The organism is Mesorhizobium vachelliae (assembly GCF_033977325.1).
GTDB classification, from domain to species: Bacteria; Pseudomonadota; Alphaproteobacteria; order Rhizobiales; family Rhizobiaceae; genus Mesorhizobium; species Mesorhizobium vachelliae.
Map to the genome: position 1 here is coordinate 388,996 of NZ_JAVIIR010000002.1, position 225,397 is coordinate 614,392.

Annotated in this window: 214 protein-coding genes and 2 riboswitches (2 of these 216 running past the window's edge); of the genes, 102 read left to right on the forward strand and 112 right to left on the reverse strand. The window is 64.4% G+C overall.

Features of this window, described 5'->3' with window-relative positions:
• Nucleotides 1-531, forward strand: the 3' portion of a protein-coding gene (mutY, locus tag RFM41_RS05430; RefSeq protein ID WP_320246461.1) for an A/G-specific adenine glycosylase. Its footprint begins 627 nt before the window's first position; 531 of the gene's 1,158 nt are visible here — the last part of the coding sequence; its start codon lies beyond the left edge, outside the window; the stop codon is at nt 529-531.
• On the forward strand, nt 528-1,139 hold the full coding sequence (locus RFM41_RS05435) for an HAD family hydrolase (protein WP_320246460.1): 612 nt from the start codon (nt 528-530) through the stop codon (nt 1,137-1,139). Before mutY ends, RFM41_RS05435 begins: the two co-directional genes overlap by 4 nt.
• 36 nt (nt 1,140-1,175) lie before the next feature.
• Here the strand turns inward: RFM41_RS05435 and RFM41_RS05440 are convergent, their stop codons facing one another.
• Nucleotides 1,176-2,309 (reverse strand): site-specific DNA-methyltransferase, encoded by a 1,134-nt coding sequence (locus RFM41_RS05440; protein ID WP_320246459.1) that lies wholly within the window; start codon nt 2,307-2,309, stop codon nt 1,176-1,178.
• Between the two features lie 172 nt (nt 2,310-2,481).
• On the opposite strand from RFM41_RS05440, the gene RFM41_RS05445 reads away from it, so the two are divergent.
• The gene (locus RFM41_RS05445) at nt 2,482-3,171 is read left to right on the forward strand and encodes an HAD family hydrolase (protein WP_320246458.1); all 690 of its coding nucleotides are present in this window, start codon (nt 2,482-2,484) and stop codon (nt 3,169-3,171) included.
• A 16-nt stretch (nt 3,172-3,187) separates the two neighbouring features.
• On the opposite strand, the gene RFM41_RS05450 is transcribed toward RFM41_RS05445, so the two are convergent.
• Nucleotides 3,188-3,649: a cupin domain-containing protein gene (locus RFM41_RS05450; RefSeq protein WP_320246457.1), complete on the reverse strand. Its 462-nt coding sequence runs from the start codon at nt 3,647-3,649 to the stop codon at nt 3,188-3,190.
• Between the two features lie 109 nt (nt 3,650-3,758).
• Between RFM41_RS05450 and RFM41_RS05455 the strand changes: the two genes are divergently transcribed.
• Nucleotides 3,759-5,321, forward strand: coding sequence for a winged helix-turn-helix domain-containing tetratricopeptide repeat protein (locus tag RFM41_RS05455; protein ID WP_320246456.1), 1,563 nt, complete (start codon nt 3,759-3,761; stop codon nt 5,319-5,321).
• Between the two features lie 60 nt (nt 5,322-5,381).
• Here the strand turns inward: RFM41_RS05455 and RFM41_RS05460 are convergent, their stop codons facing one another.
• Nucleotides 5,382-6,131 (reverse strand): hypothetical protein, encoded by a 750-nt coding sequence (locus RFM41_RS05460; RefSeq protein WP_320246455.1) that lies wholly within the window; start codon nt 6,129-6,131, stop codon nt 5,382-5,384.
• Between the two features lie 128 nt (nt 6,132-6,259).
• On the opposite strand from RFM41_RS05460, the gene thrC reads away from it, so the two are divergent.
• The 4 genes from thrC to RFM41_RS05480 all read left to right on the forward strand — a co-directional run bounded on the left by thrC (nt 6,260) and on the right by RFM41_RS05480 (nt 12,570).
• Entirely contained in the window at nt 6,260-7,657 is a 1,398-nt protein-coding gene (gene thrC / locus RFM41_RS05465; RefSeq protein ID WP_320246454.1) for a threonine synthase, read from the forward strand.
• Between the two features lie 14 nt (nt 7,658-7,671).
• Entirely contained in the window at nt 7,672-8,964 is a 1,293-nt protein-coding gene (locus RFM41_RS05470; RefSeq protein ID WP_320246453.1) for a M16 family metallopeptidase, read from the forward strand.
• 118 nt (nt 8,965-9,082) lie between these two features.
• A complete protein-coding gene (locus tag RFM41_RS05475) occupies nt 9,083-9,679 on the forward strand; it encodes a GNAT family N-acetyltransferase (protein ID WP_140806743.1) in 597 nt (198 codons plus the stop codon).
• A 44-nt stretch (nt 9,680-9,723) separates the two neighbouring features.
• Nucleotides 9,724-12,570 (forward strand): EAL domain-containing protein, encoded by a 2,847-nt coding sequence (locus RFM41_RS05480; protein ID WP_430691507.1) that lies wholly within the window; start codon nt 9,724-9,726, stop codon nt 12,568-12,570.
• Between the two features lie 228 nt (nt 12,571-12,798).
• Here RFM41_RS05480 and RFM41_RS05485 read toward each other — a convergent pair whose 3' ends face one another.
• Nucleotides 12,799-13,407 (reverse strand): YqgE/AlgH family protein, encoded by a 609-nt coding sequence (locus RFM41_RS05485; RefSeq protein ID WP_112095931.1) that lies wholly within the window; start codon nt 13,405-13,407, stop codon nt 12,799-12,801.
• Nucleotides 13,408-13,533: 126 nt separating this feature from the next.
• On the opposite strand from RFM41_RS05485, the gene RFM41_RS05490 reads away from it, so the two are divergent.
• The 3 genes from RFM41_RS05490 (at nt 13,534) to RFM41_RS05500 (ending at nt 15,496) form a co-directional block, all read left to right on the forward strand.
• Nucleotides 13,534-14,340 carry a protein-disulfide reductase DsbD domain-containing protein gene (locus RFM41_RS05490; RefSeq protein WP_320246451.1) on the forward strand — a complete coding sequence of 269 codons (807 nt, stop codon included), beginning with the start codon at nt 13,534-13,536 and terminating at the stop codon, nt 14,338-14,340.
• A 197-nt stretch (nt 14,341-14,537) separates the two neighbouring features.
• Nucleotides 14,538-15,020: a peroxiredoxin gene (locus RFM41_RS05495; RefSeq protein WP_320246450.1), complete on the forward strand. Its 483-nt coding sequence runs from the start codon at nt 14,538-14,540 to the stop codon at nt 15,018-15,020.
• A complete protein-coding gene (locus RFM41_RS05500; protein WP_320246449.1) occupies nt 15,020-15,496 on the forward strand; it encodes a DUF2938 domain-containing protein in 477 nt (158 codons plus the stop codon). Before RFM41_RS05495 ends, RFM41_RS05500 begins: the two co-directional genes overlap by 1 nt.
• 3 nt (nt 15,497-15,499) lie before the next feature.
• Here the strand turns inward: RFM41_RS05500 and RFM41_RS05505 are convergent, their stop codons facing one another.
• The 13 genes from RFM41_RS05505 to coxB form a co-directional block, all read right to left on the reverse strand.
• Nucleotides 15,500-16,042 (reverse strand): histidine phosphatase family protein, encoded by a 543-nt coding sequence (locus RFM41_RS05505; protein ID WP_320246448.1) that lies wholly within the window; start codon nt 16,040-16,042, stop codon nt 15,500-15,502.
• A 93-nt stretch (nt 16,043-16,135) separates the two neighbouring features.
• A complete protein-coding gene (rnhA, locus tag RFM41_RS05510) occupies nt 16,136-16,681 on the reverse strand; it encodes a ribonuclease HI (protein ID WP_320246447.1) in 546 nt (181 codons plus the stop codon).
• Nucleotides 16,678-17,640, reverse strand: a complete 963-nt coding sequence (locus RFM41_RS05515; RefSeq protein WP_320246446.1) for a homoserine kinase — start codon at nt 17,638-17,640, stop codon at nt 16,678-16,680. Before RFM41_RS05515 ends, rnhA begins: the two co-directional genes overlap by 4 nt.
• Before the next feature lie 6 nt (nt 17,641-17,646).
• Nucleotides 17,647-18,651, reverse strand: coding sequence for a 4-hydroxy-3-methylbut-2-enyl diphosphate reductase (ispH, locus tag RFM41_RS05520; protein WP_320246445.1), 1,005 nt, complete (start codon nt 18,649-18,651; stop codon nt 17,647-17,649).
• 78 nt (nt 18,652-18,729) lie between these two features.
• The gene (locus RFM41_RS05525; protein WP_320246444.1) at nt 18,730-19,485 is read right to left on the reverse strand and encodes an SURF1 family protein; all 756 of its coding nucleotides are present in this window, start codon (nt 19,483-19,485) and stop codon (nt 18,730-18,732) included.
• On the reverse strand, nt 19,482-19,868 hold the full coding sequence (locus RFM41_RS05530) for a DUF983 domain-containing protein (RefSeq protein ID WP_320246443.1): 387 nt from the start codon (nt 19,866-19,868) through the stop codon (nt 19,482-19,484). The genes RFM41_RS05525 and RFM41_RS05530 overlap by 4 nt, the downstream gene beginning before the upstream one ends.
• Nucleotides 19,865-20,371: a L,D-transpeptidase family protein gene (locus tag RFM41_RS05535; protein WP_320246442.1), complete on the reverse strand. Its 507-nt coding sequence runs from the start codon at nt 20,369-20,371 to the stop codon at nt 19,865-19,867. Before RFM41_RS05535 ends, RFM41_RS05530 begins: the two co-directional genes overlap by 4 nt.
• Nucleotides 20,372-20,498: 127 nt before the next feature.
• Nucleotides 20,499-21,380 carry a cytochrome c oxidase subunit 3 gene (locus RFM41_RS05540; protein ID WP_320246441.1) on the reverse strand — a complete coding sequence of 294 codons (882 nt, stop codon included), beginning with the start codon at nt 21,378-21,380 and terminating at the stop codon, nt 20,499-20,501.
• Between the two features lies 1 nt (nt 21,381).
• Nucleotides 21,382-22,014, reverse strand: coding sequence for a cytochrome c oxidase assembly protein (locus RFM41_RS05545; RefSeq protein ID WP_320246440.1), 633 nt, complete (start codon nt 22,012-22,014; stop codon nt 21,382-21,384).
• On the reverse strand, nt 22,014-22,205 hold the full coding sequence (locus RFM41_RS05550) for a cytochrome c oxidase system small membrane protein (protein WP_320246439.1): 192 nt from the start codon (nt 22,203-22,205) through the stop codon (nt 22,014-22,016). The genes RFM41_RS05545 and RFM41_RS05550 overlap by 1 nt, the downstream gene beginning before the upstream one ends.
• Entirely contained in the window at nt 22,202-23,146 is a 945-nt protein-coding gene (locus tag RFM41_RS05555) for a heme o synthase (protein ID WP_320246438.1), read from the reverse strand. The genes RFM41_RS05550 and RFM41_RS05555 overlap by 4 nt, the downstream gene beginning before the upstream one ends.
• A 76-nt stretch (nt 23,147-23,222) precedes the next feature.
• Nucleotides 23,223-24,872, reverse strand: a complete 1,650-nt coding sequence (gene ctaD, locus RFM41_RS05560; protein WP_320246437.1) for a cytochrome c oxidase subunit I — start codon at nt 24,870-24,872, stop codon at nt 23,223-23,225.
• Nucleotides 24,873-24,910: 38 nt separating this feature from the next.
• Complete coding sequence (gene coxB, locus RFM41_RS05565; protein WP_320246436.1) at nt 24,911-25,795, reverse strand: cytochrome c oxidase subunit II; 885 nt, start codon at nt 25,793-25,795, stop codon at nt 24,911-24,913.
• Nucleotides 25,796-26,123: 328 nt separating this feature from the next.
• Between coxB and RFM41_RS05570 the strand changes: the two genes are divergently transcribed.
• The 3 genes from RFM41_RS05570 (at nt 26,124) to tldD (ending at nt 28,778) form a co-directional block, all read left to right on the forward strand.
• The gene (locus RFM41_RS05570; protein ID WP_320246435.1) at nt 26,124-26,663 is read left to right on the forward strand and encodes an invasion associated locus B family protein; all 540 of its coding nucleotides are present in this window, start codon (nt 26,124-26,126) and stop codon (nt 26,661-26,663) included.
• A gap of 72 nt (nt 26,664-26,735) precedes the next feature.
• Complete coding sequence (locus tag RFM41_RS05575; protein ID WP_320246434.1) at nt 26,736-27,203, forward strand: YbjN domain-containing protein; 468 nt, start codon at nt 26,736-26,738, stop codon at nt 27,201-27,203.
• Nucleotides 27,204-27,365: 162 nt separating this feature from the next.
• Complete coding sequence (gene tldD / locus RFM41_RS05580; RefSeq protein ID WP_320246433.1) at nt 27,366-28,778, forward strand: metalloprotease TldD; 1,413 nt, start codon at nt 27,366-27,368, stop codon at nt 28,776-28,778.
• Between the two features lie 242 nt (nt 28,779-29,020).
• Here the strand turns inward: tldD and RFM41_RS05585 are convergent, their stop codons facing one another.
• Nucleotides 29,021-29,749 carry a transglutaminase-like cysteine peptidase gene (locus RFM41_RS05585; protein ID WP_320246432.1) on the reverse strand — a complete coding sequence of 243 codons (729 nt, stop codon included), beginning with the start codon at nt 29,747-29,749 and terminating at the stop codon, nt 29,021-29,023.
• A gap of 302 nt (nt 29,750-30,051) precedes the next feature.
• Between RFM41_RS05585 and RFM41_RS05590 the strand changes: the two genes are divergently transcribed.
• The 3 genes from RFM41_RS05590 (at nt 30,052) to RFM41_RS05600 (ending at nt 32,634) form a co-directional block, all read left to right on the forward strand.
• Nucleotides 30,052-30,273 carry a DUF3311 domain-containing protein gene (locus RFM41_RS05590; protein ID WP_320246431.1) on the forward strand — a complete coding sequence of 74 codons (222 nt, stop codon included), beginning with the start codon at nt 30,052-30,054 and terminating at the stop codon, nt 30,271-30,273.
• A gap of 4 nt (nt 30,274-30,277) precedes the next feature.
• Nucleotides 30,278-31,816 carry a monocarboxylate uptake permease MctP gene (mctP, locus tag RFM41_RS05595; protein WP_320246430.1) on the forward strand — a complete coding sequence of 513 codons (1,539 nt, stop codon included), beginning with the start codon at nt 30,278-30,280 and terminating at the stop codon, nt 31,814-31,816.
• Nucleotides 31,817-31,962: 146 nt separating this feature from the next.
• Nucleotides 31,963-32,634, forward strand: a complete 672-nt coding sequence (locus tag RFM41_RS05600; protein WP_320246429.1) for a transglutaminase-like cysteine peptidase — start codon at nt 31,963-31,965, stop codon at nt 32,632-32,634.
• 226 nt (nt 32,635-32,860) lie between these two features.
• On the opposite strand, the gene RFM41_RS05605 is transcribed toward RFM41_RS05600, so the two are convergent.
• The 3 genes from RFM41_RS05605 to RFM41_RS05615 form a co-directional block, all read right to left on the reverse strand.
• Nucleotides 32,861-35,272, reverse strand: a complete 2,412-nt coding sequence (locus tag RFM41_RS05605; RefSeq protein ID WP_320246428.1) for a caspase family protein — start codon at nt 35,270-35,272, stop codon at nt 32,861-32,863.
• Between the two features lie 155 nt (nt 35,273-35,427).
• Complete coding sequence (locus tag RFM41_RS05610) at nt 35,428-36,669, reverse strand: class I SAM-dependent RNA methyltransferase (protein WP_320246427.1); 1,242 nt, start codon at nt 36,667-36,669, stop codon at nt 35,428-35,430.
• A complete protein-coding gene (locus RFM41_RS05615; RefSeq protein WP_320246426.1) occupies nt 36,666-37,433 on the reverse strand; it encodes a TlyA family RNA methyltransferase in 768 nt (255 codons plus the stop codon). Before RFM41_RS05615 ends, RFM41_RS05610 begins: the two co-directional genes overlap by 4 nt.
• Nucleotides 37,434-37,539: 106 nt before the next feature.
• Here RFM41_RS05615 and RFM41_RS05620 point away from each other — a divergent pair, with 106 nt between their 5' ends.
• Nucleotides 37,540-37,941 carry a GFA family protein gene (locus tag RFM41_RS05620; RefSeq protein WP_320246425.1) on the forward strand — a complete coding sequence of 134 codons (402 nt, stop codon included), beginning with the start codon at nt 37,540-37,542 and terminating at the stop codon, nt 37,939-37,941.
• Here RFM41_RS05620 and RFM41_RS05625 read toward each other — a convergent pair.
• The 6 genes from RFM41_RS05625 to RFM41_RS05650 all read right to left on the reverse strand — a co-directional run bounded on the left by RFM41_RS05625 (nt 37,938) and on the right by RFM41_RS05650 (nt 42,833).
• Entirely contained in the window at nt 37,938-38,225 is a 288-nt protein-coding gene (locus RFM41_RS05625; protein WP_320246424.1) for a hypothetical protein, read from the reverse strand. The genes RFM41_RS05620 and RFM41_RS05625 overlap by 4 nt on opposite strands.
• Before the next feature lie 150 nt (nt 38,226-38,375).
• Nucleotides 38,376-40,283 (reverse strand): 1-deoxy-D-xylulose-5-phosphate synthase, encoded by a 1,908-nt coding sequence (gene dxs / locus RFM41_RS05630; RefSeq protein WP_320246423.1) that lies wholly within the window; start codon nt 40,281-40,283, stop codon nt 38,376-38,378.
• A gap of 128 nt (nt 40,284-40,411) precedes the next feature.
• Nucleotides 40,412-41,332, reverse strand: a complete 921-nt coding sequence (locus RFM41_RS05635) for a pirin family protein (RefSeq protein WP_320246422.1) — start codon at nt 41,330-41,332, stop codon at nt 40,412-40,414.
• A gap of 9 nt (nt 41,333-41,341) precedes the next feature.
• The gene (locus RFM41_RS05640; RefSeq protein ID WP_320246421.1) at nt 41,342-41,608 is read right to left on the reverse strand and encodes a DUF2277 domain-containing protein; all 267 of its coding nucleotides are present in this window, start codon (nt 41,606-41,608) and stop codon (nt 41,342-41,344) included.
• 43 nt (nt 41,609-41,651) lie between these two features.
• The gene (locus tag RFM41_RS05645) at nt 41,652-41,903 is read right to left on the reverse strand and encodes an exodeoxyribonuclease VII small subunit (RefSeq protein WP_040991103.1); all 252 of its coding nucleotides are present in this window, start codon (nt 41,901-41,903) and stop codon (nt 41,652-41,654) included.
• Nucleotides 41,904-41,906: 3 nt separating this feature from the next.
• Nucleotides 41,907-42,833, reverse strand: coding sequence for a histone deacetylase family protein (locus RFM41_RS05650; RefSeq protein WP_320246420.1), 927 nt, complete (start codon nt 42,831-42,833; stop codon nt 41,907-41,909).
• Between the two features lie 115 nt (nt 42,834-42,948).
• Nucleotides 42,949-43,124, forward strand: a riboswitch (cobalamin riboswitch).
• Nucleotides 43,125-43,167: 43 nt separating this feature from the next.
• Here RFM41_RS05650 and bluB point away from each other — a divergent pair.
• On the forward strand, nt 43,168-43,899 hold the full coding sequence (gene bluB, locus RFM41_RS05655; protein WP_320246419.1) for a 5,6-dimethylbenzimidazole synthase: 732 nt from the start codon (nt 43,168-43,170) through the stop codon (nt 43,897-43,899).
• 11 nt (nt 43,900-43,910) lie between these two features.
• On the opposite strand, the gene RFM41_RS05660 is transcribed toward bluB, so the two are convergent.
• Both RFM41_RS05660 and RFM41_RS05665 read right to left on the reverse strand, forming a co-directional pair.
• Nucleotides 43,911-44,894 carry a hypothetical protein gene (locus tag RFM41_RS05660; RefSeq protein WP_320246418.1) on the reverse strand — a complete coding sequence of 328 codons (984 nt, stop codon included), beginning with the start codon at nt 44,892-44,894 and terminating at the stop codon, nt 43,911-43,913.
• Between the two features lie 128 nt (nt 44,895-45,022).
• Nucleotides 45,023-45,616 carry a TetR/AcrR family transcriptional regulator gene (locus RFM41_RS05665; protein ID WP_320246417.1) on the reverse strand — a complete coding sequence of 198 codons (594 nt, stop codon included), beginning with the start codon at nt 45,614-45,616 and terminating at the stop codon, nt 45,023-45,025.
• Between the two features lie 120 nt (nt 45,617-45,736).
• Here RFM41_RS05665 and RFM41_RS05670 point away from each other — a divergent pair, with 120 nt between their 5' ends.
• The gene (locus tag RFM41_RS05670) at nt 45,737-46,957 is read left to right on the forward strand and encodes an MFS transporter (protein WP_320246416.1); all 1,221 of its coding nucleotides are present in this window, start codon (nt 45,737-45,739) and stop codon (nt 46,955-46,957) included.
• Between the two features lie 104 nt (nt 46,958-47,061).
• Here the strand turns inward: RFM41_RS05670 and ribB are convergent, their stop codons facing one another.
• Both ribB and aroC read right to left on the reverse strand, forming a co-directional pair.
• Entirely contained in the window at nt 47,062-48,162 is a 1,101-nt protein-coding gene (gene ribB / locus RFM41_RS05675) for a 3,4-dihydroxy-2-butanone-4-phosphate synthase (RefSeq protein WP_320246415.1), read from the reverse strand.
• Between the two features lie 109 nt (nt 48,163-48,271).
• The gene (gene aroC, locus RFM41_RS05680; protein ID WP_320246414.1) at nt 48,272-49,381 is read right to left on the reverse strand and encodes a chorismate synthase; all 1,110 of its coding nucleotides are present in this window, start codon (nt 49,379-49,381) and stop codon (nt 48,272-48,274) included.
• 205 nt (nt 49,382-49,586) lie between these two features.
• On the opposite strand from aroC, the gene RFM41_RS05685 reads away from it, so the two are divergent.
• Nucleotides 49,587-49,850, forward strand: coding sequence for a DUF1344 domain-containing protein (locus tag RFM41_RS05685; RefSeq protein WP_320246413.1), 264 nt, complete (start codon nt 49,587-49,589; stop codon nt 49,848-49,850).
• A 297-nt stretch (nt 49,851-50,147) separates the two neighbouring features.
• Here the strand turns inward: RFM41_RS05685 and RFM41_RS05690 are convergent, their stop codons facing one another.
• The 4 genes from RFM41_RS05690 to RFM41_RS05705 all read right to left on the reverse strand — a co-directional run bounded on the left by RFM41_RS05690 (nt 50,148) and on the right by RFM41_RS05705 (nt 53,242).
• Nucleotides 50,148-50,735: a histidine phosphatase family protein gene (locus RFM41_RS05690; RefSeq protein ID WP_320246412.1), complete on the reverse strand. Its 588-nt coding sequence runs from the start codon at nt 50,733-50,735 to the stop codon at nt 50,148-50,150.
• Nucleotides 50,736-50,787: 52 nt separating this feature from the next.
• Entirely contained in the window at nt 50,788-51,606 is an 819-nt protein-coding gene (gene fabI / locus RFM41_RS05695) for an enoyl-ACP reductase FabI (protein ID WP_320246411.1), read from the reverse strand.
• Between the two features lie 108 nt (nt 51,607-51,714).
• Nucleotides 51,715-52,656: a DnaJ C-terminal domain-containing protein gene (locus tag RFM41_RS05700; protein WP_320246410.1), complete on the reverse strand. Its 942-nt coding sequence runs from the start codon at nt 52,654-52,656 to the stop codon at nt 51,715-51,717.
• Between the two features lie 127 nt (nt 52,657-52,783).
• Complete coding sequence (locus RFM41_RS05705; RefSeq protein ID WP_320246409.1) at nt 52,784-53,242, reverse strand: RT0821/Lpp0805 family surface protein; 459 nt, start codon at nt 53,240-53,242, stop codon at nt 52,784-52,786.
• A 28-nt stretch (nt 53,243-53,270) separates the two neighbouring features.
• Between RFM41_RS05705 and pdxH the strand changes: the two genes are divergently transcribed.
• Nucleotides 53,271-53,900 (forward strand): pyridoxamine 5'-phosphate oxidase, encoded by a 630-nt coding sequence (pdxH, locus tag RFM41_RS05710; protein ID WP_320246947.1) that lies wholly within the window; start codon nt 53,271-53,273, stop codon nt 53,898-53,900.
• Nucleotides 53,901-53,915: 15 nt separating this feature from the next.
• On the opposite strand, the gene RFM41_RS05715 is transcribed toward pdxH, so the two are convergent.
• The 6 genes from RFM41_RS05715 to RFM41_RS05740 form a co-directional block, all read right to left on the reverse strand.
• Nucleotides 53,916-54,485: a hypothetical protein gene (locus RFM41_RS05715; protein WP_320246408.1), complete on the reverse strand. Its 570-nt coding sequence runs from the start codon at nt 54,483-54,485 to the stop codon at nt 53,916-53,918.
• 9 nt (nt 54,486-54,494) lie between these two features.
• Nucleotides 54,495-55,076 carry a hypothetical protein gene (locus tag RFM41_RS05720; protein ID WP_320246407.1) on the reverse strand — a complete coding sequence of 194 codons (582 nt, stop codon included), beginning with the start codon at nt 55,074-55,076 and terminating at the stop codon, nt 54,495-54,497.
• 3 nt (nt 55,077-55,079) lie between these two features.
• Nucleotides 55,080-55,682, reverse strand: coding sequence for a hypothetical protein (locus tag RFM41_RS05725; RefSeq protein ID WP_320246406.1), 603 nt, complete (start codon nt 55,680-55,682; stop codon nt 55,080-55,082).
• The gene (locus tag RFM41_RS05730; protein WP_320246405.1) at nt 55,675-57,000 is read right to left on the reverse strand and encodes a hypothetical protein; all 1,326 of its coding nucleotides are present in this window, start codon (nt 56,998-57,000) and stop codon (nt 55,675-55,677) included. Before RFM41_RS05730 ends, RFM41_RS05725 begins: the two co-directional genes overlap by 8 nt.
• A gap of 287 nt (nt 57,001-57,287) precedes the next feature.
• On the reverse strand, nt 57,288-58,043 hold the full coding sequence (locus RFM41_RS05735; RefSeq protein ID WP_320246404.1) for a crotonase/enoyl-CoA hydratase family protein: 756 nt from the start codon (nt 58,041-58,043) through the stop codon (nt 57,288-57,290).
• Between the two features lie 26 nt (nt 58,044-58,069).
• Entirely contained in the window at nt 58,070-59,839 is a 1,770-nt protein-coding gene (locus RFM41_RS05740; RefSeq protein ID WP_320246403.1) for an acyl-CoA dehydrogenase family protein, read from the reverse strand.
• Between the two features lie 290 nt (nt 59,840-60,129).
• Between RFM41_RS05740 and RFM41_RS05745 the strand changes: the two genes are divergently transcribed.
• Nucleotides 60,130-60,366 carry a hypothetical protein gene (locus RFM41_RS05745; protein WP_320246402.1) on the forward strand — a complete coding sequence of 79 codons (237 nt, stop codon included), beginning with the start codon at nt 60,130-60,132 and terminating at the stop codon, nt 60,364-60,366.
• A 13-nt stretch (nt 60,367-60,379) separates the two neighbouring features.
• Here the strand turns inward: RFM41_RS05745 and RFM41_RS05750 are convergent, their stop codons facing one another.
• The 10 genes from RFM41_RS05750 to RFM41_RS05795 all read right to left on the reverse strand — a co-directional run bounded on the left by RFM41_RS05750 (nt 60,380) and on the right by RFM41_RS05795 (nt 71,878).
• The gene (locus RFM41_RS05750; RefSeq protein ID WP_320246401.1) at nt 60,380-60,949 is read right to left on the reverse strand and encodes a Rossmann-fold NAD(P)-binding domain-containing protein; all 570 of its coding nucleotides are present in this window, start codon (nt 60,947-60,949) and stop codon (nt 60,380-60,382) included.
• A 61-nt stretch (nt 60,950-61,010) separates the two neighbouring features.
• Nucleotides 61,011-62,618 carry an FGGY-family carbohydrate kinase gene (locus RFM41_RS05755; RefSeq protein WP_430691501.1) on the reverse strand — a complete coding sequence of 536 codons (1,608 nt, stop codon included), beginning with the start codon at nt 62,616-62,618 and terminating at the stop codon, nt 61,011-61,013.
• A 148-nt stretch (nt 62,619-62,766) separates the two neighbouring features.
• On the reverse strand, nt 62,767-63,495 hold the full coding sequence (locus RFM41_RS05760) for an SDR family oxidoreductase (RefSeq protein WP_320246399.1): 729 nt from the start codon (nt 63,493-63,495) through the stop codon (nt 62,767-62,769).
• Between the two features lie 24 nt (nt 63,496-63,519).
• Nucleotides 63,520-64,770: a sugar ABC transporter permease gene (locus tag RFM41_RS05765; protein ID WP_320246398.1), complete on the reverse strand. Its 1,251-nt coding sequence runs from the start codon at nt 64,768-64,770 to the stop codon at nt 63,520-63,522.
• Nucleotides 64,767-65,603 carry an ATP-binding cassette domain-containing protein gene (locus RFM41_RS05770; protein ID WP_320246397.1) on the reverse strand — a complete coding sequence of 279 codons (837 nt, stop codon included), beginning with the start codon at nt 65,601-65,603 and terminating at the stop codon, nt 64,767-64,769. The genes RFM41_RS05765 and RFM41_RS05770 overlap by 4 nt, the downstream gene beginning before the upstream one ends.
• Before the next feature lie 66 nt (nt 65,604-65,669).
• Nucleotides 65,670-66,752 (reverse strand): ABC transporter substrate-binding protein, encoded by a 1,083-nt coding sequence (locus RFM41_RS05775; RefSeq protein ID WP_320246396.1) that lies wholly within the window; start codon nt 66,750-66,752, stop codon nt 65,670-65,672.
• A gap of 302 nt (nt 66,753-67,054) precedes the next feature.
• Entirely contained in the window at nt 67,055-67,939 is an 885-nt protein-coding gene (locus RFM41_RS05780) for an AraC family transcriptional regulator (protein ID WP_320246395.1), read from the reverse strand.
• Nucleotides 67,940-68,189: 250 nt separating this feature from the next.
• Nucleotides 68,190-69,140: an ABC transporter permease gene (locus RFM41_RS05785; RefSeq protein WP_320246394.1), complete on the reverse strand. Its 951-nt coding sequence runs from the start codon at nt 69,138-69,140 to the stop codon at nt 68,190-68,192.
• A gap of 16 nt (nt 69,141-69,156) precedes the next feature.
• A complete protein-coding gene (locus tag RFM41_RS05790; RefSeq protein WP_320246393.1) occupies nt 69,157-70,716 on the reverse strand; it encodes a sugar ABC transporter ATP-binding protein in 1,560 nt (519 codons plus the stop codon).
• Nucleotides 70,717-70,783: 67 nt separating this feature from the next.
• Nucleotides 70,784-71,878 carry a sugar ABC transporter substrate-binding protein gene (locus RFM41_RS05795; RefSeq protein WP_320246392.1) on the reverse strand — a complete coding sequence of 365 codons (1,095 nt, stop codon included), beginning with the start codon at nt 71,876-71,878 and terminating at the stop codon, nt 70,784-70,786.
• A gap of 336 nt (nt 71,879-72,214) precedes the next feature.
• On the opposite strand from RFM41_RS05795, the gene RFM41_RS05800 reads away from it, so the two are divergent.
• The gene (locus RFM41_RS05800; RefSeq protein WP_320246391.1) at nt 72,215-73,396 is read left to right on the forward strand and encodes an SGNH/GDSL hydrolase family protein; all 1,182 of its coding nucleotides are present in this window, start codon (nt 72,215-72,217) and stop codon (nt 73,394-73,396) included.
• Between the two features lie 66 nt (nt 73,397-73,462).
• Nucleotides 73,463-74,626: a glycoside hydrolase family 25 protein gene (locus RFM41_RS05805; RefSeq protein ID WP_320246390.1), complete on the forward strand. Its 1,164-nt coding sequence runs from the start codon at nt 73,463-73,465 to the stop codon at nt 74,624-74,626.
• Between the two features lie 24 nt (nt 74,627-74,650).
• On the opposite strand, the gene RFM41_RS05810 is transcribed toward RFM41_RS05805, so the two are convergent.
• Entirely contained in the window at nt 74,651-75,493 is an 843-nt protein-coding gene (locus RFM41_RS05810) for an AraC family transcriptional regulator (RefSeq protein ID WP_320246945.1), read from the reverse strand.
• Nucleotides 75,494-75,739: 246 nt separating this feature from the next.
• On the opposite strand from RFM41_RS05810, the gene RFM41_RS05815 reads away from it, so the two are divergent.
• From RFM41_RS05815 to RFM41_RS05840, 6 genes are all read left to right on the forward strand, one after another.
• On the forward strand, nt 75,740-77,206 hold the full coding sequence (locus RFM41_RS05815; protein WP_320246389.1) for an alpha-glucosidase/alpha-galactosidase: 1,467 nt from the start codon (nt 75,740-75,742) through the stop codon (nt 77,204-77,206).
• Between the two features lie 106 nt (nt 77,207-77,312).
• On the forward strand, nt 77,313-79,394 hold the full coding sequence (locus tag RFM41_RS05820; RefSeq protein WP_320246388.1) for an ABC transporter substrate-binding protein: 2,082 nt from the start codon (nt 77,313-77,315) through the stop codon (nt 79,392-79,394).
• A 111-nt stretch (nt 79,395-79,505) separates the two neighbouring features.
• A complete protein-coding gene (locus RFM41_RS05825; RefSeq protein WP_320246387.1) occupies nt 79,506-80,513 on the forward strand; it encodes an ABC transporter permease in 1,008 nt (335 codons plus the stop codon).
• Complete coding sequence (locus RFM41_RS05830) at nt 80,514-81,653, forward strand: ABC transporter permease (protein ID WP_320246386.1); 1,140 nt, start codon at nt 80,514-80,516, stop codon at nt 81,651-81,653. It begins immediately after the preceding gene.
• A 10-nt stretch (nt 81,654-81,663) separates the two neighbouring features.
• Entirely contained in the window at nt 81,664-83,334 is a 1,671-nt protein-coding gene (locus tag RFM41_RS05835; protein ID WP_320246385.1) for an ABC transporter ATP-binding protein, read from the forward strand.
• A 20-nt stretch (nt 83,335-83,354) separates the two neighbouring features.
• Entirely contained in the window at nt 83,355-84,722 is a 1,368-nt protein-coding gene (locus RFM41_RS05840) for an alpha-glucosidase/alpha-galactosidase (RefSeq protein WP_320246384.1), read from the forward strand.
• On the opposite strand, the gene purD is transcribed toward RFM41_RS05840, so the two are convergent.
• Both purD and RFM41_RS05850 read right to left on the reverse strand, forming a co-directional pair.
• Nucleotides 84,719-85,999 carry a phosphoribosylamine--glycine ligase gene (purD, locus tag RFM41_RS05845; RefSeq protein ID WP_320246383.1) on the reverse strand — a complete coding sequence of 427 codons (1,281 nt, stop codon included), beginning with the start codon at nt 85,997-85,999 and terminating at the stop codon, nt 84,719-84,721. The genes RFM41_RS05840 and purD overlap by 4 nt on opposite strands.
• A gap of 176 nt (nt 86,000-86,175) precedes the next feature.
• Nucleotides 86,176-86,970 (reverse strand): phytanoyl-CoA dioxygenase family protein, encoded by a 795-nt coding sequence (locus tag RFM41_RS05850; RefSeq protein WP_320246382.1) that lies wholly within the window; start codon nt 86,968-86,970, stop codon nt 86,176-86,178.
• A gap of 207 nt (nt 86,971-87,177) precedes the next feature.
• Between RFM41_RS05850 and RFM41_RS05855 the strand changes: the two genes are divergently transcribed.
• Nucleotides 87,178-88,089, forward strand: a complete 912-nt coding sequence (locus RFM41_RS05855; RefSeq protein ID WP_320246381.1) for a LysR family transcriptional regulator — start codon at nt 87,178-87,180, stop codon at nt 88,087-88,089.
• 51 nt (nt 88,090-88,140) lie between these two features.
• Nucleotides 88,141-89,124 carry a 4-hydroxybenzoate octaprenyltransferase gene (gene ubiA / locus RFM41_RS05860; protein ID WP_320246943.1) on the forward strand — a complete coding sequence of 328 codons (984 nt, stop codon included), beginning with the start codon at nt 88,141-88,143 and terminating at the stop codon, nt 89,122-89,124.
• Between the two features lie 164 nt (nt 89,125-89,288).
• Here ubiA and RFM41_RS05865 read toward each other — a convergent pair whose 3' ends face one another.
• From RFM41_RS05865 to RFM41_RS05875, 3 genes are all read right to left on the reverse strand, one after another.
• Nucleotides 89,289-89,855 carry a DUF6101 family protein gene (locus RFM41_RS05865; RefSeq protein ID WP_073986947.1) on the reverse strand — a complete coding sequence of 189 codons (567 nt, stop codon included), beginning with the start codon at nt 89,853-89,855 and terminating at the stop codon, nt 89,289-89,291.
• 185 nt (nt 89,856-90,040) lie between these two features.
• Complete coding sequence (locus tag RFM41_RS05870; protein WP_320246380.1) at nt 90,041-91,474, reverse strand: FAD-binding oxidoreductase; 1,434 nt, start codon at nt 91,472-91,474, stop codon at nt 90,041-90,043.
• Nucleotides 91,475-91,495: 21 nt separating this feature from the next.
• Entirely contained in the window at nt 91,496-92,458 is a 963-nt protein-coding gene (locus tag RFM41_RS05875; protein WP_320246379.1) for an L-threonylcarbamoyladenylate synthase, read from the reverse strand.
• 174 nt (nt 92,459-92,632) lie between these two features.
• On the opposite strand from RFM41_RS05875, the gene RFM41_RS05880 reads away from it, so the two are divergent.
• Together RFM41_RS05880 and RFM41_RS05885 are read left to right on the forward strand one after the other, a co-directional pair.
• Nucleotides 92,633-93,142 carry a hypothetical protein gene (locus RFM41_RS05880; RefSeq protein WP_320246378.1) on the forward strand — a complete coding sequence of 170 codons (510 nt, stop codon included), beginning with the start codon at nt 92,633-92,635 and terminating at the stop codon, nt 93,140-93,142.
• A 92-nt stretch (nt 93,143-93,234) separates the two neighbouring features.
• A complete protein-coding gene (locus RFM41_RS05885) occupies nt 93,235-93,624 on the forward strand; it encodes a hypothetical protein (protein WP_320246377.1) in 390 nt (129 codons plus the stop codon).
• A 93-nt stretch (nt 93,625-93,717) separates the two neighbouring features.
• Here the strand turns inward: RFM41_RS05885 and RFM41_RS05890 are convergent, their stop codons facing one another.
• Entirely contained in the window at nt 93,718-94,092 is a 375-nt protein-coding gene (locus tag RFM41_RS05890; RefSeq protein ID WP_320246376.1) for an ATPase (modular protein), read from the reverse strand.
• Between the two features lie 163 nt (nt 94,093-94,255).
• Entirely contained in the window at nt 94,256-96,763 is a 2,508-nt protein-coding gene (gene glyS, locus RFM41_RS05895) for a glycine--tRNA ligase subunit beta (RefSeq protein ID WP_320246375.1), read from the reverse strand.
• A gap of 255 nt (nt 96,764-97,018) precedes the next feature.
• Between glyS and RFM41_RS05900 the strand changes: the two genes are divergently transcribed.
• Nucleotides 97,019-97,201 carry a hypothetical protein gene (locus tag RFM41_RS05900; protein ID WP_320246374.1) on the forward strand — a complete coding sequence of 61 codons (183 nt, stop codon included), beginning with the start codon at nt 97,019-97,021 and terminating at the stop codon, nt 97,199-97,201.
• A 98-nt stretch (nt 97,202-97,299) separates the two neighbouring features.
• Here RFM41_RS05900 and RFM41_RS05905 read toward each other — a convergent pair whose 3' ends face one another.
• Complete coding sequence (locus RFM41_RS05905) at nt 97,300-98,223, reverse strand: glycine--tRNA ligase subunit alpha (RefSeq protein WP_224630599.1); 924 nt, start codon at nt 98,221-98,223, stop codon at nt 97,300-97,302.
• A gap of 191 nt (nt 98,224-98,414) precedes the next feature.
• On the opposite strand from RFM41_RS05905, the gene RFM41_RS05910 reads away from it, so the two are divergent.
• Complete coding sequence (locus tag RFM41_RS05910; RefSeq protein WP_320246373.1) at nt 98,415-98,876, forward strand: GNAT family N-acetyltransferase; 462 nt, start codon at nt 98,415-98,417, stop codon at nt 98,874-98,876.
• 51 nt (nt 98,877-98,927) lie between these two features.
• On the opposite strand, the gene RFM41_RS05915 is transcribed toward RFM41_RS05910, so the two are convergent.
• From RFM41_RS05915 to RFM41_RS05935, 5 genes are all read right to left on the reverse strand, one after another.
• Nucleotides 98,928-100,703, reverse strand: coding sequence for a tetratricopeptide repeat protein (locus RFM41_RS05915; protein ID WP_320246372.1), 1,776 nt, complete (start codon nt 100,701-100,703; stop codon nt 98,928-98,930).
• Between the two features lie 205 nt (nt 100,704-100,908).
• Nucleotides 100,909-101,325, reverse strand: coding sequence for a DUF1284 domain-containing protein (locus RFM41_RS05920; RefSeq protein WP_320246371.1), 417 nt, complete (start codon nt 101,323-101,325; stop codon nt 100,909-100,911).
• Nucleotides 101,322-101,930: a biotin transporter BioY gene (locus tag RFM41_RS05925; RefSeq protein WP_320246370.1), complete on the reverse strand. Its 609-nt coding sequence runs from the start codon at nt 101,928-101,930 to the stop codon at nt 101,322-101,324. Before RFM41_RS05925 ends, RFM41_RS05920 begins: the two co-directional genes overlap by 4 nt.
• A 196-nt stretch (nt 101,931-102,126) precedes the next feature.
• Nucleotides 102,127-102,792, reverse strand: a complete 666-nt coding sequence (locus RFM41_RS05930) for a GntR family transcriptional regulator (protein WP_320246369.1) — start codon at nt 102,790-102,792, stop codon at nt 102,127-102,129.
• A gap of 210 nt (nt 102,793-103,002) precedes the next feature.
• On the reverse strand, nt 103,003-104,016 hold the full coding sequence (locus tag RFM41_RS05935) for a polyprenyl synthetase family protein (RefSeq protein WP_320246368.1): 1,014 nt from the start codon (nt 104,014-104,016) through the stop codon (nt 103,003-103,005).
• Between the two features lie 178 nt (nt 104,017-104,194).
• On the opposite strand from RFM41_RS05935, the gene RFM41_RS05940 reads away from it, so the two are divergent.
• The 7 genes from RFM41_RS05940 (at nt 104,195) to RFM41_RS05970 (ending at nt 108,487) form a co-directional block, all read left to right on the forward strand.
• Complete coding sequence (locus RFM41_RS05940) at nt 104,195-104,419, forward strand: putative signal transducing protein (protein ID WP_040991013.1); 225 nt, start codon at nt 104,195-104,197, stop codon at nt 104,417-104,419.
• Nucleotides 104,419-105,210, forward strand: coding sequence for a tRNA1(Val) (adenine(37)-N6)-methyltransferase (locus RFM41_RS05945; protein ID WP_320246367.1), 792 nt, complete (start codon nt 104,419-104,421; stop codon nt 105,208-105,210). Before RFM41_RS05940 ends, RFM41_RS05945 begins: the two co-directional genes overlap by 1 nt.
• Nucleotides 105,211-105,349: 139 nt before the next feature.
• Complete coding sequence (locus RFM41_RS05950; protein ID WP_320246366.1) at nt 105,350-106,207, forward strand: S49 family peptidase; 858 nt, start codon at nt 105,350-105,352, stop codon at nt 106,205-106,207.
• An 82-nt stretch (nt 106,208-106,289) separates the two neighbouring features.
• Nucleotides 106,290-106,475 carry a membrane protein gene (locus tag RFM41_RS05955; protein ID WP_027164591.1) on the forward strand — a complete coding sequence of 62 codons (186 nt, stop codon included), beginning with the start codon at nt 106,290-106,292 and terminating at the stop codon, nt 106,473-106,475.
• A 25-nt stretch (nt 106,476-106,500) separates the two neighbouring features.
• Entirely contained in the window at nt 106,501-107,394 is an 894-nt protein-coding gene (locus RFM41_RS05960; protein WP_320246938.1) for a 4-(cytidine 5'-diphospho)-2-C-methyl-D-erythritol kinase, read from the forward strand.
• Entirely contained in the window at nt 107,381-107,938 is a 558-nt protein-coding gene (gene moaB / locus RFM41_RS05965) for a molybdenum cofactor biosynthesis protein B (RefSeq protein WP_320246365.1), read from the forward strand. The genes RFM41_RS05960 and moaB overlap by 14 nt, the downstream gene beginning before the upstream one ends.
• A gap of 123 nt (nt 107,939-108,061) precedes the next feature.
• On the forward strand, nt 108,062-108,487 hold the full coding sequence (locus RFM41_RS05970; RefSeq protein ID WP_320246364.1) for a GFA family protein: 426 nt from the start codon (nt 108,062-108,064) through the stop codon (nt 108,485-108,487).
• Nucleotides 108,488-108,603: 116 nt separating this feature from the next.
• Here the strand turns inward: RFM41_RS05970 and RFM41_RS05975 are convergent, their stop codons facing one another.
• A complete protein-coding gene (locus RFM41_RS05975) occupies nt 108,604-109,578 on the reverse strand; it encodes a hypothetical protein (RefSeq protein ID WP_320246363.1) in 975 nt (324 codons plus the stop codon).
• A 198-nt stretch (nt 109,579-109,776) separates the two neighbouring features.
• Nucleotides 109,777-110,280, reverse strand: a complete 504-nt coding sequence (locus tag RFM41_RS05980) for a glycosyltransferase (protein ID WP_320246362.1) — start codon at nt 110,278-110,280, stop codon at nt 109,777-109,779.
• A 148-nt stretch (nt 110,281-110,428) separates the two neighbouring features.
• On the opposite strand from RFM41_RS05980, the gene RFM41_RS05985 reads away from it, so the two are divergent.
• Nucleotides 110,429-111,583: a PA0069 family radical SAM protein gene (locus RFM41_RS05985; protein ID WP_320246361.1), complete on the forward strand. Its 1,155-nt coding sequence runs from the start codon at nt 110,429-110,431 to the stop codon at nt 111,581-111,583.
• 192 nt (nt 111,584-111,775) lie between these two features.
• Nucleotides 111,776-112,474: a ribonuclease HII gene (gene rnhB, locus RFM41_RS05990; protein ID WP_320246360.1), complete on the forward strand. Its 699-nt coding sequence runs from the start codon at nt 111,776-111,778 to the stop codon at nt 112,472-112,474.
• A gap of 123 nt (nt 112,475-112,597) precedes the next feature.
• Here rnhB and RFM41_RS05995 read toward each other — a convergent pair whose 3' ends face one another.
• The 7 genes from RFM41_RS05995 to RFM41_RS06025 form a co-directional block, all read right to left on the reverse strand.
• Nucleotides 112,598-113,089 carry a F0F1 ATP synthase subunit B gene (locus RFM41_RS05995; protein ID WP_320246359.1) on the reverse strand — a complete coding sequence of 164 codons (492 nt, stop codon included), beginning with the start codon at nt 113,087-113,089 and terminating at the stop codon, nt 112,598-112,600.
• 11 nt (nt 113,090-113,100) lie between these two features.
• Nucleotides 113,101-113,682 carry a F0F1 ATP synthase subunit B gene (locus RFM41_RS06000; RefSeq protein ID WP_320246358.1) on the reverse strand — a complete coding sequence of 194 codons (582 nt, stop codon included), beginning with the start codon at nt 113,680-113,682 and terminating at the stop codon, nt 113,101-113,103.
• Between the two features lie 61 nt (nt 113,683-113,743).
• Entirely contained in the window at nt 113,744-113,968 is a 225-nt protein-coding gene (locus tag RFM41_RS06005) for a F0F1 ATP synthase subunit C (RefSeq protein ID WP_027164582.1), read from the reverse strand.
• Nucleotides 113,969-114,042: 74 nt separating this feature from the next.
• Complete coding sequence (locus tag RFM41_RS06010) at nt 114,043-114,804, reverse strand: F0F1 ATP synthase subunit A (RefSeq protein ID WP_320246357.1); 762 nt, start codon at nt 114,802-114,804, stop codon at nt 114,043-114,045.
• A 65-nt stretch (nt 114,805-114,869) separates the two neighbouring features.
• Nucleotides 114,870-115,262 carry an AtpZ/AtpI family protein gene (locus RFM41_RS06015; RefSeq protein ID WP_320246356.1) on the reverse strand — a complete coding sequence of 131 codons (393 nt, stop codon included), beginning with the start codon at nt 115,260-115,262 and terminating at the stop codon, nt 114,870-114,872.
• Nucleotides 115,263-115,528: 266 nt separating this feature from the next.
• Nucleotides 115,529-116,710 carry a cell wall hydrolase gene (locus tag RFM41_RS06020; protein WP_320246355.1) on the reverse strand — a complete coding sequence of 394 codons (1,182 nt, stop codon included), beginning with the start codon at nt 116,708-116,710 and terminating at the stop codon, nt 115,529-115,531.
• A gap of 171 nt (nt 116,711-116,881) precedes the next feature.
• Complete coding sequence (locus RFM41_RS06025; RefSeq protein WP_320246354.1) at nt 116,882-118,159, reverse strand: MFS transporter; 1,278 nt, start codon at nt 118,157-118,159, stop codon at nt 116,882-116,884.
• Between the two features lie 115 nt (nt 118,160-118,274).
• Between RFM41_RS06025 and RFM41_RS06030 the strand changes: the two genes are divergently transcribed.
• Entirely contained in the window at nt 118,275-119,195 is a 921-nt protein-coding gene (locus tag RFM41_RS06030; RefSeq protein WP_320246353.1) for a LysR substrate-binding domain-containing protein, read from the forward strand.
• Between the two features lie 3 nt (nt 119,196-119,198).
• Here RFM41_RS06030 and der read toward each other — a convergent pair whose 3' ends face one another.
• Both der and RFM41_RS06040 read right to left on the reverse strand, forming a co-directional pair.
• Nucleotides 119,199-120,626 (reverse strand): ribosome biogenesis GTPase Der, encoded by a 1,428-nt coding sequence (der, locus tag RFM41_RS06035; protein WP_320246352.1) that lies wholly within the window; start codon nt 120,624-120,626, stop codon nt 119,199-119,201.
• 6 nt (nt 120,627-120,632) lie between these two features.
• A complete protein-coding gene (locus RFM41_RS06040; RefSeq protein ID WP_320246351.1) occupies nt 120,633-121,298 on the reverse strand; it encodes a tetratricopeptide repeat protein in 666 nt (221 codons plus the stop codon).
• A gap of 204 nt (nt 121,299-121,502) precedes the next feature.
• On the opposite strand from RFM41_RS06040, the gene RFM41_RS06045 reads away from it, so the two are divergent.
• A complete protein-coding gene (locus RFM41_RS06045) occupies nt 121,503-122,513 on the forward strand; it encodes a polysaccharide deacetylase family protein (RefSeq protein WP_320246350.1) in 1,011 nt (336 codons plus the stop codon).
• 117 nt (nt 122,514-122,630) lie between these two features.
• Here RFM41_RS06045 and sbmA read toward each other — a convergent pair whose 3' ends face one another.
• From sbmA to RFM41_RS06060, 3 genes are all read right to left on the reverse strand, one after another.
• Nucleotides 122,631-123,908, reverse strand: coding sequence for a peptide antibiotic transporter SbmA (gene sbmA, locus RFM41_RS06050; protein ID WP_320246349.1), 1,278 nt, complete (start codon nt 123,906-123,908; stop codon nt 122,631-122,633).
• A 122-nt stretch (nt 123,909-124,030) separates the two neighbouring features.
• Nucleotides 124,031-125,188 carry a YbfB/YjiJ family MFS transporter gene (locus RFM41_RS06055; protein ID WP_320246348.1) on the reverse strand — a complete coding sequence of 386 codons (1,158 nt, stop codon included), beginning with the start codon at nt 125,186-125,188 and terminating at the stop codon, nt 124,031-124,033.
• Between the two features lie 82 nt (nt 125,189-125,270).
• Entirely contained in the window at nt 125,271-125,471 is a 201-nt protein-coding gene (locus RFM41_RS06060; protein ID WP_320246347.1) for a hypothetical protein, read from the reverse strand.
• A 97-nt stretch (nt 125,472-125,568) separates the two neighbouring features.
• Here RFM41_RS06060 and RFM41_RS06065 point away from each other — a divergent pair, with 97 nt between their 5' ends.
• The 3 genes from RFM41_RS06065 (at nt 125,569) to RFM41_RS06075 (ending at nt 128,301) form a co-directional block, all read left to right on the forward strand.
• On the forward strand, nt 125,569-126,483 hold the full coding sequence (locus tag RFM41_RS06065; protein WP_320246346.1) for a LysR substrate-binding domain-containing protein: 915 nt from the start codon (nt 125,569-125,571) through the stop codon (nt 126,481-126,483).
• Nucleotides 126,484-126,607: 124 nt separating this feature from the next.
• Nucleotides 126,608-127,864 (forward strand): aminopeptidase, encoded by a 1,257-nt coding sequence (locus tag RFM41_RS06070; RefSeq protein ID WP_320246345.1) that lies wholly within the window; start codon nt 126,608-126,610, stop codon nt 127,862-127,864.
• Nucleotides 127,865-127,944: 80 nt separating this feature from the next.
• Nucleotides 127,945-128,301 (forward strand): DUF488 domain-containing protein, encoded by a 357-nt coding sequence (locus RFM41_RS06075; protein WP_320246344.1) that lies wholly within the window; start codon nt 127,945-127,947, stop codon nt 128,299-128,301.
• A gap of 222 nt (nt 128,302-128,523) precedes the next feature.
• Here the strand turns inward: RFM41_RS06075 and RFM41_RS06080 are convergent, their stop codons facing one another.
• Entirely contained in the window at nt 128,524-128,877 is a 354-nt protein-coding gene (locus RFM41_RS06080) for an ArsC family reductase (RefSeq protein ID WP_320246343.1), read from the reverse strand.
• Between the two features lie 277 nt (nt 128,878-129,154).
• Between RFM41_RS06080 and RFM41_RS06085 the strand changes: the two genes are divergently transcribed.
• Nucleotides 129,155-129,508 carry an ArsR/SmtB family transcription factor gene (locus RFM41_RS06085; protein WP_140748164.1) on the forward strand — a complete coding sequence of 118 codons (354 nt, stop codon included), beginning with the start codon at nt 129,155-129,157 and terminating at the stop codon, nt 129,506-129,508.
• Nucleotides 129,505-129,984: an SRPBCC family protein gene (locus RFM41_RS06090; RefSeq protein WP_320246342.1), complete on the forward strand. Its 480-nt coding sequence runs from the start codon at nt 129,505-129,507 to the stop codon at nt 129,982-129,984. Before RFM41_RS06085 ends, RFM41_RS06090 begins: the two co-directional genes overlap by 4 nt.
• A gap of 84 nt (nt 129,985-130,068) precedes the next feature.
• Here RFM41_RS06090 and RFM41_RS06095 read toward each other — a convergent pair whose 3' ends face one another.
• From RFM41_RS06095 to RFM41_RS06135, 9 genes are all read right to left on the reverse strand, one after another.
• Nucleotides 130,069-130,422, reverse strand: coding sequence for a SnoaL-like domain-containing protein (locus RFM41_RS06095; RefSeq protein ID WP_320246341.1), 354 nt, complete (start codon nt 130,420-130,422; stop codon nt 130,069-130,071).
• Nucleotides 130,423-130,568: 146 nt separating this feature from the next.
• On the reverse strand, nt 130,569-131,138 hold the full coding sequence (locus tag RFM41_RS06100) for a 2'-5' RNA ligase family protein (RefSeq protein ID WP_320246340.1): 570 nt from the start codon (nt 131,136-131,138) through the stop codon (nt 130,569-130,571).
• Nucleotides 131,139-131,239: 101 nt separating this feature from the next.
• Nucleotides 131,240-132,217, reverse strand: coding sequence for a 2-dehydropantoate 2-reductase (locus RFM41_RS06105; protein ID WP_320246339.1), 978 nt, complete (start codon nt 132,215-132,217; stop codon nt 131,240-131,242).
• Complete coding sequence (locus RFM41_RS06110) at nt 132,217-133,746, reverse strand: acyl--CoA ligase (protein ID WP_320246338.1); 1,530 nt, start codon at nt 133,744-133,746, stop codon at nt 132,217-132,219. Before RFM41_RS06110 ends, RFM41_RS06105 begins: the two co-directional genes overlap by 1 nt.
• Before the next feature lie 50 nt (nt 133,747-133,796).
• Entirely contained in the window at nt 133,797-135,383 is a 1,587-nt protein-coding gene (ggt, locus tag RFM41_RS06115; RefSeq protein WP_320246337.1) for a gamma-glutamyltransferase, read from the reverse strand.
• A gap of 22 nt (nt 135,384-135,405) precedes the next feature.
• Nucleotides 135,406-136,206: an ABC transporter permease gene (locus RFM41_RS06120; RefSeq protein WP_320246336.1), complete on the reverse strand. Its 801-nt coding sequence runs from the start codon at nt 136,204-136,206 to the stop codon at nt 135,406-135,408.
• Nucleotides 136,203-137,126, reverse strand: coding sequence for an ABC transporter permease (locus RFM41_RS06125; RefSeq protein WP_320246335.1), 924 nt, complete (start codon nt 137,124-137,126; stop codon nt 136,203-136,205). The genes RFM41_RS06120 and RFM41_RS06125 overlap by 4 nt, the downstream gene beginning before the upstream one ends.
• On the reverse strand, nt 137,123-138,202 hold the full coding sequence (locus RFM41_RS06130) for an ABC transporter ATP-binding protein (RefSeq protein ID WP_320246334.1): 1,080 nt from the start codon (nt 138,200-138,202) through the stop codon (nt 137,123-137,125). Before RFM41_RS06130 ends, RFM41_RS06125 begins: the two co-directional genes overlap by 4 nt.
• 80 nt (nt 138,203-138,282) lie before the next feature.
• Nucleotides 138,283-139,323 (reverse strand): ABC transporter substrate-binding protein, encoded by a 1,041-nt coding sequence (locus RFM41_RS06135; protein ID WP_320246333.1) that lies wholly within the window; start codon nt 139,321-139,323, stop codon nt 138,283-138,285.
• A gap of 231 nt (nt 139,324-139,554) precedes the next feature.
• Here RFM41_RS06135 and RFM41_RS06140 point away from each other — a divergent pair, with 231 nt between their 5' ends.
• Nucleotides 139,555-140,256 carry a GntR family transcriptional regulator gene (locus RFM41_RS06140; RefSeq protein ID WP_320246332.1) on the forward strand — a complete coding sequence of 234 codons (702 nt, stop codon included), beginning with the start codon at nt 139,555-139,557 and terminating at the stop codon, nt 140,254-140,256.
• A gap of 13 nt (nt 140,257-140,269) precedes the next feature.
• Here the strand turns inward: RFM41_RS06140 and RFM41_RS06145 are convergent, their stop codons facing one another.
• The 6 genes from RFM41_RS06145 to RFM41_RS06170 all read right to left on the reverse strand — a co-directional run bounded on the left by RFM41_RS06145 (nt 140,270) and on the right by RFM41_RS06170 (nt 146,343).
• Complete coding sequence (locus RFM41_RS06145) at nt 140,270-141,355, reverse strand: ABC transporter ATP-binding protein (protein ID WP_320246331.1); 1,086 nt, start codon at nt 141,353-141,355, stop codon at nt 140,270-140,272.
• On the reverse strand, nt 141,345-141,953 hold the full coding sequence (locus tag RFM41_RS06150; RefSeq protein WP_320246330.1) for a cupin domain-containing protein: 609 nt from the start codon (nt 141,951-141,953) through the stop codon (nt 141,345-141,347). The genes RFM41_RS06145 and RFM41_RS06150 overlap by 11 nt, the downstream gene beginning before the upstream one ends.
• 208 nt (nt 141,954-142,161) lie before the next feature.
• Complete coding sequence (locus RFM41_RS06155; protein WP_320246329.1) at nt 142,162-143,232, reverse strand: ABC transporter substrate-binding protein; 1,071 nt, start codon at nt 143,230-143,232, stop codon at nt 142,162-142,164.
• Nucleotides 143,233-143,259: 27 nt separating this feature from the next.
• Nucleotides 143,260-144,078, reverse strand: a complete 819-nt coding sequence (locus tag RFM41_RS06160; RefSeq protein WP_320246328.1) for an ABC transporter permease — start codon at nt 144,076-144,078, stop codon at nt 143,260-143,262.
• Nucleotides 144,075-144,965, reverse strand: a complete 891-nt coding sequence (locus tag RFM41_RS06165) for an ABC transporter permease (protein WP_320246327.1) — start codon at nt 144,963-144,965, stop codon at nt 144,075-144,077. Before RFM41_RS06165 ends, RFM41_RS06160 begins: the two co-directional genes overlap by 4 nt.
• 94 nt (nt 144,966-145,059) lie before the next feature.
• On the reverse strand, nt 145,060-146,343 hold the full coding sequence (locus tag RFM41_RS06170) for an NAD(P)/FAD-dependent oxidoreductase (RefSeq protein ID WP_320246326.1): 1,284 nt from the start codon (nt 146,341-146,343) through the stop codon (nt 145,060-145,062).
• Between the two features lie 196 nt (nt 146,344-146,539).
• Here RFM41_RS06170 and RFM41_RS06175 point away from each other — a divergent pair, with 196 nt between their 5' ends.
• From RFM41_RS06175 to RFM41_RS06195, 5 genes are all read left to right on the forward strand, one after another.
• The gene (locus RFM41_RS06175; protein WP_320246325.1) at nt 146,540-147,697 is read left to right on the forward strand and encodes a fumarylacetoacetate hydrolase family protein; all 1,158 of its coding nucleotides are present in this window, start codon (nt 146,540-146,542) and stop codon (nt 147,695-147,697) included.
• A 273-nt stretch (nt 147,698-147,970) separates the two neighbouring features.
• The gene (locus RFM41_RS06180; RefSeq protein WP_320246324.1) at nt 147,971-148,903 is read left to right on the forward strand and encodes a substrate-binding domain-containing protein; all 933 of its coding nucleotides are present in this window, start codon (nt 147,971-147,973) and stop codon (nt 148,901-148,903) included.
• Nucleotides 148,904-149,026: 123 nt separating this feature from the next.
• Nucleotides 149,027-150,013, forward strand: a complete 987-nt coding sequence (locus RFM41_RS06185) for an ABC transporter permease (protein ID WP_320246323.1) — start codon at nt 149,027-149,029, stop codon at nt 150,011-150,013.
• Between the two features lie 4 nt (nt 150,014-150,017).
• Nucleotides 150,018-150,812: an ATP-binding cassette domain-containing protein gene (locus RFM41_RS06190; RefSeq protein ID WP_320246322.1), complete on the forward strand. Its 795-nt coding sequence runs from the start codon at nt 150,018-150,020 to the stop codon at nt 150,810-150,812.
• Nucleotides 150,813-150,900: 88 nt separating this feature from the next.
• Nucleotides 150,901-151,923, forward strand: coding sequence for a LacI family DNA-binding transcriptional regulator (locus RFM41_RS06195; RefSeq protein WP_320246321.1), 1,023 nt, complete (start codon nt 150,901-150,903; stop codon nt 151,921-151,923).
• A 406-nt stretch (nt 151,924-152,329) separates the two neighbouring features.
• Here the strand turns inward: RFM41_RS06195 and RFM41_RS06200 are convergent, their stop codons facing one another.
• Nucleotides 152,330-152,911 (reverse strand): TetR/AcrR family transcriptional regulator, encoded by a 582-nt coding sequence (locus RFM41_RS06200; RefSeq protein WP_320246320.1) that lies wholly within the window; start codon nt 152,909-152,911, stop codon nt 152,330-152,332.
• A 189-nt stretch (nt 152,912-153,100) separates the two neighbouring features.
• On the opposite strand from RFM41_RS06200, the gene RFM41_RS06205 reads away from it, so the two are divergent.
• The 3 genes from RFM41_RS06205 to RFM41_RS06215 are packed head-to-tail and all read left to right on the forward strand — an operon-like array spanning nt 153,101 to nt 157,763.
• The gene (locus tag RFM41_RS06205; RefSeq protein WP_430691500.1) at nt 153,101-153,400 is read left to right on the forward strand and encodes a hypothetical protein; all 300 of its coding nucleotides are present in this window, start codon (nt 153,101-153,103) and stop codon (nt 153,398-153,400) included.
• Complete coding sequence (locus RFM41_RS06210; protein ID WP_320246319.1) at nt 153,394-156,594, forward strand: efflux RND transporter permease subunit; 3,201 nt, start codon at nt 153,394-153,396, stop codon at nt 156,592-156,594. Before RFM41_RS06205 ends, RFM41_RS06210 begins: the two co-directional genes overlap by 7 nt.
• A gap of 14 nt (nt 156,595-156,608) precedes the next feature.
• Nucleotides 156,609-157,763: an efflux RND transporter periplasmic adaptor subunit gene (locus RFM41_RS06215; protein ID WP_320246318.1), complete on the forward strand. Its 1,155-nt coding sequence runs from the start codon at nt 156,609-156,611 to the stop codon at nt 157,761-157,763.
• Between the two features lie 76 nt (nt 157,764-157,839).
• Here RFM41_RS06215 and RFM41_RS06220 read toward each other — a convergent pair whose 3' ends face one another.
• Nucleotides 157,840-158,766: a LysR substrate-binding domain-containing protein gene (locus RFM41_RS06220; protein ID WP_320246317.1), complete on the reverse strand. Its 927-nt coding sequence runs from the start codon at nt 158,764-158,766 to the stop codon at nt 157,840-157,842.
• A 100-nt stretch (nt 158,767-158,866) separates the two neighbouring features.
• Between RFM41_RS06220 and RFM41_RS06225 the strand changes: the two genes are divergently transcribed.
• The 9 genes from RFM41_RS06225 (at nt 158,867) to RFM41_RS06265 (ending at nt 171,007) form a co-directional block, all read left to right on the forward strand.
• Entirely contained in the window at nt 158,867-159,658 is a 792-nt protein-coding gene (locus RFM41_RS06225) for a HalD/BesD family halogenase (RefSeq protein WP_320246316.1), read from the forward strand.
• A 97-nt stretch (nt 159,659-159,755) separates the two neighbouring features.
• The gene (locus RFM41_RS06230; RefSeq protein ID WP_320246315.1) at nt 159,756-160,445 is read left to right on the forward strand and encodes a GntR family transcriptional regulator; all 690 of its coding nucleotides are present in this window, start codon (nt 159,756-159,758) and stop codon (nt 160,443-160,445) included.
• A gap of 23 nt (nt 160,446-160,468) precedes the next feature.
• Nucleotides 160,469-161,572 carry a mandelate racemase/muconate lactonizing enzyme family protein gene (locus tag RFM41_RS06235; RefSeq protein WP_320246314.1) on the forward strand — a complete coding sequence of 368 codons (1,104 nt, stop codon included), beginning with the start codon at nt 160,469-160,471 and terminating at the stop codon, nt 161,570-161,572.
• Between the two features lies 1 nt (nt 161,573).
• Nucleotides 161,574-162,758 (forward strand): mandelate racemase/muconate lactonizing enzyme family protein, encoded by a 1,185-nt coding sequence (locus tag RFM41_RS06240; RefSeq protein WP_320246313.1) that lies wholly within the window; start codon nt 161,574-161,576, stop codon nt 162,756-162,758.
• Nucleotides 162,759-162,997: 239 nt separating this feature from the next.
• A complete protein-coding gene (locus tag RFM41_RS06245) occupies nt 162,998-164,656 on the forward strand; it encodes an ABC transporter substrate-binding protein (protein ID WP_320246312.1) in 1,659 nt (552 codons plus the stop codon).
• Between the two features lie 120 nt (nt 164,657-164,776).
• The gene (locus tag RFM41_RS06250) at nt 164,777-167,131 is read left to right on the forward strand and encodes a molybdopterin guanine dinucleotide-containing S/N-oxide reductase (protein ID WP_320246311.1); all 2,355 of its coding nucleotides are present in this window, start codon (nt 164,777-164,779) and stop codon (nt 167,129-167,131) included.
• A 12-nt stretch (nt 167,132-167,143) separates the two neighbouring features.
• On the forward strand, nt 167,144-168,097 hold the full coding sequence (locus tag RFM41_RS06255) for an ABC transporter permease (RefSeq protein ID WP_320246934.1): 954 nt from the start codon (nt 167,144-167,146) through the stop codon (nt 168,095-168,097).
• The gene (locus tag RFM41_RS06260; RefSeq protein ID WP_320246310.1) at nt 168,094-168,981 is read left to right on the forward strand and encodes an ABC transporter permease; all 888 of its coding nucleotides are present in this window, start codon (nt 168,094-168,096) and stop codon (nt 168,979-168,981) included. Before RFM41_RS06255 ends, RFM41_RS06260 begins: the two co-directional genes overlap by 4 nt.
• A complete protein-coding gene (locus tag RFM41_RS06265) occupies nt 168,974-171,007 on the forward strand; it encodes an ABC transporter ATP-binding protein (RefSeq protein ID WP_320246309.1) in 2,034 nt (677 codons plus the stop codon). The genes RFM41_RS06260 and RFM41_RS06265 overlap by 8 nt, the downstream gene beginning before the upstream one ends.
• A gap of 37 nt (nt 171,008-171,044) precedes the next feature.
• On the opposite strand, the gene RFM41_RS06270 is transcribed toward RFM41_RS06265, so the two are convergent.
• On the reverse strand, nt 171,045-172,019 hold the full coding sequence (locus tag RFM41_RS06270; protein ID WP_320246308.1) for a LysR family transcriptional regulator: 975 nt from the start codon (nt 172,017-172,019) through the stop codon (nt 171,045-171,047).
• Nucleotides 172,020-172,149: 130 nt separating this feature from the next.
• Here RFM41_RS06270 and RFM41_RS06275 point away from each other — a divergent pair, with 130 nt between their 5' ends.
• On the forward strand, nt 172,150-173,808 hold the full coding sequence (locus tag RFM41_RS06275; protein ID WP_320246307.1) for an ABC transporter substrate-binding protein: 1,659 nt from the start codon (nt 172,150-172,152) through the stop codon (nt 173,806-173,808).
• Entirely contained in the window at nt 173,805-174,701 is an 897-nt protein-coding gene (locus RFM41_RS06280) for a DUF427 domain-containing protein (protein ID WP_320246306.1), read from the forward strand. Before RFM41_RS06275 ends, RFM41_RS06280 begins: the two co-directional genes overlap by 4 nt.
• Before the next feature lie 84 nt (nt 174,702-174,785).
• On the opposite strand, the gene RFM41_RS06285 is transcribed toward RFM41_RS06280, so the two are convergent.
• On the reverse strand, nt 174,786-176,144 hold the full coding sequence (locus tag RFM41_RS06285) for a trimethylamine monooxygenase (RefSeq protein WP_320246305.1): 1,359 nt from the start codon (nt 176,142-176,144) through the stop codon (nt 174,786-174,788).
• Between the two features lie 260 nt (nt 176,145-176,404).
• Between RFM41_RS06285 and RFM41_RS06290 the strand changes: the two genes are divergently transcribed.
• On the forward strand, nt 176,405-177,127 hold the full coding sequence (locus tag RFM41_RS06290; RefSeq protein ID WP_320246304.1) for a helix-turn-helix domain-containing protein: 723 nt from the start codon (nt 176,405-176,407) through the stop codon (nt 177,125-177,127).
• Between the two features lie 198 nt (nt 177,128-177,325).
• Here the strand turns inward: RFM41_RS06290 and RFM41_RS06295 are convergent, their stop codons facing one another.
• The 4 genes from RFM41_RS06295 to RFM41_RS06310 form a co-directional block, all read right to left on the reverse strand.
• A complete protein-coding gene (locus tag RFM41_RS06295) occupies nt 177,326-178,366 on the reverse strand; it encodes a heme-dependent oxidative N-demethylase family protein (RefSeq protein ID WP_320246303.1) in 1,041 nt (346 codons plus the stop codon).
• A 9-nt stretch (nt 178,367-178,375) separates the two neighbouring features.
• Entirely contained in the window at nt 178,376-179,341 is a 966-nt protein-coding gene (locus tag RFM41_RS06300; RefSeq protein ID WP_320246302.1) for a PDR/VanB family oxidoreductase, read from the reverse strand.
• Nucleotides 179,338-179,934, reverse strand: a complete 597-nt coding sequence (locus tag RFM41_RS06305) for a dimethylamine monooxygenase subunit DmmA family protein (RefSeq protein WP_320246301.1) — start codon at nt 179,932-179,934, stop codon at nt 179,338-179,340. Before RFM41_RS06305 ends, RFM41_RS06300 begins: the two co-directional genes overlap by 4 nt.
• Nucleotides 179,935-180,035: 101 nt before the next feature.
• The gene (locus tag RFM41_RS06310) at nt 180,036-181,169 is read right to left on the reverse strand and encodes an aminomethyl transferase family protein (protein ID WP_320246300.1); all 1,134 of its coding nucleotides are present in this window, start codon (nt 181,167-181,169) and stop codon (nt 180,036-180,038) included.
• Between the two features lie 295 nt (nt 181,170-181,464).
• On the opposite strand from RFM41_RS06310, the gene RFM41_RS06315 reads away from it, so the two are divergent.
• The 16 genes from RFM41_RS06315 to RFM41_RS06390 all read left to right on the forward strand — a co-directional run bounded on the left by RFM41_RS06315 (nt 181,465) and on the right by RFM41_RS06390 (nt 199,026).
• Entirely contained in the window at nt 181,465-181,752 is a 288-nt protein-coding gene (locus RFM41_RS06315) for a hypothetical protein (protein WP_320246299.1), read from the forward strand.
• Nucleotides 181,753-181,762: 10 nt separating this feature from the next.
• Nucleotides 181,763-182,140 (forward strand): hypothetical protein, encoded by a 378-nt coding sequence (locus tag RFM41_RS06320; RefSeq protein WP_320246298.1) that lies wholly within the window; start codon nt 181,763-181,765, stop codon nt 182,138-182,140.
• A 70-nt stretch (nt 182,141-182,210) separates the two neighbouring features.
• Nucleotides 182,211-182,372: a hypothetical protein gene (locus RFM41_RS06325; protein WP_320246297.1), complete on the forward strand. Its 162-nt coding sequence runs from the start codon at nt 182,211-182,213 to the stop codon at nt 182,370-182,372.
• Nucleotides 182,373-182,384: 12 nt separating this feature from the next.
• Nucleotides 182,385-183,791: an APC family permease gene (locus RFM41_RS06330; protein ID WP_320246296.1), complete on the forward strand. Its 1,407-nt coding sequence runs from the start codon at nt 182,385-182,387 to the stop codon at nt 183,789-183,791.
• Between the two features lie 46 nt (nt 183,792-183,837).
• Nucleotides 183,838-184,527: a hypothetical protein gene (locus tag RFM41_RS06335; RefSeq protein WP_320246295.1), complete on the forward strand. Its 690-nt coding sequence runs from the start codon at nt 183,838-183,840 to the stop codon at nt 184,525-184,527.
• The gene (locus RFM41_RS06340) at nt 184,524-184,853 is read left to right on the forward strand and encodes a hypothetical protein (protein ID WP_320246294.1); all 330 of its coding nucleotides are present in this window, start codon (nt 184,524-184,526) and stop codon (nt 184,851-184,853) included. The genes RFM41_RS06335 and RFM41_RS06340 overlap by 4 nt, the downstream gene beginning before the upstream one ends.
• Before the next feature lie 86 nt (nt 184,854-184,939).
• Entirely contained in the window at nt 184,940-185,836 is an 897-nt protein-coding gene (locus RFM41_RS06345) for a class II glutamine amidotransferase (protein WP_320246293.1), read from the forward strand.
• 19 nt (nt 185,837-185,855) lie between these two features.
• Complete coding sequence (locus tag RFM41_RS06350) at nt 185,856-186,587, forward strand: GltB/FmdC/FwdC-like GXGXG domain-containing protein (RefSeq protein ID WP_488259987.1); 732 nt, start codon at nt 185,856-185,858, stop codon at nt 186,585-186,587.
• An 8-nt stretch (nt 186,588-186,595) separates the two neighbouring features.
• Nucleotides 186,596-187,924 (forward strand): FMN-binding glutamate synthase family protein, encoded by a 1,329-nt coding sequence (locus tag RFM41_RS06355; RefSeq protein WP_320246291.1) that lies wholly within the window; start codon nt 186,596-186,598, stop codon nt 187,922-187,924.
• A 36-nt stretch (nt 187,925-187,960) separates the two neighbouring features.
• Complete coding sequence (glnT, locus tag RFM41_RS06360) at nt 187,961-189,268, forward strand: type III glutamate--ammonia ligase (protein WP_320246290.1); 1,308 nt, start codon at nt 187,961-187,963, stop codon at nt 189,266-189,268.
• Nucleotides 189,269-189,306: 38 nt separating this feature from the next.
• Nucleotides 189,307-190,560 (forward strand): sarcosine oxidase subunit beta family protein, encoded by a 1,254-nt coding sequence (locus tag RFM41_RS06365; RefSeq protein ID WP_320246289.1) that lies wholly within the window; start codon nt 189,307-189,309, stop codon nt 190,558-190,560.
• Between the two features lie 10 nt (nt 190,561-190,570).
• On the forward strand, nt 190,571-190,852 hold the full coding sequence (locus tag RFM41_RS06370) for a sarcosine oxidase subunit delta (protein WP_320246288.1): 282 nt from the start codon (nt 190,571-190,573) through the stop codon (nt 190,850-190,852).
• Complete coding sequence (locus RFM41_RS06375; RefSeq protein ID WP_320246287.1) at nt 190,852-193,833, forward strand: sarcosine oxidase subunit alpha; 2,982 nt, start codon at nt 190,852-190,854, stop codon at nt 193,831-193,833. Before RFM41_RS06370 ends, RFM41_RS06375 begins: the two co-directional genes overlap by 1 nt.
• Nucleotides 193,826-194,449 carry a sarcosine oxidase subunit gamma gene (locus tag RFM41_RS06380; RefSeq protein WP_320246286.1) on the forward strand — a complete coding sequence of 208 codons (624 nt, stop codon included), beginning with the start codon at nt 193,826-193,828 and terminating at the stop codon, nt 194,447-194,449. Before RFM41_RS06375 ends, RFM41_RS06380 begins: the two co-directional genes overlap by 8 nt.
• Before the next feature lie 257 nt (nt 194,450-194,706).
• The gene (locus RFM41_RS06385) at nt 194,707-197,076 is read left to right on the forward strand and encodes a trimethylamine N-oxide demethylase (RefSeq protein WP_320246285.1); all 2,370 of its coding nucleotides are present in this window, start codon (nt 194,707-194,709) and stop codon (nt 197,074-197,076) included.
• Nucleotides 197,077-197,316: 240 nt separating this feature from the next.
• A complete protein-coding gene (locus tag RFM41_RS06390; RefSeq protein WP_320246284.1) occupies nt 197,317-199,026 on the forward strand; it encodes a trimethylamine N-oxide permease in 1,710 nt (569 codons plus the stop codon).
• 73 nt (nt 199,027-199,099) lie between these two features.
• On the opposite strand, the gene RFM41_RS06395 is transcribed toward RFM41_RS06390, so the two are convergent.
• The 5 genes from RFM41_RS06395 to RFM41_RS06415 all read right to left on the reverse strand — a co-directional run bounded on the left by RFM41_RS06395 (nt 199,100) and on the right by RFM41_RS06415 (nt 207,937).
• A complete protein-coding gene (locus RFM41_RS06395) occupies nt 199,100-200,449 on the reverse strand; it encodes an LLM class flavin-dependent oxidoreductase (protein ID WP_320246283.1) in 1,350 nt (449 codons plus the stop codon).
• 195 nt (nt 200,450-200,644) lie between these two features.
• The gene (locus tag RFM41_RS06400) at nt 200,645-203,797 is read right to left on the reverse strand and encodes an efflux RND transporter permease subunit (protein ID WP_320246282.1); all 3,153 of its coding nucleotides are present in this window, start codon (nt 203,795-203,797) and stop codon (nt 200,645-200,647) included.
• Nucleotides 203,798-204,107: 310 nt separating this feature from the next.
• Nucleotides 204,108-205,241, reverse strand: coding sequence for an efflux RND transporter periplasmic adaptor subunit (locus tag RFM41_RS06405; protein WP_430691506.1), 1,134 nt, complete (start codon nt 205,239-205,241; stop codon nt 204,108-204,110).
• An 84-nt stretch (nt 205,242-205,325) separates the two neighbouring features.
• Nucleotides 205,326-205,931: a TetR/AcrR family transcriptional regulator gene (locus RFM41_RS06410; protein WP_320246281.1), complete on the reverse strand. Its 606-nt coding sequence runs from the start codon at nt 205,929-205,931 to the stop codon at nt 205,326-205,328.
• 365 nt (nt 205,932-206,296) lie between these two features.
• The gene (locus tag RFM41_RS06415; RefSeq protein WP_320246280.1) at nt 206,297-207,937 is read right to left on the reverse strand and encodes an acyl-CoA synthetase; all 1,641 of its coding nucleotides are present in this window, start codon (nt 207,935-207,937) and stop codon (nt 206,297-206,299) included.
• Nucleotides 207,938-208,141: 204 nt separating this feature from the next.
• On the opposite strand from RFM41_RS06415, the gene RFM41_RS06420 reads away from it, so the two are divergent.
• The 4 genes from RFM41_RS06420 (at nt 208,142) to RFM41_RS06435 (ending at nt 213,267) form a co-directional block, all read left to right on the forward strand.
• Nucleotides 208,142-209,107, forward strand: coding sequence for a sugar-binding transcriptional regulator (locus RFM41_RS06420; protein WP_320246279.1), 966 nt, complete (start codon nt 208,142-208,144; stop codon nt 209,105-209,107).
• 78 nt (nt 209,108-209,185) lie between these two features.
• Nucleotides 209,186-211,240: a bifunctional aldolase/short-chain dehydrogenase gene (locus RFM41_RS06425; protein WP_320246278.1), complete on the forward strand. Its 2,055-nt coding sequence runs from the start codon at nt 209,186-209,188 to the stop codon at nt 211,238-211,240.
• 324 nt (nt 211,241-211,564) lie between these two features.
• On the forward strand, nt 211,565-212,185 hold the full coding sequence (locus RFM41_RS06430) for a C39 family peptidase (RefSeq protein ID WP_320246277.1): 621 nt from the start codon (nt 211,565-211,567) through the stop codon (nt 212,183-212,185).
• 17 nt (nt 212,186-212,202) lie between these two features.
• Nucleotides 212,203-213,267, forward strand: a complete 1,065-nt coding sequence (locus RFM41_RS06435) for a D-alanine--D-alanine ligase family protein (RefSeq protein ID WP_430691499.1) — start codon at nt 212,203-212,205, stop codon at nt 213,265-213,267.
• A 51-nt stretch (nt 213,268-213,318) separates the two neighbouring features.
• On the opposite strand, the gene RFM41_RS06440 is transcribed toward RFM41_RS06435, so the two are convergent.
• Nucleotides 213,319-214,824, reverse strand: coding sequence for a winged helix-turn-helix domain-containing tetratricopeptide repeat protein (locus tag RFM41_RS06440; protein WP_320246275.1), 1,506 nt, complete (start codon nt 214,822-214,824; stop codon nt 213,319-213,321).
• A 235-nt stretch (nt 214,825-215,059) separates the two neighbouring features.
• Here RFM41_RS06440 and RFM41_RS06445 point away from each other — a divergent pair, with 235 nt between their 5' ends.
• Entirely contained in the window at nt 215,060-215,299 is a 240-nt protein-coding gene (locus RFM41_RS06445; protein ID WP_320246274.1) for a DUF1127 domain-containing protein, read from the forward strand.
• A 74-nt stretch (nt 215,300-215,373) separates the two neighbouring features.
• On the opposite strand, the gene RFM41_RS06450 is transcribed toward RFM41_RS06445, so the two are convergent.
• The 3 genes from RFM41_RS06450 to RFM41_RS06460 form a co-directional block, all read right to left on the reverse strand.
• Complete coding sequence (locus RFM41_RS06450) at nt 215,374-216,426, reverse strand: substrate-binding domain-containing protein (protein ID WP_042638932.1); 1,053 nt, start codon at nt 216,424-216,426, stop codon at nt 215,374-215,376.
• Between the two features lie 39 nt (nt 216,427-216,465).
• Nucleotides 216,466-217,461 (reverse strand): ABC transporter permease, encoded by a 996-nt coding sequence (locus RFM41_RS06455; RefSeq protein WP_320246932.1) that lies wholly within the window; start codon nt 217,459-217,461, stop codon nt 216,466-216,468.
• Nucleotides 217,462-217,538: 77 nt separating this feature from the next.
• Nucleotides 217,539-219,050: a sugar ABC transporter ATP-binding protein gene (locus tag RFM41_RS06460; RefSeq protein ID WP_320246273.1), complete on the reverse strand. Its 1,512-nt coding sequence runs from the start codon at nt 219,048-219,050 to the stop codon at nt 217,539-217,541.
• A gap of 137 nt (nt 219,051-219,187) precedes the next feature.
• Here RFM41_RS06460 and mtnK point away from each other — a divergent pair, with 137 nt between their 5' ends.
• The 7 genes from mtnK to RFM41_RS06495 form a co-directional block, all read left to right on the forward strand.
• Nucleotides 219,188-220,456 (forward strand): S-methyl-5-thioribose kinase, encoded by a 1,269-nt coding sequence (gene mtnK, locus RFM41_RS06465; RefSeq protein WP_320246272.1) that lies wholly within the window; start codon nt 219,188-219,190, stop codon nt 220,454-220,456.
• Nucleotides 220,453-221,547: an S-methyl-5-thioribose-1-phosphate isomerase gene (mtnA, locus tag RFM41_RS06470; RefSeq protein WP_320246271.1), complete on the forward strand. Its 1,095-nt coding sequence runs from the start codon at nt 220,453-220,455 to the stop codon at nt 221,545-221,547. Before mtnK ends, mtnA begins: the two co-directional genes overlap by 4 nt.
• Before the next feature lie 93 nt (nt 221,548-221,640).
• Nucleotides 221,641-221,785: riboswitch (FMN riboswitch) on the forward strand.
• Nucleotides 221,786-221,864: 79 nt separating this feature from the next.
• Entirely contained in the window at nt 221,865-222,332 is a 468-nt protein-coding gene (locus RFM41_RS06475; protein WP_320246270.1) for a 6,7-dimethyl-8-ribityllumazine synthase, read from the forward strand.
• A 158-nt stretch (nt 222,333-222,490) separates the two neighbouring features.
• Nucleotides 222,491-223,555, forward strand: coding sequence for a class II fructose-bisphosphate aldolase (gene fba, locus RFM41_RS06480; protein WP_041005077.1), 1,065 nt, complete (start codon nt 222,491-222,493; stop codon nt 223,553-223,555).
• 133 nt (nt 223,556-223,688) lie between these two features.
• A complete protein-coding gene (locus tag RFM41_RS06485) occupies nt 223,689-223,847 on the forward strand; it encodes a peptide ABC transporter permease (RefSeq protein ID WP_320246269.1) in 159 nt (52 codons plus the stop codon).
• A gap of 115 nt (nt 223,848-223,962) precedes the next feature.
• Nucleotides 223,963-224,688: an MgtC/SapB family protein gene (locus RFM41_RS06490; protein WP_320246268.1), complete on the forward strand. Its 726-nt coding sequence runs from the start codon at nt 223,963-223,965 to the stop codon at nt 224,686-224,688.
• Nucleotides 224,689-225,202: 514 nt separating this feature from the next.
• On the forward strand, nt 225,203-225,397 hold the 5' portion of the coding sequence (locus RFM41_RS06495) for an acyl-[ACP]--phospholipid O-acyltransferase (protein ID WP_320246267.1). Its footprint extends 3,210 nt past the window's final position; 195 of the gene's 3,405 nt are visible here — the first part of the coding sequence; its start codon is at nt 225,203-225,205; the stop codon falls past the right edge of the window.

The following is a 225,397-nucleotide window of genomic DNA, read 5'->3' on the forward strand; positions in this document are numbered from 1 at the left end:
GATTTCGCCCAGGCGATGATGGACCTCGGCGCGACGATCTGCACGCCGAAGCGGCCGCGCTGCATGCTCTGCCCGGTGCGCGAGGATTGCAGCGCCATTCTCACCGGCGATCCGGAACGTTTCCCGGTCCGCCTGCCGAAGGACGACAAGCCGTTGCGCAAGGGCGCCGCCTTCGTCGCTGAGCGCGAGGATGGCGCCATCCTTTTGCGCAAGCGGCCGGAGAAGGGCTTGCTCGGTGGCATGACCGAGGTGCCGACGACGGGCTGGACGGCGCGGGTCGACGGCGCCACGACGGCCGAGGCCGCGCCCTTTCCCGCCGATTGGCGGCGCGCCGGGCAGATCGGGCATGTCTTCACCCATTTCGCGCTCGAGGTCGAAGTCTTCCATGCTCAAATCAAGGGCGACGCGCCGGACGGGCATTTTTGGTCGCTGGCCCATGAAATTTCCGGGGAAGCGCTGCCCACCGTCATGAAAAAGGTAATCGAAGCGGCGATACCGGGCGCGACCAAGAAACCGAAAGGCATGCAATGACCGAAATCCGCCACATCGTCTTCGACATCGGCAAGGTGCTGGTCCATTACGATCCGGACATCCCGTTCAGCCGCCTGATCCCGGACGCCGAGGAGCGGAAATGGTTCTTCGACAATGTCTGCACCAGCGCCTGGAACCTCGAGCAGGACCGCGGCCGAACCTGGGAAGAAGCCGAGTCATTGCTGATCGCCGAGCATCCCGATCACGCCGAGAACATCCGCAATTTCCGCCGCCACTGGCACGACATGGTGCCGCATGCCTATGGAGACAGCGTCGCGCTGCTCGAAGGCCTGATCGATGACGGCCGCGACGTGACGCTGCTCACCAACTGGGCGTCGGATACGTTCCGCGAGGCCCGCGCCCGTTTTCCATTCCTGGAAAAGCCGCGCGGCATCACCGTGTCCGGCGATATCGGCCTGATCAAGCCGGACCGCGCCATCTACGACCATCACGTCGCTTCGTTCGGGCTCGATCCTGAGGCATCGCTCTTCATTGACGACAGCCAGAAGAATGTCGACGGCGCCAAGGCCGCCGGCTGGCAGGCGGTGCTGTTCACCGATGCCGGGGCGCTTAAGGCTGACCTTGAACGGCTCGGGATTACCGTCTGATCTGAATCGCTTGCGGCGATCCGTTGAAGTGTCGATTCAGCCCCCTGCCCGCTCCATGCCGAGGCGGGCGATGCGGCGCAACTCGTCGATCGGGGTCAAGCCGCCGCTGCGCTCATAGTGCCAGAAGGTCCAGCCGTTGCAGGCGTCCAGCCCCTGCACCTCGGCGCCGATCTTGTGGATCGAGCCGGCGCTGTCGCCGATCGCCAGCGTGCCGTCGGCTCGGACCTTGGCCGCCCAGCGCTTCTTGGCGTCGTAAAGCGTGGCGCCCGGCGCCACAAGGCCGTTGTCGATCAGGCTGATGAAGGCGACGCGCGGTTCGGCGCGCTTGCCGGAAAGCACGGTGAGATCGGCGTTTTCCAGCGGGCGCACCGCGGCGATGCGCTCATTAGCGGCGTCGATATAGGCCTGCTCGCGCTCGATCCCGACGAAGTGGCGACCGAGGCGCTTGGCGACGGCGCCGGTGGTGCCGGAGCCAAAGAAGGGATCGAGCACGACGTCACCCGGCTTGGTCGAAGCCATCATGATGCGGGCCAGCAGCGCCTCCGGCTTCTGCGTCGGATGCAGCTTGTTGCCGTTCTCGTCCTTCAACCGCTCGCCGCCGGTGCAGATCGGGAACAGCCAGTCGGAGCGCATCTGCAGATCGTCATTCGACGCCTTCAGCGCCTCGTAATTGAAGGTGTAGCCCTTGGCCTTCTGGTCGCGCGAGGCCCAGATCATCGTCTCATGCGCATTCTGGAAGCGGCGGCCGCGGAAATTCGGCATCGGGTTGGTCTTGCGCCAGACGATGTCGTTGAGGATCCAGAAGCCGAGATCCTGCATGCGGGCGCCGACGCGGAAGATGTTGTGATAGGAGCCGATGACCCAGATCGTGCCGCTGGGCTTCAAGACGCGACGCGCCGCGAGCAGCCAGGCGCGGGTGAAGGCGTCATAGGCCTCGAAACTCTCGAACTGGTCCCAGTCGTCGTCGACGGCGTCGACCTTGGACTGGTCGGGCCGGTGCAGGTCGCCGTCGAGTTGGAGATTGTAGGGTGGGTCGGCAAAGATGATGTCGACCGACTTTTCCGGCAGCCTGTCGAGGGCGGCTACGCAATCGCCCTTCAGGATCGTGTCCAGCCATTCGGACTGCTGGGGAGCGTGGGAAAGCTCGTCGAGAAGACGCACGGCAGACATCGAAACACCCAAAAGAACGCGTTACGGTTTACTGGCTGTTATGGTTACCGATCAGCGTAAACATTCGGTGAAGGCCTGCCGCCTGGCCGCCGAAGTTTGCGAAGGCCGGCCCGTTGGTGTATGCCGCGCCGCTTGAGCCATTCAGGCCCTCCCCCAACGTTTCCGGATTGCCATGCCCCAGCCAGATCTTGTCATTTTCGATTGCGATGGCGTGCTCGTCGATTCCGAAATCATCGCCGCGCGTGTCGAGGCCGAGCTGCTGACCTCGGCCGGCTTCGAGATTTCGGCCGAGGAGTTGGCGGAAACCTATGCCGGGCTGACCTTCAAGGACATCATGCTGCGGGTCGAGGAGAAGTCCGAGATCCCGTTCCAGGCCTCGCTGATCGACCGCGCCGAGGAGCTGGTCGACCGCAAGCTGCGCGCGGATGTGCGCATCATCGACGGTGCCCGCGAGGCGGTCGCCGCCGTCACCGCGCCGCGCGCCGTCTGCTCCAACTCGCGCACCGAGCGGGTCGAATTCATGCTGGAGAAGGTGCGGCTGCTGCCGTTCTTCGCCGGCCGCATCTTTTCGGGCCTGGATATCCCCAGCAAGAAGACCAAGCCGGCGCCGGACGTGTTCCTCTACGCCGCCGAAAAGCTCGGTGCCAATCCGAAGAACACGTTCGTCATCGAGGATTCCGTGCATGGCATCACCGGCGCAAGGGCGGCCGGCATGCGCGTCATCGGCTTCACCGGCGCCGGGCACAGCTATCCGGGCCACGCCGATGCGCTGACCGAGGCCGGCGCCGAGACGGTCATCCGGCGCTGGGCGGAACTCAGCAGCACGATTGCGGCGCTGTCGGAGTGGTCGGAAGACGCCTAGAAGGCCGAGGACGCGTCTATGCGCGCGTCGTCAGCGTCGACAACTGGTCGGTGTCGTAGCGGTTTCGCAGATCGGCAAGCGCTTTCGGATCCGGCGCACCCTGCGCCGCGAGCTCGGCAAGCTTTTCGAAATAATGCTCATGGCCGGGCGGAGAGACGGTCATCAGGACGCGCGCCGGCTTCTCGCTGACATTGGTGATGTTGTGCGGCACTCCCGGCGGGATGAACAGGAAAGTTCCGGGCGTTGCCCGGATCGTCCTGTCGCCGACATGCCATTCACACTCGCCCTCGAGCAGGTAGAAGGTCTCCTCCTGCACCCGGTGAACATGCCGCCCGGTGGCGAACTCCGGCGGGATGATCCAGTCGAACATGCTCGTATGCCTGGTGTTTTCGTCGGTGACCAGGAAAGCCATGGGGTGACCACGCAGCATGATGCCCTTCCTCTCGTCGGGCATGCGGATGACGGCATCAGCGCTCATATGATCCTCCTCTGACAGGGCGCTTGTTTCTGGCAAGCATTCGCGCAACATCGGCCGGTCACGCCGGAAAGTCGTGAATTCGTTGCCAAAAATTTGCTAAAAGACTCCAATGACAGTCAGGGGCGAGGTCTACCGCTTTGGCTCTTTTCACCTCGATCCGGAGGTGGGCATTCTCTTTTACGGCGCCGAGCCGACCATGCTCGGGCAGCGCGCCGTCGCGCTGCTGCGGCTGCTGATCCAGAATGCGGGCCAACCCGTGTCGAAGGACGCGCTGGTTGACGCCGGTTGGGGCGGATCGGCGGTTGCCGACAACAATCTGACGGTTCAGATCGCAGCCTTGCGCCGCACACTGGCCGACGCGGCGGATGTCGCGAACTGGATCGAAACATTGCCGCGGCGTGGCTACCGCTATGTCGGACCGGCCGTCGCCACCAATGTTGCCGATGCCTCGGCCGCCAACCGCGCCGCGTCGGCGCCGAGCTTGCCGGAGAAGCCCTCCGTCGCGGTCCTGCCGTTCTCGAATTTGAGCGGCGATCCGCAGCAAGAGTATTTTGCCGATGGGATGGTGGACGACATCATCACGGGCCTGGCACGCATCAAATGGCTGTTCGTCATCGCGCGAAACTCGACCTTCAGCTACAAGGGTCGCGCCGTCGACGTGAAGCAGGTCGGCCGCGAGCTTGGCGTTCGCTATGTGCTCGAAGGCAGCGTGCGCAAGGCCGGCGGTAGCGTGCGGGTCACCACGCAGATGATCGATGCCTCGACCGGCGCGCATGTCTGGGCCGAGCGCTACGATCGCAGCTCCGAAGACATTTTCGCGCTTCAAGACGAGATCGCGCTGGCAGCGGTGGGCGCGATTGCGCCGAGCGTGCGGAAAGCCGAAATCGAACGTGTCAGGCGCAAGCGCCCTGACAGTCTCGACGCCTATGACCTCGTGCTGCAGGCCCAGCCTGACGTGGACTCCGGCATGCCGGAACAAGTGACCAGGGCGCTGGGGCTTCTGGAGCGCGCGATCGCGCTCGAACCGGCCTATGCGCTGGCGCATGGCAATGCCGCGATGTGCCATCATTGCCTGTTCCTTCGCGCGGGCCTGCAGGAGATCAACCGCGCGTCTTCGATCCGCCACGCTCGGGCTGCCCTTGTCCATGGACAGGATGATGCGCTCGCCCTGACATGGGCGGCCTTTTCCATCGGGATGGATGCGCATGATCGGGCCGCTGCGTTCGCGGCATTGGAAGCCGCCCTCGCCATCAGCCCGTCATCGGCGCTGACCTACATCCTTGGCAGCGTCATGCTCGGATGGAGCGGCGAAGCGGAACGCGCCATAGAATGGAGCGAGCAAGGTATCCGGCTGAGCCCGTTCGATTCCTGGGCCTGGGCCGCATTCGACGCCCAGGCGATGAGCCATTTGCTGCGCGGCCGTTACGATGAAGCTTGCCGGGCGGCCTACAAGTCGGTCCAAACCAATCCGGCGCATAGCATCACTTATGTGCAGTTGTCCGCCGCGCTGGCCAAGCTTGGCCGGTTAGACGAAGCAAAGGCGGCGGCCGCTCGCGTGATCGAGCTGCAGCCGGCCTTTCGCTACAGCCGCCAGTTTGCAGGCGTGAATTGCGCGCCCGCGCTCGCGGAGGTTCTTGGCAGCGCGCTACGGGCAGCCGGATTGCCTGAATAGACGACGAACCGCGTGTGTTTCGTTGGCAAGCGATACGCCGTCGTTGTTTCCTGGCCTTGCTCAGTTCGTAGCGGCGGCGTGCTTTCTCTTCTTCTTGCCTTTCGGCTTGTCCGCCGAGGCGGCCGGCGTGTTCTCGTCATAGCCGGCATAGGCCTGGTAGTCGCGCGCGGTCGGCTCCGGCACCACGACATTGTTGTCGACGAAGACGAACTGGGTGGCGGCCGAGGGGTCGGTCACCTGCACCTGGTACGGATGCAATTGCGAGTAAAGCACCTCGTCGCCGTGCTGGACCGCGATGCGGATCGGCATGGTGACGGTGCCGGGCGCGAACATCGGCCCCGGCACGACCTTGCCGGCGACGGCTATCTTCATCGACATCTGACCGTTGGCATGGGTGCAATCGCGCGTCACGTCGGTGATGGAGGCCTGATAGATGATCTTGGACGGATCGTGGGCGGGGTCGATCGGCTGGCCGTTGGGGCCGGTCTGCGCGGCCGCGGCGGCTGCCTCGGCCTCGGCTTGCGTCGCGGGATCAAGCTTCTTTTTCTTGGGCTTCGCCGTTGCGCCCTTGGCATAGGTGTTGAAATAGGCGGTGCCGTCGCGCAGCGTCACTTTCGGGCAATAGGCGCGCAACTGGCTGGCAAGGATCTTGGGATCCTGCGGCGGCGGCGGCGCAGTCGGATCGCTCTTCTTGCCGAAACCGAGGTCCAGGATACCATTGTCGCCCGATTGGCAGCCGGCGGCGGCGAGCATAAAGCCGGTGAGCGCCAGACCCGCGACAAGACGACGGTTGACCGAATAAAACGCCATGAAACTGCACTTCCCTCTCACAAAGCCGGTGACGTATAGCAACCGCGCGGCAAAAATGCGACTGAGCCGGCTCGGAAAATTAACCAATTGCCGTGGATGACGCGACCGGCAGCAATGGGCCTTTGACGATGCAATATGTGAGTACCCGCGGGGAAGCGCCCGCGCTTGGATTTTCAGACGCGGTGCTGGCCGGCCTGGCGCGCGACGGCGGGCTTTACGTGCCGCGCGAATGGCCGCAGTTCTCCGCCGCCGACATCCGCGCCATGCGCGGGCTTGCCTATCCGGACCTTGCCATCCGCGTGCTGACGCCCTTCCTCGGCGGCGAGATCGCGGCGCCCGTCTTCGAGCGGCTGGTGCGCGAGGCCTATGCGACGTTCCGGCATGAGGCCGTCTGCCCGCTGGTGCAGACCGGCAAAAACACCTTCATCCTGGAGCTGTTCCACGGCCCGACTCTGGCCTTCAAGGACGTGGCGATGCAGTTGCTGGCGCGGCTGATGGACCATGTGCTTGCCGAACGGGGCAAACGCGCCACCATCGTCGGCGCGACCTCGGGCGACACCGGCGGCGCTGCGATCGACGCCTTCGCCGGCCGCGACCGCACCGATATCTTCATCCTTTTCCCCAACGGCAAGGTCTCGCCGGTGCAGCAGCGCCAGATGACGACATCTTCGGCCGCCAACGTCCATGCGCTGTCGGTCGAGGGCAATTTCGACGACTGCCAGGGCCTGGTGAAGGACATGTTCAACGACCATGCCTTTCGCGACCGTGTGTCGCTGTCGGGCGTCAATTCGATCAACTGGGCCCGCATCATGGCCCAGATCGTCTATTATTTCTCCTCGGCCCTGTCGCTCGGCGCGCCCGACCGGCCGGTCTCCTTCACCGTGCCGACCGGCAATTTCGGCGATATCTTCGCCGGTTACGCCGCCAAGCGCATGGGCCTGCCGATCGAGCGACTGATCATCGCCACCAATGACAACGACATCCTGGCGCGAACGCTTGCCACCGGCGAATACCGCACCAAGGGCGTGTTCGCCACGACCTCGCCGTCGATGGACATCCAGGTGTCGTCGAATTTCGAGCGGCTGCTCTTCGAGGCCGCGGGCCGCGATGCCGAGACGGTCAGGCGCTACATGAACGGGCTGAAGCAGTCGGGCGCCTTCACCATCGAGGAAGGCGGGCTCAAGCGCATCCGCGCCGAATTCGACGCCGGCCGCGCCACTGTCGAAGAGGTCGCCGCCACCATCCGCGCGACGCTCGAGGCGAGCAATTACCTGCTCGATCCGCATACGGCCGCCGCCGTGCATGTCGCCGCCTCCCATGCCTCCGGTCCGGTGCCCATGGTGGTGCTCGGCACCGCGCATCCGGCGAAATTCCCGGCGGCTGTCGAGGCAGCGAGCGGCGTCACCCCTGCCCTGCCCGCATGGCTAGGTGGCTTGATGACAGCCGACGAAAAATACACGATACTTCCATCCGACTTGAAAATGGTGGAAGATTACGTGAACCGCCACTCGCGGGCGGCGCGTTAGGGAGTATTTGCCATATGGGTGTTGAGGTAAGCCGTCTGTCGAACGGCCTGACAGTCGCCACCGAAACCCTTCCAAGCATCGAATCGGTTGCCCTAGGGGCCTGGGTCAAGTCAGGCGCCCGCAACGAGCGCGACGAAGAGCATGGCATGGCCCATCTGCTCGAGCACATGGCGTTCAAGGGCACCAAGCGCCGCAGCGCCTTCGAGATCGCCTCGGAAATCGAGAATGTCGGCGGCGAGATCAACGCCGCCACCAGCGTCGAGACGACCTCCTACTACGCCAGGGTGCTTTCCGACGACGTGCCGCTGGCGGTCGACATCCTGGCCGACATCCTGCAGGAGTCCGAATTCGATCCAGACGAGCTGGAGCGCGAGCAGCATGTGATCCTGCAGGAGATCGGCGCCGCGCACGACACGCCCGACGACATCGTCTTCGATCGCTTTACCGAAACCGCCTTCCGCCACCAGACCATCGGCCGCTCGATCCTGGGCACGCCGGAGACGGTCAAATCCTTCACTTCCAAGCAGTTGCACGACTTCATCGAGCGGCAATATGACGCCGAAAGGATGGTCATCGTGGCGGCCGGCGACATCAAGCACGACAATTTCGTGCGCGAGGTCGAAAAGCAGCTCGGCGGGTTCCGCGCCAAGGCGGCGGGCAACATCCCGCAATATGCGCAATATGTCGGTGGCGACTTCCGCGAGGACCGCGACCTGATGGATGCGCAGATCGTGCTCGGTTTCGAGGGCCGCGCCTATCATGTGCGCGATTTCTACGCCTCGCAGGTGCTGTCGATGATCCTGGGCGGCGGCATGTCGTCGAGGCTGTTCCAGGAGGTGCGCGAGAAGCGCGGCCTCTGCTACTCGGTCTATGCCTTCCACTGGGGTTTTTCCGACACCGGCATTTTCGGCGTGCATGCCGCGACCGGCCAGAGCGACATCGCCAAGCTGGTGCCGGTCATCATCGACGAACTGCAGAAGGCCGGCGAGAGCATCCAGCAGGAAGAGCTCGACCGGGCGCGCGCGCAATATCGCGCCGGCCTGATCATGTCGGCCGAAAGCCCGGCCAGCCGCGCCTCGCAGATCGCCAGGCAGCTGCTTCTGTTCGGACGGCCAATCGCCAAGGAGGAACTGATGGAGCGGCTTTCGGCGCTGACCGTCGACCGGCTGACCGACCTCTCCTCGCGGCTGTTCTCGACCAAGCCGACGCTCACCGCGGTCGGCCCCGTGGGCACGCTAGCGCCCTACGAGGCGATCCTCGAATCGCTTGCGGGTCCGCAGACGACGGCCCGCCGGCTCGCCGTCTGACCCTAGGCAGGTTCCGCAAAAGTGTCCCACGGTTTTGCGATCAAAACCTGCGAAAAGCTAGGGAATCCAGGCAGATATTCGTGGGGCATCCCACGAATATCCAATTAGGACAAGCGCCGTGTTCGCGCTCCCTTTCTTTCGCCGTGACCTGCCGGCACTGAGAGGCGAAAAGGTCACGCTGCGCGTGCCGCTCACCAACGACTACCGCGAATGGGCGGCGGTGCGCGGCGAAAGCCGCGCCTTCCTCGAACCCTGGGAGCCGCGCTGGCAGCCGGACGAGCTCGACCGCACTGCCTGGCGCCTGCGCATCAGTCGTTACCGCGAGGACTATGCGCAAGGCACTGCCATAGCCTTCTTCATCTTCGAAAAATCGAGCGGCAAGCTCGCCGGCGGCATCACGCTCGGCAACATCCGCCACGGCGTCGCGCAGAGCGGCCATATCGGCTACTGGATCGGCGAACGCTTCGGCGGCCGCGGCCTGATGACCGAGGCGGTCAAGCTGGTGTCGCGCTTCGCCTTCGATACGCTCAGGTTGCACCGGATCGAAGCTGCCTGTATTCCCGAAAACGCCCGGTCGATCCGCGTGCTTGAAAAAGCCGGATTCCGGCGCGAAGGACTTCTGCGATCCTATCTCAGGATCAACGGCATCTGGCAGGATCACTACCTCTACGCCCGGATCGCGGACGATCCGCCGGGCGATGGAACGAAGGGCTAAATGTGACGAATTCTCCGCGATTAGCGTCGCTGTTCGCCCTCATCATGACGGTCGTCGTCACGCTTTTTTCAGCCATGCCGGCCTTCGCCGTCGAGCCGATCAAGATCGCGCGCGACGACAAGGCGCTGGACCTCTCCGGCGCGGTGGAGATCTACCGGAACCAGGGCGAGAATTTCCAGGTCTCGACGGCGCCCGGCCCCGACGGCATCGTGCGGCGCATCGAGGTGGAAGCCAATGACGCGCGCTCGAGCGGCGACTGGGCGGTGTTCGCGCTCGCCAACACCACCGACCAGCAGCTCGACCGGCTGATCGTCGCCCCGCATTTCCGCCTGGTGAATTCCGGCATCTTCTGGCCCGACCTCGGCTCGACGCGCATCGCCGCGATCACGCCCAGCGAAGGCTTCGCGCTCGACCGCCAGACAAGCCCGGACGCCGACGTGTTCCGGGTGACGCTGAACCCCGGAACTGTGGTGACCTTCATCGCCGAGCTCGCCTCGCCGAAGCTGCCGCAGGTCTATCTCTGGGCGCCGGATTCCTACAAGGATTCGGTCAATTCCTACACGCTGTTCCGCGGCATCGTCATCGGCATCTCGGGCCTTCTGGCGCTGTTCCTGACGATCCTCTTCGTGGTCAAGGGAACCTCGATGTTCCCCGCGACGGCAGCGCTCGCCTGGGCGGTTCTGGCCTATATCTGCGTCGACTTCGGCTTCCTCAACAAGATCATCGCGATATCGCCTGGCAACGAGCAGATATGGCGGGCCGGCACGGAGGTGGCGCTTGCCGGAACCTTCGTGGTGTTCCTGTTCGCCTATCTCAATCTCAACCGGTGGCATGGCCATTTCAGCTACGGCGCGCTGGTCTGGATCCTCGGCCTGCTCTTGATCGCGGGCGTGGCCATCGTCGATCCGGCGGTCGCCGCGGGCATTGCCCGCATCTCCTTCGCCGCCACCGCGCTCACCGGCCTCGGCCTCATCATCTTCCTCGGGATTCGCGGCTATGACCGCGCGATCATGCTGGTGCCGAGCTGGGTCATGGTGCTGCTCTGGCTATGCGGGTCGTGGATGGCGATCACCGGCATGCTGGACAACGACATTGCCCAGCCGGCGCTGGGCGGCGGGCTGATCCTGATCATCCTCTTGATTGGCTTCACCGTCATGCAGCATGCCTTTGCCGGCGGCGCGCTGCACCAGGGCCTGTTCTCCGACCTCGAGCGGCAGGCGCTGGCCGTCGCGGGCTCGGGCGACATCGTCTGGGACTGGGACGTGCTGCGCGACCGCGTCGTGACCAAGCCGGACATCAGCCTGCAGCTCGGCCTTGCGCCCAACAGCCTTGGCGGTGCTGCCCGCAACTGGCTGCCGGTGCTGCATGCCGACGACCGCGACACCTTCCGCACCACGCTCGACGTGGTGCTGGAGCACCGCCGCGGCAAGGTGGCGCAGAATTTCCGCCTGCGCGGCGCCGACGGCCACTACCACTGGTTCTCGCTGCGCGCCCGCCCGGTGATCGGCTCCGACGGCGAGGTGATCCGCTGCGTCGGCACCATGGTCGACGTCACCGAGCAGAAGAAATCCGAGGAAAGGCTGCTGCACGACGCCGTGCACGACAATCTGACCGGGCTGCCGAACCGCGAATTGTTCATGAACCGGCTGGAGGCGATCATCTCGATCGCCCGCACCGAGGACAAGGTCCGGCCGACGGTCTTCATCATCGACATCGATCGGTTCAAGCAGGTCAATGACGGTCTCGGCATTTCCGCCGGCGATACCATTCTTCTCACCGTCGCGCGCCGGCTGCACCGGCTGCTGAAGCCGAAGGATTCGCTATCGCGCTTTGCCGGCGACCAGTTCGCGCTGATGCTGCTTTCGGAACAGGACCCTGCCCGCATCGCGGCAATGGCCGACGCCATCAAGCACGCGATCAACAATCCGATCACCTTCGCCAAGCGCGAGATCGTGCTGACCGCCTCGATCGGCCTGATCACCTGGACGACGGCGCAGACCTCGGCCGAGGACATGGTCAAGGACGCCGAGCTTGCCATGCACCAGGCCAAGCGCTTCGGCGGCGACAGGATCGAGCCGTTCCGCCCGGCTTTCCGCACCGTCGGCACCGACCGGCTGCAGTTCGAATCCGACCTTCGCCGCGCCATCGAGCGGCGCGAGTTCACGCTTGCGTATCAACCGATCGTGCGGCTGGAGGACGGCAGCGTCGCCGGCTTTGAGGCGCTGCTGAGATGGGACCATCCACGCCGCGGCATGATCCCGCCGGGGGACTTCATCCCGGTGGCCGAGAATTGCGGACTGATCGTGCAGCTCGGCTTGTTCGCCATGCAGCAGGCGGCCGAGGACCTGGCTGCCTGGCAGAAGCAGATCGGCGACGCGCCGCTGTCGATCTCCGTCAATTTGTCGAGCCGCCAGCTCATCCGCCGCGACCTTGTCAGCGACGTCCGCTCGGTGATCGCGCGCGCCAATCTGAAGCCGCGCTGCTTCCGGCTGGAGCTCACCGAATCCCTGGTGATGGACAATCCCGAGCAGACCGCGCATGTGCTGACCAAGCTGAAGCAGCTCGGCATCGGGCTGTCGCTCGACGATTTCGGCACCGGCTATTCCTCGCTCTCCTACCTGACGCGCTTCCCCTTCGACACGATCAAGATCGACAAGAGTTTCGTCGACGACACGACGCCGAAACGCGCCGTGCTGCTCAAATCCATGGTCAACATGGCGCATGAGCTCGGACTTTCGGTCGTGGCGGAAGGCATCTCGGACGAAAGCGACGCGCTGGAGCTGCGCCAGATGGGCTGCGAATATGTCCAGAGCTTCATGTTCGGCGCGCCGATGCCCGGCGACCAGGTGCTGAAGACGCTGAGGGAGCAGTATCCGCTGACCCAGGCTTAGAGGCCGTTTGGAAACTCTACTCCTGCGGCCATCTGGCGGCGCTTTCTGCGCTTCCGGCCTTCGCCGGCCGAAGCATCCATGAAATGAGAGTGGTGTGATTGCTATGGCTATGGCCGGCGTAGGCCGGTGCTCACGTGCGTTAAGCACGCTCCGCTCCGGTTCTCGAAATCACTACCATATGACTCGCATGAGCGAGTTTCGAAACGGCCTCTGCGTCTGCTCGATAGGCTACGCGTGCCCCGCGGCGGCGCTGAGATGAGCCAGGTCGATGCCGATCGAGGCGAGGATACGGTCGTATTTGCGCTCGATATCGGTATCGAACAAAAGCTCGGGCGTCGCTGGACAGGTGAGCCAGCCGTTCTCGGCAATCTCGGTTTCGAGCTGGCCGGCGCCCCAGCCGGAATAGCCGAGCGCCATCAACGCATGGCGCGGGCCGCGGCCGGTCGAGATGGCGCGCAGGATATCGACGGTTGCGGTCAGGCAGATGTCGTCGGAGACGTTGAGCGAGGATTCGACGCGATAGTCGCCGGAATGCAGCACGAAGCCGCGGCTGCGGTCGACCGGCCCGCCATTGCGCACCACGAAATCGCGCGTATGCGCCGGTAGGCGGATCGCTTCCTGCTCGTTCATGATGCCGAGTTGCACGAGCAGGTCCGGAAACAGCATCTGCTGCGTCTGGTTGATGATGAGCCCCATCGCGCCTTCGTCGCTATGAGCGCAGATGTAGATGACGGAGCGCGCGAAACGGTCATCCTTCATGCCAGGCATGGCAATCAGGAACTGGTCGTCGAGGAAGCCGCGGCCGGCGGCCGCCTTCTTGTGGCGCAGCAAGTCCATGGCTTGAGCGTAACGCGTTTCGGCAGCGCCGAAAAGATGGTGACGGTCCCCGATGTCACGCAAATATGATACCGGGAGAGCGACGAAGTCATTGCGCGGCCAAGAACGGACGGTCAAATCACCGCCATGCGATACATGAAAATACTGGTTCTCGGCGTCGTTTTCGGGTGGGCTGCGAGCCTCCCGGCCGAGGCTTCCTCCTCGGTCTGGTACAACAGTGAAGGCGGCAAGGTTCGACTGGTGACCACCGGCAAGCCCGACGAGGCCGGCAAGATCCATGGCGTGCTCGACATCGCGTTGAAGCCAGGCTGGAAGACCTATTGGCGCGATCCGGGCGACGCCGGCGTGCCGCCGCAGCTCGACATATCCGGCAGCACCAACATCGCCGACGCGCAATTGTCGTTCCCGCCACCGCAGCGGCATGACGACGGCTACGGCAAATGGGCGGGGTACGACCGCCCGGTGTCGCTGCCGGTGACCTTCACACTGTCTTCGCCCGGCCAGCCGGCGACGATCGACGCCCATGTCTTCCTCGGCATCTGCGAGACGATCTGCATTCCGGTGCAGACCCGGCTCAGCGTCGACCCTGGCTCCGATCCGGATAACGCGACCGACGCCGCACTAGTGAAAATCGCGCTCGCTACGCTACCCTCCCCGGCCCGGTCCGATTTCGGGATCAGCGTGCTGCCCGGCGACCACGAAACCCTTGTCGTCCAGGCGCAGTCGCCCGGCGATCCGGAATCCGTCGATTTCTTCATCGCCGGCGAGCGCGACTACATGTTCGGCGCGCCGGTGCGTAGCCAGAAGGACGGCAAGCTCGTCTTCACCGTGCCGATCCTCGACCGGCCGTCGGCGACGCCGACCGATGGCGGGCTGTATTACACTCTGACCAGCGCAGACGGCTCGGTCGACGGGTTGCTGCCTTTTCCTTGATCCAGCGATCGGTTCTGAGCCGCAATTCCGGACGGAAAACCGCCTCACACTTTTCCTGGAATTGCTCTTTGAGCCGCAATTCCGGACGGAAAACCGCTACGCACTTTTCCTGGACTTGTTGTGAGAGGTTGCTGGCCGCCGCGCAGTCCGATATCGAAGGCGTCGGTCCTTCCCATCTCCCGCAAACGAGGCTCCCCATGACCATTTCGGTTGGCGAAAAACTGCCCGACGTGACCTTCAAGACGATGACCGCTGATGGCGCGAAGGATATAAAGGGCAAAGAGATCTTCGCTGGAAAGAAGGTGGTGTTGTTCGGCGTCCCCGGCGCCTTCACGCCGACCTGCAGCAACAACCATCTGCCGGGCTATCTGGAAAACCATGACGCCATCCTGGCCCGCGGCGTCGACACGATCGCCGTCGTCTCGGTCAACGACGTGCATGTCATGGGCGCCTGGGCGCGCTTCTCGGGCGGCGAAGGCAAGATCCTCTATCTCGCCGATGGCAGCGGTGATTTCGCCAAGGCCGTGGGGCTCGACAACGATCTTTCCGCGGCCGGCATGGGCCTGCGCTCCAAGCGCTTTTCGATGATCGTCGACGACGGCAAGGTCACCGCGCTCAATGTCGAGACCAAGCCTGGCGTCAACGAGAGCGGCGCGGCCAAGATCCTCGAGCAGCTCTGATGCTCGACATCGTCTGGCGCGCGGTGGCGATCGGCATCGGCGCCACGGTGTTCATGGATATCTGGGCGATCATCCTCAACAAGGTGATCGGCCAGCCCTTGCCCAATTGGGGCTTGGTCGGACGCTGGGTCCGGCATCTGCCGGAGCGGGTCTTTCACGACGATATCGGCAAGGCCACGCCCTATGCGCATGAAAAGGCGCTGGGCTGGGCCTTCCACTATCTGGTCGGCATCCTCTACGGCGTGATCCTGGTGGCGCTCGCTGGCGCGGGCTGGCTGGCGGCGCCGACCTTCCTGCCGGCCTTCATCCTCGGCATCGTCACCGTTGGGGCAGGCTGGTTCCTGCTGGCGCCTGGCATGGGCGCAGGCTGGGCGGCATCCAAGCTCCCCAACCCGACGAAGGTACGCGCGCTCAACCTCGTGGCGCACACGGTGTTCGCGCTTGGCATGTTCTCGACGGCGCTGCTGATCCGCTGACGATCAAATGCCGTGATGTTGCGCCCGATCATCGATCGGCCGCCAGCCGTGAAGGACGCGGCGCGCCTCAATGTCATAGGCGAAGTGGTTGCCGCCGCCCGCCGGCTGATCCGCGACACGACTGATTTCCCGCCCATTGAGATGGAGGAGCAACAGCGTGCCGACGCCGCCATGGCCAATGAAAGCGACGTTCCTGGCGTCATTGGCGGCGAGCGCGGCTTCGACCTCGCCCACAATGCGGCTCTGCGCATCAATGGCCCGTTCCCATCCGCGGATGCTGTCGTACGGCCTGGTGAAGAACTGGTCGGCAACCGCCTCGAATTCCGGCGGCGGCAGGAAGCCGGTTGCCGAGCGGTCGTTCTCATGCATCCGCTCCCTTATCTCGACCGTCAGATAAAGGTGGTCCGCCAGGATTTCCGCGGTTTCGATCGCCTTGCGTTCAGCGGACGAGACTACACGCCGGATCGAGCCGATCCAGGGCTGGCCGAGCATGGCAACGGCCCTCGCCCGTCCGATGTCGGACAGGCCCCATTCAGGCACGGGCACGTTGGCGTCGATGCGGACCTGCGGATGAGTGATGTAATAGCGATCGGCACGGCATGCATTCTCCGGTCAGAGCGCGGGCCCGGTTACCGAAAATCAATAGCTCTGGGTCGAGCGTCGTGCCCTCGGGATTGCCGGCCGCTTCGTGTGCGCAGCCGGCTTCGGCGCTGTTGCAGGCTTCGGCGCCGCGGACACGGCCGATCCTTTCTTGAACGGCGCCATACCTTGCCGAGCCAGTTCGTCGGCGCGCTCGTTCTCCGGGTGGCCGGCATGGCCCTTCACCCAGTGCCAGGTGACCTTGTGGCGCCGGTTGGCCTCATCGAGCGCCTGCCAGAGCTCGCCATTCTTGACCGGCTTCCTGTCGCCGGTCTTCCAGCCGTTCTTCTTCCAGCCATGAATCCATTTGGAGATGCCGTCCATGACGTATTTGCTGTCGGTATAGAGGTCGACACTGCAAGGCTCCTTCAACGCATTGAGCGCGGTGATGGCGGCCAGCAGCTCCATGCGGTTGTTGGTGGTCTCGGCCTCGCCGCCGGACAGCTCCTTGGTGACGCCGTTGTAACGCAACACCGCGCCCCAGCCGCCCGGCCCCGGATTGCCAGAGCAGGCGCCGTCGGTGAATATCTCGATCTCTTTGTTCATGTCAGTCCGTATTCGGATGGCGACTTGATGGCGCGGTGGAAGCGCATGCGGCGGATATATTCTGCCGGATCGCGCTTCATCACCAGCCCGCCATCGGGAATGGTCAGCCAGTCATAGAGGCGGGTCAGCATGAAGCGCAGCGCCGAGCCGCGCGCCAACATCGGCAGCGCCGCTCTCTCATCGCCAGAGAGCGGCCGCACCGACTGGTAGCCGGAAAGCAGCGCCGCACCCTTGGTCAGATTGAAGGAAAAATCCTTCTCGAAGCACCAGGCGTTGAGGCAAGTGGCGACATCATAGGCGTAGAGGTCGTCACAGGCGAAATAGAAGTCGATCAGCCCGGACAGCTTCTCGCCGAGGAAGAAGACATTGTCCGGGAACAGGTCGGCGTGGATGATGCCTTGCGGCAGGGTGGTCGGCCAGTTGCGCTCGAAATCGGCGAAGTCGGCATCGACCTCGGCCGCCAGGCCCGGCTCGACCTCGTCGGCGCGGTCGCGCGAGGCGTCCCATAGCTTGCGCCAGCCCTCGATGGCGAGCGCGTTCGGCCGTCTCATCTGAAAATCCTGGCCGGCGATATGGAGGCTGGCCAGCGCCTTGCCGACCTCACCGCAATGCGCGGCGGTCGGGCGCCTGAGCGACAACCCTTCGAGGAAGGTGATGATGACGGCAGGCCGGCCGGCCAGCGTGCCGATGACGGTGCCGTCATGCGCGGTCACCGGCAGCGGGCAGGAAATGCCTTTCCTCGCGAGATGGCCCATCAGGCCGAGAAAGAACGGCAGGTCTGCCTTGTCGACGCGCTTCTCGTAGAGCGTCAGGATGTAGGAGCCGGTCGAGGCATGGACCAGGAAGTTGGAATTCTCAGTGCCTTCGGCGATGCCCTTGTAAGAGAGCAGCTCACCCACCGGATAGGCTTTGAGGAACGCGGTCAGCTCGCCTTCGTTGACGTCGGTGTAGACGGCCATGCGGTTTCACGCCGCTCCATTGACGAAGGCCATGTCGGCCGCCGTCAGTTCGACATCGCGCAAAACCCGCATCACCGGAAAATCCTCCGTTTCCGTGGCCGTGATGGCCAGATCGATGGTGACGTCGAAACGCTGCCGGAACGCATCGATGATCTCATCGACGATGATCTCCGGCGCCGAGGCGCCGGCCGACAGGCCGAGCGTCCTGATTCCGGCGATCTCATCCCACGGAATTTCGGCGGCGCGCTGCACGAGAAGCGACATCGTGGCGCCCGCGCGCTCCGCCACTTCGACAAGGCGACGCGAGTTCGACGAGTTGGGAGCGCCGACGATGAGGAAAAGATCGGCGCCCGCCGCGGTCTCCTTCACCGCTTCCTGGCGGTTGGTGGTGGCATAGCAGATCGATTCGGCCGCGGCCGCGTGCAGTTCGGGAAACCGCTCCTGGAGCGCCCGGATGATGCCGGCGGTGTCCTCGACCGACAAGGTCGTCTGGGTGACGAAGCCCAGCGCCGAGGCGTCGACCGGCACGAAGCGCGCCGCATCAGCCTCGGTCTCGATCAGCGTCACGGCGCCTTCCGGCAACTGGCCCATCGTGCCGATCACTTCCGGGTGCCCGGCGTGACCGATCAGGAGCACATGGCGGCCGAGCCGCTGGTGGCGCATCGCCTGCTTGTGCACCTTGGAGACGAGCGGGCATGTGGCGTCGAGATAGAAGAGGTTGCGCGCCTCGGCATCCGCCGGCACCGATTTCGGCACGCCGTGCGCGGAAAAGACCACCGGCGACTGGCGGTGCTCCGGCGGAATCTCGGACAGTTCCTCGATGAAGACGGCGCCGAGGCTCTGCAGCCCTTCGACGACGTAACGGTTGTGCACGATCTCGTGGCGGACATAGACCGGCGCGCCGTATTTCTTCAGCGCCAGCACGACGATCTGGATGGCGCGGTCGACGCCGGCGCAGAAGCCGCGCGGCTGGCAGAGCCTGATCGTCAGTGGTGGCTTTTTATCTGTCATGAATGCAAGGCCGGTTCAGTCGAAAATCCTCTGGCGAAATGAGGTGCGCACCCCTGCCCTGTCAAGAGCGGCCCGGCCTCAGCCTTCTTTCGTCGGGCGGCGCAGCCTCAGGATCAGCATGGCGGCAAGGGCGGCCGCCAACCCGTACCAGGTGACGGCATATTGCAGGTGGTTGTTCGGCAGGTCGATGATGGTGACGCCACCGACCGGCAGGCCGCCGGGGTTCGGCGTCTTGTCGGCATCGATGAAGAACGGCACCAGCACAAAGCCAGCAGGCAGGCCGGCGGTAGCCGCCATGACGTCGCGGTCCTTCCAGTAGAAGATGTTCTTGGCGACATCATTGTCGGGAAGCATCATCGACGGTTTTCCCGGCAGCGGATTGCGGGCAAGCCCGGTCACCGTCACCTTGCCTGCGACCTCGCCCTTTTGGCGCTTGGCCGGATCCTTGAGGTCGTAAGGGACGAAGCCGCGGTTGACGAGCACGAAGCGGCCGTCCTCGAGTTGCAGGGGCGTGTAGACGTTGAAGCCGCTGTCGCCTTCCCAGGTCGAAAAGAAGTGCCGCTCAGCCTGGTGCAGGAAAGTGCCGGTCACCGTCACCGGGGTGTAGTCGACATCGTGGGAAGCGGCGAACTCCCTCTCGACGTCTGCCAGCGGCAAGGGCGCGGAATGCGTGCGCTTGTCGATGGTAGCGAGCAGGCCTTCCTTCCAGTGCAGGCGCTGGACCTGCCAGGTGCCAAGTCCGATCAGGACGGCGAACAGGACAAGGCCGAGACCGATGAGCAACGCCGAGCGCGGCCGCGAACGGCCGGCCACCGAGCCTGTCGTTCCGTTCATTCGTGGGATTCCAGCCTGCCCTCGGAGGCCTTCTTCGAATATTGCAAGGTGATCAGCACGCCCTTGATGAGGCGCAGCGCCGTCAGGCAGAGCACCAGCGCCAGCGGTATCCACAGGATAAAGTGCAGCCAGAGCGGCGGGTTGAACGTCACCTCCATCCACAGCGCGAGGCCGACGACGATGAAGCCAATGATCAGGATGACGAACACCGCCGGTCCGTCGCCGGCATCGGCGAAGGAATAGTCGAGCCCGCAATTGTAGCAGCGCTTGCCGACGGTAAGGAAACTGGAGAACAGCTTGCCCTCGCCGCAGCGCGGGCAGCGGCCATGCAGGCCAGCCGAGATCGGATCGATGGGTGGCCAGATCGCCTTATCTTCGTTCATTGCCTGATCTCGATCGGTGTGCCGTCGGCCACCATTGTCCAGATTTCATCCATATCCGCGTTCGTAACCGCAATACAGCCGTCGGTCCAGTCGACCATTTGAAGCAGCCGGCCAAGCCAGCCGAAACCGTTCGGCTGGCCATGGATCATGATGAAGCCACCTGGATCGACGCCGCGCGCCTTTGCCGCCGCGGTATCGTCGACGTTGGGATAGGAAATGTGGATAGACCTGTGGGCGACGCTGTTGGGATTGCGCCAGTCGAGCACGTAGCGGCCTTCCGGCGTTCGCTCATCGCCTTCCTGGCGCTTGTGGCCGACGGGACGGCCGCCCAGCGCAATGCTGTAGCTGCGCAGGACTTTATCGCCGCTGATCAGCTGCAATTGCCGCCGCGATTTCTCGACCCGCACCAGATCGATCTTTTGCGCAGGAAATATACTTGGTTCGCGCACCGGAGATGTAGCGATCAGATACGCGCAGATGGCCAGGGAAATTCGCGCCCACATGACCTACCGATGGCCGGGCATTGCGCCGAAAAGAAGAAGGCGGCCGCGTCGCCGCGACCGCCTCTCGCATGTTTGCTCCAAGCCAATTCCGACAAACCGCTACGCGCTTTTGCCGGCATTGCCTTAATCAGTGGCCTTCGATCAGCGCGCCGTTCGAGGCCCAGACATAGATGGCGCTGAACAGGAACAGCCAGACCACGTCGACGAAGTGCCAATACCAGGCGGCCGCCTCGAAGCCGAAATGCTGCTTCGGCGTGAAGTCGCCGCGCATCGCGCGCACCAGGCAGACCAGCAGGAAGATGGTGCCGATGATGACGTGGAAGCCGTGGAAGCCAGTCGCCATGAAGAAGGTGGCGCCGTAGATCGAATCCTTGAACGCGAAGGGCGCGTGCATGTACTCGTAGGCCTGCACCATGGTGAACAGCATGCCGAGGCCGACGGTCAGCACCAGGCCGTTGATCAGGCCCTTGCGGTCGCCATGCAGCAGCGCGTGGTGCGCCCAGGTCACCGTCGTGCCCGACAGAAGCAGGATGATGGTGTTGTAGAGCGGCAGGTGGAAGGGATCGAGGACCTCCAAGCCCTTCGGCGGCCAGACGCCGCCGGTGAAGGCGGTGCGGGCGTATTGCGCGGCTTCGCCCGGGAACAGGCTGGCGTCGAAGAAGGCCCAGAACCAGGCGACGAAGAACATCACCTCGGAGGCGATGAACATGATCATGCCGTAGCGCAGGTGCAGCGACACGACGCGCGTGTGATGCCCCTCATGCGCTTCCTTGATGGTGTCCGACCACCAGGCGAACATCGTGTAGAGCACGATGATCATGCCGATGAAGAACAGCCACGGATTGGCGATGTTGTGGCCGAAGACCGGGAAGGTGTCGGCCCTGAGATACCGCATCAGGCAGACGCCGCCGACGGCGGTGACGAGCGCGCCGATCGAACCCAGGAAGGGCCAGGGGCTTGGGTTGACGAGATGGTAGTCGTGTTGTGGTTTTGCGTGCGCGTCTGCCATATCAACCCCCGAGGCTTGCTTCGGAATTGGAAATTTTGTTGGTGTTGCCGCCAGCGGCCGGCGCGGACGACGCAACCGGCTGCTTCTTTTCGACCGGGAACATCGTGTAGGACAAGGTGATGGTCTTCAGGTCCTTGAGTTCCGGCACGTTGACGATGTCTGGATCGACATAGAACACGACCGGCATGTCCAGTGTCTCGCCGGGCTTCAGCGTCGTGTCGGTGAAGCAGAAGCACTCCACCTTGTTGAAATAGGCGCCAGCCATTTCAGGCTGCACGTTGAACGAGGCGCGGCCGGTGATGGGGCGGTCGAACTTGTTGGTGGCGCTGTAATGCGCCTGGGTCGTCGCGCCGATCTTGATCGTCACCGAACGGGCGACGGGCTCGAACTGCCACGGAATGCCGTTGGTGTTGGCGTCGAAGCGGATGGTGATGTCTCGGTCGAGCACGCGGCCGGCATATTGCTTCTCGGCGCGCTGCGTGGTGCCGCCATAGCCGGTGACCTGGCAGAACATCTTGTAGAGCGGCACCGCCGCATAGGCCATGCCGACCATGCCGGTGAAGAAGGCGAGGCAGACGGCGGCGACGATGCCGTTGTTCACCTTGCGAGGCTTGCTGCTGGTCTGGCCGCCCATCAGCCGCCCCCCAACAGGCCGGAGCCGGTGATGCTGGCGCCGGTGTGACCGAAGCGCACGATGGTGGCGGCATAGAAGATGATGACCAGCGCCGCCAGCGCGAAGCCGATGGCGATGGAGCGATTGCGGCGCGCCTTCTGCTGGCGTTCGGTCAGCGTGACCAGCTCGAGTTTCTTGTCGGCCACGGTCATGCTCCCCCCATCATGAGGACGCGCCCGACCACGCAGTCGACGAGATAGGCGGCGAAAATCGCGAAGAGATAGAGCAGCGAATAGCCGAACAGGGCCTTGGCCGGCTTCATCGCGCGGTCGTCGTCGGCCATGGCAAGCACTTTCCAGGCATACCAGACGAAGCCCACGCCGAGGACCGCCGAGACGACGCCATAGCCGGCCGTGGTGTAGCCGAGCGCCCAGGGCAGCACGCCGACCGGCGCCAGGATCAGCGCATAGGCGAAGATCTGCCGGCGGGTCGAGGCCTGTCCGGCGACATTCGGCATCATCGGGATGCCGGCGCGCGCGTAGTCGTCGGACTTGAAGAGCGCCAGCGCCCAGAAGTGCGGCGGCGTCCACAGGAAGATGATGAGGAACAGGATCACGCTTTCGAGGCTGACCGAGCCGGTCACGGCGGCCCAGCCGATCACCGGCGGGATGGCGCCGGCGGCGCCGCCGATGACGATGTTCTGCGGTGTCCAGCGCTTCAGCCACATCGTGTAGATGACGGCGTAGAAGAAGATGGTGAAGGCCAGCAGCGATGCCGACAGCCAGTTGATCAGCACGCCGAGCGTCATTACCGACAGCGCCGACAGCACCAGGCCGAAGCTCAACGCCTCGCCTGGCGTGACGCGGCCGGCCGGCACCGGGCGGCCGGCGGTCCTGGTCATCACGGCATCGATATCGGCGTCGTACCACATGTTGAGCGCGCCCGAGGCGCCGGCGCCGATGGCGATCGCCAGGATGGCGATCATCGCCAGCAGCGGATTGATGGCGACGGGCGCCGCGACTAGGCCGACAAAGGCCGTGAAGACGACCAACGACATGACGCGCGGCTTCAACAGGGCGAAGAAATCGCCCGCGGTCGCTTCCGACATGCGAAAGCCCGCTTCCTCCATCAATCTGTCTTCGGCAAGGGCCATGCGTACTTAAAGTCCGTTATTCCGTTGGCCAAGACCGCCGGACAAGCCGGCGGCCTCGTATGTGTCGGGACGCTGCTTACTTGATCTTCGGCAGCTGTTCCCACTGGTGGAACGGCGGCGGCGAAGGCAGCTGCCATTCGAGCGTGGTGGCACCCTCGCCCCACGGATTGGCGCCAGCGACGCGCTTCTTCTGGAAGGCCTCGAACACGCCGTAGAGGAAGATCGCAACGCCGACGGCCGCGATGTAGGAGCCGTAGGACGACACCATGTTCCAGCCGGCGAAGGCGTCCGGATAGTCGATGGTGCGGCGCGGCATGCCGGCGAGGCCGAGGAAGTGCTGCGGGAAGAAGATCAGGTTGACGCCGACGAAGGTGACCCAGAAGTGGGTGTTGGCGATAACCGGCGAGTACATGTAGCCGGTCATCTTCGGGAACCAGTAGTACCAGCCGGCGAAGATCGCGAACACGGCGCCCAGCGACAGCACGTAGTGGAAGTGCGCGATCACGAAATAGGTGTCGTGCAGCGAGCGGTCGAGGCCGGCATTGGCGAGCTGAACGCCGGTGACGCCACCGATGGTGAACAGGAAGATGAAGCCCAGCGCCCACAGCATCGGCGGCTTGAAGGAGATCGAGCCGCCCCACATGGTGGCGATCCAGGAGAAGATCTTCACGCCGGTCGGCACCGCGATGACCATGGTGGCGAACACGAAGTAACGCTGCGTGTCGAGCGACAGGCCGGTGGTGTACATGTGGTGCGCCCAGACGATGAAGCCGACGGCGCCGATCGCGACCATGGCGTAGGCCATGCCGAGATAACCGAAGATGGGCTTCTTCGAGAAGGTCGAGACGATGTGGCTGATGATGCCGAAGCCCGGCAGGATCAGGATGTACACTTCGGGGTGGCCGAAGAACCAGAACAGATGCTGGAACAGGATCGGGTCACCGCCCTGGTCCGGCACGAAGAAGGCGGTGCCGAAATTGCGGTCGGTGAGCAGCATGGTAATTGCGCCCGCCAGAACCGGCAGCGAGAGCAGGAGCAGGAAGGCGGTGATCAGCACGGCCCAGGCAAACAGCGGCATCTTGTGCAGCGTCATGCCGGGAGCGCGCATGTTGAAGATGGTGGTGATGAAGTTGATGGCGCCGAGAATCGACGAGGCACCGGCAATGTGGATCGACAGGATCGCCAGGTCGAGCGCGGGGCCCGGCTGGCCGGACGTCGAGAGCGGCGGATAGATCGTCCAGCCGCCTCCGGGACCGAAAGCGCCCGGCGCGCTCGGCACGAACATCGAGGAGAGCAGCAGGATGAATGCCGGCGGCAGCAGCCAGAAGGAGATGTTGTTCATGCGCGGGAAGGCCATGTCCGGGGCGCCGATCATGATCGGCACCATCCAGTTGGCGAAGCCGCCGATGAGCGCAGGCATGACCATGAAGAAGATCATGATAAGGCCGTGCGCGGCGCCGAAGGCATTGTACATGCTCTTGCCGCCGTCGATGGCGGCGTCGCCCTGCATGCCGTAGACCATCTGCGCCAGGCCGCTGAAGATCTGGATGCCCGGCTCCTGCAGCTCCATGCGGATGGCGACCGAGAGCGCGCCGCCGACGATGCCGGCAATGATCGCGAAGATCAGGTAGAGCGTGCCGATGTCCTTGTGGTTGGTCGAGTAGACCCAGCGGACCCAGCCATGCGGCCTGTGGTCGTCGTGATCGTGAGCTGCAGCCTCTGCCATGTTCCGCTCCGTTCCCTAAATCTTGCTAACCCGCGGCATCAGTTGCCGGCGGCCGCTACCTTGTTGGTACCATCGATCTCGGCCATCAGCGCCTTGTTGGCGGCAGGCACGTCGGTCTTGGCCGTCTCCAGCCAGGTCTTGAACTGCGCATCGGACACGACGCGCACCGCGATCGGCATGAAGGCGTGGTCCTTGCCGCAGAGCTGCGAGCACTGGCCGTAATAGAGGCCTTCCTTCTCCGCCTTGAACCAGGTCTCGTTGGTGCGGCCGGGCACGGCGTCCATCTTGATGCCGAAGGACGGCACGGCGAAGGAGTGGATAACGTCGGTCGCGGTGATCAGCACGCGGGTCATGGTGTTGACCGGCACGACCAGCTCGTTGTCGACCGCGAGCAGGCGCGGATAAAGGCCGCGATCTTCCTTGCCGGCCTTGGCGCGGTCTGCATCCTGAAGAACCGCCGAGTTGAAGGAGAAGGTCTTGTCGACCTGGTATTCGTAATCCCAGTTCCACTGGTTGCCGGTCGCCTTGACGGTGAGCTTGGCTTCTTCCGGCGGGGTGTATTGCGCGGTGAGCAGCTGGAAGGAGGGAATGGCGATGAGCAGAAGCACGATCACCGGCCCGACGGTCCAGATCACCTCGATCAGCGTGTTGTGGCTGGTCCTGGACGGCACCGGGTTGGCGCTGGCGCGGAACTTGACGATGCAGACCAGCAGAAGCACCAGCACGAGGACGGTGATCGGGACGATGAACCACATGGTGTAGTTCCCGAACCGCTCGATCTGCCGCATCATGTCGGTCGCCGGAGCCTGGAAGGTCACCTCCCACGGCCGCGGCTGGTCGGCACGGGCCGCCGCACTGGAGAAGAGCACGGCCGAAGCTGCCGCACCTGCCAAGAATTCAGCGCTTGCCAGGAATTTCCTCATCGCCCTCTCGTCTCCCACTTCCCGCGATCTGGTCGCACCAATAACGGACACTGCCGGGATTGGGAATCCCGGTCTGTCCCTAGGGTGGTTCAAACCATACTCTATTTCCCTCCGCAAGAAAGGAGCGGAGGAAACCGTGCGGCATTTTTGCGCGCAGGTCGAAGGCCGTCTTCAGGCCCCGCCGCGCTATATGTGCAACGGTCGCAATTCGGGCCAATTTGCTTTGGAAAAGCACGTAATTGCCGGTATCGGGGCGGGCCGGCGACGGTCTCGTCCTTTACTTGGCCCCGGCGCGGCTTAAAGTGCCGTGATTCGCAATGGAGCCGTCATGACTTCCTGGCTTTCGAGAACCTTGGCGAAGGTCGTTCTTGCCCTCGCCTTGCTCGGCGTCGGCATAGCCGTTGGCGCCGCCGCCTCGCCGAACAATGCCTCGCCCCCGAGCGGCACGGTAAAGTCGACGCATGGCGCGTGGTCGATCATCTGCGACACGCCGGCGGGCGCGACCTCCGAACAATGCGTGATGATGCAGAACGTCGTCGCCGAGGACCGCCCTGAAATGGGGCTTTCGGTCGTGGTGCTGCGCACCGCCGACAACAAGGCCGAGATTCTGCGCGTGTTGGCGCCGCTCGGCGTGCTGCTGCCCAACGGCCTCGGCCTCAATGTCGACGGCAAGGATATCGGCCGCGCCTATTTCGTGCGCTGCTTCCAGGACGGCTGCTACGCAGAGGTCATCCTCGAAAAGCCGCTGCTCGACACCTTGAAGAGCGGCACCTCCGCCACCTTCATCGTCTTCCAGACGCCCGAGGAAGGCATCGGCATTCCCGTCGACCTCAAGGGCTTTGCGGAAGGTTTCGCCGCCCTACCTTGATCTTCTTGCCCATGCGCCGCTCCTGACGCTGAGGTCCGGTGGCGAATGCGCGTTTGGCGGCCAGGAGGCTCGATGCGCGCGAATCTATCCGCTCTCATAACCGGTCTGGCGCTGGTCGCTTCGGTTTCGGCCGCACGGGCCGAGGATGCTGAAATCCTGCAGACGCCCGACCCGGCAGCGGTCCTCGACATCGCCAAGGGCTTCGGCTCGGCCAGGATCGACAAGGACAACAATGGCGACCCGATGATTTCCGGGCGGATCGAGGGCGTCAAATACGTGATCTATTTCTATGGCTGCGAAGACCACGAGAACTGCAAGTCGCTGCAGTTCTCGACCGGTTACACCGACCCGCTGACCGCCGACCAAGCCAACGCCTGGAACGCAAAATACCGCTGGGTGAAGGCTTATTCGGGCGACGGCTCGAATTTCAAGATGGATGTCAGCTTCGCCGGCGGCATCACCAAAGCCAATCTCGAGGAGCAGTTCTCCAACTGGAACGCGATGGCCGCCAACATCAAGGACTTCCTGAGCGGCAAGTGACGTCGACGCAATCGTCGGCTTGGTCCTGTTGGCGATTGTGCAACGGCGGCTTAGCGCCTACATCCCCCAGATCAAGAGGTAGAGCATGATGTCGCCCGAAAACCGCTTCACACTTTTCGGCATCATGCTCTAGAACGATTTGTTTCCACGAATGGATTTGCCATGAACAGCCTGATCGGCCAATTCGACATTTCCGACGATCGCGTCAAGGAGATCGTCACCGACACCATCAAGGGCGCCGACGACGGCGAACTGTTCCTCGAATACAGCGAGAGCGAAGCACTGATGTTCGACAATGGACGGCTGAAGACGGCCAATTTCAACACCGACCAGGGTTTTGGCCTGCGCGCCGTGGCCGGCGAGGCCAGCGGCTACGCGCATTCGAGCGATCTCTCCGAGGCCTCGCTCAAGCGCGCGGCCGATGCCGTCTCGGCGGTCAAGGGCGGCTATTCCGGCACGTTGGCCGGAGCGCCAGCCCGCACCAACCGCCATCTCTATGGCGATGAGAACCCCATCCCCTCGCCGTCCTTCGAAGCCAAGGCCAAGCTGCTGCAGGAGATCGACGGCTGGCTGCGGGCCAAGGATCCGCGCGTGCGCCAGGTGACGGCCTCGCTCGCCGCCTCCTGGCAGCATGTCGAGATCGTGCGCGGCGACGGCCAGATCGTGCGCGACATCCGTCCGCTGGTCCGCATCAACGTCTCGGTCGTGGTCGGCAGCGGCGACCGGCAGGAGAGCGGCTCCTACGGCATGGGCGGACGCAAGAGCTTCGGCGAGTTCGTCAGCGAGGAAAGCTGGAAGCATGCGGCAAACGAGGCGCTGCGGCAGGCGCTGGTCAATCTGGAAGCGGTTCCGGCGCCGGCCGGCACCTTCGACATCGTGCTGTCCAGCGGCTGGCCGGGCGTGATGCTGCACGAGGCGGTCGGCCATGGGCTCGAAGGCGACTTCAACCGCAAGAAGACATCGGCCTTCGCCGGCCTGATGGGCCAGCAGGTGGCTGCCAAGGGCGTCACCGTGGTCGACGACGGCACCATCCCCGAGCGGCGCGGCTCGCTCACGGTCGACGACGAAGGAACGCCGTCGGCGCGCAACGTGCTGATCGAGGACGGCATACTGGTCGGCTATATGCAGGACCGTCAGAACGCCCGGCTGATGGGCATGAAGGCGACCGGCAACGGCCGCCGCGAGGGCTATGCGCACCAGCCGATGCCGCGCATGACCAACACCTACATGACCTCGGGCGACATGCAGCCTGAAGAGATCATCGCCTCGGTCAAGAACGGCATCTACGCCGTCTCCTTCGGCGGCGGCCAGGTCGACATCACCTCCGGCAAGTTCGTGTTCGGCTGCACCGAGGCCTACATGATCGAGAACGGCAAGGTGACGCAGCCGATCAAGGGCGCGATGCTGATCGGCAACGGACCGGACGCCATGCACCGCGTCAGCATGATCGGCAACGACATGAAGCTCGACAGCGGCATCGGCATGTGCGGCAAGGCCGGACAGGGCGTGCCTGTCGGCGTCGGCCAGCCGCATCTCAGAATGAACCAGATGACGGTGGGCGGCACCAGGGTTTGAGGCCAAGGGGCCGTTCCCGGCAAACATCCGCGACTGAGCGTGCTGTTTCTGTCGTCGGCGTCCCAATCTCCAAATCGAAGATCGCCATCCTGACAGGAGCCTGCATTTCGGCGGAATCGGGCGCCGCCACGTTCCGCGATCGGAATGGTATCTAGGCGAGATTCAAAATCGAGGAGCCGCTACGCCAATTGACCGTGCGCACAGGATCAGGACGCCCTGTTTTCACGGAATCCTGCCCTGGATCAGTTGTTCGCGTGCAGTTGCTTGGCCGATTTCAAAGCGGCATCGCCGCGCAAGTTGATCGACACCCAGACGTTCGGGTTCTGCTGCGATTGGCGCTTCAGGAAATAGTAGCCCGTGGCGTCCCAGGAGCGGATGTTGTCGACGAGGTTGTCGAGGATGAAGTCGCCCCTGTCGGTCTTCACCGTCAGGATGGCATGGCCCTCGCCATGCAGATCGTAGACAACGGTCATCAGCAGCGCTTGCCGTGGAAGTCCGGCGTCGAGAAGCAGCTTGCGCTTGAACAGCGCATAGATCTTGCAATCACCCTTGCCGTCCACCGGGTAGTCCCAGTGGTCCATCGTCGTACCCCAATGGTCGAGATTGCTTTCCGGCACGATATAGCCGTTTACCTCCCGGTTAACCTGGTTGAGGATGCTCCATGTCCTGGGCGTGAGCTTGAGGTTGACCGCAGGCAAGGCGGCAACCTGGCATTCCTCAGGCCGCCGGCCACAGAAATCCATCCAGCCATAGGGAATGCTGGTGCTCGCGCCAACAGTTGCAGCCGTCGCTGAGCCTACGGGAGAGCTCGCGGGCTGAGCCGCCTTGAAGGCAATGGCATAGCTCTTGAAGGACGCGGGGTAGGTGAAGGATGCTGCGGCCGCTTGTGGTCCGACGGATCCGGCGTTTGCCAGAGATACCAGCCCCAGAAATGTTGATAACACCGGCGCAACCAACCGACGCAACATCATAGTCCCGCCCAACTCCAAACCCTTGTTCTGGAAAGGAGCTAACGCCCACTCGGCGGGCTGCGTCAATTAAAAGTTTAACAAAAGGTTAACGTGCGCGACCTTCATCCTGGGGTTGCGGAACCTGGCTCGAAGTGGCCCGCAGACGCCGCCGACGTGAGCCGTTGAAGCTGCCCGCAGTGCTTATCCAGTAACATTATTGGCACTGCAGTCCGGGAACGAAGCCCTTGCGCCGGAAGTTAAAATCGGCGCAGCGTACTGCCAGGGGGAGTTAACCTTTTGCATGCAAGGGAGGAAACTTCGATATGAGCCCCGTTTCCACCCCGCGCAAGCTTGGGCCCCTGCAGGTGATCCTGCTCGCGATCCCCTGCATCGCGGTGCTCATCGTGCCGTTTTTCAACCGGCTGGAACCAAGCCTGTTCGGCGTCCCGTTCTTCTACTGGTGGCAGATCCTGTGGGTTCCGCTGTCCAGCATCTTCATCGCCGTCGTCTACAGGACGACGGTCCCACCCGGGAGCGGAGACTGACACCATGGACGTTGTCGCGACAACGGTCTTCGTTGCGATATTCGCTTTCATAACCCTGCTCGGCTTCGTCTCCGCACACTGGCGCAAGGGCGATATGAGCCAGTTGCACGAATGGGGTCTCGGCGGGCGCCGTTTCGGCACCTGGGTCACCTGGTTCCTGATCGGCGGAGACCTCTACACGGCATATACATTCGTCGCCGTACCCGCCCTGGTCTTCGGCGCCGGCGCCCTCGGCTTCTTCGCCGTGCCTTACACGGTCCTGGTCTATCCGCTGGTGTTTGCCATCCTGCCGAGGTTGTGGATGGTGGCGCGGCAGCACAATTATGTCTCCGCCTCGGATTTCGTCGCCGGTCGCTACAACAACCGGGCTCTTGCCCTGGCCATCGCCTTGACCGGCATCGTCGCCACGATGCCTTACATCGCGCTGCAGCTGGTCGGCATCCAGGTCGTCGTCGGCGGCCTCGGCTTTCCCACCGGCGGCCTCGCCGGCGACCTGCCGCTGATCATTGCCTTCGTCATCCTGGCGGCCTTCACCTACACAAGCGGGCTGCGCGCGCCGGCTTCCATCGCGATCGTGAAGGACCTCCTGGTCTATGTTACTGTCATCGCGCTGATCGTCGTCGTGCCGATCAAGATGGGCGGATTCGGATCGATCTTCGCCGCGATCCCGCCGGAGAAGCTGCTGCTGCCACCGGTCAAGGATGGTAACACCGGGCAGATCTCCATCTATACCTCACTGGCCTTCGGTTCCGCGCTGGCCCTGATGCTCTATCCGCACGCGACCACCGCGGTGCTGTCGGCCAAGGGGCCGAACACGTTGCGCCGCAACTGGGTTTTCCTGCCGGCCTATTCGCTGATGCTCGGCCTTATCGCCATGCTTGGCTATTTCGCCTATGCGGCCCACATCGACCAATTGCCTGAGCTTGCTCCCTACTTCGCGCGGTACAAGGCGCAGTTCGCCATGCCCGGCCTGCTGCTCCACTTCTTCCCGAGCTGGTTCGTCGGCCTCGGTTTCGCGGCCGTGGCCATCGGCGCCCTCGTACCGGCGGCGATCATGTCCATCGCGGCGGCCAATCTCTTCACCCGCAACATCTACAAGGCCTATGTCAACCCGGACTGCTCGACCGAGCAGGAGACCAATGTCGCCAAGCTGTTCTCGCTTATCGTCAAGTTCGGGGCGCTGATGTTCATCCTGTTCCTGCCGCTGACCTACGCGATCCAGCTGCAGTTGCTTGGCGGCATCCTCATCCTGCAAACCCTTCCGGCCATCGTGTGCGGCATCTATACGCGCTGGTTCGACGCCAAGGCCTTGCTGCTGGGGCTGTCAATCGGCCTGACGTGGGGCATATGGGCGGCCTCCCTCACGGGTTTCCAGACGTCCGGCTATCCGCTCCATGTCGGCGGCCTGACGATACCCGCCTATATCGGCCTCTACGCGCTCATCCTGAATTTTGCGGTGTCGATCGTGGCCAACCTGGCCATCCGAGTGCTCGGCATGGCCAACCGGGAGGATGCGACCGCGGCCGGCGACTATGTCGGCTGAGCCGGCGCCTAATTTTTCGGTTGGAATGCCCATCGCCACCTTGATGAGAACACAATCATGTTAGGACGTTATTAATTATTTAATAGCGGGGACGGCCATTTGCGCGCTACGCAATGCCAGTTCCTCTCGATGCGGTGGTGTTGGCAATGCAGCGTTCCCCTGGCGTCCTGACTTCCTCTCTATTCCTTGGCTTCGTTTCGTTGCTCAGCGCGACTTCGCTGCAGGTCAGCCCTGCGGCAGCGCAGTCGACATGGTACAAGCGGGTGTCAGCGCAGCCCGCTGCAAGCTCCGCAACCGTCGGCGGCAGCACCAGCGTTCCCTATGGCTGGCTCGACTTCTGCCATCGCCGGCCGAAAGAGTGCAAGGTACCCGCTTTGCCTGCCGCGAGCGTCAAGCTGACCGCGCAGAACATGAGCATCCTCAAGCGGATAAACCAGAAGGCGAACCGCTCCATCAAGCCCGTCAGCAACTACGACCACTGGGGCACGATGATGGACCACTGGGACTATCCGGTGGACGGCAAGGGCGATTGCAAGATCTATGCGCTCTACAAGCGCAAGCTCCTCCAGGAAGCGGGATTTCCCCGGCAGGCGCTGTTGATGACGGTGGTGCGCGACCTGCACAATGAGGGCCACACCATCCTGACGGTGAAGACCGACAAGGGCGACCTTGTCCTCGACAATCTGGTCGACGAGATCCGTCCCTGGAACGCCACCGGCTACTATTTCCTGAAGCGCCAGTCGCAGCAGAACCCGAACGTCTGGGTATCGATCGACAAGCGCGGCGGCACGGCGAAGCGGCTGTTCCCAAATTCGTAGATTGAAATTCCTGCGAAACCCGCGCGACCGGCCGCAGGCGGGTTCACGCGTTACAGGCCAACCAACCCTGATTGCCGATGGGCCTGGAAAACGCAGGCCCATCATCGGAAGCTAACCGGTCGGCAGCCTAAAGCGCCTCGCGATCTTTCAGATTCGCTCCATGCGCTTTAGGTTTTGATTTTACGCATGTCTCCCGAAACCGGTTCCCACTTTCGGGAGACACGCTTTATTGCTTACAGGGCGGCTCGCCCGGACGCCCGCAGGACGGTTTCTTATTCGCTTGCGGTTGTTCCGGCCTTGGCTGCTGCACCGGACGCCGCTCCTGCATCTGAGGCTTAGGCTGCTGCGGAATGCGGCGCTCCTGAACTTGAGGCTTAGGCTGCTGCAGAACGCGGCGCTCCTGAACCTGGGGCTTGGGCTGCTGCAGAACGCGACGCTCCTGAACCTGGGGCTTGGGCTGCGCATGAAACTCCGGCTTCTGCGGCTTGGAGAGGACCTGCACGTTCGGTTTATTGACCTTGTTCTGCTGGCCACCGTCGTTCTGCAGCCTTCGCAGCTTCTTGTCCCCATTGGGCGAGCCTTGGCCATTCGGCACGACAATAGGCTGGCCAGCCGACAGATCCTTGCGCGTCAGCCTTTTCGGCTTGCCGTTGTTCTGTCCAGAGAGTGCGTTCGGATTGTTGTGCAGCTTCTGCTGGGCGTTCAGGTCTTGCTGGGCAGGGGCGCCATTGACAGTTGGCAATTTGTGCAACTTGCCGTTCTTGCCCTGGTCGGCAGCGGCCCCGGCATTTCCGGTCGATTGCTGGTTGCCACCCAGGACGCCCTGGTTGTTGGGCAGCTTCTTCGTCTTGTCGATGGGCAGGTTCTGGCCGTTGAGCACCGGCGGCTTGCCATTGACGAGCGGCAGCGTCTTGCCGTTCGTTCCAGGCAGGGCATGTTCGGTTGAGAGCTTGCCCTGCGCCTTCGACAGTGGCGCCGCGCCGCCGGGTTGCTGGCCTTGCGCCGCACCTTGGCCGAGCTTGCCTTGAGCGGCAGGATTCTGTTTGAGGAGCGCTGCTCGCTTCTGCAACAGCGGCGGCAGCGCCACCTTGGTCGCGAGCGCGGCAGCACCTAGTCCAACCGCGGCGCCGGTCATCTTCTGACCTGTGGTGAGGCCACCGCCATTGCCCTGTGCTGCCTGGTTGCTCTCGTTGATCGTCGTGTTGTTGATGTTGTTGATGACGGTCGTGTTGTGAATGTTGTTGAAGATTATGTTGTCACGCGGCGGCACGATGTCACGCGGCGGATTGATGAAATCGGGGATGGCGACGAAGACCGGCGTGGGCAGGACGAAGACGTCGACCGGCGGCGGCGGCGCCTCCAACACGACAAAGTCCGGCGGCGGCGGCGGCAGGAAGATCACCGCGACAGGCGGCGGAGGCTCGAAGTCGAAATCGGGGTCGTCGAAATAGAGCACCGGCCTGTCGACATAGATGATTTCCTCCTCTGGGGGCGGCGGCAAATCATAGTCATAGACGGTGAACTCCTCCGGCGGCTCCAAGGCAGCATCGAAATGCTCGAGCCGCCGGCGGGCGTCCCAAGCATGCGGGCCATGCGGATAGCGCTGGAGATAAGACCAGTAGGCTTCCGGCGTGTCCCGCAGCCAAGTCTCGCGCCAGGTGATCGCCTCGCGCCGCGCCGCGATGATGGCGCGCACGCGCTTGGCCATGGGATCATGCGGGTAGGCGACGAGGAAATCCTGGTAGCCGCGCATGGTATCGCGGTCGAGAGCCGCGACATAGGCGTCGTGCGCATCGAAGTCGCGTATTTCCTTGGTGCGGTTGGACCGGGATTCGGCCTCCGAAACCTTGGGCGCGGGCGCGTCCGGAGCACGTTCGAAGAAGACGAAAGGCTGCTCGATCTTCGAGGCATTCCACGGCACTTCCGCGCCTTGCGTCACCTCGTTGACACGCAACCGCGTGCGGTCGAACACGTCGTCAAGCGACAAGCCGCCTTCGCGTATCATCTCGGCGAGCGCCTGAGCATAGGCGCCATAGGGGCCCTTGCCTTCCGGCGCAACCGTCCCAGGAGCAGCATTGAACGCGATCAGCATGTTCGGGTCGGGATCGACCAGCGCCAGACCGCCGGCCAGCGGCTGGCTCATTTTTGGGAAGGCGTTCGGCCGCGCCGCATCGAGGACGACGATGTTGACCTTCGCCGGCAGGCCGGCCAGCGACTTGGTGACATCGGAGAGCCGCATGGCCTGAAGCGGCACGTCGGCGGGATTGGCGATCTGGGCGTCGACCGGCAAGAAATAGTTCTCACCTTCGAACTGCACCCCGCGGCCGGCCAGGTACACGAAAACGACCGCATCGGGACCTGCGGCGGAGACCTTTCCGAGGAAATCACGCAGCGCGCCGCGCAGTGATTCCTGATCCACATCGCGGGCGCCAACCACATCGAAACCAGCCGCCTGCAGGGTCTGCGCGATCAGTCCGCCGTCATTGGCGGCTGTCGCGAGCTCGCCGGATTGATAGGCACCGTTGCCGATGACGAAGGCCAGCCGCTTTTCACCTTGCGCCAGCGCTCCGGCCGCGGAACCGACCGCGAATATGACGAGAACGACGACGAGGCCGAGGAATTTCTGAAGCGTGCGCATTGCAATCCGCCATCCATTCAAAATCATAACGCTCCGGAGGTCGGAACGTTTCCCGAACATTTAAAATTTAAGTCTCGCAAAAAGGCGGCTTTAGGGCGCAATTTCGTCGAAAGAACAGAGGCTTCACAAATTTCTTGCGAACCGCCGGTCGCGGGCTATCGTCGGCGCTTAGGCTTTTCCAACAGCGCCACGGCCTCGACATGGGGCGACCATAAGAACTGGTCGATCGGCGTCACGCTCTTCAGCGTGTAGCCGCCGTCGACGAGGATGCGCAGATCCCGCGCGAGCGTCACCGGATTGCAGGAGACGGCGGCGACGAGCGGCACGTCGGAACGGGCGATCTGCTTGGACTGGTCCTCGGCGCCGGCGCGCGGCGGGTCGAAGACCAACCCGTCGAAGGCGTTCAACTCCTTGAAGGTCAGCGGCCGGCGGAACAGGTCGCGACGTTCGATGGTCACCCGCTTCAGCCCGTTGGCGAAGCGGAAGGCACGGTCGAGCGCGGCAAGCGCCGGGCCATCGCCTTCGACGGCGTGAACCTCGGACCTCATTGCCAGCCTGAGCGCGAAGCTGCCGCAGCCGGCAAACAGGTCCGCGACCTTCCTGGCGCGCGACAGATGCTGGCCGACAAGGCCAGCCATCGCCTGCTCGGCGGCTTCCGTCGCCTGCAGGAAGGCGCCGGGCGGCACGGCGACCGCGACCGATCCGAACTGCACCACCGGCTTCTTCGGCTCGACGACGATCTCGCCGTCGACGGAAAGCCGCGCCAGGCCCTCGGCCATAGCGAAGTTCGACGCGATACGGCGCTGGTGGTCGCCTAGCTTGCCGGCATCGTGGACGGCGATGTCGAGGCCCGAAGCGGTGACGGTCACCGTCATGTGAAACGCCTTCGGCGTGGCGCAGACCAGGCCGGCCAGGGCGCGCAATTTGTCGAGCGCCGCGACGATCGCCGGCAGCGAGATCGGGCATTCCTCGATCGGGATGATCTCGGAAGACAGCGCGCGCACGAAGCCTAGCAGCATGCCGGCCTCGGTGCGCCTTGCGCTGAACGTGACGCGGCGGCGGGTGTGCGGCGCGCAAGGCACCAGCGCGGCGATCTCGCAAGCGATGCCCTTGGCCTTCAGCGCCTGCACTACCCGCTCGCGCTTCCATTGCTGGTAGGCTGCGGCCTCGTAATGCTGCAGCGCGCAGCCGCCGCATTCGGTGAAATGGCGGCAGGCCGGATCGATCCTGAGCGGCGAGGCTTCCAATACCGACATCAGCGTGGCGCGGTCCTTCAGCCGCGCCGCCGTGACCGTCTCGCCCGGCAGCGTGAACGGGACGAAGACTTCCCCGCCCTCGGCATTGGCGATGCCATCGCCCTGCGAGCCGAGCCTCGCGATGGTGAAGCGTGTGCTCATCGCGCGTCCTTCACGGCAGCGAGCAGGAACTCGCGGTTGCCGTCGCCACCTTCGATCGGCGACGGGTGCAATCCCAGCACGCGCCAGCCGGGAATGCCGGCGAGCCAGTCGCGCAAATTCCCGGCAATGCGCTCGGCATCGGCTGGGTCCTTGAGCAAACCGCCCTTGCCGATCGCCTCGCGGCCCGCCTCGAATTGCGGCTTGACCAGGAGGATTGCCCTGGCGCCCTCCCCCGCCAAGTCCAGCGCCGGCGGCAGCGCAAGCTTCAGCGAGATGAAGCTGACGTCGCAGACCAGGAAAGCGGGAACGTAGCCGCCGAGATCGGCGGCTGCCAGGTCACGGGCGTTCAGCCCTTCGATCACCGTCACGCGCGAGTCGCCGGCAATGTCGGGATGGATCTGGCCGTGGCCGACATCGATCGCCGTGACATGCGCCGCGCCGCGCTCGAGCAGCACCTGGGTGAAACCGCCGGTCGAGGCGCCGACATCGAGCGCTTCGCTACCGGAAGGATCAAGGCCGAAATGGTCGAGGCCGGCAATCAGCTTCAATGCCGCGCGCGACACATAAGCCTGCGCCGGATCGTCGATGGCGACCAGGCAGTCCGGTGCGACAGGCTGGCCGGGCTTGCGAGCAATGATGCCGTCGACCGTCACCGTGCCACGCTCGATCGCGTCGCGGGCGCGCGAGCGGCTGGCGAACAGACCGCGCCCGACGAGCAATTCGTCGAGCCGCTGGCGCTGGCTGGCTGGCAAAGGGGAACTCATAGCCTTCATTGGCGAAAGCCGGGCGCGAACGCAATGGTTGAATACGGTGCAAGAGGCTGCAGAATGCCGGCAGGATCAGGCGGTTCGTCAGTCGGTGGAGGTGGCAATGCTGAAGGGGACCTGTCATTGCGGCGCGGCCCACTGGACGCTGGAAGGCGATCCCGGTGGAATCACCGCATGCAATTGCACGCTCTGCCGCCGCTACGGCACGCTTTGGGCTTATGACTATGTCGACGAACGCATTCACGTGGCCGGGCCGCTGAAGTCCTACACGCGCGCCGAGGTGGCGGAACCCGCGCTGGAGATCCTGTTCTGCCCGACCTGCGCCTGCGTGGTCGCCTGGCGCGGCCTGCGTTCGGGCAAGAGCGGCCGCACGCGCATTGCCGTCAATGTCAGGCTGGCGCCGCCGCAGGACATCGCCGACCTGCCGATCGACCATTTCGACGGTCTCGACAGTTTCGACGACCTGCCGCGCGACGGCCGCTGCGTGCGCGATATGTGGTTCTAGAATACGGTCCGCGAAACCTGGCGCTCGACTGCCGGCGTCAGGCCATCATTGTCGGAGGCCTCCTTGCGCGGCGGCTCAACAGGCGCCGGTGCAGGCGGCGGAGTATCCGGCAGCACGACGAGTTGAGGCTTCTGCTTGTAGGAGAAGCCGCCGCGGATGCTACCCATCTTGCCAGCAACGATGTCCATCGCCGCCTTTTCGATATTGCGGTCGTAGCGCGTTTCGGCTGCCACCGGCGCAATCATGGCCGCCAGAAAGGCCATGCCGCACAGAAACGACTTCATTGTTGTTACCCCTGCCTAGGACCAAGGTCTTAGCAGGGCGCCGTTGAAAATCGGCCAAGAGACAGGGTAAGCGAACCGCCAAACGGAAGCGTTAACAGATAGTTAGCGTAAAAAGCCGGCAAACCGATTCAGCGTCTTGACGTTCTGATTTCAGGCGCGCTGCGCCTGAACGCCATGGCCAAGCGTCGCGAAGACCGTGCGCACGATGCCTGCCGAATCCAGCCCTGCATCGGCATACATCTTCTCGGGCTTGGCGTGGTCGGTGAACACGTCCGGCAAGACCAGCGGGCGCACCTTGAGGCCGCTTTCCAACAGGCCTTCATGGGCGAGGAAATGCAGCACCTGGCTGGCGAAGCCGCCGATGGCGCCCTCCTCCACGGTCACCAGCACTTCGTGCGAGCGGGCGAGCCGGCGGATGAGATCCTCGTCCAGCGGCTTGGCGAAGCGAGCGTCGGCGACGGTGGTGGAAAGGCCCGCCGCGCCGAGCTCTTCCGCCGCCAGGAGGCAATCCTGCAGCCGCGTGCCGAAGGAAAGCAGCGCGACCTTGGTCCCTTCCTTGAGGACGCGGCCCCTGCCGATTTCGAGCACCGAGCCGCGCTCCGGCATGTCGACACCGACGCCGTTGCCGCGCGGATAGCGAAAGGCGATCGGGCCGTCATCATAGGACGCGGCGGTGCGCACCATGTGACGAAGCTCCGCCTCGTCGGCCGCGGCCATGACGACGAAGCCCGGCAGCGTGGTCAGAAAAGTCGTGTCGAAAGCGCCGCAATGGGTGGCGCCGTCGGCGCCGACGAAACCTGCACGATCTATGGGAAAACGCACCGGCAGCTTCTGGATCGCAACGTCGTGGACGACCTGGTCGTAGGCGCGCTGCAGGAAGGTGGAATAGATGGCGGCGAAAGGCTTGTAGCCTTCGGTGGCAAGGCCGGCGGCAAAAGTCACCGCGTGCTGCTCGGCAATGCCGACATCGAAGGTTCGCTTGGGGAACACCTCGCCGAACAGGTCAAGGCCGGTGCCGCTCGGCATGGCGGCAGTGATGGCGACGATGCGGTCGTCCTCGCGCGCTTCCTGGATCAGGCTCTCGGCGAAGACCTTGGTGTAGGCCGGCGCATTGGCGGGCGCCTTGGCCTGCGCGCCGGTGATGACGTCGAATTTGTTGACGCCGTGATATTTGTCGGCCGCCGCCTCCGCCGGCGCGTAGCCCTTGCCCTTCTGGGTCACGACATGGATCAGCACCGGGCCCTTGCCATTGTCGCGCACGTTCCTCAGCACCGGGATCAGATGCTCGAGATTGTGCCCGTCGATCGGGCCGATGTGATAGAAGCCGAGCTCCTCGAACAAGGTGCCGCCGGTAACGTAGCCGCGCGCATGCTCGACCGCGCGGGTGATGGCGCGGTCGGCGCGCTTACCGAGATAGGAGGTCAGCTTCTTGCCGAAATCGCGCAAGCCCAGATAGGCCTTGCCGGAGGCGAGCCGGGCCAGATAGGCGCTCATGGCGCCGGTCGGCGGCGCGATCGACATGTCGTTGTCGTTGAGGATGACGATCAGCCGGGCGTCGAGCGCGCCGGCATTGTTCAGCGCCTCGAAGGCCATGCCGGCCGACATCGAGCCGTCGCCGATGACGGAAATGACATTGTTGCGGCCGCCCGACAGGTCGCGCCCCATGGCCATGCCGAGACCGGCCGAAATCGAGGTCGAGGAATGGGCTGCGCCAAACGGGTCGTATTCGCTCTCGGCGCGCCTTGTGAAACCGGAGAGGCCGCCTTCCTGGCGCAGCGTGCGGATGCGGTCGCGGCGGCCGGTCAGGATCTTGTGCGGATAGGCCTGGTGGCCGACGTCCCAGATCAGCCGGTCGTCCGGGGTGTTGAAGACATAATGCAGGGCGACGGTCAGCTCGACGACGCCAAGGCCGGCGCCAAGATGGCCGCCAGTCTGCGACACGGCATCGATCAGTTCGGCGCGGAGTTCCGCGGCAAGCTGCGGCAGCGCGCTCTCATCAAGCGTTCGCAGGTCCGCCGGGATACGGACCTTGTCGAGCAGCGGCGTGTCTGGCTTCACTCGGGCGCGTCCTGCCTCAATTGATCGAACACGGCGCTACCAACAAATTGCGCCATAATCATGCGCGGGAATAGGCCGCCGCCGGGCGAATGTAAATGCGCGTCGGTGACGCGCGGGTGGAGCGGTCCCTAGCTCTCGGGCAGCGGAATAAACTCCTGCTCATCGCCAGGAACGATATCGAAGCGGCCTGTCTTCCATTCCTGCTTGGCCTGCTCGATGCGTTCCTTCGAGGACGAGACGAAATTCCACCAGATGTAGCGCTTGGAGCCGAGCGAGGCGCCGCCGAACAGCATGAAATGCGCACCGCGCTCTGAGGAAACGACGATCTCCTCGCCCGGCTTGAACACCAGCAGCCGCTCGGCCGGAAAGGCGTCGCCGGCGATCGAGACTTCGCCTTCCAGTGTATAGATGGCGCGCTCCTCGGCATCGGCCGGGATTTTCACGGCAGCACCCGCCGCCAGCCTGAGATCCGCGTAAAGCGTGTCCGAAAGGGTCGCCACGGGCGAGCGCAGCCCCGAGAACTCGCCGATGACGACGCGGCCGCTGACGCCCTCTGCATCGATCTCAGGCAGACGAGCCACCGATGTGTTTGCAAACACCGGCGCAATTTCCTCCTTGCCGTCGGGCATCGCCAGCCAGGTCTGCAGGCCGGAGACCGACATCGGCGCGCCGCGAAGCTCTTCCGGCGTGCGCTCGGAATGAACGATGCCGCGTCCCGCGGTCATCAAATTCACGTCGCCCGGCGCGATCACCATTTCGGTGCCGAGCGAGTCGCGGTGCCTGATCTTGCCGTCGAACAGATAGGTGACGGTGGAAAGCCCGATATGCGGATGTGGGCGCACGTCGAGCGCATGGCCGGCGCGCAGGATGGCAGGCCCCATGCGATCGAAGAAGATGAACGGCCCGACCAGACGGCGCTTTGCCGTCGGCAGCGCGCGGCGCACCTCGAAACCACCGATATCCTTGGCGTTCGGAACCACCATCAGCTCGATCTGATCGCAGGCGAAGGCATCGCCGGGTTCAGGATCGTTTCCCGGAAAAAAGCTCATGGGTGTCCCTCAGGCGAAACGCAGCGCCGACCTGGCCTTCGCCTTGGCCGCCTCCACCTCGCGATTGCGCGGCTCCTGGCTGGTCTCGAGCGAGTCGATCAACTCGCGCGCGATCGCGGCGATCGCCTCGACCGCATGGTGGAAGGCATGCTCGTTGCGCTTCGAAGGTTTCGTCGAGCCGCTCAGCTTTCGCACGAACTGAAGCGCTGCGTCATGCACTTCGTCATTGGTTGCCGGCGGTTCGAAATTGGCCAGGGTCTTGATGTTGCGGCACATGGCTTGAACTCCTTACCTGCTTGCTCTGCCCACCCTATTCCAATTATTCCGCGTCCAGCGGCTCCGTTCCCACCGGCTTGCCGTCGCGTGACAGCCTGATCTTCTCGACCTTGTCCTCGGCAGCCTTCAAGAGCCGGTCGCAATGCGCCTTCAACGCCTCGCCGCGCTCGTAGATCCTTATCGACTGGTCGAGCGGGACGTCGCCGCGCTCCAGATCATCGACGATCTTCTCCAGCGCGTCGAGCGCCTGCTCGAAGCTCATCGCCTTGACGTCTTCATTGCCTTCCACTGCCATACCCTATCCCTTCATCAGCCGCCCGACATGGGCGGCGACTGAAAATGCCAGTCCCTGCAGATCGTAGCCGCCTTCCAGCAAGCTGACGAGCCTGTTGCCGCTGTGGCGCCCGGCACGCTCCATCAATTGCCCTGTCGCCCAGTCGAAATCGTCCTCGGTCAGGTTGATCTCGGCCAGCGGATCGCGGTGATGCGCGTCGAAGCCGGCGGAAATGATGATCAGGTCCGGCGAGAACGCGTCGATCGACGGCAGCACGCGCGACAGGAAAGCGTCGCGGAACAGGTCGCTGCCGGTCTGCGGCGCGAGCGGCGCGTTGACGATGTTGCCGGCGCCGGTTTCGCTCTTCGCGCCGGTGCCGGGATAAAGCGGCATCTGGTGCGTCGAGCAATAGAGCACCGAAGGATCGTCCCAGAAAATGTCCTGCGTGCCGTTGCCGTGATGGACGTCCCAGTCGACGATAGCGACACGCTCGGCCTGGTGCTTCTTCTGCGCATAGCGGGCGGCGATCGCCGCCGTGTTGAAGAGGCAAAAACCCATCGCCGTGGTCTTTTCGGCATGATGGCCGGGCGGACGGGCGGCGACGAAGACATTGGCGGCTCGGCCCTCGAACACATCGTCGACCGCGGCATTGGCCGCGCCGATCGCCGTCACCGCGGCCTGCCAGCTTTTCGGGCTGGCGCTGGTATCGGCGTCGATCGAGGCGATGCCGCTTTCAGGGATCGCCGCGCGCACGCGCTCGACGAAATTCTCGGGGTGCGCATAGAGGATGGTTTTCTCGTCGCCTTCCGGCGCCTTGACGCGATCGAGCGCCGCAAAGGCCTCGTCGTCGAGCACGCGCTCGATGGCGCGCAAGCGGTCGGGCCGCTCGGGATGGCCGGGCGGCGTAAGATGTTCCAGGAAGATCGGGTGCGTGTAGAGACGGGTGGCCATGGCGCCTAATCTAGGCACCGGCGGCGCGGATGACCATGTTCGAAAGCCGAATGGCTGGGGAAAATTGCGTCAGCCCGTGTCGCTGGCGCCATTGGCGCGGCCCAGGCTTCGCGGTAAGGTCTCCTCGCTGCTTGGTGCCCGCGACGCGGGAGAATCGGGAACACGGTTGAACTCCGTGGCGTGCCCAACGCTGTGAGGGGGACCGCGCCGGCAAAGCCACTGTCGATGACGGGAAGGCGCCGGTGCGGGAGGATCCCGAGCCAGAAGACCGGCCTGGCAGACATGGTCTTCCGCTTGGTCAGGCGGGAGACTGCTTGTCGCAAGGGGAAAAGCGATGACGGCAGCAGCGATCGCCATGAGCGGCGACGACTTTGATCAATTGGCGCGCGACGCGGTCTACCGGGCGATGTTCACCAGGCGTGACGTGCGCAGCCATTTTGTCCCCGACGATCTCGACGACAGTGTGCTCGCGCGATTGCTCAACGCCGCGCATCACGCGCCGTCGGTCGGCTACATGCAGCCGTGGAATTTCATTGTCATCCGCGATGCCCAGCGGCGCAGACAAGTGCGCGACCTGTTCCTCGCCGCGCGTGAGCAGGAACTGCCTGCGATCGAGGCGGAGCGGCAGGCGCTCTACCGCAAGCTGAAGCTCGAAGGCATCTGCGAAAGCGCGCTCAATCTGTGCATCACCTGCGACCGGCAGCGCTCGAAGGACTCGCCGCTCGGCCGTTGGCATAACCCGGAGATGGACCTCTACAGCACCGTCTGCGCGGTGCAGAATTTCTGGCTGGCGGCACGCGCCGAAGGCGTCGGCGTCGGCTGGGTGAGCATCATCGAGACAGAGGCGCTGAAGCGGCTTCTGGCGATCCCGGACCATGTCACGCCGATAGCCTATCTCTGCGTCGGCCGCGTCTCGGCCTTCGCGCCGAGGCCGGACCTCGAGGCGAATGGCTGGGGCAAACGCCTGCCCCTGCCCGAGCTGGTGATGAGCGAGACGTTTCGCGGTGCCGGCGAGGCACCGCTCAAATCGGCGATAGCAAGGCTTGGCAGCGCGCCGAAGCGCTGACCAGCAGCAGATCAAGCGGCTCGCGGGGTATCCCAGCGTGAGCCGCTGCCGAAGGAGACCAGCGCTTTGTCGCGCAGTTCCCTGAACTTCGACGAGGTCTCGGCCAGCCGGCGGTCCCATTCGGGATTGGGCGTCTGGCCTTCGATGGCTTCGAAATAGACCTGCATCAGCGAGGCGATGGCGAAGGGCTCGATGAAGGCCGCCTTGAAGGCCCAGGCAAAGACGATGGCCAGCACGAAGGCCCAGCCGGCAAGCTGGCCCGGCATCACCCACAGGATGGCGGCCGCCGGGGCCAGCATCAACAGGAAGATGACGAAGGACACGCCCCACATGATCACCGCCAGCCAGACGGCGTTCTTGACCATGTGCCTGCCATTTTGCGCGTAAAGCACGACGCCTTGCCGCGCCGTCTCGAAGGGCGAGCTCGAATTGATGCGGATGTTGTAGCCGAGGATGATCTCGTCGACATAGGTCAGCGAGATGCGGATGACGGTGTTGATGAAGCTGACCAGGCCGCTCAAGCCCGGAATGGGCAGGAAGGCAGCGATGCCGCCGATCAGGCCGGTGATGGCGCGAATGGCGCCCTTGACCAGCTGGTCGACGACGAAAAGGATGTTGGCTTCGGCAAAACGCTGGGTGACCACTTCCTTGGCATAGGCAATCTGGTTCTGGCCGTCGGGAACGTCATGGCCGTCGATCAGATGCACCATGACGGCGATATGGCCCGCCTTCAGCACATAGAGGATGTATTCGCGGATCCAGTAGACGGCGATCGACACGACGCCGAAGCCGACCACGCCGCCCCAGAGCGCGAAGGACATCGGACCATCGGGATCGGTCGAGATGTGGCCGACACCATAGCCGACGCTGGCGCCGGTGCCGGTCGCCATGATGTAGGCGACCGTTATGCCGAAATAGACGATCATGCGAAAGACGATGAACGGCCATGTCCGCATCATGATGGACACCGACCTGGCGATGCTGAAGTCCCACATGCCCCGACTCTCCCACCCGCGGAGTTGGCGCGAGAAGATGCGCTCGTGCCGGGGAAAGTCAATTGCGGCGCGGTCGGCCACGGTCAAAACCGGTGCACAAGCCCGGCGATGGTTACTCTATCGTGCGGTCAGGCCTTTTTGCGCAGGCCTTCGAGCAGCTGCTTGAACGCCGCGATTGCCTTCTTCGAGGTGGCTTCGGGGTCATTGGAATTGGCGATGCGCTGTGCGGCCTGGCTGCTGGCGCCGTTGATCAGCCGTGCGGTCGTCTCGGGATCAAGGTCCGGAACGACCACGCCATCGTCCTGCAGCCTCGTCAGATGGTCGGTCATCGACGCCGTGCAGGCACTGGCATTTGGCCACTGCGCCGGGTCGCCAAGCACGGCCGGGCCGTCGCGGAACATGATGCGCTGGATTTCCGGCTCCAGCGCCATCTCGATATAGGTGGTGCATTCGTCGACGAAATGCTGCCAGCGGGTCGGCGCTTTCGAGGCGACCTCGTTCACCCGCAACGCCATCTCGCCGTCGATCTCGGCGATCACCGCCTGCAGCAGCCCCTTCTTGTCGCCGAAGTGATGGTAGAGCGCGCCGCGCGTCAGGCCGGCCGAAGCGGTGAAGTCGTCCATCGAGGCTCCGGCATAGCCGATCGTGCCGAAGGCGTGGCGGGCGGCCGCGATCAGCTTGGCGCGGGTCTCGGCGATCATCTCCTTGCGCGGTCTGTGCATGGCTCTGGCCCTATTCACATACGTCTCGTATGCCAATTGACATACGCGGCGTATGAACTATCTCACATTCATACGCAGCGTATGTAGTTTTAGTGTGCCCCCTTGTCGAGGAGCAGGATCATGCGAAACCCTTATGCGGACATCTTTCAAGCTCCCGGCACGAAAGGCTTCGCCGCCGCAGCCTTCATCGCGCGGTTGCCGATCGCCATGGCGCCGATCGGCATCGTCGCTATGCTGTCGCAGACACATGGCGAATACTGGCTGGCCGGCGCGGTCTCGGCGACCTACGCACTTGTGAATGCTGTTTTGTCACCGCAGATCTCGCGATGGGTGGATCAGCGCGGCCAAACCGCGATTGCCCTGCCGACCACGCTCGTCTCGGTGCTTGCCTTCGCGACATTGATCGTTGCGGCCAACCAGCACTGGCCGGCCTGGACCTTGTTCGGATCGGCGCTGCTTGCCGCCGCCATGCCCAGTATCCCGGCGCTGGTCAGGGCACGCTGGAGCGAGATCTTTCGCGACCGGCCGGAGCTCAACACGGCCTTCGCCTTCGAATCCGCCGCGGACGAGCTGGTCTATGTCGCCGGCGCCTCGCTGTCGGTGGGCTTGAGCGCGGCGCTGTTTCCCGAAGCCGGCATGGTGGTCAGCACGTTGCTGCTCGCGCTCGGTTCGGCGGCGTTCCTGCTGCAGCGCTCGTCCGAGCCGCCTGTCCGGCCAGCCGAGCATGGGGCGAACGGCTCGGCGATCCGCTTGCGGCCAGTCCAGATCATCACTTTTGCCCTCATCTTCGTCGGCGCGACCTTCGCGACGACCGAAGTGACGACGGTTGCCATTACAAAGCAGCTCGGCCAGTCCGAAGCGGCGAGCCTCGTCATCGGCGTCTATGCGCTGGGGTCCTTCGTGCTCGGCATCATCGTCGGCGCGCTCAGCCTGAAGGCGCCGCTGCAGCGGCAACTGGCGGTCGCGGTTACCGTGATCGCGCTCACCACGCTGCCGCTGCTCTTCGCCGATACGGTGCCGACACTGGCACTGGCGGTGTTCGTCAGCGGCGTCGCGATCTCGCCGACCTTCATCACCGCCTTCGGCCTGATCGAGCGCCACGTGCCGCCGGCGATGCTGACCGAAGGCGTAACCTGGGTGACGACCGGCATCGGCATCGGCATGGCGCTGGGCTCCTTCGCCGCCGGCTGGATGGTCGACAGCTTCGGTCCGCAAAACGGGTTCTGGGTTTCGATCGCGGCAGGTGTAATCGCGCTGGTCACCGTGCTTGCCGGGCAATGCCGGCTGGCGACGGACGATTGCGATGCGGACAGGGGTGAGGCGGTAATGCCCGCTGAGTGACGGTGAAGTTGGCCGTAGCCTCAATCACTTCGTCATCCACGGGCGGAGCGACGCGAAGCGGCGCGCAGACCCGAGGATGACGATGTCGCGGAGGCGTCAATCAGCTAGAGAATCTCGGTCTTGGCGATGTGGATGCCAAACCCTTCGAGACCGACATAGTGGCGCTCGCGCGAGGCGATCAGGTTGATCGAGGAGATGCCGAGATCCTTGAGGATCTGGGCGCCGAGCCCGATCTCGCGCCACTCGCTCTCGCGGCGGCGGGCTTCCTCGTGGTCCTCGCGGTCGCCGCTCTGCGGCCGCTTGCGCTCCTGATGGGCGACGCCGACCGAGCCCTCACGCAGATAGACGATGACGCCGCGCCGGCGCTCGCCCATCGCCTTCATGATGCCGTCGAGCCGGTGGCTGGTGCCGAAGACGTCGGTGACCACATCTTCCGAATGCAGCCGAACCGGCACATCCTCGCCGTCGCGGATATCGCCGAAGACGACCGCGACATGATGCATGGAATCCCAGGGCAGCGTGTAGGTGAAGACCTGCGCCTTGCCGCCGGGCGTGTCGATGTCGGAACAGGCGACGCGCTCGACCAGCGTTTCCTTGCGCTGGCGGTAGGCGATGAGGTCGGCGACCGAGATCTGCTTCAGGCCGTGTTCCTCGGCGAAGGCCTGTACTTCCAGCCCGCGCTTGACCGTGCCGTCGTCATTGACCAGCTCGGAGATGACGCCGACAGGCGGCAGGCCGGCAAGCTTGCAGAGATCGACTGCGGCTTCGGTATGGCCCGAGCGCATCAAGACGCCGCCTTCGCGCGCGATCAGCGGGAAGATGTGGCCGGGCCGCACGAAATCCGACGCGCCGACATTGCCATTGGCAAGGTTGCGCACGGTGAGCGTGCGGTCGTCGGCGGAAATGCCGGTCGTTGTGCCATGCTTGAAATCGACGCTGACGGTGAAGGCCGTGGTGTGGGCGGAATCATTGTCCGCCACCATCGGCGCGAGGTTCAGCCGCCTGGCGTCGTCGCGCAGCATCGGCGTGCAGACGATGCCCGAGGTATTGCGGACGATAAAGGCCATCTTCTCCGGCGTGCAGTGCACGGCCGCGACGATCAGGTCGCCCTCGTTCTCGCGCCCGTCATCGTCCATGACGACGACGATCTCGCCGCGCTCGAAGGCGCGGATCGCTTCGACGATCTTCTTTTGGTCGTAAGGCATGGGGCGCTCGCAGGCTTCGCTAAGGGAGTAGGGGAATAGGGCAGTAAGGGAGTAGGGAAAAGGAAAAAGTTTGGCGACCGGGCGAGCGTTAACATACTCCCCTACTACCTTACTCCCCTACTCCCCTCCCTGTCTGTCCTCTATGCCGCAGATAATGATCGGCGATCGCGCAGGCAACCATGGCCTCGCCGATCGGCACGGCGCGGATGCCCACACAAGGATCATGGCGGCCCTTGGTCATCACCTCGACATCCTTGCCGTCCTTGTCGATCGACTGGCGCGGGGTCAGGATCGACGAGGTCGGCTTGACGGCGAAGCGGGCGACGATCGGCTGTCCGGTCGAGATGCCGCCCAGGATGCCGCCGGCATTGTTGGACAGGAACACCGGCTTGCCGTCATTGCCCATGCGCATCTCGTCGGCGTTCTGTTCACCGGTGATGCGGGCCGCCTCGAAGCCATTGCCGATCTCGACGCCCTTGACGGCGTTGATCGACATCAGGCCGGACGCGATGTCCTGGTCGAGCTTGGCGTAGATCGGCGCGCCGAGCCCCGCCGGCACGCCGTCGGCGACGATCTCGATCACCGCGCCGACCGAGGAGCCGGCCTTGCGGATGCCGTCGAGATAGGCGGTGAAGACCGGGACTGAGGCAGGATCGGGCGTGAAGAACGGGTTTTCGGCGTCGCCGACGAAATTCCAGTTCCAGTTGGCGCGGTCGATGGACTTTTCGCCCATCGAGACCAGCGCGCCGCGCACGACCATGCCCGGCACCACTTTGCGGGCCAGGGCGCCGGCCGCAACTCGGGCTGCCGTCTCGCGAGCCGACGAACGGCCGCCGCCGCGATGATCGCGCAGGCCGTATTTGACGTCATAGGTGTAGTCGGCATGGCCCGGCCGGTATTGGCGGGCGATCTCGCCATAATCCTTGGAACGCTGGTCGACATTCTCGATCAGCATCGACACCGGCGTGCCGGTGGTGATCATCGTCTCGCCGTCCTCGTCGAGGATGAAGCCGGACAGGATCTTGACCTCGTCCGGCTCGCGGCGCTGGGTGACGAAGCGCGACTGTCCAGGACGGCGGCGATCGAGCTCGGCCTGGATATCCTCGCGCTTGAAGCGGATGCCGGGCGGGCAGCCGTCGACGACGCAGCCGAGCGCCGCGCCATGGCTTTCACCCCAAGTGGTGACGCGGAAGAGGTGGCCGAAGGTGTTGTGAGACATGAGAATACGCCCTGCCCCGGTGAGGGAACCCGGTTAAGGCTGCCTTCTATTGGCGTTTTCCACAGTGGTCAAACTGTGATCGGGTGCATCAAACTGTGATGTGGTGGATTTAGTTTTGACACATTCGGTTGGTTTCTGCTCTCTTCCCATCCGCCGTTGAGGATCCGCCGCTGACCAGCCGGCGCAATGACCAAAGAGGACGACGATGCGTACCCTGATTGGCGCAGCTTGCGCCATGCTGCTGATTTCCACCGCCGCCGCGTTCGCCGGCCAGACCGAAGGCCTGATCAAGAAGGTCGACAAGGACACGCTGACGCTGACGCTTGACGACGGAAAGGCCTACAAGCTCAACGCCGAAACCGATCTCGACTCGCTGAAGCCAGGCATGGACATCGTCATCGCCTATGACGTTACCAATGGCGAGAATGTCGTGACGGATATGCAGCTGCCCGACACCGACCAGAACTAAATTCAGGTGAGGCCGGCCTGCGAACGGCGGCTTCCTGCGCTTCTACAGCGCCGCGCGTCCGGACGGACGCGCAAAGGACGCTGTAGCGCTTTGATTTGCGCATGATCCCTTTCCGAAAATCGTTTCTCGATTTTCGGGGTCATGCGCGTGCTCACGTACTTCAAGTACGCTCCGGCCTTCGCCGGCCGAAGCCCGCATAAGTGTCTCCGCCCTATGAAGGCTACGGCCGGCGTAGGCCGGTTCTCGGAACCCACCGTTCTCGACTCGGCCTGACCTGAATTCGCCACGCCGCGCTCTTCAAAGCCATTCCAAGCTCTGGCCCTCCAGCCGCAGGAGCCGATCCTGCGGGATCTCCAGGCCGGCGGCTTCCTGCTTGGAGAGGCCGGCGACGAGGCGGAAGAAGCACCGCATGACGCCGCCATGGGTGACGCAGACGGTCGGCTGGCGAAGCGCCTCGAACCACGGCTTTATCCGCTCCAGCAGCATCTCATAGCTTTCGGCGCCCTCGCCGGGCGGCTGGAAATCCCATTTGGAAGCGCGTCGGCCGTCGGTTGAGCCGGGGCAGCGCTCCTCCAGTTCGGCGAAGGTGAAGCCCTGCCAGTCGCCGAAACTGATCTCGACCAGGCGCGCATCGGTGCGGTAGGCGGCGGGATCGAGCCCCATCGCGGCGCGCATCAGCTCCATCGTCTCGCGTGTGCGCCGCATCGGGCTGGCGACAAAATCGAAACCCTCGCCCTTGCCGATTAGCCCGGCCAACTGTCGGCCATTTTGCGTGGCCTGCTCGCGCCCAAAATCGTTGAGATCGGTGTCGGCCTGGCCCTGCAGGCGGTGCTCGGCATTCCACTCGGTCTGGCCGTGGCGCGCGATGTAGACGAGCGGATACATCAGGTCTTCCGTAGGTCGGGCCAGGGCCTGGACGGATGATAAGCGGAGGCGATCAGTCCTTGACGGTCGAGATGTCCGGCGCGTCGACGGCCTTCATCCCGACGACGTGGTAGCCGGAATCGACATGATGGACCTCGCCGGTCACGCCGCGCGACAGGTCCGACAGGAAGTAGACGCCGGAATCACCGACCTCCTCCTGGGTGACCGTCTGCTTCAGCGGCGAATTGTACTCGTTCCACTTCAGGATATAGCGGAAATCGCCGATGCCGGAGGCGGCCAGCGTCTTGATCGGACCGGCCGAGATCGCGTTGACGCGAATTTTCTTGGCGCCGAGGTCGACGGCGAGATAGCGCACGCTGGCTTCCAGCGCCGCCTTGGCGACGCCCATGACGTTGTAATGCGGCATCACCTTCTCGGCGCCGTAGTAGGTCAGCGTCAAAAGCGAACCGCCATCCGTCATCAGCGGCTCGGCGCGCTTGGCGATGGTGGTGAAGGAAAACACCGAGATGTCCATGGTGCGCAGGAAATTGTCGCGCGTCGTCTCGACATAGCGGCCGGTGAGCTCGTCCTTGTCGGAGAAGGCGATGGCATGGACGAGGAAGTCGAGCTTGCCCCAGTGCTTGGCGATGTCGGCAAAGACCGCGTCTAGGCTTTCCGGGTCGGTCACGTCGCAATGGCCCGCGACATGCGCGCTGAGTTCGGCCGCGAGCGGCTCGACGCGCTTCTTGAAGGCCTCGCCCTGATAGGTCAGCGCGATCTCGGCGCCGTGATCGACGCAAGCCTTGGCGATGCCGAAAGCGATCGACCGATTGTTGGCGACGCCCAGGATAAGGCCCCGCTTACCGGCCATCAGGCCCTGTCCACCTGCCATGTGCAAGCTCTCCGCAAGAATATCTGCTTTGTGAAGAGCCCTATCGCACAGGCACAAAGCCCCTTCAAGCGCCCAAAAGACACTGCAACAGGAACAAAATTCCCCCAGTCAACCTTTTCGGCGGCGCATCAGCGCCTCAAGCTCGGTATCGCCGCCTTCGGGCAGCATCAGCCGCACATGGGCATAGAGGTCGCCATGGCCGCCGGCCTTTTCCGGCAGGCCCCTGCCCTTCAGGCGCAGCACCTTGTCCGAGTTCGACCATGCCGGCACGTTGACCGCGAGCTTGCCGGTCGGCGTCTCGACCGCCACCTTGGCGCCGAGCACCGCATCGGCCAGGTCGACGGGCAGGTCGACATGCAGGTCGCGCCCCTCGATGCGATAGCGCGTATGGCGGCGGATGTGGATCTTGACCAGCGCGTCGCCCGGCTGGCCCGGACCCTGCTCGCCCTGGCCCTTCAGCCGGATCGTCTGGCCGTCCTCGACATAGGCCGGCAGCTTGACCGCCACCTTGCGGCCGTCGGGGAACATCGCCGTCACCTTGTCGGCGGTGGCTGCCTCCTCGACGCTGATGTCCATGGTGACGTTGAGATCGGCCGCCTGGACCGGCTGGCGGCGGTCGCCTGCTCCGGCTCCCCTTGGGCCTGCGCCGCGGGCGCCGGAAAAGGCTTCGCCGAAGATCTGGCTGAAGATGTCGCTGTTGCCGTCGAACGGATCGCCGCCCGGGCGCCCGGTGCGGAATTCGAAATGCGCGCCGCCCGGGCCTTGCTGGCGGCGGAACCCGGCGAACGGATCGCCGCCAGCCGCGCCTTCAAAGCCCTGGAATTTCGGCTTGCCCTCGGCGTCGATCTCGCCGCGATCGTAGGCGGCGCGCGTCTTCTCATCGCCGACGATCTCGTAAGCCTGGTTGGCGGCGGCAAAACGGTCCTTCGCCTTGGGATCATTCGGGTTCTGGTCCGGATGATGCTTCTTGGCGAGCTTGCGGTAAGCCGATTTTATGTCCTTGGCCGATGCGTTCTTGGCAACGCCCAGCACCTCATAGGGGTCGCGCATGCTTCCTGCCTGCAAGAGAGAATGGATTGTGGTCGCTCCCTATATGCGCTCGCATAGGAAGAAATTCCAGTGGCGCAAGGGCAATTAGCGCGTGAAACTCAGAGCTCCTAATTCAGGGTGCCCGGAATCAAAGCGCCTTGAATTCCTGCATGCGCCAGCCGCCGGCGCCGGCAAGGCACAGTTCGCCCTTGTAGAGCGCAACGCCGTCGAAGCTCTCGCGCGTCGCGCTGAAGCGGCGGCAGGTCAGGCCGCCATCCTTCAGCTCAACCAGCTCGGTGATCGCCCCGCGCGAGCCGGTGCCGGCATTGGCCCATGGCACAGCCTGGCCGCCAAGTTCCTTGATGTCGGCGGAAGAAACGGCGTTGCCGATGGTGGTCTGATCGGAATCCTGGTCGGCCGGCGCTGCAGGCGAGGACGGCGTGCTGGAGGTGACGATCGAGCGGTCGACATCGACCTTTTCCAGGCTGAAGCCGCCCGCGCCGCAGGCGGCAAGAGGCAGCGCCGCCGTCACGACCGCAGCCTTGACGCTGGCCGAAGCGATAACACCCCATTGCCTGCTGTCAAAAGCTTGCGCGATACGCAACAATCGGCGAACTCCTCCCGCAACGGTAAAAATTCGGAAAACTATGAACGAAACCGGGTTAACAAGCAGTGACTTCACCGAGGCCGCGGAGCCGTTCCGGCTCTTTGCCGCATGGCTGGAGGACGCCACCAAAAGCGAGCCCAACGATCCCAACGGCGTGGCGCTGGCGACCGTCGACGCCGACGGCATGCCGGATGTGCGGATGGTGCTGCTCAAGGGGTTCGACGAAAAGGGATTTGTCTTCTACACGAATTTCGAGAGCGCCAAGGGCCGCGAAATTCTTGGCAGCATGAAGGCTGCGATGTGCTTCCACTGGAAATCGCTGCGCCGCCAGGTGCGCATACGCGGGCCGGTGGAGATCGTCAGCGACGCCGAGGCCGACGCCTATTATGCCACGCGCCCGCGCGGCAGCCGCATCGGCGCCTGGGCCTCGAAACAGTCGCGGCCGCTGGAGAGCCGCTTCGCGTTGGAGAAGGCGGTGGCCGAATATACGGCGCGCTATGCCATCGGCGAGATCCCGCGGCCGAAGCACTGGTCCGGCTTCCGCATCCTGCCGCAGACGATCGAGTTCTGGCACGACAGGCCGTTCCGCCTGCATGACCGCGTGGTATTCTCGCGAAATGCCGAGGGCGGCTGGGACAAGACGCGACTTTATCCCTGACCTCGAGGCCGGAGATCAGTCCTTCTCGAGCTGAAACAGCAGGAAGTACGGTCGCTCGCTGGCGACGCTGACCGCCGGGCGTATGGATTTGGTCGCTTCCTTCGGCACCAGGAACGTCTCGCGCAGGTTGAGCGTGTCGCCGCTCTTGGCGCCGGAGAAGATCGCCGCGACGCAGTTCCCGACATTGTCCGTGGTTTTCAGCGAGACGATCGAGGTCGGCGACCAGCGCCGGCCGTCCTTGTCGATCAGCGCGACCTTGCAGCCGAGCCAGAGATTTTGCAGGTCCGGATTGCCGATCTTCACCTGGAAGTCGGCGAGCACCGGCACAGAGTCCGGCGGCAGGTTCGCCATGCCGAAAGCGCCGCGCAAATCGGTCAGCTTCCAGTCGCTGCCGCCGAAATGCGTGCTCCCGCCCCACACGACGCGGCGCGGGAGCAGGTCGTTATTCCCAAGCAGGGCCTTGACGCTGTCGTAGGACCTCACGGCCAAGGCGAGCGGGATCAGGAGCGCGAGCGACCACAGGCCGCGGCGCCGCCACTTCCGCTCGCGTGCCCTATTCTCCTGATCCAGAGCCTCTGCCGTCATGCGCTCTCCTCAGAGTGGCTCAGCCATATCCAGCGTGTCGACCGTGCCGGGGGGCAGGCCGTCCGCCGCGACCGCCACCGGCCCAAGCGAGATTTCGGCCTGCGAATCCAGCGCAGCCACCAGCTTTTCGGAAATCAGCAAGGTCGCGTCGCTCACCTCGTCCGGCCGCACTTCGAAGATCAGCCGCGCCTTTCTCGGCAGGCCGGGATCGATCGCGACCGGCAAAAGCCCGTTCATGAAAGACAACCGTTCCGTCTGGTCGTAGGTAAGACCCGTCGGCCCGCGCCAGGACGCGACGGTGACCACGGTCGACTCTGACCGCGCCGCGAACCCGACGGTGACCACCGCCCAGACACCGCCGGTGGTCAGGATCTTTTGTTGGCCGAACTGGTCGACCTTCAGCTTGCGGGCGAACTCGACCTTCTCGGCGTGAACCTCGAAGGCGCGCCCGACGACGGTATCGCCCAGCCTGCCGCGCGTGGGGATCGGGGCGATCAGGTCGCCATAATGCGGCTTCGATATCTGCAGGCCGTAGCAGAACGCCACGGCGACAAGCAGCAGGATGATGTTGGCCGACTTACGCATGCTCATGGATCATGGGGTATCTGTCCGGATATCCGCGCTGTCGGGCCCCGCGCCGACGGGAATGGTCAACGTGCCGACTGGCGTTGGGTTGAACCAGCCCGGCAGGCCGTAGAGATTGTCGCGCGGCTTGTAGGTCTTGCGGATGACCGTCAGGCCGAAGCTGGCAGGTGCTGCCGCTCCATCCGGCAATTGCCAGATATAAGCCATGCGTTCCGGCATGCCGGGATGCAGCTCGGGCGACATGGTCGAATCGCGCGTCAGCACGACGAGGGGTTTGGTGGCCGGATCGACCGCCGTCGGGCTCGCCCGCAGAACGTCGAAATAATGCTTGGTGGATTTCGCCGTGCGATTGGTAATTTCAAGCTCGAGCACCAGCGCCTTGCCGCCCGGCTTGAGCAACGTCCCATAGGCGTATTTTTCCGCGGTGACATAGGCCTTCAAGGGCTGCAGCAGCCACTCGCCGGTGTCGATCGGATTGGCCGGCGCCAGAACCGGCAGCGGTTCATGCCTCGCACCGAAAGCGCCAAGCACGCCGGCAACGGCGATTGCGGCCGCCGTGCCGATACCGGCGACGGTCCATGCCCTCAGCCGTGAGCGGGCGCTTTCAAACATTCTGCGCCTCGACTTGCGTGGCGTCGGCCGGTCCGGCCGGCCCGGCGCTGCCGCTGGCCTGGCGCTTGGGCAGCGCAAAGGCGGTCTCGAGGATCGCGGCGAGGAAGCAAATCCGCAGCGGCTCGACCAGGATGCCGGTCGAGGAATCCTGGAACGGGCTGCCGAACAGCAGCGATACCCCTTCGGAGAGCACTTGCCAGGTGTCGAGCTCGTGCGGGCCGATGAGCCGCGTCATGCCGAGCCACGCCCACGCCGCCAGCCAGTCGATCAGGCGGTAGCCGACGATGAGCGTCACGATCAGCACCACGCCGGAGCTCAGCGTGATGCGCACGCCATTGGCTAAAGGCAGGTAGCGCGAGCGATAGCCGGAGATGAAATGCTCGGCGAAGTCGCGCAGGAATTTCGGGATGGCGCGATAGCGCTCGCCAAGGCGCTCGACGCGCCGGTGCATGCGCACCAATTCCTTGTCGTCGCGCACGTCATAGCCATAGATCAGCGCCGCCAGCACCAGCCAGATCACCGGCAGGAGCATGTAGAAGAACAGGTTCACCAGCCTGGTCGTGGTGTCGATGGAGGTCACTTCGACCGGCACCATCGGATCGGCGAAAGCGCTGGCGATCGGATGCGCGACGCCGTCAGCCGCCGCCTGCAGGGCGGAAAAGATGTTGCGGCTCATGATCCAGGCGACGGCCTCGTCCTTCCAGCGCGAGATCACGTAGAGACCGATGAAGATCCAGTTGGTCTCGCAGATGACCACGACGATCTGCCAGAAGGACCGCGACGTGCCGTGCTTGTGCATCGCGGTAGCGAAGCGCCTGATCAGCCACGAGATCACGACCGATAGGATCAGCCAGCGCGAATCCAGCACATCGAGCACGTTGCCGACGCCTTCGCCGAAGGGCGCCATGTCGAGCGCGACGCGCGAATATTGCCGCACCGTGTTGCCAAGAAAACCCCAGGCGGCGTAATAGGCGAAGAAGGGCAGCAGCGCGACGGTGACCATGCGCGCCAGCCGCGCGCTGCCGCCGCGCGGCCCGGTTTCGCTCTCGCCCTGGGCCGCCTGCTGCGCGGTCTGGACGGCGGGCAGAGCCGGAAGCAGCGTCTGGAACATGGCGACGGTGACGATGAGCTGCGTCAGCGCGACCAGCGTCAGCAGAGCGAGACCGGCCATGTGGTTGAGCAGGGCCGCGCGCGCGGCGACCTGCATGAACAGGTCGCCGAACACGATGCCCAGAAGCACGATCGCGACCAGTTGCGGCCAGAAGCGCCACCAGAGATTCATGGTGAGCGCCAGCGGTCTTACGGCGACGGCAAGCATTGCGGAAATTCAATCCGTCAATGCGGGCCTCGTCATTTCGGAAGGTTGCTTGTCAGCGGCAATTTTGCGGGCCATGTCCACTCCAGGCGACTACAGTGCTTCGCACTCCAGTCCTTGCTTGACGCAATTCCGGACGGAAAACCGCTATGCGCTTTTCCCGGAATTGCCCTAGGCCCCTGCCCCGTCGGATTTACGAGATAGGGCGAAGGGTCCCGGGTGTACAGACCGAAAATCGCGTTTGACGCGAGTTTCGCTCTCAGCTGACACAACCTGACAGTGTCGCGAGGTCAGCTCGCCTTCTTGCGCGTCATGAAAGCGGTGAGCGCGGCGCGCGCCTCTTCGGAGCCCAACCGCTCGCGGAAATGCTCGCTTTCGACCTTGATGCGGGCGATCAATTCCTCGCGCGGCTCGCGCATCAGGTCGCGCGCGATCTTCAGCGCCTGCGGCGGCTTGGCGGCGATGCCGTTGGCGGCGGTCAGCACCGCGCTTTCGAGGGAGTCTTCCGCGACGACCTCGTAGATCATGCCGGCGGCCTTGGCGCGCTCGGCCGAAAAGCCCTCGCCCAGGCCGAGCAGCGCGAAGGCGCCCTGACGGCCTAGGAGCCGCGGCGCGATCAGGCTGTAGCCGGCTTCCGGCACCAGGCCCAGATCGACGAAGGGCGTGCGGAACAGCGTGCGCGGCGTGGCGAAAGTCAGGTCGCAATGCAGATTGAGCGTCGTGCCGATGCCGACCGCAATGCCGTCGACGCCCGATACCATCGGCTTTTCGGCCCTGGCCAGCGCCATCAGGAAATCCCAGACCTCGTTGCCGCCCTCGCCGCCGGTGGCGATGACCAGGAAATCGGCGAGGTCGTTGCCGGCGGAAAAAGCGCCCGGAACGCCGAGGAATACGTGCACGCGGACCGCAGGGTCGGCATCGCCTTCGGCAAGGGCGGCCGACATTTTCGCGTACATGGCGCGTGTCAGCGCGTTCTTCTTGTCGGGGCGGTTGATGCGGATGATCTGCACGGCGCCCTGGCGCTCGACGAGGATATGGTCTGTCACGGTTGGTCCTTTGAACGTCGGGATGCTTAAGCGGAAATCAGCGCCTTGCCTGCGGCGGCAAGGCTCTCAGCGCCGTCGATGACGCGGTCTTTCAGGGCGCGCGTCTCGCCGAGCAGGTTTTCGGCGAAGAAGCGGCAGAGCGTGATGCGGCCGCGGTCCGCCAGCCCGCCCTGCGCCAGATAGGCGCCGCCGGCGGCAAGCGAGATCAGGCGCAGATAGGGTGTGGCGCCGGCCATCGCGGCGTCGGCCTTGCCGTCGGTCGTGAGCTTCTGCAGGAAGCGCGTCGCCTCGTCGAGATCGGCAAGCGCACGGTCGAGATTGTCGGCGGTGCGGCCGAAGCCGTCGATGTTGGAGGTGCGCACCGCATCGGCCACCGCTTTCAATTCGCCGATATAGGAATGCACATGCTCGCCGCCGCCAAGCGACAGTTTTCGCGCCACGAGGTCGATCGCCTGGATGCCGTTGGTGCCTTCATAGATCGGCGCGATGCGGGCGTCGCGATAAAGCGCTGCGGCGCCCGTCTCCTCGATGAAGCCCATGCCGCCATGCACCTGGACGCCCAGCGAGGCGACCTCGACGCCGACATCGGTCGAGAAGGCTTTGGCCAGCGGCGTCAGCAGGCTGGCGCGGTCATGCCATTTCGCCCCTGCCTCGCCCTCACCGACGCGTGCGCGGTCGATGGCATGGGCGCAGGCATAGCTGATCGAGCGGGCGATCTGGGTCAGCGCCTTCATGGTCAAGAGATTGCGCTGCACGTCCGCGTGATGGACGATCGGCGCCATGCCGGATCCGGAATAGGCGGAAGCCTTGCCCTGGCGGCGTTCATTGGCATAGGCGATCGCTTTCTGGGTGGCGGTCTCGGCCACCGCCACGCCCTGCATGCCGACTGCAAGGCGGGCGTTGTTCATCATGGTGAACATACAGGCCAGCCCCTTGTTCTCCTCGCCGATCAGCCAGCCGATAGCGCCGGGCGCGGCACCCTGGAAACCGTCGCCGTAGATCATCGTGCAGGTCGGCGAGGCGTGGATGCCGAGCTTGTGCTCGAGGCCGGAACAGAAGACGTCATTGCGGGCCCCGAGCGAGCCGTCGTCATCGACGAAGAACTTCGGCACCAGGAACAGAGAGATGCCGCGCGTGCCGGCCGGCGCATCGGGCAATCTCGCCAGCACCAGATGCACGATGTTGTCGGTGAAATCGTGCTCGCCATAGGTGATGAATATCTTCTGGCCGAAGATGCGGTAGGTGCCGTCGCCGACCGGCTCGGCGCGGCTGCGCAAGGCCGCGAGGTCCGAGCCCGCCTGCGGCTCGGTCAGGTTCATCGTGCCCATCCACTCGCCCGAGACGAGCTTGGCCAGGTATTTCTGCTTCAGCGCCTCGGAAGCATGCTTGTCGAGCGCTTCGACCGCGCCCATGGTGAGCGTCGGACCGATGCCGAAGGCCATGGCAGCGGAGTTCCACATTTCGAGCGCGGCAACGCCGAGCATGGTCGGCAGCCCCTGCCCGCCGAACTCCTCCGGACCGGACAGCGCGTTCCAGCCGCCATCGATCCAGCGCCGGTAGAGTTCCTTCCAGCCGGGCGGCGTGGTGACGGCGGCATCCTTCAGCACCGCGCCATGCTCGTCGCCGATCTTGTAGAGCGGAGCGACCTCCTCGCTGGCGAACCGTCCCGCCTCGGCCAGGATCGCGTCGACAAGGTCCTCGCCGAGATCGCCGAAAATGCCGGCTTCAAGCGCCGGCTTCAGCCCGGCCACCTGCTTCAGCGTGAAGGCGATATCCTCGACCGGCGCGCGATACATGTCTGCTCCTCCTCCTTTCCGGCCAATCCTAGTGCATCGCCGAAGCGAAACCATGCGTCGATTTCGCGCCTTCTTTTTACGTAAACGTCAAACTTTGTCACGCGGATTTTGCATGGACGCCGTCATTCACGGCGGAGCGGGAGCGCAGCGGACGCGTAGACCCGAGGATGACGAACCCGCGAAGGCTTTGACCGATCTTCAAGGCCCGCAATTGCGCTTCAAAATTTGCGGTTAGGAATTACATCCCGCTATAATCTGCCGGGACAGATCACAGAAAGACCGGACATCCCATGCTTGCCAGACCTGACGCCTATCGCTGCATCGAATGCGGGCTGCCCTACCGGGCCCCGGATTTCAACTACTATCACGGGATGCTCGAGGAAGGTCCCGCTTACTGGACAGATCGCGGCCTGTTGTGCTCGCCGCAATGCTCGCTCGCGCACCACAAAAAGCGCAAGGCTGAAGGCACGTTGCCGCAGGAGCCTGCGCCCGATCCGTTCGAGGTGCCGTCGCTGTTCAGGCGCTGAGCCCTTCCGCTGGTCACGGCGCCAGCTTGAGCTCTCCGACGATGGTCGACTGTCCATCCTGCAGCGCCCTGATCGCTCCGGCGCTGATCTCTTCATGCGTGAGCCACCGCCGGCCGTGAGGCGTCGGCTTGCTGCCAAGCCGGACGATCGCGGGACCATCAACGCCGGTCCGAAGATCAGGCCGGCCGTTCCTGCTGCCCAACACGAGCACCATCTGTCGGGGTGGAACCAGCTCGAGAAGCCGATCCAGGAAGAGTTCCGGCTCGTGAAGCCAAATTAGCGCTTTCCCGATCGGGGGCAACGTCTCCATGGCCCTGGATATCCGTTCCATAAAATCAGGCTCGCCCCAATCAAGATCGAGTGGGACAAACCGCCACTCGCCTTGAGCAAACTTTGTCGCCTGCCGAGCGATCACCAGCGTCGGAGCGTACTGGCGGGAAATCCAGCGTGTCGCCTCAGCGAGCATACCGGTTCCGCCGATGACCAAGCCTGCCGTACCGCGTCCTTTTTTCATGGGTCGGTTGAACATGGATTGACCGATGCCGGCGCTTGCCCGCCTGCGCGACGAGCGCTGCAGGCTCAAAATGCGCCTCGCCTGAATCCGTTTCCGAGCAATACGCTTTAATCAGCGTATGACACGACAGTCAGCGTATGACACGCCCCACCGCCTGCAGGGCTACAAAGGCTTCGTAACGCTTGTCATGCCACGTCCGCATGTCGCCCGTCGCAGGTGTGAACACGTCACCAAGCCGCGACATGACAGGCATGGCGGTCGAAAGGTCCGCATACCGGCCGGCCGCGACAGCTCCGAGCATCGCGGCACCCAGCAACACCGGTTCGGGCGACTGCGACGCGGCGACCGCCAAGCCGGCGGCGTCGGCGAGCAGCTGGCGCACCAGAGCCGACTGCCCGGCGCCGCCGCTGATGACGATTGTGTCGACGGCAAGGCCGGACGACGCCATCGCCGCCACGATCTGGCGCACGCCGTAGCCGAGGCCGCAAAGCCCGGCCACGTAAAGGCCGACGAGACTTTCGACGGAACGGTCGGTGCCGAGCCCGGCGATCAGGCCGCGCGCATCCGGATCGGCCAAGGGCGAACGATTGCCGAGGAATTCGGGCACAACATGGATGCTTCCCGCGAGCGTGGCAGCGGCCGACAGATCGGGCGAAGCCGCCGTGGCGGCCGCAGCCAGCCAATCGACCAGCGATTTGCCTTCAGCCGTGGCGCGCGCGGAAGCCTCGGCTGCGGCCGGGTGGAAATGCACCAAGAGATCGATGGCCGCGCCTGCAGCCGACTGGCCGCCCTCGCTCAGCCAGAGCCCCGGCACCATGGCGGAATAATAGGGCCCCCACACGCCCGGCACGAAGGCCGGACCTTCGCTGCTTGCCATGGTGCAGGCCGAGGTGCCGAGCACATAGGCCATGCGCGAGGAGATGCTGCCGGCGGCGCCCGCCGCGCCCACCGTGCCCACGCCGCCGGCATGGGCGTCGATCAGCCCGGAAGCCACGGTGGTTCCCACGACCAATCCCAGCTCGGCCGCAGCGGTTTCCGTGAGGCCCGTGCCCACAGCCGTGCCGGGATCGACCACTTCGGTGCCGATGCGGGCAAAACCCTCGTCCGCAAGCTCGCCAAGCCCGACGGCCTGGAAATAGCTGCCGTCCCAGCGCCGCTCGTGGCTGAGATAGGTCCATTTGCAGGAGAGCGTGCAGACCGAGCGGGCAAGGCTGCCCGTGGCGCGCCAGGTCAGGTAATCGGCAAGGTCGAAGAAATGCCGCGCCTTGGCAAAGGTCTCGGGCAGGTTCTCCTTCAGCCACAAAAGCTTCGGCGTCTCCATCTCCGGCGAGATGACGCCGCCGACATAATCGAGGACCGGATGCCGCAGCGTGTTGATGCGCCTGGTCTGGTCGAGGGCGCGGTGATCCATCCAGACGATGATGTTCCTGTCGCTGTCTCCCGAGCGGCCGACCGGCAAGGGCTCGCCATCGTCGCCGACCACCACGAGGGAACAGGTCGCATCGAAGCCGATGCCTTGGATATCCCGAGAATCGACGCCCGCCTTCGCGACCGCCTCGCGCACGCTGGCGCACACCGCCTGCCAGATGTCGCGGCTCGACTGCTCGGCGATCTCGCCGGGCTCGATGAAGAGCGCGATGTCGTGCTTGGCGGAAGCGAGCAGCTCGCCGCGCTCGTCAAAGACCCCGGCGCGCGCGCTGCCGGTGCCGACATCGATGCCGAGGAAGTGGGAAGGCATGGGGAACCTCAAAGGTAGGGCAGCAGTAGGCAGTAGGCAGTAGGCAGTAGGCAGTAGGCAGTAGGCAGTAGGCAGTAGGCAGTAGGAGATGGTCAGTGTTGAATGGCTGGCCGCAAGAGCCTTTTTCCTATTCCCTAATTCCTACTGCCTACAGATCGTTGCTCTGCGGCAGGATCACCAGGTCGCGGATGGTGATGTTCCTCGGCCGCGTCAGCATGAACAGAACGGCGTCCGCGACCTCGGTGGGCTGCATCAGCCCGCCGGCCGCCAGCTCGTCCTCGAGCTTCTGCTTCGGCCAGTCGCTGATCAGCGCCGTCACCACCGGGCCGGGCGCCACGGCGCCGACGCGCAGGCCGTGCTTGGCGACCTGCCGGCGCAGCGTGTGGACGAAGGCCTGGATCGCGTGTTTCGAGGCCGTATAGACCGGCTCCCAGACGACGGGCACGAGGCCGGCGATGGAACTGGTAACGATGATGTCGCCGGTCTTGCGTCCGACCATGTGCGGCAGCACTGCATGCACCGAGCGGAACACCGAGTTGATGTTGAGGTTCAGCATACGGTCCCAGGCATCCGGATCGCCGTTGAGGATCTCGCCGCCAACATAGGAGCCGGCATTGGCGTGGAAGATGTCGAGCTGGCCGGCCTTGTCGAGTATGCCGGGCAGCATGGTCGCCACGCTGGCGGGGCTGGTGAGGTCGACCACCAGCGGGATCGCGCCGTCGCCGAGCTCGGCGATGACCTCCTTCAGCCTGTCCTCCGCGCGGTCGACCAGCACGACGCGGGCGCCCGCGGCAAGCATCGCCCTGGCGCATTCAAGGCCGATGCCCGATGCCGCGCCGGTGACCGCAGCGACTTTTCCCGAAAGATTATGAGCCATGTGTACCCTTCTCGTTTGAACTGTTCAGGCGCGGCCGTGCGAAGCACGGGAACGGCGCGCGAGGGAGTCGACGATCACGGCGATGGCCAGAACGGCACCGGTGATCATGTAGCGAAGCGACGAGGACAGATCGAGCAACGTGAGCCCGCTGGCGATCGACTGGATGACGATGATGCCGAGCAGCGCGGAATAGGCGCTGCCGCGGCCGCCGAACAGGCTGGTGCCGCCGATGACCGCGGCCGCGATGGCGTTGAGGTTCACGTCGCCGGTGCCTGCCTGCTGGCTGGCGGAAGCGAGCCGCGCGGCGGCCAGCACGCCGCCGAGCGCGGCGAAAAGCGAGCACAGCGCGAAGGCGCTGAGGTAGATGGCGCGCACTTTGATGCCGGCGCGGCGCGCCGCCTCGCGGTTGCCGCCGACGGCGGTCATCGAACGCCCCCATTTGGTGCGGGTGAGCGCATAGTTCATCGCCACGACAAGGCCGACGAACAGGCCGAACATCCACGGGATGCCGCGCGACTGGTTGAGGTAGGCGACGATCAGCTCGAGGCCGATGATTGTAGCGGCGACGCGCAGGATGAGCCCGGTCACGGACGGCGTCGACAGATTGGCCGCGCGGCGGCGCGCAAAGGTGCGGAGGCCGCTGACCAGCATCGCCAGGCCTGGGATCGCGGCAAGCGTGTGCGAGACCCATTTCGGCATCACCATCAGCTGGCCGAAATCCACCAAGGCGGAGCCGTATGGCAAGTTGATCGAGCCGGTGGAGCCGAGGATGTAGAGCTGCATGCCGAGCACCGCGAGCAGGCCAGCCAGCGTCGAAACGAAGCTCGGCATGCCGAGCCGGTTGAAAAGCAGCGCGTAGAGCGAGCCGATCAGCGCACCGAAGGCGAGCGCGGCGATGATGGCGAGCGCGACCGGCCAGCCCTGGTTGACCCATAGCGTGCCGACCAGCGCCGAGGCGAAGCCGCTGATCGAGCCGACGGAAAGATCGATCTCGCCGACCATCAGCACGCAGACGATGCCGAGCGAGATGACGCCGACGGTCGAGCAGTCGAACAGGAGATTGACCAGATTGCTGCTGGAGACGAAGACCGGGTTGAGGCTTGTAAAGACCGTCCAGATGACGACGAGCCCGACGATGACCGGCAGCGAGCCGAGATCGCCGCTGCGCACGCGATCGAGGAAGGCGCGGACCGCGCCGCCGACGCCGGCTTCATGCTTCACCCGCGCATCGGCGCGGTCGAGCGCCAGCGGAGCCGAACTGCCTTGCTCCGTCATGGGCGTTGCTCCCCGGCCTGTGCGCTGCCGCCGTGATCGCGCTCCGCCCGCAGGCGCTCGGCGCGGCGCGACACCGCGTTGTTGGACGCGCCGGTGATGGCGCTCACCAGGTCCTGGTTCGAGGCGTCGGGCTCGAAGACGCCGTTATTGCGCCCGAGCCTGAGCACCACGATGCGGTCGGCGACGGCGCGGACATCCTCCATGTTGTGGCTGATCATCACGACGCCCAGGCCACGCGCGCGGACCCGATCGATAAGGTTGAGCACCTCGGCCGTCTGGGCGACGCCGAGGGCCGCGGTCGGCTCGTCGAGAAGGATGAGCTTCGGCTCGAGCAGCAGCGAGCGCGCGATCGCCACCGTCTGGCGCTGACCGCCGGACAGCGAGGCGACCGCCTCGCGAACGCTCGGGATGCGCGCCGACAATTCATTGAGCAGCGTCCAGGCCCGCATCTCCATCGCCACCTCGTCCAGCCGCAGCGGGCTGAGCTCGTTGCCGAGGAAAATGTTGGCGACCACGTCGAGGTTCTCGCAAAGCGCGAGATCCTGGAACACCGTGGCGATGCCGAGCGTCAGCGCCGCGCGCGGATCGGGCAGCGTCACCGCCCTGCCGCGGAAGTTGATCGTTCCCGAGCTCGGCTGGTGCACGCCGGCCAGGATCTTGACCAGCGTCGACTTGCCGGCGCCGTTGTCGCCGACCAGAGCGACGACCTCGCCAGCATGGACGTCGAAATCGATATCGGTCAGCGCCGAGACGGCGCCGAAATTCTTCGATATGCCGCGCAGGCTGAGCACCAGCTCGCCGACGGAAGCCGACCTTTCGGGACCCTCACTCATGCGCCGCCTTTCTTGACAGTCGTTGCCTGGCATCCGGCCGCCGAGGGGCGGCCGGATGCTAGTTGATCAGTTGGTGATGCCGAGCTTCTTGCAGCCCTCGGCATAGCGGTCGACGCAGAGCTCGGCGGCCGTGTTGATCTTCTTGTCGATGATCTCGGCCTTGAGGTTCTCCTGCGTCACCACAGCCGGGGTGAAGAGCTGCGAGGGCGTGTCGTAGAGCGTCATCTCGGCCTTCGGCGTCTCGCCCGACAACAGCTTGACGGCGACGTTGGCCGCGGCGGCCGCGACGATCTCGCTCGGCTTGGAGATGGTGTTGTACTGGTCGCCGGCGATGATCAGCTGCAGGGCCGCGATGGTCGCGTCATTGCCGGTCACCGGCGGAACCGGATCGACGCCGGCCGCCTTGAAGGCGGCGATCGCGCCGCCGCCGGTGCCGTCATTGGCGGCGACGACCCCGAGGATCTTGGTGCCGAAGCGGGTGATCTGGCCGCTCGCCCATTGCTGCGCCTTCGGCGGCGCCCATTCCGGCGTGTCGAACTCGGCCAGGATCGGGTAGCCGCTGTTGTCTAGACCCTCGTGGATGCCCTTCTTGATCAGGCCCGCGGCGGCGTCGGTCGGCGAGCCGTTGATCTGCAGCAGGCCACCGCCGGCCGGGTCGACCTTCAGGGCCTTCAGATGCTCGACCAGCGAGTCGGCGATGGCCTTGCCGATGCCCTCATTGTTGAAGGACACATAGAAATCGGCGGGCGCCGTCGGGATGGGCCGGTCATAGGCGATGACCTTGACGCCCTGGCTCTGCGCCAGCTTCACCAGCGAGGCGGCGGCGGTCGAATCCACGGGATCGAGCACGATCGCCTTGGCGCCCTGTGAGATCACCGAATTGAACTGCTGCTGCTGGCGCGCCGCATCGGCATCGGCATTCTGGTAGATCACCTTGCAGCGCGGGCAGAGCTTCTTCATCTCGGCGACGAAGCCTGGATAGTCGTGCTGCTCGTAGCGGGTCGATGCCTGATCGGGCATCAGGAAGGCTACCGTGGCGTCGGTGACGGCGTCGGCGAATGCCGCGGTGGTGCCGAGCAGCGAGACCGCAAAAACCGCCGCGATCGTCGATTTAAAGGCAAACGGCGATTTCCCTGCATATCTGGTCATTCGAATGTCTCCGTTTCGAGAAATGGTTTCACGAGGACCCGCGCGATGGACGACGCGCCGGGCCTTGACTGCATGTCGAACTGCTGAGAGGAGTATGATCAGCAGCGGTCGGGGATCGATCCGATCCCGGTAAGCCGCGCGGACATCCTCCTGGACGTGCTGGATTTCAGGACAAACGATCTCCAGCACAGGGTGCGCGCACCCCGCGTCTTTCCTTCCCTGAATTTCCTTCGTTTCGACGCAATTCCGGACAGAAATCCTTCAGGCCGGAATTGCCTTTGGCTCCTCCCGCTTCCTCCCTGTTAGGCGGCAATCTCCGCGTTGATGTTCTCAGCCAGCAAGGCCCTGAAGCGCGAAGGCGACATGCCCTTCTGCGCCAGGAACTGGCGGTTGAAATTCGAGATGTTGTTGTAGCCGGCGGCGTAGCAGATCTCGGTGATCGACATCTGCGCCTCGCTCATCAAGAGCTGGCAGGCGAGGTTGATGCGCAGCCGGTTGACATATTGCACCAGCGCCATCCCGGTGTGGCGGCGGAAGCTGCGTGAGAAGGCGCTCGGGCTGCGCCCGGCGATCTCGGCGAGCGTCCCTTCGCTGAAAGGCTCGGTCAGGTGGCAGTTGATGTAGGCGAGCGCCTGGTTGATGCCGGCCGACATGAAGCCGGAGGGGTCGGGAAGGTAGCCGGCGCTGGCCAGCGTGCGGACATCGCCGGCGCGGTTCAAGATATCGAGCACGGCCATGAACAGCGACAGGCGGCGCACGCCCTGCGCCTCGGTCAGCTCCGCCAGCAAGGGCGCCGCGACCTCGGCCGTCGCCGGCGAGAACAGCGCGCCGCGACGGCTGGTTTCGAGGATGCCGGCGCAGGCGGCAAGCTCGGGCAAGGCGGCTGAAGCGCTGGCGATGAATTCTTCCGAGAACTGCACGACACGGCCACGCAGCGGCACGGTCTCGCCCGGCGGCACATCGCTGACCCAGTTGTGGGGGAGGTTGGGTCCGGTGAGCACCAGATTGCCCGGCTCGAACTCGCCGATGAAGTCGCCGACGAAATAACGGCCGGTGGTAGCGACGACCAGATGCAGCTCGTATTCGGGATGGAAGTGCCAGCGCACGGTGCGGAAAGGATAGCCGTGGGCCCAGGCCTTGAACGACTCTCCCTGTCTGATCTGGACGACTTCCAAGTCCGGATTCATGTTCATTTTCCTCCCCGCGCGGGTCCGATCTTATGACCGGTTGCTGCGCTTCGTTGGGCAAACCGTGCATTCCCACTGGCCGCCGCGATGGAAAGCTTAGGCGGCAATTGAAGCCCCTGCCACCACGGCTTGTCCACCCGACCGATACTTTTTTGACGTTTTGGAACAGACGAAAAACAGCTGGTGAACACCAACCGCGACAGTGTGAAGCACGAACGCGGCGCCCGCATGTGCCGGAAACAGCCGCGCCTTAGACCGATCCCTGCTCCTCGCCACGCACCCGGAAAGCGTCGACGGCAATTGCCAGCAGGATCATCGCGCCGCCGATCATCTGAATGTAGTAGGCGGACACGTTGATCAGCTGCAGTCCGGTCTGGATGACCGTGATGAGCAGCGTGCCGCCCAGCATGCCGAGCACCCGTCCGCGCCCGCCAAGCAGGGATACACCGCCGATGACCGGAGCCGCGACCGCATAGAGCAGGGTCGTGCTGCCTACAGTGACGCTCACGCCCCCGAGATAAGAGGCGTAGAGGAAGCCGGCGAGACCGGCCAGGAACCCCGACGCGGCAAAAGCGCCGAGCCGGGCGCGCCGCACATTGATGCCTGCCGCATGCGCGGCCCGCCGGTTGCCGCCGGTGGCATAGAGATTGCGGCCCCAGGCCGAATAGGCAAGCACGACATGCGCGGCCAGATAGATCACGAATAGCGCCACCGGCATGATCGGCCAGGTGCCGATCGTCGCGCTGCCGATATAGGCGTATCCTTCATCGGCTATGACCAGCGTGCGGGCCTGCGTGGCGCCGAGCACCGCGCCCTGCAGGAACAGGCCCATGGCCAAAGTGGCGATGAGCGAGTTCATTCGCATGTAGGAGACGAAATAGCCGTTAACCGCGCCGATAAACGTGCCCGTCAGCACGGTCACCACGACGGCGACGGTCCAGTGCGCGCCGTATTGCTGCATGGCATAGGCGCCGATCATCCCGGAAAAGACGAGATTGCCGACCACCGACAGGTCGATTTCGCCGATCAGCAGCGTGAACGACACGGCCAGCACCAGCACGCCCAGCGTCGTGGCCTGCACCAGCACGTTCTGCAGATTGCCCTCCGACAGGAAGAACGGATTGAGGACGCCAGCAAGGAGGCTGAAGACGATGATCAGTATCCACACCACATTGTCGAGAAGGAATTTCCTGCCGTTCATGTCGTCCTGTGTCCTGTCATGATTTTTCCCTGAGGGACCTGGCGTCGGCTATGGCGTCTACCGTCAGGCCCTCGGCCGCAAGCGAGCGTTCGATGCGGCCCTTGGAAAAGACGACCACGCGGTCGACCAGCCGCTGCATCTCGTCGGGATCCTGCGCGATCAGCAAAACCGCGACGCCGCGTCTGGTGGCGTCATCGATGAGGCGATGGATGTGTTCCTTCGCCGCCACGTCGACGCCGATCGTCGGCTCGTCGAGCAGCAGGATCGCCGGGTTTCGCTCCAGCAGGCGGCCAAGCAGGATCTTCTGCTGGTTGCCGCCGCTGAGCTTGCGGATCTCCTGATCAGGCCCGTCCATCACGACATCCATGGCCGCGCGCGCCCGGCGCACGCGGCCGAGCATGCCGGAACGGCTGATCGCCCACCCAGCCCGAAGAGGCCAGTTGCCGAGACTGAGGTTTTCCGCGATGGACATCGAGGCGACGTGCCCTTCGCCGATACGGTCATGCGTCAGATAGGCGATACCGGCGTCGAGGCTGTGGATTGGGGAATCGATCCGCGCCGGGCGGCCGCCGACCATGACGCGGCCGGACGTCGCCGGAAGCAGGCCGCCAAGCGCGCGCAGCAGTTCCTGCGGACCCTCGCCGAGCAGTCCGACCAGGCCGACGATCTCGCCCCGGCCAACAGTGAGGTCGATGGGGCCGCCGCCCGCAAAGCGCAGACCGCTTATTTCAACCACGGAAGGCTTTGGCGCCGCCGAGCCCACGCGGCGGAATTCCTTCACGTCGCTGCCGGTGATCAGCCGGGCCATGCCGTCGGCCGACAGCGACCCGGCGGCGCCGCTTGCGGCGACCTTGCCGTCGCGCAGCACCGTGTATTCGCCGCAGAGCTGCCGGACCTCGTCATTGTGGTGCGAGATGTAGACGAAGGATGTGCCCCTGGCGGTCAGCGCCTCGACCCATTCCATGAGATGCTGGCGCTCGCGCGCCGCAAGGCCAGCCGTCGGCTCATCGAGGATGATCAGCTTCGCATCGCCCGCCACGGCCTTGATGATGGCGAGCCGCCTGCGGTCGCTGGCGTTGAGATCGCCGGCGCGCCGCCGCGAAGGAACGTGCATGGCGTGACTTTCCAGGAGAAGGCCGGCCTGCCGGTGCAGCGCGGCCCAGTCGACCAGGCCATGGCGGCGCGGCAGGTTCGGCAAAAGCAGGTTCTCGCCGATCGACAGGTCTTCGAAAATCTCGGAATGCTGCGACAGCAGATGCAGTCCGCGCTTCTTGCGCGCGGTGAGCGTCAGCGACGAGACATCCTCGCCGTCGAGCATGATGCTGCCGGCATCGGCGCGCGTGAAGCCGGCGACGACATTGGACAGCGTCGATTTGCCGGCGCCGTTCTTGCCGAGCAGGCCGTGGATCGCGCCCTTGCCTACCGACAGCGACACACCGTCGAGCACCGGGACCGGTCCGTAGGTCTTGAAGACGTTGTCGACGGCCAGCACGGGCCGATCGGTCGGCGCCGGAGCAAACGGCCCCTCGCCTATCGGGCGTGCATCCTCAGCCGTCGCGCGATCTGGCTGTCTCATCAGTCGGCTCCCCCGTGCAGGTCAAGCGAGGGCGCGGCCGACAGCACGCGCCCTCGCCCTCCGGGTCTCAACCGGCGTTCTGTTCCATCTTCCAGACCTTGGTGACGACATTGGCCCAGTGGCGCGGGTCGTCGGCGTTCTCCTTGGTCAGGAAGTAGGGCGGTATGGTCAGGAGCGGCCCGGAGGGACTGTCGGCGATCGTGCCCTTCTCCCAGAAATACTTCTTGTTCTCATAGGGGCCGGCCGGCACCGGCTGGCCCTTGAGCGTGTACTGCTCCAGCAGGTCGACGACGATCTCGACATAGGCGATGGGGTCCTGTGCGATATCGGCATCGATCTCGCCGGCCTTCACCCATTCCAGCGCATTGGGCGAGGCGTCGATGCTGGTCAGGATGATGTGCTTCTCGTGACCGACCGGGAACAGCCGCTTTTGCGTCTCCATGGCCTTGCGGGCGTCGACGACGAAGATGTCGGTGGGCATGTGAATGGCGTCCAGATCGGGGCGCTCGCGCAGCGTGGCGGAGACGACGGCCAGCGCCTCTTCATGCTGGTTGTTCTGGGGCCGAGAGATGACCTCGATGTCCTTGTATTTGGACTGCAAGGTCTCCTCGAAACCCTCCTTGCGGTTGCGCAGGGCGACCGCCGTCAGCGAGCCGTAATTGTTCAGCACGCTGCCCTTGGGCGAACCATATTTCTTGGTCAGGAGTTCGGCCGTCTTTTCGGCCGCCATCACGCCCGACTGACGATTGTCGAAGGTGACCGAAGCGGCAACGGTGCCGCCGGTCAGCGGCGTGTCGACCATGCCGACCGGCACGCCGAGGGACTTGGCCTTCTTCGTCAGCGGGATGAGCAGCTCGGAATCCAGCGCGTCCGAGATGAGGTAGCGCGGCTTCTGCAGCAGCAGGCTGTTCCAGTCGTTCACCTGCGCGTTGGAATCGCCGTTCGCGTCCTTGCCGACGAATTGCAGTCCGAGGCTTTCGGCTTTCCGCTTCAAGGCCTCCTGAAGGACGACGAAAAAGAAGAAGCCGAGATAGGGCGTTTCCCAAGCCACCACTTTCGAGAGCTCCTGCGCACCGGCGGACCCGCTTCGGGCCATCACGCCGGCGGCGGCGCTCGCCGCGGCGCTGGCAAGCAAAGCGCGGCGGTTCAGTCTGAAATCCATCACATTCGGCATAGTCTATCCTCCCAAAGGCAATTCACCGGTCGCGGGTGCGACACACGCCAGCTCGCAAAACCGATCTTTGGCCGGCAAAGGCTCCTCCACTGCCGGCTGCTACGACGGAAAAGCTAACCAAGCGAAAATGGCGATGCCACCACGCCCCTGACGCATGACCGATACTTTCTTGTGCTTTGAGCGAGACGCCGATGGCGATCCTGCGCTTGACGTCAAGTCAGGCCGCGAGAGCAAGAAAGTACCGGCAAGGCATCGGATTTCTGGTGGTGAGGCCGACCGCACGTTGCTAGCGTTGCGTTGCTCGATCCACGAGGAGGCGACGGGATGACCGGACATTGGATGGGAACGTGGGCCGCCAGCCCGATGAATGTCTGGCCGGGCGATGCCGTTCTTTACGGCTTCCACAACCAGACGGTCAGGCAGATCGTGCGCATCAGCAAGGGCGGCACGCGCTTTTGCGTGCGGCTTTCGAACGAGCATGGCAGCGATCCGATCGACATCGGCGCAGCATCCATCGCCAGGGCTGCCGGCGGGGGCAGCGTCGAAGGCGGGAGCTTGCGCCGGCTGACTTTCGGCAGCTCGCACGCAGGCAGGATCCTGCCCGGCGCACCGCTTTTGAGCGACCCGGTCGAGTTCGAGGCCGGCGATCTCGGCGACGTTGCCATCAGCCTGCATTTCAGCGGTTTCGCGCCCATCCAGACCTATCATTTCGAGGCCCAGCAGACCGCCTATATTTCCGACTACGGCGAGTTCGTCGAGGCGGAGCGCATGCCCTTGCAGCAGACATCCACCAGCCGCTATTTCCTCACCGCCGTCCTTGTCGGCTGCGAGGCGGACAGCCGCTCGATCGTCTGCTTCGGCGATTCCATCACCGACGGATTCGGATCGACGGTGGATGCAAATGCCAGATGGCCAGATCGCCTGGCCGAGCGGCTTTCGGCGGCGGGGCTGCTTGGCCGGCTCGGCGTTCTCAACCACGGCATCGGCGGCAATCGGATGACCGCGAGCCGGGCGCGCGGCGCGAGCGCGCTCGCCCGCTTCGACCGCGATGTGCTCGGCCTGCCCAATGTCGGCCACATGGTGCTTCTGGAAGGCATCAACGATATCGGCTGGCCGGGAACGATGCTGGCCGGAGCGGCCGAGGCCGTCTCGCCGGAGGATCTGGTCGGCAGCTACCGGCAACTGATCGCACGCGCTCATATGCGTGGCATCAAGGTCATCCAGGGCACGCTCACGCCCTTCGCCGGCGCGTTCGCGGGCGAGGCGCTGCGCACGTTCCACTCTCCCGAGAAGGAACGGATGCGCCGCGCCGTCAACGATTGGATAAGGACCTCCAGTCCCGCCGATGCCGTCATCGATTTCGACCGGGCGATGGCCGACCCGCAAGACGGCTCGCTTATTCGCGCCGAGCTCGACTGCGGCGACGGGCTGCATCCGTCCGACGCCGGCTACAAGGCGATGGCCGATCTCTTCGACCTCGATCTCTTCGCTGGGCCGGCGGCATAGGCGATCGAAGCACTTCCTTAACCATAGCGGTTCAGGATCGTCCCCTGGTCAGTGGGGACACCCTGATTGAAAAAGCCGGCGCGCCCTCTTCGCCGCCTGGCGCTTCTCGCGGCTGCGGTTGCGCTGGGCACGGCGGCAAAGGCCTCGGATTTCTCCGAGCCGTGGAAGAATGCCGACCGCCCGCTGGTGATCGACGCCTACGAATACAACTCGATCGACTGGCAGCAGCTCGTCACCGACAAACGCATCGCCGGCTTCATCAACAAGGCATCCGACGGCTTGCCGCCACCCTATGTCTGCTTCGGCGCCGAGGCCGACGTCAAACTCTGCAAGGCGCAATGGAAGCGCTATGCGGTGACGCGCGAATTGTTCCAGACGCGCAAGGTGGTGGCCAAGGCGCTCGGCCTGAAATGGGGCGCCTATCACCTCGCCCGCCCCGGCAACCCGGTCGAGCAGGCCAATAATTTCATCGATTTCGCCGAGCCGGCGCCGGATGAGCTGATGGCCCTCGACATCGAAGGCATCGACCCAATGCAATGGATGTCGCTGGAGGATGCCGAGGAATTCGTGCGCCAGGTGCATCGCCGCCTCGGCCGCTTCCCGGTGCTCTATGTCAACGGCAAGACCGCCCAGTACATCGCCGACAACCGCTACCAATATCGGCTGCTGTCGCGGCTGCCGCTCTGGTACGCGCGCTACAAGCCCGCCATCGACGTGCATTTCCCGATGGGCAACTGGCAGGGCTACGCGCTGTGGCAATTCTCGGCGCAGGCCAATTGCGGCCATTTCTCCTGCCCCTACCGTGTGCCCGGCACGCCCAACGACATCGACGTCAGCGTCGCGCCGATGAGCGCCGACGAGCTACGCCGGCAATGGGCCTTTGGCGGCCTGCTCGATGTGCCGGCCGACTATCTCGCCTCGATCCCGGTGCCGGTGCCGCGCGAAAAAGCGCTCGCCGGCAAAGTCACCATCACCTATGCCGACGTGGCGACGCCGCCGACCGTCGAGGAGATGGTAGCCGTGCTCGGCGCGCGCTGGGAAAAGTTCCGCGACGGGTTCCGCATGCCGGTGGTGAAGACGGTGCCGCAGCGTGCCGGCTTCGGCATCGTGCAATATATCGCCTGGAAACGCTCCGGACAGCGCACGCCCGAGCAGATCGACGCGGCCTTTGCCGCCGTGGCAGATCCGGTCAGCACAGCATCGACCGCGCTCGACAGCGCCAAGCGCTGACATCTTCCAAGAGCCCGAGGGACATCAGCGATGGCTGCCGAGGCTGGCATACATGCCGGTGGTGCGGAACTGCGTCGGGTTGATGCCGTAGCAGCGTCGAAAGACTTTTGAGAAGTAGTTCGCGTCCTCGAAGCCGCACAGCACCGCGACTTCCTTCACCGGCAGGAAATCGGCCCTGGTGAGCAGCTTCGCCGCGCGCTGCAGGCGCTGCTGCAGCACGAACTCCGCCGGCGGCAATCCTTCGCTCTCGGCGAAGCAGCGCGAGAAATGGGCTCGGCTGAGGCCGCTGATCTCGACCAGCTCCGCCACCGGCAGCGGCTTGTCGAGATTGGCGTTGATGTGGTCGATGACCGGCTGCATGGCGCTCTGCTTCTCGGCGAAGGCGTGCGAGCCGAAGACATCGTCGTAAAGCGCCATTGCCGCCTCATAGGCGATCGCCGAGGCGGCGCCCGGCGAAGCAGCACCCTTGATCAGCCGCAGGCTGCAATCGGCTAGGTGGTCGACGGTCGCCGGCTGCAGCCGGAACACCGGGCCCGAGACGCTGAGGATCGACTTGTGGATGCGCAGAGCCTCCTCGCCATTCATCGAGATCCAGAAATATTCCCAGCGGTCGCCCTTGGCCAACCAGTAGCGATGGTTGTGCGGCACCAGAACCAACAGCGTGTCGTTCGCCTGCAGCCGATAATTGCGGTTCTCGTAGCGCAACTGGCCGGTGCCGCTGATCGTGTGCTGAAGCACCGTGAAGGGCGTCTGGCCGCGCTTGCGCCCGTCCCAGTCATAGGTCTCGTCCTCACGCAGTTCGTAGCCGGTGCTGGTCGGCATGGCGTGCAGGCGCTGGCCACCGCGCGGCAGCGAGATCGTGCGCATCAGCTTTCCGTTGGCGATCAGGTCACGCAGCACAAAATTACCCTCGAAAGCATAATCCTTCTCTGGCCGCGCCGGCGAATAAGCGCATAATCCAGCTCATCAAAACGGGAAAACCCGCGATCGAGGAGCGGGCGGGAGGAGAAAAAGCCGGATTTCGGGCTTTGAGCGGTGCGAGCGCCATGGCGCGCGACCGTATCCTCCCTTGTTGCTCCTTGCCTAGCATTCGATTGGATCGAGGTGAAGGTGATGAGCTTCAAAATCGCTATTATAGGCGCCGGCAGCGTCGGATTCACCAAGAAGCTGTTCACCGACATCCTGTGCGTGCCGGAATTCAGGGATATCGAATTCGCGCTGACCGATGTCAGCGAGCACAATCTCGGCATGATCAAGGCGATCCTCGACAGGATCGTCGAAGCGAACAAATTGCCGACCAAGGTGACGGCGACCACGAACCGCCGCGAGGCGCTGGAGGGCGCGCGCTACATCATCAGCTGTGTGCGCGTCGGCGGGCTCGAAGCCTATGCCGACGACATCCGCATCCCGCTGAAATATGGCATCGACCAATGCGTCGGCGACACCATCTGCGCCGGCGGCATCCTCTACGGCCAGCGCAACATCCCGGTGATCCTCGACTTCTGCCGGGATATCCGCGAGGTCGCCGACACCAACGCCAAGTTCCTCAACTATGCCAACCCGATGGCGATGAACACGTGGGCGGCGATCGAATATGGCAAGGTGGATACGGTCGGGCTCTGCCATGGCGTGCAGCATGGCGCCGAGCAGATCGCCGAAGTGCTCGGCGCGAAGTCGCCAAGCGAGCTCGACTATGTCTGCTCCGGCATCAACCATCAGACCTGGTTCATCGAGCTCAGGCTGAACGGCCGGCCGATCGGCAAGGACGAGTTGGTCGCGGCCTTCGAGGCGCACCCCATCTATTCAAAGCAGGAAAAGCTGCGCATCGATGTGCTGAAGCGCTTCGGCGTCTATTCCACCGAAAGCAACGGCCATCTGTCGGAATATCTGCCCTGGTACCGCAAGCGCCCCGACGAGATCACGCGCTGGATCGACATGTCGGACTGGATCCATGGCGAGACCGGAGGCTATCTTCGCTACTCGACCGAGACCCGCAACTGGTTCGAGACGGAATATCCGCAATTCCTCGAAGCGGCGTCGAAGCCGATCGACCCGGCCAGGCGCTCAAACGAGCATGCCAGCCACATCCTCGAGGCGCTGGAGACGAATCGTGTCTATAGAGGACACTTCAACGTCAAGAACAACGGCGTGATCACCAACCTGCCGCAGGACGCCATCATCGAATCGCCCGGTTTCGTCGACCGCTTCGGCATCAACATGGCGGCCGGCATCACGCTGCCGGAAGCCTGTGCCGCCACCTGCATGGCCTCGATCAACGTCCAGCGCATGTCGGTGCATGCCGCGATCGCCGGCGACATCGATCTCTTGAAGCTCGCCGTGCTGCACGACCCGCTGGTGGGCGCCGTGTCGACGCCGGAAGAGGTCTGGCAGATGGTGGACGAGATGGTCGTCGCCCAGGCGCAGTGGCTGCCGCAATATGCCGATGCCGTTCCGGCGGCGAAGGAGCGGCTTTCGAAATCCAAGGTCAAGACCCGCGAATGGGCGGGCGCCGCGCGGCGGAGCGTGCGTTCGATCGAGGAATTGCGCGCCGAAAAGGCCGCGCTCAAACAGGCCGGCTGAAATCGCCGGCAAGCAGGCGGATGCGCAGGAGGCATGTCCGCCCGATCAGCCGTCCAGACACAAGAGGCGGGCAGCAGCAGGCGTCCAAAACAACTGGGAGGAGACGATGAGGACCTTACGCAGAATTGGCTTTGCCGCCGGACTGGCGATGGGCGTTGCCATTCCGGCACACGCCTTCGCATCCGAGGCGACGATCCCGCCGGAGCCGGCGACGTTTCCGGCCGAAGGCAAGATCCACTATGTGGCGCGCGACTCCATCCTGGAGTTCAAGGCGCTGCCCGAATATCACGAGCCGGACTGGGTGACCGAGAAATATGTCAAGGCCGGCAAGCTGCCGCCGGTCAAGGACCGCCTGCCCAAGGAGCCGCTCGTCTTCAAGACCGGCAACATGCCGGACGGCGTCGGCGTCTATGGCGACACGATGCGCCATGTCATCGGCGGAAGGCCGGAAGGCTGGAACTACGGCGCCGGCCAGACCCAAGGGTGGGGCGGCATCGACATCGGCCTTTCCGAATGCCTGACGCGCACCGCGCCGCTGTTCCAGGTCGAGGCCAAGGACACCGAGCCGCTGCCCAACCTCGCCAGGAGCTGGGACTGGTCGAGCGACGGCCACAAGCTGACCATGCATCTGGTCGAAGGCGCCAAATGGTCCGACGGCGCGCCCTTCAATGCCGACGACGTCATGTTCTATTGGGACGACGAGGTCGTCGATCCGAACGTCTCGCCGCTCAACGGCGCCACGCCGGAGACTTTTGGGGTCGGCACGACGCTGAAGAAGATCGACGACTACACCATCGAATGGACGTTCAAGGAGGCGTTCCCGCGGCAGTATCTCTATGCCATGGCCTATGGCACTTTCTGCCCCGGTCCGTCGCACATCCTGAAGCCGCAACATCCGAAATATTCGAAGAACACCTACGACCAGTTCAAGAACGCCTTCCCGCCGGAATATATGAACATGCCGGTGATGGGCGCCTGGGTGCCGGTCGAGTATAGGCCGGACGACATCATCGTCATGCGCCGCAACCCGTACTATTGGAAGGTCGACGAGAAGGGCAACCAGCTGCCCTATCTCAACGAGCTGCAATACAAGCTCTCGACCTGGGCCGATCGCGACGTTCAAGCGGTGGCGGGCTCTGGCGATTTCTCCAATCTCGAGCAGCCGGAAAACTTCGTCGCCTCGCTGAAGCGCGCGGCGGATCCGAACGCTCCCGCCCGGCTCGCCTTCGGCCCACGCCTCATCGGCTACAATCTGCGCATGAACTTCTCCGCCAATGGCTGGGGCAACCCCGACGAGCGCAGCCAGGCGATCCGTGAATTGAATCGCAATGAGGATTTCCGCAAGGCCGTCACCATGGCGCTCGACCGCAAGGCGTTGGGCAACTCGCTGGTCAAGGGTCCGTTCACCGCCATCTATCCGGGCGGCTTCTCGTCGGGCACCAGCTTCTATGACCGCAAGTCGACCGTCTACTATCCGTTCGACCTTGAAGGCGCGAAGGCCCTGCTCGCCAAGGCCGGCCTCAAGGATACGGACGGCGACGGCGTCGTGAACTTCCCGGCCGGCACAGCCGGCGGCAAGGATGTCGAGATCGTGATGTTGGTCAACAACGACTACACCACCGACAAGAGCCTCGCCGAAGGCGTGGTTGCTCAGATGGAGAAGCTGGGCTTGCGGGTCGTGCTCAACGGGCTCAACGGCACGCAGCGCGATGCCTCGGAATATTCCGGCCGCTTCGACTGGCTGATCCGGCGCAACGACACCGAGCTTACCTCAGTGGTGCAGAACACTGAGCAGCTCGCGCCGGTCGGCCCGAAGACCAGCTGGAACCATCGCGCGCCGGAAAGCGGCGAGGTCGACCTGATGCCGTTCGAGAAGGATCTCGTCGACATCGTCAACACGTTCGTGTCGACGCAGGACAACGACCAACGCGCCGAGCTGATGCGAAAGTTCCAGAAGATCTCGACCGAGCACGTCTACAATGTCGGCCTGACGGAATATCCGGGCGCGTTGATCGTCAACAAGCGCTTCTCCAACATTCCGCAGGGCACGCCGATCTTCATGTTCAACTGGGCCGAGGACTCGATCATCCGCGAGCGCGTGTTCGTCAAGGCGGACAAGCAGGCCAAGTATGAGCTCTTCCCCAAGGAACTTCCCGGCAAGCCTGGCGATAAGGGGCCAATGGATTAAGCTTACCCTCCCTGACGAAGAGATGTCCGGCCGCGCCGCGGCGCGGCCGGACAAATGGAACCTCCGAACACGCTCGACAGAGCGACAGGCGAGAAAGGAAGCGAACCGGCCATGCTGCGATTCCTGCTCATGCGCATAGCGTCGGCGATCCCCGTCCTCGCCATCTTGAGCCTCGTCACATTCGCCATTATCCAGGCGCCGCCCGGCGACTATGCCGACTACATCAAATCGCAGCTGATCAATCAGGGCGGCGCCTCCTACGCCGAAGCGGACGCGCAGGCCCAGGCCTATCGCAAGGAACACGGCCTCGATAAGCCGCTGCCCGTCCAGTATCTCAACTGGATCGGCGGCATCATCACGCGCGGCGATTTCGGCTACAGCCTCTATTACAACAAGCCGGTGGCCGACGTGGTGGGCGAGCGGTTGCCGCGCACGCTGCTGCTGGCGCTGGTCTGCCACCTGCTCGCTTCGGTGCTCGGCATCAGCTTCGGCATATGGGCTGCGACAAGGCAATATAGCTGGATCGACTCGACACTGTCGGCGATCTCCTTCCTCGGCATGACGGTGCCGCGCTTCCTGATGGCGCTGATCATCGTCTATCTCTTGGTCTTCCAGTTCAACGTGTCGGAGATCGGCTCGTTCTTCTCGCCGCAATATGGCGGCGCGCCGTGGTCGTGGGCGAAGTTCGTCGACCTGGTCAAGCATGTCTGGCCGGTTGTGGCGATCGCGACCTTCGGCGGGCTCGCCTACAATATGCGCGTCATGCGAGGCAATCTGCTCGACACGCTGAACGCGCAATATGTCGAGACTGCCAAGGCCAAGGGCCTGACCGGCGGCGCCGTCGTCATGCGCCACGCCGTGCCCAACGCGCTGCATCCCTTGGTCATGTATCAGGGCGTGGTGCTGCCCTACATGCTGACCGGCGAGATCGAGACGGCGATCATCTTCGCGCTGCCCACCGTCGGCCCGGCGATCGTCGGCTCGATGGCGGTGGGCGACGTCTACGTGACCGCCACCTTCATGATGGTGCTGTCGGCGACGCTGATCGTCGGCAACATCATCGCCGACATGCTGCTCGTGCTGCTCGACCCCCGCATCCGCCAGTTCGGGGAGCGCTAGATGCTTGCGCGCGACCCATCTCCGCCGCCGCTGCCCGCAGAAGGCGTGACCGTAGCCGAACCGGCACATGGCAATGAGAGCTATATCGCGCTGGTCTGGCGCCGGCTGAAGCGGTCGTGGACAGGCATGGCCGGGCTTTGCCTGGTGGTGCTCCTGCTTGTCATGGCGGTGTTCGCCGAATTCCTTGCGCCGATGGACCCGAAGGCGACCGATATCGCCTTCGCGCCGCCACAGGTGCCTAGCTTTCACGACAAGGACGGCAATGTCGTTGCCCAGCCGAGGATCTATGCCCTGGCCGAGTCGACCGACCTCGATCCGGTCACCTTCCAGCCGATCGTCGGCCCCGACTACGACCATCCCCGGCTGCTCGGCTTCTTCGTCGAGGGCGTACCCTACAAGCTGCTCGGCTTCATCCCGGCGAACCGGCACTTCTTCGGCTCGATGGACGGCCAGCCGGTGCATTTCCTCGGCACCGACAAGTTCGGCCGCGACGTGCTGTCGCGCGCCATCCACGGCTCGCGCGTCTCGCTGATGATCGCGCTGACGGTGGTCTTCATCATCACCGTCATCGGCACCAGCGTCGGCATGGTCTCGGGCTATTTCGGCGGCAAGTTCGATGTCTGGATGCAGCGCTTCGTCGAGCTTGTGCTCGCCTTTCCGCAACTGCCGCTTTATCTGGCGCTGACAACCTTGATTCCGGTCACCGCGCCGACCAACGTCTTCCTCGCCTTCGTCATCATCGTCATGTCGGCGCTGGGCTGGGCGCAGATGTCGCGCGAGGTGCGCGGCAAGACGCTGGCGCTGGCGCGCATCGACTATGTTCGCGCCGCCATGGCGGTCGGCGCCACCGACCGGCGCATCATCCTGCAGCACATCTTCCCCAATGTGATGAGCCACGTGATCGTCGCCGTGACGCTGGCGATCCCGACGGTGGTGCTTCTGGAATCCTTCCTCGGCTTCCTCGGCTTCGCGGTGAAGCCGCCGTTGATCTCCTGGGGGCTGATGCTGCAGGACACCGCGACCTATTCGGTCATCGGCACCTATCCCTGGATCCTGTCGCCGGTCGGCTTCGTGCTGATCACCGTCTTTGCCTTCAACGCGCTGGGCGACGGCCTGCGCGACGCCGTCGATCCCTATTGAGGTGGCCGGGATGACAACGATCGCGCTTGCAGACAATTTCGCACCGGCCGTCCGGCATGATCATGGCGGTCGCCATGATCAGCCTGTGATCGACGCCCGCAACATCGAGGTCGCCTTCAAGGTCGAGCACGGCACCGTCGAGGCGGTCAAGGACGTCTCGTTCCAGCTCTATCGCGGCGAGACGATCGCGATCGTCGGCGAATCCGGCTCCGGCAAGTCGGTGACGGCGCGCACCGTCATGGGGCTGTTGTCACGGCGGGCGACCGTGTCGCCGCGGTCGAGCGTCGACTATCTCGGGCAGAACATCCTGAAGTTCCCGGAGAGTTCGCGACGCAAGCTGCGCGGCAACCGCATCTCGATGATCTTCCAGGAGCCGATGAGCTCGCTCAACCCGATCTACACAGTCGGCGGCCAGATCGTCGAAGCGATCCGGGTGCACCGCAAGATGAGCCGCAGGCAAGCTTGGGCGCGGGCGCTCGAGCTTCTCAAGCATGTCCAGATTCCCGAGCCGGAGGCGAGGCTGAAGCAATATCCGCACCAGCTTTCCGGCGGCCAGCGCCAGCGCGTCATGATCGCCATGGCCCTGGCCAACGACCCCGACGTGCTGATCGCCGACGAGCCGACCACCGCGCTCGACGTCACCGTGCAGGCGCAGATCCTCAACCTCATCCGCCATCTTCAGAAGGAGCTGAAGATGGCGGTGATCCTGATCACGCACGACCTCACCGTGGTGCGCAAGTTCTCCGACTACGTCTATGTCATGCAGCATGGTGAGATGCGCGAGCACAACGTCACCGAGCGTCTATTCGCCGACCCGCAGCATCCCTACACGCAGCGGCTGCTCGCTTCCGAGCCGCACGGGCGGCCGAAGCCGCTGCCGGAAGGCAGCGGCACGATCCTCGGGGCGAATGGCGTGCGCGTCTGCTTCACGCTGCGCCACGGCTCCTTCCTGAAGCCAGACTGGCGCGAGCTGGTCGCGGTCGACGATCTCGACCTGAAGCTTTGCCGCCACGAGACGCTCGGATTGGTCGGCGAATCCGGCTCCGGCAAGACCACCTTCGGCCAGGCGCTGCTCAGGCTGCAGGACACCAAGCGCGGCGAGATCCGTTTCGACGGCCAGCCGATCGAGAAACTGTCGCGGGCCGAGATGCGGCCGCTACGCTCGCGCATGCAGATCGTCTTCCAGGATCCTTTCTCCTCGCTCAACCCGCGCATGACGATCGGCCAGATCATCGAGGAAGGGCTGGTCGTCAACAGGCTGGGGGCGACGCGGCGTGAGCGGGTCGAGCGGGTGCGCGAAGCGCTGGTCAGCGCCGGCATGCCCGGCAACATCCTGTCGCGCTTCCCGCATGAATTCTCCGGCGGCCAGCGGCAGCGCATCGCGATCGCGCGGGCGATCGCGCTGGAGCCGGAATTCATCCTGCTGGACGAGCCGACATCGGCGCTCGACCTCTCGGTTCAAGCGCAGATCATCGACCTGTTGCGCAAGCTGCAGGACGAGCGCGGCCTGAGCTACCTCTTCATCTCGCACGACCTCAAGGTGGTGCGGGCGCTGTGCCATCGCGTCATCGTCATGCAGCATGGCAAGATCGTCGAACAGGGACCCGTCGACGAGGTCCTTTCCAATCCCAAGACCGCCTACACCGAACGGCTCGTCAGGGCCGCTTTCGACGTGGCCTAGAAGTGCCGGAGGTTTTTACAGTGGCAAGAAATCCCAGGATCGCGTTCATCGGCGCCGGCTCGACGGTGTTCATGAAGAACATCGTCGGCGACGTGCTGCAGCGGCCCGCGCTGTCGGGCGCGACCATCGCGCTGATGGATATCAACCCGCAGCGGCTGGAAGAAAGCGCCGTCGTCGTCAACAAGCTGATTGCCACGCTTGGCGTCAAGGCGAAGGCAGAGACCTATTCGGACCAGCGCAAGGCGCTCTCCGGCGCCGACTTCGTCGTCGTCGCCTTCCAGATCGGCGGCTACGAGCCCTGCACCGTCACCGACTTCGAGGTGCCGAAGACATACGGCCTGCGCCAGACCATCGCCGACACGCTCGGCGTCGGCGGCATCATGCGGGGCCTGAGGACCGTGCCGCATCTGTGGAAAATCTGCGAGGACATGCTCGCCGTCTGCCCCGAAGCGATCATGCTGCAATATGTGAACCCGATGGCGATCAACACCTGGGCGATCGCCGAGAAATATCCCACGATCAAGCAGGTCGGGCTCTGCCATTCGGTGCAGGGCACTGCGATGGAATTGGCGCATGACCTCGACCTTCCCTATGACGAGATCCGCTACCGCTCGGCCGGCATCAACCACATGGCTTTCTATCTCAAGTTCGAGCATCGCCAGCCGGACGGCTCTTATCGCGACCTCTATCCCGATCTCGTGCACGCCTATCGCGAAGGGCGCGCGCCGAAGCCCGGCTGGAACCCGCGCTGCCCGAACAAGGTGCGCTACGAGATGCTGACCCGGCTCGGCTATTTCGTTACCGAGAGCTCGGAGCACTTCGCCGAATACACGCCCTATTTCATCAAGAACGGGCGCGGCGACCTGATCGAGAAATACGGCATCCCGCTCGACGAATATCCAAAACGCTGCATCGAGCAGATCGAGCGCTGGAAGGGCCAGGCGGAAGCCTATCGCTCGGCGGATCGGATCGAGGTCGAGCAGTCAAAGGAATACGCATCTTCGATCATGAACTCGGTCTGGACCGGCGAGCCGTCGGTGATCTACGGCAATGTCCGCAACAATGGCTGCATCACCTCGCTGCCTGTCGATTGCGCGGCGGAAGTGCCCTGCCTGGTCGATGCTTCAGGCATCCAGCCCACTTACATCGGCGAATTGCCGCCGCAGCTCACGGCGCTGATCCGCACCAACATCAATGTGCAGGAACTGACGGTGCGGGCGCTGATGAGCGAGAACCGCGAGCACATCTATCACGCGGCGATGATGGACCCACATACTGCGGCAGAGCTCGATCTCGACCAGATCTGGTCATTGGTCGACGACCTCATCGCCGCGCATGGCGACTGGCTGCCGGCCTGGGCGCGGACAGGCAGAAGCAAGGCGGCTTAAGAGCCACTCTTCTCGCGCTCGACGGCGCGCCAGCCGATATCGTGGCGGTAAAAGCCTTGCGGCCAGTCGATATGCTCGATCGCGGCATAGGCCTTGGCCTGCGCCTCGCCGACGGTTTTGCCGAGCGCGGTGACGTTGAGCACGCGGCCGCCATTGGCGACCAACGCGCCGCCATTGATGGCGGTGCCGGCATGGAAGACCTGGACGCCCTCGCCTTCCGCCTCGTCGAGGCCGCGGATGACCGAGCCCTTTTCCGGCGTGCCGGGATAGCCCCTCGCCGCCATCACCACGGTCAACGCCGTCTCGTCGCTCCAGCGGATAGACATATGCGCGAGCTGGCCGTCGACGGCGGCGTTGAGCAGGACGAGCAGGTCGTCCTTCAGCCGCATCATCAGCACCTGGCATTCGGGATCGCCGAAGCGGGTGTTGTATTCGATCAGCTTGGGGCCTTGGTCGGTGATCATCAGGCCGGCGAACAGGATGCCGGCGAAGGGCGCGCCGGAATTAGCCATGCCGCGCATGGTCGGCTCGATGATCTCGCGCATGGTACGCTCGGTCATGTCCGGCGTCATCACCGGCGCCGGCGAATAGGCGCCCATGCCGCCGGTGTTCGGGCCAGTGTCGCCGTCGCCGACGCGCTTGTGGTCCTGCGCGGTGCCGAAGGGCAGCGCGGTGGCGCCGTCGCAGAGGCAGAAGAAGCTCGCCTCCTCGCCGGTCAGATATTCCTCGACGACCACTTCTGCGCCGGCGGCGCCGAAAGCGCCGTCGAAACAGGCTTCCAGCGCGGCGTTCGCCTCCTCGATCGTCATCGCGATGGTGACGCCCTTGCCGGCGGCAAGCCCGTCGGCCTTGATGACGATCGGCGCGCCGGTCTTCTCGACATAAGCCTTTGCCGAGGCGAGGTCGCTGAACCGGCCATAGGCGGCGGTGGGGATGTTGAACCTGGCGCAAAGGTCCTTGGTGAAGCCCTTCGAGCCCTCGAGCCTTGCCGCCGCCTTGGACGGACCGAAGACGCGGATGCCCCAGGCGCGCAGATCATCGGCGATGCCGGCGACCAGCGGGCCTTCCGGGCCGACCACGACCAGATCGATCTTCTTTTCCTGGCAGAAGGAGGCGACGACGGAATGGTCGGCAACGTCGAGCTTGACCAGCTCTGCGACGCGGCCGATGCCGGGATTGCCGGGCGATGCATAAAGCTTCGTCAGCAGCGGCGAGGCGGACATCTTCCAGGCGAGCGCATGTTCGCGGCCACCCGAACCGAGAAGAAGAACGTTCATGGCCACCTCTTGCTGGTCGTCTCCCTGAACCCGCTATTGGTCCGCGGGCGACGGGTCAAGGCGTCTTGGCATTTTGGCGGCAATTGCGCACGGGAACATGGGCCTCATCAAGGCCGATGAGACAGGTCCCCAACCCCGACCGATCGGGAAAACGGCTCAAGCTCCTGAGGGACGGCTCAGCTCTGGAAAATAACGGGGAACCAGTCCTCGCGCAGTTTCTGGCCTGGCTTCATGTCGTGGCCGGCATAGGGCGGCGAGGTGCGGCCGGGGCGCTCGACATAATGCGCGTCGTCGCCGACCCAGCGCAGCGACAGCGCCCGGCGCCGCGCCGAGGTCATGTTGCCGCGCGCGCCATGGGCGGTGCGGAAGTCGAAGAGGATGGCGTCGCCCGGCTCCATCTCCCATTCGAGCACCTTCATCGAAGGATCGTTGTCGGGATCGGGCACCGGCAGGTAGTCGCCCTCGCCGGCGTAAAAGTTGGCGTCGTTCAGCCAGCGCACCGGCAGGACCATCTTTTCCCATCTGTGCGAGCCGGCGATCAGCCGCAGCGTCGCCTCCTTCACCGGATCGATCGGGATCCAGAAGCTGACCGTCTGGCTGCCGTCGACGAAATAATAGGGAATGTCCTGGTGCCAGGGCGTCGGCTTCTGCGTGCCGGGCTCCTTGACCAGCACGTGGTCGTGGAAGAACTGGGCGCTGCGCGACTGCATGACCGCGGCGGCAAGCTCGGCGGCCGGCGATTCGCGCACGACCCTGACGAATTCCGGGATGCGCTCCCAGTTGCAGTAATCGTCGAAGAAGCTGCCCTTGCCGCCGGCGATGTCGGAGGCGGTGGCGCTGCGGTTCTGAATGTTGCGCTCGATGCCGTCGGCGATGACATCGACCCAGTCCTTGAAGGCGCCGCGGACGCAGACAGCGCCATCGCGCTGGTAGTCGGCAATCGTCGAAGCATCGATCTTTGGGCTGGCCATGGCGCTCGGTCTCTTTGTTTGACGCAATTCCGGACGGAAAACCGCTGCACACTTTTCCTGGAATTGCTTTCTTTGTTTGACGCAATTCCGGACGGAAAACCGCTGCACACTTTTCCTGGAATTGCTTGTGGTTCGGTGGCGCGACTATCGCAAGCGCCTGACATCGTGTAAAATAATAACTTGTCATCTAGTTTATAGTTTTTGCCTATGAAACTGACGCTCACCCAGTTGCGCTATGTCGTTGCCGTTGCCCGCTATGGCAGCGTGACCGCGGCGGCGAACGCGCTCAATGTTTCACAACCGTCGATCTCGGTGGCGATCGACAATGTCGAGGACGACCTTGGCCAGAAACTGTTCGTGCGCCAGCGCGGCAGCGGCGTTGCGCTGACATCCTTCGGTCGCAGGGCCGTCGCCAAGGCAAGGCAGGTGCTGGGCGAGGCCGATGAACTGGCGGCGCTCGGTTCGCGCGACGCCGATATCGGCGGCGAATTGGTGCTCGGCTGCTTCGAGGATCTGGCGCCTTATTTCGCGCCGGCGCTGATGCGCGCCTTCGCCGAGCGCTGCCCGGCCGTCACCGTCGTCATCGGCGACGAAACCTTCGACACGCTCGGGCGGCGCCTGGCCGACAGCGCCGTCGACCTCGGCCTCACCTACGATCTCGGTCTTCCAGGCCATTTCAAGCGCATTCTCCTGCACGAACTGCGGCCGCACGCGCTTTTGCCGGCCGACCATACGCTGGCGGACAAGCACGCCGTCAGCCTGGCGGAACTGGCGCAGCATCCGCTGATCACCACCGACCAGCCGCACAGCTGGCAGCATATGCTGGACCTTTTCCTCAGCCGCGGCCTGTCGCCGATAGCCCGCGCGACGACCAGTTCGTTCGAGCTGCAGCGCTCCATGGTGGCCAACGGCTTCGGCGTCGCGGTCAGCTATACGAGGCCCCGTGGCGACCGCAGCTATGACGGCCTGCCGCTGGTCTGCAAGCCGCTCTCCGATCCGCTGCCCATGCAGCGCATCATCCTGACCCATGACACGCGCCAGCGCCTGTCGAAGGCGGCTGTGGCCTTCATCGACGTCGCCAAGGCATGGTTTGCCGGTCACGATGTTTTCACCGCTTAAGCGACACCGCGGCCGCTTGACGGCGCCCCTTGCTGCTGCCACTTCAACGTGATGGAAACCGTCCAGTCGAAAGCGACCCAGGGCCGCGTCGCCGACGCGCCGAGCGGCCATTGGGTCTACCGGGTGCTGCCGCGCTGGCTGTGGCCCTATGCGCAGCTCGCGCGCTGGGACCGGCCGATCGGCTGGCAGCTGCTTTTATGGCCGTGCTGGTGGTCGGCAGCGCTCGCCGCCGGCGCCTATCCGCGCCCGACCGACCCGCTGCTGACGCTGCTTCCAGCGCCCTGGTACCTGCTGCTGTTCTTCATCGGCGCGGTCGCCATGCGCGGCGCCGGCTGCACCTATAACGACCTCGCCGACGAGGACATCGACAACCAGGTCGAGCGCACCCGCTCGCGGCCGCTGCCGGCCGGCAAGGTGACGCGCCGCCAGGCCTGGGCTTTCGTCATCATCCAGGCGCTCATCGGGCTTGCCGTGCTGTTGCAGTTCAACAGCTTCGCCATCCCGCTCGGCATCGCCTCGCTCGCGATCGTCGCCGTCTACCCCTTCATGAAGCGCATCACCAACTGGCCGCAATTCGTGCTCGGGCTCGCCTTCTCCTGGGGCGCGCTGATGGGCTGGGCGGTCGAGTTCGGCGACATCGATGATCCGGCGATCATGCTCTATATCGGCTCGATCCTGTGGGTGATCGGCTACGACACGATCTACGCGCATCAGGATAAGGAAGACGACGCGATCGTCGGCGTGCGCTCGACGGCGCGGCTGTTCGGCGACAACACCAAGATGTGGCTCACCGGGCTCTATGGCGGCGCGCTGATCTGCTTCGCCATCGCCTTTGCATCTGCCCAAGTGCCGGTGGTGTCGCTGGCCGGTCTCATCGCCGCCGGCGCGCATATGGCGCGCCAGATCATCCGGCTCGACATTAACAACCCGGACCAATGCCTGAAACTGTTTAAGTCGAACAACCAGGTCGGCTGGCTGATCTTCCTCGGCCTGATCGGCGGGTCGATCTGGATATGGCTGAAGCCGATGGTGTAGCGAGGCTCCCCCTTCCCCCCTTGTGGGGGAAGGTGGCCGCGTAGCGGCCGGATGAGGGGTGCTCCAGGGAACACCAACCTCTCACTCCGCTGGAACACCCCTCATCCGTCTCGGCGCTGCGCGCCGATCCACCTTCTCCCACAAGGGGAGAAGGGAAAATCTCGCTACTCCCGCGCAATGATCTCCTGGCCGTCGATGACCAGGCGCAAGCCCAGATTGCCGGCCTTGCGGCGGGCGAGGAAGCGCGGGCGGCGCATGGTGGAGACGCGGCCCTTGCGGCGCTCCTGGGGCGGCAGCGCCTTGATGGCGGCGCCGAGCGATTCTTCCAGGGTGCGCGCAATGCCGTCGGCCTCGATCAGCAGCATCGGCAGACGATAGGCATCGGCCCAGGCGCGCCAGTCGGCGGCGACGTCGTCAAGGTCGTCGGCGACCAGAAGCGGGACCGACAGCATCGGATCATTGTGCAGGAGTTCCAGCGTCACCGTGACGTTGCCGTCCGGGTCCTCCATGGCGCGGGCGGCGACGCCGCGGAACGCATTGGGCGGCAGCGCGATGATCGCCGGCACGCCGCTCATCTCCAGCACACGGCGGATGACCGCGCCGCGCTGGTCGATGGTGAAGGTCACATCGCCATAGTCGTCGCGGGTGGCATAGCTCACCATCTGCGGCAGGCGAAACGGGTCGAGACGCATGTTGCGCCCGGCCCAGACTGGCTTCAGTCCAGTGTTCATCGATGTCTTCCCTGTTATTCCTGAGGGCCGTTTTTCCGGTTCTCTCAGGGCCGGTTTTTCCGGCCTCGTTATGGGAAGAAACATTAGCGCTCGCTTCTTACCGGCGCGCTTAAGAAAGTCGGTTAAATTTTGCTGATCTCGGGGATGGTTATCGGAATGCGACCGGCCACCAGACAGGGGAAGGATCAGATAACCTTACCGGGATTCATGATGCCGGCCGGATCGAAGGCCGCCTTCACCCGGCGCATCAGGTCGATCGCCATCGGCGGCGCCGTGGCGATGAGCTCGTCTCGCTTCAATTGGCCGATGCCATGCTCGGCCGAGATCGATCCGTGGAAGGACCGCACCACGTCATGCACTGCCTTGTTCATGGGGTGATAGAGGTCGAGGAACGCCTCATCCTGCCAGTCGACGGGACGCGAGATGTTGTAGTGGAGATTGCCGTCGCCCATGTGGCCGAAGCAGACGACGCGCGCACCGGGGCAGACGCCTTCCACCACGCCGGCCGCCTTTTCGATGAACTCGGGGATCGACGCGATCGGAACCGAGATGTCGTGCTTGATCGAGGCGCCCTCCGGCTTCTGGCATTCGGGCAGCGTCTCGCGGAAGTTCCAGAAGGCGTCGCCCTGGGCAAGGCTTGCCGACACCACCGCGTCGCCGACGATGCCCTGCTCGAGGCCGGCCGAAAGAATCTCCTCGATCAGCGCCTTGCCGTCGTCTTCGGAACGGCCGGACGAGATCTGCATCAGCACATACCATGGCCAATCGTCGGCCAACGGCCGCGTGATGCCTTGCCCGTGCTTGAGCGTGAAATCGTAAGGCCTTCTGGCGATCAATTCGAAAGCGGTGAGCGAAGCGCCGGCGCGGCCCATCGCCAAAGTGAACAACGACAGCGCGTCCTTCGGGGACGACGGCAGGCCGGCAAAGGCGACCTCCCTGCCCTTCGGTTTCGGGAACAATTTCAGCACCGCGGCGGTGATGATGCCGAGCGTGCCTTCGGCGCCGACGAACAGGTTCTTCAGGTCGTAGCCGGTGTTGTCCTTCTTCAGCTTGCGCAGGTCGTCGAACACCTCGCCGGTCGGCAGCACGACCTCGACGCCGAGGCAGAGCTCGCGCGCATTGCCATAGGCAAGCACGCCGGTACCGCCGGCATTGGAGGACAGATTGCCGCCGATCTGGCAGGAGCCTTGGGCGGCGAGCGACAGCGGGAACAGCCGATCGGCGGCGTCGGCCGCTTCCTGCAGCGTCTGCAGGATGACGCCGGCCTCGGCGGTCACCGTGTTCGACAGGACATCGATCTCACGGATGCGGTTCAGCCGCGACAGCGACAGCACGATGTCGTGGCCGGATTTGTCCGGCACCTGGGCGCCGACCAGCCCAGTATTGCCGCTCTGCGGCACGACCGGCGTGCCGGTCTCGGTGGCCAGCCGCATGATGCGGCTCACTTCCTCGACGCTGCCGGGGCGCAACACCAGCGATGTCCGGCCATGCCAAAGGCCGCGCCGCTCGGTGATGTAGGGCGCGATGTCGGCCTGGTCGCGCAGCGCATATTTGTCGCCGACAATCGCCACGAAGCGGTCGATGACGGCGGGATCGAGGTTGAAGGATTGATCGTTCATGACGCCAAGAACCTATGGCGCTCAGGCGAGCTTGTCACGGGGGGCGGCGGCGCGGGCAAGCCGGTCGTTGATCGCCTCGCCCAGGCCCTCGAACGGGATCGGCTCGACGGCGATGGTCGCGGCGCCGACACGGTCGAGCGCCTGCATATGGGCGAAGAGGTTGCTGGCCGCCTCGCGCAAGTCGCCTGTCTCGGAGAGGTTGCGCAATGCAACGGCCCGTTCCCAGCCCTCGGCGCGATTACGGCCGAAAGCAAGCAATGCCTCGCCTTCGGCAACGTCCCCGACATTGAGCCGCATCGCGGCGCCCGGCGCGTAATGCGAGGCGAGCATGCCCGGCGCCTCGATGCCGGAAGCGCCGCGCGATAATTTCGCGCCAGCCACCGCCTCGATCTCCTCGGCGCCGATGCCACCCGGCCTAAGCAGCCGCAATTTGCTGTTATCGACCTTGAGAATGGTCGATTCCAGGCCGACGGGCGTCGCGCCGCCATCGACGACCAGCCTGATCCTGTCGCCGAGATCGGCGGCGACCGCGCCTGCCGTGGTGCCGCTGATCTTTCCAGATGAATTGGCGCTGGGAGCGGCGAGCGGCCGGCCGAGCCGCGCGATCAGCTCGCCGCCGAACCCGCGCGGCATGCGCAGCGCGATCGTGTCCAGTCCCGCGGTGACCAGTGGGTGGATGCCGTTGCCGGCGCGTTGCGGCAGCACAAGGGTCAGCGGGCCTGGCCAGAAGGCTTCGGCCAATCTTGCCGACAGCGGATCGAAGCCGGCGATGCGGTCCGCCATCGCGCGGTCGGCGACATGGGCGATCAGCGGATTGAAGCGCGGCCGGCCCTTGGCCTCGAAAATGCGCGCCACGGCGACGCCGTTGGTGGCATCGCCCGCCAGGCCGTAAACCGTCTCGGTCGGGATGGCGACGATGTCGCCGCCTTCGAGCAACGCCAAGGCCCGCTCCAGAGCCCCGCCGGCCGCCAGTATCTCAGCCAAATCCACCACCAGTCATGAACATGCCGGTCCCGTAATACGGCCGCTTCCATCGGGCAAGGGCGGACATTGGCGATTTATCAATCCCTAAAATGTTAAGTTTCCGCGCAAGCCGGCTTCAATGTGCCGGCTCTAAGGTGCGGGTTCGATGCGGGTTGGGGCTTGGGAGTTTTTGTGATGCATCTGCTTGGAGCGTTCGGTATCAGCCTTCTGGCGATGAACGGCGCGGCGCATGCCTCGTCGATCGTCGTGATCGGACCCTCGACCTCGACGCCTTCGGTCATCAGGTTGAATGCGATCGAGCCGGCCAAGCTGTCCGCGGCCTCGACGCCGTCGATGATAGCGCTTGGCGATCCCATGCCCGCCGTCACCGACGAAAAGGTCGCGGCGATTCCCGAGAAGTCGGGGCACCGGCAGGCCCCGATGATCATTCGGGGCGGCGTTGTCGGCGGCGCGTTCGCAACGCCGGCGGCGACCGCGTCGGCCAAGCCCGCGACGCCCGCAACCGCGGCCACGGCGCCGGCGAACGGCACTTCGCCGGCTACGCCTGCCAACGGCACCGCCTCCGCTTCGAACGGCAAAACCGGCAGCCAGCCGGCCGCGACGGCCAGCGCGCAGGCCGGCGCGCAACAACCGGCGCAGCAGCCGAATGCCCAGCCGCTGCCGCGCGTCGGCAAGGCGATGTAGATCACACTGGATACGCCTTCGATGTGCTAGGCGCTTGGCTCTGTCCGATTCCGGATCGGGCACTATCGCGCCGGCGTTTCAATGGGGGTTTCATGACTGTTTCGAAAGCAATGACCGTTGCCGTACTGGCGGCGGCGACGACACTGGGCGCGGGTGCGGCGCGGGCCGACGACATGCTTGGCTCTTACGTCGCGCGGATTTCCGATCGCGATCATCGCGCCAGCGACGGCTATCCGCTCGGCAGCGCGGCGCAGATGGTGCGGCAGGACCGCGCCAACTGGCACAAGTTCCACCGGCGCGACAGCGACGACCACGGCGATCCCTGGTTCCGCAGCGACGGTTCGCGCGCCGACCTTCAGCGCATGCTGGAGCGCGGCGGCGCCATGAGCAACGCAACAAGGCGCGCCATCGTCAACGGCGAGCCGCTGATCGAGGTCGACATCTATCCGGACAGGGTGCGGGTCAGCATCGTGGAGGATTGACGGGCCAATCTTCCCGGAAGATTGACGAGCCTGACGAGAAAAGGGGCGACGCGTAACGCGCCGCCCCTCATGCTTTACACGACCAGAAACGGCTCAGGCCGCTTCTTCCTTGTCATCATCGTCGGACTCATCGGCGTCGTCTTCATCGTCGTCGCCATCTTCATCCTCGTCGTCGGATTCATCGTCGCCCGAGGCCTTGGCTTCTTCGTCGGCGTCATCGTCTTCGTCGTCGCCGTCTTCATCGTCGTCGCCATCTTCATCCTCGTCTTCCGACTCATCGCCGGCCGAGGCAGTGGCCTCCTCATCGGCGTCTTCGTCTTCCTCGTCGTCGCCGTCTTCGGACGTATCGGCGGATTCGACCGCCGTGGCGGCGGCGGCGTGGTCGAAGAGGTTTTCGGAAACGGATTCGATGCCCTCAGCGGCGGCCGGGGTCTCTTCAATCAGGTCGATATCGTCAACGGAATTCATGGCATGCCTCCGTGTTTGGGAACGCGTCTTTGTCCCATGCGAAGGTCATCGCCATATGACTGTAAGCCGGCTCCGGCGCATTAAATTTCGTGCGCCGAATTGCTCAAGCCTGCCAGCATCCTGGCGGATGCAGGCAGGTTCAAATGTGCGATTTTTCGAGCCGTCAGCCGACGATTTTTGAAAAATCCGCGACCTGGTCGGTGGCGGCCCGGATGCGGGCGAGCAGCGCCAGACGGTTGGCGCGCACGGCCTGGTCCTCATCATTGACGAGAACGCCTTCAAAAAATGAATCAACCGGTTCGCGCAACACGCTAAGCGCCAGCATGGCGGCGGAAAAATCTTCGTTTTTAATCGCTTGGCCGGCTTCCTTCTCGGCTTGATTCACCGCGGCAAAGAGCTTCTTTTCTGCTTCTTCGCGGAACAGCGCCGGCTCAACAGTTTCGGCGACCAGCGTTTTCTTCTTTTCCTCGGCGGCCAGGATGTTGGCCGCGCGCTTGGTGCCGGCGAGCAGGTTCTTGCCCTCTTCGGTGTCGAGCAGGGAGCCCAGCGCCTCGACGCGGCGCACGATCTGAAGCAGGTCATCGGACTGCGGCGTGATGACGGCGTCGATCAGATCGTGCCGCGCGCCCTGGTCGCGGAGGTAGACTTTCAGGCGGTCGTGGAAGAAGGCGAGAAGGTCGAGCACCTCCACCCCAACTTGCTTTCCTTTGAACTGCACCGTCCCCCGCAATATCGCGGACCCACCACTCTGCCTCCGCGACGCGCTCTGTATCGACGCATGGATTGCCGGAATGTGAGCTTCTGCCGTGTCGACAATGTTCAATCGTATTTTGTTCTCGACCAGTATCCTGATCACACCGAGCGCAGCGCGACGGAGAGCGAACGGATCCTTGCTGCCGGTGGGCTTTTCATCGATCGCCCAGAAGCCGGTGAGCGTGTCGAGCTTGTCGGCGAGCGCGACCGCAACCGATACCGGATCGGTCGGCACGCGGTCGGACGGGCCCTGCGGCTTGTAGTGCTCTTCCGCGGCGGCAGCGACCGACGGATGCTCGCCCTGCAGCAGGGCGTATTTGCTGCCCATGGCGCCTTGCAATTCGGGGAACTCGCCAACCACTTCGGTCTGCAGGTCGGCCTTGGCGAGCACGGCGGCGCGAGCGACGAGCGCGGTAATCTCCCCCCTTGAGGGGGAGATGTCGCCGAAGGCGACAGAGGGGGTCGTCTCACGTAGAGCGCCGACGCCGTCGCTTGCCGCGGAAGATGTCGGCGCTTCACGCGCAGCGACCCCCTCTGGCCTGCCGGCCATCTCCCCCTCAAGGGGGGAGATCGCTTTCGCGACCGTCGGCGCCAACTCCTGCGCCAGCCGCTTGATACGCTCCACGCGCTGTCCTTGCGTGCCAAGCTTGGCATGGAAGGTCACGTTGAGGTGGTCGAGGCGCGCCATGCGCTGGTCGAGCGGCTTCTTCAAATTGAGGTCGAACTTCGCCGCCGATTCCTTCAGTTGGTCGATGTCCGGCAGGTCGCCCTGGTCGGTCTTCCAGAAATAGAGCGCGTCGGACAGGCGCGCGCGGACCACCTTGCCATTGCCGTAGGCGATCTCCTTGCCGCCGTCGCTCGCCTCGATGTTGGCGATCAGGATGAAGCGGTTCGAGAGTGGCGATTGGCCAATCTCCCCCCTAGAGGGGGAGATGCCTGGCAGGGCAGAGGGGGGCGCCTCGCGCTGAGAGGACGGCGGGACAGCGCTCCCCTCTGTCGGCTTCGCCGACATCTCCCCCTCTAGGGGGGAGATTGGGCGCGATGTCACGAAACACTTCTGGTTGGCGCGGATGGTGAGGCGGATGACCTCGCCCGGAATGGTGAGGAAATCCCGCTCGAACTCGCCGATCAGAACGACAGGCCATTCGACCAGGCCGGAGACTTCCTCCAGCAGGCCCTCGTCCTCGACGAGGTCGAGGCCATTGGCGAAGGCGATGTTGCGGGCATCGGCCAGGATGATCTCCTTGCGCCGGTCGGCATCGAGCACGACCTTGGCAGCTTCGAGCTTCGCCACATAGTCGTCGAAGCGGCGCACCGTGATCGGGCCAGGCGCGTGGAAGCGATGGCCATAGGTGACGTTGCCGGCGCGGATGCCGTCGATCTCGAAATCGACCACCACCGGCTCCTCGGTCTCCGGGCCGAAGGTGCAGACGATCGACTGCAGCGGCCGCACCCAGCGCAGCGAGCCGGGTTTCGCCGATGCCGGCCCCCAGCGCATCGATTTCGGCCAGGGGAAGGCGCGAATGATGCCCGGCACCAGCTCGGCGATGATCTCTTCGGCCGCCCTGCCCGGCTTCGATATATGGGCGACGTAGAAGTCGCCCTTCTTCGGGTCGGAATGGACATGCGCTTCGGCGATCGATGAAAGGCCGGCCTTGCGCAGGAAACCCTGCACCGCCTGCTCGGGCGCCGTGGTCGAGGGGCCCTTGATCTCCTCGCGGATGTCCTTGGAGCGCGGCGTCAAGCCCCTTATGTCGAGCGCCAGGCGCCGCGGCGTCCAATATTCGCGTGCCGCCTCATAGGTCAGACCCGCCTCGACCAGACCGTCGGTCAGCATCTTCCTGAGGTCGCCGGCAGCCTTGCGCTGCATACGGGCGGGGATTTCCTCGGAGCGAAGTTCCAAAAGCAGGTCGGGCATAGTTAAGCTCCCCACCCTCCCCATGATGGGGAGGGTCGGCGCGCAGCGCCGGTGTCACGAATGGGGCGGAAATAGCAACTCGGCTGGCCTCTGTCACCCCGCAAGCCGACTGCCTCCTTGACCGATTTCGCGGAATTTTTCGGCCCACTGTCGGGAGAACGGGAGCCCACCCGTCCTTAGAGCAGAACTTCCCATGAACCGAACGCTGCGCTGAAGCGACAAACGCTCAGGCAGAGACCTATTGGCTGAACGACGATGAAGACGGCATCGAGAACCCTGCAGATCCTGGCGCTCAGCGCCTGCTTCGCCGCCCAGGCGCATGGCGCGATCACGATGCCGGGGATCAGGCAGGCCATGCGTACGATCGAAGGCGCATCGGCGCAGGTCGCGTTGCCGGCCGGCGTCGCCATCGAACCCGTGAAAGCCGTATCGGCTTAGAGCGATCCACCGTTTCACGCAAACGGCGAATTCGCTCATCTTTTTGTTTTGACGCAATTCCGGACGGAAAACCGCTACGCACTTTTCCTGGAATTGCTCTAAGCCGCCGCCAGTCCGCCCGCCCGCGTCTTCAGGAACGCCTCGCCGCAGGCCTTGGCCAGATTACGCACGCGCAGGATGTAGCTCTGGCGCTCGGTGACCGAGATCACGCCGCGCGCGTCGAGCAGGTTGAAGACATGGCTTGCCTTGATGCACTGGTCATAGGCCGGGAAGACCATGCGGTGCATCGCCAGATTGTCGCTGGGCTTCGGCGTGCCGGCGTCGAGCAGCGCCTTGCACTCGGCCTCGGCATCCTCGAAGTGTCTGAGCAGCATCGCGGTGTTGGCGAATTCGAAATTGTGGCGCGAATATTCCTGCTCGGCCTGCAGGAAGACGTCGCCATAGGTGACCTTCTCGGCACCCTCGCGGCCGTTGAAGTTCAGGTCGTAGACATTGTCGACGCCCTGCACATACATGGCGAGCCGCTCCAGCCCGTAGGTCAGCTCGCCGGCCACGGGCGCGCATTCGATGCCGCAGACCTGCTGGAAATAGGTGAACTGCGAGACTTCCATGCCGTCGCACCAGCACTCCCAGCCGAGCCCCCAGGCGCCCAGCGTCGGGCTTTCCCAGTCATCCTCGACGAAGCGGATGTCGTGCAACAGCGGATCGACGCCGATCGCCTTGAGCGAGCCGAGATAGAGCTCCTGCAGGTTCGGTGGGTTGGGCTTCAGGATCACCTGGTACTGGTAATAGTGCTGCAGGCGGTTTGGGTTCTCGCCGTAGCGGCCGTCCTTCGGGCGGCGCGACGGCTGGACGTAAGCGGCGTTCCAGCGCAACGGACCCAGCGCGCGCAAGGTGGTCGCCGGATGGAAGGTGCCGGCGCCGACCTCCATGTCGTAGGGCTGCAGGATGAGGCAACCATAGTCCGCCCAGTAATTGTGCAAGGTCAGGATCAGCCCCTGGAAGGAGCGGCTGGGATGCATATGGGCGGGGATCTCGATGGTCACGGCGGCCTCGGAAAGCGCAGGATGACGCTTCCCTAGTTGCCGGGCCGGCAAGCGTCAAGGCGGTGGCTCGCGCCCGGCAAGGCGGAAAGTTTGCGGCGGGCTGGCCCATTGCCGTCGAGCGGCGGTAGCCGTTTGCTCCGTTCCACTTCAACGACAGAGGTTTCGCTATGTCCGGTCCACTTACCGTCCGACCCGTCACGAGGCAGGATTACGAGCAATGGCTGCCGCTCTGGGACGGCTACAATGCGTTTTACGGGCGCTCCGGCCCAACGGCGCTTGCCGGCGAGGTCACGCAGATGACATGGTCGCGTTTCTTCGATGCCTATGAGCCGGTGCATGCGCTGGTGGCCGAGCGAGGAGGCAATCTGCTCGGCCTCGTCCACTATCTCTACCACCGCTCGACGACGTCGATCGCGCCGAACTGCTATTTGCAGGATCTCTTCACCACACAAGCCGCGCGCGGCCAGGGTGTGGGGCGGGCGCTGATCGAGGGCGTCTATGAGCGCGCCAGGCAAGCGGGCGCGAACCGCGTCTACTGGCTGACGCATGAGACGAACCACACGGCGATGCAGCTCTACGACAAGGTCGGCGAGAAGCCTGGATTCGTCGTCTACAGAAAGATGTTCTGAAAATGCCACGAGGCCCCGAAGGGCCCCGCCAGAAATTCAGAATCGCGTTGCTCAGCCTTTTGGCGCGGGCGCCGGCACCGGCTTCACCTTGGGGGTTTCCTGCGCGGTGTTGGACTCGATCGGCGGCAGGCCCTTGAGCAGCTTCTGCTGCAAGGTGGCGAGCACATCCGGGTCCGGCTTCAGGTCGCGCGCCTGGGTCCACTGATAGGTGGCTTCCAGCTTGCGGCCGACGCGCCAGTAGGCATCGCCGAGATGGTCGTTGAGGACCGGATCCTCCGGCTTCAGCGAGACGGCGCGCTCCATCTCGCGCACGGCGTCATCGAAGCGGCCCATGCGGTAATAGGCCCAGCCCAGCGAATCGACGATGTAGCCGTCGTTCGGCCGCAGATCGACGGCCTTCTGGATCATCGCCAGGCCTTCCTTGAGGTTCATGTTCATGTCGACCCAGGAATAGCCGAGATAGTTCATGACCTGCGGCTGGTCGGGCTGCAGCTCCAGCGCTTTGCGGAAGTTCGGCTCCGCCTTCGGCCATTCCTTCAGCCGCTCATAGGCGATGCCGCGCTGGTAGAAGATGTTCCAGTTGGCGGCGGTCGGGTTCTTCAACTGTGCGACCGCCTTGTCGTAGAGATCGGCGGCCGAGCGGAAATCTTCCTTCGAGCCATAGACGCCGCCAAGCGCCAGATAGGCGCGCATGTCCTCCGGATGCTTGTCGAGATAGGCCTTGAGATGGGAAATCGCCTCGTCATGCTTGTCGAGATCGGCGAGGTTGAGGCCGATCTGCAGGTCCGAGAGCTCCTTCAGCGGCGAGGATGCCGGAATGCGGCGGTATAGCGCGACCGCGCCTTCGCCGTCCTTGAGCTGCTCGGCAACGGCGGCAAGCTGCACCAGGGCCGCATCGCTGTCCGGCTTCAGCGCCAGCGCGTATTGCAGGTAGAGCCGCACGAAAGGCTCGCCGCCGCCGCGGTTGAGCGCGGTGGCAAGGTCGAGCAGGATTTCGGACGCGCCATCGGCCGGGCTGGCCACGAGCGGCTCGATCTTGTCGCCCTTGGCGATGCGATCGCGCAGCGTGGTGATCTCGAGCTTGCCCGGCGCGAAGGCCTCGGCCTGGTTCAAAACCGCCAGCGCCTTCGACTTGTCGCCCTTGCGGGCGAGGAACGAGGCATAGGCCTGAGCATTGCGCATCCAGGTTTCGGGCGCGGAGCCGCCGGCCGTGGTGTCGGCGAGCGTCGCGGCGTAGATCTCGTCGGCCTTGTCGCTCAGGCCGGCGGCGTCGGCGATCAGCGCGCGATGGAACGACTTGAACAGGCCGAACCAGTCCGGACCCTTGAGCTTGTCGATGGAATCCATCGCCTCGGACGCGTTGCCGGCGCCCTCCTTGGCCCAGCCGTCCATGACGCCGGAGAGCAGCCGGTCGAGATCGGATTCGAGCGAGAGCTTCAGCCAGTACTGCGCCTTGGCGTAGTCCTTCTTGTGGAAGGAATCGATGGACAGTGCCAGACGCGAGAAGCGCTCGACGTCCGGCACTTCCTTCAGCTTGTCGGCATAGACCAGCGATTCCTCGAAGCGACCCTGCGCGACCAGGGCCAGCATCAGGCTCTGCTGCAGCTCATTGTCGTCCGGCGCAAAGGCCAGCGCCTGCTTGTAGTAGGCGATCGCGTCGTCGAGATCGTTGTCACTTTCGGCGATATGGGCCGCAAGATAGGCGCCCGAGAACGACGTGATCTGCAGCGGTTTGGCATCTTCCTTGGCCTGGACCGGCAGCACCCAAAGCGCCACACCGGCCAAAAATGCCAGCTTCGTCAGCCAGCGCGCACGTCCTTGCCGCATCGTATCCCTTTCAGCCAGACGCGATCCCGCCCTTGGCGGACCGCCCACAGACTCGATCTTTTCTGGTCAAAGCATGGCCTTTTTGGGGTCGAGCTTCAATCGTCGAGCGAATCACAATGCAATCATCCGGCTTAAAAAACGATGCGGCGCCACCGAAAAATCCCACGCGAAGGTCTGGGACGCCCACATGCCCGCATTGGATTGCCTACAAAGAGGTATCGCTGAATCCGCCGGCGGCAACCGTATCGCACAGGCCGGACCATTCGCAGCCGGAGCACGCCCGGCGCGTCAGCCCGGCGGAAAATGCCTTCCGCATCACTGAAAGGCTGGAGGCGGCGAGGACGAACCGGTCTCCGGCTTCGATCGTCCGCCCAAGGAGAGCGCCAACATCGCGCGCCGCGAGCCCGTCCCGCTCGGCGGCGCTTTGGCGCAGGCAATGCGGGTCCGGCTCGCCGAGCAGCGGAGCGCAGATGTCGTCCGGACCAGAGACGATCAGAACCGCCTCGCCCTCGCCCAACCGCTTCACCACCTGGTCGTAGTTGGCGGTGAAGGCCGGCGAGTAGCCTCTGCCGACATAGGTCAGCAGGCAGAGCAGGTGATGGGCGCGCAGCCTGACGGTCATCGCGTCCCGGACGAGCGGCCGTGCTGTTCCAACCGGTCGGGGGAAAAGAGCTTTAGGGTCGCCGCGCCCAGCGCCGACTTCAGCAGACCGCCGACGACGAAGGGCACGAAGCCGAAGGTGATGGCCTTCTCGGTGCCGATCATGACGGCAAGCCAGGCGGTGCCGAGAACCAGGCAAAGCAGGTTGCCGATCAGCATGGCGGCGAAGGCAAGCATGACACACTTGCCGTTCCAGCCGCGTTCGGCCAGCCAGCCGACGACGGCGCCGACGACAGGGAAGGCGAAGAGGTAGCCGCCGGTCGGGCCGACGAAATGTTGTATCCCGGCCGCTCCGCCCGCCAGAACCGGAAACCCTGCCGCGCCTTCGGCCAGCCAGGCGGCAATGGTGAGCGCGCCGAAGCGCCAGCCATAGAGGGCGCCGACCAGCGTGACGGCGAAGGTCTGCATCGTCACCGGCACCGGCACCATCGGCACCTCGATATAGGAAGACAACGCCAGGAACAGCGAACCGAGGATGACGGCGCCGATCTGCCAGGCGAGCGAGCGGCTGTGCAGCCGCAACGGGCTGAAGGAGGGTGTCTGGGTCGAAATGGCTGCGTTGGTCACGGTGTTTTCCCCGGTTCGAGTAAATTATAGATAATTTTTGAACTTCATCTATTATCGAATCCATATTTTCGCGAAGATGGCAAGTCCGGCTGCGACACGGCGTTTCGAGCAGATGGCGGATACAGACTATCCGGCTCGTTCTGGATTGCTCGGAAGGCGTGATATCGATGGGATGGGCGCGATGCGGCCCAGTCCCCTACCCCACGATGGCGAAGGCGTCGCGCGTTCTGCCGGAAGCTGTCTTGACCGGCTTCTGGCCGATCCATTGCACGTGGCGTCCAAGCGTGGCGGCGGCCGATTCGATGTTGCCTTGCCGAAGCGCGACCAGGATCGCGCGGTGATCCTGGTCGGTGCGGATTTCCCACTCCGAGCGCCAGGCCGCGAACAGGAAGCGCGCGCTCGCCGCGTGCAGGTCGTCGATGGTGGAGAGCAGGCGCGGCATGTTGCAGGGCGCCAGGATCAGCCGGTGGAAGGTGCGGTTGGCCTCTTCCCAAGAGCGCACGTCGCGGGATTTGTCGCCGGCCTTGGTCGCCTCCTCCGCCTGATCGAGGATCGACGCCGTCAGATGCGGCGCGGCATGGCGCAACGCCAGCACTTCGAGCGCCGCCCGCATCTCGGCCACTTCCCTGACCTCGCCGAGATCGAAAGCGGCGACGCGCACGCCGCGCCTGGGCTCGCTGATCGCCAACCCTTGCGCCTCCAGGCGCCGGAAGGCCTCACGCACCGGGACATGGCTGGTGTTGAATTCCTCGGCGACATGGTCCTGCCGCAGCCGCGAGCCGGGCTCGATGGCGCCCGAAATGATGCGGTCCGCCAGTTCCTTGCTGATGCGAACGGCAATCGTGTCTTCTGTGCTGGCCATATTTTATAGATAATTTGCCCGGCCGCCCTTTGTCGAGACGGCCGGCGCGGGATTCACAGGCGCCCTGCCCGGCGGATGCCAGACAATTGTTTGCGCAATACCGGACGGAAACCGCGATACACTTTTCCTGGAATTGCGCTCGGCTGTTTTGCGCAATTCCGGACGGAAAACCGCGATACGCTTTTCCTCGAATTGCGCTCGGCCGGCAACTCAGTTGACGCGGCTGATGCAGAAATCGATGACGTCGATCAAGGCCGACTTCTGCGGTGTCGCCTCCAGCGGGGCCAGCGCGTCGCGGGCGATCTCGCCGAAATGGCGGGCGCGGCCGATCGTGTCGGCGATGGCGCCGTGGCGGGCCATCAGGCCGATCGCCTTTTCGAGCCCGGCATCGTCGGTGACATTGTCCTCGATGGCGCGCTTCCAGAAGCTGCGCTCGGCCTTGGTGCCGCGCCGATAGGCGAGGATCACCGGCAGCGTCACCTTGCCCTCTCGGAAATCGTCGCCGACATTCTTGCCGAGATCCTTGCTCGAGCCGCCATAGTCCAGCGCATCGTCGATGAGCTGGAAGGCAAGGCCGAGATTCATGCCGTAGGAGCGAAGTGCCGCGCGATCGTTGCGCGAGGCGAGCGCGATCACCGGCCCCACTTCGGCCGCGGCCGAGAACAGCGCCGCAGTCTTGGCCTTGATGACGGCGAAATGCTCATCCTCGGTGGTTTCGAGGTTTTTCGCCGCGGCAAGCTGCATCACCTCGCCCTCGGCGATGATGGAGGCCGCGCTCGACAAGATGTCGAGGGCCTCCAGCGAGCCGACCTCGACCATCATGCGGAATGCCTGGCCGAGCAGGAAATCGCCGACCAGAACGCTGGCCTGGTTGCCCCAGATCATGCGCGCCGTCTTCTTGCCGCGGCGCAGCGCGCTCTCGTCGACCACGTCGTCATGGAGAAGCGTGGCGGTGTGCATGAACTCGACGGCTGTCGCGAGCTTGACATGGCCTTCGCCGGAATAGCCGAACATCTGCGCGGCGGCGAGGGTCAGCATGGGCCTCAGCCGCTTGCCGCCGGAGGAGATCAGGTGGTTGGCGATCTCCGGGATCATCTCGACGTCGGAGCCGGCCTTGGACAGGATCAGCTCGTTGACCCTCCCCATGTCGGCGGCCGTCAGGTCGATCAAATCCTTGATGGAAGCGGGCTCCCGCTTGCCTTCGATGTTGAGAACGACACCCACCACGACAACTCCCGTCTCATTAACGCGCGCGACTTAACGCGCACGACGGCACCCTTAATCCCGTTTCGACTCTAGGTCGGTACAACCGGGCACGGCAAGAGGCGAATTGGCGCGGCTCTGCCGACGGTGTGTCCACCCACACGTTTACAGGAGCGCCGCAACCTGCGATTTTCGTTCCATGATCGAGCTTGTCCGCACCAATGACGCCGTCGTCATCTCCTTCGTCGAATCGCTGATGCGCGACGCCGGCATCGCCTGCTTCGTCGCCGACCAGAATATGAGCGTGCTCGAAGGGTCGATCGGCCTTTTGCAGAAGCGTGTCATGGTCGACGCCGACAAGGCCGACGTGGCGCGCCGCATCCTGAAGGATGCCGGCATCGAAAACGAAATCCGCCAGAAATAATGGCAACGACGATCGCCCCAGATACGCCGGCGCACACGGTCGATGCGTTCCATCGTGGACGCTTCTGGCTGGTGCAGCCAAGCCGGGGCGGCCACCGCGCCGGCATGGACGCCATGATGCTGGCGGCCGCCGTGCCATCCGGCTTTTCAGGCCGGCTCGCCGATTTCGGCGCCGGCGCCGGTGCCGCGGCCCTTGCCGTGCTGTCGCGCTGCCCTGCGGCGCGGGCGGTCCTCGTCGAGCGCTCAGCCGAAATGGCGGGGTTCGCCGCCGCCACGCTTTCGCATCCCGGCAACGCGCATCTCGGCGACCGCGCTTCGGTGCTGACGGCCGACGTGACGCTGGCCGGCCGGGCGCGGACCGAAGCCGGACTTGCCGACAATTCCTTCGATTTCGTCGTCATGAACCCGCCCTTCAACGCGGCGGAAGACCGCTCGACGCCCGACGAACTGCGCCGGCAGGCGCATGTGGCCGAGGACGGGCTGTTCGAGCGCTGGATCAGGAGCGCGGCGGCCGTGACGAAGCCGCGCGGCGGGCTGGCCGTCATCGCCCGGCCGGAGCAATTGGTCGCCATCCTCGACGCGATCGAGGGGCGCTTCGGCGATGCCGAGATGCTGTGCGTGCATCCGCGGCCGGACGCGGCGGCGATCCGCATCGTCGTCAGGGCGGTGCTCGGCGCGCGCGGTAAGCTGTCGATCCGTCCGCCGCTCACCTTGCACGGGCCGTCCGGCAACGCGCCGGCGGAACGGACGGAAATGATCAATAACGGCCTGGCATCGCTGTTCGGTGATTGATCCCAGGCGCGCGATGCGGCATTGCCGTTGGCCAGCGAATTCCTACATGCGCAAAGCAAGATGACGCTGTGCCCGTGAAACAGACCAACCGACCTGATCTCATCTTGCTGCTTTGCAAATCGACCGGAGACATTCCTTCGTGAAACGCCTCTTCAACCGCCTGCTGCCGAAATCCTGGCGCTCGACAGTCGTCACCATTCCGGTCATCCGGCTGCAGGGCGCCATCATGGCCGGCGGCGGCCAGTTCCGGCCGAGCCTGTCGCTCGCCTCGACGGCCGGCCTGATCGAGAAGGCGTTCGGCTTCGACGCGCCGGCGGTCGCCATCTCGATCAATTCGCCGGGCGGCTCGCCGGTGCAGTCGCGCCTGATCTTCAAGCGCATCCGCGACCTGGCGGCGGAGAAGAACAAGAAGGTGCTGGTCTTCGTCGAGGACGTGGCGGCTTCCGGCGGCTACATGATCGCGGTCGCCGGCGACGAGATCTTCGCCGACCCGTCCTCGATCGTCGGCTCGATCGGCGTGGTCTCGGCCTCGTTCGGTTTCCCTGAGCTGATGAAGAAGATCGGCGTCGAGCGGCGTGTCCACACCGCCGGGCAGAACAAGGCCGTGCTCGATCCGTTCAAGCCGGAGAAGAAGGAGGATGTCGAGCGGCTGAAGGCGCTGCAACTCGAAGTGCACGAGACCTTCATCGACCTTGTCAAGGAACGGCGCGGCGGCAAGCTGAAGGACGACCCGGACCTGTTCACCGGCCTGTTCTGGACCGCCAAAAGAGGCCTCGAGCTCGGCCTTGTCGATGCGCTGGGCGACATGCGCAGCGTGCTCAAGACCCGTTTCGGCGACAAGACGCAGCTCAAGCTGATCACCGCGCCGCGCGGACTGTTTGGCCGTTTCGGCCTGTTCGGCTCGCGCCTCTCGGCCCCCGATATCGCCGCTGCCGCCGCAAACGGCGTCCTCGATGCGGCGGAAGAGCGCGCATTGTGGGCACGCTTCGGGCTTTGAAAAAGCCATGATTGCGTCTAGCATAGCCGCTTGACCGACCCATTCGGCCGGCCTTGCCGCGAGAACGCGGGAGGAGTTTGAGATGCCGCAGATCATTTTCTTCGCTGTTGTCGGCGCCGCCGCTTACTTCGGCTACCGCGCTTTCGTGCGCGAGGCCGAACGCGTGACGGCCAAGATCCGGCGCACCGAGAAACAGGCGGCGAACGGCACGATGGGCACACTGGTCAAGGATCCCAAGACCGGCGAATACCGTCTGGCCAAGGACTGATCCCATCTCGCCAGCAGCCGATATTCTGGAGCCCGGCTTAGAGGTCCGGACGTGGCTTGCGCCCGCCAAGATCAATCTGGCGCTGCATGTCACCGGACGGCGCGCCGACGGCTATCATCTCATCGACAGCCTTGCCGTCTTCACCCGCTTCGGCGACCGGCTCGAGATCGAGCCGGCGGAGCAGGACGACTTCTCGGTGTCGGGCCGCTATGCCGCCGACCTGCCGCTCGACGACGGCAATCTGGTGGTCAGAGCCCGCGATGCCTTGCGGCGGGAAGCTGGCGCGCGATATGCGCCGCCCGTTGCCATCCGGCTGGAGAAGAACCTGCCGGTCGCGTCCGGCGTCGGCGGCGGCTCGAGCGACGCGGCGGCCGCGCTCAACGGTCTGGCGCGGCTCTGGAAGCTCGATATCAACGACAGTTCGCTGGCCCGGATCGGGCTTTCGCTCGGCGCCGACCTGCCGATGTGCCTCAAGGGCAAACCGCTGGTGGCGCGCGGTATCGGCGACGAGGTGTCGCCGCTCTCCGCCTTTCCGGCGCTCGGCCTCGTCCTGGTCAATCCGGGCGTCGCCGTCTCGACGCCCGACGTCTTCAAGGCGCTCGCCAGCCGCGACAACGGGGCGTTGCCGCCGCTGCCCACGCGCCTCGACTTCCACGCCGTCCGCAACTGGCTGGAGACGACGCGCAACGATCTCGAGGTCGCCGCCCATTCCATCCAGCCGGCAATCGGCGAAGCGCTCCGGGCGCTCAAGCGCGCCGACGCCGCATTCGCGCGTATGTCCGGCTCGGGCGCCACATGTTTCGGCCTGTTCGAGACGGGCAATGTCGCCAAGCGCGCGGCGATCGCGATCCGCGCCCGCCATCCCGACTGGTTCGTCGCTGCGACGCGCAGCATGGAGGTGAGCGATGGCGAAGCTTGACGAGAGCCGGCCCTTCATCCCGGTGCGCATCGCGGTGTTGACCGTCTCCGACACGCGCAGCCTTGCCGACGACAAGTCCGGCCAGACGCTGGCCGACCGCATCACGGACGCCGGCCACAGCCTTGCCGCGCGTGATATCGTGACCGACGATCGCGAGAAGATCCGCGACAAGGTGCTCGGCTGGTCGAAGGACGAAAACATCGACGTCGTCATCACCACCGGCGGCACCGGCTTCACCGGCCGCGACGTGACGCCGGAGGCGCTGGAGCCGATCTTCGAAAAGCGCATGGACGGCTTTTCGGAGGTCTTCCACCGCATCTCCTATGACAAGATCGGCACCTCGACGATCCAGAGTCGGGCGACCGGCGGCGTCGTCAACGCCACCTTCGTCTTCGTGCTGCCGGGCTCGCCCGGTGCCTGCAGGGACGCCTGGGACGGCATCATCAAGGCGCAGCTCGACTACCGCCACATGCCCTGCAACTTCGTCGAGATCATGCCGCGGTTGGACGAGCATCTGAGGCGCGGCGGCAAACCCACCTCGTAAAGCACAGGCAAAGCGCCCGATCGGCATCCGGTTCGAAGGCGAAATGGCGCTGGCGCCTGCGAGCAGCCATTTCGAAGCCGGCACCGGCACAGTAGCTTATGCGCGCAAACGAGGGACCGTGCCATGACCGTTCACAACGGCGGATGCCATTGCGGCAACATCCGCCTCAGCTTCTCCACCGCGCTCGACCCGGCCGGATTGGAAATCCGCGCCTGCCAGTGCTCGTTCTGCACCCGGCGCGGCTCGCGCGCGGCCGCCGACCCGAATGGACGCCTGAGCATCTCGGTCGAAGACAGGGCGCGGCTGCAGGTCTACCGCTTCGGCTTGCGCACGGCCGACTATCTCGTCTGCCGCGACTGCGGCGTCTATATCGCGGCAATCGCTGGCGAGGGTGACGACGCCAGGGCGATCGTCATCGTCAACGCGCTCGACGATCGCGAGTTGTTCTCGCGCGAGCCGATCGCCGTCCGGTTCGACGCCGAGACGCGCGAGCAACGCCTGGCCAGGCGCCGCAGCACCTGGATGCCGGCCGAGATCAGGGATCTCTGAGCGGCACGAGTCTAAAGCGCGTCGCGATCTTTCTGATTCGCTCCATGCGCTTTCGATTTTTGATTTTACGTATGTCTTTATCCCGAAACCGGTTCCCACTTTCGGGAGACATGCCTTTAGCGAATGACCGGCTCGCCATGAAACCGGCGCCGCGACGGCTTGGAGACGCCAAAGCCGATTTCCATCATCAGGCGTGGCGTGTGCGCGGGTACGGTGCCCATGTGGAAGCCGAACGGATCCTCGACGAAGCCGAGACCAGCCTCGCCCGTCAGCATGATCGGGCTTTGCTGGCCATAGACATCCAGCACCTCTTCGGCCGGGTGGCCGACCAGAAGCGTCAGTTGATGTTTGAGCACACGGCGCTTGTGGCTGCCACGGACATAGACATGCGGGCCGGTGCCTTCGTCGACCGGCACCAAGTAGAAGAAGAACTTCAGCATCCGCCAGTCGTCGAGATCGAAATGGTACTTGCCCAACGAGGCGAGGTTCTTGTCGGCATCGGACGCCTTGCCGGTCGGAAAACTCCACCACACGCGCGTGGTGATCAGCTTGGCCTGGCCGCCGAGATAGTGCCGGGCGATGTCGAGCAGCAGCGGGTCCTTCTGGATGGCGAGAGCCGCCGGGCAATCCAGGATGCGCTCGAAATAATGCCCGCTGAGCAGCGAGCGGCCGAAGCGCTTCTCGGCCTCGGCATGGTCGCCCGGCATGAATTCAAGTCGGCGGTCGAAATTGCCGAAGCAAGGTGTGCGCTGCGCGAAGGCGGCGATTTCCTGATGGATCGCCGGGGGCAGCATCAAACCCGAAAACAGGCCTTCGGCGCGCAAAGCCTCGAGCGCCGCCGCGCGGTCGGCGCCCGCGAACATCGTCTCTGCCGCACTGTCGAGAGGGCGGGCTCGTTTGGCGCCCAGCCAATGCATGCGCCGCCCTGGCATGGTTCGCGCCAGAACGAACATCGGCAGCCAGGCCGGGTTCTCGCGCAGGTCTTTCAGATAGGTCGGGATGCGAACGGCGATGCGCCTGAACAGGCTGCCGCCGCGGGCGATGGCCTCCAGGCTGGCCGGGCCTGAGTTGTCTGGGGTAGCAAGGTTCATCGGGTCCCTCATATGCATGGCGACCGACGAAGTGTCAGCCGCCTAACACTTCATCGTCACCCAAACCCGATTGCCCGCATTAAGCAGATGCTAATCTGCCTCCGGATTTTGTGCAATGCACAATAAAACGGGCTGACAAGAAATTTATCGCGCCGCCGTCCTCTCTTTCTCCTCTTGCGGGAGGGGGTGAGGCCGGCATCATTTCGGTGGCGCCACCCAGATTTCGGCGTTCAACCGCCTGGTCGCCAGGCCGCGCGCCAAGGCCTCGGCGCTGCGCGCGCTCTTCGCCAGCGCCGAGGCCTGGCGCTTGCTGATGACGAGCCCCTCGGCCAGCGCGCGGTTGCCTGAAAAGACGCGGGCCAGGAAAGGCGCGCGATCGGCCCGGGCGCGTGAAAAGCGCGCCGGCATGGTCTGCCTAGCCGTGTGCGCGACGACCTCGTCTATCCAGCCTTCGGCGAGCCGGGCTCCGGGCTCCAGAAGCAGCAGCCAATCTCCCTTGGCCTGGCCTATGCCCACGGCGATCCCGCCGGTCACGTAGTGGCAGCCGGCATGCTCGGCCACCCGATGCGTCTGGTCGGTCGAGCCCTGATCGCAGACGATCACGTCGCGCACCACGCCTTCGACCGCGCCGCCGACCAGCGAGGCGAGCGTGCGGGCAAGCCCCTCTTCGTCGTTCAAGGTTTCGATGAGAACGCTGAGCATTTTAGCCGAATAGCGGAAAGCGCGGCGATGCGCCAGTTGCGCGCTCCCTGCGAAAAAGTTCTTGCTTTGTTCTCATCGGCAAAATAGGAATAGTTTCATGAACAGAGCGATTCGACAGCCTGCCGACAGTCCTTGGGAGAGGGCGAAAATGGAACAGATCGTCCGCGCCGACATTGCCGCTTTCGGAGCAGGCAGAGCCGAAATGGCCAATGCGATGATCGAGCAGAGCGGCATGCGCGTGCGGCCCGACCGCAATCGCGGCCGCTCGGCCGGCATCAACCCCTCCGGCCGGTTCGAGCCGGTCAGCCGGCATGTGTTCGACGACGGCTGGAACTCGCTGGAGGAATTGCCGCCGTTCAAGACGGAGGTGCAGGTCGAGAAGCCGCGCACCATCATCACCCGCAACGAGTCGCCAGACATTTCCTTCGACCGCTCGATCAATCCCTATCGCGGCTGCGAGCATGGCTGCGTCTACTGCTTCGCCCGGCCGACGCATGCCTTCATGGGCCTGTCGCCGGGGCTCGATTTCGAATCGAAGCTGTTCGCCAAGCCGGACGCGGCGCGCATGCTGGACCGGGAGTTGTCGAAGCCGGGCTACCAGCCGCGCACGATCGCCATCGGCACCAACACCGACCCCTACCAGCCGATCGAGAAGCAGTACCGGATCATGCGCGAGATCCTGGAGGTGCTGGAAGCGCGCGGTCATCCGGTCGGCATCGTGACGAAGTCGGCGCTGGTGACGCGCGACATCGACATCCTGTCGCGCATGGCCGAGCGCGGCCTTGCCAAGGTGGCGCTGTCGGTGACGACAATGGACCGGATGCTGGCGAGAACCATGGAGCCGCGCGCCTCGACGCCGACGAAGCGGCTGGAGGCGATCAGGCAGCTTTCGGATGCCGGCGTTCCGGCCTCGGTGATGGTGGCGCCGATCATCCCGGGCCTCAACGATCCGGAGATGGAGCGCATCCTCGATTCGGCCAGAGCCGCGGGAGCCCGCGAAGCCGGCTATGTCATCCTGCGCCTGCCGCTCGAAGTGGCGCCGATCTTCAAGGACTGGCTGCTGCGTCATTATCCGGACCGCTACCGGCATGTGATGTCGCTGATCCGCTCGATGCGCGACGGCAAGGACTACGATTCGGAATGGGGCAAGCGCATGAAAGGCGCCGGTCCCTATGCCTGGCAGATCGGCAGGCGCTTCGAGATCGCCGCCAAGCGGCTCGGCCTCAATGTCGAGCGACGGCAGCTTCGCACCGACCAATTCGTCGCAGGCTCCGGCGCCGGCGAGCAGCTAATGCTGCTTTGATATCTGCGCCGGCCATGACGGCCGGCGCCAAGCAATTCCAGGCCAAGCGATTTTCCGCCTGGAATTGCCGTCCTTTCAAATCCCGTCCGGCCCTTGTCCCCCGGCCGTGAGACGGTGCCTTCCCGGTCCGACGCCCCATCCGACCCGGAAGGACTTGCGGAGAATCGGAGCCGATGCGAACCTCGCCGCACCATGGCTCGCGCGCGTTCCGATTCTCCGCTTCTCTTTGAAATGGTCGAGAAGCCCGACTTCTCGATCGAGACGAAGGCGATGGTCGACGGGCTGTGGCCGGTCGCCGGCATGGACGAGGCCGGCCGCGGACCGCTCGCCGGTCCGGTGGTGGCCGCCGCGGTGGTGCTCAATCCCGCCAATATCCCGGATGGCCTCGACGATTCCAAACGCCTCACCCATTTGCAGCGCGAGGCGCTGTTCCTCAAGATTCTCGGCTCGGCGCTGAGCATATCGATGGCTTCGATCAGCGCCGAAGGCATCGACAACAGCAACATCCTGAAAGCAAGCCTCGAAGCGATGCGCCGCGCTGCCGCGGGTCTCTCGCTGCAACCGAAACTCGCCTTGGCCGATGGCCGCGACGTTCCGCCCGGTCTCGCCTGCGAAGGCCGGGCGCTCATCAAGGGCGACCAGCGCTCGCAGTCGATCGCCGCCGCCTCGATCGTCGCCAAGGTGATGCGCGACCGCATGATGTGCGGCTGCGGCGGACATCACGAGAATTACGGCTTCGAAGTGCATATGGGCTATGCCACGGTCCGTCACCGCACCGCGATCGAGATGCACGGGCCGGTGGCACGGCTGCATCGGGCCTCGTTCGCGCCGTTCAGGCTGGGTGGGGCGGAAGTGGCGGAAGAGGAAGAGAGCTTCGCCGGGCTGGATTGAGGCGGCGCTCGTGACGGCTGATCTCCCCACAAGGGGGGAGATTGACAGCTTCAGCGCCCCGCCTCTTCAAAAAAAAGCCGCCGGGTTGCCCAGGCGGCTTTCTCATTCGTAGCTGCGATCAGCTCAGTTCAGCTTGGCCTTGACGTCATCCAAAGCCGACTTGAACAGATCCGCGCCTGCCTTGACGTCGACCTTGGCGGCGAGCAGCGCGCGGGCGGCTTCGACGGCGATGTCGACGGCCGAGGCGCGCACTTCGCTGACGGCCTCGCGCTGGGCCTGGCTGATCTTCTGCTCGGCAAGCGCGGTGCGCCGGGCGACATAGTCCTCGGTCTTCTTGGCCGCTTCGGAAGCGAGCAGCTCCGCCTCGCGCTTGGCGGCCGCGACGATGTCGGCGGCCTCCTTCTCGGCTTCCTTGCGCTTCTGCTGATACTGACCAAGCAGTTGCTGGGCTTCTTCACGAAGCTTACGCGCTTCCTCGAGCTCAGTGCTGATCTTGGCCGCGCGGGCGTCGAGCGACTTGGCGAGCATGCCCGGCACCTTCAGATAGATGACGGCGCCGAGGAATATGAGCAGGGCGATGGTGGCCCAGAGCGTGGCGAGTGATGTGGCGTCCATGATTCCGCTCCTCACCGGCTCGCGGATTTGACCGCGGCCGCGATCTCGGACTTGTCGGCCTTGCCGCCGACAAGCGCCTCGACGATGGCCGACGTGGTGTCCTCGGCGATCGTGCCGACTTCCTTCATCGCCTTGGCCTTGATCGAGGCGATGCTCGCCTCGGCCTCGCCAAGCTTCTTCTCAAGCTCGGCCTCGAGCTTCTTGCGCGTATCCTCGGCTTGCGCCTTGGCTGCGTCGTTCGCCTGCTGGCCGATCTTGTTGGCGTTGGCCTTGGCCTCCGCCAGCTCCTGCTCATAGGCGGCTACGGCGGCATCCGCCTCGCCCTTCAGCCTAGCGGCATGGTCGAGGTCCTGGGTGATGCGGTCGTTGCGGACATCGATAATGCTGCCAAGACGCGGCATCACAACGCGCTTCAGGAACAGATAAAAGAGCCCGAAGGTGATGACCAGCCACAGGATCTGCGACGGGAAGGTCTTGGCATCGAACGGCGGGAACGCTTCATGCTCCGCGGCAGGCACGGCAGTGCCAGTATGCGTATCGCCCTCGGCCGCGGCCGGCGCTGTTTCTTGCGCATAGGCAGATGTCACGAACATCTCATTCCCCTGTCCATGGAACGGGGCCGCACCATGCGGCCCCTTTCGTCAGCTCTCAATCTTACTTGAAGACCAGGAGCAGAGCGATCAGGAGCGAGAAGATGCCCAGAGCTTCGGTCACGGCGAAGCCGAAGATCAGGCGGCCGAACTGGCCATCGGCAGCCGACGGGTTGCGGAGCGCGCCCGAGAGGTAGCTGCCGAAGATGTTGCCGAGGCCGATGCCCGCGCCGCCCATGCCGATGCAGGCGATACCAGCGCCGATAGCAGCTGCTGCAGTTGCGTCCATTTCAAAACTCCTGTGGTTTGCTTGTTCGTTGCAGTTGGTACGTTGGGTATGCTGGCGCCGTGGCGCCGGTAAAATCAGTGGCTCGGGTGCAGGGCGTCGTTCAGATACATGCAGGTCAGCACCGCGAAGACATAGGCTTGCAGGAAGGCGACCAGCAGTTCGAGCGCGGAGAGCGCGACCGCCATTGCAAGCGGCAGGACCGAGCCGGCGATGCCGACGGCACCAAACGCGCTCAGGCTGACGACGAAGCCCGAGAACACTTTCAGCGTGATGTGGCCGGCCAGCATGTTGGCGAAAAGACGAACCGAGAGGCTGACGGGACGCGAGACGAAGGAGATGATTTCGATCGCCACCACCAGCGGCAGGAGATAGCCCGGCACGCCATGCGGCACGAACAGCTTGAGGAAGCCGAAGCCGTGCTTGGCGAAGCCGTAGACGAGGACCGTGCCGATGACCAGGATCGCCAAGGTGAAGGTGACGATGATGTGGCTGGTGACGGTGAAGAAATAGGGGAACAGGCCGATCAGGTTGGCGACCAGCACGAACATGAACAGCGAGAACACCAGCGGGAAGAACTGCATGCCCTGCTTGCCGGCGGCATCGCGCAGCATGTTGCCGACGAACTCGTAGGCCATCTCGGAGACCGACTGCAGCCGGCCCGGGATGAGCGCGCGGCTGGCGGTGCTCATATAGAGGAAGGCCGAGGCCAGCACGATCGTGACGACCATGAACAGGGAGGAGTTGGTGAACGAGACGTCGTAGCCGCCGATATGCAGCGGGATGATCGGATGGATCTGGAACTGGTGGATCGGATCGACCTTGTCAGCAGCAGCCACTTTAAATCCCCGTCAAAGCCACAACCGGCTTCTTAAGTTCGCTTCAGCGCCTTGCGGCGCCCACTTCATTCTTTCCGCTCAGGCGGCTTGCCGCCCTGGCCGAATTCGGATGCCAGTCCCGCCGAGCGCAGGACATTGAGTATACCGGCGCCAAAGCCCAGCAACAGGCCGACGATCAGACCCCAAGGCGCTGTTCCCGCCAGGCGGTCGATGATCCAGCCCAAGCCGACACCGACCACCACCCCGGCGATGAACTCGCTGGACAGTTTCAGCGCCTGACCGTAACCGGTCGCAGCTTTCGCTTCGTCTTTCCCCTCGAGCCGGTCCGTGCGTCTCGTCGCAAGCGATGCTTCGAGATCGCGCCGGCGGCGCTCAAGTTCGTCGTCGCGGATGGTGGCTTCTGGCTGCCTGCCGCGGCCGGTTTCTCCGGTTCCGTCTGGCCCGGTTTTGTCGGCCATCGCAACCCCCCTGCCCGGGCAGACGATTGCCGTCCGTCCGCTTCTAAAGTCGCCGGCAACATAGTTAGAGGGTCCGCGCCCGTCAAGCCACGGGCCGAACTTCCAAGTGATGTATTTTTTTCAGTTAAATCAATGGTTTATCGAGGTGCGACATCGTGCCCTTCACGCCCGCGTGAGGACTCGGGGCGAATCCGCGCGGCAAGCCGCCTCCGCTGGAGCATTCCGGGTGCCGGAGGAAGGACGGCCAGGAGCCTCGTTTAGGCGGCTCAGCTCCAGCCGCCGCCATAGGTGCGGTAGAAGATATGCAGGCCGATCCTGGTCATGCGCTGCATGGCGCGCGCCCAGCCCGGATGGACGTAATTGGCATAGTAATGCGTCGATGAGCCGACCTCGGGAATGAAGATCTTGCCGGCGGTCACCGCCATGGCGACCTCCTGGGCGGTCTTGTAGGAAGCCTGGTCGGTGATGGTCTTCTTCCTGCCGTCGCAGGCGAAGGAGAACTGGCAGCGGTTGAACCAGTCGTCGTTCTGGTAGACGACGCCGCAGATAGTCTTCGGATAGGCCGGGTTGCGAACGCGGTTGAGGATGACCTGCGCCACCGCGGCCTGGCCGCGCACCGGCTCGCTGCGCGCCTCGAAATAGATGCCCTTGGCGAGGCATTCCTGTTCCGGCTTGGAGAAGACGGCCGCCGGCAAAGGATTCTGCAGCCAGGCGTGGTCGCCCTTGCCCATCGGCGGGATGAAGCGGCCGTTGTTCGGATCGTCCTGCAGCAGCGCCTCGAAGGGCGAGGCCTTGGCGTAGTCCGGCGCGGACTGGGCATAGGCGGTGGCGAGGATGTCCGGCTTGTTGTTGTTGACGAGGGCGACAAGTGCTGCCGGCAGGTCCGGATCCGGCTTCTTGTCCTCGCGCAGATGGAAGGCCTGGGCGATCTGCACTTCCTTGCCCTTGATGCCGGGCTTGGCGAAGGTGAGCTTCAGGCCGCTGTCCATGCTGGGACGGATCAGCGAGGAGGTGCGCTCGAAAATCGAGCCGGCGCTGAAATTCTTGGGCGGCGCGACCGGCGAGACGTGGACGATGCGGCCCTTCTTGTCGGCGCGCACGACGCGATCCTCATCGGGCGTCGCGCCCACAGCGCTGCCCTTGCCGCGGAAGGCGACGGTGCCCACGCCCGGCAAATTCACGCCGGAGCCGGAGAGCGAGCCGGTGGCGGTGGAATCGACGAACGGCATTTCGGCGGCATGCACCGAGCCGGCGGCGGATTTCTCGATATAGGCGTTCCAGCGGACGCCGGACGATTCCAGGCCGGAGATAAGGCTTGCCATATCCTGATAGGCGACGGCCGATGGAAAGCCGATCCAAATACCGAGCCCGAGCACCAAAGGAGATAGGAAGGAACGTTTTTTCGCAACGGCGGCGGCAGCAGGCCGCATGGAAACGCGTCGATGCACGGAACTCTCCAGAACGCTACTGACCCCGGAGAGCCAAAATGAAGCATTAACCTTGATGCGGGGTTAACGACATCGATCATGTTCTTTTCATGTTTGAGGAAAGCCGGCTTGCAATTTTCACGGCAGGCCGATGCAGAATCAGGCCTGGGGTGGATACATCACGTCGGTGAATCAGGCCTGTCGCAGGAAGATCGGCCAGGCCAGCGCCGCGCAGACCGCGGCCGACAGCCACACGCCCGGCCATGCGAAAGCCGCCAAGATCCACGGGATGGCGATCGGCACAAGGCAGAAGCCGATGAAGACAAAACTGTTGGCAAGGCTGAGCGCGGTGCCGACATGGCCGGCCCCGGCAAGCGTGGCAAGCTCGGTATAGGCGACACCGTGCCAGGCGGAGACGGATATGCCGGCGACGACGACCATCAGCGGCAACAGCAGCACCAGCAACGGCGCGCCGGCGGCTCCGATCACCAGCAGCCAAAGCACCAGGAAGGCCAAGGCGCTCAACGCGCTGCAGACTTTCAGGAACGGCCGGCGGTTGCCGTGGCGGTCGGTGAAGCGCCCGCTCCAGACGCGCATCACCATGGCGCCGGTCTGCACGGCGGCGAGGCTCGCACTGGTCACAAAGGTGCCCATGCCGGCAAAGTCGTGCAGGAAGACCGAAGCGAAGGTCAGCACCGCGACCTGCGGGAAGCAGAGCAGGCCGATCGCGGTCGAGATGCGCCACACCTCGATGTTGCGCAAGGGCGCCGGACCGCTTGACGCGGCGGCGGCGCGAGCACCGCTTTCGACCGGCGGCTCATGCAGCCAGCGCCAGGCAAACCAGGCCGACAAAGCGGAGACGGCCGCGAGCAGGCCGAAGACCGCGCTGAAGCCCAAAGCCAGCGCCAGGGACGGCAGGACAAGCGCGCCCAGCCCGCCGCCGAGCGGCACCGCCGTCTGCCTGATGCTCATGGCGAAGCCGCGCTCGCCTTCGCCGAACCAGCCCATGATGGCCCGACCGCTGGAGCCGTTGACGCTGCCGCCGAGGAGGCCGGCGACAAGCAGGCTTGCCGAGAGCAGCGCGATGCCCGGTATGGCTGTCTTCGTCGGCACGACGAGCAGCGCCATGATGAAGAGCCATGCCGCCGTCGCGCCAAGCCCGGTCAGGAGCACGCGACGGTCACCCCAGCGGTCGGTGAGCACACCCCAGGGTAGCTCGCTCAGCGCCACGCCGAGACCGAGAAGCCCCAGCGCCAGGCCCAGCGAGGCATTGTCGAGGTGGTAGCCCTGGCGCATCACCACCGCGGTCGCCGGGATGCCCGAGAAGGTGGCGGAGAAGCCGGCATTGGCCGCGACGCCGATGCCCAGCACCTTCCAGCGATGGTTAGGCCCGAAGGCGCGGCGAGCGGGCGCGCCGGCAACATCTCCCGAAGGCCGCTGGCAGTCATTTCGTGTGACGATGGCGGACATGGTTCTATTCCCGTGACGGCCGTCTGACAGCTTGACGGACGGGATGTAGCGCCATAGCTTCATCCATAAAATCAGGAATTTTTTGACAAACAATCCTGAAAATCAGGACAATTCCATGCGCCGCATCACGTTCGACCTCGATGTCCTCAGGACCTTCGTCACCGGCATGGAGCTGGGCAGCTTCGCCAAGGCGGCCGAACGGCTGGGACGTTCGACGTCGGCCGTCAGCGCGCAATTGAAGAAGCTGGAGGAGCAGGCGGATACGCCGATCTTCCGCAAGGCGGGGCGCGGCCTGGCGCTCACCGAGGCCGGCGAGACGATGCTCGGCTATGCGCGGCGGCTGATCGAGCTCAACGACGAGGCGGCCTCCGCCATCCGCGACGTCGAGCTGGAAGGCTGGGTGCGGCTCGGCCTGCAGGAGGATTTCGGCGAGGCGGTGCTGCCCGAAGTGCTTGGCCGCTTCGCCCGTGCCCATCCCAAGGTGCGGATCGAGGCACGAATCGGACGCAGCCATGAGCTGGCCGAGCGTGTGCTCTCAGGCAATCTCGACATCGCGCTCGCCTGGCATGACGGCACGACCCTGCCCTACAGCCGGCATGTCGCCGACGTGCAGGCGCGCTGGATCGGCCCGGCCAAGCCGATTGAGGCCGCTCCGCACAATGGCGAGCCGCTGCCGCTGGTGGTGTTCGAGGCGCCGTGCCTGCTCAGAACCGTGGCGACGGAAACGCTCGACCGCGCGGGCATGCCCTGGCGCATGGCCTTCTCGAGCCCCAGCCTCGGCGGCATCTGGGCGGCGGTGGCGGCAGGGCTTGGACTGACGATCCGCACCGATATCGGCCTGCCCGCCAGTGTCAGGGCGATCGCGCCGGGCGTGCTCGGGCTGCCGGCGTTGCCGATGATGGCGCTGCATCTGCACCAGAAGGATGCCGAGCTCGACCCGGTGGCGGCGCGGCTGGCTGAGATATTGCTGCAGGCGGCGCTGGAGACGCTGCCGGAGGGGGCGCAGGCCTATGACGTGCTCAGGAAGGTCGCCTGAGCGTCACCGCTTCTTCGCCCGACCCGCAAACGGATTGTCGGACGTGCGCAGCGCCATGCGGATCGGCACGCCGGGCATGTCGAAGGCCTCGCGCAGGCTGTTGGTCAGATAGCGGACATAGGATTGCGGCATCGCGTCCGGGCGCGAGCAGGAGACGACGAAGCCCGGCGGCCGGGTCTTGGCCTGGGTGACGTATTTGATCTTCAGCCGGCGGCCGGCGACGGCGGGCGGCGGATGATGCGCGAGGATGCCTTCCAGCCAGCGGTTGAGCTTGCCGGTGGAGACGCGGCTGTTCCACACCTTGTGCGTCTTGATGACGCTTTCCATCAACTTGTCGAGGCCGCGGCCGGTTTCGGCCGAGACCGTCACCGCCTGGATGCCGCGCACCTGGGGCAAGAGCCGCCCGGTCTTCTCGCGCAGCTCGGCCAGCAGCTCCTGCGGGTTGTCGATGAGGTCCCATTTGTTGAAGGCGATCACCGGCGCCCTGCCCTCGCGGATGATGAGGTCGGCGATCTGCAGGTCCTGCTTCTCGAAGGGAATGGTGGCGTCGAGCACGATGATGACGATCTCGGCGAAGCGGATGGCGCGCAGACCGTCCTGCACCGAGAGCTTCTCGAGCTTCTCCTGCACCTTCGACTTGCGCCGCATGCCGGCGGTGTCGAACAGCTTGATGCGGCGGCCGCGCCAATCCCAATCAACCGAGATCGAATCGCGCGTGATGCCGGCTTCCGGACCGGTGAGCAGCCGCTCCTCACCGATCAGCGCGTTGATCAGCGTCGACTTGCCAGCGTTGGGGCGGCCGACGACGGCGATGCGCAGCGGCTTGGTGTCGTCATAGGGTGTCTCAGCGTCCGGGTCGGTGATGTCCTCGCCGATCAGCACCTCGCTGGCGGCGATCTCATCGCCGTCGTCTTCGTCCTCGCCGAGCGCGCGCTCTTCGCCCAAGGCTTCGACCACCGCGTCGCGCAGGTCGGGCATGCCCTGGCCGTGCTCGGCCGAGACCGGGATCGGCTCACCGAGGCCGAGCTCCCAGGCTTCCAGCATGCCGCCTTGGGCGCCGCGCGCCTCGGCCTTATTGGCGACCAGCACCACCGGCTTGCCGGATTTGCGCACCACGTCGGCGAAGGTGCGGTCGTCGGGCATCAGGCCGGATTTGGCATCGACCGTGAAGAAGATGAGGTCGGCCTCGCGGATGGCGATCTCGGTCTGCTGGCGCATGCGGCCGGGCAGCGTCGAAGCGGCCGCGTCCTCGAAGCCGGCGGTGTCGATGACGTCGAAATGGAGATCGTAGAGCTTTGCCGCATGGACGCGGCGGTCGCGCGTCACGCCCGGCGTGTCGTCGACAAGCGCCAGCTTCTTTCCGACCAGCCGATTGAAAAGAGTCGATTTGCCGACGTTAGGCCGGCCGATGATGGCGACTTTGAAGCCCATCCAGGATCACGACGCGTTGCCCGACCCGCGGATCAGCTCGGACATCAGCTGCGCGCGCTGGCGCACATTGCGCGGGGCGGCGTCGTCCGAAGAGATCTGGTCGAACAGTTTGAGCGCGTCGGCCGACTTGCCGTCCTTCCAGGCGGCAAGGCCGAGCGCCTCGCGCGCCGAATGGCGCAGCGGATTGGTGTCGGCGGTGAGCGCCTCGATGCGGCTGGAGACGTCGGCGTAGGAGCCGTGGTCGACGAGCAGCAGGGCGGCCCTCAGCCGCGCGATGTCGCGGATGCCGGCGGGAATGGCGTTGTCGGCGGCCACCTCGTCGAAATCCTTGACCGCGCCGTCGATATCGCCCTTGTCGGCCTTGACAGTCGCGGCGCGCATGCGGGCGAGCAATGGATAGGCGCCGTAGCCGTCCTTCTCCAGCTGATCGAGCGCGGCGATCGCTTCGTCGTTCTTGCCGTCATTGGCGAGCTTCAACGCAGCCGAGAAGGCGTCGCCCGAGCGGTTGGCGCGGCTCTCGTCCCAGTAGCGGTAGCCGACGACGGCTGCCGTTCCCAGCACGATCAGGATGGCGATGCCGAGAATGGCCGGACCAAAACGATCCCACAGCGCCTGCGCCTGCTCGCGACGAATCTCTTCGTTGACTTCGCGGATAAAACTGTCGTCCGACATCAATCAAAAACCATTGCTGCCCCGGAAGGGGGCGCTTCTTGAGCCCCGCGTTTTAGCGAAATTTTGTCGGCATGGAAGGGGGCGGGCTGGAAAATCGGCTGGGAATGCCCGGTGCCCACAGGGCTTGCCCGAACGCAACCGCGCCACATTTGCGCGATAGCCGGCTTCCGATCAGCGGGAGACCTTCCCGCCGGAAGGTTGCCAATGCTTCGTTCGTACCGCGTCCTTGCATTCAGTCTCGCCTCGCTCGCCTCAGCCAATGCCGCCTTCGCCGATCCGCCGAAATCGCCAGCCGCCTCGCCGGCCAAACCCAAGCAGGTCGTGCTGATCTCATTCGACGCCGCCCGCGAGATCTCGCAATGGGAACGCAGCCGGGCGCTGGCAAAGCGCACGGGCGCGCATTTCACCTATTTCCTGTCCTGCGTCTTCCTGCTCTCGCCTGAGACGCGGCAGGCCTATGCCGGACCCGGCAAGGCCGCCGGCAAATCCAATGTCGGCTTCGGCGCCTCGAAACAGGACGTCGCGGACCGGCTCGAGCAGGTCAGGCTGGCGGCTGCCGAAGGCCACGACATCGGCAGCCATGCCTGCGGCCATTTCGACGGCAAGGCCTGGAGCAAGGCGGACTGGCTGGCCGAATTCGCGTCCGTGCGGCGCATTTTCGAAAACGCCTATGCGATCAACGGCATCCCGGAACCGCCCGACTGGCACGATTTCGCGCATCATGCGCTGGTCGGATTCCGCGCGCCCTATCTCTCGACCGGCAAGCCGCTTTACGAGGCGCTGCCCGAGGCTGGCTTCCAATATGACGCCAGCGGCGTTTCGAACGGCCCGGCCGTGCCGCCGACCCTGAACGGCACGACCCGCTTCGCCCTGCCGCTTATCCCGGAGGGGCCGAAGGCGAAACCGGTGGTCGCCATGGACTACAATCTCTATGTCCGCCACTCAGGCGGCACCGAGAAGCCGGCCATGGCGGACGCATTCACCGGGCGCGCCTATCAGGCGTTCCGCGCCGCTTTCGATGCCCAGTACAACGGCAAGCGTCTGCCGCTGGAGCTCGGCTTCCACTTCACGCTGATGAACAACGGCGCCTATTGGAACGCGCTGGAGCGCTTCGCCGGCGAGGTCTGCGTAAAGGCGGACGTCGAGTGCATCAGTTTTCGCGACTATGTCGCGCGCCAGCGCGCCGGCCTGGCCCAGGCGAGCGTGGGCGGCTGACTGGACAAGCCGCGCCCCTAAAGCGCGTCGCGATCTTTCAGATTCGCTGCACGCTTTAGGTTCTTGATTTTTACGCATGTCTCCCGAAACCGGTTCCCACTTTCGGGAGACATTGCTTTAGCTTACCGGCTGATCTTCGGGGCGCATGCCAGCCCGCTCGCGTTCCAGATAATGCTGATCGATAACCGGCAGTTGTTCACCTTGCAGCGTCGCCTCGAAGGCACGCAAACGTTTGTGCACAGACTGCAGTTCGACAATCGTCGACCAGGAATTCAACAGGAACTGCAGCGAGTTCGTCACCTTGCCGAACGCGTTCGAGATCTGGTTCAGCGCGCCGAACGTGATCTTGTGCGCGACCAGCGAAGGCCCGAGGATCAGCAGCGAGAAGATGTTGTCGGCCTGCAGGTAGGTGTAACGAACAACGTTGAAATAGATGTAGTGGAAATAGAGCTTGAAATAATTGCGGCGGACATTGGTGAACAATTGTGTCGTCGTCGCCGGCTGAGCCCGGTCGGGATGATCTTCGCCGTAGACAAGCTCCTTGCGATAGGCTGCCTCGACACGCTGGTTGCGGAACTGCAGGCCCGGCAGCTTGAGACCCGCCACCATGACGGAAATCGTTCCGAACAGACACCAGCCCAATGCGGCAACGACCAGTGGTTGCGGGACCGCCCCGATGATCGGCAATTCGGTGATGTGAGCCTGCAGCTGAATCAGGACCGGCAGAAAGGCGATCAGGGTCATGATCGACTGAACGAAGGTCGAGCCGAGATCTTCCATGATCTGCGAGAAACGCATCGTGTCTTCCTGGATACGCTGCGAAGCGCCCTCGATGTGGCGCAGCCGGCCCCAATTGGCCATAAAGTAATCGTTCATCGCGGTGCGCCAACGGAAGATCCAGTGGCTGACGATGAAGGCATTGACCACCTGTACGTTCATGCCGACCAGCGCCAACCAGGAGAAATCGGCCAACCCCTTGTAGAATTCCGCGTTGGTCGAGGGAGTCGTTCCCGACATCAAGCCCTGAACGTAGTCGAAGAACGGGCCATACCAATTGTTGACCGCAACTGAGACCTGAACGTTGAAATAGATGAAGAACAGGATGACAGCGGTCATCAGGATCGACCAGTTCTGCCACGGGTGCGGGGCGTACCAGCTCCAGAAGGCGTAGAAGATCGCCACGCAGGCCACGAAGTAGATGTAGAACCACAGGAACGGCTTCGACCACAGCACCGCGATGCCGATGATGGGCGGCGTGCCGGCCGCTGCCGGCGGCAGGCCGAAGACGGCGCCCAACTGCTCGCCGCCGAAGAACCAGAACAGGATCGCGGCAAGGCTCCAGACGGCGGCCGATGTGAAGAAGAGCTTCGGCTGCGGGAAGAAGGATACGAACACTGTGGCGGGTTTCCTCGGTCTGACCGCAAATCAGCGGCGTTGCTGTTCGGCGGGCATAAGGTCACACATCAGCGGGAAAGAAAATGCCCTGCCCGATGCCCGGCATCGAACAAGGCCGCAAATCATGGCGATTTTGGCGCGGCCGACCAGGCAATGACGCCGGAGGCGAGCAGTACCGCCGCCGCCATGATCGAGGCAAGGGTATAATTGCCCGAGGCCTGGGCAAGCAGGCCGGCGGCGACCGGGCCGACGATCTGGCCAAGGCCGAAGGCCGCCGTCATCACCGCGAAGATGCGGCGCGGCGCCCGCGGCGCGAGCTGCCTGCCCATCTGTATGCCGAGCGCCGTGATGGCCATGAAGGTGCCGCCCAGCAGGACACCGGCGAGCAGCGGTCCGGCGGCACCTTTGACGACGACGCTGGCGACGACGCCGACCACCTCGACCAGGCAGCTCGCGGCATAAGCGGCATAGAGCCCGATCCTGCCGGCGAGCTTCTGCCACGCCCAAGTCGAAGGAAAACCGGCAAGGCCGGCGACCATCCAGACGGTGGCCTCGAAGACGCGCCCGCCGCCGCCCTGGCGAACGATCGCCACCAGGAAAGTGGCCGTCACCACATAGCCGAAGCCGAACAGCCCGTAGGCGACGATCATCTTCACCAGGGACCCGTCCTTCGGCAGCGCCGGCTCGGGGCCATCGACGCCATTGGCCGGTGTGGTCGAGCCGGCGAGCAGCATGACGACGATGAGGCCGACCGCCGAAAGCGCTCCGGACCAGAGCCAGCCGGCGGCCCAATCCGCCTGTTCGGAGACCAGGATCGCCAGCAGTGCCGAGGACGCGGCTATGCCCAGGCCGACGCCGCCAAAGTGCAGCGCCTGCAGATCGCCGCATCCGGCCTCCGCCAGATGGCTGAAGACGATCGAGGCCATGAACACCATGACGAAGGCGCTGGCGAGGCCGGCGAAGAAGCGGATGACGAGGAAGGCGGCCATCGTCTCGTTGAGCCCCATGAGGCCCGCGAGCACGGCGGTGGCCGCAAGGCCGGCGAACATCAGCAGACGCTCGCGCCCGTGTGCCCAGTCGCCGGCCGCGGCAAACGCGCCGATGAGATAGCCTAGATAGTTGGCAGAAGCGATCCAGCCGGCATCGGCCGGCGTCAGATGCAGCCCCTCCATCATGCCCGGCAGGACCGGCGTATAGACGAAGCGGCCGATGCCCTGGGCGACGGCGAGCGCGACCATGCCGGCGAGAGCGAGACGCAAAGGAGATGGCGGGGCGTTCATTGCGACGCACAATAGGTGTGCGCTGCGGCGAAACAATGCGCTTGCGTTGGGCCAGCGCGACCCCGCCCTGAGCTGCGTGGCCTCAGAGACGGGCCGGCCTCGCGGTCTCATAAGCCGTGCGGCGGGCGGTTAGCCGGAAGGGCATGTCGCCGAGCTCGCGCTCCGACATGGTGTCGAGCACCGGATGCGACAGCGGATCGGTGACCCAGCGGGCGATCTCGCTGTCATCGCGTAGCCTCGCCTTGGTCCCGGAAAGCCCTTTCAGCAAAGATAAAATCTTCATAGGACCACCTCATGGCTCAAGGCTGTTCCTGTTAAATTCTGCCCTTTCCTGTCGGGTTTCAATTGAGATTTCGATCCATCCACTTTAGAAAAACTGAATGGCTATGCTGAACCGCGTCCATCTCAACGGCCTGCGCGCCGTGGAAACTGTCGCCCGGCTGGGATCGCTGGCGGCAGCGGCGGCGGAGCTGAACGTCTCGGTCAGCGCCGTCAGCCAGCAGGTCAAGCGCACGGAAAAGCAGCTGGGGCAGGCGCTGTTCGAGCGCACGCCGGGCGCGCTCGTGCCGACCGAATTCGGCACCGCGTTCACGGCGCGGCTCAGCGCCGGCTTCCGAGAGCTCGCGCAAGCCGTGGCACTGGCCGACGAGGCCAATGAGTGCACGCTGGTCGTCTCGGTGGCGCCGGCCTTCGCCTCGAAATGGCTGCTGCCCAGGCTGTCGCGGCATTTCGCGCGGCATCCGAATGTGCTCTTGCGCATCGACGCCTCGGCCAGGGTCGCCGATCTCGACCGCTCCGACATCGATATCGCCATCCGGCTCGGCGACGGCAAATGGCCGGGCGACCGCGCCGAGCTTCTGCTTGCCCAGGAAGTGTTTCCGGTCTGCGCGCCTTCGATCGCGGCAAGGCTGAAGTCGATCGGCGACCTGGCGCAGACCTGCGCCATCACCGACGAGCGGGCGATGTTCAGCTGGGACGGCTGGTTCGAGGCAGCCGGCGTCGCGCCGGTGACCTTCCAGAAGGGTGCGCGCTTCACCGATCCGATGCTGTGCCTGGAATCGGCGATCGCAGGCCACGGCGTGATGCTCGCCTGGCAGTTGCTGACCGCCGACGCGCTGGCCGATGGCCGGCTGGTCGCGCCCTTCGGGATCAGGGCCGAAAGCGGGCTCGGCTATTGGCTCGTTACCTCGGCCACCAGCAGCGAAAGCCGCAAGGTGCGCGACTTCAAGGCCTGGATCCGCGAGGAGATCGAGGCCACCATGGCGCAGTTCCGGGCGCTGGACAGCGCCGCATAACTGCTACGCACTTTTCAACAACGGGGGTCGTCATGCTCGAGAGCAGGCCCAGTCGATCGCGGTGGAAAGGCCAGTCTCGCCGGTCTATGTAAGAACCAGACCCCAACAAACGGCAGGCAGGACCATGACCACACACTCGCGCGGCGTCTCGGCAACCATCGACCCCGTAAAGCTCGACAGGCTGGCGGAAGTCGCCATCAAGGTCGGGCTGCAGCTGCAGCCCGGACAAGACCTTGTGCTGACCTCCTCGATCGCGGCGCTGCCGCTGACCCGGCGTATCGTCGAGCACGCCTACAAGGCCGGCGCCGGGCTGGTGACGCCGATCTTCAACGACGACGAGATCACGCTGGCGCGCTTCCGCTATGGCGCCGACGCCGGTTTCGATCATGCCGCCGGCTGGCTCTATGAAGGCATGGCGAAGGCTTTTTCCAACAACGCGGCGCGGCTTGCGGTGCGCGGCGAGGACCCGTCGCTGCTCTCTTCGCAAGACCCGGCCAAGGTGGCGCGCGCCAACAAGGCGAACTCGATGGCCTATCAGCCGGCGCTGGAGAAGATCACCGGCTTCGACATCAACTGGAACATCGTCGCCTACCCCGACCTTGCCTGGGCGAAGCAGGTGTTTCCGGGCGAGCCGGATGACGTCGCGGTGGTGAAGCTCGCCGACGCGATCTTCTCGGCCTCTCGCGTCGACGTGGAAGATCCGATCGGCAATTGGAAAGCGCATAACGCGGCGCTGGCCGAGCGCACCAAATGGCTGAACGAGCACAATTTCCATGCGCTGCATTTCACTGGACCAGGCACCGACCTCACCGTCGGGCTGGCGGAAGGCCATGAATGGATGGGCGGCGCCTCGACGGCGAAGAACGGCGTCACCTGCAATCCGAACATTCCGACCGAGGAGGTCTTCACCACGCCGCACGCAAGGCGCGTCGAAGGCCATGTCTCCTCGACCAAGCCGCTCTCCTATCAGGGCACGCTGATCGACGAGATTTCGGTGCGCTTCGAGGGCGGACGGATCGTCGAGGCCAAAGCCTCGAAGGGCGAGGACGTGTTGAAGAAGGTGCTCGACACCGACGAGGGCGCGCGCCGGCTCGGCGAAGTGGCGCTGGTGCCGCATTCCTCGCCGATCTCGAAGAGCGGCCTGTTGTTCTTCAACACGCTGTTCGACGAGAACGCCGCCTGCCACATCGCGCTAGGACAGTGCTATTCGAAATGCTTCGTCAATGGTGCTGCGCTCAGCCAGGACGAGATCGCGGAGCGCGGCGGCAACAAAAGCTTCATCCACATCGACTGGATGATCGGCTCGGACAAGATCGACATCGACGGCGTGGCCAAGGACGGCGGCCGCGTGCCGGTGATGCGCAAGGGCGAGTGGGCCTGAGAGGACTCGTTGTTTCACGCAATTCCGGGTGAGAGCGGCTGCGTACTTTCCCGGAATTGCTCGGCCAAGGAGGTGCGACGATGACCTTGGAGGTAGCGGTCAAGCGGGTCTACGAGGCGCCGGCGAAGACGGACGGCCAGCGCGTGCTGGTCGATCGCCTCTGGCCGCGCGGCGTCAGCAAGAAGGACGCCGAACTGACGCTCTGGCTGAAGGAGATCGCGCCGAGCGACGAGCTGCGCCAATGGTTCGGGCACGACCCCGAGCGCTGGGCGGAGTTCCAGAAGCGGTATCGGGCCGAACTTGATGCAAATAGCGAAGCGTTGGCGCAACTGCGTGGCGTGATGCGCGACGGCAAGGTGACGCTGCTCTACGGCGCGCATGACGAGGCGCACAACAATGCGGTGGCGCTGGCGGCGTATTTGCGGGCCCACTCGTAAAAACCATGCTTGAGCTATGAGATGCTGGCGGGACAGCGCCCCCCTCTGTCCTGCCGGACATCTCCCCCACTTGGGGGGAGATCAGCTGTCGCGCCGGCTTTCGCCAATCACCAACGTCGAAGGATGAGCGGGGCGCCGAAACCGCCAATCTCCCCCCTTGTGGGGGAGATGTCCGGCAGGACAGAGGGGGCGCGAAGGAACGCGGCTTACGAAGGCCGAATCCTACTTCCCACCAACGGCCTCGTCGTAAACCTCCGGCTTGAATCCCACCAGAACCCGGTCCCCCACCTCCAGCACCGGCCGCTTGATCGTCGTCGGCTTGGCGAGCATCAGCTTCTTCGCTTTCTTCTCGTCGAGCCCGGCCTTGTCATTCTCCGGCAGCTCGCGGAAGGTCGTGCTGCCCTTGTTGAGCAGCTTTTCCCAGCCGACCTTGCCGACCCAACCGCTGAGTTTGTCGGCCTCGATCCCCTCGGTCCGGTAGTCATGAAAACGATAGGGCACGTCACGGCTTTCCAGCCAGACGCGCGCCTTCCTGATCGTGTCGCAGGTGGTGATGCCGTACATGGTGATGGTCAATTGGGGCCTCTGTCGGACGGGGTTTCGAATCTGGCCGAAGCCTAAAGCATGTCTCCCGAAAGTGGGAACCGGTTTCGGGGCAAAGACATGCGCAAAACCAAAAGCCTAAAGCGCGGGGAGCGAATCTGAAAGATCGCGACGCGCTTTAGGCCGGCCCTGCCCGCTTTGCCAGCGCTTGCGGTGGTTGGATTTTGGCTCTTGCCAATACTAAGGTTTTTTCCTAAGTATTTTCCCGCAGAGATTGCTGGACCGCCGGGCGGTCCCGGAAGGAACAGCTATGAGCCTCCAGACAGCAAGCCAGAACCCGCCGCCCATCGACGGCATTTTTCGCGCGCTGGCCGATCCGACACGCAGGCGTGTGGTGGAGCGATTGAACAGAAGCCCGGCCTCGGTCAGCGAGCTGGCGGAGCCCTTCGGCATGGCGCTGCCCTCCTTCGTCGAGCACCTGAAGGTGCTGGAAGGTTGCGGGCTGGTGCAGTCGCAAAAGGCCGGCCGGGTCAGGACCTACAGCCTTTCGCCCGAGCCGCTGAAGCTTGCCGAAAACTGGCTCGCCGAACAGCGCGCGCTGTGGGAGCGCCGGCTCGACCAGTTCGACGCCTATGTGATGAGCCTCAAGGAGAGTGAAAAGTGAGCTATCCGTTCAAGCCGAACCCGAAACTGGACCTGACGCTGGAGCGCTTCCTCGACGCACCGCGCGAATTGCTGTGGCGCGCCTGGACGACGCCGGAGCATGTCAAGCAATGGTTCACGCCGAAGCCGTGGGTCATCACCAACTGCGAGATCGACCTGCAGCCTGGCGGCCTGTTCCGCACGCGCATGCAGTCACCCGACGGCAAGGAGGTGAGCGACCGCCATTGCTGTTATCTCGAAATCGTGCCGAACGAGCGGCTGGTGTGGACCGACGCCCTGCTGCCGGGCTACCGGCCGTCCGGCGAGCCCTTCATCACCGCGGTCATCGCGCTGACATCCGAAGGCAAGGGCACGCGCTACACCGCGACCGCCATCCACCGCGACGAGGCGACGCGCAACAGCCATGAGGAGATGGGTTTCTTCGACGGCTGGGGCACGGTGACCGACCAGCTTGCGGACTATGTCAGGGCGATTTGAGAGGCTGGCATGGCGGCTGGAGATATCATACCGGCCGCCATGTCGAATCCACGCTAAGAAGGTCACGGCGAATACCGCCGGACCTCAGTAATAGAAGCGCTCTTCGCTGATCTTGCCGTTCTTGACCGTGTAGAGGCCAACCTCATCCATCTTGACGCGTTCGCCGGTCGATTTCGGCGTTATGTCGAAGCTGAAGCGCAAGGCGAACTGGTCGCCATTGATATAGGGGCCTTCGACCGAGCCGCCATGAACCTCGTGGTTCGCTTCCCACCATTCGCCCTTCTGCTTGACGGCCTCCTTGCCGTTGCAAACGGCCATCGGGCCTTCCATCGCTTCGTAGCTGACGATGTCGTCGGCATTGTATTTCGCGGCGGCGCTGTGGCTGTCGCCCTTCCTGAGGAGTTCGGTGAAATCCTTGGCAATTTCGGCAGTGGTCATGATTTCCTCCCGGTTTGGACAAGACATCAAGTAGGGGGCGATTGCGCGGCTGCCACCGGCGGGTCGCTCCACAGGTGACAATTCGTGTCAGGATCGTCGCGCCTGGGACTATGACGCGGCCATCAGCGGCCAACGGTTCAGATCCTTTAGATGGTCAGGCCACGCAGGCTGTGAATGAGGACGAACTCCGTTGCCACAAAGCCGATTGGATCGATCGGCTGCCTGGCGACGAATTTCTCGTCGTAGGCAAGTGTCATATGCGGGACAAAATGATCCGCCGACCTGAGACCGTTTGCCTTCATCGCAATGCCAATCCGCCGGCTGAGTTCGCAGACCGGCCCATCGTCCGCCAAAAGTACAAACGGACGCGATGGCGGTCTGCCTTTTGCCGCCGGGCGCCCGGGAAAACTTACGGCATGGCGAAACGTGACTTCAAACGCCGGCATTTCAACCAACCGGCCGGCTCGCGTTGCCGCGAATTCGATTTTCGGTCGAAGCCTTTTGTAGTCACCGACATGCTGTTGACTGACGTGAAATCGCTCTTTCAACAGCAGCGACCCGGTTAGCCCATTGAGATCGCAGAGATGTCTCTGCATTGACAAAAACGCGGCACGATCCTTGGCCTGCAAAAACAGCGCGAAGAACACCCGGTCCGGCCGCTTTGGCTGCAGTGGAGGGATAGGGATGCCGAAATCAAACTCTTGCTGCCGAGACATCGGTACTCGTTCGGCTGAGAACGCTCCTATTAAGCTCTCAGTCAGAACAAAACAGGAACATCGACGAGAGTCAAGGGCGGACGATTCTCACGTCTATGAAATCAATAACACCCGCGCCCGATCGCCAGCCGCCGCACCAGCGCCAGCACGGTGTCGATGGTCGGCGTCGGCTGGCCGGTCAGGCGGCCGAGCTCCTGCACGGCGGTGACCAGCGCGTCGATCTCCATCGGTCGGCCGCGCTCGAGGTCCTGCAGCATCGAGGTCTTGTGCTCGCCGACATCGCCGGCGCCCTTGATGCGCCGGTCGACGGGAATGAGGAAACGCACGCCGAGGCGCTCACCGATTGCCTGCGCCTCAAGCATCATGGCGCGGGCGACGGCGCGCGTGCCCTCGTCGGCGACAATGGCCGCAAGCGTGCTGCCGGTCAGTGCCGAGATGGGGTTGAAGGAGAGGTTGCCCCAAAGCTTCACCCAGATTTCCGAGCGTATATCCTCGCGCACCGGCGCCTGCAGCCCGGCCTTGACCATTTCGCGGGCAAGCGCGGTGGCTCGCTCGCTCTTCTCGCCCGACGGCTCGCCCAGCGAAAAGCGCGTTCCCTCGACATGGCGGATCAGACCGGGCGCGTCGACCTCGACGGCCGGATAGACGACGGAGCCGATGACGCGCTCGGGTCCGATGCGTTGCCATATCGCGCCACCCGGATCGACCGCATTGAGCCGCGTGCCTTCGAGCGCGCCGCCGGCCTTGTAAAAATACCACCAGGGCACGCCGTTCTGCATTGTGACGATGGCGGTGTCCGGCCCGAGCAGCGGTGCTACCTGGTCAAGCGCAGGCCCGACCGAATGCGCCTTCAGCGCCAGCACGACATAATCCTGCACGCCGAGTTCATCGGCGCGGGCAGCGGCGCGGACCGCGCCAACCGTTTCCTTGCCGTCTTCGATCAGGCGAAGGCCGTCAGCCTTGATCGCTTCCAGATGCGCGCCGCGCGCCACGACCGAGAGATCGACATTGCCGGCGAGCGCAAGCTTCGCGGCAAGATAGCCGCCGATGGCGCCGGCGCCGAAGACCGCGATGCGCATCAGCCGAGCCCGAGCTTGGCCGCCAGCCCGATGCGCTGCAGCTTGCCGGTCGCGCCCTTGGGGATCTCATCGAGGATCACCACCTTGCGCGGCACCTTGAAGTCGGCGAGCCGGGTCGCGGCGAAACCACGGATGTCGGCCTCGCTGACGCTGTGGCCTTCACGCAGCACGATCGCCGCCGCGACCTCTTCGCCCAATTTGTCATGCGGCATGGCGAAGGTGACGACCTGCGCCACCGCCGGATGATCCATCAAAATGCCGTCGACCTCGAGCGGCGAGATCTTTTCGCCGCCGCGGTTGATGATCTCCTTCAGCCGACCTGTGACGCGCAGATAATTGTCCTCGTCGAGCACGCCCTGGTCGCCGGTGTGGAACCAGCCATAAGCGAAGGCGCTGGCATTGGCGTCGGGATTATTCTCATAGCCGGCGGTGACGTTGGGGCCGCGAATGACGATCTCGCCGGTCTCTCCGGCTTCGAGCAGCCGACCGTCCGGCGCCATGACGGCGACCTCCGGCCCGGCCGACGCGCCGACGCTGCCGGGCTTGCGCTGTCCGGGCGGCAAGCGGTTGGACGCCATCTGATGCGCGGCCTCGGTCATGCCGTAGGATTCGATCACCGGGCAACCGAAGGTCGCTTCCAATTCAGCCATCACCTGCGCCGGCAGCGAAGCTGACGACGAGCGGATGAAGCGCAGCTTGGCCTCGGCGAGTTGCTCGGGATTACGCGCGGCACGCGGCAGGATCGCCTGATGCATGGTGGGCACCGCCGTGTACCAGCTTGGCTTGGCCTCGGAGAGCCACTGGAAGAAACGCAGTGCGTTGAAGCCCGGCGTGCAGAAGACGCTGCCGCCGGCGGCAAGCGATGACAGCACCGCGGCGATCAGCCCGTGGATGTGGAACAGCGGCATGATGTTGAGGCAGCGGTCGGCCGGCGCCAGGCCGAGCGTCGCGCCGATATGCGCCGCCGACGCTGCAAGATTGGCGTGGCTGAGCGGCACCAGCTTCGGCCGCGAGGTGGTGCCGGAGGTGTGGAGAAGAAGTGCCGTGTCGGCGCCTTCGGCCAGGCCGGATGCAACCGGTGATCGGACCGGGTCGCCCTCGATCGTGAAGACGCCGGCCGGCGCGCCTTCCGGCACCACCAGCCGCAGCACCGGGATGCCCAGGCGTTCGGCAACTTCGACCGAAGGGCCCTGCTCGTCCCTGCCGACAAGGATCGCCTTGACGCCGATATCGGTGAGATAGAAATCGAGCTCGTCGGCGCGATAGGCCGGATTGAGCGGCGCGGTGGACGCGGCGGCCGCCACGGCAATGAAGGCCGTCGCCATTTCCGGGCCGTTGGGCAGCACGATGGCGACCCGGTCGCCACGGCCGATGCCGAGCGCATTGAGCCGCGCCACGGTATCGCCGATCAGGCGGCGCAGCCCGCCATGCGAGAGGGCCGTCCGTTCGGGCGCGGCGATGGCCGGCGCATCCTCGGCGCCGGGTGCAAGACGATGGGCGAGATCGGTGGCGTTTTTGCTGTTTGTCATGGTTCCAGACTATGTTTCGAACGATCGGCTTATGTCCAGCAAAGCGCTGCTCAATATCCGAGCGCCAGGCCGTCCTTGCGCGGATCGGACGCGCCGGTCAGCGTGCCCTTTTCCCAATCGATCAGCACCGCCTGCCCGCCGCCCAGCGGATGACCGGGCTCGACCACCTTGTGACCTAGCCGGCGCAGGCCTTCGATCGTCTGGGTGCGCACGCTTCGCTCGGCCTCGACGACGTCATGGTTGTAGAATACACGCGCCGCATCGATCGCCTGCTGCGGGTCCATGCCGAAGTCGATCATGTTGGTCAAAAGATGCACATGGCCGAAGGGCTGGTAGCCGCCGCCCATCACGCCGAAGGGCATCATGGCGCGGCCGTTCCTCGTCATCATGCCCGGCATGATCGTGTGCATCGGCCGCTTGCCGGGCGCGATCGCATTCGGGTGCTTCGGATCGAGGCGGAAGCTGGAACCACGGTTCTGCAGAACGACGCCGGTTTTCGGGCCGACGACGCCGCTGCCGAAGGAATAATAGGTCGAGTTGATGAAGCTGACCGCATTGCGGTCGCGGTCGATGACGCTGATATAGACCGTATCGCTGCCCGGCAGATCGAGACGCGGCAGATGCGTCATGGCGCGCTTGGCATCGATCGCGGCGCGCAAGCTGTCGGCATAGGTGCCCGATAGCAGCGCCTTGACCGGCACGTCGACATGATCCTGGTCGGCGAAAAACGCATCGCGGTCCTGATAGGCGAGCCGGCCGGCCTCGATCTCGAGGTGCAGACGCTCGGCGCCGTCCGGATCGAGCTTGCCCAGATCAAAGCCCGACAGCAGGTTCAGCATCAGGAGCGCGGTCAGGCCCTGGTTGTTGGGCGGCATCTGGTGGATGCCGTAGCCGCGATAGGAGGTGCTGACCGGGGTCCGGTAATCGCCCTTGGTGGCGGCGAAATCGTCGAGCGTGTGCAGGCCGCCGAGCGCGCGCAGCCGGCCGACCAGATCGTCGGCGACCGCGCCTTCGTAGAATCCGGCGCGGCCTTTCTTCGCGATGACGCGCAAGGTCTCCGCCAGCTCCGGTTGGCGATGGATGTCACCCGCCTTGGGCGGCTTGCCGCCCGGCAGGAAGATGCGCGTGGCCACCTCGTCGGCCGACAGGTCGGTCTCGGGATCCTCCCAGTCGAAGGCGACGCGGTCGTGCACGACATAGCCGTCTTCCGCGTAACGGATGGCCGGGGCGAGCGCGTCTTCTATGCCCTTGCGGCCATGGTCTTCCAGCAGCCGGCACCAGGCGTCGACGGCGCCCGGAATGGTGACCGCGTGCGGGCCATGCAGCGGCAGCACGTCGAATCCCTTGTCGAGATACCAGTCGACCGTCGCGGCCTTGGGCGCGCGACCCGAGCCGTTGAAGGCGAGCACGTTACCGTCACCCTTCGGGCAATAGAGGACAAAGCAATCGCCACCGACGCCGGTCGATTGCGGCTCGACCACGGCCTGCACCGCGGCCGCGCAGACGGCGGCGTCCATGGCGTTGCCGCCGGAGCGCAGCATGTCGATGGCGGCAAGCGTCGACAAAGGATGCGAGGTCGCCGCCATCGCCTCGGTGGCGCGGACCGGCGAGCGGCCGGGAAACTGGAAGTCACGCATGCTGGTTTTGGTATCCCTCAAATCAACGTCCGCGGCCGAAAAGCTGGGCGGCGGACAACAAGACGATCGATAGCACGATCAGGCAAGTCGAAATGGCGGCGATCGTCGGATCGATCTGGTCGCGCAGCGCGTTGAACATCCGCCGCGTCAGCGTCGTGGTCTCGCCGCCGGAAATGAACAGCGAGACCACCACCTCGTCGAAGGAGGTGATGAAGGCAAACAGCGCGCCCGAGACGATCGAGAATCTTATTTGCGGCATCGTCACCTGGAAGAAGGCGGAGAAGCGGCCGGCGCCGAGGCTGCGCGCCACCATCTCCTGGTTCATGTCGTAGGAGCGCAAGCCAGAAAGGACGGTCAACACGACCAGCGGCAGCGCCTGCACCGTGTGGGCGATGACAAGGCCGGTCAGCGTGTTGTTGAGGCCGATGCGGGCATAGAGGAAAAAGGTGCCGATGCCGATCAGGATGACCGGGATGATCAGCGACGCGGTGAGCAGCGCGTTGATGACGCCGGTCAGCCGCAGCGTGCGGGCGTTGATGGCGTAGGCCGCGGCGGTGCCGAGCAGCGTTGCGACGACCGCCGTCATCACCGCCACCTTGACCGAGACGATGGTGGCGTCGCGCCATTCGACGGAGCCGAAATAGCTTTCGTACCAGCGCAGCGACCACTGTTTGGGCGGGAACTGCAAGAGCGACGAGCCGGAGAAGGACATGATGACGATGATCACCGACGGGGCGATCAGGAACAGCATGACAAGACCGCCGAGCGCGTAGAGCCAGAGGCGTTGCCGATGCGAGATGGGCAGGCTGTTCTCCATGCTCATCGCTCACTCCAGACTCCGGTGGCGCGGGCGCCAAGCAGCCATTGGAAGAGGCCGAGCAAAGCCAGCGTGACGCCAAGCAGCACGACGCCAAGTGCTGCGCCCGCGCCCCAATTGGAATAGAGGCTGGTGGTCTGCTCCATGCGCATCGCCCACATGATGACCTTGCCGCCGCCCATCAGCGCCGGCGTGACGAAGAAACCGAGGCAGAGCACGAAGACGATGACCACGCCCGAGGCGAGGCCTGGCAGCGACAGCGGCAGGAATATCTGCCGGAAGGTGGCGGAGGGGCTGGCGCCGAGATTCATGCCGGCGCGCAGGCAGTCGGTGTCGATGCTCTTCATCGAGGCATAGAGCGGCAGCACCAGGAAGGGCAGCATGATGTGGGTCATGCCGATAACGACGCCGGCGAAATTGTTGGCAAGCGGCAGCGGCTGGCCGATGACGCCGAGGTCGATCAGCCATGTGTTGACCAGCCCCTTGCGCTGCAGGATGACCAGCCAGGCATAGGTGCGCACCAGCACCGACGTCCAGAATGGCAGGATGACGAAGATCAGGCAGACCCCGGCGGCACGGCGCGGCAGTTGCGACAGCATATAGGCCAGCGGATAGCCGAGCAGCACACAGGCGCCGGTGACGGTGAAGGCCACCTTGAAGGTGGTGACGAAGGTCTTGATGTAGGACGCCTGCTCGAAGAAGCGCGCATAGTTCGAAGCGCTGAACTCACCGGTTTCGTCGAACAGCGAGAGCCAGAACAGCCAGCCGATCGGCACGATGATGACGGCAAAGACCAGAAGCAGGCCGGGCGACAGAAGCGCGAACAGGCCACGCGCCTCCCGCCGCGCGTCGGCGCGCAAGGCATCGGCATTGAGCGCCGCATCGGGCCGGCGAACATGATCGAGGCTGGCGGACGCAATGCTCATTGATCGGCCACCAGCACGACATCCTGCGCATCGATGCCGAGCGTTATCGGCTCGCCCGGCGCCGGCAGTTTCGCCAGCACGTCGGAGCGGCAATAGTCGCGCAAAATCACCTGCCGGCCGTCCTTGAGCGTCGCGTAGCAGACGAAGCTGTCGCCCTGATAGATGACGTCGCCGACCGTTGCCGGCACGGTGTTGACGTCGCCCGTGGGCTCGCCGGCGATCACGCGCAACTTCTCCGGCCGCACCACCATCAAATGCCGGCCGGCAAACGGCATCGGATCTTTCATGCGAAGCCTGCTGCCTTCGTGCCAGACGCCGCCATTGCGGCATTCGACCGGAATGAAACTGGATTCGCCGATGAAGCCGGCGACGAACTTCGTCCTGGGCCTGGCGTAGAGAGCTTCCGGCTGGTCGATCTGCTCGATGCGCCCGGCATTCATGACGGCGATGCGGTCCGACATAGTGATCGCCTCGCGCTGGTCGTGCGTGACGTAAACGGTGGTCATGCCGAGCCTTCGATGCAGGTTTCGCAACTCAATCTGCATGTGCTCGCGCAGGCTCTTGTCGAGCGCCGACAGCGGCTCGTCCATCAAGACGATACGCGGCTCGAAGACGATGGCGCGAGCCAAGGCCACGCGCTGCCGCTGGCCGCCGGAGAGCTGATCGACACGGCGCTCGCCGAGGCCTTTCAGCTGCACGAGGTCCAGCGCCCGCTCGACGCGTTCGGCTGTCTCGACCGCGGATACGCGCCGCTGCTTCAGCGGAAAGGCGATGTTGTGGAAGACGTTCATATGCGGGAACAGCGCATAGTTCTGGAACACCATGCCGATGTTGCGCTTGTGCGGCGGCATGGTGATGATCTCCTCGCCGCCGACCTTGATGGAGCCGGCATTGGCCCGCACGAAGCCGGCCAGGATCATCAACAGCGTCGTCTTTCCCGAGCCGGACGGCCCGAGCAGTGTCAGGAATTCGCCGGCCGCGACATCGAGGCCAAGATCATGCAGCACCGACAGGCCGCCGAAGCGTTTCTCGATACCGCTGATGCCGATGGGAAGCGCGGACTGCGCGACAGACAAGAGCATCTCCTTCAACTCCGGATCATTTTTCGCGAAACGATGCGGAGCGGTGCCTCGCGGACACCGCTCCGATGGGATCGCTATTGCTGGATCAGGTTGTTGAACTTCTCGGTCGCCTCGACGAGGGTGTCGCGCCAGAATGCAGGGTCCTGCAGCACCTGCTTCTTGACGTTCTCGGGCGAGGAATTGATGTCCTTGATACGATCTTGCGGGATCTTGCCGGTCTCGAAAGCCTTCTCGTTGGCCGGGCCGTTGTCGACATAGAGCGGCAGATTGGCCTGGAGATCGGGGCTGACGAACTTGGCCAGCGCCTTCATGGCGATATCCTTGTTCTTCGAACCCTTCGGGATGACCATGCAGTCGGCGGTGAGCACGCCCTGGTCGAAGGAGAAGCTCACCGGCGCGCCTTCCTTCTTCAGCGTGCCGGCGCGGCCGTTCCAGATGCTCGCCATGTCGACCTCGCCGTCCTTGACGAGCTGCATGGCCTGCGCGCCGGAGGTCCACCAGGCGTCGATATGACCGCGGATCTTGTCGACGGATTGCAGCGCGCCGTCGATGTCGACCGGATAGACCTTATCGATCGGAATGCCCTTGGCCAAAGCGGCGACGCTCAGCGTCTCGGTCGACTGGCTGCCGGAAAGCGCCCGGCGGCCCGGGAATTTCTCGACGTTCCAGAAATCGGCCCAGGTCTTCGGACCTTTGTCGCCGAAGACATCGGTGCGGTAGATCAGCACCACGGAGGTGTAGGAGATGCCGACCCAGTCGTCATGGACGAGCTTCGGGTTGATGCCGCTCTTGTCGATGACGTTGTAGTCGAGCTTCTCAAACAGACCTTCCTTCGAGCCGCGCGCGCATTCGTCGGCGCCGAGCTCGGTGATGTCCCATTTGACGGCATTGCCGGTGACCTGCAGCCGCACGTCGTCGAGGCCGTTGGTGGTGTCCTGCTTGATGGTGATGCCGAGGTCCTTGGCCGTCGGATCGAAGAAGGCCTTGGTCTGCGCTTCCTGATAGGTGCCGCCCCATGAGGCGACGGTGATGGTGTCGGCAGCCGATGCCGGAACGGCGACCGAGGCGAGCAGGCCAGCGACGGCCATGCCATGAATACAAAGTCTCTTCGTCATTTTCGCTTCTCCAACCGGTGTTCCCGTTATCGTTGATTTGGTATGCGAATTTGTATACAATTTTGAGTGTAACTTACGGCAGAGCGATGTCAACACGGGTCGTCGTCAGAGAGCGCTTTTCACAGAGGGAAGCGGCGGCGCCGCCCCCGGTGCGCGAAACGGCCTGATTTCAAGCAAGGGCTAAAAAGCTCTAGACTGCGATTCTGCGTTGGGGCCGTTGGAGGCGGACGTTTGAAAAAGGAACGGAAAAACACGCTGCGCGACTCGGTGTTCGAGAAGCTCAAGGCGTTGATCATCACCGGCCAGATCCCGCCGGGCGGCCGCGTGACCGAAAACGAGATCGCCGAGCGCCTGAAGGTCAGCCGCACGCCGGTGCGCGAGGCGTTCAATCGGCTGGAGCGCGACGGGCTGGTGATCGGGCGGCCGCGCCAGGGCTATGTGGTGGCCGAGTTCAACCTCACCATGTTCCGCGAGGCCTTCGACATCCGCGAGCTGCTCGACGGGCGCGCGACGGAGCTCGCGGCGGCCAACGCGACCGCCGCCCACAAGACGAAGCTGCGCGAGATGCTCGCCGAATGCGAACGGCTGGCGGCAATCCCGGATCGCAGCACACGGGAGAAGTTCGAGGAGCTTCAGGTCGGCATCGACCTGCACCGGGTGATCGCCGAGATCAGCGGCAACGAGATGCTCTACGGCATGCTTTGCGGCATCCTCGACAAATGCCAGCAATATGTCTGGACGGAGCTTCTGTGGCTGGACGAATGGAAGCTCACCCGCGAGGAACATGCCGGCATCGTCGACGCGATCTGCGCCGGCGATATCACGCTGGCCGGTGAGCGCGCCCGCGCGCATGTGCGCGGCTCGCGCGAGAACATCCTGCGCCTGCTGCAGGCCAAGTCCGACTATCAGGGATTCTTTGCCAAGGCGTCGTGAGGCTCCGGTCGCATCAGCTTGAAAGCATCGGGCAGTTCGCGCCACGTCGCAGGCTGACATGCGCCACGTCGCCGACGCTGAATTGAGAACCGTCGGCGCGGCGCGGCGCATCGATGACGATCGCGGTCCCCTCACCCAGCTCGGCATGCAGGCGCAGCGTGCGGCCATGGAAGACGACGCCGCTGACCCGCGCCGGCGCGGTTCCCTCAGCGGCTTCCCCGGCAGCCAGAAGATCCTCCGGGCGCACGCCGATGGTTCGCATGTCGCCAGCGGCCGGCGTCTCGCCGCTGTCGGAACTAGCCTCTAGCGGCAGGTCACCAGCGGCAAAGCGCAGCCGCTCGCCGTCGCGGTCGATGAAGCGCGACTGCAAAAGATTCATCGTGCCGATGAAGGAGGCGACGAAGCGCGTCGCGGGCCGGTCGTAGAGCGTGGCCGGTGGCGCGATCTGCTCGATGCGGCCCTTGTTCATGACGACGATGCGGTCGGAGATCGACAGCGCCTCGGTCTGGTCGTGGGTGACCATGACGAAGGTGGTGCCGAGCCGCGACTGCAGCCGCTTCAACTCGACCTGCATCTGCTCGCGCAAATGCGCGTCGAGCGCCGACAGCGGCTCGTCGAGCAGGAGCACGCGCGGCTCGCAGACGATGGCGCGGGCCAAAGCGACGCGCTGGCGCTGGCCGCCGGAAAGCTCGGAGACGCGGGCGCGCAGCTTGTCGGCGAGGCCCACCATGTCGAGCGCCTCGCGGACGCGTTTGGCTTGCTCGGCGCTGGTGAGCTTGCGCAGCGACAGGCCGAAGCCGACATTGGCCGCGACGTCCATATGCGGGAACAGAGCGTAATCCTGGAAGACAGTATTCACCGGTCGGTCGAAGGGCCTCAGGCCGGTGATATCGCGGCCTTCGAGCAGGACATTGCCGCTCGTCGGGCTCTCGAAGCCGGCGATGACGCGCAGGCTGGTCGTCTTGCCGCACCCTGAGGGGCCGAGCAGGGTCAGGAATTCTCCGGGGGCGATGTCGAGGTCGACGGCATCGAGGCCAACAATGCCGCCGGGGAAGACTTTGGAGACTTTCTCGAGCCGAACGAGCGCATCAGGCGCCATCGCGCACCTCGGACGGCTTGGTCGTGTTGACCCACAGGATCTGGCATCGCTCGGCGCCCGGATTGCGGAAGGCGTGCAGCAGCGTGCTCTTGAAGGCAAAGCTGTCGCCGGCTTTCAACACATAGGTCGTGGCGTCCACCACCAGCTCGACCTCGCCGGTCATGACGAAGCCGAATTCGTGGCCGGCATGGGCGTAAGCCTCCGCCGTGCCGCCGCCGGCCTCGACCGTCACCAGCATGCCGGTGAGCGTGGCCGCGGGCGGCGAAAGCAGCGCCTTGGCGATGCCTTCGGATTTCACCGGGATCGCGCGACGCTTGTCGGCGCGCACGCAATAGAGGTCGTTCACCGCCTCGTTGCCGTCCGTGATCAGCGCCGAAGGCTCGATGTCCAGTGCCGCTGCCAGCGGCCAGATCACCTTAACGCGCAGCGAGGACATGCCGCGCTCGATCTGGCTGAGCGCGCCGATGGAAATGCCGGCCTTTGCCGCGAGCTCGGCCAGCGACAGTCTGCGCTCGAGCCGCAAGGCCCGCACGCGCCGGCCGACGCGGATGTCTGCTTCGTCCTTCTGCCTTTCGGCGGCTTCGTCCACTAAGTCCATGCAATAATCCTCGTCCAGTCTTTCCATCAGTGCGGCGCAGCGCCGCCAGGCTCCCCCTTCTCCCCTTGTGGGAGAAGGTGTCGCCGAAGGCGACGGATGAGGGGTGCTCCAGCGAAGTGAGGCGTCGGCGTTCCCTGGATCACCTCTCATCCGTCTCGGCGCTGCGCGCCGATCCACCTTCTCCCACAAGGGGAGAAGGTAAGAGCGCTCAACCTCCCGCCTTCACCTTCTCGAACATCTTCGCCATATCGTCATTCTGCTTCATAGGCCCGGTGAAGATGGTGCTCTTCAGCATCACGTCCGGATCGGCCGGCAGTTGCAGCTTGTCGAGCTCCTCCTTGGACACGCCGGCAAAGGCGGTCGAAAGCGAGCTGCCATAGCCGTAGGACTGAATCAGGAACTTGCCTGAGTCGGCATCGAGCCGGCTGTTGATGAAGTCATAGGCGAGGTCGACGTTCTTGGCGTCCTTGAGCATGACGAAGCCGCAGGCCCAGGTGAGCATGCCTTCCTTCGGCTTCATGAACTCGACCGGCACCCCCTGTTTCTTCAGCGAGGTGGCCGACGCATTCCAGGTCATCGCCGCGACAAGCTGGCCGCTCGCCAGCGCCTGCTCGACCGAGGTCATGTCGGTGGTGTAGCTCGACAGCAGCGGCCGCTGCTCACGCAGTTTCGCGGCCACCTTGTCCATCTGGTCCGGCGTCATGTCGAAGGGGTTCACGCCGGCGAGAAGCGCTGCGACGATGGGCGTGTCGTGCACGGCGTCGATGGTCGCCATGCGGCCGGCATATTGCTTGTCCCACAGAAGGTTCCAGCTCGCCTCGGGGTTCTTCACCAGATCGGTGCGATAGAGGATCGAGGTGTTGCCCCAGTCCCACGGGACCATCCAGACCTTGCCGTCGCCCGCCTGCAGGTCGGGCAGGTTCTTGAACACCGGGAAGATCGAATCCCAGTTCTTGATGCGCTTGGTGTCGATCGGCTGCAGCAGGCCTTCCTTGTTCCAGCGCGCCACCTTGTCGTAGCAGGGATGCGCGATGTCGGGGCGGAAGCCGGCCTTGACCTTGGTGAAGGCGTCGTCGTCGTCGCCGAAGATCGTCGCCTCGACGCCGTCCGGATGCGCAGCCAGGAAGCTTTTGTTGAAGTCGGGCAATTCATAGCCCGACCAGGTGAAATATTGCAGCTTGTCGGCGGCCAGAGCGACCGTCGACGACAGCGCGAGCGCCAGCGCGGCAAGGCCCGCCCGGGCTTTATATCCGGTGATCGATTTCAGGTGGAATGTCATTTTCGTTCTCCTCTTCTTTGTTGTGGTTCAGGCTGGATTGCGGCGCGCGGCGCCAAGGCCGCGATGGCGAAGGATTTCGGCCGAGCCGGCGATGATAAAGGAGACACAGAGGATCACCGTTCCCAACGCCATCACGGTCGGCAGCGAGCGCGGGAAGCGCAGCTGGCTCCAGATGTAGAGCGGCAGCGTCGGCTCGGTGCCGGCGAGGAAGAAGACGACGATGAACTCGTCGAAGGAGATCAGGAAAGAAAGCATGAAGGCCGACAGCACGGCAGGCAGGCTGAGCGGCAGCATGACGCGCCGGAACGTCGTCCAGTCGGATGCGCCGAGATCGAGCGCCGCCTCGCGGATCGTCTTCGGGATGGCGGCGAAGCGGCTGCGCATCACCACCACCGTCGTCGGCAGCGCGACGAGGATGTGGCCCAGCACGATCGAGATGCGCGACGGGCCAAGCCCGATGAGGTTGACCAGGATCAGAAGCGAGATGCCGACGATGACGCCGGGGATCAGGATCGGCAGCCGGGCGACGGCGCTGATCGTGGCGGCGAGCGGCGAACGGCCGTAGAGGTCCATATAGGAAACGGTGATGCCGCAGAGCGTCGCGCCGGAGGCGGCGATGACGCCGATGATCAGGCTGTTGGCCAAGGCGCCGGAGAGCGCCGGATTGCCGTAAAGCGTGCGGTACCAGTCAAGCGTAAAGCCCTGCAGCGGAAACGCCGCCTGGATCGAGTTGTTGAAGGAAAACAGCGGGATCAGCAGCACCGGCAAATAAAGGAACACGAGATAGCCAAGCACGTAGAGGCCGAGCCAGCGGCCGCCCGCATTGGTGTCGATCCGCGCGCTCATGTGCGGCTGCCAAACCGACGGTCGGCGCCGCGCGCGACGAGCACCACGCACAGGATCACCAGCATGACACAGACCGACAGGGCCGCGCCGAACGGCCAGTCATTGGCCTTGCCGAATTGCGATTGGATCAGCGTGCCGATCATGGTGCTGGCCGGACCGCCGACCATGGCGGGCGTGACATAGTCGCCGACCGTCGGCACGAAGACGACGAGCGCAGCGGCCAGCACGCCCGGCATGGAATTGGGCAGCACGACACGGCGGAAGCTGGTGAACGGCCGCGCGCCGAGATCGGAGGCGGCTTCGAGCAGCGATTTCGGGATCGTGTCCAGCGCTACGTAGATCGGCAGGATGGCGAAGGGCGCGTAGGCGTGGGCGAGCGTGACGACCACCGCAGCCGGCGTGTTGAGGAAGGCGAGCGTCGGCTGCGACCACAGGCCGGTCTCGATGAAAGCGGAGTTCAGCACGCCGTTATAGGCAAGCACGATCTTCCAGGCGAAGACGCGCAAAAGATAGCTGGTCCAGAAGGGCAGCGTGACCAGGAAGAGCAGCAGGTTGCGGCGTCGCCCGGCATGGAAGGCGAGATAATAGGCAACCGGATAGGCAGTGACGACGGTGGCGAGCGTCACCAGGCCGGCGATAACCAGCGAGCGCAGCGTCACTGTCCAGTAAAGCGGATCGGTGGCGACGGTGACGAAATTCTCCGCTGTCAGTCCGACGCCGAGCAGCGAGCCGTCATTGCCCCTGAAGGCGAGGAAGACCACGAGGCCGAGCGCGAACAGGATGAGGAAGAAGGTGACCAGCCCACCCGGCAGCAGCATGGCGAAGCGGAACACCGGCGAGATGCGGTTCTCCGGTAATGGCCGCGCTGCAACGATGGTCGACGACATCGAACTGCCCATCGGAATTCTGAAATCGCCTAATGCTTTTTCATATTCATGAAACTGTCAAGCTGAATCGCTTGTGCGTTGCACGCGTTCGGCGTCAGCGCTCGAACGCGTCGAGCATGCGATACCAGGTGATCGCGGCAGCGACGCCAACCTGGCGGAATGCATGGAACGGGATCGGCTTGATCGGCGACAGCGGAAACGGCAATTGCCTCGCATCGCCGCTTACAAGGTAGTTCGCCATGCGCTTGCCCAACGCGCTCATCAGGCCAACGCCCCTGCCCTGGCAGCCGACGACGGCGAGCAGGCCCTTTTCCGGCTCGTGCAGATGCGGCAGGTGATCCGGCGTCAGCGCCACGCGGCCGAACCAGCGCTTTTCGATGGCGATGCCGGCCAGTGCCGGGTAGAGGCGGATGAGCGCGCGTTCGCAATGCGCCCAGTCCGCGGGGCTCGAAGGCAGCGCCATGCGGCCGCGGCCGCCCAGCACCATGCGGCCATCGGGACTCCGGCGATAGTAGATGAGGATGCGGCGGGAATCCGAAACCGCCTGGCCGCCCGGCAGGATGCTCGCGGCAACCTCCGCTGGTAGCGGCGCGGTGGCGATCTGGAAGGAATGCAGCGGCACGATCGTCTGGGCGAGGCCAGGCAGCAGCCCGTCCGTATAGGCGTTGGTGGCGAGCACGACCGACTTGGAGCGCAACTCGGTGCCGCCTTGCGTCGAGACCCGCCAGACGCCCGCCTGCTTGGTGAGCTTCACCACCCGGTGCCGCTCGGCGATCTTCACGCCGGCGCCTGCCGCGACGCGTGCCAATTCCATCGTGTAGGACAGCGGGTCGATGATGCCGGCGCGGCGATCGAGCCAGCCGCCGAGATAACCCTTGGCGCCGGTCATCGCCGCGATCCCGGCCCCGTCGAGCAGCTCGACGTCAGCGCCGCGCGAGCGCCATTGGCGATCGCGGTTGCTGGCTGTCTTCAGCGCGGTATCGGTGTGCGCGGCCTGGATCCAGCCGTTGCGCGTGAACGGCACGGCTAGCTTCTCGTCGCGAATAACATCGAATACGGCGTCGGCCGTCGCGGCGGCGAATTCGACCAGGGTTTCGCCGTGCTCCTTGCCGAAGTGTTCGAGCAGCCATTCGGGATCATATTTGAGGCCGGGAATAACCTGGCCGCCATTGAGGCCCGAAGCGCCCTGCCCGATCGCGCCGGCGTCAAGCACCTGGATGGAAAGACCCGCGCGCGCCGCATGCAGCGCCGTCGAAAGCCCCATGATGCCGCCGCCGACGATGACCGCGTCCAGCGTGCCACCGGCCGACAGTTCGGACCGAAAGGCCGGCGCCGTTTGGGGTTTCTGCCAGACCGGATCGGAGAAGGCTGCGGGCAAAGATCACCTCGGCGCTGAAATCGCGTGAAAATCCTATTGTCGATTTCATAGATTTGAAAGACCGTTTGCATGGGCCAGATCGCCAACGGCTCTGACACGAGAAGCCCATTGGCCCCATAGACCACGCCATCAATGGGTAGACGTCTGGGCAAAATCCGGGGAAAGTGCCGCCCGCAAGATTGAGAGGAACATCACCATGACCGATCCGACCCGCCTGCCCGCCGACGGACTTTTCGTCGGCCGCGCCAAGACCAGCGCCGCCTCCCATCCGCTGGTGGTGACGGTGCGGGATGGCCAGGTCGTCGACATCACGTCAAGCGCGGCGCCCACGGTGCGCGATGTGTGCGAGCTGAAGGATCCGGCCGGTCATGTGCGCTCGGCCAAGGGCAAGGCGATCGGTTCACTCGCCGACATCGCGGCGAACAGCTTCGAGGCCAAGCATGACGCCGGGAAGCCCATCCTGCTTTCGCCGATCGACCTGCAGGCAGTGAAGGCCTCCGGCGTCACCTTCGTCGTCAGCCTGCTCGAGCGCGTCATCGAGGAGCAGGCGCGCGGCTCAGCCGAAAAGGCGGATGCCATCCGCGCCGACATCGCCGGACTGATCGGCCATGACCTGTCGAAGCTCAAGCCCGGCTCGCCGGAAGCGATGGAGATCAAGGCCAAGCTGATCTCGCGCGGCGCCTGGTCGCAATATCTGGAAGTGGGCATCGGCCCGGATGCCGAGATCTTCACCAAATGCCAGCCCATGGCCTCGGTCGGCTTCGGCGCCGATGTCGGGCTGCACCCCGTTTCAACCTGGAACAATCCGGAGCCGGAGATCGCCGTGATCGCCGACAGCTCGGGCCGGATCGTCGGCGCTGCCCTCGGCAACGACGTCAACCTGCGCGACGTCGAGGGCCGCTCGGCGCTGTTGCTCGGCAAGGCCAAGGACAACAACGCTTCCGCCTCCCTCGGCCCGTTCATCCGGCTGTTCGACGAGACTTTTTCCATCGCTGACGTCAAGCGCGCCACGGTACGGCTCAGCGTCGAGGGCGAGGATGGCTTCTCGCTGGAGGGCGCAAGCTCGATGGCGGAAATCAGCCGCTCGCCGGAAGAGCTGGTCAAGGCGGCGATGGGGCCGCACCACCAGTATCCGGACGGCCTGGCGCTCTATCTCGGCACCATGTTCGTGCCCTCGAAGGATCGCGGCGAGAAGGGCAAGGGTTTTACGCACAAGGTCGGCGACATCGTCACCATCTCGTCCGAAAAACTCGGCGCGCTCACCAACCGCGTGCGCCTGTCGCCGGACTGTCCGCACTGGACCTACGGCGCCAGCCACCTCATGCGCGACCTGGCCAAGGCCAATCTCCTTTAGCGCCGAACCACGAGTAGCGTTTAGAAAGCCCGCCCAGGCAATGTGATGGGCGACGTGCAGGTTGCCCGGGAAAATATCGCCGCAGCTGATGCAATCTGATGGGATTGCTGATGGCGTGCGCGCCTGTGCCAACATCCATTGGCGATGGAGGCTTGCCACCGCCCGAAAAAGAGAATGCTCTAGACGTTCCGGTCGGCGCTGGCAGGAGATGCGGTCCGAGGGCCGCATTGCGCTTGATCTGGAGGGAGAATTTTCAACATGGGAGGAAATCGAATGCTTTCGCGGCTAAGACTGCTTGTGCTTGGCTTGATCGCGGTCATCGCCATACCGGCGATGGCCCAAGCCAAGACATTCTACTGGATTTCGCATGGCGGCCCGGCCGATCCGGTCTGGACCTACTTCCTGGCCGGCGCCAAGCAATGGGCGAGCGACACCGGCAACAAGGTCAACACGTCCTTCCACAATGGCGATGTGGCCTCGCAGCAGGAGGCTGTCCGCGCCGCCATCGCCGCCAAGGCCGACGGCATCGTCACCACCAGCCCCGATCCGGGCAGCTTGGTTGACATCGCCAAAGAAGCCCGCGCGGCCAACATCCCGATCATCAACTTCAACACGCCCGATCCAAAGGCCAACTTCAACGCCTATGTCGGCGGCGACAACGTCACCTTCGGCAAGCACTGGGCGCAATACCTGGTCGACAAGGGCCTGGTGAAGAAGGGCGACTTCGTCTGGATGCCGGTCGAGGTGCCCGGCGCCACCTACGGCGTGCAGGAAGAGGAAGGCATCAAGAGCGTGTTCGGGCCGGCCGGCATCACCTATGAGATCACCGAGGCGACGCTCGACCAGGCCGAAGTGATCAGCCGCATGTCCGACTATCTCACCGCGCACAAAGGCAAGGTGAAGGCAATCATCGGCCTCGGCGACCTCGTCACCGGCTCGATCAAGCGCGTGTTCGACCAGGTCGGCGTCAAGCCGGGCGAGATCCCGGTGGTCGGCTGGGGCAACTCGCTCGACACCACGCAGGAAGTGCTGAACGGCTATGTCAATGCCGCGCAGTGGCAGGACCCGCAGGCGACCAGCTATGTGGCGCTTTCACTGGCCAACATGGCCGCCAGCGGTATCCCTCCGGGCTTCAATGTCATCACCGGCGCGCTCTATGAGAAGGACACCGCCGGCGTCTACGACAAGATCCTGTCCGGCAAATAAGTCCCGCGCGTTCACCAGCGCCGCGCTTTCCACCTTAGGCGCGGCGCTGGATGTTACAGTCGTCGGAGCTTGCCGCCAGTCGAGGCGAAGGCCCGGCCAGTCCAATCGTATCGCGGGTATCTCGTGGAAAATCGTTCCTTCATCCAGCGCCTGATCGGCAGATCGGAATTCGGCCCCCTCGTCCTGCTCGTCATCGAGTTGGTCGTATTCTGGGGCATCAATCCCGATTTCCTGTCGCCACAGAACATCTCCAACATCCTGGCCTTCACCGTCGAGCTTGGCCTGATCGCGCTGGCGATGACGCTTTTGATGACATCGGGCGAATTCGACCTTTCCGTCGGCTCGCTGTTCGGCTTCTCGCCGGTGCTGATGTGGACGCTCTACAACAGCGGCGTCACCTCGCTGGGGATTGGCCTGCTGATCGCGCTGATCGTTGCGGCGCTGATCGGGCTGGTGAATGGCTGGTTCGTCACCCAGCTCAAGATCCCGTCCTTCCTGGTGACGCTCGGCATGCTTTTGGTCGTACGCGGCACGGCATTGTTCGTTACCGATGGTTTCCCGCAGCGCACCTGGAGCGCCGAAGGCAGCTGGCTTGCGAACATCCTGGTCGGCGACTTCTATCTCGGACCGTTCCGCATCTATGCCTCGCTGTTCTGGTTCATAGGCGCTGCGATCATCCTCGGCTATGTGCTGACGCAGAGCCGGACCGGCAACTGGATCCAGGCGGCGGGCGGCAATCCGAACGCGGCCCGCGCGCGCGGCGTCAACGTCAACCGCGTCAAGGTCGGCCTGTTCATCCTCTCGGCGGTGATGGCCTCGCTCGCCGGCGTGATCTCGTCGCTGCGCACATCCGCGGCCAATCCCAACAGCGGCACCGGCTACGAGCTCGAGGTCATCGCCATGGTGGTGATCGGCGGCACGGCGCTGACCGGCGGGCGCGGCACCATCATCGGCACGGTGCTCGGCATCCTGATCCTGCGCGTGATGCGCAACGGCATCGTGCTGATCGGCGTGCCGGGACTTGCCTACAACATCTTCATCGGCGCGATCATCCTCGGCATGATGGCGCTGCATTCCTGGCTCGAGCGCCGTCACCAGGCAGGGACTTAAGACGATGGCCGAACCGCTCATCCGCATGGAAAACATCCGCAAGTCCTACGGGCGCGTGCAGGCGCTGGTGGACGCCAATTTCCATGTCAATGAAAAGGAGATCGTCGGGCTGCTCGGCGACAACGGCGCCGGCAAGTCGACGCTGATCAAAGTGCTGTCGGGCGCCGTGCCGCTGACCAGCGGCGACATCTTCATCCGAGGCAAGAAGGTGACGCTACGCAACACCAGCGACGCCATCGCGCATGGCATCGAGACCATCTACCAGGACTCGGCGTTGGTCACGCAGCTGTCGATCGCGCGCAACCTGTTCCTCGGGCGCGAGCCGATCAAGGCGCCGCGCTTCCTCAACCGCATGGACCAGGAGGCAATGAACGCGGTGGCGCGCGACCTGCTCAGGCAAGTCGGCATCACCAAGAACATCCCGCCGACGACGCCGATCGGCTCGCTGTCGGGCGGCGAGCGCCAAGCGGTGGCGATCGCGCGCGCCATGCATTTCGACAGCGATCTCATCATCCTCGACGAGCCGACCAACAATCTCGGCGTAGCCGAGACGCAAGGGGTCTTGAGCTTCGTGCGCAGCGCCCGCGATTCCGGCCATTCCTGCATCTTCATCGCGCATAACATCCACCACGTCTTCCAGGTGGTCGACCGCATCGTGGTGATGCGCCGGGGCAAGGTGGTGGCCGACGACATCGATCCGAAGAGGACAACGGTCGCCGAGGTCGAGCGCGTCATCACCGGCATGTCGGACAAGGAAATCCGCGACGCGATTACCGACGGCCGGCATCAGCATGGCTGATTGCTGATCGGCAGATCGCATCGGCGGCGGAGCGCCGTTTCATGCCTGCCGCTGGCACAGGATTGCATCAGCCCCTATGACTGGACCCATGAAAGCCACCGTAGCCGACATCGCCAAGAGCTGCGGCCTATCGACCGCTACCGTCGACCGGGTGCTCAACAACCGGCCGGGGGCAAGCGCGGCCAACCGGCAGCGGGTCATGGAGGCAGCCAAGCAGCTCGGCTATCTGCCGACGCTCGACCAGGTCGTGCTGCCCTCTAAGCCGGCGCATCTCGAATTCTTCCTGCCGATCGGGTCCAACGCCTTCATGGCCGACCTCGCCCACCACATCGAAGACTATGCGGCGCGCCTGCCGCTGGTCGCGTCCTGCCGCATCCACAACCTTGCCGGCATTTCGCCGGGCGCGCTGCAGGGAGCGGTGGAGAATCTGTCGCTCAGAGCCAATGGCGTCGGCGTGATCGCCGTCGACCATCCGCGCACGCGTAACATCCTGCGCGAGCTGTTCGATGCCGGGATCAGGCTGGTCACGCTGATCTCGGATGTGCCGGCAGCGCCCCGCTCGGCCTATGTCGGCATCGACAATCGCGTAGCTGGCCGCACCGCGGCGCTGCTGATGGGCCGCTTCCTCGGCGGCCGCACCGGACATCTGGCGATGGTGGTCGGCTCGCGCTCCTATCGCGGCCACGAGGAGCGCGAGATGGGCTTCCGCTCGGTGCTGAGCGAAGAATTTCCCAATCTCACCGTCTCCAGCGCCGTCGAGATCAACGACGAACCGGACGCCAGCTACCGCGCTACGATCAAGGCGCTGCACGACGAACCGGAGCTGCTTGGCATCTACTGCGTCGGCGCCGGACGCTCGGGCGTCGCCAAGGCGTTGCTGGAAGCCAAGCCGCGCAGGAAGCCGGTGTTCATCTGCCACGACCTGACCAAGGAAACGCGGCGCTATCTGGTCGACGATCTCGCGGACGTCGTCATCGACCAAAATGCGCGGCTGATCGCCGAGCAATCGGTTATCCGCCTGCTCGGCTCGATCGCGTCATCGGCACCCTACCTGACCAAGAAGTTCATCGAGCCGCGGCTGATCTTCAAGGAAAACGTGCCGGTGCAGTAGCAGGCCAGCGTGTGTTTCGTGGATTTGTCTGACGATTGATCCTGCAATTCTGCACAGCAGCTATGCACGCTTGGCAATTGCCGAATCGTTGGGCAGCTCGTATTTATCGAGGTGTCGGATGTCTTCCTCCTCCCAGACACCGACGGTGAATGCGGTACACCTCCTCCCGTGCCGTATTCGAAATCGAAGCCCGCTGCCTCCTCCTCCCGGCAGCGGGCTTTTTCTTTGCCCGATCAGCGGTAAGCTGAGGTGCGCCAGCCCCCTCACCCGGATTGCCAAGTCGAATTGCAAGAGCAATTCGGGCAATCCGACCTCTCCCCGAGGGGAGAGGAAGTCAGCGCGGCGCTATCTCTTCTCCCTTGGGGAGAAGGTGGCCGCGAAGCGGCCGGACAAGGGGGAGTCCGATTCAGCGCGCCCGGAACGAGGCGATCAGGCTCTCGGCCATGCGCACGAATTGCGCGCTCGGGCCCTCGCTGCCCACGGTCTGCACGCTGACGCGCGCGCCCTCGAACAACAGCGACAGCGTGTCGGCCAGAAGCTCGGCCTGCCCGATACCGGCGTCCCGGCACAGGGCGACGAGGCGGTCGCGCTGGGCCTGCTTGAGCTCCTTGATCACGCGCCTGGCCGGATGATCCGTTTCCGTCAGCTCGACCGCGGCATTGGCCATGTCGCAGCCACGGCTGTCGGAAACGAGCATGTCGGCGACTTTGCGAACCCAGGCATGGAGCTGCGCCAGCTTGTCGCCGGGATGCTGAGCCTCGAATTCGTCCCACACCGCGGCGCCCTTTGCCGCCGTGGCGCGCAGGCACTCGACGATCAGCTCGTCCTTCGACTCGAAATGACGGTAAAGCGTCATCTTGTTCGTGCCAGCAGCCTCGGTGATGGCGTCGACGCCAACGCCCTTGATGCCGTGCTTGTGGAACATGTCCTGCGCCGTCTCCAGGATTCGATCCCTGGGGCGGGAACGCTCCGCGACGCCGTCAGTCATGATGATCTCCTTTCGTCGTTTCCAAAAAAACCGTCGCCACCTCTTGACTAGGGTGTTACCGGTCTGTAACTTCCAGCATGTTACTTACTGGTAACACCTATATCACTCGCCGTCAAACGACAAGGCCCTCCGATAGCCCTGCCAGAGTGAGATAGGCCAGAAAACCTGCCTGTCATGCGGCTTCGGCCGGTGAAAAAAGAGAAAAAAGCGGTCCGTGATCATGTGATGCGGGCCGAGCAAGGAGCCACTCCTATGCAAAAGCGCAAAGACCTGACGATCGACGAAGCCATCCGGGATCCGATGATCCGGCTGGTGATGAAGGCGGACGGGATCGATCCCAAAGCCTTCGAACGGATGCTGCGCCAGCGCGCAGCGGAACAGGCGCCGGACGATATCCTGCCATCCTTCCTGCAGGATTCCGGCTCCGGCCGGGCCCGGCGCCTGCGCCATTTCGCAAAACCGTTCGGCGAGGCGTCCGCATCATGGTAAACTTCTTCATCCATCGCCCGATCTTCGCCTCGGCGATCGCCATCATCATGGTGCTCGCCGGCGCGATCGCCTATTTCCTTCTGCCGGTCTCGCAGTTCCCCGACATCACGCCGCCGCAAGTCGTGGTCAGCGCGCATTATCCGGGCGCCAGCGCGCAGGTCGTGGCCGATACGGTCACGACGCCGCTCGAGCAGCAGATCAACGGCGTGCAAGGCATGACCTACATGTCGTCGACGAGCTCGAATGACGGCTCGTCCACCATCACCATCACCTTCGACGTCGGCTATCCGCTGAGCACGGCGGCCGTCGACGTGCAGAATCGCGTCAGCCAAGCGGCATCCTCCCTACCCGCCATCGTCAACCAGGGCGGCGTGACGATCAAGAAGCAGAACCCCAATTTCGTGCTGATCGTCGACCTCACCTCGCCGGACGGCTCGATCGATCCCGTGGCGCTGAGCAACCTCGCCTATCTGCAGGTGGTCGATCCGCTGAAGCGCCTGCCCGGCGTCGGCGACGTGCAGATCTTCGGTGAGCGCCGCTACTCGATGCGCGTGTGGCTCGACCCGGACAAACTGGCCAATCTCGGCATAACCGCGGTCGACGTGCAGAACGCCATTTCCGAGCAGAACGTGCAGGTGGCGGCCGGCAAGATCGGCCAGTCGCCGGCGCCGGCAGGCACCGCTTTCGAGATGCAGGTCAATGCGGTCGGCCGCTTGAGCGACCCGAAGGAATTCGGCGACATCGTCGTGCGCGCCAATTCGCAGAACGGCTCGCTGGTGCGGCTGCGCGACGTTGCCCGTATCGAGCTCGGCGCGCTGCAATACTCGTCATCCGCCTTCTTCGGCAAGGACCCGACCGTGGTTCTGGCCGTCTACCAGATGCCCGGCTCCAACGCCCTCGACCTGCAGCAGCGGGTCAAGGACAAGATGCAGGAGCTGTCGCAGCGCTTCCCGAAGGGCGTCAGCTATGCCATGCATTACGACACGACGCGCTTCGTGTCGGCCTCGATGCATGACGTGCTGATCACGCTCGGCGAGGCGCTGGTGCTGGTCGTGGCGGTGGTGTTCGTCTTCCTGCAAAGCTGGCGCACCACCATCATCCCGACTATCGCCATTCCGGTCTCGCTGATCGCTACGCTGGCGATCATGTATATGCTGGGCTTCTCGCTCAACATGCTGTCGCTGCTCGGCATGGTGCTGGCGATCGGCCTCGTCGTCGACGACGCGATCGTCGTCGTTGAAAATGTCGAACGACAGCTGGAGGCCGGGCTCAAGCCGCTGGCCGCGACGCGCGCGGCGATGGCCGAGGTGACGGGACCGATCATCGCCACCACAGCGGTGCTGATGGCGGTGTTCATTCCCGTCGCCTTCATCCCGGGCGTCTCCGGCCGGCTCTATAACCAGTTCGCGCTGACCGTGGCGATCTCCGTCGGCATCTCGGCCTTCAACTCACTGACGCTCTCGCCCGCGCTGAGCGCTGCCTTCCTGCGCCATCGCGGCGAAACCCAGTTCGTGCTGTTCCGCTGGTTCAACGCGGGCTTCGACTGGTTGTCGCATGCCTATGCGCATGGCGTGCGCATCCTGATCAAGCTGCGCTGGATCATGCTCGGCCTGTTCGCTGCCGGTCTCGTGGCCACCTATTTCGTCTGGCAGAAATTGCCTTCGACCTTCCTCCCCGTGGAAGACCAGGGCTATTTCTTCGTCGTCATCCAGCTGCCGGACGGCGCTTCTCTCGAACGCACCGACGCGGTGGCGCAGAAGGCGCGCGATATCCTGCAGAACACGCCTGGCGTCGACATCGTCGGCTCGATCAGCGGCCTGAACTTCCTCACCAGCGCCGCGCAGTCGAACTCGGCGGTCGAGTTCGCCATCTTGAAGCCCTGGGACGAGCGCGGGCCCGACCAGAGCGCCTCGAAACTGGTCGAGCAGGTGCGCGGCAAGCTCCTGCAAATGCCGGATGCGTTCGCGCTTTCCTTCGATCCGCCTTCGATCCCGGGCATCGGCACCACCGGTGGCTTCGAGTTCCAGGTCGAGGACCTCTCCGGCCGCGGCAGTGCTGCGCTCAACGACGTCACGCAGGCGCTGATCGCCGAGGCGCGTAAGCAGCCGGAGCTCAACCCGCAACAGCTGTTCTCGTCCTTCTCGACCTCGACGCCGCAGTTCAACTACGATCTCGACCGCAGCAAGGCGAAGCTGCTCGGCCTCAACCTGCCGGACGTCTTCAACACGCTGCAGATCTATCTCGGCTCGCTCTACGTCAACGACTTCAACCTGTTCGGCCGCACCTTCCGCGTGACCATCCAGGCAGACAAGGACGCGCGCGCCAACGCGACCGATATCTCGCGGCTCTACGTGCGCAACGCGTCGGGCGGCATGGTGCCGCTGAGCACGCTGGGCAAGCTTGTGCCGATCGTCGGACCGGAGACCGTGCCGCATTACAACAACAACGCCTCGGCCCTCATCAATGGCGGCGCCGCCCCCGGCTTCTCGTCCGGACAGGCGGTGGCGGCCATGGAGCGGGCGGCGGCGAATGTGCTGCCTCGCGATTTCGGCTACGAATGGACCGGCATCACCTTCCAGGAACTCAAGGCCGGATCGATCGCGTCTGTGGTCTTCGGGCTGGCGATCGTCTTCGTCTTCCTGATCCTGGCGGCGCAGTATGAAAGCTGGGCAATGCCCTTCATGGTGCTGCTCGCCGTGCCGCTCGCCTTGTTCGGCGCCTTCGTGGTGCTCCTGCTGCGCGGCATGCAGATCGACGTCTACTCGCAGATCGGCTTCGTCATGCTGATCGGCCTGGCGGCGAAGAACGCGATCCTGATCGTCGAGTTCGCCAGACGCCGGCGCGAGGAAGGCCTGACCATCGTCGAAGCGTCGATGGAAGCCGCGAGGCTGAGGCTGCGGCCGATCCTGATGACCGCCTTCGCCTTCATCCTCGGCGTGCTGCCGCTGATGTTCGCGACGGGCGCAGGTGCGGCCAGCCGGCAATCGATTGGCACCACCGTCTTCGGCGGCATGGTGGCGGCGACCATCCTGTCGCTGGTCTTCGTGCCGGTCTTCTACGCGGTGATCGAGCAGTTGCGCGAACGCCGCGGCGGCAAGGAAACAGCCAAAGGGCCCCATGACGCCCCTCAGTTGGAAGAAATTGAACCGTCCGCCGAGCCGGCGCTTCAGCCGCTGGCCCAGGCGGCGGAATAGGATTGGAGATTAAAATGCGTAGATGGAAAATCGCTTTGGGAACGGCCGTCGCGCTGGGCGCGATCTCGGTGGCCAGTGTGCATCTGCTCGACATGGGCAATTTCGGCCTGCACAGCAGCACGGCGGGCGCCGCACCCGCGCCGGCGGCCTTCGTCATGCCGGTGCCGGTGGTGAATGTCGTGAAAAAGACGCTGCCGATCTATCTCGACTACGCGGCGCGGGTGGAGTCGATCCGCAGCATCACACTGCAGGCTCGCGTGCCGGGCTATCTGCAGGAGCAGACAGCAGCCGACGGCAGCGACGTCAAGCAGGGCGACATGCTCTACCGCATCGCGCCCGAGGACTATCAGGCCGCGCTCGACCAGGCGAAGGCGCAGGTGCAACGCGATACCGCGACACTCGACTATGCGAAGTCCAATCTCGGCCGCGGCACCGACCTCGCCAAGGCCGGCTACCTCGCCAAGGACAGCTTCGACCAGCGCACCAGCAATCTGCGCACGGCCGAGGCCGCCCTTGCCGTCGACCAGGCAACGGTGCGGACGGCCGAACTCAACCTCGGCTATGCCGAGATCAAGGCGCCGTTCTCGGGGCGCATCGGCCGCAACCAGGCTTCGGTCGGCACGCTGGTCAGCGTCGCCGGCACGGTGCTCAACACGCTGGTGCAACTCGACCCGATCTATGTGACCTTCAATCCGAGCGAGAGCGATCTCGTGCAGATCGAGCAGGCAAAGGCCAACGGCCCGATCGCCGTCGACGTGCTCTTGCCCGGCGAGACCCAGCCCAGCCAGAAGGGCGAGCTCACCTTCATCGACAACACGATCGACCATTCGACCGGCACCATCACGGCGCGCGCCACGATCGGCAACGCCAAGTTCACGCTGCTGCCCGGACAGTATGTGCGCGTGCGGCTGCATGTGAAGGAGCAGCCCAACACGCTGATGGTGCCGCAAGTGGCGCTGGGTTCCAGCCAGCTCGGCAAGTACCTCTATGTCATCGGCAAGGGCAACACCGTCGACCAGAAGCTGGTATCGCTTGGGCCCTCCGACGGCGACCTGATTTCCGTGACCTCCGGCATCTCCGAGACCGACCAGGTGATCACGGGCAATCTGCAGAAGATCGGACCCGGAATGCCGGTTTCTCCCTTGCCGCAACCGAAACCGGCCGGCTGATAACCCCCATCAGCTTCCGGTCCGACGGCGCCCTCGACACCCACGTCGAGGGCGCCGTTTTGTTATGTGGGTTCAGTCAGTTCCCGATGCCTGCGCCGTGCGTGGCTTCGCGGGGATTGCTCGCAAGCAGCGCGACCAATCCGGCGATATCCGAACGTTCAGCCTTGGCCGGCAACATGAAGGCGCAATAGGGCTGGCCGAGGCGAACAGCGACGGATGACAGGGCGATCAATCGGCCTGCCTCAAGATCGGCATTCGCCATCACTCTCTGGCCGAGCGCTATCCCCAGTCCCAACCGTGCGGCGCCGATCGCCAGGCTGGACAAGCCGACGCGGCGGCCATGCGAGGGGTCCGGCGCGCGGCTGCCGCCGGCGGCGGCGAACCAGTCCGCCCAGCTCGGATGCGAGGCATAATTCGGCCCCCAATTGGTGTGGATGAAGTGGCTCTCATGCATATCCGCCAGATCGGTAGCGCCGTGGCGCTGCCAGAACTCGGGCGATGCGACCGGCAGCACATCGTCATGAACGAGTCGGACCATTTTCAGCGCCGGATAGTGGTAGTCTCCATAGGAGATGCGCAGGTCGATGTTCTGGCGCACGACGTCGACGGGATCGTCCTCCACGCGGACATCGATCGCCATTTGCGGAAAGCTTTCAAGCAGCACCGCCAATCGCGGCGCCATCCAGAGCTCGGCTAAGGAGAACGGCACACTGACCACAAGGCGCGTGCGCAAGCCGCCCTCCAGCATGCGCCGGCCGACTGCCGCGATCTCACCCAATGCATGCGCCGTCTGCGGGTAGATGGCGTGGCCGGCATCGGTCAACGTGATGCGGTTGCCGTTGCGCACGAAGAGCCGCTTGCCGAACCAGTCCTCCAGATTGCGGATCTGCTGGCTGACCGCGGCCGACGACACACCGAGCTCGGTGGCCGCCAGCGTGAAGCTGCCGGCGCGGGCCGCGACCTCGAAAGCCCGCACCGCATTCAATGGCGGAAGCTTTTCCACATCTGTCCTCAAAAGATTTTCTTGTGAGAGCCTAACAATTTTCTGCATTGCGGCAAAGATTTCCTTGTCGTGTAGTAGGCACAGATTTTCGGAGGACGCTATGATCGAAAACATTCTCGACCTGGACCGCTACCCGCTGAACCGCGAAGGCAGCCCCGAATGGCAGCGCCTGGTGGACGAGTCCAAGGCCGCGCTCGCGACAAACGGCATGTTCAACCTGGAAGGCTTCCTGCGCCCCGGCGTCGCCGAAAAGGCCGTCGCCGAGATCCGGCCGGTGATGGACACGCGCTCGCATGTCCACAAACGCATGCACAACATCTACTTCAAGCCGTCGATCCCGGAGCTTTCGCCCGACCATCCGGCGCTGCGCAAGGTCGAGACGATCAGCCATACGGTCTGCGCCGACCAGATTCCGGGCAGCACCGTTTTGTCGATCTACGAATACGCGCCGCTGGTGCGGTTCCTGGCGGTGACGATGGACAAGCCGCAACTCCATGTCATGCAGGATCCGCTGGCCCGCGCCAATGTCATGGGCTACCGCGCCGGCGAAGCGCTGAACTGGCATTTCGACCGCTCGGAATTCACCACGACGCTATTGCTGCAGGCCCCGGAGCGCGGCGGCGACTTCGAATACCGCACCGACCTGCGCTCGGACGACGACCCGAACTATGACGGCGTGGCGAAGCTGCTCGAAGGGCGAGATCCCAAGGCAAGGATCCTGCGCATCAAAGCCGGCACGCTGAACGTCTTCCGCGGGAAGAACACCGCGCACCGCGTCACGACCGTCGAGGGCAACCGCGAACGCATGATCGCAGTGTTCTCCTACTACGAACGCCCCGGCGTGATGTTCACCGACGAGGAGCGGATCGGCTTCTACGGACGAGCGGCTTGAAGCTGCCGGTTCAAAATCCGGAGTTCGTGGAAATCGGCTCTTGTTAGATTGTCGACAATCTGCTTGTCTTGCAGAAATTCCTCTCGGGAGTCGACCTATGGCAAAGCTGGATTTCAGTCCGATCGCGGATACGACGCGCAGGGCGGAGATCGTCGCCCTGCTGCGGCGCGCCATCCTGACCGGACAGCTGGAGCCAGGGCAGAAACTCAACGAGCTCAGGATTTCCGAACAGATGCGGGTGAGCCGCGCGCCGTTGCGCGAGGCGATGCGCGAGTTGGTGCAGGAAGGCATCCTAACCAGCATCCCCTATGCCGGGACCTTCGTCGTCGACGTCGCCGCCAAGGACATCATCGACGCCTATTCGCTCAACAAGGTGCTCGACGAGTTCGCCATCGAACTCGCATGGCCACAGCGGAATCAACGTTTCTTCGACGAGTTGGACCGCCGCCACGAGGCGGTGAAGCAGGCGACACGCGCCGTCGACACCACGCGCCAGATCGAAACCGCCCTGCAACTGCATGGGCTGGTCTACGAATGGGCCGACAATGCGGTGCTGCTTGAAACCTGGCAGCGGCTGACCAGTCGGCTGCAGATGTATTTCGCGCTGCATCAGCGGGCGCGCAACGAGCCGGTTCCGGCCGAGGACGTGCACGAGACCTATGTGGCGCTGCTCAAAGGCTCCGACATGCGCGCCGCCCAGCGCCATGCGCGCGAGCATATCGACCTCGACTTCGAAGAGCTTCTTGCCTATGCGCGCGGCCTCGAAAAGCGCGCGTCGAAGAACTGACAGACAAACGGACGGCTGCAAACGTGAAGATCAAAAGCATCAAGGCCTATCATGTCGTGCAACCCTTCGTGGACGGGCCCTACCGCATGTCCAAGGGGCGCGTCGCCGACTGTTTCGACGCGGTGATCGTCGCCATCGCGTCCGACAACGGCGTGACCGGCTGGGGCGAGATGGCGCCGCTCGGCAATTTCTACTCGGCCGCGTTTCCGGCTGGAGCGCGCGCCGGTGTCCCTGAGATCGCGCCGCATCTCATCGGCCAGGATCCGCGCGGGTTTGCCGGCATCGGCCGGCTGATGGACACGGTGTTCAAGGGCCATCCCTATATCAAGTCGGCGCTCGACATGGCGTGCTGGGATCTCGCGGCCCGCGCCGCCGATGTGCCGCTGGTGACCATGCTCGGCGGCCGTGAGAGCGATATGGCGGAGACCTACCGGGTCGTCACCCACGGCACGCTCGATCAGATGGCGGCTTTGGCCAAGCGGATCATTGCCGAAGGCTGCCGCCGCCTGCAGGTCAAGGTCGGCGGCAACGTGCATGACGATATCGAGCGGGTGACGACGGTGGCCGCCGCGGTGCCGAAAGGCACGGTGATCTTCTGTGACGCCAATGCCGGCTGGACGCCCTACCAGGCGCGGCAGTTCGCCGACGCGACGCGCGGCATCGACTACACATTCGAGCAGCCATGCACGACGCTCGATGAGAACATGTCGGTGCGCCGCATGCTCGACAAGCCGATGGTGCTGGACGAATCCGTCACCTCGCTCGGCGAGATGCTGGAAATCTATCGCCGAGGTGCTGCCGACGGGCTGACGCTGAAGATCTCGCGGCTGGGCGGCGTGACGCAGACAAGGCTGATCCGCGACGTGGCCGTGGATCTCGGCTTCATGATCACGGTCGAGGACACGGGCGGCGCCGAGATCGACACCGCCGCCATGGCGCATCTGTCGCTGTCGACGCCGGCGGAGCGCCGGCTGCATGCGATTGCCTTCCACGAATGGGTGACGGTGCGCACGGCCAGGAATGCGCCACCGGTGACCGGCAGCCACATGGGCGTTCCCGACGGCCCCGGCCTGGGTATCGATGTGGATCCGGGCCTGCTGGGCCAACCCTTCTTCGAGATCGGTTGATATGAAAATCAGGCGCGTCAAGGCGACACCGATCAACTACCGGCTGGAAGCGCCTTACGTCTGGGTCTTCGGCGAATTGGACGGCTTCTCGCCGACGATCGTCGAGGTCGAGACCGAGGACGGGCTTATCGGCCTCGGCGAGGCGCCGACGCCGGGCGCTGCCGCTGTCATCAACGATATTCTGGCGCCAAGGCTCGCTGGCCGCGACGCCTTCGACATCGCCGGCGCGGAGGAAGTCTGCCTGCCCTTCTGGAGCGGCGTGCAGTCGATCAACGACCGCACCCGCATCATGGCCTTCGGCGCCATCGAGATGGCGCTGTGGGACCTGCGCGGCAGAGCCTGGAAGCAGCCGCTCTATCAGTTGCTCGGCGGCGCGGTGCGCAAGGACATTCCCTTCACCGACTATTTCTCGCTGCGCGGCGATGGTGCCAAGGTGAAGGGCGAGAAGACACCGGAAGAAGTCGCCGACTATTGCGTCGAGCTCAACGAGCGCCACGGCACGACCTTCTTCGAGGGCAAGTTCTCGACACATGATCCGAAAGTTTCGCTGAAGATGGTCGAGCTGATCCGCAGGAAGCTCGGCGACGATGCGATGATCCGCATCGATTCCAACCAGGCCTATTCGCTGGCAACCGCCCGGCAGTTGGCGCGGCCGCTGGAAGAGTTCGGCGTGCGCAATTGGGAAGATCCGGTTGCAACCATCGAGGAGATGCGCGAGCTGCGTCGTCACACAACGATCCCGTTCTCGACCCACAACATCGACATCGCGCGCGCCATGGAGCTGAAGGTGCCGGACGCCTTTGTCGGCAACCCAACGGCGCATGGCGGCATCAACCGCATGCTGCGCTTCGTCGGCGCCTGCGAGCATGCCGGCATCGATTACTGGTGCTACAGCGGCGACACCGGCATCGGCAGCGCCTGCTACCTGCATCTGTGCGCGGCGCTCGGCTGGATCAGGGAACCCAACCAGTCGCTGTTTCGCATGCAGCCGATGGACATCATCGAGGAAGGTCCGTTCGAGCCGAAGAACAACACCGTGCCGGTGCCCGAAGGCCATGGCCTGGGGGTCACGCTGTCGCAGGAAAGGCTTGCCGCCTGCCATCGCGACTTCGTCGAAAACGGCCCCTGCAACAAATATCACGACCCGGAAAAGCCCGGGACCTACCGCAGACTGCCGCTGAATTAGGAGGATGTCGAAAAGCTAGCAGGACTTATCGGGAAAAAGGCGGCCACTGGTCGTCTGGCCGACAGACAATTCATCAAGAAAATCTGACTTTTCCGTCTTAACGAGCGGATGGACCGGTCGGAACCGCATGCTACTGTACATCGACCGATACTGACGAGAGCCGGGAACAGGAGAACTTCACGGACCTCGCAATTGAATGAACTCGCCAACCACAACAACTGGGGAAAGGGCTTAGACCCATGAAGAACTACCGCCTTCTCGATATTCTCCGCCGCGGCCGCACGCCACTCGAAAACCACCTCATCGACGGCCTGATCGACGGCCGCATCAGCCGCCGCGAATTCGTGCGCCACGGCAGCCTGCTCGGCCTGTCGCTGCCGCTGCTCGGCCGCATCGGCATGGCCGCCGGCTTCGGCGCGGCGCCCTCGCTCGCGCGCGCCGGCGCGCCCGGCGCCACCATCCGCGTCGGCAGCAGCGTGCCGGCCGCGGCGATCGATCCCGTCACCATCGCCGACGCCGGTGGCCTTTTGGTCATGCAGCAGGTCGCCGAGTTCCTTTGCGTCGACGGTCCGGACCTCGTGCTGAAGCCGGCGCTGGCCGAGAGCTGGTCGCCGAACACCGACGGCACGGTGTGGACCTTCAAGCTGCGCAAGGGCGTGAAATTCCACTCGGGCGGCGAGATGAAGGCCGACGACGTGGTGGCCAGCATCGACCGGCTGGCCGATCCGGCCAACTCGTCCAACGCGCTGTCGGTGTTCACCGGCATCCTGCAGAAGGGCGCTTCGAAGAAGGTCGACGACTATACCGTCGAATTCCACCTCGATGCGCCGAACGGCAACTTCCCCTACATGTTGTCGTCCGACAACTATAACGCCGTCATCATCCCGGCGAGCTACAAGGGCGGCTACGAACAAAGCTTCGACGGCACCGGGCCGTTCAAGATCGAGAAATACACTCCCAAGGTCGGCGCCTCCTTCGTGCGCAATGACGACTATTGGGGCGAAAAGGCCCTGCCGGACCGCACCGAATTCACCTTCTTCACCGACATCCAGCCGCAGATCCTGGCGCTGCAGGGCGGCCAGATCGACATCATCAACCAGATGCCGGTGCTGGCGGGCGTCGCCGTGCTCAACGACCCGAATGTCGACATCATCAGCCTGAAGTCGTCGGCGCATCAGCAGCTGCACATGCATTGCGACGAGGGCCCGACGAAGGACGCCCGCGTGCGCCGCGCCATCGCGCTCTGCCTCGACCGCGAGAAGCTGGCCGCCGGCCTCATGAAGGGACGTTCGGCGCTCGGCAATGACAGCCCGTTCGCCGCCGTCTACCCCTCGACCGACACCAGCGTGCCGCAGCGCAAGCAGGACATCGCCCAGGCCAAGCAACTGATGGAGGCGGCCGGCGCCGGCAAGGGCTTCAAGATGACGCTCACCACCGAGCGTTACCTGGAAATCCCTGAATACGCCCAGCTCATCCAGAACTGGGTCAAGGAGATCGGCATCGAGCTCGAGCTCAACATCCTCGACCAGAGCGCCTATTACGGCGATGCCGTGTTCGGCAAGTCGAACTGGCTGGATTCGGCGATGGGCATCACCGACTACGGCCACCGCGGCGTGCCCAATGTCTATCTCGCCGCCCCCTTGAAGAGCGATGGCACCTGGAATGCCGCGCATTTCAAGAACAAGGACTACGATCAACTGGCGACAAGCTATATCGCCGCCCTCGACCTCGAGGCGCAGAAGGCCACCGCCGGCAAGATCCAGAAGCTGCTGCTCGAGGAAACGCCCGTGATCTTCGGCTATTTCTATGACTATCTGACAGCGACGGCGAAAGGCGTGGCCGGCGTGCAGCCCACCGCCATGTCGCAGCTGTTCCTCGACAAGGCGTCGAAAGGCTGAGCATGAGGCAAGCATAGGTCCCGCATCGCCAGCCTCGAAAGGGGCTGGCGCTAGCCGGCGAGGTCGGGACAGGACGCCATGCGCCCTGCCCGCCTTCGCCGCCGCGGGATGATGCGTCGCATGGGAACCGCAACCCTGCTCACAACCATGCATTGGGGGACGTACGAGGTCCGCGCCGAGAATGGCCGGCTCGTCGGCGTCGAGCCGTGGAGCGGCGATCCCGACCCGTCGCCAATCGGCCGGTCGATGCTCGGCACGGTGCAGGGCGAGTTGCGCGTTGCCCGCCCATCGATCAGACGTAGCTGGCTGGAGGGAGACAGGTCGCGTCCCGTCCAAAGGCGAAGCGACGAGCCTTTCATCGAGGTGCCGTGGGAAACCGCGCTCGACATCGTCGCGGCCGAACTCGACCGAGTCCGCTCGACGCATGGAAACAGCGCGATTTATGCGGGCTCGTATGGATGGGCGAGCGCCGGGCGCTTCCACCATGCGCAGGGCCAGGTCCACCGCTTCCTCAACACGATCGGCGGTTATACCGGCTCGGTGCTGAGCTATTCCTACGGCGCGGCCGAGATCATCCTGCCGCATGTGCTGGGCAGCACCGACGCGCTGACGGGCAACCACACCACGTGGGACGAGATCGAGCAGCACAGCAAGCTGATCGTCGCCTTTGGCGGGCTGCCGTGGCGCAACACGCAGGTGCAGGGCGGCGGCTCGGCGCGGCACGAGGCATCGGCGGCTCTGCAAAACGCCGTGTCCAATGGTGCGCGGCTGATCAACGTCTCGCCGGTGCGCGACGACGCGCCGCGCGGAGCCGAGACCGAATGGCTGTCGCTGCGGCCGAACAGCGACACCGCCGTGATGCTTGCGCTCTGCCATGTGCTGATCCGCGAGGGACTGCACGACGAGGCCTTCCTCGCGCGCTACTGCACCGGCTTCGACATCGTGCGCGCCTATGTCATGGGCGAAAGCGACGGCCAGCCGAAAGATTCGGCCTGGGCGGCGAAACTCAGCGGCGTCGACGCGGCAACGATCGATGCGCTCGCCCGCGACATGGCCGCCAACCGCACCATGCTGATGGTCAGCTGGTCGCTGCAGCGCGCCGACCATGGCGAGCAGCCCTATTGGGCGGCGATCACGCTGGCCGCACTGCTCGGCCAGATCGGACTGCCGGGCGGTGGCATCGGCTTCGGCTATTCTTCCACCAACGGCGCCGGCAGGCCCGAGATGGGATTCCGCTGGCCTTCGGTGCCGCAGGGCAGGAATGCGGTGGCGCATTTCATACCGGTCGCGCGCATGGCCGACATGCTTCTCAACCCAGGCGGATCATTCGACTTCAACGGCGCTGCGCTGACCTATCCCGACATCAGGCTGGTCTACTGGGCCGGCGGCAATCCGTTCCATCACCACCAGGACCTCAACCGCCTGGTCGAGGCCTGGCAGCGGCCCGAAACGGTGATCGTCAACGAGCAGTTCTGGACGGCAACGGCGCGTCATGCCGATATCGTGCTGCCGGTAACGACGGCGCTGGAGCGCAACGATGTCGCCTTCTCGAACCGCGAAAACCTCATCGTCGCCATGAAGCAGGCGATCGACCCTTTCCAGCAGGCGCGCGACGATTTTGCCATCTTCGCCGATCTGGCAACGCGGCTCGGCACAAGCGACGCCTTCACCGAAGGGCGCGGCGCCGGCGAATGGATCCGTCACCTATACGGCCAGGCGGTGGAAAGTGCCAGCGTCGCCGGCGTGGAGATGCCGCCATTCGACCGCTTCTGGCATGACGGCCATGCCGAGCTTGCCCGCTCGGTGACGTCACAGACCTTCCTTGGCTCCTTCCGCGCCGATCCGGAGCGAAACCCGCTGGCGACACCGTCCGGACGCATCGAGCTGTTCTCGGCGACGGTCGAGTCCTTCGGCTATGACGACTGTCCCGGCCATGCGGTGTGGCGCGAGCCACGCGAATGGCTGGGCAATGCCGGCCTGACGGAGAATTTCCCGCTGCATCTGTTGTCGCCGCAGCCTGCCGACAAGCTGCACAGCCAGTACGACCATGGGTCGGTCAGCCGAACGGGCAAGGTTTCGGGCCGCGCGCCGCTGCTGATCAATCGCGAGGACGCGGCGGCACGCGGCATCGTGGACGGCGCGGTGGTCAAGGTCTTCAACGATCGCGGATCATGCCTCGCCGGCGCCGTGCTCAGCGACAGCCTGATCCCCGGCGTCGTGCAACTGCCGACCGGCGCCTGGTTCGACCCGGCCAGGCCCGGCGAACCGCAAGGCCTCGAAAAGCACGGCAATCCGAATGTGCTGACGCCCGATCGCGGCACGTCGCGGCTGGCGCAATCGCCGACGTGCAATTCGACGCTGGTCCAGGTATCGCGGTTTGCGGGAACCCTTCCGCCCGTGACAGCCTTCGATCCGCCTGCCACTATTGATTTGTCCGATGCGTCCGGACTGCCCGGGCGCAGAGACCCTTCGTAAGGAGACGATGCCATTCTAGCTTTCCTCGTCCGGCGCCTGGCACTGTCGCTCGTCACGCTGTTTTTGCTCAGCGTCATGGTTTTCCTCGGCGGCCAGGTGCTGCCCGGCAATGTCGGGCGCGCCATTCTCGGGCCGTTTGCCGACCAGCGCGCGGTCGACGCGCTCAACCATTCGCTGGGCGTCGACCGGCCGCTGCTCGTGCAGTACGGAAGCTGGATCTGGAATTTCCTGCATGGCGACATGGGCACGTCCTATGTGTTCCGTGCGCCGGTGGCACCGTTCGTTATCGATGCGCTTGGCAATTCGATGAAGCTGGCGTTGGTCGCCTTCGTGCTGGTGGTGCCGATCGGCATCCTTGGCGGCGTGATCGCCGCGCTCAATTTCAACCGGCCGCTCGACCGCATCATCAGCCTCGGCGGCCTGTCGGTCACGGTGCTGCCCGAGTTCGTCACCGGCATCATCCTGATCCTGATCTTCGGGGTGTGGCTGCGCTGGCTGCCGATCGCCGCCGCCTGGCCCAAGGGCGCCGGCGCCCTCACCCAGCTCTACTACCTGATCCTGCCCTCGCTGCCGCTGTTCCTGGTGCTGTTCGGCTATATCGCGCGCATGGCGCGCTCCGGCATGATCGAGGCGCTCGATTCCGACTATACGCGCACCGCCGTGCTGAAAGGCCTGCCGTGGCGCACGGTGATCTGGCGCCATGTGCTGCGCAACGCGCTCTTGCCGACCATCACCGTGATCGCCACCCAGACCGGCTATCTCATCGGCGGCCTGGTCGTGATCGAGACGCTGTTCCGCTACCAGGGCATCGGCTCGCTGATCTTCACCGCCGCGCGCGGCAAGGATTTTCCGATGCTGGAGGCCGGCATCCTTACCATCGGCATCGTCTATGCGGTGGCGACCTTGATCGCCGACTTCCTCTATTCCGTGCTCAATCCACGTATCCGGCTGGGAGCAGAGCAATGAGCGCGACCGACACCCCCGCCACGCTGCCGGCGCCCGCGCCGGACACCGTACAGCGCAGCCCCTGGGGAGAGGTGCTGCATTCGCTCTCCAGGTCCGGCACTTTCCTCACCGGGCTCGGGATTGTCGTCTTCTGGATCGTCTGCGCCCTGTTCGGCCAGCATTTCGTTCCCTACGATCCGCTGGCAAGCGACATCATCGATGCGCTGACGCCGCCGGCGGCCGATCATTGGTTCGGCACCGACCAGCTCGGTCGCGACGTGTTCTCGCGCGTCATCGTCGGCTCGCGCGACATCCTCACCGTGGCGCCTTTAGCCACCATCCTTGCGACCATCGCCGGCACCGCGCTCGGACTGCTGATCGGTTACTTCCGGGGCATCGTCGACGACATCATCAGCCGGGTGCTCGAAGCCTTCATGGCGATTCCCGTGGTGATCATCGCGCTGCTCGCCATCGTCGCACTGGGCACCTCGAAGATCACTGTCATCGTCGTCATCGGCCTGAGCTTCGCGCCGATCATCGCGCGCACGGTGCGCTCGGCGGTGCTGGCCGAACGCGAGCTCGACTATGTGGCCGCGGCAAAGCTGCGCCACGAGGGCGCGCTGCACACGATGTTCGTCGAGATCCTGCCCAACGTGATCCCGCCGATCCTGGTCGAGACGACGGTGCGGCTGGGCTACGCCATCTTCGCCGTCGCCACCCTCTCCTTCATGGGCTTCGGCATACAGCCGCCCTCGCCCGACTGGGGCCTGTCGATCTCCTCCAATTACGGCATGATCGGCGGCGGCTTCTGGTGGACGGTGCTGTTCGATGCCCTGGCCATCGCCTCGCTGGTGATCGGCGTCAATTTGGTGGCCGACGGCGTGCATGGAGCGTTCAATGACTGACCCCAGCCAAGCAACCAATGCACTTGAGCTGAAGGACCTATCAGTCGCCTATCGCGTCGGCCGCCGCAACCGCGCGGTGCTGCGCAACGTCAACCTGACCATCAAGGCCGGCGAGGCCTATGGGCTGGTCGGCGAGTCCGGCTGCGGCAAATCCACCGTGGCGCTGTCGGTGGTGCGCTACCTGCCGCGCAACGGCTCGATCACCGGCGGCTCGATCGCGCTCGACGGCAAGGACGTCATGAAGCTCGACGCGGAAGCGCTGAGGCGCGCTCGCGCCGACAGCGTGTCCATGGTCTACCAGGATCCCGGCAAGGCGCTGAACCCGTCGCTGCGCATCGGCCGCCAGCTGACCGAGATCTTCGAACTGGCCGGCATCACCGGACAGGCGGCTGAAGACAAGGCGCTCGCCATGCTGAACCGCGTGCGCATCTCCGATCCGGCTAGCGTCATGCAGCGCTATCCGCACCAGCTTTCCGGCGGCATGCAGCAGCGCGTGGCGATCGCCATGGCTTTGGCCAACGACCCCTCGATGCTGATCCTCGACGAGCCGACCACCGGCCTCGACGCCACGGTCGAGGCCGAGGTGCTCGACCTGATCGGCCAGTTGCGGCGCGAGCTGTCGGCCTCGATTCTGTTCATCAGCCACAATCTCGCCGTCGTCTCCAACATGTGCGACCGCGTCGGCGTGCTGTATGCCGGCATGCTGGTCGAAGAGGGCTCGACCAAGGACGTCTTCAACGATCCGCGCCACCCCTACACGGTGGCGCTGCTGCGCTGCCTGCCGCGCGGCGGGCAGCGCAAGGACCAGGGCCGGCTCGACACCATCCCCGGCTTCCTGCCAGGCATCGGCGCCAACATCATCGGCTGCGCCTTCGCCGACCGCTGCGCTCTGGCCACCGAACGCTGCCGCGCCGAACCGCCGCCGCTCTACGAAGTTGGCGGCGGCCGACTGTCGCGCTGCCACTATCACGACAAGGCACAATCGCTGCCGCGCGCCACGCCCGCCGAGATCGCTGCCGTCTCACCGAAGCAGGCGCCGCCGGTGCTGCAGGTTGACGGGCTGAACAAGACCTATGCCAGCCACGGCCGTCCGCTGCGGGCGGTGAAGGACGTCTCGGTGAGCCTGAGGCCCGGCGAGACGTTGGGGCTGGTCGGCGAATCCGGCAGCGGCAAGACGACCTTCGCCAGGCTCCTGCTCGGCCTCGTCCCGCCCGACGACGGCGGCTCGATCGAGCTCGAAGGCAAGAAGCTGGCGCCACGGCTCGCCAGCCGCTCGGAAGACCAGGTCAAGGCGGTGCAGATCGTCTTCCAGAATCCGGACTCCGCGCTCAACCGCTCGCATTCGATCCGGCATATCCTCAGCCGCGCCCTGAAGCGGCTGGGCGGGCTCACCGGCAAGAAACTGGACACGAGGCTTGAGGAGCTGGTCCGCTCGGTGCGGCTCACCGACCGGCATCTCGCCGTCAAGCCACGCCAGCTTTCGGGCGGGCTGAAGCAGCGCGTGGCGATCGCGCGCGCCTTTGCCGGCGATCCGCGCATCGTGGTGTGCGACGAGCCGACCTCGGCGCTCGACGTCTCGGTGCAGGCGGCGATCCTCAATCTTCTCGCCGACCTGCAGTCGAGGCAGGATGTCTCCTACATCTTCATCTCGCACGACCTCGGCGTGGTGCGCTATCTCTCCGACAAGATCGCCGTGCTCTATCTCGGCCGCATCATGGAGTTCGGGCCATCGGAAGCGGTGTTCTCCGGCCCGCACCATCCCTACACCGAGGCATTGCTGTCGGCCGTGCCGAAGCTCGACCGGACCGAGAGCTCGCGCATCCGTCTCGACGGCGAAATCCCGAGCGCCGCCAACCCGCCGACGGGCTGCGTCTTCCACACGCGCTGCCCGCGCAAGATCGGCGCGATCTGCGAGACGCAGGAGCCCGAACTCACCGAGGCCCAGCCGGGCCACACAATCCGCTGCCATATTCCTTATGACGAACTGGCACGACTGCAAAAACCGAAGGCCGTGGAGCCGGCGTGATCAGAATGCCGCCGCGCCTAAAGCGCGTCGCGATCTTTCAGATTCGCTCCATGCGCTTTAGGTTTTTGATTTTACGCATGTCTTTATCCCGAAACCGGTTCCCACTTTCGGGAGACATGCTTGACATGCTGAAGGCGCGGTCGCTCTCCGCGAAAGCCTGATCGCTCGATAGGTTCCCGGCGAGCGTGCGCAGGCCGGTGAGCGCGATATCGAGGGCATCGGAAGAGGCCGGGTTCTCCGGATAGGCAAGATAGATCGGGCGCCGGAACACCGGCGTATCTTCGACGCGCTTCAGCTCGCCGCGTTGGATTTGGGTGCTGACGGCACTCAGCGGCAGATAGGCGGCCGCCTTCTGCGAAAGGACGTGCTGCAAGCCGATGAACACCAGCCCGGCCGAGATCGCCGGCTTCACCATGCCGGCAAAGGCGCGGTCGTGCTCGACGCGGAACTCCAGCCCCCAGTCCATCAGGATGTAATTATCCGTCCACAATCCGGGCTGCTCGGCGTGCTGGACGAGAACCACCTGATCGACGGCTAGAGTCTCATAGACGATGCCGGGATGCGGCTTGGGCAGATAGAGGATGCAGATGTCGAGCAGGCCTTCCGCCATCTGGTCGATCGCAAGGTCCGGGAAACTGCCTTCGAGCCGCAGCGCCACGCTCGGCCGCTTCGCCCGCATCCATTCGATCCAGGGCGAGGTGATGCTGTCCCAGAGATAGGCGGGCGCGGTGAGCCTCAGCAGCGTCTCGTAGCCATCGGGAACGGCGATGTCCTGGCGCGATTGCTCCCAGGTGCGGGTGATCGTCGAGGCATGCGGCAGGAATTGCCGGCCGGCCGGCGTCAGCGTGACGCCGTCGCTGTCGCGGACGAACAGCTTGCGCCCCAGTTGCTCCTCGAGGCCGCGAATGCGCGCGCTGACGGTCGACTGGGCAAGGTTCAGTCGGCTCGCCGCGACGGTGAAGCTGCCATGCGCCGCGACCTCCAGGAAACTGCGCAGATTCTCGGTATCCATAACCCCTGCCCCTCAATTCCGCTGCCATCGAAATTTTCGATGGCAGCGATCAAAAAATATCGCTTTGCGGTCGCGGTCAACAGTGGCCTAAATGCCAAAGCCCCCCCGCGACAAGACAAGGAATGCCGCCATGCCGAAGCATTTCAGGACGATCGACGCCGCTCGCAAAACGCTTAGCGCAATCGAAAATTCCGCTATCGACGAATTGCTCGCCGGCAGGATCGGCCGGCGCGAATTCCTGCGCCATGGCAGCATGCTCGGCCTGTCGTTGCCCTTTCTCGGCGGCATCGCCTCGGCGATTGGCCTCGGCGCTACGCAGGCGCGCGCCGAAGGTAAGCCCGGCGGCACGGTGCGCGCCGGCGTCGCCGTGCCCGGCGGTGCCATCGATCCTGTCACCTTCTATGACAGCGGCAGCTACCAGCTCGCTTTCCAGACGTCCGAGTTCCTGTGCGTGACGCAGCCCGACCTGACGCTGAAGCCGGCGCTGGCGGAAAGCTGGTCGCCCAATGCCGACGGCAGCGTGTGGACCTTCAAGCTGCGCAAGGGTGTGAAATTCCACAATGGCGAGGACTTCAAGGCCGACGACGTCGTGGCCACTTTCGACCGCCTTGCCGATCCGAGCGGCCCGTCCAACGCGCTGTCGGTGTTCAAGGGCCTCTTGTCGAAGGGCGGCACGCGCAAGGTCGACGACCACACCGTCGAATTCCATCTCGACGCGCCGAACGGCAGCTTCCCCTATTCCGTGTCGATCGACAATTACAACGCCGTCATCCTGCCGGCGAGCTACAAGGGCGACTACGAGAAGACCTTCGAAGGCACCGGTCCGTTCCGGCTCGAAAGCTACACGCCGAAGGTCGGCGCAAGCTTCGTGCGCAACCCCGATTATTGGGGCGAGAAGGCCCTGCCCGACCGGCTCGAGTTCAAGTTCTATGCCGATGTGCAGCCGCGGATTCTCGCGCTGCAGGCGGGCGAGGTCGACGTGCTCGACGCGATCCCGCTCGACGTCAGCCAGGTGGTGCTGGGCAATCCCGACATCACCGTGCTGCGCGTCGCCTCGACCGCGCATCGCCAGCTCCACATGCGCTGCGACATGGCGCCCTTCACCGACAAGCGCGTGCGCCAGGCGCTGGCCTTGTGCATCGACCGTTCCCAACTGGTCGACGGACTCTGCCGCGGCATGGCGGCCACCGGCAATGACAGCCCGTTCGCGCCGGCCTTCCCGGTCACCGACAAGTCGGTGCCGCAGCGCAACAAGGACATCGCCAAGGCCAAGCAGCTGATGGAGGCGGCGGGCCTGGCCAACGGCTTCGACATGACGCTGACGACGCTGCGCTATTCCGACATCCCGGGCTATGCGCAGCTCTTCCAGAACTTCGCCAAGGAGATCGGCGCGCGCATCTCGCTCAACATCGAGGACCAGGATAAATATTACGGCAAGGCGGTGTTCGGCCAGTCGGACTGGCTGGACAGCCCGCTCGGCATCACCGATTACGCGCATCGCAGCGTGCCGAACGTGTTCCTGAAAAGCCCGCTGGTCAGCGACGGCCCGTGGAACGCGGCGCATTTCAAGAACCCGACCTATGACGGGATAGTCAACAGCTATCTCAAGGCGCTCGACCTCGACTCCCAGCGCAAGGCCGCCTCCGACATCCAGAAGCTGCTGCTCGACGAGACGCCGGTGATCTTCAGCTATTTCCCCGACCTTCTGGTGCCGGTGCGCAAGAATGTCAGCGGCCTGCCGCCGATCGCCGCCGGCCTGTTGCTCGATCGTGTATCGGTGACGTCATGACCACGGTTGCGCGAAAGAACCCGGCGGCAAACGACGAGAAGAGGACGACGACCATTCGCAAGCCCCATCTGCGCGGCCGCGGGCCGCATTTCCCGGTGCTCGACACCATCGTGCAGTACGAGTTCGAGCCGGGCTATGTCGCCTTCACCATGCCCTCGCCGAAGCGGATCAGGGTACAGGTCGGGCCGATGATCGTCGCCGACACCACCAAGGCGCTGGTGTTCCAGGAGAGCGATCATCTGCCGGTCTACTACTTCCCGATGAGCGACGTGCGCGAGGAGTTCCTGCTGCCGAGCCGGACGACGACGGAAGACCCGTTCAAGGGTGTCGCCACGCATTACTCGCTGAACACCGGCATCACGCTGGTCGAGGACGGCGCCTGGCGCTACCTCAACCCCGTCAAGGGCTGTCCGCCGATCGCCGACTACATCTCCTTCTATTGGCCGAAGATGACCCACTGGTACGAAGAGGACGAGGAGATCTTCGTCCACGCCCGCGACCCGTTCCGCCGTGTCGACTGCCTGCCCTCGTCGCGGCGCGTGCAGGTGATCCTCGACGGCGAGCAGGTGGCCGATTCACGCCGCGGCGTGTTCCTGTTCGAGACCGGACACCCGGTGCGCCACTATCTGCCGATCTCGGATACGCGGCTCGATATGTTTACGCCCAGCCGCTACATCTCGCGCTGCCCCTACAAGGGCATCTCCAACTATTACCACGTGACGACGCCGAAGAAGCGGCACGAGAACCTCGTCTGGTACTATCCCGAGCCGGTGCACGAGGCCGAACGCATCAAGGGGCTGGTGTGCTTCCACCACGAGCTGGTCGACAAGATCCTGGTCGACGGGGTGGAAATCCCGAAGGAACCGACGGCGGCGTCGGACGGCTATTTCTGAGCGAAAGCTCGAAACGATCAAGGGGCAGTCCAACATATTGCTGGACGGCCCCTTCTGTTTGTGGCTACGCCGGAAAAGCGAGCGTCACTCGGCCGCCACGCCCTTCACCTCGAGATAGCTCTCCATGGAATCGTCCAGCGCCTGCAGCCACGGCGTGTGGTGCAACGGCGCCATGGTGCCGGTCATCAGTGAGCGGTAGGCATTGTCGCGGAAGGTCATGATGTTTTCCATCTTGTGATGCTCCCACTCCATGAAGGTGTGGTTGACCGCCTCGACGTCGAAGCCCGGATAGTCGGTCTGGTCCATCAGCTCCTTGGTGTAGTCGCCCTGGAACCAGATCATCTGCTCGGCATCCTCCAGCGTCTCCTCGCGGGCGCGCCACTTGGCGCTGTGCTCGGCCATCGCCTCGGCCGAGGGCAGCTTGATGCGGCCCATGATGACGTCGCGCGCGTACCAGGCCTGCGCGTCGAACATGTTGAAGGTGTAGAACTGGTCCTGCATGCCGATGTAGAAAAGCTTCGGGTTCTTCTCCCAGACGACGCCTTCATAGAGGTCGAGCGGCCACATGCGGTTGGCGGTCTTGAGCTTGAGGTCGTCGGTGAGGAAGGGGAAGGAATGCAAATAGCCGGTGCACAGGATGATGGCGTCGACGTCCTTGGTGGTGCCGTCCTTGAAATGCGCCGTCTTGCCGACGACTTTCTGCAGCAGCGGCACTTCCTTCCAGTTCTCCGGCCATTTGAAGCCCATCGGCTTGGAGCGGTAGCTGGAGGTGATCGATTTGGCGCCGTATTTGTAGCATTGCGAACCGATATCCTCGGCCGAATAGGAGCGGCCGATGATCAATATGTCCTTGCCCTTGAATTCCATCGCGTCGCGGAAATCATGGCTGTGCAGGATGCGGCCGTTGAAGGTGGGGAAGCCCTCGAAGAAGGGCACGTTGGGCACCGAGAAATGGCCCGACGCGACGACGACATTGTCGAACTCTTCCGAATAAGTCACGTCGTTGGTGCGGTCATGCGCGGTGACGGTGAATTTCTTCGTCTCGTCGGAATAGGTCACCATGCGCACCGGGCTGTTGAAGCGCACCCATTCGCGCAGGCCCGATTTCTCGACGCGGCCTTTGATGTAGTCCCACAGCACGGCGCGCGGCGGATAGGAGGCGATCGGCCGGCCAAAATGCTCCTCGAATGTGTAGTCGGCGAATTCGAGGCATTCCTTCGGGCCGTTCGACCAGAGATAGCGGTACATCGAGCCATGCACCGGATCGCCATGCTCGTCGAGGCCGGTGCGCCAGGTGTAGTTCCACAGGCCGCCCCAGTCGCTCTGCTTCTCGAAGCAGACGATTTCCGGGATCTCGGCACCCTTGTCGGCCGCCGATTTGAAGGCCCTCAGCTGCGCCAGGCCCGACGGTCCAGCTCCGATGACGGCGACACGAGATTTCATTGCGGGCCTCCTCTTTTTTGATTTCCCCAGCGAAACAAATTTCACTGACAGTGACAGTAATTGGGTCTTCGGTGCTGTCAACAAACATCTGTGGCAACGCGCTTTGCGTGAAACGGTTTTTCCGCGCAAACGCGGCGGCGGTCGCGTTGAAGCAATCGAGCCCTGCGACACACAATGGCTTGCCGTCGCGGTTGCGCTTCTGTATCGCCACCGAATATGTTCACCTTGAGTGAAATAAATCCGCGAGAGTCGGGGGCGACATGGCGAACAAGAATTCCGGTACCAGGTCCACCGATGCGGCACCGAAAGGCAAGGTGCCGCCGAAGCGCGTTTCGGCGGACGGGCGCACGATCCGCACGCCGCTGACGCAGAACCCGCACGCCATCCGCGACACGCGCGAGAAGGTGCTGGAAGTGGCGATCGGCCATGAGGTGCGCGCCTTCCGCAAGAAGCTCGGCATCACCGTCGCCGATCTCGCCGCGGCCACCGACATCTCTCTCGGCATGCTGTCGAAGATCGAGAACGGCATCACTTCGCCGTCGCTCACGACATTGCAGGCGCTGTCGCGGGCGCTGGGCGTTCCCGTGACCGCCTTCTTCCGCCGCTTCGAGGAAGAGCACAGCGCCGTCTTCGTCAAGGCCGGCGAAGGCGTCGATGTCGAGCGGCGCGGTACCCGCGCCGGCCATCAGTACAACCTGCTCGGCCATATTGGCGCCAACACCAGCGGCGTCGTGGTCGAGCCCTATCTCATCACGCTGACCGAGAATTCGGACGTCTTCCCAACCTTCCAGCATGCGGGCATGGAGTTCCTCTACATGCTCGAAGGCGAGGTCGTTTACCGGCACGGCAACAACCTCTATCCGATGAAGCCGGGCGACAGCCTGTTTTTCGACGCCGACGCGCCGCACGGGCCGGAAGAGCTGACGCAGCTGCCGATGCGGTATTTGTCGATTATTTGCTATCCGCAAAACAGCGCCGGGTGATTGGCTGATCTCCCCCCTCGTGGGGGAGATGTCCGGCAGGACAGAGGGGAGCGCTGTCCCGCCAGCTTATCAGGTGATAGCGGTCGCAACATCTCAGATGTTGTTTGTCTTTCGGCTGGACGGGCAAGGTTTGCGTTCCTTCGCGCCCCCCTTTGCCCTGCCGGGCATCTCCCCCACAAGGGGGGAGATTGGCAGCTTCTAATCAGGCCCAAACCCCGAACTCGTCGGGCTGCCGTCGTCGAGCTTCGACAGCCATTCCACCAGCGTCGGCCTGTACCGTGTCAGACCCTTGTAGGTGGCGAGCTCTTCCGGCAGGTCGCGGATGACGCGGTGCAGGCGGCGCGCCCATTTCGGCTGCGTGACCAGCTCGTCCATCTTGATCAGGTAGCAGCGGATCGGGAAGACGATGCCGTTGGAGCGCGGCAGCCGCCAGAAGCTTTGCAATTCGACGCGCAGATGCACCTTGTCGCCAACATTCTCGGGCGTGACGGTGGCGCGGTCCGGACCCCATTTGTGATAATTCTCAGGACTGGTGTCGAGGCGCGGATTGATGGTCATCGTCCAGTTGAGGCGCCTGGCCGGCTTGCCCTGCTGGATGTTTGTGAGGAATTTCAGCGCGCGCGTGAAGATGCCCTTCTCATGCGCCAACGGCACCGGCGCGTGCCATTCGAAGAAGTTCATGCCGATGTCGAAATCGAGCGACCAGTCGGCCTGGGTGGTGACCATGCCGGCATCCATCCACAGATTGCCGTCGCGCTGGTCGAGGATGCAGAAGTCGCCCTGGCTCTGCCGGGTGATGTATTCCATCGGACCATAGGGCAGCGTCGAGGTGTCGCCAAAGGTGAAGGTGTCGTCGATGCCGAGCGGACGGTTGATCCAGCGCCAGCGGTCGCCGTTCCGCTCCAGGGTGAAATGCTCGGGATAGCCCAGCGCCTGCTGTTCCATCAGAAGCTCGAGCAGGTCCCAGCCGGCTAAGGTCATATGCGGCAGCGACTGGCAGCGCAGCGGATCCTCGGCCAGCACCAGCGCGCGGTCCTGCATCTCGGCGACATAGTGCTCGTCGACGTCGATCAGGTTTTCCAGCACGCTACCTTTCGGCCCGACGACATGCGGCTCGATGTTGACCGCGTACATGTAGGCGTCTTCGTTAAACGGGAACGGAAAGCGCCGGATGTGCTCCGGGCTGTTCCTGAAGGTGTAGTCGTCGCGAAAGGTTTCCTTGCGAAAGGTGATGCCCATTGCCGCCTCCTATCTTTCCAGGACCAACGACTTGCCCTCGAAGCGCGAGACGCAAGGCATGATCTTGCAGCCGGAACGGTGGTCTTCCTCGCTCAGCCAGTGATCGTTGTGGATGAACTTGCCCTCGGAGGAGATCACATTGGTCTCGCACTGGCCGCAGACGCCGCCGCGGCAGAGATAAGGCGGATCGACGCCGGCGGCTTCGATGGCCTCGAGCAGGCTCTGCTGCTCGCCGACGCGGATCGTCTTGCCGCTGACGGCCAAGGTCACGTCGAAAGGCGCACCGGGCTGCGGCGCCGCGAAATGCTCGAAATGCACGGTTTCCGGCGGCCAGCCGAGCGCCGCTGCGCGATCGCGCACCCAGTTGATCATGCCGGCCGGACCGCAGACATAGAGATGCGTGCCGAGCGGCTGCGAGGACAACAGCTTATCGAGATCGATGCGTTCCTCGCGGTCGTCGTGATAGAGCCTGACCCGGTTGCCGTAGCGCTGCTGCAAGACATCGGCATAGGTGCCAAGCGACGCTGTGCGGCAGGTGTAGTGCAATTCGAAATTGCCGCCGGCGCCCGCCAACTGCGACGTCTGCGCCATGAAGGGCGTGATGCCGATGCCGCCGGCCAGCATCAAATGCTTCTTCGCCCTGAGGTCGAGCGAGAACAAATTGACCGGATAGCTGATCACCATCTCCAGGCCGGGCTTGACCTGCCGGTGCATGAAGAGCGAACCGCCGCGGCCGACATCGTCGCGCCGGATCGAAATCGTGTATTCGCGCGTGTCGAGCGGCGAGCCCATCAGCGAATAGGGATTGAGCCGGGTGCGGTCGCCGTCGCGCATCTCGACCACGACATGGGCGCCGCCGGAAAATGTCGGCAGCAGCTCGCCGTCGCGGCGGCGGAAATGGAAGCGGGTGACCAGATCGTTGACGGGGACGACGTCGCTGACGACGACGTCGAGCTTGGTGGTGCCGGTGCTCATCGGAAGATCTCCTCCATCGGAGGAATCTCGGAGCGATCCTCGGCGTTGATGCACACCCCCTGGAAGGCGGCGAGGCGCCGCGAATAGTGATCGCGCACCAGAAGCAGCAGGCCGCAATGCGAGCAGAGCGCCGGCTGCGTGGTCACATTCTCGGTGATGCCCTTGCAGTGCACGCACTGCATGCGCCGCGCCAGCGAGCCGCGATGCTCGGTCTCAATGGAGGTGTGGTCGATGCCGGCTTCGAGCGCGGCCTGCATCGCCTGGCCGATCAGGCCCTCGGTTCCAGTGAGATAGAGGCGCAACCCCATATGGGCGTTGGTCAGCGTTTGTCTCAGCCGCGGCAGCAGGCTGGCGAAGGAAGGTGCAGTATGGAGTTGCGCGGGCTTCAGCGCTTCGAGGGCCGCGACATGCTTGCCCTCCGGTCCCGGAATGAAGACGATTTCCGCGCTGTCGAAAAAGCCGGACGGAGCCTTGCCGGCCATGTCGGTGATCGCCAGCGCGCCTTCGGCGTCGGCGATGAAAAGATGATGCTTGCCGGGCTGTGGAGACAAGGTTCCGTAAATGGGCCGGCTGATGATCGTCTTGGCTGCCATTCTCTCTAGATCAGTTGGAGCATGATCTTTTCCGAAAACCGGTTCCCACTTTTCGGGATCATGCTCTGGTGCCTCGAATTCCCTCCCCCGTCGTTGATGCCTCAGCCCTTGGCGGTGCGCTTGGTCTTCTTCGGATCGTCGAACGGCAAGGGCTGCGCCGTCGCCTTGATCGCGCCGCTCCTGTTGCGGATCTCGAGCTTGGTGTCCTTGACCGCGCAGTCGACGTCGAGACGGGCGATGCCCATCGATTTCTCGACCAGCGGCGAATACATTGCGCAGGTCACCACGCCGACCTTTTTGCCGTCGCGATAGACGGGCGCGCCTTCATCCGCCGGCTCCTTGCCGTCGAGCAGCACGCCGTAGATCTTGAAGCGCTCCTTGCCCTTCAGGCGGTAGTGCTCCTCAGCGCCGCGGAAGCCGGTCTTGCCGGGGCTGACGGTGAAGTCGAGGCCGAGCTCCCACAGCGTGTCGCCGGGGCCTTCGTTCTCGAACGGATATTTCTGGGAATTGTCGTAGGGATAAAACAGCAGGTAGCTCTCGACGCGCAGCATGTCGAGCGTGGTGAAGCGGCAAGGAATGATCCCGGCGCTCTTGCCCTCCTCGAGGATCCTGTCCCAGATCGTGCCGGCATCCTGGCCGCGGCAGAAGACCTCGTAGCCGCGCTCGCCGGTGTAGCCGGTGCGCGAAATCATCACCGGGAATCCGAAGAGCTGCGTCTGCATGTGATGGAAGTAGTTGAGGTCGCGAATGCCCGGCACATGCTTGGCGAGATAGTCGACCGCGGTCGGGCCTTGCAGCGAAAGATCATGCAGATTGTCGTCGAAACGCAGCGAGACATCGCGGCCCATCGCCGCCCGCTGCAGTTCCTCGTGGCCGGTGCCCGAGCCGTGCACGACCATCCAGGAATTCGGGCTGATGCGGTAGAGGATGCAGTCGTCGGTGAATTTTCCGGCCTCGTTCAGCATGCAGGCATAGGCCGACTTGCCGGGATAGATCTTCTCCACGTCGCGCGTCGTGGCGAGATCGATCAAATGCGAGGCATGCGGCCCGGTGATGTGGACCTTCTTCAGGCCGGAGACGTCCATCAGCCCGGCCTTGGTGCGGATCGCGATATATTCCTCGTCGGCGTCCTTGTCGTAGGTCCAGGCGGTGCCCATGCCGCTCCAGTCCTCGAGTTTCGAGCCGAGCGCGCGGTGGCGGTCCGCCAGGGTCGAGAATCTCCAGGATGCCGTCATCCGATCGTCCTCCGTGCAATCTAGGTCGCTTTAAGCGGTTGCTGTTCCCTGCTCCTGCTTGGTGGCGGAGCTTGCGCGAATATTGACCGCAAACGGCGAAGCCCTGCAATCCCCTTGAAGCAAATAATTTCATTGTCAGGCAAATTTCTTGCCCGGGGACAAATGGTTCACGATGCGTAAATCCGGCTTGACAATCTCGGAATTCGGGCGGAACTTATGAAAAAAATTTCACTCTGTTGAAAGAGTGGACGCCCGGTCGATTTCGGGGCCGGACGTCGCCAGAAGGGGAAAACCGATGTCCGACCTGCAGCAGCGCATCGAAGCGCTGTACCGCTCCGACGTGCGTGGTTCCATGCTCCTGATCGTCTGCCTTTGGGCGACGATCCTCTTCGTCCTCCTGATGACATGGCCACATATTCCGCATGGCGGGATCAAGCTCGTGGTGGCGATCGCGGCCGCCGCAGTGCTGATCTTCAACACCGCCGCCATCCTCGCCATGCTCAACCACTACAAGGAAGACAAGGACTTCATCTACGGGCTCGACATCAAGAACGCCGACGCCGCCCGCAACCGTCAATCCTGAGGGAGAAACCATGGCCCGCTATATCCCGCCGGAGCAGAACAAGGCCGGACAGATCCTCGACATCGCGGTCGTTGTGGTCGCCATTTTCGTGGCGCTCTGGCTGCCGCTGAAGCTCGGCCTCGCCGGAGCGGCGAAGTCGATCGACCCGCTCGACGCCAAGACCTGGGACGCGCTCGGCCAGAACGCCACCATGGCCTCGATCTGGGAGAAGCTCGGCTACACGCCGGAGACGGCGCACGACATCATCCAGAACCGCTTCCACTACATCATCGACTGGCCGACGCTGATCATCATGGCGATCGTGCTGATCGCCTATTTCGTCTTCCTGTTCCGCGCCTCCGACAAGGAATATCGCGAGGTCATCAACGAGAAGTTCGACAAGAAATAGATTTCGACGACAAAAGAGACTTTCGACGACAAAGAGTCTTTTGACGACAAAAGAGCCTGGGGAAAACATCATGTGGATGGGACTGTCTTACGTTTGCTGGGCCATCTCGGTCGTGCTTGCGGCATGGATGCTCTACGACTGGTTCAAGGTCGACACGACCTATTCCGAGGCCGTGCTGACATCCTCGCGCGAAGGCGAGCTTGAGGCCGTTTCCGAAAAACACCGGATCTGAGTGGGGACTGACATGACGGCCGCGGTTGAGACGGGACAAACAACGACAATCCATGGCGACAGGGTCTCGCTGCTCCGGGTGCTCGGCCCGGCGCACGTGTGGGCGCTGGGCGTCGGCATCGTGCTGGTCGGCGAGTTCACCGGCTGGAATTTCTCCGCCGACAAGGGCGGCGCGCTCGCGGCGCTGATCGTGTGCTGGGTCGTCGGGCTGCTCTACACATCGGTCGCCATGATCGACTCGGAGGTGACATCCACCGTCGCCGCCGCCGGCGGCCAATACGCGCAGGCCAAGCACATCGTCGGGCCGCTGATGGCCTTCAACGTGGCGCTGTTCCTGGTGTTCGCCTACACCATGCTCGAAGTGTCGGACGCGATCCTGCTCGGCGACACCATCGTCGCCAAGGCCGGCGTCGAAGGGCTGACGCACAATTCCTTCATCGCCGCCACCATCGTGGTGCTCGCCTGGCTCAATTATCGCGGCGTGCTGATGACGCTCAACGTCAATTTCGTCATCACCGCGATCGCCTATGTCTCGATCGTCATCCTGTTCTTCTCCGTCAGTCCGTGGACGCAAGGCGCGGTGCTGAAGCTCAACGAGCTGGTCACTCCCGCCAATGCGCTGCCCTATGGCTGGATCGGCGTCATTGCCGCCTTCCAGTTCGGCATCTGGTATTATCTCGGCATCGAGGGCACGACCCAGGCCGCCGAGGAAGTGCGCTCGCCAGCGCGCTCCCTGCCTTACGGCACCATGGCCGGCATGATCACGCTTTTGATCGCCGCCGCGATGACCTGGTACGTCTGCGCCTCGCTGATGCCCTGGGAATATCTCGGCATCACCTATTACCCGCTGTGGGACGCCGGCAAATTGACCGGCAGCCCGGTGCTGGAAAACCTGCTGTTCATCGCGACGCTGCTGGCAGCGCTTGCCTCGGCCAATGGCTGCATCAACGACGCGGCGCGCGCCTGGTTCTCGCTCGGCCGCGACCGCTATCTGCCAAGCTGGTTCTCGGCGGTGCATCCGAAGTATCGCACGCCCTATCGTTCGATCCTGTTCCTGCTGCCGATCGCGCTGGCCTTCGCCTTCATCGCCGACCTCAACCAGGCGATCACCTTCTCGATCCTGTCGGGCGTGCTGCAATACACCTTCATGAGCATCAACATCATGATGTTCCGCCGGAAATGGCCGCTTGGCACGATCCGCCGCGGCTACACGCACCCCTTCCATCCGCTGCCGGCGATCGTCCTGTTCTGCCTGTGCATGGTGACGTTCTTTGCCATCTTCCTCGGCTTCGGCTCGCAGCTGATCGCGATGACGGTTTTCTATTTCTTGATCTCGCTTTGGTTCCACTTCTACCGCTACAAGTTCGTGCGGCGCGGCGACCAGTTCTCCATGCCGTGGCCGAAGCCGCAGGGTTATTGAGTGGAGTAAGGGCCCGCCTGTTCACGGCGGGCCATGGCGTATCGAAATGTCGGAACTAACGTCAGTACTGCTTGCCGGGGCGATCGCATTAGGGGTCGCCGGCCATATTGCCTGGCTGGCGCGGGCGGGCCGCAACAGGGCGAAGGCGGCTTTGGCCGCCGACATGGCGGGCGTCCGCAGCGTCGTTGCCGACGCCACCGACATTTCCGACGGCACGGCCGGCGTCGTCACCTGGGCCGGCTCCTGGAACGGTCAGCGCGTTCAGCTGCGGACCATTGTCGACACGCTGGCGACACGAAAGCTGCCGACGCGCTGGCTTAGCGTTTCGATCACCGAGCCGGTCGCGGTGCCCGGTGTCTTCGACATGATGATGCGGCCGAATTCGGCGACGACATTCTCCAATTTCGACCATCTTGAGTACACGCTGCCGAAGGTGCTCGGCTTTCCCGCCGACGCGGTGCTGAAGACGGACCGCAGAGGCGTCGCCTTCCCGCAGGATCTGATCGCCGCGCATACAGACATCTTCGCCGAAAGCCGCGCCAAGGAATTGCTGATCACGCCAAAGGGCGTGCGCATCGTGTGGCTGCTGGCCGAGGCCGAGCGCGCGCGCTATGGCGTGTTCCGGCAGGCCGCGTTCGGCGATGCCAGGATCGATCCCGCCTTGATCGAGCGGTTGCTCGAAGCGGCCTCGACGCTTCGCCAAGCCATCAACCGGCGCGAAAGGCGGGCCGCATGAGCGACGGAACCGCAACCCCTGCTCCGATAAATCCCTATCTCGTGCTCGGCGCGGCGATGGTCTTGCCGGCAAGCGGCCATGTCATGCTCGGCGTGCCGGCGCGCGGGTTGCAATTCCTGTTCTTCATGGTGATCCTTGGCTGGATAACGACCAAGCTGGCGCCGGCCGACGCCAGCTTCATCGGCCGCCATGCCGGCGGTTTCCTGATCTATGCCTTCTCGATCCTCGACGCCTACAGGATCGCGCGCATCCGCCATGCGATCTGGGTTCACAAGGCGCGCCCGGACGGCGATAGTGCCGAGGGCAATGCGCCGTCAAATTTGTAACCACAGGAAAATTTTTTTCATACCAATTGAATTCGGCTCACTCATTGGGTACATCATCTGAGAGCCAAAAAACGTCGGAGGCTGGCATGTGCGGAATCGTCGGACTTTTCTTGAAGGACAAGGCGCTGGAGCCGAAGCTCGGCGCCATGCTGTCGGAGATGCTGGTGTCGCTCAGCGACCGCGGACCGGACAGCGCCGGCATCGCCATCTACGGCGCGGCCACCGGCAATGAAGCCAAGATCACCGTGCAGTCGCCGAAGCCCGATCGCGATTTCCGCGGCCTCGACGCCGAACTTGCCAAGGCGATCGGCGCGCCGGTCAGCGTCGCGGTCAAGTCCACGCATGCGGTGATCCGGACCACGCCGGACAAGGTAGACGCCGCGCGCGAGGCGCTGCAGACGCTGCGGCCCGACATCCGCATCATGGGCGCCGGCGAGGCAGTGGAGATCTACAAGGAAGTCGGCCTGCCCGAAGCCGTCGTCGACCGCTTCGGCGTGCGCGCCATGACCGGCACGCATGGCATCGGCCATACCCGCATGGCGACGGAATCGGCTGTCACCACGATGGGCGCGCACCCCTTCTCGACCGGCGCCGACCAGTGCCTGGTGCACAATGGCTCGCTCTCCAACCACAACAATGTGCGGCGCGAGCTGATCCGCGACGGCATGACCTTCGAGACCGAGAACGACACCGAAGTGGCGGCAGCCTATCTCTCCAACCGGATGGCGCATGGCAAGAATCTCGGCGAGGCGCTGGAAGGCACGCTCTCCGACCTCGACGGCTTCTTCACCTTCGTCGTCGGCACCAAGAACGGCTTCGGCGTGGTGCGCGATCCGATCGCCTGCAAGCCGGCCGTGATGGCCGAGACCGACCAGTATGTCGCCTTCGGTTCGGAATATCGCGCGCTGACCAAGCTGCCCGGCATCGATAATGCGCGAGTCTGGGAGCCCGAGCCCGCAACCGTTTATTTCTGGGAGCATTGAGCTAATGCCGGCAACCCCAATGTCGAAGGTCGAGCGCGAGCAAGGCCATGCCCACAGTCAGGCATCACGCGTCTTCGACCTGTCCGAACAGTCGCTGCGCGAATTGAACCAGGCGCTGCACCAGCTCACGCCCGGCTCGAACGAGACCGCCTGGGAGGTGCTCAACCCGAAGGGCAGTCATTCGGTCGCCGTCGGCGTCGACCAGCCGGTCTCGATCAATGTGCGCGGCAGCGTCGGCTATTACTGCGCCGGCATGAATGACGGCGCGACGATCACCGTGCATGGCTCGGCAGGCCCCGGCGTCGGCGAGAACATGATGTCGGGCTCGATTGTCATCAAGGGCGATGCCAGCCAATATGCCGGCGCCACCGGCCGCGGCGGGCTGCTCGTCATCGAAGGCAATGCCTCGTCGCGCTGCGGCATCTCGATGAAGGGCATCGATATCGTCGTGCACGGCAATATCGGCCACATGTCGGCCTTCATGGCGCAGTCCGGGAATCTCGTGGTGCTGGGCGATGCCGGCGACGCGCTGGGCGATTCCATCTACGAGGCGCGGCTCTTCGTGCGCGGCAAGGTCGAGAGCCTCGGCGCCGACTGCATCGCCAAGGAAATGCGGCCCGAGCATATCGAATTGCTGCAGGGCCTGCTCGACAAGGCCGGCGTCACCGGCGTCAAGGCGTCGGAGTTCAAGCGCTACGGTTCGGCCCGCAAACTCTACAATTTCAACATCGACAACGCCGACGCGTATTGAGGACAGAAATGGCCTATCACAATCCTCCCACGACGCCGCGCAAATCCGCGACCTTCGACGACTACACGCTGTCCGAAATCCGCCGCGCGGCGGCGACCGGCATCTATGACATCCGCGGCGCCGGCGCCAAGCGCAAGCTGCCGCATTTTGACGACCTCCTGTTCCTCGGCGCCTCGATCTCGCGCTATCCGCTCGAAGGGTACCGCGAGCGCTGCGACACGAATGTGGTGCTGGGCTCGCGCCACGCCAAAAAGCCGATCGAGCTGAAGATCCCGATCACCATTGCCGGCATGAGCTTCGGCTCGCTCTCCGGCCCGGCCAAGGAGGCGCTCGGACGCGGCGCCACGCTTTCCGGCACCTCGACCACGACCGGCGACGGCGGCATGACCGAAGAAGAGCGCGGCCATTCGAAGACGCTGGTCTATCAGTACCTGCCCTCGCGCTACGGCATGAATCCGCGCGACCTGCGCCGCGCCGACGCGATCGAAGTGGTCGTCGGCCAGGGCGCCAAGCCCGGCGGCGGCGGCATGCTGCTGGGACAGAAGATTTCCGACCGCGTCGCCGAGATGCGCACGCTGCCCAAGGGCATCGACCAGCGCTCGGCCTCTCGCCATCCCGACTGGACCGGGCCGGACGATCTCGAGATCAAGATCCTCGAGCTGCGCGAGATCACTGACTGGGAAAAGCCGATCTACGTCAAGGTCGGCGGTGCTCGGCCCTATTACGACACCGCGCTCGCGGTGAAGGCCGGCGCCGACGTCGTCGTGGTCGACGGCATGCAGGGAGGCACCGCCGCCACCCAGGAAGTGTTCATCGAGAATGTCGGCCAGCCGACGCTTGCCTGCATCAGGCCGGCGGTGCAGGCGCTGCAGGACCTCGGCATGCACCGCAAGGTGCAGTTGATCGTCTCCGGCGGCATCCGCAACGGCGCCGATGTCGCCAAGGCGCTGGCGCTCGGCGTCGACGCGGTGTCGATCGGCACGGCCGCGCTCGTCGCGCTGGGCGACAACGATCCGCGCTGGGAGGCGGAGTATAATGCGCTCGGCACCACGGCCGGCGCCTATGACGATTGGCATGAGGGCCGCGACCCGGCCGGCATCACCACGCAGGACCCCGAGCTGATGAAGCGGGTCGACCCGATCGCGGCCGGACGGCGGCTGGCGAACTACCTTAAGGTGATGACGCTGGAGGCGCAAACGATTGCCCGCGCCTGCGGCAAGAACAGCCTGCACAATCTAGAGCCCGAGGATCTCGTCGCGCTCTCGATCGAAGCCGCCGCGATGGCTGGGGTGCCTTTGGCCGGCACCAACTGGATACCGGGGAAGAACGGCTTCTAAGACAGACTTCCAAGACCACATAAGCGAGGAACTATAATGGGGAACGATCTCGCCGCATTCGCCAAGGAAAACGGCGTCAAATATTTCATGATCTCCTACACCGACCTGTTCAGCGGGCAGCGCGCCAAGCTGGTGCCGGCGCAGGCGATCGCCGACATGCAGAAGGACGGTGCGGGCTTCGCCGGCTTCGCGACCTGGCTCGACCTGACGCCGGCGCATCCGGACATGCTGGCGGTGCCGGATTCGGATTCGGTCATCCAATTGCCCTGGAAGAAGGACGTCGCCTGGGTGGCGGCAACCTGCGTGATGGACGACAAGCTCGTCGACCAGGCGCCACGCAACACGCTCAAGCGGGTGATCGAGGAGGCCGCCCGCGACGGCATGCATGTCAAGACCGGCGTCGAGGCCGAGTTCTTCCTGATCTCGCCCGACGGCAAGGCGATCTCCGACGAATACGACACAGCCTCGAAACCCTGCTACGACCAGCAGGCGGTGATGCGCCGCTACGACGTCATCGCCGAGATCTGCGACCACATGCTGGCGCTGGGCTGGGGGCCCTACCAGAACGACCATGAGGACGCCAACGGCCAGTTCGAGATGAACTGGAACTTCGACCATGCGCTGGCGACCGCCGACAAGCATTCCTTCTTCAAGTTCATGGTCAAGTCGATCGCGGAAAAGCACGGCTTGCGCGCGACGTTCATGCCCAAGCCCTTCCAGGGCCTGACCGGCAATGGCTGCCATGCGCACATCTCGGTGTGGGACGAGACCGGCAAGACCAATGTCTTTGCCGACAATTCGGAAGAGCTCGGCCTATCCGCCAAGGGCAGGAACTTCCTCGGCGGCATCATGAAGCATGCCTCCGCGCTTGCCGCGATCACCAACCCGACGGTGAATTCCTACAAGCGCATCAACGCGCCGCGCACCATTTCGGGCGCGACCTGGGCGCCGAACACGGTGACCTGGACGGGCAACAACCGCACCCACATGGTGCGCGTGCCCGGCCCCGGGCGCTTCGAACTGCGCCTGCCGGATGGCGCCGCCAACCCCTATCTCCTGCAGGCGGTGATCATCGCCGCCGGCCTCGACGGCATCCGCTCGAAGGCCGACCCCGGCAAGCGCTACGACATCGACATGTACCAGTTCGGTCATACGGTGACGGACGCGCCGAAACTGCCGCTCAACCTGCTCGATGCGCTGCGCGAGTTCGACAGCGACAAATCGTTGAAGACGGCGCTGGGTGAGGAATTTTCGTCGGCATATCTAAAGCTGAAGCAGCAGGAATGGAATTCCTATGCTTCGCACTTCACGCAGTGGGAGCGCGACCACACGCTGGATATCTGAAATCCAGCGTTACGGGTGAGCGGCCTCGGAATGACGCAATGAAATATTCGATCTTCTCGCTCGCCCGCGCCGCTCTTTCCGGCCACAAGACCTGGCAGCCGACCTGGCGCGACGCAGCGCCCAAGGACCGTTATGACGTGATCATCATCGGCGGCGGCGGCCACGGGCTCGCCACCGCCTGGTTCCTCGCCAACGAGTTCGGCATCCGCAACGTCGCAGTGCTCGAAAAAGGGTGGATCGGCTCCGGCAATGCCGGCCGCAACACCACCATCATCCGCTCCAATTACGGCCTGCCCGGCAACACCGGCTTCTACGAATTGTCGATGAAGCTGTGGGAGAAGATGGAGCAGGACTTGAACTACAACGCGATGGTCAGCCAGCGCGGCGTGCTCAACCTCTACCATTCCGACGCGCAGCGCGACGCCTTCGCCCGGCGCGGCAACACCATGCGCATCAACGGCATCGACGCAGAGCTGCTCGACCAGGCGGCGCTCAGGAAAATGCTGCCATTCCTGAATTTCGACAATGCTCGCTTTCCCGTGCAAGGCGGCCTGCTGCAGCGGCGCGGCGGCACGGCGCGGCATGACGCCGTGGTCTGGGGCTACGCGCATGCGGCGAGCGAACTCGGCGTCGACATCATCCAGAATTGCGAGGTCACAGGCTTCATGCGCGACGCCAACGGTAAGGTGACCGGCGTCGAGACGTCGCGCGGCAAGATCGGCGCCGGCAAGGTTGGCATGGCGGTGGCGGGTTCCTCGTCACGCGTCGCGGCTATGGCCGGCCTGCGCCTGCCGATCGAAAGCCATGTGCTGCAGGCTTTCGTCTCCGAAGCGATCAAGCCGCTCTTGCCCAATGTCATGACCTTCGGCGCCGGTCATTTCTACGTGAGCCAGTCCGACAAGGGCGGACTGGTCTTCGGCGGCGATATCGACGGCTACAATTCCTACGCCCAGCGCGGCAACCTGCCGGTGGTGGAGGATGTCTGCGAGGGCGGCATGGCGCTGATCCCGATGATCGGCCGCGTGCGGCTCCTGCGCCAGTGGGGCGGCATCATGGACATGTCGATGGACGGTTCGCCGATCATCGACAAGAGTCCCATCGACGGCCTCTACATCAATGCCGGCTGGTGCTATGGCGGCTTCAAGGCGACGCCGGGCTCGGGCTTCGTCTTTGCCCATCTCATCGCCCGCGATCAATCGCACAAGGAAGCCGCGCTCTTCCGCCTCGACCGCTTCCAGCGCGGCGCCATGATCGACGAAAAGGGCCAGGGCGCCCAACCGAACCTCCATTGAAGACCCGACCATGCGCATAGTCTGTCCCTTCTGCGGCGAACGCGAACTCGGCGAGTTCACCTATCTCGGCGACGCCAAGCCGCAACGGCCGGCGGCCGATGCCGGCCAAGACGCGGTCTACGATTACGTCTATCTGCGCGACAATATCGCCGGCGTGATGAGCGAGCACTGGTACCATGGCGGCGGCTGCCGGGCGTGGCTGAAGGTCACCCGCAACACGCTGACGCATGAGATTTCGGCCGTCGAGCCGGCGGCCGGCGCCGGCGCCGGCGCCGCCAAGGTTGGTGCGTGATGCGCGGCAACCAGGCAAACCGGCTGAGCAATGGCGGCCTCATCGACCGGTCGGCCGCGCTCAATTTCCGCTTCGACGGCAAGACGTTCTCGGGCTTCAAGGGCGATACGCTGGCGTCCGCGCTGATCGCCAATGGCGTCAAGCTCGTCGGTCGTTCGTTCAAATATCACCGCCCGCGCGGCATCCTGACCGCCGGCTCGGAAGAGCCCAACGCGCTGGTCGAATTGCGCAGCGGCGCGAGGCGCGAGCCCAACACCAAGGCAACCACGGCCGAACTCTATGAGGGCCTCGAAGCCGCCAGCCAGAACCGCTGGCCATCGCTCAATTTCGACGTCATGTCGGTCAACCAGCTGTTCGCGCCGATCTTCGTCGCCGGCTTCTACTACAAGACCTTCATGTGGCCGGCGAAGTTCTGGGAAGCGATATACGAGCCGGCGATCCGCCGCGCCGCCGGCCTCGGCCGCGCGGCGGGCGTTTCCGACCCGGACCACTATGACAAGGCCTGGGCGCATTGCGACGTGGTGATCGCAGGTTCCGGTCCGGCTGGCCTGGCGGCAGCCCTTGCCGCGGGACGCAGCGGCGCGCGCGTCATCCTGTGCGAGGAGGATTTCGTCCTTGGCGGACGCCTGCTCGCCGATGGCGGAACGATCGACGGTCTGCTGGCATCCGAATGGATCGCGCGCACGGTCGCCGAGCTTTCGGCGATGCCCGATGTGCGCATCATGACGCGCACGACGCTGTTCGGCGTCTATGACGGCGGCACCTATGGCGCGATCGAGCGCGTCAACGACCATCTGCCCGTACCGCCGGAGCATCAGGTGCGCCAGCGGCTGTGGCGCATCGTCGCCAAGCGCTGTGTCGTCGCGGCCGGCGCGATCGAGCGTCCCATCGTCTTTGCCGGCAACGATACGCCGGGCGTGATGATGGCGTCCGCCATGCGCAGCTACATCAACCGCTACGCGGCCACGCCGGCGAGACGCATCGCGCTCTTCACCAACAATGAGGATGGCTGGCGCACGGCCGAAACGGCGATCGCCGCCGGGCTGCAAGTGGCCGCCGTGATCGATGCGCGGCCGGACGTTTCGCAGGCTCATCGCTCGCTGGCCAGCAAGGGCGGCTTCCCTGTGCTGCACGGCTCCGTTGCCGGCGTCGACGGCGGCAAAGGCGGCGTGCGCAAGATTTCCGTCTCGCTGACCGGTGGCGCGCGCGCCGAGGTTGAAGCTGATGGTCTTGCCGTCTCCGGCGGCTGGAATCCAGCGGTCGGCCTCACCTCCTACCATCGCGGCCGGCCGAAATGGCGTGACGACATTGCCGCCTTCGTCCCGGACGGCGCGCCGCCCGGCATGGTGGCGGCGGGCGCTGCCAATGGCGCCTTCGGTCTTGGCGCCTGCTTGCGTGAAGGGTTCGAAGCTGGCGCCGCCGCGGCACGCGACGCCGGCCGCAGCGGCAATGCCGGATCGATGCCGGTTGCCGACGATGCGGCTTTCTCGCTGACGCCGCTCTGGCACGTCGCCGGCAAGGGTAAGGCTTTTGTCGACCAGCAGCATGACGTCACCGCTTCCGATGTCGAGCTGGCGCAGCGCGAAGGTTTCGAATCAGTCGAGCATTTGAAGCGCTACACGACGCTCGGCATGGCGACCGACCAGGGCAAGACCTCGAATGTCGCCGGCCTCGCCATCATGGCGGCGGTCAGCGGCAAGTCTATCCCGGAGACGGGCACGACAATCTACCGGCCGCCTTATGTGCCCGTCGCCATCGGCGCCTTCGCCGGGCATCACCGCGACGAGAATTTCCATGCGACGCGGCTGACGCCGTCGCATCACTGGGCGGCCGAACAGGGCGCCGTCTTCGTCGACACCGGCCTCTGGAAGCGCGCCCAATGGTATCCGCGCGCCGGCGAGAAGGACTGGCTGGAATCGGTCACCCGCGAGGTCAAGGCGGTGCGCTCAGGTGTCGGCTTCTGCGATGTCTCGACGCTCGGCAAGATCGACGTGCACGGGCCTGATGCCGGCGCCTTCCTCGACCGCGTCTACATCAACGCCTTCTCCAGCCTTGCCATCGGCAAGGCGCGCTACGGGCTGATGCTGCGCGAGGACGGCATCGTCTATGACGACGGCACGACCTCGCGTCTGGCCGAGGACCATTATTTCCTCACCACCACGACGGCCAAGGCCGGGCTGGTGATGCAGCATCTCGAATTCTGCCGCCAGGTGCTGTTCCCCGAACTCGACGTGCAGTTGACCTCCGTATCGGACCAGTGGGCGCAGTTCTCGATCGCCGGGCCGAAGACCCGCGACCTCTTGAAAGAGATCGTCGACCCGGCCGAAGACCTGTCGAACGAAGGTTTTCCGTTCATGGGCGCGCGCGAAGTCGGCTTGCGCGGCGGCATCAAGGCAAGGCTGTTCCGCATCTCCTTCTCCGGCGAGATGGCGTTCGAAATTTCGGTGCCGGCGCGCTACGGCGAGGCGATGGCGCGCAACCTGATGATTGCGGGAAAACCGTTCGGCGTGACGCCTTACGGGACGGAAGCGCTTGGTGTGATGCGCATCGAAAAGGGCCATGTCGCCGGGCCGGAGCTCAACGGCACGACGACGGCAGCCGATCTCGGCCTCGGCAAGATGATGTCGACCAAGAAGGATTTCATCGGCCGCGTCATGGCCGGCCGCGAGGCGCTGGCAGCAGTGAACCGGCAGGTGGTCGTCGGCATCAAGCCGACCGACAAGGCGCGGCGCCTGCGCTCCGGCGCGCACATCATTCCCAAGGGCGAGACACCCGGGCCGGACAACGATCAGGGCTATATCACCTCGGTCTGCTTCTCGCCGGTGCTCGACCAGTGGATCGGCCTCGGCCTTGTCGAGCGCGGCCGCGAACGCATCGGCGAGATCGTGCGCGCGCATGATCCGCTGCGCGGCGAGGACTACGATGTCGAGCTCTGCAATTCCGTCTTCTACGATCCGGATGGAGGGCGCCAGCGTGGCTGATTTTTCCTGGAACGTCCGCAGCCCGCTCGACCGCGCGCTGGTCGCCGGCCCTTACGGCGCGCAGGGCGACGCCGGCGTGGCGCTGGCCGAGATCCGCAATTTCGACCTCATCCAGGTGATGGCGCGGCGCGGCAAGGCCGGCGACATGGCCAAGGCCGCGAAGGCGCGTTTCGGTGTCGCCGCGCCGGAAACGCCCAAGGCGGTCGACGCGACCGACGCGATGCTGATCTGGTCGGGACCGGACCAGTTCCTCGTGCTGTCCAAAGGCGGCAAACACACGATGGAGATGCTTGCGCCTGTCTTTGCCGGATCGGCTTCGCTTTCCGATCAATCGCATGCGCGGGCGCTGATCAGCGTCTCCGGCGACAAGGCGCGCGCGACGCTCGCCAAGCTGTCGTCGATTGATTTGCATCCCGATGTGTTTGGCGCGGGCGCGGCGGCCGCGACGTCGGTGGACCACACCAGCATCACGCTCTGGCGCGGCGAAGACCGCAACGGACAGGCTGTATTCAATTTGCTGGTGTTCGCGACTTTTGCGGAAAGCCTGTGGCACACGGTTCTGGACTCGGCCGCAGAGTATGGCGTCACGATCAGCCACTCCGAGGAACTGGCGTAAAGGCGCGCGCCATCTCCTTCTCCCTTTGTCGGAGAAGGTGGATCGGCGCGCAGCGCCGAGACGGTTGAGGGGTGTTCCAGCGGAGTGAGACGCTGGTGGCATCTGGAGCACCCCTCATCCGTCGCCTGCGGCGACACCTTCTCCCACAAGGGAGAAGGGGGAGCTGGTGCTTGCCAAACGCATTCCCCCTGCTATTCTTGCTGCTAAAATAAGTTTACACACAGGCAAACTTGTTTCTCGCTCGGAGGAGGGTTGAGATGAGCCAGTCGCCCTACCCCGCCGTCCTGTCCGGACCGCCCAAGCCCAGCCTGATCCTGAGGCCCGGCGAGATCGCGCTGCCGCCGGGCCTGGAACGCTATACCGTGCAGGGCAATGGCGCGGTGCTGATCGACGTCGAGGCGGGCGACAGCGTCAGCGTGACCAATGTCGAGGGCGGCCAGCCTTGCGAATTGCTGGCCTGGGACACATCCCGGGCGACCGATCCCGGCATTTTCGGCGAGCGCTCGAACAGCAATGCCGCCGGCATCAAGGCGCTGCTCGCCGAAGGCGACGACAGCCTCTCGGCGCTGCGTCTCAGCCTCGAGCGCCGCAAGGTTCAGCTCGACCAGCCGAAGGCCGTGCGCGTGTTCGGCGGCGCCACGCCGGCCGGCACCGAGCAGAGCTTTTCCGTGCAGCGCGACGGCGCGCTGCTGATCGCGGCACTGGGCGGACCGATGCTGGTCGACGGCCATAACACGGCGACGCCGCTGACCGTCCTGGTGCGCCGCGCCACGATCCGGCTGAAGACAAGAGGGCAGCTTCCTGATCCGCTCGCCGATCCGGTGCTCGATCTTCAGGTGAAATCCGCGACCGCTGAATCCTATTTCGTCAAGGCCGGCGACTATCTGCAGATCATCGATGTCGATGGCCGGCAATGCACCGACTTCCAGTGTTTTTCGGCGCGCAAGCTGGACAAGGGGCGTGATCTGCCGCTCGACGTGACGACGACCCGCACGCTGATGGGCTCCGCCTATCCGATGCCAGGCCTGCATTCGAAATATTACGACCAGGACATGGAGCCGCTGGTCGAGGTGGTGCAGGACACGTGCGGCCGGCACGACGCCTTCGCGCTCGCCTGTGCCGCCAAATATTACGACGACATCGGCTATCCCGGCCACACCAACTGCTCGGAGAATTTCAACAAGGCGCTTTCCGACAAGGGCGTAAATCCCCGCGCGGGTTGGATGGCGATCAACTTCTTCTTCAACACGGCGATCGACGCGCATGGCGTGATGGTGTCGGACGAGCCGTGGTCGCGGCCGGGCGACTATGTGCTCTTGCGCGCGCTGACCGACATCGTCTGCGTGTCCTCGGCCTGCCCCGACGACACCACGCCCGCCAATGGCTGGGACCTGACCGACATCCATGTGCGGACCTATTCCGGCCAGCACAAATTCTCGCGAGCGATCGCCAGACGCATGAAGCCCGACTCGGAACCGAAGATGACCCGCGAGACAGCCTTTCATTCAAGCTTTGCCAAGCACACGCGCGACTTCGTCGAATACAGGGGCTATTGGCTGGCCAATTCCTTCGCCAAGGAAGGACCGATCGCCGAATACTGGGCCTGCCGGCAGGACGCCGTGATCATGGACCTGTCGCCGCTGCGCAAGTTCGAGGTCACCGGGCCGGATGCCGAAGCGCTGCTGCAATACACGCTAACCCGCGACGTCAAGAAGCTGGGCGTCGGCCAGGTGGTCTATACCGCGATGTGCTACGAGCATGGCGGCATGATCGACGACGGCACGCTGCTCAGGCTCGGCAAGGACAATTTCCGCTGGGTCGGCGGCGACGATTTTTCCGGAGAATGGCTGCGCGAGACAGCGAAAAAGCTCGGCCTCAACGTGCTGGTCCGCTCCTCTACCGACCAGATGCACAACATCGCCGTGCAAGGACCGAAGAGCCGCGACATCTTGAAGGAAGTGGTCTGGACCTCGCCGGTGCAGCCCTCGATCGGCGAGCTCGAATGGTTCCGCTTCGCGGTCGCGCGCATCGGCGGCGGCAACGGCGTGCCGGTCGTGGTCTCACGCACCGGCTACACCGGCGAGCTCGGCTATGAGATCTGGTGCCATCCGCGCGACGCCGAAAAAGTATTCGACGCCGTCTGGGAAGCCGGCCAACCGCACGGGCTGAAGCCGATGGGCCTGCAGGCGCTCGACATGGTGCGCATCGAGGCGGGACTGATCTTCGCCGGTTACGAATTCTCCGACCAGACCGATCCGTTCGAGGCCGGCATCGGTTTCACCGTGCCGCTGAAAACCAAGGCCGACGACTTCATTGGCCGCGACGCGCTGATCCGGCGCAAGGAACACCCGCAGCACAAGCTCGTCGGGCTCGACATCGAGGCGAACATCCCGGTCGGCCATGGCGACTGCGTCCATCTCGGCCGCGCCCAGATCGGCGTCGTCACCTCCGGCATGCGCTCGCCGGTGCTCGGCAAGACTATCGCGCTGGCAAGGCTCGACGTCACCCATGCCGAGATCGGCACGGAGGTCGAGATCGGCAAGTTGGATGGCCACGCCAAGCGGGTGCCCGCGCGCGTCGTGGCCTTCGCGCATTACGATCCACAGAAGACAAAACCGCGATCCTGAAAACGGCAATCCTTCCCTTCTCCCCTTGTGGGAGAAGGAAAGAGCCATGTTTCGCAAGCGTGATGTGCATGACATTCACAAAACGCTTGACGGGAAAGCGCGCCGGATCAATCTTCACTCTTAAGAAAAAAATACGACTGAGTGGAAACACGACAGTCGGACCATGATGGCCGGGGAGCAAGCTTCGCAAAAGCCGAAGCGTCGCCGGCGGGGAACAGAAAAAAGGGGAAGACACAAGATATGAGCACGATAAGCACTGCCCTGGAGCAGCCTGCCGAAAGCAAGCTGCTCAGGCATATCGACTGGCGCGGCGCCTTCTGGGTGGCAAGCGGCGTTCCGGCACTGGTCCTGTTCTCGATCGGCGGCATTGCCGGCACGACCGGAAAGCTCGCCTTCCTGATCTGGACGGTGTCCATGATCATGGGTTTCCTGCAGTCCTTCACTTATGCGGAGATCGCCGGCCTGTTCCCGAACAAGTCGGGCGGCGCCTCGATCTACGGCGCCACGGCCTGGCTGCGCTATTCGAAATTCATCGCGCCGCTGTCGGTATGGTGCAACTGGTTCGCCTGGACGCCGGTGCTGTCGCTCGGCTGCTCGATCGCGGCCGCCTACATCCTCAACGCGCTGGCGCCGGTGCCGATCTTCACCGAGACCTCGCCGGAAGTGGTCGCCTATATCGGCGCGCATGCCGGGACGGCGCCCGCCGATGCGATCGCCGCGGTGACCGCCGCCGCGACGCCGGCGATCCGCACATGGTCGCTGTGGGGCCACACGCTTGGCCCGGTGTCGTTCACCTTCAACGCCACCTTCTTCATCGGCGCGGTGCTGATGCTGATCATCTTCTCGATCCAGCATCGCGGGATCCTCGGCACGGCCAACGTGCAGAAATATATCGGCCTGCTGGTCATCGTCCCGATGCTGATCGTCGGCGTCGTGCCGATCTTCACCGGCCAGATCGACTGGGCGAATTTCTCGCCGCTGGTGCCGCTGGCCACCGCCTATGCACCCGATCCCGGCTCCTGGAACATTGCCGGCTGGACGCTGGCGCTCGGCGGCATGTTCATCGCAGCATGGTCGACCTACGGCTTCGAGACCGCGGTCTGCTACACGTCGGAATTCAAGAACCCCGGCACCGATACCTTCAAGGCGATCTTCTACTCCGGCTTGCTCTGCATGCTCCTGTTCATCCTGGTGCCCTTCACCTTCCAGGGCGTGCTCGGCTTGAACGGCATGCTGGCGACGCCGATCGTCGACGGCTCGGGCGTCGCCGACGCGCTGGCCGGCATGGTCGGCGGCGGCAAGCTGATCCACAGCCTGCTGGTCATGCTGATGATCCTGGCGCTGGTGCTCTGCATCATGACGGCGATGGCCGGCTCCTCACGCACGCTCTACCAGGGTTCGGTCGACGGCTGGCTGCCGCGTTATCTCAGCCACGTCAACGAGCATGGCGCGCCGACGCGGGCGATGTGGACCGACCTCTGCTTCAACCTGATCGTGCTGGCCATCGCCTCGGCCGACGCGACGAGCTTCTTCTTCATTCTCGCCGTGTCGAACTGCGGCTACATCATCTTCAACTTCCTCAACCTCAATGCCGGCTGGATCCATCGGATCGACAACGGCCACATCAACCGTCCCTGGAAAGCGCCGACCTGGCTGCTCGGCATCGGCGCCATCTTCGCCTATGTCAACGCGATCTTCATGGGCGCCGGCGCCAAGGTGTGGAACCCGATGGCGTTGTGGGCCGGCCTGATCACGGCTGCCTTGATCATCCCGGTGTTCTGCTTCCGACACTACATCCAGGACGGCGGCAAGTTCCCCGAGCACATGCTGGCCGATCTCGGCATGGCCGGAGCCGACCTCTCGGTCAAGAAGGCGGGCATGCTGCCTTACCTGACGCTGATCGCCGGCGTGGTGGTGATGCTGATCGCCAACTGGGTGTTCGTCATCTGACATTGCAACCTGAAAAGAACGGGCGCGCCTCGGCGCGCCCGTTTCCTTTTTGCCGATCGTCTCGATCGCGGCGTCAACCTGCTTTGCGGATAGCCGCTTCTTCGAAGAACCGGTTCGGCGGCCGCTTCAGGCCGAGATTCTCGCGCAGCGTCGATCCTTCATATTCGCGCCGGAAGATCCCGCGCCGCTGCAACTCAGGAACGACCTTTTCATGGAAATCGTCGAGCCCCACCGGCAGATAGGGGAACATCACGTTGAACCCGTCCGAGCCTTCGGTGACGAGCCATTCCTCCATCTCGTCGGCGATGGTCGCGGGCGTGCCGACGAAAGCGAGGCCCGAATAACCGCCGAGCCGCTGGGCAAGCTGGCGGACCGTGAGGTTCTCCTTGCGCGCCAGGTCTATGACGCGCTCGCGGCTGCTTTTGCTGGCATTGGTCTCCGGAATGTCCGGCAACGGACCGTCCGGATCGAAACCCGACGCATCGTGGCCAAGCGCGATCGACAGCGAGGCGATGCCGCTCTCGTAATAGACGAGGCTGTCGAGCTTGGCCCGTTTGGCTCGCGCTTCCTCGACACTGTCGCCGACGATGACGAAAGCGCCGGGCAGAATCTTGATGTCGTCGCGCGAACGACCGAGCTTTTCCGCGCGTCCTTTCACATCGGCAAAGAAGCGCTGGCCGGCCGCGAGATCGGCGTGGGCGGCGAAGATGACCTCGGCAGTCTCGGCCGCCAATTGCCGCCCGGCCTCCGACGCGCCGGCCTGGACGATAACAGGCCAGCCCTGCACCGGCCGGGCGATGTTGAGCGGCCCGCGCACCGACAGATGCTCGCCCTTGTGGTCTAGCACATGCAGCCGCGACGGGTCGAAATAGAGGCCGCTTTCGGCATCGCGGATGAAGGCGTCGTCGGCAAAGCTGTCCCACAGCCCGGTGACGACATCGTAGAACTCGCGCGCCCGTTGATAGCGCTCGTCATGCTCGACATGCTCGTCGAGGCCGAAGTTGAGCGCGGCGTCCGGGTTGGAGGTGGTGACGATGTTCCAGCCGGCGCGGCCGCCGCTGATATGGTCGAGCGACGCGAAGCGCCGGGCGATATGATAGGGCGCGTCGAAGGTCGTGGATGCGGTCGCGACCAGTCCGACGCGATCGGTGACGGCGGCGAGCGCCGACAGCAGCGTGAACGGTTCGAAGGAGGTCACCGTGTGGCTGCGCCGCAGCGCCTCGATCGGCATGTTGAGCACGGCGAGGTGGTCGGCCATGAAGAAGGCGTCGAATTTCGCCGCCTCGAGCGTCTGCGCGAATCGCTTCAGATGCGCGAAGTTGAAGTTGGCGTCCGCGTAGGCGCCCGGGTAGCGCCAGGCGCCGGTGTGAAGACTGACGGGGCGCATGAAGGCGCCGAGCCGTAATTGCCGTTTTTCTGACATGGGGATGATCCAGCGATGACGAGCGTTGCCGCTCCGATATCGATGCAGGATCGGCCTGCGTCGCGTTGCTGAAAAGGAATTCTGTTTTGCGGAAGTCCTGCCCCAGAGCAATTTTCGCCCGGCGGGCCCTTTTTGTGGATCATCCGCCACCGACTTTCGCCGATGGCGGATGATCCAGGGCTTCCACCTTTGTCGCTATTCAGCGGCCAGCGCGAGCTGCGGCCTTTCAATGCCTTCGATCTTCTCCGGCTCGGGCGCCTGCTCGTCGGTCTTGGCCTTCTTGGGCTCGCGGCCGAAGAACAGGGCGTAGCCGGCCGGCAGCACCAGGATAGTGAGCACGGTGGCGACCAGGATGCCGCCCATCATGGCGTAGGCCAGCGGACCCCAGAACACGGCGCGCGAGATCGGGATCAGCGCCAGCACGGCGGTGAGCGCCGTCAGCATGATCGGACGGAAGCGGCGCACGGCAGCACCGACGATCGCCTCCTTTCGCTCCATGCCGGCCGCGATATCCTGGTCTATCTGGTCGACCAGGATGATCGAGTTGCGCATGATGATGCCGAGCAGCGCGATGACGCCGAGGATGGCGACGAAGCCGAAGGGCGCGCCGCTGATCAGCAGCGCCGCGGCGGCGCCGATGATGCCCAGCGGACCGGTGGCCAGCACCAGCATCGACTTGCCGAAATGCTGCAGCTGGACCATCAGCAGCACGACGATGATGGCGAGCATGATCGGCGCCTTGGCGGCGATCGAGGCCTGGCTTTCGGCCGAGTCTTCAGCGCCACCCTGGATCTGGATCTGGTAGCCAGGCGCGAGCCCGGCACGCAGGTCCTTCATGTCGTTGTACATCTTGGTGACGACGTCGTTCGACTGCACGCCGTCGGGCAGCGTGGCGCGCACGCTGATCGTCGGCAGGCGGTCGCGCCGCCATTCGATGCCCTGCTCCATGACGGGCACGACCTTGGCCACCTGCGACAGCGGCACCGAGCCGCCGAAATCGGTCGGGATGTAGACCGAGTCGACCGAGGACAAGAGATGGCGGGTCGCCTCCGGCTCTCGGGCGACGATCGAGACCGTCTCCTCGCCGTCGCGAAAGTCGTCGAGCGGCGCGCCGGACATGGTGGCCTGCAGCATCTGGCGGATGCGCTGCGAGGTGACGCCAAGGGCGCGAGCACGATCCTGGTCGATCACCAGCTTCATCGCCGGCACCGGTTCCAGCCAGTCGTCATGGATGGCGCCGAGCAGCGGATTGGCCTGGAACCTCGCCTTCACTTCGTCGGCGATGCGGCGCACCTCCTGGCGATCCGGGCCCATGACGCGCATCTGCACCGGCCAGCCGGTCGGCGGACCCAGGAAGAGGCGGTCGACCTTGCCGCGGATCGACGGGAAATCCTGCGCCAGGATCTTGCGCATCTTGACGATCAGCCGCTCGCGCGCCGGCTCGTCCTTGGCCATCACCAGGAGCTGGGCGAAGTTCGGATTGCGGAGCTGCTGGTCGAGCGGCAGGAAGAAGCGCGGCGCGCCTTCGCCGATATAGGTGGCGATGAAGCGCTTGTCGGGATCGTCCGCCATCCTGCCTTCGAACGCCTTCGCCTGCTTCTCGACCTCCTTGATCGAGGTGCCTTCCGGCAGCCAGAGATCGACCAGGATTTCCGGACGCGAGGATTGCGGGAAGAAGTTCTGCGGGATGAACTGGAAGGCCCACAGGCTTGTGGCAAAGGTGATGAGCGTCATCACCAGAACGATGATGCGGTGGCGCACGGCCCAGGTGACCGTCGCGCGGAGCCGCCGGTAGAAGGCGGTGTCGAAGACATCATGGTGGGTGCCGGCATGCTTGCGCTGCTTGAGGATCATGTAGCCCAGCCACGGCGTGAAATAGACCGCCACGAACCAGGACACGACGAGCGCGATGCCGACGACATAGAACAGCGTGCGCACATATTCGCCGGCGGTGGAGGCCGCGAAGCCGACGGGGATGAAGCCCGCCGTGGTGATCAGCGTGCCGGTCAGCATCGGGAAGGCGGTCGAGGTGTAGGCGAAGCTCGCCGCCTCGATCTTGACCAGCCCCTCCTCCAGCTTTCGCTCCATCATCTCGACGACGATCATGGCATCGTCCACCAACAGGCCGAGCGCAATGATCAAGGCGCCGAGCGAGATGCGCTGCAGATCGATGCCGATCTCGTACATGATGGCGAAGGTGGCGGCCAACACCAGCGGGATGGCGATGGCGATCACCAGGCCAGAGCGCCAGCCGATCGACAGGAAGGAGACGACGAGCACGATGAGCAGCGCTTCGCCGAGCGCCTCCATGAACTCGTTGACGGCATCCTTGACGACCTGGGGCTGGTCGGAGATCTGGTCGACCGAAACACCGTAGGGCAGCCCCGCCTCGAAGCGCTGGTAGGTCGCCTCGACATCCTTGCCGACATCCCTGACGTTGAAGCCCTTGGCCATGACGACGCCGAGCTGGACGCTCTCATGGCCGTTGAAGAGGTATTTGTTGTCATAAGGGTCCCGGAGACCGGAGGTGACGGTGGCTATGTCGCCGAGGCGCGTCACCTGGTTGCCGGAGCGAAGCCTCAGCTCGCGGATGTCGGCGGCCCTGGTGACGTCGCCCTCGACCGAGATGCGCACCGAGCGCAGGCCGGTGTCAACGGAGCCTGCCGGATCGACGGCGTTCTGCCCTTTCACGGCGTTCTGCAGGTCGAGAATGGTCAGGCCACGCTCGGCCAACGCCTTGGACGAGACGTCGATATAGATCTTCTCCGGCTGGTCGCCGATGATGACGGCCTTCTCGACGCCCGGCGTCGTCAACAGCATGTCGCGCGCCTGGATGGCGAATTTCTTCAGCTCCGGATAGGTGAAGCCGTCGCCGCTGATCGAATGCAGCGTGATGAAAGTGTCGCCGAACTCGTCGTTGAAATAGGGACCGAGCAGGCCTTGCGGCAATTCATTGGAAATGTCGCCGACCTTCTTGCGCACCTGGTAGAAGGCGTCCTTCACCTCCTCGGCATTGGTGTCGCCCTTGACCTGAAGCGTGATGATGGCGCTGCCGGCGCGGGTGTAGGAGCGCACGAAATCGAGATGCGGCGTTTCCTGCAGCTTGCGCTCGATCTTGTTGACGACCTGGTCTTCCATGTCCTGGATCGAGGCGCCGGGCCAGATCGCCTGCACCACCATGACGCGGAAGGTGAAGTCGGGATCTTCCTTCTGGCCCATGCGCATCAGGCCGAGCGCGCCGGCCAGGATGATCAGCCCGAACAGGAAGCGCGCTATGCTCGGATGTCCGATCGCCCAGCGCGAGAGGTTGAAGGGACGCTTTTCAGTGCTGCTGTCGGTCGTGGTCATGGCACAAGTCCAGTCCAATTGGCCGGCAATGCACGCCTGGCATTGCCCGTGAATTCTCGGTCGGGTTTCCGGGCGGCGAGACCCTCAAGCGGAGAGAGACTCGCAAATCGCGCTGGACGCGGCACTGCTGCGGGGGAAGCCAACATGCCGGCATCTCACGATCGGGCGTCCGCCGCCCGGAACCCATGCCTCCCCCGGCTCGCGGCTCGACGCAGCGAGAGCGGGAAAGGCGTTCTTCCGCCTGACTTCAGGTCTTAGTTCGATGCATGTCGTTATCCCAAAACCGCTTCGCACTTTTGGGCGACAAGCATCAGTGCAGGCTACTCGTCGTCGCGACGTCACCCTCCGCCGAGGCGGATTGCTGGGCGTCGCTGGAAAGCTTGACCTTCAGGTTCTCGGTCATGAACTGGGTGCCGGCCGCGACCACGACATCGCCCTGCTTCAGGCCGTCAGCCACGGCAACGCCGTCGGCGGTGAAGTTGGCGACCTTGATCGGGCGCGGGTGCACCGTGTCGGAGGCGCGATCGACCGTCCAGACGATCTGCTTGCCATCCTTCTCGGTCATAGCCGTCAGCGGGATCGACACAAGTTGCGTCTTGCTGCCGACAGTCGCCTGGACGTTGGCGGTCATGCCGAGCAGCACGCGCGGATCGTTGGGCAGCGAGACGCGGACAGCGAAGGTGCGGGACTGTGGATCGGCGCTGCCGGCGACCTCGCGGACCTTGCCGTCAAGGGTAAGCCCGTCGTCCGACCAGAAGCTCGCCTTGACCTCCTTGCCGGGCTTGAAGCCGGCAATGTCCATCTCCGGCACGGCGATCGAGACTTCCTTCTCGCCGTCGACGGCGACAGTCAAGACCGGCGTGCCGGCGGCGACCACCTGGCCAACATCGGCGGAGATCGCGGTGACGATGCCGTTCTTGCTGGCTTTCAGATCGGCGTATTGGACCTGGTTCTGCGCCTGTGCCAGCGTCGAGCGCGCGGCATCGCGGGTCGCCACCGCCTGGTCATAGGTCAGGCGCGCCTGGTCGAGCTGCGACTTCGGCGCGAAATTCTTGGCGTAGAGCTGCTCGGCGCGCTTCCTGGCGAGGTCGACGGTCTCGACCTGGCGCTCGGCGGCGTCGAGGCTGGCCGCGGCGCTCTTCACCGACAATTCGTAGTCGGCAGGATCGATACGGGCGAGCACGTCGCCCTCATTCACATGCTGGCCGATATCGACCAGGCGCTCGGTGACCTTGCCGGCGATGCGGAAGCCGAGATTCATCTCGGTGCGGGCGCGCACCGAACCGGAATAGTCGAGCTGGCGGGTGGTCTGCGCCTCGCCGATCTCGACCACCTTCACCGGCCGGACGATCTCCTGGACGACCTCGGCCTTCTGCTGGCTGCAGCCGGCAAGGCCGAGCACTGCTGCGACGACGGCGACGGTTGGGAGGCCGGCTGCCGGCAGCCTGCGGAGGATGGAACTGGACAAAGACACCTTAGCACTCCCGAACTGGAGATGATCTGTCGAACCGCGCCCGGCGGGCAACGGCTATTTCAAGGCTCTGATGGCGTAGTCGATAAGTTCGTCGGGCATCGCCCGGTTGGTCTTGGCAAGGCACTGCGCCACCATCTGCGGGTGGCAGAGAATGACGGTCGCGGCGCCGAAGCAGCGCGAGGCGATTTCGGGATCCTGCTTCCTGAACTCGCCGGCCTCGATGCCCTCGCGGATCACCTCGGCATACAGGTCGTGGATTCTGTTCACATGCGCATCGATGACGCCCCAGTCGCGCTCCAGCGCGACGATGACCATCTCATGCACCTTCTCCTGGTCGAGCATGACCTCCAGCGTCATCTTGTACTGGGCATGGATGTAGCGGCGCAGCCGCTCCTCGGCGCTGACCGGCAGATGCATGATCTCGTAGGCCATCTTGTAGCTGGCGCCGAGCATGCGGCCGCAGACGGCCTGGTGGATTTCCACCTTGGAGGCAAAGAAACGGTAGATGTTGGCCGGCGACATGCCGAGCTCGCGGGCGATGTCGGCGACATTGGTCTTGCCGTAGCCGTAGTGGCGGAACAGGCGCTCGGCGCAGTCGAGAATGCGGGTCACATTCTCCTGTCTGGCTGGGTCTGCCACGATGTTGGCGGCTTCGGACATGGCGCTTTCGTTTGATGAGTGACGAATTTCAATTTTCGTCAGTCGTAAAACGAAAGGCGCAAGGAGTCAACGCGAAATCGACGTACGCGTATAATTTGGTGACAGATGGTGACAGTTGGGAGGGTCGGCGATCGCGACGAGATGCTAGTTTCTGGCGTAGCGATCCTTCGCGCCCCCCTCTGTCCTGCCGGACATCTCCCCCCAAGTGGGGGAGATTAGCGGCTTCGGCGCCGCCGCCGTTTCCTGCAACGTTGGAGGTTGGCGAAAGCCGGTGTGACGTCTGATCTCCCCCCTTGTGGGGGAGATGTCCGGCAGGACAGAGGGGGGCGCTGTCCCGCCGACCTCGAGTTTTTCACCTCGCCGACCTACGCCCCCTTCGCCATTTCCCTCAACCTGAACTTCTGGATCTTCCCCGTCGACGTCTTCGGGATTTCCGCGAACACCACCGCCTTCGGCACCTTGAAGCGTGCCAGCAGGCCTCGGCAATGTTCGATGATCTCGGCCTCAGTCGCGGTCTTGCCGGGCTTCAGCTCGACATAGGCGACCGGCACCTCGCCCCATTTGTCGTCGGCGCGAGCGACCACACCGCAAGAGGCAACCGAGGGATGCTTGTAGAGCGCGTCCTCGACCTCGATGGAGGAGATGTTCTCGCCGCCCGAGATGATGATGTCCTTGGAGCGGTCCTTGAGCTGGATGTAGCCGTCCGGGTGCATGACGCCGAGATCGCCGGAGTGGAACCAGCCGCTGGCGAAGGCCTCGTCGGTCGCCTTTCTGTTCTTCAGATAGCCCTTCATGACGATGTTGCCGCGGAACATGACCTCGCCGATGGTCTCGCCGTCGGCCGGCGTCTCGACCATCGTCTCCGGGTTCATCACCGTCAGCCCCTCGAGCGCGGCATAGCGCACGCCCTGGCGCGCTTTCTTCGCCGTCCTCGGTCCCTTTTCCAGTCCATCCCATTCATTGTGCCATTCGTTGACGACGGCCGGGCCGTAGGTCTCGGTCAGGCCGTAGAGATGGGTGACGGCGAAACCGGCGTCGGCCATGCCGGAAAGCACGGCCTCCGGCGGAGGTGCCGCGGCGGTGTTGAAGGTGACGGTCTGCGGGAACTGGCGCTTGTCCTCATCCTTCGCGTTGATCAGCACCGACATGACGATCGGCGCGCCGCAAAGATGGGTGACGCCATGGTCGGCGATCGCGTCATACATGGGCTTTGCCCGTACCCAGCGAAGGCAGACATGGGTGCCGGCCTGCACGGCGAGGGTCCAGGGAAAGCACCAGCCGTTGCAATGGAACATCGGCAGCGTCCACAGATAGACCGCATGCTTGGCCATACCGGCATGGATGGTGTTGGTGTAGGCCATAAGTGCCGCGCCGCGATGATGGTAGACGACGCCCTTCGGATTGCCCGTCGTGCCGGAAGTATAGTTGAGCGAGATAGCGTCCCACTCGTCGTCGGGCATAGACCAGGCAAAAGCCTCGTCGCCGCCGGCGACGAACTCTTCATAGTCGGCCGAGCCGATGCGCTCCCCCTTTGGATAGGGCGCGTCGGCGGCATAGTCCGGATCGTCATAGTCGATGACCAACGGCCTGGCCTTGGCCAGTGCCAGGGCCTCCCTGACGACGCCCGAGAATTCGCGGTCGACGATCAGCACCTTTGTGTCGGCATGGTCGAGCTGGAAGGCGATGACGGGGGCGTCGAGGCGGGTGTTCAGCGAATGCAGCACCGCCTTGGTCATCGGCACGCCGAAATGGGCTTCCAACATCGGCGGCGTGTTGGACAGCATCACCGTCACCGTGTCGCCCTTGCCGATGCCGCGCTTCGCCAGCGCCGAGCCAAGCTTCAGCGAGCGGCGCCAGAAGTCGCGGTAGGTAATGCGCTGGCTGCCATGGATGATGGCGACATGGTCGGGATAGGTCTTGGCCGCGCGCTCGAGATAGGTTAGCGGCGTCAGCGGCTGGTGGTTGGCGGCGTTCCTGTCGAGATCCTGTTCGTAGGGATTGGCCATCCCGTTCTCCCCAAAGTTCTTTTCGAACCTTCTAACCTTAGGCCAGCCCTCATGCTATCCCCCTTGCATGGCTGAAAATGCTATGCAGCGCCGGCCTGGTAGAATGGCGATCCGGATTGAGCCGCGCCACGAGCCGATCTCGGCTCTCGCATGCAAATTTGACTTTTGTCGAGAGCCGTGACTAATGTCAGCCGAGGAGGCGGCATGGCGATCAGACCGGCAGAACAGCTCATCCACAAGGCCGCCTGGCTTTACTATGCGCACGGCCTTCGCCAGGACGAAGTGGCGAGCCAGCTCAACATTTCACGCGCCTCGGTCGCCATGTATCTGCGCAAGGCGCGCGAGACCGGCATCGTCAACATCTCGACCTCTACGCAGCTCTTCACCGACGACATCATGGCGCGCCGGCTGGAAGACGCCTTCGGCCTGGACGCCGTCTGGATCGCCCCGGAGAATGCCTATCTCGCCGACCCCTCGACCGACATAGCGGTGCTGGCGGCAAGCGTCTTTCTCGAGCTGGTGAGGAAGGGCGATCGCATCGGCGTCGCCTGGGGCCGCACCGTCTACACCATCGCCGATATCATGTCCTTTGCCGACCTTCAGGACGTCACCGTGGTGCAGCTCTGCGGCAATCTCGGCGCGCCCTATTCCTATCGGCCCGACCAATGCACGATGGAGATCGCGCGGCGGCTCAACGCCAAGGGCCTGAACTTCTACGCGCCGCTGGTGCTGTCGACCGAAGAGCTGGCGAAAAACCTGCGCGCCGAGCCGGTGATCCGCGACCAGCTGGCCGGCATCGCCGATTGCGACCTCGCGCTCTATTCCGTCGGCGCGGTCGACGCCGACAGCCATCTGGTGAAATGCGGCGCGCTGTCGCCGGCCGAGATGGAAGCGCTGCGCGGCCAAGGCGCGGCCGGTGTCATCGCCGGGCAGATCATCGACGCCAGGGGCGAGGTGCTCGACTGCAGCTACAACCGGCGCGTCATCTCCGCCGAGCTCGCGTCGCTGCGCGCCATCGAGAAGCGGCTCATGGTGGTGCAGGAAGACACCAAGTTCGAGCCGCTGCTTTCGGCCATCGCCGGCGGGCTCTGCACGCATCTGGTGATCGGCGCGCATATGGCCGAACGCCTGCTCCAGCATGCCGGCACGGCAAGCAAAAAGGCTTCTTAGACCCCCTCGCCGCTTCTGTCATACAGGCGTCGCGGCTTTCTGTTCATGAGCAAAAAGACGAGTATCGGACGGATCGACATGAAGAACCTTTGGAATGACGCCGACGCGGAAAAAATGGTTGCCGACTATGCCAGGAAGGGCGTCGGCCGCGACCTTGCGCTGCGCGTCTACACGACCCGCCTGCTCGGCGGCGAGCCGCGCCTGGTGCTACATGGCGGCGGCAACACCTCCTGCAAGACCAAGGCCACCGATCTGGTCGGCGACGAATGGGACGTGCTCTGCGTCAAGGGCAGCGGCTGGGACATGGCCGTCATCGAGCCGCAAGGCCTGCCGGCGGTGAAGATGGGCGCGCTGCTCAAGGCGCGCGAACTAGACAAGCTTTCGGACGAGGACATGGTGGCGCTGCAGCGCTCCAACCTGATCGATCCCGCCTCCCCCAATCCATCGGTCGAGACGCTGCTGCATGCCTTCCTGCCGCACCGTTTCGTCGACCACACGCATTCGACGGCGATCCTCGCCATCGTCGACCAGGAGGACAGCAAGACACTGATCAAGACCGTGTTCGGCGACAGACTAGGTTACGTGCCCTACATCAAGCCGGGCTTCGATCTGGCCAAGGTCGCGGCGGATGTCTTCGACGCCGACCGAAAAGTCGAGGGCCTCATCCTCGACAAGCACGGTATCTTCACCTTCGGCGACGATGCCAAGCAAGCCTATGACCGCATGATCCACTACGTGACCGTGGCCGAGGATTATGTCGCCAGGCACGGCAAGCCGCAGGCGGCCAAGGCTGCGCTGCCGGCAAAGCTCGCCAAGCCGAACGACATCGCGCCGACGCTGCGCGGCGCTGTTGCCGTGGCGCGCGGCGAAGGCCGCTTCGACCGAATGATCAGCGACTTCCGCACCTCGGACGCGATCGTCGATTTCATCAATTCCGCGAAGATCGCCGACTATGCCGGCCGGGGCGTGTCGACGCCCGATCTGTCGATCCGCATCAAGACCGGACCGATGGCCATGCCGGCGCCCGATGCCGACAAGCTCGGCGACTACAAGGGCGTCGTGCGCAGCCATGTCGAGGCCTTCGCCAAGGACTACACCGCCTATTTCGAGACCAATGACGCGCTGGACGACGTCAAGCGCACCATGCTCGACCCGATGCCGCGCCTGACGCTGGTGCCGGGGCTCGGCATGTTCGGCCATGGCCGCACGCTGAAGGACGCCAAGATCGCCTCCGATGTCGGCGAGATGTGGATCGAGGCGGTGCGCGGCGCGGAAGCCGTCGGCAATTTCCATCCGCTCTCCAAGGCCGACCTCTTCCCGCTGGAATACTGGTCGCTGGAGCAGGCGAAGCTCGCCTCGAACAAGCCGAAGCCGCTGACCGGCCAGGTCGTGCTGATCACCGGCGGCGCCGGCGCGATCGGCGCCGCGACGGCAAAACTGTTCGCCGCCAACGGCGCGCATGCCGTCATTGTCGATCTCGACCCCGCCAAGGCAGCGGAAGCGGCGAAGGCCGCGGGCAACAACTCGATCGGCGTCGGCGCCGACATCACCAGCCCCGCGGAAATGCGTGCCGCCTTCGACAGGGCGGTCGCCGTCTATGGCGGCGTCGACATCCTGGTCTCGAATGCCGGTGCCGCCTGGGAAGGCCGCATCGGCGAGTTGGACGACGCCACTTTGCGCAAGAGTTTTGAGCTCAATTTCTTCGCCCACCAGTCGGCAGCGCAGAATGCGGTGCGCATCATGCTGGAACAGGGCACCGGCGGCGTGCTGCTCTTCAACACCTCGAAGCAGGCGATCAATCCGGGCCCGAAATTCGGCGCCTACGGCATTCCGAAAGCGGCGACGCTGTTCCTGTCGCGGCAATATGCGCTGGACTATGGCGCCTACGGCATCCGCTCCAACGCAGTGAACGCCGATCGCATCCGCTCGGGCCTGCTGACCGACGCCATGATCGCCAGCCGCTCGGGCGCGCGCGGCGTGTCGGAGAAGGAATACATGTCCGGCAATCTGCTCGGGCAGGAAGTGACGGCCGACGACGTCGCGCAAGCCTTCCTGCACCAGGCGCTCGCCGAACGCACCACGGCGGACGTGACGACGGTGGACGGCGGCAACATCGCGGCGGCGCTGCGCTGACGAACAGAGCCAGACCTTGGAGCGGTTCATCGTTCACTGAAACGACGAACCGCTCCATTTCATTATTCAGACGCGATTCCGGACGGAAATATCGTTTCGGACCTTGCCCTGAAAAACTGCTCCAACGGGTCAAAATCCCGCTTCATTCCCTCGCATATTGTCCTCGCAATCTAAGGGGGGTGCCTTGAGTCTAAAGCGCGTCGCGATCTTTCAGATTCGCTCCATGCGCTTTAGGTTTTTGATTTTACGCATGTCTTCATCCCGAAACCGGTTCCCACTTTCGGGAGACATGCTTTAAGTGCGAGGCGCAAGGCTGGAGCCGGCATGCAGTCCAAGGAGGTGCCCTATTTCAGCCAATGGGAATCCCCCGGCATGACTTTGCCGCTTATGGCAGAGGGGCCGTCGGCACTCTATCGTGATCCACTGTGGCGCAACTCCGGTGCCGAGACGGTCGAGGACTATGCGCGCTGGGCCGTCAATGTCTGCGGCATGGCGTGCCTGAAGATGATCCTTGCCGTGCGCGGCGAGATTCATCCGACGCTCGATCTTGCCCGCGCCTGCACGGCCTATGGCGGTTATGTCGTCAATGAGGCGGACGGCTCGATCAAAGGGCTCATCTACGAGCCCTTCGTCAAGTTTGTCCGCGAACGTTTCAGCCTGTCCGCCGAAACGATGACGAATATCGATGTGGGCAACCTGCCTGATCTTCTGTCGCGCCGGCGCTACTTCATCGCGTCGGTGCATCCCGGAATCCGCCGGCCCGACGAGGAACCGCCATCCAAGGGTGGGCATCTGGTGCTGGTGACGGCGGCCTCGCCAAGCGAGATCCGCTTCCACAACCCGTCTGGCCATGACCGGCAGAGTCGGGCGAACGTCACGCTGCCGCTCGCCAGTTTCGACCGCTTCTTCGCTCGGCGCGGCATAGCCGTCGATTTCCAGTACTGACCATTTTGGAGATGTCCATGGCCGCGACAAGGCTGCGTATCGGTGTGCTGTTTGGCGGCCGCTCGGCCGAGCACGAGGTGTCGTTGCTTTCGGCGACCAATGTCATGCGCGCGCTGGATCCGGCGAAATACGATGCCGTTCCAATCTTCGTCACGCGTGAAGGGCAATGGCTGCAGAGCCGCTTCGAGGACGGCACGCTGGCGACGCCTTCAGGCGGCACGGAGATCTGCCTTTTGCCGGGCGGGCATGGACGGATGCTAGCCGTGCCGGCCGACAGGCCGCCGCGTGAGCTCCCGGCCCTCGATATCCTGTTTCCAGTGCTGCACGGCCTTCATGGCGAGGACGGCGCGGTGCAGGGCCTGGCCGAGGTGGCGCGCGTGCCGCTTGCCGGCTGCGGCATACTGGGCTCCGCAACGGCTCTCGACAAGGACATCGCCAAGCGGCTGCTGAAAGCGGCGGGCGTGCCCGTCGCGCGCTCGGTGACGATCGATGAGGCTGCGCCGCCGTCGCTTGCCGACCTCGAAGACCGGCTCGGCCTGCCGCTGTTCATCAAGCCGGCTCGCCAAGGCTCGTCGGTCGGCGTGGCAAAGGTCAATGGCAGCCAGGAATTCGATCGCGCGCTGTCGGAAGCGTTCCAGCACGACAGCAAGCTGCTGGCGGAGGAATTCGTTCGCGGCCGCGAGATCGAATACAGCGTGCTGGAGAGCCCCGAAGGCGAACTCTTCGTCTCGCGTCCAGGCGAGATCGTGCCCGCGGAAAGCCACGGTTTCTACAACTACAACGCCAAATATATCGACGAGAACGGCGCGGCCCTGATCGTGCCGGCCGACCTGCCGCGCGAAGTCGAGGATGCCATGCGCGAGGTGGCCGCAAAGGCGTTCCGGGCGCTCGGTTGCGACGGCATGGCCCGCGTAGACTTCTTCCTGATGCCGGACATGACATTCCTGATCAACGAGCTCAACACCATTCCCGGCTTCACCAACATCAGCATGTACGCCAAGGCCATGGCGGCCAGCGGCGTCAGCTATCCGGAAGTCATCGATCGTCTGGTGTCGCACGGGCTGGCGCGCGCCGGCCGGTGAAAAGATCTGAGGATTGAAACCTCATAGCGACCAGATGGCCGCGTCGCGCCATTACTCTGGAAGGCCTGCCTTCCTGAACCCGTCAACGAAATGCTCAAGCATCGCGTCGTCACGGAACGGCTCCGTCTCGACCCAGCGCTGCGTGGAGAAATGCGGATTGCCGACGAGGAACAGCGCGACCTCGGTGCGCGCCTCGCCGAGGCGGCCGAGCTGAGCAAGGGCTGCCGCCAGGAAGCGGCGTGAGCTGGTGCGATAGGTCTCGTCGCGGCGCAGCGTCTCGACCGCCGCCTCGTAATCGCGGGCCGCATACTGCGCCTGGCCGAGCGTGAGATAGTACCAGCTCGGCGGAAACGGATTGAGCCGGAACGCCTTGCGGATGTGCTCCAGACCCTCGTCTATCCGCCCACCCAGCACGTCGATATCGGACAAGGTCGCCCAGATATCGGCCTCGTTCGGGTCGAGCTCGATCGCCTTGGCGAATTCCGTCTCGGACCGCTCGAAATCGCGCTCATAGGCAAGAAGGTTCGCCAGAACCCAGCGGCAACCGGCGTCATTGGGATCGATCGCCACGGCCTTGCGCGCCAGCTCCAGGGCCGTGCTCCGGGCAGGCTCGAAGGCCTCGCCCCAATGCACCCAGCTCATCCAGTGGTTCATCGCAAGCCAGCGATAGGCCTCGGCGTAATCCGGATCGAGCGAGATCGCGCGCGTCAGCATCAGATGCGCTTCGCGCGCCATCTGCGGCGACTCATCGAACATCTTTCTCGCCCGCACGACGAGATCATAGGCTTCGAGGTTCTTCGGCCGGTTGCGCTCCGGCAGCGCGCGCAGCCGCCCGAGCAGCGCTTCGACGATCTTGGCCGTCGCCTCGTCCTGAACGGCGAAAATATCCTCCAAGCTCCGATCGAAACGCTCCGCCCAGAGATGCTCGCCGCTCAGCGCATCGATCAGCTGCGCGTTGATGCGCACGCGCCCGGCAGCGCGCCTAGCGCTGCCCTCCAGCAGATAGCGCACGCCGAGTTCGCCAGCGATGGCGCGCACGTCCATCGCCTTGCCCTTATAGGCAAACACCGAGTTGCGCGCGATGACGAACAGGCCGGGGATCCGGGAGAGATCGGTGATCAGGTCTTCGGTCAGGCCGTCGGCGAAGGAGTCCTGCTCGGGATCGTTGCTCAGATTGACGAAGGGCAGAACGGCGATCGACGGCTTGTCGGGCAGCGGCAGGGGTTTCAGCCTGGTGTCGGGCTGTTCGACGGTACCGGTGAAGCGATAGCCGACGCGAGGCACCGTGGCTATCCACTCGCCACCGCCGGTCGCCGGGCCAAGCAGCTTCCTGAGCTGCGCGATCTGCACGGTGAGGTTGCCTTCCTCGACGGCCGTGCCCGGCCAAGCCGCGTCCATCAGCTCGGCCTTGCCGAGGATTTCGCCGGGACGCGCGACGAGGGCTTCCAGCAGCTTCAGCCCGCGATGACCGGCGGCAACGGGAACATCGCCCCGAAGCAGCGTTCCCGCGCCAGGATCAAGCACGAACGGTCCAAAGGCAAAGCGCGATCCCTGCATCGGCGATCTATAGAGCAATTCCAGGAAAAGTGTGAGCGGTTTTCCGTCTGGAATTGCGTAAAAACAAAGGGATAGAGCGGTTTGCCGTTTCCGTGAAACGGTGAAACGCTCTAACCGATTTGGAAGTTTTGAGAACTATTTGGGAGGGCTTAATTACGCCGCTCGCCGGCTGTGGCACAGTGCAACCTCAATCAGACCACGGGGTTTTCAAACCCTCCACTGTATGGAGGTTGCCATGAACGATATCCTTGCGCCTTGCGCAGCTTTGGCGACGTGCCCAGCCGAGGTCAAGGGCCGCCGGCGCTACAGCCTCTCAGCTTTTCGCAGCCTCATCGCCGAGCGCCGCAAGCAGGCCTATTTCCGCTTCGAGCTCAAGCGCATGGCGACGGACAATCCGCACCTGATCGACGACATCGGTCTGACAATGAAAGAGGTCGAGGCGGAAATCGCCAAACTGCCCTTCTGGCAGCGATGAGGCCGCGACGGTCCCTGGAAAAGACAAAGAGCGGCCCATTGGACCGCTCTCTTCATTTGTGATGAGCCTGACCCTTACTTGGCGTTCGGGTTCGGCATCCAGGCCGGCATCGCGACATCGGCATGGGCGAACTGCGGCAGCTTGGCCGACAGGTCTTCCATGTTCTTGATGTCCTTGTCGATCAGCTCCTTCTGGGTGATCAGCGTCGGCGGCACGATGACGTTGTGGCCGGGATCCTCGCCCGCGAGGAGTTGCGCCAGCGCGCGCACCGAGACCTGGCCGACGACGGCCGGGTTGGTGGCGGCGGTCGCCGCCCAGGCGCTGTCGGGCTCGCGCATGGCGGCGATATCCGAGGTCGAGATGTCGGCCGAATAGATCTTGATGCCCTTGTTCAGGCCGGCCTCGTCGACGGCGATCTTCACGCCCTTGGCGAACTCGTCATAGGGCGCAAACATCACCTTGATGTCGGGATGCGCCTGCAGCACGGAACGCGCCTGGTTGGCGACCGAGTTGGCGATCGGGTTGTCGAGCGTGCCGAATTGCGCGACCTCGCTGATGCCCGAATATTTCTTCTTCACGTCAACCCAGGTTTCGTTGCGGCGATCGAGCGGAGCAATGCCGGCGACATAGACATAGCCGGCCTTCCAGCTCTCGCCATTGTCCTTCACCGCCTGCTCGAGCGCCAGCTTGGCGAGGTCCTTGTCGGACTGCTCGATCTGCGGGATCTTCGGGTTCTCGACATTGACGTCGAAGGCCACGACCTTGATGCCTGCGTCGACCGCGCGCTGGGCGGCGTCCTTCATCGATTCCGTCAGGCCGTGCTGGATGATGATGCCCTGCACGCCGAGCGCGATCGCCTGGTCGACCATGTCGGCCTGGAGGGCTGCATCCTGGCGGCTGTCCAGCACGCGCAGGTCGACGCCGAGCGCCTTGGCCTGCGCCTCGACGCCGGAGAGATAGGCCTGGAAGAAGTCACCGGTCGAGAGATAACGGACCAGCGCGATCTTGACGCCCGGCTTGTCGAACGGCGCCGGCCTATCCGCCGCCAATGCGGTCCCCTGCATCAGCAGCGCCGCGCCGGCGAGGCCGAGCGCCGCCTTCCCCAAAAGTCTTCTCGTGATGCTCACTTCGTTTTCCTCCGTTTTGTCTCAATGCCCCGGTCGAAACTATCTCTTGCCCCTGCCGGAAAGGGCGAAGGTGAAGACAAGGGCGACGACGAGCACCGCACCCTTGACGAAATCCTGCGTGTAGTAGGGAGCGTTCATCATCGTCAGGCCTTGCAGCAGGACGCCGACGAACACCGCGCCGACGGCGGTGCCGAAGGCGTTGGGCTTGGCGGCGCCGAGCACCGCGTAGCCGATGAGCGCCGCGGCAACAGCGTCGAGCAACAGATTATTACCCGAGGCGATATCGCCGCGTCCAAGCCGGGCGGCGAGCAAAATCCCGCCGATCGAGGCAAAAACTCCCGAAATCACATAGGCCCAGATTTTGTATGCCTTGACAGGCGCGCCGGCGAGCTCGGCTGCCCTCTCGTTGCTGCCCACGGCGTACATCATGCGGCCGAAGCGGGTGTATTCGAGGAAGAACCAGATCAGCACCGCGAGCACGACCAGCACCACCACCGAGACCGGGATCAGGTTCGGGATGAAGAAGTCGATGCGGTGGCGGCCGAGCGCCAGGAAGGCTTCCGAGAACTTGCCGTTGGCGACCGAGCCGTCGGGCATTGTCATGCCGGTGGCGATCGAGCGCCCTTCCGTCGGGATGCGCTGCAGGCCGAGCAGCAGGAACATCATGCCGAGCGTGGCAAGCAGGTCAGGCACGCGCATATAGACGATCAGCCAGCCATTGATCAGGCCGACGATGACGCCGATGACCAGGCAGGCGATGACGGCGACGATCGCATTCTGCTCCAGCACCACCATGGCGTAGGATGCCGCCATCATGGCGCTGGTCGCGACCGAGCCGATCGAGAGGTCGAAGCCGCCGACGACCAGCGTGGCGGTGACGCCGAGCGCGAGCACGCCGGTGATGGCCACCGACTGGAAGATGAAGACAGCGCTCTGCGGCGAGGCAAAACCATCGGCAGCGATCGCGAAATAGGCGATCAGCCCGACCAGCAGGAGGATGAAGCCGTAGCGGATGGCGTAGTCGCGCAATGTCATCGAACCCTTCCGCGCCGTTGCCCTCTCCGCCAAACTGGAACTCATGCCTGCACTCCAAATCTCGTCATCCGGTGATCTCATGCCGCGCTGTGAAACGGTCCGCCGGCCACTTCCGCCAGCAGCCGTTCGAGGTCGATGTCGACGTTGCGATGCTCGCCGACGATCGTGTGCTCCGACATCACCAGGATACGGTCGGCGGTTTCCAATGCCTCGTCGATCTCGGTGACGAAGATGAGCGTCGCGCGGCCGTCGGCGCTGGCCCGCAGCTTGGCGGCGATGTCGCGCCGCGCCGAAATGTCGACGCCCTGGAACGGCTCGTCGAGGATGAAGAGCCGCGAGGACTGCGACATCCAGCGCGCCACCATGACCTTCTGCTGGTTGCCGCCGGAGAGCGCCGACAGCTCGTCCTTCTCGGAGCGGCAGACGATGCCGAGCTCGTCGATCTGGCGGCGGGCGGCGACGCGCTCGGCGCGCTTCTTCATGACGCCGAGACCCGACATGCGCCTGAGGAACGGCAGGCTGATGTTGCGCTCGATGTTGAAGCCGCCGACGATACCGCTCGCGGCGCGGTCCTTGGCGACCAGGAAGACGCCGGCGGCGATCGCCTCGCGCGCCGAGCCCGGCGCATAGGACTTACCGTCCATATGCATGCTGCCGGCGAGCGGCCGGCGCACGCCGAACAGCGTCTCCGCCAAGGCCGTCTTGCCGACGCCGACAAGGCCGGTGATCGCCACCACCTCGCCGGCGCCGAGCGTCATCGAGATCGGCCTCGACCCTTGCGCCAGTTGCAGCCCTTCAGCCGTGAAGACCGCGCGGGCGGAGCTTCTCGCCACCACCCGGTCGAGATGGATCTTGCGGCCGAGCATGGCGTTGACAGCGCCCTCATAGTCGAGCGGCTTCTTGTCGAAGACGCCGGAGACGATGCCGTCACGCATCGAGACAATACGATCGGCGAGCCGCCTTATGTCGGACATGCGATGCGAGATATAGAGGATGGCGACGCCTTGCCCGCGCAGCCGGTCGATCAGCGAAAACAGCCGGTCGGCTTCGGCGCTGGACAGCGAAGACGTCGGCTCGTCGAGGATCAGCACCTTCGGCTGATGCGCCATGGCCCGCGCAATGGCCACCATCTGCCGATCCGCCAACGACAAGTCGCTGACACGCGCCTTCAGATCGATGGTGAGCCCCATGCGGTCGGCGACGGCTCTCGCCTCGGCCCGGACATCGGCAGGCTTGAAAAGCAACGACGCGCCTTTGCCGCTCAGCCGGTCGAGCGTCAGATTGGTGGCGACATCGAGGTCGGCGACCACGCCGTCATTGATGTTCTGATGAACGGTGACTACGCCGGCGCGAATGGCTTCGGCGGGGGTCTGCGGGTCGAAGGCCTTGCCGGCGAGCCGCATCGTGCCAGCACCGCGTTCGTAGACGCCGCTGACGATCTTGACCAGGGTGGATTTGCCGGCGCCGTTGGCGCCCATCAGCACGGTGACCTCGCCCGCAAAGAGGTCAAGCGAGATGCCGCCAAGCACCTCGTTCTGGCCGAAGGATTTCCTCAGGCCCTCCACATGGAACACGGCATCTGCGCCCATCCGTTCCTCCCGGATCGTGACGCTATGGGCTCATTCGGCAATTGTCAACACGATTGACATTTGCCAGACCGCTTCCTAGCTTGGCCTCGCCGCCGTGGCTCCGCTATCGTCGGAAACCACGCGCAGGAGGGGAGAGCATGACCGGGAAGTTCGAAGCATTGTCGGTGGAAACGCTGCCGAAGCGCCTTGGCGAGACTACGGCGCTGACCGAGCGCATCGGCAAGGACGCCAGCCGCTGGAAGGTGCGCGAAGTCGGCGACGGCAATCTCAACCTCGTTTTCATCGTCGAGGGCGACCAGGGTGCCGCGGTGGTCAAGCAGGCGCTGCCCTATGTGCGGCTGGTCGGCGACAGCTGGCCGCTGCCGCTGAAGCGCTCCTTCTTCGAATATCATGCGCTGACAAGGCAGGAAGCGCGTGCTCCGGGCTCGGTGCCGGCGATCTACCATTTCGACGAGACGCAGGCGCTGATCGTCATGGAATATCTGGCGCCGCCGCACATCATTCTCAGGCGCGCGCTGATCGACGGCCGCGAATTGCCGAACATCGCGCGCGACATCGGCCTGTTCATGGCCCGCACGCTGTTCCGCGGCTCGGATCTGTCGATGGTGGCGAAAGAGCGCAAGTCCGATCTGACGCTGTTCGCCGACAATGTCGAGCTATGCGACATCACCGAGAACCTGGTGTTTTCCGATCCCTATTTCGACGCCAAGATGAACCGGCATACCTCGCCGCAGCTCGACGGCCTGGTGGCCGAGCTGCGCGCCGACCGCGACCTCAAGGTCGAAGCGCAGCGCCTGAAGCATCTCTTCGCCGCCAATGCCGAGACGCTGCTGCATGGCGACCTGCATTCGGGCTCGATCATGGTGACCGACAGCGAAACGCGGATGATCGATCCGGAGTTCGCCTTCTACGGTCCGATCGCCTTCGACGTCGGCATGCTGCTCGCCAACTTCTGGATGGCCTTCTTCTCGCAGCGCGGCCATGAGGAGAAAGGCAGCCGCGCACCGATGCGCGCCTATCTGCTTGGTGTCACTGCCGAGACCTGGGCAGTGTTCCGCGCTGAATTCTCGCATCTGTGGCGCACCGAACGTACCGGCATACTCTACCAGAAGAGCCTGTTCGAAGATCAGGGCGACCTGCTCGGCTCCGAGCAGGCGCTCGACCACATGCTGCATTCCATCTGGACCGACCTGCTCGGCTTTGCCGGCATCGAGGTGCACCGGCGCATCCTGGGCCTCGCCCACAATGCCGATTTCGAGACCATTGCCGATCAAGACCTGCGCGCCACATGTGAGGCCAAGGCTTTGCGCTTCGGCCGCCACATCGCCGTCAACCGGCGCCAGATCCACAGCATCGACGAGGTCAACAATCTGGCCGCGCTGATCGAACAGGAGAAGAGCCTTTGAACGTCGGCGAACGCCATTACCGCACCATCTGGCTCAGCGACGACGAGCATTCGGTCGAGATCATCGACCAGCGCTGGCTGCCGCATGCGTTCCGCATCGAAAAGATCGGAACCGTCGCCGGCATCGCCACCGCCATCCGCGACATGTGGGTGCGCGGCGCGCCGCTGATCGGCGTCACCGCCGCATACGGCGTCGCCATCCAGATGCAGGACGATCCGTCGGACGAAGCGCTCGACACGGTCTGGGAGACGTTGCACAAGACGCGACCGACGGCGATCAACCTGCGCTGGGCGCTGGACGAGATGCGGCGATTTCTCAAGCCGCTCGCGCCTGCAGAGCGTGCCGAAGCGGCCTACAGACGGGCCGCCGAGATCGCCGACGAGGATGTCGGGCTGAACCGCGCCATCGGCGAGAACGGGCTTGCGATCATCAAGAAAATCGCGGCGAAGAAGAAGCCCGGCGAGACCGTCAACATCCTCACCCATTGCAATGCCGGCTGGCTGGCGACGGTCGACTACGGCACCGCCACCGCGCCGATCTATCTGGCGACCGAGGCCGGCATTCCGGTGCATGTCTATGTCGACGAAACGAGACCGCGCAACCAGGGCGCCCAGCTGACCGCCTGGGAGATGGCCGGGCACGGCGTGCCGCACACGCTGATCGTCGACAATGCCGGCGGCCATCTGATGCAGCATGGCGACATCGACATGGTGATCGTCGGCACCGACCGCACCACCGCCAACGGCGACGTCTGCAACAAGATCGGCACCTATCTGAAGGCGCTGGCCGCCGCCGACAACGACGTGCCCTTCTATGTCGCGCTCCCCTCGCCCACCATCGACTGGACGGTTGCCGACGGACTGAAGGAAATCCCGATCGAAGAGCGCTCGGGCGACGAGGTTTCGCTGGTGTGGGGCAAGACGTCGGACGGCAAGGTCGCGCAGGTGCGCGTCTCGCCGGATGCCACGCCGGCGGCCAACCCGGCCTTCGACGTGACGCCGGCGCGGCTGGTGACGGGCCTGATCACCGAGCGCGGCGTGGCGAAGGCCTCGCGCGAAGGGCTGAAGGCGATGTTCCCGGAGCGTGGGTGACTGGCTGATCTCCCCCCCTTCTGGGTCCCTTGAGGGGGAGATCGGCTGATCGCCAATTGACAGCGCCACGCTGCTCTCCCATAAAACCCCCGTTAATGTTCTCAGGGCGGGGTGAAAGTCCCCACCGGCGGTAAGGGTTTCGGCCCAAGCCCGCGAGCGCCTCCCGGCAACGGGAGGGTCAGCAGATCCGGTGCGATTCCGGGGCCGACGGTTACAGTCCGGATGGAAGAGAACGTACGCAGAAGACGGTCCGCTCGCGCGGGCCACGTTTTTGCGTCGTGCGTCCTGATTCTGGTTCGAAACGGAAGGAAGGACCCATGAATCAGCATTTCCCCAAAGACCATACTGTCCGTCGTGTCGCCGTCATCCGGGCCCGTTGGCACGCCGATATCGTCGATCAATGCGTGACGTCGTTCGAGGCGGAGCTTGCCGCGCTCGGCGGCTTTGCAGTCGATATCTTCGACGTGCCGGGAGCCTATGAGATCCCATTGCACGCCAAGACGCTCGCCGAGAGCGGCCGTTACGCGGCGATCCTCGGCACCGCCTTCGTCGTCAATGGCGGCATCTATCGCCACGACTTCGTGGCGAGCGCGGTCATCGACGGCATGATGAATGTGCAGCTCGTGACTGGCGTGCCGGTACTGTCGGCGGTGCTGACGCCGCACAACTACCATGAGAGCGCCGAGCACCACCGCTTCTTCCACGAGCATTTCACCGTGAAGGGCAAGGAAGCGGCGCGAGCCTGCGTCGAGATCCTCGCTGCGCGCGCAAAGATCGCGGCTTAAACCCGACAAGGCCTGATTTCAGCCCTGCAACAAGAATTGCGGCCGAAAAGGCTTCAAAAGGTTGCGGCAGGGTCGGATTCCGGCCAGAAGCAACGGGGCCGCCCGACGCCGGGCGGCCTTCAATCACGGGCTCGAAACCAGATACGGGAGACTATTCGTTGGCTCGCATCACACTGAGACAATTGCTCGACCATGCCGCAGAACACGGCTATGGCGTGCCTGCCTTCAACATGAACAATATGGAACAGGGGCTCGCCATCATGGAGGCGGCCGAGGAGACCAAGTCGCCGGTCATCCTGCAGGCCAGCCGCGGCGCCCGCGCCTATGCCAATGACGTGGTGCTGGCCAAGCTGATCGACGCGCTGGTCGAGATCCATCCCGACATCCCGGTCTGCATGCATCTCGACCACGGCAACAACGAAGCGACCTGCGTCACGGCGATCCAGTACGGCTTCACCTCCGTGATGATGGACGGCTCGCTGAAGGAAGACGGCAAGTCGCCGGCCGATTATGCCTATAACTCGGGCATCACGCGGCGCGTCGTCGACATGGCGCATTGGGGCGGCGTGTCGGTGGAAGGCGAGATCGGCGTGCTGGGCTCGCTGGAGAGCGGCGGCGGTGAGCAGGAGGACGGCCACGGCGTCGAGGGCGCGATCAGCCACGACCAGCTGCTGACCGATCCTGTACAGGCCGAGCAGTTCGTGCGCGACACCCATGTCGATGCACTGGCTGTCGCCATGGGCACCAGCCACGGCGCCTATAAGTTCTCGCGCAAGCCGGACGGCGCGGTGCTGGCGATGAATGTGATCGAGGAGATCCACCGCCGCCTGCCGAACATGCATCTGGTCATGCATGGCTCGTCCTCGGTGCCGGAAGAGCTGCAGGAGATCATCAACAAATATGGCGGCCAGATGAAGCCGACCTGGGGCGTGCCGGTGGAAGAGATCCAGCGCGGCATCAAGCATGGCGTGCGCAAGATCAACATCGACACCGACAACCGCATGGCGCTGACCGGCGCGATCCGCAAGGTGCTGACTGAGAACCCCTCGGAATTCGATCCGCGCAAATATCTGACGCCGGCCATGGCGGCGATGAAGAAGCTCTGCAAGGAGCGCTTCGAGCAGTTCGGCACCGCCGGCAACGCGCCGAAGATCAAGCCGATCCCGCTGGCCGACATGGCCAAGCGCTACAAGTCCGGCAGCCTCGATCCGAAATTCGGCTGATCCGATTCGTTCCCCGCGACCGGTTCGATCCCGGTCGCGGGCCTTCGCCCGCCGAAATGAGGCGGAACTTCAAGCCGACAAATCGGTTCCTGCTCAGAGCTTCCCGAGCCCACCCAAAGGGAAGGAGCAGGTCATGAGCAAGGATCGCGACGACGAAGGGCCGGTCTTCTCCGGCCAGAACGCACGGCAGGGCGAAATCATCCTGCGCACGCGCGCGCAGCGCATCATCTTCATCGCAGGGTTGGTCGGCATCGTGGTGCTGGCGCTGGTGGTGAGCATCGCCGCCCATTGAAGGTTATCGACTGCGGGAAACCCGGCTATCGGCCCAGGAACCATCACTGGCTCTGCCAGTTGAATGTCGCAGACGAAATTGAGGCGCGGCGACCTTTCAGCGCCCTGTCGAGACCATGTTCGAAACGCTTTGCTGCGACATGCAACTTCATCCGACCTGGCCGGACCTTGTCGGGCGGCTGCTGCTCACGCTGCTGGCAGGCTTTCTCATCGGCCTGAATCGCGAGGCGCGCGGCCATTCCGCCGGACTGCGGACAACCATACTGGTCGGCTTGGCGGCCTGTGTCGCCATGGTCCAGGCCAACATGCTGCTCGATGTTTCCGGCAAAGCGCCAGATTCCTTCGTTCGCATGGACGTCATGCGCTTCGCGCTGGGCGTGCTCACCGGTGTCGGCTTCATTGGCGGCGGCGCCATCCTGCGGCGCGGCGATCTGGTCACCGGAGTCACCACCGCGGCCACGATGTGGATCATGACCATGATCGGGCTGGCCTTCGGCGGCGGCCAGTACGGCCTCGGCATGATTGCGACGGTACTGACGATGGTGACGCTGCAGGCGTTGAAATGGGTCGACCTCAAGATCCCACGCGACCACACGGCGATCCTGTCGGTCACAGGTCCGAAAGCTTCGCCGCCCGATCTCCAGGACATGGTGCGCCCGCTCGGCTACATCGCGCGCTTCGTCGGCATGGAACACGACGCCGACCGCAACTGCTTCGTGTTCTCCTTCATGGTTCAATGGAAGCAGCCGGACGCGAACGCGCCCTCAACCGACGTGCTGGCGCTGGTCGGCGAGCATTGCGACGTCGAGCGATTCGAGGTGATCGGCGAAAAACCCACCTGAGGGTGTTCGCGGTTTCCGCCAGCGACGAAGGACGCTCGCCGGAGGCAAGGGACAGACGGCAGGATGCGCCCAAGCGGTTGCCCTTGAGCGCCGGAGGACAAGTCCGCGCCCTTCCATACCTGCCTCTTCGCTTTATCGAGCACGCCCCGCGTACCGTGAACGTCGTTCATTTTTTTCTTGAACGGCGTTCATGATGTGTTATAGTGCGCCTATGAACGACGTTCAAGAGATGTATCCGACCTGAAACAAGGCCGCGCCGGGCCACACTCTCTCTGAAACGAAAGGATCATATCGATGCTTGCCGATAGCCAAGCCCGCAAACATTCAGGTGCCTGGAAAGCCTGGAGGCCGATCATGGACGACAGATTCCAGGCGCCAAGAACAAGAAACAAATGGATTGGATTGAACCGCAGTAACGAAGCTTAACCGCTTCCCGATAAACAAGGCTCAAACCGTGCAAGTGTCCGCTCAGTTCAATCGGACTACCAGACGACCTTGCCCAATGGAAATTGCCATGAACACCCATCTGATGATGTCGCGGCGCTTCGCGCCTCTCTTCTGGACGCAATTCCTCTCGGCCTTCAACGACAATTTCCTGAAGAACACGCTGGTGTTCCTCATTCTCTTCACGCTGGCCAAGGACCAGGCCGCGTCGCTGGTGACGCTGGCTGGCGCTATTTTCATGGCGCCCTTCCTGCTGCTTTCAGCG

Excerpts from the sequence above, each read along its gene's own strand:
- RFM41_RS06430 (WP_320246277.1), top strand. The coding sequence starts at position 211,565 with ATGCAGTCCAAGGAGGTGCCCTATTTCAGCCAATGGGAATCCCCCGGC.
- RFM41_RS05525 (WP_320246444.1), bottom strand. The coding sequence starts at position 19,485 with ATGAACGGAACGACAGGCTCGGTGGCCGGCCGTTCGCGGCCGCGCTCG.
- RFM41_RS06215 (WP_320246318.1), top strand. The coding sequence starts at position 156,609 with ATGCGTAGATGGAAAATCGCTTTGGGAACGGCCGTCGCGCTGGGCGCG.
- RFM41_RS05540 (WP_320246441.1), bottom strand. The coding sequence starts at position 21,380 with ATGGCAGACGCGCACGCAAAACCACAACACGACTACCATCTCGTCAAC.
- rnhB (WP_320246360.1), top strand. The coding sequence starts at position 111,776 with ATGGCTCGCGCGCGTTCCGATTCTCCGCTTCTCTTTGAAATGGTCGAG.
- RFM41_RS05450 (WP_320246457.1), bottom strand. The coding sequence starts at position 3,649 with ATGAGCGCTGATGCCGTCATCCGCATGCCCGACGAGAGGAAGGGCATC.
- RFM41_RS05575 (WP_320246434.1), top strand. The coding sequence starts at position 26,736 with ATGCGCGCGAATCTATCCGCTCTCATAACCGGTCTGGCGCTGGTCGCT.
- RFM41_RS06160 (WP_320246328.1), bottom strand. The coding sequence starts at position 144,078 with ATGAGCGCGCGGATCGACACCAATGCGGGCGGCCGCTGGCTCGGCCTC.
- RFM41_RS06325 (WP_320246297.1), top strand. The coding sequence starts at position 182,211 with ATGTGGATGGGACTGTCTTACGTTTGCTGGGCCATCTCGGTCGTGCTT.
- RFM41_RS06335 (WP_320246295.1), top strand. The coding sequence starts at position 183,838 with ATGTCGGAACTAACGTCAGTACTGCTTGCCGGGGCGATCGCATTAGGG.
- RFM41_RS05900 (WP_320246374.1), top strand. The coding sequence starts at position 97,019 with ATGAAGACGGCATCGAGAACCCTGCAGATCCTGGCGCTCAGCGCCTGC.
- RFM41_RS05645 (WP_040991103.1), bottom strand. The coding sequence starts at position 41,903 with ATGGCAGTGGAAGGCAATGAAGACGTCAAGGCGATGAGCTTCGAGCAG.
- RFM41_RS05550 (WP_320246439.1), bottom strand. The coding sequence starts at position 22,205 with ATGACCGTGGCCGACAAGAAACTCGAGCTGGTCACGCTGACCGAACGC.
- RFM41_RS05940 (WP_040991013.1), top strand. The coding sequence starts at position 104,195 with ATGATCGAGCTTGTCCGCACCAATGACGCCGTCGTCATCTCCTTCGTC.
- RFM41_RS06460 (WP_320246273.1), bottom strand. The coding sequence starts at position 219,050 with ATGGGCGCAGATGCCGTGTTCCATGTGGAGGGCCTGAGGAAATCCTTC.
- RFM41_RS06330 (WP_320246296.1), top strand. The coding sequence starts at position 182,385 with ATGACGGCCGCGGTTGAGACGGGACAAACAACGACAATCCATGGCGAC.
- RFM41_RS06060 (WP_320246347.1), bottom strand. The coding sequence starts at position 125,471 with ATGAAGATTTTATCTTTGCTGAAAGGGCTTTCCGGGACCAAGGCGAGG.
- RFM41_RS05470 (WP_320246453.1), top strand. The coding sequence starts at position 7,672 with ATGGGTGTTGAGGTAAGCCGTCTGTCGAACGGCCTGACAGTCGCCACC.
- RFM41_RS06440 (WP_320246275.1), bottom strand. The coding sequence starts at position 214,824 with ATGCAGGGATCGCGCTTTGCCTTTGGACCGTTCGTGCTTGATCCTGGC.
- RFM41_RS06150 (WP_320246330.1), bottom strand. The coding sequence starts at position 141,953 with ATGGACTTAGTGGACGAAGCCGCCGAAAGGCAGAAGGACGAAGCAGAC.
- der (WP_320246352.1), bottom strand. The coding sequence starts at position 120,626 with ATGGGCTTCAAAGTCGCCATCATCGGCCGGCCTAACGTCGGCAAATCG.
- RFM41_RS06175 (WP_320246325.1), top strand. The coding sequence starts at position 146,540 with ATGACCGATCCGACCCGCCTGCCCGCCGACGGACTTTTCGTCGGCCGC.
- RFM41_RS05460 (WP_320246455.1), bottom strand. The coding sequence starts at position 6,131 with ATGGCGTTTTATTCGGTCAACCGTCGTCTTGTCGCGGGTCTGGCGCTC.
- RFM41_RS06295 (WP_320246303.1), bottom strand. The coding sequence starts at position 178,366 with ATGGGCATCACCTTTCGCAAGGAAACCTTTCGCGACGACTACACCTTC.
- glnT (WP_320246290.1), top strand. The coding sequence starts at position 187,961 with ATGGGGAACGATCTCGCCGCATTCGCCAAGGAAAACGGCGTCAAATAT.
- RFM41_RS05820 (WP_320246388.1), top strand. The coding sequence starts at position 77,313 with ATGAGGACCTTACGCAGAATTGGCTTTGCCGCCGGACTGGCGATGGGC.
- RFM41_RS05920 (WP_320246371.1), bottom strand. The coding sequence starts at position 101,325 with ATGACCGTCAGGCTGCGCGCCCATCACCTGCTCTGCCTGCTGACCTAT.
- RFM41_RS05445 (WP_320246458.1), top strand. The coding sequence starts at position 2,482 with ATGCCCCAGCCAGATCTTGTCATTTTCGATTGCGATGGCGTGCTCGTC.
- RFM41_RS06475 (WP_320246270.1), top strand. The coding sequence starts at position 221,865 with ATGAATCAGCATTTCCCCAAAGACCATACTGTCCGTCGTGTCGCCGTC.
- RFM41_RS05825 (WP_320246387.1), top strand. The coding sequence starts at position 79,506 with ATGCTGCGATTCCTGCTCATGCGCATAGCGTCGGCGATCCCCGTCCTC.
- RFM41_RS06155 (WP_320246329.1), bottom strand. The coding sequence starts at position 143,232 with ATGACATTCCACCTGAAATCGATCACCGGATATAAAGCCCGGGCGGGC.
- RFM41_RS05685 (WP_320246413.1), top strand. The coding sequence starts at position 49,587 with ATGCGTACCCTGATTGGCGCAGCTTGCGCCATGCTGCTGATTTCCACC.
- RFM41_RS05890 (WP_320246376.1), bottom strand. The coding sequence starts at position 94,092 with ATGAATTCCGTTGACGATATCGACCTGATTGAAGAGACCCCGGCCGCC.
- RFM41_RS06365 (WP_320246289.1), top strand. The coding sequence starts at position 189,307 with ATGAAATATTCGATCTTCTCGCTCGCCCGCGCCGCTCTTTCCGGCCAC.
- RFM41_RS05910 (WP_320246373.1), top strand. The coding sequence starts at position 98,415 with ATGTCCGGTCCACTTACCGTCCGACCCGTCACGAGGCAGGATTACGAG.
- RFM41_RS05530 (WP_320246443.1), bottom strand. The coding sequence starts at position 19,868 with ATGAACGAAGATAAGGCGATCTGGCCACCCATCGATCCGATCTCGGCT.
- ggt (WP_320246337.1), bottom strand. The coding sequence starts at position 135,383 with ATGCGTGACTTCCAGTTTCCCGGCCGCTCGCCGGTCCGCGCCACCGAG.
- RFM41_RS05625 (WP_320246424.1), bottom strand. The coding sequence starts at position 38,225 with ATGAAGTCGTTTCTGTGCGGCATGGCCTTTCTGGCGGCCATGATTGCG.
- RFM41_RS05880 (WP_320246378.1), top strand. The coding sequence starts at position 92,633 with ATGCATCTGCTTGGAGCGTTCGGTATCAGCCTTCTGGCGATGAACGGC.
- RFM41_RS06125 (WP_320246335.1), bottom strand. The coding sequence starts at position 137,126 with ATGAGCATTGCGTCCGCCAGCCTCGATCATGTTCGCCGGCCCGATGCG.
- RFM41_RS05720 (WP_320246407.1), bottom strand. The coding sequence starts at position 55,076 with ATGAGCATGCGTAAGTCGGCCAACATCATCCTGCTGCTTGTCGCCGTG.
- RFM41_RS05650 (WP_320246420.1), bottom strand. The coding sequence starts at position 42,833 with ATGGCCACCCGTCTCTACACGCACCCGATCTTCCTGGAACATCTTACG.
- RFM41_RS05865 (WP_073986947.1), bottom strand. The coding sequence starts at position 89,855 with ATGAACACTGGACTGAAGCCAGTCTGGGCCGGGCGCAACATGCGTCTC.
- RFM41_RS05535 (WP_320246442.1), bottom strand. The coding sequence starts at position 20,371 with ATGTGGGCGCGAATTTCCCTGGCCATCTGCGCGTATCTGATCGCTACA.
- RFM41_RS06045 (WP_320246350.1), top strand. The coding sequence starts at position 121,503 with ATGCTTCGTTCGTACCGCGTCCTTGCATTCAGTCTCGCCTCGCTCGCC.
- RFM41_RS05795 (WP_320246392.1), bottom strand. The coding sequence starts at position 71,878 with ATGGATTTCAGACTGAACCGCCGCGCTTTGCTTGCCAGCGCCGCGGCG.
- RFM41_RS05855 (WP_320246381.1), top strand. The coding sequence starts at position 87,178 with ATGAAACTGACGCTCACCCAGTTGCGCTATGTCGTTGCCGTTGCCCGC.
- RFM41_RS06015 (WP_320246356.1), bottom strand. The coding sequence starts at position 115,262 with ATGGCCGACAAAACCGGGCCAGACGGAACCGGAGAAACCGGCCGCGGC.
- RFM41_RS06135 (WP_320246333.1), bottom strand. The coding sequence starts at position 139,323 with ATGACGAAGAGACTTTGTATTCATGGCATGGCCGTCGCTGGCCTGCTC.
- RFM41_RS05615 (WP_320246426.1), bottom strand. The coding sequence starts at position 37,433 with ATGAGTTCCCCTTTGCCAGCCAGCCAGCGCCAGCGGCTCGACGAATTG.
- RFM41_RS06085 (WP_140748164.1), top strand. The coding sequence starts at position 129,155 with ATGAGCCTCCAGACAGCAAGCCAGAACCCGCCGCCCATCGACGGCATT.
- RFM41_RS05955 (WP_027164591.1), top strand. The coding sequence starts at position 106,290 with ATGCCGCAGATCATTTTCTTCGCTGTTGTCGGCGCCGCCGCTTACTTC.
- RFM41_RS06180 (WP_320246324.1), top strand. The coding sequence starts at position 147,971 with ATGCTTTCGCGGCTAAGACTGCTTGTGCTTGGCTTGATCGCGGTCATC.
- RFM41_RS06245 (WP_320246312.1), top strand. The coding sequence starts at position 162,998 with ATGAAGAACTACCGCCTTCTCGATATTCTCCGCCGCGGCCGCACGCCA.
- RFM41_RS06395 (WP_320246283.1), bottom strand. The coding sequence starts at position 200,449 with ATGTCAGAAAAACGGCAATTACGGCTCGGCGCCTTCATGCGCCCCGTC.
- RFM41_RS06100 (WP_320246340.1), bottom strand. The coding sequence starts at position 131,138 with ATGTCTCGGCAGCAAGAGTTTGATTTCGGCATCCCTATCCCTCCACTG.
- RFM41_RS06305 (WP_320246301.1), bottom strand. The coding sequence starts at position 179,934 with ATGGCAGCCAAGACGATCATCAGCCGGCCCATTTACGGAACCTTGTCT.
- RFM41_RS05810 (WP_320246945.1), bottom strand. The coding sequence starts at position 75,493 with ATGCGCACGATCTCGCTGCCGCGCGGTGGCCAGCGCCTGCACGCCATG.
- RFM41_RS05765 (WP_320246398.1), bottom strand. The coding sequence starts at position 64,770 with ATGACGGAGCAAGGCAGTTCGGCTCCGCTGGCGCTCGACCGCGCCGAT.
- fabI (WP_320246411.1), bottom strand. The coding sequence starts at position 51,606 with ATGGCAGGTGGACAGGGCCTGATGGCCGGTAAGCGGGGCCTTATCCTG.
- rnhA (WP_320246447.1), bottom strand. The coding sequence starts at position 16,681 with ATGAACAAAGAGATCGAGATATTCACCGACGGCGCCTGCTCTGGCAAT.
- purD (WP_320246383.1), bottom strand. The coding sequence starts at position 85,999 with ATGAACGTTCTTCTTCTCGGTTCGGGTGGCCGCGAACATGCGCTCGCC.
- RFM41_RS05780 (WP_320246395.1), bottom strand. The coding sequence starts at position 67,939 with ATGAATCCGGACTTGGAAGTCGTCCAGATCAGACAGGGAGAGTCGTTC.
- RFM41_RS06390 (WP_320246284.1), top strand. The coding sequence starts at position 197,317 with ATGAGCACGATAAGCACTGCCCTGGAGCAGCCTGCCGAAAGCAAGCTG.
- tldD (WP_320246433.1), top strand. The coding sequence starts at position 27,366 with ATGAACAGCCTGATCGGCCAATTCGACATTTCCGACGATCGCGTCAAG.
- RFM41_RS05440 (WP_320246459.1), bottom strand. The coding sequence starts at position 2,309 with ATGTCTGCCGTGCGTCTTCTCGACGAGCTTTCCCACGCTCCCCAGCAG.
- RFM41_RS06385 (WP_320246285.1), top strand. The coding sequence starts at position 194,707 with ATGAGCCAGTCGCCCTACCCCGCCGTCCTGTCCGGACCGCCCAAGCCC.
- RFM41_RS06065 (WP_320246346.1), top strand. The coding sequence starts at position 125,569 with ATGGCTATGCTGAACCGCGTCCATCTCAACGGCCTGCGCGCCGTGGAA.
- RFM41_RS05930 (WP_320246369.1), bottom strand. The coding sequence starts at position 102,792 with ATGGCCAGCACAGAAGACACGATTGCCGTTCGCATCAGCAAGGAACTG.
- RFM41_RS06425 (WP_320246278.1), top strand. The coding sequence starts at position 209,186 with ATGAAGAACCTTTGGAATGACGCCGACGCGGAAAAAATGGTTGCCGAC.
- moaB (WP_320246365.1), top strand. The coding sequence starts at position 107,381 with ATGGCGAAGCTTGACGAGAGCCGGCCCTTCATCCCGGTGCGCATCGCG.
- RFM41_RS06270 (WP_320246308.1), bottom strand. The coding sequence starts at position 172,019 with ATGGATACCGAGAATCTGCGCAGTTTCCTGGAGGTCGCGGCGCATGGC.
- RFM41_RS05995 (WP_320246359.1), bottom strand. The coding sequence starts at position 113,089 with ATGGACGCCACATCACTCGCCACGCTCTGGGCCACCATCGCCCTGCTC.
- RFM41_RS06350 (WP_488259987.1), top strand. The coding sequence starts at position 185,856 with ATGTCGAAGGTCGAGCGCGAGCAAGGCCATGCCCACAGTCAGGCATCA.
- RFM41_RS05715 (WP_320246408.1), bottom strand. The coding sequence starts at position 54,485 with ATGACGGCAGAGGCTCTGGATCAGGAGAATAGGGCACGCGAGCGGAAG.
- RFM41_RS06455 (WP_320246932.1), bottom strand. The coding sequence starts at position 217,461 with ATGACATTGCGCGACTACGCCATCCGCTACGGCTTCATCCTCCTGCTG.
- RFM41_RS05730 (WP_320246405.1), bottom strand. The coding sequence starts at position 57,000 with ATGCTTGCCGTCGCCGTAAGACCGCTGGCGCTCACCATGAATCTCTGG.
- RFM41_RS05970 (WP_320246364.1), top strand. The coding sequence starts at position 108,062 with ATGACCGTTCACAACGGCGGATGCCATTGCGGCAACATCCGCCTCAGC.
- RFM41_RS06260 (WP_320246310.1), top strand. The coding sequence starts at position 168,094 with ATGAGCGCGACCGACACCCCCGCCACGCTGCCGGCGCCCGCGCCGGAC.
- RFM41_RS06300 (WP_320246302.1), bottom strand. The coding sequence starts at position 179,341 with ATGAGCACCGGCACCACCAAGCTCGACGTCGTCGTCAGCGACGTCGTC.
- RFM41_RS06345 (WP_320246293.1), top strand. The coding sequence starts at position 184,940 with ATGTGCGGAATCGTCGGACTTTTCTTGAAGGACAAGGCGCTGGAGCCG.
- RFM41_RS05610 (WP_320246427.1), bottom strand. The coding sequence starts at position 36,669 with ATGAGCACACGCTTCACCATCGCGAGGCTCGGCTCGCAGGGCGATGGC.
- RFM41_RS06070 (WP_320246345.1), top strand. The coding sequence starts at position 126,608 with ATGACCACACACTCGCGCGGCGTCTCGGCAACCATCGACCCCGTAAAG.
- RFM41_RS06165 (WP_320246327.1), bottom strand. The coding sequence starts at position 144,965 with ATGTCGTCGACCATCGTTGCAGCGCGGCCATTACCGGAGAACCGCATC.
- RFM41_RS06075 (WP_320246344.1), top strand. The coding sequence starts at position 127,945 with ATGACCTTGGAGGTAGCGGTCAAGCGGGTCTACGAGGCGCCGGCGAAG.
- RFM41_RS05725 (WP_320246406.1), bottom strand. The coding sequence starts at position 55,682 with ATGTTTGAAAGCGCCCGCTCACGGCTGAGGGCATGGACCGTCGCCGGT.
- RFM41_RS05835 (WP_320246385.1), top strand. The coding sequence starts at position 81,664 with ATGACAACGATCGCGCTTGCAGACAATTTCGCACCGGCCGTCCGGCAT.
- RFM41_RS05760 (WP_320246399.1), bottom strand. The coding sequence starts at position 63,495 with ATGGCTCATAATCTTTCGGGAAAAGTCGCTGCGGTCACCGGCGCGGCA.
- mctP (WP_320246430.1), top strand. The coding sequence starts at position 30,278 with ATGGACGTTGTCGCGACAACGGTCTTCGTTGCGATATTCGCTTTCATA.
- ctaD (WP_320246437.1), bottom strand. The coding sequence starts at position 24,872 with ATGGCAGAGGCTGCAGCTCACGATCACGACGACCACAGGCCGCATGGC.
- RFM41_RS06025 (WP_320246354.1), bottom strand. The coding sequence starts at position 118,159 with ATGTCCGCCATCGTCACACGAAATGACTGCCAGCGGCCTTCGGGAGAT.
- RFM41_RS05570 (WP_320246435.1), top strand. The coding sequence starts at position 26,124 with ATGACTTCCTGGCTTTCGAGAACCTTGGCGAAGGTCGTTCTTGCCCTC.
- RFM41_RS06275 (WP_320246307.1), top strand. The coding sequence starts at position 172,150 with ATGCCGAAGCATTTCAGGACGATCGACGCCGCTCGCAAAACGCTTAGC.
- RFM41_RS06290 (WP_320246304.1), top strand. The coding sequence starts at position 176,405 with ATGGCGAACAAGAATTCCGGTACCAGGTCCACCGATGCGGCACCGAAA.
- RFM41_RS06040 (WP_320246351.1), bottom strand. The coding sequence starts at position 121,298 with ATGTCGGACGACAGTTTTATCCGCGAAGTCAACGAAGAGATTCGTCGC.
- RFM41_RS06030 (WP_320246353.1), top strand. The coding sequence starts at position 118,275 with ATGCGCCGCATCACGTTCGACCTCGATGTCCTCAGGACCTTCGTCACC.
- RFM41_RS06055 (WP_320246348.1), bottom strand. The coding sequence starts at position 125,188 with ATGAACGCCCCGCCATCTCCTTTGCGTCTCGCTCTCGCCGGCATGGTC.
- RFM41_RS06225 (WP_320246316.1), top strand. The coding sequence starts at position 158,867 with ATGATCGAAAACATTCTCGACCTGGACCGCTACCCGCTGAACCGCGAA.
- RFM41_RS05700 (WP_320246410.1), bottom strand. The coding sequence starts at position 52,656 with ATGCGCGACCCCTATGAGGTGCTGGGCGTTGCCAAGAACGCATCGGCC.
- RFM41_RS05800 (WP_320246391.1), top strand. The coding sequence starts at position 72,215 with ATGACCGGACATTGGATGGGAACGTGGGCCGCCAGCCCGATGAATGTC.
- RFM41_RS05885 (WP_320246377.1), top strand. The coding sequence starts at position 93,235 with ATGACTGTTTCGAAAGCAATGACCGTTGCCGTACTGGCGGCGGCGACG.
- RFM41_RS05905 (WP_224630599.1), bottom strand. The coding sequence starts at position 98,223 with ATGCATCCCAGCCGCTCCTTCCAGGGGCTGATCCTGACCTTGCACAAT.
- RFM41_RS05485 (WP_112095931.1), bottom strand. The coding sequence starts at position 13,407 with ATGGACTTGCTGCGCCACAAGAAGGCGGCCGCCGGCCGCGGCTTCCTC.
- RFM41_RS05600 (WP_320246429.1), top strand. The coding sequence starts at position 31,963 with ATGCAGCGTTCCCCTGGCGTCCTGACTTCCTCTCTATTCCTTGGCTTC.
- RFM41_RS06000 (WP_320246358.1), bottom strand. The coding sequence starts at position 113,682 with ATGTTCGTGACATCTGCCTATGCGCAAGAAACAGCGCCGGCCGCGGCC.
- RFM41_RS05870 (WP_320246380.1), bottom strand. The coding sequence starts at position 91,474 with ATGAACGATCAATCCTTCAACCTCGATCCCGCCGTCATCGACCGCTTC.
- RFM41_RS05490 (WP_320246451.1), top strand. The coding sequence starts at position 13,534 with ATGCGATACATGAAAATACTGGTTCTCGGCGTCGTTTTCGGGTGGGCT.
- RFM41_RS06485 (WP_320246269.1), top strand. The coding sequence starts at position 223,689 with ATGAGCAAGGATCGCGACGACGAAGGGCCGGTCTTCTCCGGCCAGAAC.
- RFM41_RS06145 (WP_320246331.1), bottom strand. The coding sequence starts at position 141,355 with ATGGCGCCTGATGCGCTCGTTCGGCTCGAGAAAGTCTCCAAAGTCTTC.
- aroC (WP_320246414.1), bottom strand. The coding sequence starts at position 49,381 with ATGTCTCACAACACCTTCGGCCACCTCTTCCGCGTCACCACTTGGGGT.
- RFM41_RS05755 (WP_430691501.1), bottom strand. The coding sequence starts at position 62,618 with ATGCCTTCCCACTTCCTCGGCATCGATGTCGGCACCGGCAGCGCGCGC.
- RFM41_RS06095 (WP_320246341.1), bottom strand. The coding sequence starts at position 130,422 with ATGACCACTGCCGAAATTGCCAAGGATTTCACCGAACTCCTCAGGAAG.
- RFM41_RS06445 (WP_320246274.1), top strand. The coding sequence starts at position 215,060 with ATGAACGATATCCTTGCGCCTTGCGCAGCTTTGGCGACGTGCCCAGCC.
- RFM41_RS05605 (WP_320246428.1), bottom strand. The coding sequence starts at position 35,272 with ATGCGCACGCTTCAGAAATTCCTCGGCCTCGTCGTCGTTCTCGTCATA.
- RFM41_RS06005 (WP_027164582.1), bottom strand. The coding sequence starts at position 113,968 with ATGGACGCAACTGCAGCAGCTGCTATCGGCGCTGGTATCGCCTGCATC.
- RFM41_RS06285 (WP_320246305.1), bottom strand. The coding sequence starts at position 176,144 with ATGAAATCTCGTGTCGCCGTCATCGGAGCTGGACCGTCGGGCCTGGCG.
- bluB (WP_320246419.1), top strand. The coding sequence starts at position 43,168 with ATGACGGCAGCAGCGATCGCCATGAGCGGCGACGACTTTGATCAATTG.
- ispH (WP_320246445.1), bottom strand. The coding sequence starts at position 18,651 with ATGACAGATAAAAAGCCACCACTGACGATCAGGCTCTGCCAGCCGCGC.
- RFM41_RS05770 (WP_320246397.1), bottom strand. The coding sequence starts at position 65,603 with ATGAGTGAGGGTCCCGAAAGGTCGGCTTCCGTCGGCGAGCTGGTGCTC.
- RFM41_RS06320 (WP_320246298.1), top strand. The coding sequence starts at position 181,763 with ATGGCCCGCTATATCCCGCCGGAGCAGAACAAGGCCGGACAGATCCTC.
- RFM41_RS06105 (WP_320246339.1), bottom strand. The coding sequence starts at position 132,217 with ATGCGCATCGCGGTCTTCGGCGCCGGCGCCATCGGCGGCTATCTTGCC.
- RFM41_RS05455 (WP_320246456.1), top strand. The coding sequence starts at position 3,759 with ATGACAGTCAGGGGCGAGGTCTACCGCTTTGGCTCTTTTCACCTCGAT.
- RFM41_RS06490 (WP_320246268.1), top strand. The coding sequence starts at position 223,963 with ATGTTCGAAACGCTTTGCTGCGACATGCAACTTCATCCGACCTGGCCG.
- RFM41_RS05555 (WP_320246438.1), bottom strand. The coding sequence starts at position 23,146 with ATGGCCCTTGCCGAAGACAGATTGATGGAGGAAGCGGGCTTTCGCATG.
- RFM41_RS06190 (WP_320246322.1), top strand. The coding sequence starts at position 150,018 with ATGGCCGAACCGCTCATCCGCATGGAAAACATCCGCAAGTCCTACGGG.
- RFM41_RS05585 (WP_320246432.1), bottom strand. The coding sequence starts at position 29,749 with ATGATGTTGCGTCGGTTGGTTGCGCCGGTGTTATCAACATTTCTGGGG.
- RFM41_RS06375 (WP_320246287.1), top strand. The coding sequence starts at position 190,852 with ATGCGCGGCAACCAGGCAAACCGGCTGAGCAATGGCGGCCTCATCGAC.
- RFM41_RS06340 (WP_320246294.1), top strand. The coding sequence starts at position 184,524 with ATGAGCGACGGAACCGCAACCCCTGCTCCGATAAATCCCTATCTCGTG.
- RFM41_RS05515 (WP_320246446.1), bottom strand. The coding sequence starts at position 17,640 with ATGGCCGTCTACACCGACGTCAACGAAGGCGAGCTGACCGCGTTCCTC.
- ubiA (WP_320246943.1), top strand. The coding sequence starts at position 88,141 with ATGGAAACCGTCCAGTCGAAAGCGACCCAGGGCCGCGTCGCCGACGCG.
- RFM41_RS06280 (WP_320246306.1), top strand. The coding sequence starts at position 173,805 with ATGACCACGGTTGCGCGAAAGAACCCGGCGGCAAACGACGAGAAGAGG.
- RFM41_RS05690 (WP_320246412.1), bottom strand. The coding sequence starts at position 50,735 with ATGTATCCGCTCGTCTACATCGCGCGCCACGGCCAGACCGAGTGGAAT.
- RFM41_RS05815 (WP_320246389.1), top strand. The coding sequence starts at position 75,740 with ATGAGCTTCAAAATCGCTATTATAGGCGCCGGCAGCGTCGGATTCACC.
- glyS (WP_320246375.1), bottom strand. The coding sequence starts at position 96,763 with ATGCCCGACCTGCTTTTGGAACTTCGCTCCGAGGAAATCCCCGCCCGT.
- RFM41_RS05640 (WP_320246421.1), bottom strand. The coding sequence starts at position 41,608 with ATGTGCCGCAACATCAAGACCCTGGCCAATTTCGAACCGCCGGCAACC.
- RFM41_RS06265 (WP_320246309.1), top strand. The coding sequence starts at position 168,974 with ATGACTGACCCCAGCCAAGCAACCAATGCACTTGAGCTGAAGGACCTA.
- RFM41_RS05670 (WP_320246416.1), top strand. The coding sequence starts at position 45,737 with ATGCGAAACCCTTATGCGGACATCTTTCAAGCTCCCGGCACGAAAGGC.
- RFM41_RS05620 (WP_320246425.1), top strand. The coding sequence starts at position 37,540 with ATGCTGAAGGGGACCTGTCATTGCGGCGCGGCCCACTGGACGCTGGAA.
- RFM41_RS05945 (WP_320246367.1), top strand. The coding sequence starts at position 104,419 with ATGGCAACGACGATCGCCCCAGATACGCCGGCGCACACGGTCGATGCG.
- RFM41_RS05665 (WP_320246417.1), bottom strand. The coding sequence starts at position 45,616 with ATGCACAGACCGCGCAAGGAGATGATCGCCGAGACCCGCGCCAAGCTG.
- RFM41_RS05745 (WP_320246402.1), top strand. The coding sequence starts at position 60,130 with ATGCTTGCCAGACCTGACGCCTATCGCTGCATCGAATGCGGGCTGCCC.
- RFM41_RS06230 (WP_320246315.1), top strand. The coding sequence starts at position 159,756 with ATGGCAAAGCTGGATTTCAGTCCGATCGCGGATACGACGCGCAGGGCG.
- RFM41_RS06210 (WP_320246319.1), top strand. The coding sequence starts at position 153,394 with ATGGTAAACTTCTTCATCCATCGCCCGATCTTCGCCTCGGCGATCGCC.
- RFM41_RS05975 (WP_320246363.1), bottom strand. The coding sequence starts at position 109,578 with ATGAACCTTGCTACCCCAGACAACTCAGGCCCGGCCAGCCTGGAGGCC.
- RFM41_RS06355 (WP_320246291.1), top strand. The coding sequence starts at position 186,596 with ATGGCCTATCACAATCCTCCCACGACGCCGCGCAAATCCGCGACCTTC.
- RFM41_RS05915 (WP_320246372.1), bottom strand. The coding sequence starts at position 100,703 with ATGCGGCAAGGACGTGCGCGCTGGCTGACGAAGCTGGCATTTTTGGCC.
- RFM41_RS06250 (WP_320246311.1), top strand. The coding sequence starts at position 164,777 with ATGGGAACCGCAACCCTGCTCACAACCATGCATTGGGGGACGTACGAG.
- thrC (WP_320246454.1), top strand. The coding sequence starts at position 6,260 with ATGCAATATGTGAGTACCCGCGGGGAAGCGCCCGCGCTTGGATTTTCA.
- RFM41_RS05775 (WP_320246396.1), bottom strand. The coding sequence starts at position 66,752 with ATGACCAGATATGCAGGGAAATCGCCGTTTGCCTTTAAATCGACGATC.
- RFM41_RS06310 (WP_320246300.1), bottom strand. The coding sequence starts at position 181,169 with ATGACGGCATCCTGGAGATTCTCGACCCTGGCGGACCGCCACCGCGCG.
- RFM41_RS05830 (WP_320246386.1), top strand. The coding sequence starts at position 80,514 with ATGCTTGCGCGCGACCCATCTCCGCCGCCGCTGCCCGCAGAAGGCGTG.
- RFM41_RS05790 (WP_320246393.1), bottom strand. The coding sequence starts at position 70,716 with ATGAGACAGCCAGATCGCGCGACGGCTGAGGATGCACGCCCGATAGGC.
- RFM41_RS05980 (WP_320246362.1), bottom strand. The coding sequence starts at position 110,280 with ATGCTCAGCGTTCTCATCGAAACCTTGAACGACGAAGAGGGGCTTGCC.
- RFM41_RS06315 (WP_320246299.1), top strand. The coding sequence starts at position 181,465 with ATGTCCGACCTGCAGCAGCGCATCGAAGCGCTGTACCGCTCCGACGTG.
- RFM41_RS06195 (WP_320246321.1), top strand. The coding sequence starts at position 150,901 with ATGAAAGCCACCGTAGCCGACATCGCCAAGAGCTGCGGCCTATCGACC.
- ribB (WP_320246415.1), bottom strand. The coding sequence starts at position 48,162 with ATGCCTTACGACCAAAAGAAGATCGTCGAAGCGATCCGCGCCTTCGAG.
- RFM41_RS05740 (WP_320246403.1), bottom strand. The coding sequence starts at position 59,839 with ATGTATCGCGCGCCGGTCGAGGATATCGCCTTCACGCTGAAGCAGGTG.
- RFM41_RS06110 (WP_320246338.1), bottom strand. The coding sequence starts at position 133,746 with ATGACAAACAGCAAAAACGCCACCGATCTCGCCCATCGTCTTGCACCC.
- RFM41_RS05545 (WP_320246440.1), bottom strand. The coding sequence starts at position 22,014 with ATGGGCGGCCAGACCAGCAGCAAGCCTCGCAAGGTGAACAACGGCATC.
- RFM41_RS06415 (WP_320246280.1), bottom strand. The coding sequence starts at position 207,937 with ATGGCCAATCCCTACGAACAGGATCTCGACAGGAACGCCGCCAACCAC.
- RFM41_RS06200 (WP_320246320.1), bottom strand. The coding sequence starts at position 152,911 with ATGACTGACGGCGTCGCGGAGCGTTCCCGCCCCAGGGATCGAATCCTG.
- RFM41_RS05480 (WP_430691507.1), top strand. The coding sequence starts at position 9,724 with ATGACGGTCGTCGTCACGCTTTTTTCAGCCATGCCGGCCTTCGCCGTC.
- mtnK (WP_320246272.1), top strand. The coding sequence starts at position 219,188 with ATGACCGGGAAGTTCGAAGCATTGTCGGTGGAAACGCTGCCGAAGCGC.
- RFM41_RS05635 (WP_320246422.1), bottom strand. The coding sequence starts at position 41,332 with ATGAGCTTTTTTCCGGGAAACGATCCTGAACCCGGCGATGCCTTCGCC.
- RFM41_RS05500 (WP_320246449.1), top strand. The coding sequence starts at position 15,020 with ATGCTCGACATCGTCTGGCGCGCGGTGGCGATCGGCATCGGCGCCACG.
- RFM41_RS05850 (WP_320246382.1), bottom strand. The coding sequence starts at position 86,970 with ATGGCCAGCCCAAAGATCGATGCTTCGACGATTGCCGACTACCAGCGC.
- RFM41_RS06400 (WP_320246282.1), bottom strand. The coding sequence starts at position 203,797 with ATGACCACGACCGACAGCAGCACTGAAAAGCGTCCCTTCAACCTCTCG.
- RFM41_RS06120 (WP_320246336.1), bottom strand. The coding sequence starts at position 136,206 with ATGAGCATGGAGAACAGCCTGCCCATCTCGCATCGGCAACGCCTCTGG.
- RFM41_RS06370 (WP_320246288.1), top strand. The coding sequence starts at position 190,571 with ATGCGCATAGTCTGTCCCTTCTGCGGCGAACGCGAACTCGGCGAGTTC.
- RFM41_RS06420 (WP_320246279.1), top strand. The coding sequence starts at position 208,142 with ATGGCGATCAGACCGGCAGAACAGCTCATCCACAAGGCCGCCTGGCTT.
- coxB (WP_320246436.1), bottom strand. The coding sequence starts at position 25,795 with ATGAGGAAATTCCTGGCAAGCGCTGAATTCTTGGCAGGTGCGGCAGCT.
- RFM41_RS05660 (WP_320246418.1), bottom strand. The coding sequence starts at position 44,894 with ATGTGGGACTTCAGCATCGCCAGGTCGGTGTCCATCATGATGCGGACA.
- RFM41_RS05435 (WP_320246460.1), top strand. The coding sequence starts at position 528 with ATGACCGAAATCCGCCACATCGTCTTCGACATCGGCAAGGTGCTGGTC.
- RFM41_RS05985 (WP_320246361.1), top strand. The coding sequence starts at position 110,429 with ATGGAACAGATCGTCCGCGCCGACATTGCCGCTTTCGGAGCAGGCAGA.
- RFM41_RS06240 (WP_320246313.1), top strand. The coding sequence starts at position 161,574 with ATGAAAATCAGGCGCGTCAAGGCGACACCGATCAACTACCGGCTGGAA.
- RFM41_RS06410 (WP_320246281.1), bottom strand. The coding sequence starts at position 205,931 with ATGTCCGAAGCCGCCAACATCGTGGCAGACCCAGCCAGACAGGAGAAT.
- RFM41_RS05785 (WP_320246394.1), bottom strand. The coding sequence starts at position 69,140 with ATGAACGGCAGGAAATTCCTTCTCGACAATGTGGTGTGGATACTGATC.
- RFM41_RS05495 (WP_320246450.1), top strand. The coding sequence starts at position 14,538 with ATGACCATTTCGGTTGGCGAAAAACTGCCCGACGTGACCTTCAAGACG.
- RFM41_RS06435 (WP_430691499.1), top strand. The coding sequence starts at position 212,203 with ATGGCCGCGACAAGGCTGCGTATCGGTGTGCTGTTTGGCGGCCGCTCG.
- RFM41_RS05590 (WP_320246431.1), top strand. The coding sequence starts at position 30,052 with ATGAGCCCCGTTTCCACCCCGCGCAAGCTTGGGCCCCTGCAGGTGATC.